The organism is Nostoc parmelioides FACHB-3921 (genome assembly GCF_014696625.1).
In the GTDB taxonomy this organism is placed as follows: domain Bacteria; phylum Cyanobacteriota; class Cyanobacteriia; order Cyanobacteriales; family Nostocaceae; genus Trichormus; species Trichormus parmelioides.
The window spans coordinates 57,672-225,258 of record NZ_JACJQL010000005.1; the positions used below are offsets into that span (position 1 = coordinate 57,672).

The following is a 167,587-nucleotide window of genomic DNA, read 5'->3' on the forward strand; positions in this document are numbered from 1 at the left end:
ACCGCTTTACCCAACAAATCAGCCAAAGGTTGAGCAATCCCCCGCCCCCGCTTATGCCCAGGAGTATAAAACGCTGCATGAGGACGAGCGATACAAGCTTTTATCGCATCGATTAATGGTGTTTGATTTTGATCGAGCATTTGCAGGAGGCAGAAAAGAGATAACTGTTGACTGTTGACTAATGACTATTGACCAATCTTGGTAGAGTGAGAATATAAGCAAAATATAAACTCGCCAGATTTATACGGCAGAACATGGGCAGTATTTGGGAATTAGATTTTTACTCCCGTCCGATTTTGGACGAAAATCAGAAAAAAGTTTGGGAAGTTGTAATTTGTGAAAGTCCCTTAGATATTCGCACAAAGACGGATTCCTTATTTCGCTATGCACAATATTGTCCCAGCACTGAAGTTAATTCAGTTTGGTTAAGGACAGCAATTCAAGAGGCAATTAGCAAGGCGGGGGAAGCACCAATCAAAATCCGCTTTTTCCGTCGCCAAATGAATAATATGATCGTTAAGGCTTGCGAGGATGCAGGTATTCCAGCTTTGTCGAGCCGGCGCACTTTGGCACTCAATCAATGGCTGAAGCAGCGCATGGAAGAGGTTTATCCCCAAGAACCAGGCTATCAAGGGGGAACGACTCCCTCAGTGCGTTTGGACAGTCCCTTACCGCAACGCTTACCTGATGCCTTAGAAGGACAACAATGGGTGTTTGTCTCTTTATCAGCTGCGGATTTAGCAGAAATGCCAGAATGGGAAATTGGTTTTAGTGAGGCATTTCCATTAGATTTTGTCCAGGTATCGCCTGAAACCCGCATTCCTGGGGTATTGATTTTCTCCCCTAGAGCTTTGCCAATAGCAGGTTGGATGTCTGGTTTGGAGTTGGCATTTTTGAGAGTAGATACCAGCCAAGGAACAAGACTAGTTTTAGAAACTGGTGCTACGGAAAGTTGGATTTTAGCAAATATCAAAAACTCCACCACTGTACAAGAAGCTAGAGGTTTCGAGGAAGCTAAACAAAAAGCCAACGGTGTACATTTTATCGGTGTGCAGTCAAACCCGGAAGCAGAATCTTTTGCTGGATTTTGGCTGTTACAAGAAGTAGGGGTGTAGGGGTGTGGGGGTATAGGGGATAAGAGAGATATGGATTGTCTATCTTTTTCCCCAATCCCCAATCCCAGACGAAAGTCACTATAATTTTGAATTTTGTAGGCTTGCCTTCCCGTAGGGTATTTTGAATTTTGAATTGATGAGTCCCCATTCCTTTTAAATGGTGATAAAGACCAATGATTTGGGATAATTATCTGCGTCCGTCTGAAATCTACGCGGATAGTCACCAATGATTTGGGATAATGATCTGCGTGTACTGCCAGTTCAAAATCCAAAGTCCACAATTCACCGAGGGTCATGGGTTCTGAAAATTTGTCACAAGATACACTAGCAGAACAGCTGCTGGAACTAGCTATTAAATCGGGAGCGGAAGCGGCTGAAGTGTATCAGTCGCGATCGCTTTCTCGTCCGGTTTTTTTTGAGGCTAACCGACTCAAACAGCTAGAAACCAGCCAATCTGAAGGTACGGCGCTGCGGCTATGGCGCAAAGGCCGCCCAGGACTCACGGTAGCTTATGGTTCGGTGGAAGCAGCCGCAATGGTAGAACGCGCTCTCGCTTTGAGTGAACTGAACCAATCAGAACCAGTGGAATTGATTAGCAACTTTCAGCCATCCTACCCAGATTTGGGTGAGGCTGTATCTGTAGAAGTTTTAGTTGGTTGGGGCAAAGAAGCGATCGCCATCATCCGCGATAATTATCCCGATGTCCTCTGTAATAGTGACTGGGAATGTGATGTGGAAACGACTAGACTTGTTAATACCCAAGGTTTAGATTGCTACTACAGCGATACTACCCTCAGTTGCTATATGTCCGCCGAATGGGTTCGTGGTGATGATTTTTTAAGTGTATCTGATGGACAAACTCAGCGTGATTACTTAGATCCGGAAAAATTAGCTTATCAAATTTTACAAAGACTGGTTTGGGCTAAAGAAAACGTCCCGCCCCCTAACGGTCGTGTCCCAGTTTTATTTACCTCCAAGGCGGCGGATATGCTTTGGGGTACAGCACAAGCAGCTTTGAATGGCAAACGTGTACTAGAAGCAGCTTCTCCTTGGGCAGAACGCGTGGGTAAACAAGTAATCGCCCCTAGCCTTACCCTTTACCAAGACCCCCAAGCCGGGCCTTATAGCTGCCCCTTTGATGACGAAGGTACTCCGACTAAATCTTTGGTATTTATCGAAAAAGGCATATTACAAAATTATTATTGCGATCGCACCACCGGAAGGCAACTAGGTAATGGCACTACTGGCAATGGTTTTCGCCCCGGTTTAGGCAGTTATCCCACCCCTGGCTTATTTAACTTTTTGATTAAGCCTGGTTCTAAATCCCTCAAAGACTTGATCCAAAACATGGATGATGGCTTGATTGTAGACCAAATGCTCGGTGGTAGCGGTGGTATCTCTGGCGACTTTTCGATCAATATCGAATTAGGCTATCGAGTCCAAAAAGGTCAAGTAATCGGTCGCGTCAAAGATACAATGGTCGCAGGCAATGTTTATACCGCCCTCAAGCAAGTGGAATTAGGCAGTGATGCTGATTGGAACGGTTCTTGTTATACTCCGTCTTTAATAGTCGAAGGACTATCGACGACTGGGAGGAATAATTAAGAGGCAGGGGGCAGGGGAAGCAGGGGCAGAAAATTGACTATGGACAATTGTACAGACGCGATTAATCGCGTCTCTGACAAATAACTAAATTAGTACTATGTACTTTCGCAGTTGGTTGCAGCCTAGACGGGGTTTAGCGATCGCCGAAGCTTGTGTTATTGGGGTTTTAGCTGCATTATCTGCGGTATTCCTCAAGGTCTGTTCGGGATTATTAGGTGCATGGCGGGTTCATAGTTCTCATGTTTTGCCGGCATGGTTAGTTTTACCAATCATCGGTTTGGGCTTTGGGTATTTGGCTGGGCTGATGGTGCAAAGATTGGCACCAGAGGCGGCGGGTAGTGGTATTCCACAAGTCAAAGCTACCCTGGCAAATATACCGATGAAATTGTCTTGGCGGGTAGCGGTGATTAAGCTACTGAGTGCTATTCTGGCTTTGGGTTCGGGGCTGACATTGGGAAGACAAGGGCCGACAGTCCAAGTGGGGGCAGGTTTAGCGGCGGGGATGAGTCGCTTGGTTCCCACCTCTCCAGACCATCGGCGGCAAATGATTGCGGCGGGTGCGGGTGCAGGTTTGGCGGCTGCTTTTAATGCTCCCATTGCCGGGGTATTATTTATTATTGAGGAATTACTTCAAGATTTATCAGGACTGACTCTGGGAACTGCCATTATCGCTTCATTTATTGGTGGGGTAGTTTCCCGGCTGTTGGGCGGTCGCAGTCTCAATTTAAACATAGAATTACTTGATTACTCTAGTAGGTTTGCTTTTCCAGAAATTCCCTTCTTTTTGCTTTTGGGTGTCTTAGCAGGGTTGCTGGGTGCATTATTTAATCGCGGGTTGATTTTCAGCCTCCAGTTTTACCGGAGTTTGCATATTAGCTTACCTCTGCGGATAGGCTTGGCTGGGTTGGTGTCGGGGATTGTCGTATCGTTTTTACCTGAGTCTTTTCGGGATAATGCTGGTTTACGGGAATATGTAATTACTGGTGATTTAAATCCAAGCTTTGCAGCGATCGCTTTTGTTGCTCAGTTTATCCTCACTTTAGTCGCATTTGGTTCTGGCGCACCCGGAGGTTTATTTGCGCCTAGTCTGATTTTGGGTTCGGCTTTAGGACATTTGATCGGCGTATTAGAGTATCAAATCACGGGTAATGGTTCTCCTGTTACTTATGCTTTAGCGGGAATGGGCGGTTTTTTTAGTGCGGTTTCTAAAGTCCCAATCACCGCCATTGTGATTGTCTTTGAAATGACCACAGATTTTAATTTAGTTTTGCCTTTGATGATAGTGTCTGTGACGGCTTACTTAGTAGCAGACAAAGTAGTACCCGGTTCACTCTATGAGAAATTATTACTGTTAAATGGCATTACCCTTACTAAACAGATGTCGGTAGAGGGGATATTAAGCCAAATGACGGCAAAAGATGTGATGCAGCAACGGGTAGAAACTCTAGATGCAGACATCACCCTCGAAGAAGCCAAGCAAGCCTTTGCTAGTTCCCATCACCGAGGCTTCCCAGTAGTAGAAGATAACAAATTAGTCGGGATTATTACCCAATCAGATTTAACCAAAAGCCTCAGTCGCAGTCCAGAAAATAATTCTCACCTCAGGGAAATTATGACTGCCAATCCTATGACAGTCACACCCATACATACCTTGAGTAATGTTTTATATTTACTAGACCGCTATCAAATCAGTCGCTTACCAGTAGTAGAAGGGCAAAAACTCATCGGGATTATTACCCGTGCAGATATCATTCGGGTAGAAGCAGACCGTCTCAACTGCGAAAACCCCAACCCAGGCCCCCAACCTGAACCATCTTATGTAGTTTACCAAACGCGGAGTCCCAGCACAGGCAGGGGTAGAATACTAGTCCCAGTAGCCAACCCAGAAACAGCCGCAACTCTATTAAAAATGGCAGCTGCCATTGCCCGCGATCGCCATTATGAAATAGAGTGTGTACAAGTAATGCTGGTTTCCCGCCACAGTTCCCCTTCGGAAACCACCGTCAGAACCTCCAAAAGTCGCCGTCTTTTGCGACAAGCCGAAGTATTAGCTAAAAAATGGCGTATTCCCCTGCATACCCAAATTAGGGTTGCCCATGATTCTGCTCACGCAATTTTAGAAACCATCAAAGACAGACACATAGACTTAATTCTCATGGGATGGAAAGGTAGCACATCCACCCCAGGTAGGATTTTTGGCAATGTTGTAGACACCATCATCCGCCAAGCCACCTGTGACGTAGTACTAGTGAAGTTAGGTAGTCAACAGTCCACAGTCCACAGTCCACAGTCCACATTCAAATTCAATCGCTGGTTAGTCCCAATGGCTGGCGGCCCTAACGCCAGAATAGCCATTAAATTATTACCGGCTTTAGTTACTTTAAGCGATGACCCACAAATCCGCTTGACAAGGGTGTTTAAACCTTGGGAATTTAGACCAGATATGACAGTTTTAGAACAAGCCATCCGTCAATTGATGCGTCGCCGCCAACTATCTAGTACTGTAATTGCTGCGCCGGTACAAGCTGATTCAGTAGTCGAAGGTGTGATTAAGTTAGTGGAAACCGAAGGTTATGATGTGGTGGTTTTAGGCGCTTCCCGTGAAGGTTTATTACAACAAGCTATTCAAGGTAATATTCCAGAGGCGATCGCTTCTGGTGTTGATAGTACCGTGATTTTGGTAAGGGGAGCAATTGAAAGTTAAAATAATTTTTGTATTGACAAACATGAGAAATAATGCAGTCAATAGTGAAATTTGCCGATAAAACTATCAATTTCGGATTTGTTACAGCAAATACATAGCATTTACACATCATCTACATATTTGATTGACAATACTGGACTAAATTAACTGGTTATAGTTATGGGACTTACACAGTGTTACTAATGTTCTTGCTTTTTTGTCAATAGTCCATAGTCAATAGTCACAATCAAGGTTTTTTGGACTGTGGACTATTGACTGTTGACTACCCTCAGAAGGCTTTTTTGGTTCAGTGCGTAAGTCCTATTATTGTTTCCTATTTAGTAATACCAGGGATGTGTAGATGAATTCCAGCCTGATTTTATCCAACATTTTAAATCCGCCAGTGCTTTTTTTCTTTCTGGGAATGCTGGCGATTTTTTGCAAATCGGATTTAGATATTCCCCAACCGTTACCAAAGTTATTTTCTCTATACCTGCTACTAGCTATCGGGTTTAAAGGAGGATATGAAATTGAAGAAAGTGGAATTAATCCAGAAATTGCCTTGACATTATTAGCGGCTATATTTATGGCTTCTGCTGTACCGATATATTCGTTTTTTGTGTTGAGAATCAAACTGGATAGTTATAATGCTGCGGCTATTGCAGCCACCTATGGTTCTATCAGTGCTGTCACCTTTATCACCGCTCAGTCATTTCTCAAAATTCTCAATATCTCCTCAGGTGGACACATGGTAGCAGCCTTAGCTTTGATGGAATCTCCAGCAATTATAGTTGGCATCGTACTAGTGAGATTATTCACGCACAATAAAGAGGAGGAGAAAGGAGAATTTTCTTGGGGTGAGGTACTCAGAGAAGCATTTTTAAATGGTTCGGTATTTCTCCTAGTTGGTAGCGTGTTGGTTGGTATTCTCACAGGTGAAAGAGGTTGGGAGAAATTACATCCCTTTACCCAAGATATCTTTTACGGAGTCCTAGCTTTCTTTTTACTAGATATGGGGATGGTAGCAGCAAGACGAATTAAAGACTTGAAGCGTACAGGCTCTTTCTTGATTGCATTTTCCATATTTATGCCTGTGGCTAACGCAATTTTTGGCATCATTTTAGCTAAATTTATCGGTATTTCCCAAGGAAATGCCCTTTTGTTTGCTGTTCTTTGTGCAAGTGCATCTTATATTGCCGTTCCAGCAGCCATGAGAATAACTGTTCCTGAGGCTAACCCCAGTTTATATGTATCTATGGCCTTAGCTCTGACTTTTCCTTTCAATATCATTGTCGGAATTCCCTTGTATTTTAACATCATCAAATTAATAGGAATTTAGGAAGTGGAAGCTGTCAAAAAAATAGAGGTAATTACCAATTCCCTAGAACTACCTAAAGTTCTAGAAATTTTTGAAAAATATGGTGTTTCCGGATATACGGTAATTGAAACTGTTACAGGTAAGGGACACAGAGGTAAAGTCATTGATGATTTAGAAACGCATATCCTCACTAATGGATATGTCATGAGCATTTGTACGGAAGCACAAGAACAAGCATTAGTAGAAGCGATTCAACCTGTAATTAAGAAATATGGCGGTGTATGTATTGTTTCTGATGCCAAATGGACTGCACATTAAATAAGGTATGTGATGTAGAAATGGGTGATTTATTGATTCAGGTTTAATTCCTGAAAATCCAGAGTGAGGGGGAAATATAAAAACCATCAAATTTTTGCTTGCTTGTAAGCATTAAGATTGGATACCGAAATTTTCTTCATTCTGGATTTATCGTTTTTGCTGATAAATTATGAGCTATTAAGAATAGTTAAAGTTTCAATTGATAATTGAACTATGAATCAGATAGAAACACATAAGCAACGATATATTACCTTTGATTCAGGAGAATTGAATTGTGCCGATTAAGCGCATTATCGCTGGTCTAAATGAATTTCATGACAACTACTTTGTGGCTCATCGTGAGTTATTTGAGCATTTGTCTCATGGGCAAAATCCTGAGCTTTTGTTTATAACCTGCTCAGACTCAAGAATAGATCCGTTCTTAATCACACAAAGCCAGCCAGGGGATTTATTTGTGATTCGCAATGTTGGTAATATTATCCCACCTTATGGCAGGTTGAATGGTGGGGAAGCTGCGGGGATAGAATATGCTGTTGAGGCTTTGGGTATTAAAGATATTGTTATTTGTGGACATTCTCATTGTGGTGCGATGAAAGGATTACTACAAATAGGGAATCTTGCCCAACAAATGCCTTCTGTTTATGAATGGTTGAGGTGCCATGCTGAAGCTACTCGCCGCCTTGTGATGGACAACTACCAAGGTTATTCTCATGAGAAAATGTTAAAAATTGCTATTGAGCAAAACGTTCTTACACAGATAGAAAATTTAGAGACTTACCCCGTAATCCGTTCTAAACTTCATAGTGGTCAGCTGACACTTCATGCTTGGATTTATGAAATTGAAACTGGAGAAGTGTTTGCTTATGATGCTGAAAATAGTCAGTTTAAAGTTATAGAGAATCGTCTATTTCCTGTGCCTAATCCTTTAACAAATTTACATTCAGCTTAAAAATATAGGCTTTATATTAGTTTTTTTCGGTATAAATATGTGGAACTTTATTAGGGCTTACGCACCCAGATTTTCTGTTGAGACAGGGTGTAAGGGTGTAGAGACGTTGCATGCAACGTCTCTACAGTCCAGAATAAAGCACATCTTCATTAGGAAACGGTATCACCATTACCAACTACCAATTACCAAACTTTTCTAGCAAACATTCAGCAATGCGCCGTGCTGCACCTGGTTTCCCCATGCGGCGGACTCCATTTTCTCTGATGATGTGCAGGCTGTCAGGGTTGGTGAAAAGCGATCGCACTACTTGCGCCACTTGTGCTGCTTCTTCGACTAAAATCAGAGATAAGCCTAAAAGTCGGCTTTGGGCTTCGGCAAAACCAGGGTTATATTGTGGCCCCTGGCCAGGAATAGCGATCGCAGGTTTACCTAAACCGATAAACTGTTCTGTAGCTGTACCAGCCATTGCGATCGCTACATCGCCCCAATGCAAACATTCATTGTATGATTGTTGAGTCAAAATTAAATAAGCATTACGTTGTTTAAATATCAAAGCATTGCTCTCTTGCAGAGGTAAGGGTAAATCTGCGTGGGGTCGCCAACCTTGGGATTGCACAGTTTGAGCAAGTATATTCAAGTCTAAACCAGATGCGATCGCCCCTAAAAATATCACACTACCAGAATTGGGTAAAAATGTATCCCGTTCTTGAAAACTCCCCATTAATGCAGAAACACCAGTCATAATTATTTGCCAATTTTGATAAGCTTCTGGTGGACGAGAACCAGGAAGTAGGGTAATTACCAGTGGTCTGTCCATCTCTTGGTAGCGAGCATTGGCCATGTAAAATAACTGTGGTGAAACTTTTGGTTCTAGACCATCCATCATCGGATTGCCCACATCAAAAGCGGGAATCGGCCAATTTTTCAGGGTTTGCGTAGTCAACCCATCTCTAGGAAACACCGCGCGACAACGGCGGCGACTCATTAACCACCGTTCCCACGGATGATAAATTGAACCAGAAAAGTTTTCCCAACGGGCTGCTTTTGATTTCCTTGGTAGTAACCCGACTTCATCCCGCACGTAGTATTCTGATTTCGCTGTTCCCACAAAAGCGTAATTAGTCCCACTGATAAAGGCAAACAATAAAGGGACAATATCGCCTACCGCGAGAACGGCATTATTGTTACCTAATTTTTTTTGGGAACTTACCCAACGCCGCACCGCTTGAATTTGACTCCAGGTAAGCTGCACTAAACCCCCGCGTACATCCCGCGCCAATTGTCGCCCATCCATGTAGATAAAGCCGCCAGAAGGCATGGTACGCACTGCACCAATCAGGGGAATATTTAAATTTTGGTAAGCCCTTCCTTCACCTACCAGAGGTAAAGCATAAATATCTGGTGGGCTTGCTTGCTGCAATAACGCCTGCAAAATGCGGACAGCTATCACATCTTCCCCATGACCGTTACTTAGTACCAGTAATTGCAACCGAGGGGTTGTAGTTGGTGAGTTAGAAGCTAGAAATAAACGGGACACATCACTCATAAGAAATAAAATATATCTAACTCACCTTAATTTAAAAGCATCATTAGAAAAATGGAATAAAACCTCGTTTTTACTCCTTACTCAAACCCGATTTCCAAGTGCCATGAAAACTATGAGGGATGATACTGGGTAATTTTAGTTTGCAGATTGGTTCTTCATTGAGGCGATCGCTATCATATATCCAAACTTGACTGCTATAAGAATTGCCGTCATATACCACTGTTAACACCCAATTTTCCGCCAGGATGGGTTCGGAAGGATAGCAGTTATCTCCTGGGTAGGCTTCGGTGAGGGTTTGTGTCTTGTGGTCAAAGCAGGCGATCGTGTTTAATACTTCTTGGCTGATATCTGTGCCTTGGCGGAATCCTGACATATAGGTATATCGAGACTCTTGACCGACATTTTGCCGTGGAACATTAGGAAATTCACAATGTCTATCTAACAGTTGTTCAATTGCGGCTACTTTGCCAGATTGGGGATGTAAAGTGACCCGTGACAGTGTACTTTGAGCAGGTGTGTGAGTTTTACCAGTAGCGACTTCTTTGAGATATTGGTTAGTTTGGAAATCTTCGTAACGGGCAATATCCACAATGACTGCACCATTAGCATCTACATAACCGTTAGCAAAATGCCACTGATACCAAGGTTCTGCTTCTCCTCGACTGACTAAAGATAAACTGTCGCGGTCAATAACCAAAATCTGAGTGCCTAATTCTGGTCGCCACTGCATAGAATCACTATAGTTGCTAGTCCCCAATAATACAGGCAACACATTCAACCGCACAGGGGGAATAAAAAATATTAAATACTCTCCTGCTAAGACAAAATCATGTATGAGTGGTAGACCGTCTAGCGAGTATGCAGCTTTTTGGATAATTCTTCCTGTAGAGTCACTTTTGTAAACGTTCAACTTGGCATTTAGCCCCAAGCTAATACCAAAATTAAAAATTTCCTTGGTCTGGGGGTCTTGCTTATAATGGGCAGAATAAGTTAATCCATTACTTAAACCACCCAAATTATCTTCGCCCCTGGTTTCTAAAGTCTGTAAATCTAAGGCGTAAGGTTTTCCACCTTCCCACAATGCCAAAAGTTTATCTGGTAATGCTAAGACTGAGGTATTGGCAGCATTTTTAATTGGTCTGCGCCATTGATTCCAAACGGGGCCTGGTGCAGTCATGCCATAATTGCCATACAAAAATTTATCGGCGGCATTTTCTGCTTGATAGCCAATAGTCTGCACATAGCGATAAGCTGCATTCACACCTCCATCGGTAAAGTTGACGGCCAAAATTGCCCCATCACCATCAAACCAGTGTCCTGCAAACATCCTGCCACGTTCTAACCTTGCAGGGCCGTTGCGGTAGAGTGTACCCCGCAATCCTTCAGGGATGTTACCAGAGATAATCGACAACTGAGTAAGCGGAAATTCTTTGGCTGGTTCAGTTAATGCACTTGCCCAGGCTTTTTTATTTGACTTTTTATCAATTATCTGCATATCAATTGCTAACTTAAAAAATTTAATTATCGGTGTGTCTGTATGCAACAACCTGATTCTTTGTTGTTCGCTTGCCCTCAAGCATTGCCTGATTTGCTCGACTCAGCAAATCCTTAACTGTAATACCAGGCTCTGATATAGCTATTCCAAAAGAGGCGGTGATACTTTCGAGGATCTGATCACCATCCTTGATCTGCATTTGAGAAATATCTGTTCTTAGTTGTTCTACTCGCTCAGTTAGTGTTTCCATTGTAACATTAGGTATGACAATCACAAATTCGTCACCACCCCATCTGCAAGGAATATCAAAGGAGCGAATAGATGTTAAAAGTAAGTTTGCTAAAGCCTGAAGAGCCATGTTAGCCGTTAAATGACCATAGCGCGAGTTGTAAGATTTGAAGTTATCAATATCAAGGAAAACAATACCTATAAATTGTCCCAACCGTTCAGCTTCTGCTAGCCTTTGATCTGTGATGGTCTGCATATAGCTAGGATTAAAGAGTTTAGTTAAACCATCCCGCAAGTTATCATTGGTTAGACGTTGTTTTATCAAAAGATTATTGAGTGCAAACGCTAAGTATCTAGCAATTATCTCAGCAATTTGTTGTTTTTCTGAGCCGATTTCTTCCAGAGAATGAATGTGTAAAAACCCAACTACTTCAATTTGTCCTAACAATGGGATACACAAATGTGCGCCACTAACTGGATGTATTAAATGGCTGCACATTACTCCTGGATGATGAGGCGATAACAAGTTTGATTTACTCCTGCGTAATGCCCAACACTCCGACTGCAAAAATATTTCTTTACTTTGTTTTTTGCTTCCCCAAAAACTTTTCATCTCAACATAATTCTTGGAATTAGCAATTATATTGATACAGCCATTCATACTAGGAAAAAGTTTAGTACAAGTTAAAGCTACCACTTGATAAACTTCATCTTCAGACTCGCAAGTATAAAGCATATTTACCATATCTGACAGATATGTAACTTGCTGATTTTTGGCTTCTAATGTTAGTGTTTTTTCTTCTAACTGCCGACTTAAATCCGCGATCACTCGCTGCGCTTCCACAGATTCTGTAATATCTATGCTAATCCCGCCGATGCGACGTTCTCCCGTAATATGGTCACTAAAAGGAAATTTAAAAGATAGCCAGTAGTATGGTTGTTCATTACCTGGTGTCTTTACTTCTTCAATCAACTTCAATGGGCGTAGAGTTTTCAAAACGAGTTGATCATTTACCATTACCAGCCGCCCTTGTTCTGGATCTGGCAAGAATTCACTATCTGTTTTGCCTAGCCATTCAATTGGCCCGACCAAAAATCTAGACTGCATTTCTTTGTTGTAGTAAAGCACTCTAGATTGCTCATCTTTGATATAGGCTCCAAATGGGCCTTGATCTAAAAATAGCTGTTGCATCTGCTGGCTTCGCTGAAGCTCGCGGGCATCTTCTTGAAATTTAGCAATCACCTCTACAATTTGATAAGCAGTCGGCATCAACCACAATAAGGTAGACAAAGAGATAAACGCCATGATGTTGAGTATACCTAAGTGCAGGGAAGACACTGGTATATGTTGTTCAAAAATCGCCAAAAAGTGATGAAATCCACAAAATAGTACGAATGCGCCTGATAAGAAAAAGGCTAGCCAAAATTTAGAAGGGATAGTTGCTTTAGTTTTGCTAAATAAAACCGCTATTACTATGGGGATGCCAAAGTATGAAAATGCGGTGATACCATGAGCAATTATACAATTCCAGTAAATAATTTCCATTAGTCATTTAGGATAGCAATACTATTAGAAACTATTGATAAAGTAAATATTCAGTAGGGGAGGCAAAAGGTGGTGTAGATGTTCTTCCCGCTTTATTGCCTTTGTGTTATGTCCATGACTTACGCACTGCTACATAATACGGTACGTTAAGCGCTTAAATTTATTTTTTCATGACTAATGAAATCGAAATCCATGCCTAACACAATGCTAGTTGCTACAACGGAGAGAACCTCCGTAACGCACTGGCTCCCCTGGGGAAATTTGATTTTTGCTTTATAAATAACCTCTTAGCAATTACCTCGAATTGATGAAATATTTTTTTATTATTTAACTCATCTATTTTAATTTCTATTTTAATTAATGATGAACTTTTGAGTATAATTCAATATATACATTGAGACAGCATTTTATTCATTTTTTTTCAATCTGCCATTGTACTGAGAATCTAACTATATGCAGATAGATTTTTTGGAGATTTCGCTTACATATAGTAATCAGCATCTAGTTCAAAATCAGAAGTGTTAAGTAGAATCAGATAGTCAACAAATCAAACGTAGCTAACAGGGATTAATTGAGCTTAAAGGGCAAGCTTGATGCGATTAATGTATCTACAGATTGGCTATCAAGTGGCTGAGAGAAAATGTATCCTTGTGCGTGTTTGCATTTTTTTATTTGCAACTGTCTTAATTGATCCATCGTTTCTACACCCTCTGCTATGACATCTATATTGAGACTATGTGCTAGGGAAATAATCGCCTGCACAATTTCCAAGTTCTTTCCATTAGCACCAATGTTGATGACAAATGAACGATCAATCTTCAATGCACTAGAGGGAAAACGGTGCAGGTAACTCAAAGATGAATAACCTATACCAAAATCATCTAGGTGTAACTGAATATTCATCTCCTGCAATTGCAAAAGCATAGCAGTGGCGGATTCATAATTTTCCATCAATACGGTTTCCGTAATCTCCAATTTGAGACTACTGGCTTCTAAACCCGTATCTTGCAGGATTTGGTGAATTTGCTCAATCAAATTGGGTTGGCAAAACTGTTTACTAGAAATATTGACACTGATAGTTAAGGGTGGGTGAGCAGGAAATTCCAATTGCCAAGCTCGCATCTGACGACAAGCTTCGCGTAACACCCAATAACCAATTGGCACAATCAGCCCAGTTTCTTCTGCTAATGAAATAAACCTTTCTGGAGAAACAAGCCCATGTTGAGGATGTTGCCAGCGTACGAGAGCCTCGAAGCCGATAATTTTGTAGGTTTCTAGGGAAACAATTGGTTGATAATGAACCTGAAACTCTTGGCGTTCAACTGCCCGTCGTAAATCCATTTCTAACTGTAGTAGCTGGGCAGCTTGGCTGTACATACTAAAATCAAATATTTCATGGCGTGCTTTTCCTAAGGCTTTAGCACGGTACATGGCAATGTCGGCATCACGGATAAGTTCCTCAGCTAGATTATAAGTAGTTGTGCTTAGGGTGATACCAATGCTGATGGTACTAAATACTTCGTGTCCACTGAGGTTGAAGGCTCCTGTCAGAGCCATATTTATTCTGTTGACTACATTTATTACATCGTTTAAGTCTTTAAGATCATCTAATAGGATTGTAAATTCATCTCCTCCTATACGGGCAACGGTGTCTCCAGCACGCAAGCACATTTCTAATCTACGTGCCAGCGCACTTAGCAATTGATCTCCAATCATGTGGCCAAGACTATCGTTGACAACTTTAAAACGATCCACGTCAAGGAATAGAACAGCAAATCTGTAGTCTGGATGACGTTTAGCTACTGCTAGCGATCGTTCCAACCTTTCCACAAATAAAGCACGATTTGGCAGTCCAGTTAGTGAATCATGAAAAGCATCATGAATTAATTTCGCTTCTGCTTGCTTGAGAGCAGTAATGTCACGAGCGATGCTTAAAACAAATTCTACTGAACTATCTTTAGCTAACTCAGGAACAAGACGAGTATGGTAATGTTTTGTCCCCCAGGCTGTAGGTAAATTGCTTTCAAACTCAGTTTGTTGCCCAGTTTTGAAAACTCGCTGGAGTTTATAATCCCAGATTCGACAAATTTCTTGTGGTAGATTCAACTGTATGTTAGTCTTGCCGATGAATTTTTGGGCTAATATTCCTGTAATTTTTTCAATAGCGGGATTAACGTAAACATAACACAATTGACGATTAAACCTGGCAATAATATCTGGTGTGTTCTCTACGACAGCTTTGAATTCTTTTTGACTATGAGCTAATGTCTCTAAAGTTTGTTTATGTTCATTAATTTCAGATTTTAGTTTATTGTTGGTTCTGATAATTTCAGAAGTCCGCTCCTTAACTTTACTTTCTAATTCATCATGAGCTTTTTGGAGGAATTTTTCTATGCGTTGGCGTTTAGTAAGTTCTTGATTAATAATAAGATTCGCTAAACTAACTAAAATGGCAGCTAATATGCTACCAGAAATAATCAGCCAAGTAGTCCGATAAGCACTGTCGCTTGTTTCTATTGAACGCTGTTTCAATAAATCATTTTCTTCATTTTCTATAGCTTTAATAATCAGCCGGATTTTATCCATTAGCTGCTGTCCTTCATCCGTGTGAACTATTTTTAAAGCAGCTTCTAACTTCTCGTTATTCCTTAATTTAATTGTCTGTTCAAGCAAAGTTAGCTTTCTACTAATTAAAGGCTTAAGTATAGTTATTCGTTCTTGTTGGCTGGGGTTATCTACAGTCAATTGACCTAAAAATTTTATTTTTTGACCAATCTCATCAGCTGCTCTATGATAAGGCTCTAGATATGCGGGTTTACCCGTGAGAAGATAACCTCGTTGCCCAGTTTCGGCATCACTTACATGGGATATTAATTCTTGAGTTTTTTCGAGTACTTCACGGGTGTGTATTACCAACTGAGCGTTTTTTCTGTACTCCAGTAGGCTTAGATAAGAGGCAACACCAATAATAAACATGATTATTACTGCTACTACAAAAATATTGTTATTTTTTTTGTAAATAGACCAGTTCATTTTTTGTGCCTATTCTAAAAGTTAATTTTTTAATTAAAAAAAATAAAAATATATGGCAAAGATATCCCAGTTCATTCAATATCTTCTTTTCAAGAATTTTTATTTGAATTTTAGTAGTAGTATTTAATGATGATTCAACTAATTACAGTAAAATCTAGCAAAACCTACTAGCTCACGTAGGCTTGTAAACAGACATAAGTTATTAATTTATATCTAAGTCAAGTATTATATATTACAGATAAAGTAAATAGATTCCTCTCCAAGAATGTTGTCTGCTTGATATTTAAATGTTACATTAAATTGTTTGGGGCAAAAACTGGCATTACCATTGCTAGAGTCAAAGGGTTTATTTTTTCATCCGGTTTACCTACGAAAAGTGCTTTGTAGTGAAAATTATCATTGCTTTGCTAACTCGAAGACTAAAATCAAGCTAAACCTCTTGTCTAATTGGTAGATAAAAGACTGGAATTACAGTAACCATTTTTTGATACAGTGATGCTTTGTCGATCGCTGGAATGTCTATGTCCCAGGTATCGCTTCCCCAATCGCTTCAGAAAGACCAACCCCTCACCGCTCTTGCACCCATGCAGGATGTGACCAACCTCTGGTTTATGAAGGTCATTGCCCACTATGGTAGTCCTGACTACTTCTTTACAGAGTATTTTCGCGTAAATGATACCTCACGTCTTAATCGTGGTATTCTGTCAGCCATTACCGAAAATGATACGGGTCGCCCTGTTTTTGCCCAAATGATTGGCGAAAGCATTCCCGACTTAGTGAGAACCGCAAAGGAACTCTGCCGCTACAATATCGCTGGAGTTGATTTGAACATGGGCTGTCCCGCACCAAGAATCTATCGTAAAAATGTCGGGGGTGGATTGCTACTCTCACCAGCTAAGGTGGAGCAGATTTTGGCAGAATTGCGTCAAGCCGTGAGCGATCGCCCTTTAACAGTCAAGATGCGGGTAGGCTTTGAAAATACAGACACCTTTTACGAAATTCTTGATATCGTCAATTGCCACAACATTGATTTGCTGAGTTTGCATGGTCGCACAGTCAAAGATATGTACCACGGGGCAGTGAAATATGATTTGATTGCGGAAGCTGTGAAACGGGTGGATTGTCCAGTACTGGCTAATGGCAATATTCACTCCGCCGCAACTGCCCTAGAAGTACTAGAGCAAACAGGTGCGGCGGGTGTGATGGTGGGACGCTGGGCGATTGGGAATCCGTGGCTATTTCATCAAATTCGCCAGGCTTTACGCAAAGAGCCAATTACCCCTGTTCCTTTAGCAGAGGTACGCAACTATATTGATCGTTTATGGCAAACCCCGACAGCCGCAACTATGCCAGAGCGATCGCGCGTAGGCTACTTAAAAATGTTCCTCAATTATATTGCCCTGAGTGTTGATGTTGAAGGTCAGTTCCTGCGGCTGATGCGACGGACGCAGACCGAGGTGGAAATGTTTAACCTTTGCGATCGCTTTCTGCTTAGTGATCGAACGCAAACTTTAGCCTTAGCACCTTACTCAGGCGTATAACTACTCCCCACCGTAGACAATCACCAAAGAGAGCAGGGGAGGTAGGGGAAGAAGAGAAGCAGGGGAGAAATATAAGAAGCCGGGGAGCAGGGAGCAGGGGAGAAAGTATCTTCACTTCTCTGTTCCTCTACCTCTTCGGTCAATAGTAAATAGTCCACATTCCAAAAACCTTGATTTTGACTATTGACAAAAAAACCAGAAAATTAGTCATACTGCGTAAGTCCTAGTACTATCTCTTTTGACTAAAAAAGGAGATAAAAGCAGATTTTCTACGGCTTTACCTTGTAATAGGTCAACTAACATCGTCATTGCAGACTCACCCATTTCTAACATTCGTTGGCTGACTGTTGTTAGGGGTGGGGTAATATAACTGCTCAGAGCAATGTTATCAAATCCCACGAGGCTTAAATCTTCTGGCACGGAAATACTTAGTTCTTTACAAGCTAAAAGAGCGCCAATTGCTACCATATCGTTGTAACAAAAAATGCCAGTTACACCAGCTTCAACTAGTTGAGGTAGCATTTTTTTGCCAATATCAATATCGTTGATGATTTTTGGGTCTTGGTTAATTGCCACCCAAGCCGGATTTTGTGGTAGACCTGCTTGGTTCATAGCTATTCTATATCCTTCTAAACGCTGTTGATCTGCCTTGCTGCCATCACCCACCCCTAGATAGGCAATAGAAGTGTGTCCCATCTCGATTAAATGTTCTACTGCTAAAGAGCCACCTAAGCGATCATCTATAGCTACTGAGTGAAATGTTTTGCCTTGATCTTCGGTGTCAATATTAATTAGAACTGTTGGCACAGTAAATTGTGTTAACTGTTTGGTGTACTGTTTACTAATTCGTGAGTCCGCTACCAAGATACCGTCCACTCTCCGATAATGAAAGTTCTCGATAGCTCCTATTTCTTGCTCAAAATCTCCGTGTGAAGCACTTAACAAAACATTTAAGCCTGCAAGTCTGGCAATCTGTTCAATTCCTTCTACTAACTCACCAAAAAAGGGATCAGCAATGGAAGTGACCACTACCCCAACAGTATAAGTGCGTTGAGTTTGTAAACTTTTAGCGATCGCATTAGGGACATAGTTCATCTCCTGTGCGAGTTTTTTGATGTCCTCCCGTACCTGAGAACTAATTAGGGGACTGTCTCGTAAAGCTCGTGAAACTGTGGAATGAGAAACGCCTGCTTTTCGAGCAATATCTTCAATGGAAATCTTTCGTTCACTCATTTTCAGTATTGCTGTAGGTAACGTAAATAAACTTAACATATATTTTATGCACAGGTGTGCAAAGATAAAAAGCATAGGTTATGCACACCTGTGCATAACCCATTTCAATAATTCTTGTGGACTAAAACTCAATACTCAGTACGCAAAACTTTACAAGTCAACTATTCACCAAAAAATCTCATAACCAAATATGAAAAAGTCTTTCCCCTCAGTCATTACACCCTTACGCCCATACCCCCACTCTTGAATCCCTCATCCCTATTTTCAAAACAGGTCGGCATAAATATCTATCGTTAGGATAAGGCAGAAAATACCCGCGAAAAGGGACGATTAAAGTGGGTTTTAATCTAGTTAACTTTTCTACACATATTTAAATTTCTCCCAGTTTTTCTACTTAGGATATAGATGGATGTGAAAAAACAAGCGATGTCTAAAGACAAGCTGCTACGCGTCTACGCAGCAATGTTATTAAGTATTGTCAGTGGTACTCTTGTCAGCTGCACAAACATTTCTCCCAATAGCCAAAGGGCTGCTAACACTGATGCTAATACCCAGACCAACAATGAATCTCGGCATAAATTGCGATCGGTTGGTGTTACCCTGGGCGATTTGAGTAACCCTTTCTTCGTTGTCATGGCCCAGGGAGCCGAGAAAGAAGCCAAGAAAATCGGTGGTGAGGATGTCAGAGTAACTGTAGTTTCTAGTGGCTATGACCTGAACCAGCAATTCAACCAAATTGAGAATTTCGTTGCTGCTAATACTGACCTAATTATCATCAATGCTGCTGACAGTAAAGGAATCAGACCAGCCGTTGACCAAGCAAGGCAAGCAGGTAAGGTTGTCATTGCAGTAGATACGGCAATAGAAGCAGACATAGATGCTACCGTCACCACCAATAATGTGCAAGCTGGAGAAATTAGCTGCCAATACATAGCCGATCGCCTCAAAGGCAAAGGTAATGTAGTCATAGTCAACGGGCCGCCAGTAACATCGGTAATTCAGCGAGTGGAAGGCTGCTTGAAAGTATTAGCCAAATATCCCGATATCAAACTACTTTCTAAAGACCAGAACGCAGAAGGTAGCAGAGATGGCGGACTCAGGGTGATGAGCGATTTGCTGGTAACTTTTCCCAGGATTGATGCTGTCTTTGCCATCAACGATCCTAGTGGTGTGGGAGTAGACCTCGCCGCCAACCAAGCCAAACGCCAAGACTTTTTCATTGTGGGAGTTGACGGTGCGCCAGAAGCCATAGAAGCGATCGCCTCTGGAGATAGTCTATATGCCGCAACAGCGACGCAAAATCCCAGAGGGATGACGCAAAAAGCCGTTCAGGTAGGCAACGACATTTTAAATGGCAAAAAGCCTGAATCACCAAATATTTTGATTCCCGCCAAGTTGATTACGAAAGAGAACGTTAGTACATCGACAGGCTGGTAATTAAGCTATTACACCTTTTACACAATCAATCATGAGGTTCGTTGAATGTTGACTGCTGACAGTTAACAGTCAACGGTCAACAGTCAACATTTAATAATCATGACAACAAATATTAAAACAAATTTTTCTCCGCCTGCAACTGCCACCCCTGTATTAGAAATGCAGGGGATTGGGAAACGATTTCATGGTGTCGCGGCTTTGCAAGGTGTCAATCTCACCATTTATCCGGGGGAGGTTCACGCCCTCATGGGTGAAAATGGGGCTGGTAAAAGCACATTGATGAAAATTCTCGCTGGGGCTTATATTGCCGATGAAGGGGAGATTCGCATCAATGGTAAAGGGGTGAAAATTACCGATCCGGGAACAGCGCGTAAAGCGGGTATCAATCTGATTTATCAAGAATTGAATGTCGCACCCAATTTAACCGTTACCGAAAACATTTTTATGGGAAGCGAGTTAAAACGGGGTCAATTTTTAGACCGCAAAGCGATGGAAATCGAAGCCCAGCAAGTGTTAGCAAGCTTGGGGACTAGTTTTGCACCCAATGATATTGTCGGCACTTTGGCGATCGCCGAACAGCAGCAAGTAGAAATTGCTAGAGCCTTGAAAGACAATAGCCGGATTTTGGTAATGGATGAACCAACAGCCGCACTGTCTGACCGCGAGACTGAGCGTTTGTTTGAGGTGATTCGCAAACTCCGCAATGATGGCATTGCCATTATCTACATCAGTCATCGCATGGAAGAAATCTATGCCCTAGCTGACCGGATTAGTGTACTACGGGATGGTCAATACATCGGCAGTTTGACCCGTGATGAAATTTCTCCCCAGCGATTGGTACAGATGATGGTCGGTCGTTCCATGCAGGACTTTTATGAACATCAACGGCAAACAAATCCCGGCCCAGTGGTGCTAGAAGTTAGGAATATCAGTGATGGGCGCAAAGTCCAACCAGCGAGTTTTCAACTGCGGGCTGGGGAAATTCTCGGACTCTCTGGGTTAGTTGGTGCAGGACGCACAGAGGTATCCCGGCTGATTTTTGGCGCAGATCGCAAAGTAAGCGGTGAAGTATTTTTAAATGGCAAAAAACTAGCGATTAATTCACCTAGTGATGCGATCGCTGCCGGGATTGGCTATGTCCCAGAAGACCGCAAAGACCAAGGTTTATTTCTGGAGATGAGTTCCCGTAAGAACATTGGCTTGAATAGACTCAAGCAAGATGCAAAGGGGGGCATCGTTAACTGGGGTTCAGTCAATAAGATTGCCTCGGATGCAGTAGAAAACTTCCATATCCGCTTGGCGAACTTAGAAATTAGAGCCGTGGATCTTTCCGGTGGAAATCAACAAAAACTGCTCCTGGCGCGTTGGTTAGCCATCAATCCCAGAGTCTTGATGCTAGATGAGCCAACAAGGGGCGTAGATATCGGAGCCAAAAGTGAAATTTACCGCATTATCAGCGACTTATCAGCCCAAGGGGTGGCAATTCTCATGGTTTCCAGCGAACTACCAGAGATTGTTGGCTTGAGCGATCGCGTTTTAGTGATGCGAGAAGGACAACTAGTAGGTGAACTAGACAATAGCCCCGGCAAAGAAATCACCCAAGAAAACATTATGCACTATGCAACTGGAGCATCGGAGGTAACCGCATCATGAGTCAAACCTTAAGACCTGCCAACAAAAGACCAAGTGAGCATCCCAAATCACCCCAGCGTCAATCAATCAATAATCTCCTACAAGTTGTCGGGATTTTGCCAATCCTGGTAATCATCTGCATCTTATTTTCTTTCCTTAGCCCCAACTTTCCCACAGCCGGCAACGCCATCAACATTTTACGTCAAGCCTCAATCAATATTGTGCTGGCAACCGGGATGACCTTTGTGATTCTCACTGGCGGTATAGACCTTTCTGTGGGGTCAATCTTAGCGGTGTCTGCGGTAGTTACTGTTTTAGTATCACTGCTTCCCGCTATAGGTTGGGCTGCTATACCTGTTGGTTTACTGACAGGATTACTTTTGGGTTTACTCAATGGCGCTCTCATCACCTTCCTAGATGTGCCGCCCTTTATTGTCACCTTGGGTTCACTCACTGCCTTGCGGGGTACTGCCTTTTTAATCGCCAATGGGACAACAGTAATTAATCGTAATATCAATTTTGCCTGGATAGGTAATAGCTATGTAGGCTTCCTTCCCTGGTTAGTCATCATTGCCCTATTGACTGTCGCCGTGAGTTGGTTCGTCCTCAGGCAAACTGTTTTGGGTGTGCAGATATATGCAGTTGGTGGTAACGAACGCGCCGCACGATTAACAGGAATTAAAGTCAATCGCGTGTTGCTATTTGTTTATGGTTTGAGCGGATTACTAGCGGGTTTAGCCGGAATTATGAGCGCCAGCCGCCTCTATAGCGCCACCGGGATGTTAGGACAGAGCTACGAATTAGATGCGATCGCTGCCGTAATTCTTGGTGGAACCAGCTTCACAGGCGGCATCGGCACCATAGGCGGCACACTCCTTGGCGCATTAATCATCGCCGTTCTCAACAACGGTTTGACCCTATTAAATATGTCTTTCTTCTGGCAACTAGTCGTCAAAGGACTAGTAATTATCGCCGCAGTCATGATTGACAGACTCCGCAGACGTTCCCGACGGTAAAAAAGCAGGGAGCAGAGAGCAGAACTTACTCAACGACTTTCCCCCCACACCCTCCTTCTTATCTTTCCTCCTCTCCCTCTCTTCTCTGCGTCTCTGCGCCTCTGCGTGAATAAATCCAATCCTAATTGAGCAACGCCAAACTTTTTATAAGAGATATAAATATGACATTCACTACAGAACGTCGTAAATCCAACACCTTCTATGTGATTATGATTGCCGGTGCTGCTGCCCTTGGTGGCTTTCTATTCGGTTTTGATACCGCCGTCATCAACGGTGCAGTTGCAGCGCTGTCCAAAGCTTTTAATGCCAACAGTTTGCAGACTGGCTTGGCAGTATCTCTAGCATTGTTGGGGTCTGCCGTAGGAGCCTTCTATGCAGGGAAGATTGCCGACCGATATGGCCGAGTTAAGGCAATGCTCGTGGCTTCAGTTTTATTTACCATCAGTGCCATTGGCTCTGGACTTCCCATCACCATCTGGGATTTTACCTTTTGGCGACTATTAGGTGGGCTAGCCGTCGGTGCTGCTAGCGTGATTGCCCCAGCTTATATTGCCGAATGTTCTCCCACCCATTTGCGGGGCAGACTAGGATCACTCCAACAACTAGCGATCGTGGTAGGGATTTTCATCGCCTTGTTATGCGACTACTTTATAGCTGTATCAGCAGGTTCAGCTGAGTCGCCATTTTTGTTTGGTATAGCCGCTTGGCGGTGGATGTTTTGGACAGAAATTCCCCCAGCCGTGCTTTATGGAATGGCAGCTTTGATGATTCCCGAATCTCCCCGGTACTTGGTTGCCCAAGGAAGGGAGCCAGAAGCGGCTAATGTTCTCGGCAAGATTTTGGGCGGTAATGTCATGGCAAAAATTGCCGAAATTCGCCAAACAGTGATGCGGGAACGCCAGCCACAGTTTTCTGACCTTTTACGCCGGAGTGGCGGACTCCTGCCAATTGTTTGGATCGGCATCGGCTTATCTTTACTCCAGCAATTTGTTGGCATTAATGTCATCTTTTACTACAGCAGCGTTTTGTGGCGAGCCGTCGGGTTTTCTGAAAAAGATTCTCTCACGATCACCGTGATCACAGCAGCAGTCAATATTATTACAACACTAGTAGCGATCGCCTTCGTAGATAAATTTGGTCGCAAACCTCTGCTAATTCTAGGGTCTATCGGCATGACCGTGACCTTGGGAACGATGGCTGCGATTTTTAGCGCCGCTCCGACTGATGCGGCGGGCAACCCTACACTGACCGGAAGTGCAGGTATTATGGCTCTTTTTGCCGCCAACCTCTATGTATTTTGCTTCGGTTTCTCCTGGGGGCCAGTCACCTGGGTACTGTTGGGAGAAATGTTTAATAACAAAATTCGGGCTGCGGCGCTTTCGCTTGCGGCTGCTATGCAATGGGTAGCAAATTTCGCCGTTTCCACCACATTCCCGCCCATCCTGCAATATTTTGGCTTGGGTTCTGCCTACGGACTCTATACAATTGCGGCGGCTATCTCCATCTTTTTCGTTCTCTTTTTTATTAAGGAAACCAAAGGGATTGAATTAGAAGATATGTAAGTAAGGAAAGTAACCGGGAATAAGGAACAGTTTTGTAAGTCCCAATAATACACAAGTTGAAATCTCTCAAATGCAGATATAAAGAGAGGTTTCTAATTTGTAATGCAGATTTTTACCCAATTCTAGCCAAATACCATACTACATCCAATGCTGAAACATCTTTTGTGCAGTGTTCCGCTCTTATTGTTGACATCGACCGCAGTCTGGGCAGAACCCTCAAATAATGTTGACACCTTACAAGGACAAGTCACATCAGTTTCCCAGTTTTCCGATGTCCAACCAACCGATTGGGCATTTGCAGCATTGCAATCATTAGTAGAACGCTACGGCTGTATTGCAGGTTATCCTAATTCTATTTATAGGGGTAATCGCGCCTTAAGCCGTTATGAATTCGCCGCAGGTATAAATGCTTGCTTGAATCGCATCAATGAGTTAATTGCCACAGCTACCGGCGATTTAGTCAGTAAAGCAGATTTGTCCGTATTACAAAAATTACAAACAGATTTTGCCACAGAATTGACAACCCTACGCGGTCGAGTAGATAATTTAGAAGCACGGACAGAGACGCTGGAACAGCAGCAGTTTTCCACCACCACTAGGCTGAATGCTCAAATTATTACTGCCATTAGCGATACCTTTGGCAACAAAGTAGGTAGTACGCGCGATGAATCTAACCTATTTTTTGCAACTCGTGGTCGTCTCAATTTGGAGAGCAGTTTCACAGGCAAAGATTTATTGCGAGTCCGGCTAGAGTTTGGCAACTTTGCTAATACCAATGGCTCCAGCCAAATAGCCGCCGCCACAGGCACAGGGATGACGCGCCTAAACTTCGATAATGACAGCAACAATACACTTTTCGTCCCCCACATCCGTTACTACTTCCCCGTTAGTGATTCCCTCTCCTTCGTCGTCGGCCCCACAGGTATTGGCTACAACGACATCACAGATAACGTGACTCCTGCCACGATCGCCGATGATGGTAATGGGATTCCCTCATTATTTGGTAAAAATAGTTTACTGTTCGAGCGGGGTGGAGGTGGCGCAGCAGCTAACTGGAGGATTCGTAAAGATTTAGTTTTAACTCTCGGCTATTTAGCCAACAGTCCCAACAACCCCACACCCACCAATGGTTTATTTGATGGCGGCTACAATGCTCTAGCCCATCTAGTCTATTACGGACAGCAAGGAGCAATTGGTGTTGCCTATTCTCATGGATACAACCCTCCTGGCACTGTGGACATCACTGCCGGTAGAGGTAGCGCCTTATCCAGCGCCCCCTTTGGCAACAGTATTGCTACTTCTAACAGTATTGTTGGTGTACAGGGATACTATCGCTTTTCCCCCAAATTCCAAATTCACGCTTGGGGCGGGTATATTTGGGCGACTGCCAAGAACTCTGGTTTTAGTGATATCTCTAATGGCAGGGGTGCTACTGATTCTCTGTTCGTCAACAGTGGTGATAATGCTAATGCCTGGTTTGGGGCAATTGGTCTGTCATTTCCTGATGTCGGTGGTAAGGGCAATTTACCAGGAATTCTCTTTGGTTTGCCACCGCGTGTTTCTAACAGTAACGTCCGTGAAGAAAGTGATAACTCTTACCACCTAGAAGCCTTCTATCGTTGGCGACTTAACGATAATATATCTATAACTCCTGGCTTTTGGATGATTCTTAACCCAGAAAATAATCGCAATAACGATACTCAATATGTGGGAGTAGTTCGTACAACATTCGATTTCTAAGTAAGCCACTGACAAAACAAATGCACCTAACGAGTAGGTGCATTGATTAGGCAATTTCAGAAAGAGCAGTAGTATGTAAAACTAAGTAAGTAATAACTTAGAGTGAATAGAGTTTATCTGAATACGGCATAAAATATCTCAGTAAATATACTGCATTTTCGACTAAAACTAATGAAAGCAGTGATGATTGGTATTTTTACCATGAGCAAATTCTCTTAAGTAATAAATCTTAAACTTGTGATGTTTAGATGACAATCTCTGCACAAAAAAACCTCCCTGAGTGGAGAGGATTTAATGGATTAACGTGAATTAAGTGAAACAGATATTTATTACCTGTGTTGCTCCATCATTTAACTTCTTCATACCAAATACCCACGGTTTCAAAAGAAGCATAGGCAAGCTTGAGAAAATTTACCACTCTCTGTTTGCTGATGATGCCAAATTCTTTATACTCTCTGGCATCTGCAAAGGTTAATCTATGCTGGTCTATTATATTTCTTTCTTTATACGCAAGTTTGGGAAAGTCTATAGCCTTAACATTATATTTTTTTACCACTTCTTGGATTGTTGCATCTGAGTTTACGTGTTCCCAGTCATCGCATAGACCGAGATTTTTCACTAATATATGAGGAACTTTACCACCATAACTATTTACAGACTGCTTAAATAGATTGAGACTGTCATACCCTCCTGTTGACACAAACCACTTACAAAAATCAACCCCTTGCGACTCTCCTAGTTCAATTAAATGATTCTTCTCAATCCATCCCTTAACTGCTCTATGAGATTGAGCCGCAAGATTAGCAATCACTGTTTTATTCATTGCTATCTCAAAAATTTTATCCGCCTTATCTGCGTGCTTTTCATCCTCTGTAAATACCGCATACTGACATATACCTTTGTACACCCCAGCTACATCTGGATTTGACCTATCGGTTTCTACAGGTACAAATGGCATATTATTATCCAGACAATACTGAATCATCGTTCTAGCTACTAAAGACTTTCCTACCCCTCCCTTTTCTCCATCTATCAAATGAATTGTTGGCATAGCTGCACCTCTTTATCATTAAACCTAGTATTGATTTCCTGATTTTATCAGGGTTAATGTTGAGCAAAAATTTGCCGCACCGTGCAAATATCATCTTTGGATGACGTTATAGCTTAGTATAAGAATCCGATTTAATTCTTGAACAAATCGAAGTATCTGTATGCTAGGCAATGCCCACCATATCATAGTGTTTATAGTTGAGCCTGCGGCAATCTCAAATTCATGGTTTAGCCCATCTGCGTAACATAACTTTACTATCCCTGCTGATTTCCATATATCCCTCTGGAATAACTGGCGATAAAATCATTGATACTTCCTCTAAATGTGAGATCAAAATCCTCTGTTTCTTGCTCTTACTCGGTTTTACTTTTCTCTCGTCAAGATTAAGAGAACACACGGAGGCAAGGATAAACACAGATAAGCTAATGCGCGCCCAAATTGTATAACTACTAATAAGGACTATCAACTGTCAACTGTCAACTGTCAACAGTTAACAGCCATCACGATGGATTGTGCAACTTAAAAGCAGAATAGCTTAATATGAAAATTTGGTTTAATTTTTGTCTAAAATTGGCTATTTGTAGCGTGTTTGCCAAAATTAAAGTTAGGATCATCGAAGCCTTTCTCGGTTATGCGATCGCTAACATAGCCTGATCAGATAACATGATCAAAATAGTGCGAAAAAATTTTGCATTGGGTTAAGCAGAGAGTAGCCTAATATAGTTCTCATGTACTATTTAATCTTGTCTTTTTAGCAATCAAATTTGATTTAGATATTTACCAAATATTAATCTAGATTAAGTATTTTACGAAAATTAATATATATTCTCACCATGTTTCAGAAGCTAAATATTAAATCAATTTTTTTAAAATTGCTGCGTCTCCCATTTAAACTGTTGCCGTCTCAATTAATTACTATCACTGTTGTACTAACTCTTATATTATTTTTGCCGCAAACATGGGTTACTTGGCAAGCTTACAATGATTTTAATAGTATTATCAAAAATGAACTAAGGCTACAGAGTCTTAGCGAAAAAATTACTTATTATGATGAAGTTCTGACAATGTCAGCACGCATGAATGCTGTTACAGGTAATTCTATATGGGAAAAAAGATATCGTCAATTTGAACCTTTATTAGATGCGGTAATCAAAGAATCTATTCAACTTGCTCCCGAAGTTTATAATAATCAAGATGCTAAAGAAACTGATTTAGCAAATAAACGTTTAGTGGAGATGGAATATAAATCTTTCGATTTAGTAAGAAAAGGCCAAATGCTAGCTGCAAAAACACTTTTATTAAGTTCACAATATGAATCAGAGAAACGAAAGTACGCATCTGGTGTGAATAAAATAAATCAAGCGATCGCTATACTGATAGATGAAAGAATCTTAAAATATAAAATATATCTATTGTGGTCAGTTGGTGGCTCAGTTACTAGTTTAGCTTTTCTTATACCTTCATGGTTATTGGTATTACGTTTATTAAAAAATTATCTAAGAACTAGTAAGATAGCTCAAATAACGCTCAAGGATCTCAATCATGAATTAGAGATGCGCGTAGAAAAAAGGTCAAAAGAATTGCGATCTAAAAATGATCAATTAACCCAAACATTACAAGAATTACAACAAACTCAACTTCAACTAATTCAAACCGAAAAAATGTCATCCTTGGGTGAAATGGTGGCTGGTATTGCCCATGAAATCAATAATCCAATTACTTTCGTTAAAAACAACGTTAGTTATGTAAAGGAATATTCTCAAGATTTATTAAATTTAATCCAAAATTATCAAGAGTATTACACCCAACCCCCCGATATTATCCAAGCACAAATTAACGATATCGATTTAGAATTTATCCAAGGAGATTTTATCAAAATCCTAAACTCTATAGAATATGGCACCAATAGAGTTGAGAAAATTGTTAAATCCCTACGGAACTTTTCTCGCCTTGACGAAGCCGAAATTAAATCAGTCGATATTCATGAAGGAATTGATAGCACTCTGATGATTCTATCTCACCGATTGATGTCTACAGACCAACATCCAGAAATTTTGCTAATTAAAGAATATACTTCATTACCATTGGTTGAATGTTATCCTGGTTTACTCAATCAGGTATTTATGAATATTCTTGTTAATGCCATAGATGCTTTACATGAATATAATTGGCAAAGCACAGAGGATGAAATTAAGAATAGCCCTGCCATAATTCGGATTTGCACTCATCAAATGAATGAATCTTGGATACAAATTCGGATTATCGATAATGGTACAGGTATTCCAGAAAATAACCGCGACAAATTATTTAATCCGTTTTTTACAACTAAGCCATTAGGTCAAGGTACTGGCATAGGATTATCAATTAGTTACCAGATTATTGTGGATAAGCATACTGGAAAGCTGTATTGTAATTCTACTGAAAAACAAGGTACAGAATTTGTCATTGAAATTCCTATTATGCAGAATTTATCTACCAAATTAGATATCGGTATTTAACAATTGCCGAAGTAAAAATAGGTGTCCCTGGGCTTTGGAGTTGTCGGACAAGTCTAATAGTTTCTGGACAAACTGCCGCTAGGGAATGTTATGTTCCCGGACGAAAGCGAAGATGATCGGGTATATGATGGCGATCGCCTAATATTTCGAGCAAAGGGCCATTAACGTCAAACTTTACCATACTTACCGACGCGACCAAAATATTCACCCGATAGCGATAGCGTCCCAAGTCAATTCCCAGTAAGCTACAAAGCATAATCCGAATCGTGGCTTTATGAGAAACTACTAAAACATTTCCTTGGGGGTGTTTTTCCTGAATTTCAGCAATGACAGGCATAGAACGGTTAGCGATATCTACCGCCGTTTCTCCACCTATTGGTGCATTCCAAGCGGGTTCTGTCAACCATTTGACATAGTTTTGGGCATAATTCTCTTGGGCAAAAGATTTACTCTTAGTTTCCCATTCGCCGTAACTACCTTCTCTAAGTCCGTCACGCAACTGCATTTCCATACCGATAGCATCACAAAATGGCTTGGCTGTGGCAATTGTGCGCTTCATCGGACTAGCATAAACCGCTTCCCACTTCAATTTTTGATAAACATGGGCAAAACTCTCTGCCATCTGCACCCCTTCAGAGGTCAAATCCGCATCAGTTTCACCGCAGAAATTACCACTTTGACTAAAAGTCGTTTCTCCATGTCGCAGTAAATATAAATTCAGTGTCATAGCTTATATTGCGATTGGAATAAGGGAGTGCAGAAATAAACTATCATCAATCTCACAATCGAGTATGTATAGCTGTTAACTGTTGACCGTTAACAGTCAACAGTCAACAACCCTTATTAGTAGTTATACAATTTGGGCGCGCATTAGCTTACCTCATTCTTGAATTTAAACGCAGTGAATGACCATCAAGTATTAACTAAATCTCAATTACGCCGGAGTTTAATCAAAACTAGACAGTCCATGTCTGTTGGAGAATGGAGAGAAAAGAGCGATCGCATCTCTCATCTATTACAATCATCCACTGTTTTTACCCAAGCAAAAACAGTACTTGCCTATTTCAGCTTTCGTCAAGAACCTGATCTTAGCTCCTTATTTGTCCATACTCACCACCGTTGGGGATTTCCTCGCTGCGTTGATCAATCCCTCAGATGGCATAGTTGGATACCTCAAGATTCCTTAATTATCAACGCTTACGGTATCAAAGAGCCTGATCCACAAGCACCAACCATAGACCCTGAGGAAGTTGATTTAATTCTTGTTCCCAGTGTTGCTTGTAACTATCAAGGATACCGTTTAGGCTACGGTGGGGGATACTACGATCGCCTACTGAGTTCTCCAGAATGGTCAAAAAAGCCTACTATCGGCATTGTTTTTGATTTTGCTTATTTGCCTCAATTACCCATAGAAAATTGGGATCAGCCTTTACAAGCAGTCTTGACAGAAACATCTTTTCATGTTAATAGTTAACGGCTAACTGTCAACCGTCAACTGTTAACGAACAGAATGAATTGGAAAACGCAAAATTCACCCTGGCGAACGCTGGTAATGTATGGTTTGTTAGGTGCGATCGCCTTAATCACTCTCTTCCCTCTGTTGTGGCTCATCAGCACTGCTTTAAAATCACCTACAGAAAATATCTTTCAGTCTCCACCGCAGTTATTACCAAGTCAACCGACTGTAGATAATTTTTTTAAGGTGTGGAATTCTCTACCATTTGGACAATATTTATATAACAGTACTTTAGTATCCGTACTGACTGTAGGGTTAAATCTGTTATTTTGCTCCTTAGCCGCTTACCCCTTAGCAAGGCTATCATTTCCGGGGAGGGACTGGATTTTTATTGCGATCGTTTCTACGATTATGATTCCCTTCCAAATCGTGATGATACCACTGTACATTTTGACTGTGCAGTTGGGCTTACGTAATACTTATCTCGGTATGATGTTTCCCAGCTTGGCTTCTGCTTTTGGTATTTTCCTTTTAAGACAAGCTTTTATGGGTGTTCCCAAAGAAATAGAAGAAGCTGCCAGGATGGATGGTAGTTCGGAGTTAGGCTTATGGTGGCATGTTATGTTACCTGCTGTCAGACCAGCATTGGTAACTCTGGCTATTTTCGTATTTATCGGCGCTTGGAGTGACTTTCTATGGCCGTTGATTGTGATTCAAGATGAGAATTTGTATACCTTACCTTTGGGTGTGGCGAAACTGGCGGGGACGTTTTCTCTTGACTGGCGTTTGGTTGCGGCTGGTTCCGTAATTGCGATCGCCCCTGTACTGATATTATTTCTCATACTACAGCGTTACATCGTAGAAACAGATATTGGTAGTGGTGTGAAAGGTTAACTAACAAGCACCGCTTTTTTTCAGCACTACCCACACGGTTTTCAATATCAGATTGAGGTCATAAGTTATAGACCACTTACGTTGATAATCTAAATCCATCTGTACGATAGTTTCAAAATCTTTAATATTGGAACGACCCTTAGTTTGCCATTCTCCCGTCATTCCTGGTTTAACCCGTAATCTTTCCCAGTGACGTGGTTCATAATGAACGACTTCATCAGGTGTGGGTGGACGGGTTCCCACTAAACTCATATCCCCTATCAGAACATTCCAAAATTGGGGAAACTCATCTAAGCTGGTACGACGCAAAAATTTACCCATAGGGGTGATACGTGGGTCATTCACCGATTTAAATATGTGACCCTGAGCTTGGTTTTTTACCAAATGCTTAACTTTATCGGCGTTAACCACCATAGACCGAAATTTCCAAATGCGGAAATGTCTACCGTTCAGACCGCAACGAATTTGAGAATAAAATATGGGGCCAGGATCATTAATAATAGTAAGTATAGCGATGGGAACTGTGATAATAGCTGTAATTATCAGCCCCACAATAGCACCAATAATATCAATTAATCTTTTTCTAACGCTAATAGTTGAATAGTGTACAGGCTGTTGTAAAAAGTCCGCATTTGTTGGATGATTCACGATAGCTAATCTATCCATAGTAAAATGTTCCGGCTCAGGTGTAAAATCGGGTACGGACATGACTGTAAAGTTAAATTTTCAGTTTTTGGTCAAATAAATTATTCTATGCTAGGTGTAAATATACACAAAAAGTCACTGGCATTAGAAATTTACTGCCCGTAGTTCATACAATCTTTTAATTTGACTGGGGCATTTTAAGTTTTGGTTATGTTTTAATTAAGTATATTCAGCAAAATATGGAGGCGATCGCTGCGCCATAGATCAGTACTAGTCAAAACTACCCCACACAACTGAATAATTTTAGGTACAGCCTCCATCTGGGAAAATTTTTTGTCAAACTGAGGTGATTTTTGATTTATGGAGTCAAGATTTATTGTAATCTTGATAAACCATTGACCTTTTTAAATTACACACTCACTCGTATGGTTTGTTGACAGTTGACGGTTAAATGTCAACCGTCAATATGAAAAGATGTGCAAGTTAAAGCAAAAGCAGCTTCAGGCTTCTTTTGTTTTCTTTGCCTACTGCCAATCAATTTCGCAACCGTGTCTAACATAATAGGTTGATTTACCATTGACCAATTGTTACTACAAAGGCTAAAGTATCAGCTTTAATGTCTTGAGTTTGCAGTGGAACTATTTGCATCTGCAAACGTCTCGATGTCAGAAAATAGGCAAAAATATCACCTTCCCACAGCACTTTCCGGAAAGTTTAAAAAACACCGGAAAATATTGCAAATAATCTCTGTAGCTCCTCACAATTCACACGCATGAAGTCACCTTTTCTCTTACTCGGCCTCATTAGCACAATTCTTTTATCTACTCCAGCAAATGCCGCTCGCTTAGAATCATGGAAATTTGATCCTAATCGGAATCAACTAAATATCACGACTGATTCAGAAGTTAAGCCCAGAGCTTTTTTAATTAATAATCCAGACAGAATTGTCATTGACCTACCAGGAACAAGTTTCAAAGCTAATACACAGCGTAAAAATTTTGGAGCCGCCGTGCGAGAAATTCGCATTGGTAAGGTTGAGAATAACACGGCCAGAATTGTGGTGGAGTTAGCACCAGGTTATACAACCTCTCCCGACAAGTTAGTAATTAAAGGTGATTCTGCCTCACATTGGATTCTTAATTTTTCAGCTATTAAGAAGGAATCTGATAATACAGTATCCGGTGAAGAAAAAATCTCAATTCCTGTCAGTAATAATTTAGAATTTGCGGGAGTTGTTCCTTTAAGTAGAGAAATATCACAGCTAGATTCTCAAATTAAACGATTGATGAACCGCTATAGTTCTCTCTCAGCCGGGATGTTTTTCTTAGATATGGAAACCGGCGAGTATCTAGATATCAATGGAGAAAAAACATTTGCCGCAGCCAGCACAATTAAATTTCCGATTCTCATTGCTTTGTTTGAAGAAATCGATGCTGGCAGAATTAACCCAAATGAAACTTTGGTAATGCGGCGTGACTTGATGACTGGTGGTTCGGGAACGATGCAATATAGAAAAGCAGGCAGTAGATTTAAGCTGATGGAAACTGCTAGCAAAATGATGATTATCAGCGATAATACCGCCACGAACATGATTATTGACCGATTAGGTGGTAAAAATCGATTAAATCAAAGATTTCGCACTTGGGGACTACAAAATACAGTCATTCGCAATTTGCTAGGAGATTTCAAAGGAACTAACAAAACTAGTCCTAAAGATTTAGTGCGTTTAGCCGCCTTGATTTCCAACAATAAGTTGCTAAGTGCTACCAGCAACTCACGGGTTATGGACATTATGAGTCGCTGTAAAAATAGAAGCTTGTTGCCAGTAGGCCTGGGTAAAGGTGCAGTCATCGCCCATAAAACAGGGACTCTTGGAAGAGTTTTAGGAGACGCGGGAATTATCCAAACACCTTCTGGTAAACGTTATTTGGCAGGCATCATAGTAGCCAGGCCTTTTGGTGATGCTAGAGCTAGAGCTTTCATCAATCAAGTTTCTCGCCTAGTATATGGCTATCTAGACCAACCAACATCAGCGAGAAATTTCTGATTATAGCTTCATGGGATATGAGCTAAACTATTCTGCTTTTAAGTTGCATAATCCATCGTGAAGGCTGTTGACCGTTAACAGTTAACAGTCAACAGCCCTTATTAGTATTTATGCAATTTAGGCGCGCATTAGCTTAGTAGGGGTGTTGCTGTGCGCCCCTACTGTTATCTATTTGTTGCAAAGATGATGAAAATTGCTATAGTTGTCGTTCTTTTTCTAAAGCCTGAAGCAATTTATCTATATATATTTCCAACTCAGAACTGCGTCTTTGGGGCGATTCAATAATAGGTAAGCTATCGGGAAAATTCACTACATAACCACCGACTCGAATACCTAAAGGTTTTAAGTGACCACCGACTAAATAATTCTGGAAATCTGTTGGTGGCTTTTTGAAAACATTGATAAACCAGTCACCCGTTGACTTAGCAATATTATCTGATTTGAAGCGAATCAATCCCAGAAGATTAAAGAGATTGGTAGCTTGAATTAAAGCATAAGTTTCTTGAGGACTGGGTTTAACACCCCAGCCTAATCTATCAATAATATTTGCTAAAAATTTGGGAACTGCACTATCAGTACCAGTATTGACAGGAGCTAAAAGTATAGATGTCTGTCCTTTAATGAAGATGCTTTTAAAGAAAGTTTTGTCAATATTTGGATTTTCCATCCTATCCCAGTAAGTATCTGGCTCATACCCAAGATAATATTTAATTAATTGGGTTGCTTTAGCACGTTGTTGCTGGAGATCCTTCATGAGGACTTCTAGATTTTCGACAATAGCTTGAATTTTGCGTTCATTTTTCGCCTGCTCTGATGGGTTTGATGTTTTGGTTACGATATCACGAATCAATTCTTCCAGTTCTTTGGGCTGTTGCGGTAATGCTGAAAAAGCCTCCAAAAGAGCAATATACTTACAGCCAATACTATGTCCTATCCAGGAAAATTTCCGATCATTTAAATAAACTTGATAATCATAATTAGCAAGCTTTGCCATTCTAATTAACTCTGGGGTAATTTCATATTCTTCCCTGATTAAAAACCCTGCTTCTGCGTAATGATTAAAAGTAAAATTAAAAGGCAGAAGAATGATAGTGTAGCCGTTATAAAATAGATATTGTAATAAATAGCGATAGAATAGCATGGGGGCAAAAGTACCGAAGAAAGCCCCACCAATAAATTGAATAACACCTTTGGGTTTTGGATGTAAAGCCACCCAGCTATGAGAAACAGGTTGAAACCTCAGTTTTGCTTTCATAATTATTTATACCTGATAAACACGACAAATTGAGGACATTCTCAAGATTGAGAAGACCATGATTAAATTGAATTGTTCATAAGTAGGACTTACGCACTAAAATTTTCTGTTGAGACCGGGTGTAAGGGTTTCAAACATTTATACCCCTACACCCTTATCCAAACCCTTGACATTTCGTTTTCATGCGTAAGTCCTAATAAGTCCTTCTGCAAATATGAAACTTTAGTTATCTTATGATTACTAAAGTCGCCATCAGAAGTAAAATATTTACGTCCGTTTAGTAATCGGTTCATAATGTCATACTTTAGCCTAAATAAAAATGCCAAAGTTTTGTGATTATTGTTTACAATAAATTCTTAGACATCGCTTTAATTACTAACTTTTGACATAACTAATTTACCAACAAGTCTTGATACAACAGCAGAGGTCGTTATTCCTGAAGACGACTCATGAACCTATGTAGTTAAACAAGAGGGGATGGTAAGCATAATCTATTAATTAGTTTTTACACTTCTTCGATAGGAATCAGATTTGATTATGGAAATGCTTGAAGTATCTGTAGGGTGGGCAATGCTCACCGTATCATGGTTGTGGCGGGCATTGCTCTATGTATATTTCACAAATCAAATACTAGTCCTATAGTTTGTTAACCTATCGAGTATATGTCTGTTGATTTATAAACTTAAAAAGATTGATTCTGGCTTTATTTTCTAACAGTCTTGGGATGAATGATCGCAGTATAGTAACTTTAATTAAGGTAGGTATTGAGCAATGGTACGTTTAAAGCCGTGGCAGTGGGTGGTATTGGCAATGCCGATCGCCTCCATCATGATTTTCTTGCTAGTATCCGCAGGGATGCAGATTCATACTTGGGGAATAAGTTGGATTTGGGCTGTGTTTACCTTGGTATTTGTAGCTTGGCGTTGGTTGTTGGTGAAATGGACACAACCAGCCATCCGGCAAATAGAAGCTGCATTAGCCGAAGTTAAAGAAGAACTCAAATCTGCGGTGGAGGACACAACACCAAGCGTCAGCAGTGATAAGACACAACAAATAGAAGCAGCTTTACAGGAAATCCTGACAATTGCCCAAGGCGATCGCCCAATTTGGGAAGATTGGACAACATTTTGGCAAAGATGTCAAGATTTAGTTAGAGCGATCGCCCTGATTTATTATCCCCAGGTGCAGTATCCCTTACTAAATATCTACGTCCCCCAAGCTTACGGATTGATTCGGGGAACAGTCGATGACTTAGATCAGTGGATGCAGAAGTTATCACCAGCACTCAATCAGGTAACAATTGGGCAAGCATACCAAGCATACGAAGTGTATCGCAAACTAGAACCATCAGCGCGGAAGGTCTGGCGTGCATGGAACTGGGCGCAGTGGTTGTTAAATCCTGTGGCTGCGGCGGCTAACCGGGCAACTAAGGGAACAACTAATCAAGCAAATCAGCAATTATTGGTGAATTTAGGGCAATTGCTGCGGGAAGCTGCTTTAAACAACTTGTGTCGCCAGGCGATCGCCCTCTACAGTGGAACTACAGTAAATATCTCCACAGCTACCGTTTCTACCCCAACCTTACCAAAAACCAAAACTCAAACACTAGAAAACATTCTCGCACAAGCCCAGCCAGTCGAGAAAGTTACCCAGAAACCTGTAAATATTTTACTGGCAGGAAGAACGGGAGCAGGCAAAAGCAGTTTAATTAATACCATCTTCCAAAGTAATTTGGCAGAAGTTGATGTGTTACCCAGCACCGCCGAAATTCAAAATTACCACTGGCAAACCCAAGATGGGGAAACCTTGAATCTCTTGGACACACCAGGATACGAACAAGTTAAACGGGGCGATTTACGGGATTCCGTATTAGAATATGCCACCAAAGCCGACTTATTACTGTTAGTCACTCCTGTACTTGACCCCGCTTTACAAATGGATGTGGACTTTTTGCAAGAAATCAAAGCCACAGTTGCAGACATCCCCGCAATCGCCGTAGTTACTCAAGTAGATCGCCTGCGTCCCATCCGTGAATGGCAACCGCCTTATGATTGGGAATTGGGTAACAGACCCAAGGAAATTGCCATCCGCGAAGCTACAGAGTACCGTGCTAACTTGTTAGGAGACTTTTGTAATCTAGTCCTACCCATTGTCACAGGTGATACACAAACAGGTAGACTTGCTTGGGGAATAGAGGCTTTATCCTTGGGATTAATCCAGGCGATCGCCCCAGCCAAACAACTCAGACTCGCCCGCTTTTTGCGTAACCTAGAAGCCCGTACTGTAGCTGCTGCCAAAATCATCGACCACTACACATTACAAATGGCAACCACCCAAGGATTGACAGCATTACTCAAAAGTCCAGTGCTTCAGTTCATTTCTACCATTTCCACTGGTTCCCCAACCTTAGCTTACCTACTAGCAGAACAAATTCCCGTAGAACAGTTACCCATCGTCATTGGTAAACTGCAAATGGCTTATGATTTATTCTCCCTATTAAAAACAGAAGAATCCAGCACCCTCAACTTTGACCTCTTATCTCTGTGGCCGCTACTTTTAGAAAACCCCACCACACCAGACCGCAACGCCTGGGCTTTTGGTCATGCGCTAGTTGAATACTGGACTCAAAATTTAACAGTTGAACAATTACGGCAGCGTTTCGACTATTATTTACAGCAGATTTGAGAATCAGCGATCGCTATAATGATACCGAGCCTGAATAAACTCAATTCGGCTATCAGTCACGACATAAACAATCCGGTCAGTCTGATTAATTCGGCGTGACCAAACGTTTGCATCCCGATATTTTAATGGTTCAGGCTTGCCTGTTCCTTGAAAGGGATTGCGTCTAATCTCTTCTACTAAAGATAAGACGCGGAGTGCAGTCTTTCTATTCGTTTCTACCCAATAGGTAAGGTCTTCCAAAAATCTCTTATCAAAAACAAGGTCGCGTTCTGAATTATTTTCTAGGGAAACTTCAGATGGAGAAAGGGGTTCTGGTTCTAAATTATCTGAAGACATCGAATTTAGTTACTCTTCTTCATAAAGTCCAAATTCCTGGCGGAGTTCATCTATGGTTTGCGGATGATTCGTCTTAGCCTTCACTCGCTGTAAAGCATCTAGAAGTCGTGCGGCATTTTCAGGTGATTGAAATAAGTATGCTGTTTCTATAATGCTATTAAGTTCCGCAGTAGGAATTACAGACACACTTTCAGCACCTTCACGATTAACAATCACAGGTTCACGGCTATTAACTGCTTCTTCATAAATTTTGTCAAAATTATTACACGCCTCTGTATAGTTTGTTTGGCTAGGCATTTGTTATTCCTCTAGTTATCTATTAGTCTTTGGTGGAAGTTGACTATAGAGTTTTTGCATCCTAAATTTCTTTGGGCGGTGAATAGTTGATTCAAGGATGCTTACAGAATATTTTAGCTAAATCTTGCCGCAAATCTTTTGCGCGCTATTGTATGACCGACCTCCATCGGCGATCGCCTGAAATCTCTCTAATGGAAACCCCCAATACAGCAATATGGTTGGCTTACGGAGGAGAGGAACGAAAGAGGTAAGGCGGATCGTATTTTCATGTCGTCAGAAGTAGTATGATAACGTTTCTATACCGGAGTCCACACAACAGGATTTGAGCTAGTAAAGTGTGATTATGCAGAATGTTTAATAAATTTATTAAATCAACCATTAAATAATTAAAAAACCAGAAGACGTAGGAACCCTGATCGCAGTTCTTATTTTTTGGACCAAAAGCCTAATGCAGTAAGGTTTATGGGATTTTTTTAGGAGAGTTGCTATCGGCAGATTGCAGATGTGGTTATCAAAAATTAGATTAAAGGACTAATAGTAACTTCGCCATTTGTTAATTTTGCCCAAATAAAAATCTGTTTTCCGTTGTCACAAGAAACTTGATATTTAGGCGATTCAACAGTCCAAAACTCCCCCTGATTTACGCTGTCAATTTTTTCACATTTGAATCCATTCTTAGCAGCATATTGTTTTATATCTTTGGATATATTCTCTACCGATTCATCGGCTGGAAACGATTTTACATCAAGCTTTTGCTCATTATTATGCTGGTTTACTGAAGTGCTGTTTGTGCAACTTAGAGATAGTAATAATGGGATCAATAGTAAAAACTTGGATGTCATTAAGAAAAAGTCTAATGCTATAAAAATTGATTTTATCCGGTTTGTTGCACAAAATTTTTCCTTTATAAAAATCTACAAATTCTTCTGTAATAGAAAAAATCAAGCCAATACCAAGCTTGATGATTGCTGACGTAATACAGAAATGCACGGCTGGCGTGCTTAGTAGTCGCCACAAACACTAACTACTTACTTAGATTATGGTAATAACCTTGGATGGCTACATTATTTTTATCGAGTTTTTGAAGATAGTGTTGGGGTTGTGCAAGTGTTAGCGGTTATCAGAATCTAGAATCCATATTTGCAGATGTGGATGATGAGTAAATTTTTGAGTTGCTGGCAGAAAGTGACAAGCATTAGATTAGCGTGAGTTAGACAGAACTTAACCCCCATCCCTTCCCTACTTCCCTACAAGGGAAGGCTGCTCAAAATCTATAAACTGGGTACTAAATAATCAGGGTTTTAAGCCTCTCCCCGCGTCGGGGAGAGGTTTGGAGAGGGGTTCTTCGGAATTTATACCCCAAAGCCCGTATAAGAGGGAATAAACCAACAAGTTCTGTGACGTATCGGCCTACGCTAGGCGATCGCAACTGCCCTACCCTTCTGGTAAACTGGCAAACACTTGCTCAACTAATTCCTTAGTCTTCACTTCCAAACGCTGCCAATCGACCTCACCTGTTTCATCCATTAAACTAGTATCAATATCAACGATCTCACTCCCAGATGTGTAATTACGGAAACACACCTGATAACACAGTTCCCACAAATCGATACTGGCACTTTGGTCTTGACGTTGCAAACATAGATGATATCCTGGGTGGGGCATTGGCAGTTTAGCCAAAGTTTCCCTGATGGCATCAGCCTGTTCTAAGGTTGCAGATTCCATTTCCTGCAATAACTGCGTCACCAAAGTTTTAGTTTCATCTGTGGTGTTGGGGGGCCAAATTAACACATCTTGGTAAGTTCCTTTCCAAGCAGATTCATCTAGCTGCTTGCGGAGATTATCGACAACGCGAATAAAAGCAGGCTGCATGAGGAGTTCGGCCTGGTGCCAGGTATCTTGGTTTGTTATTCTGGGTGGCATTGGTAATTAACAAAGGCACTAAAAGAAAAATTTACAGTCTTGTTTATTAAAAAGATTGCTTATATAGTCCAAATCTTTTATCAAGATAGCGGATTTCATGTAAAAAAAATTGGAGATATTTATTACCATCGGCGGAATCTAGGTAATAACTCTGGGGAGGGAATATGATTGGCAAGCTACTAGATCATCGATACCAAGTAATTAGAGTCCTGGCAATAGGGGGATTTGGTCAAACTTACATTGCTCAGGATACCCGACGGCCAGGCAACCCCACCTGTGTTGTCAAGCACCTCAAGCCTGCCACATCTGACCCCAGAGTTTTTGAAACAGCCAAACGCCTCTTCAACAGCGAAGCCGAAACTTTAGAAAATCTGGGTCATCATGACCAAATACCCAGGTTACTGGCTTATTTTGACGAAAATCAAGAATTTTATTTAGTTCAAGAGTTTATTGACGGACATACTCTCACAGAAGAACTGATCCCTGGTAATCGTTGGAGTGAAAGCCAAGTTACTCACCTGTTGCAAGAAATTTTGAGTATTTTGGGATTTGTCCATCATCAAGGTGTGATTCACCGGGATATTAAGCCAGATAACATCATCCGCCGCACTGCTGATAATAAGTTAGTTTTAGTAGATTTTGGGGCTGTTAAACAATTGCGTACCCAACTGGTGACGGTGGGAGGACAACCTACTGCTACCGTGGCGATTGGTACTCCTGGCTATATGCCTACAGAACAAGGGCAAGGTAAACCCCGTCCCAACAGCGATATTTATGCCTTGGGAATTATCGCCATTCAAGCCTTGACTGGTATTTCACCTACAGAGTTACAAGAAGACCCCCAAACAGGAGAACTCATTTGGCGGCATTTAGTCAATGTGAGCGATCGCCTGGCAGTAGTCTTAAATAAAATGGTGCGCTATCACTTTAAAGACCGTTACCAAACTGCCTCAGAAGCTTTACAAGCCTTACAAAATGCTCTTAATCCTGTAGTAGCTGTATCCTCTACATCAGCAAAGTCTCTCAACAACTCCTACTATCAATCAGCTAAATCATCATCTCCCGTCTCTCGCCAGCAAACTGTAGCCGTTGCACCAACAAACCCAGTTGTCACCAAACCCGGACGTAAAGATTCCCACAAATCTGACCCATTACCTCTATTAATTGGGATTGTATTGGCGGGTGGCGCGGCCGCGTTAGTAGCTAACTTTTATCCCAATGTGAAAAATTTTGCTGCTAATGTTTTGAGTAATAATGCTACATCAGGAAATAAATGCTTGGCTGTAGTAGCTGGCAATTCTAATATCCGTTCTGAACCTAGTTCCATTAATACTGATACGGTTTTACAAACTATTGGTGTTAATACTAGCTTTGAAGTTACGGGTAAACGGACAAAACGAGGCTGGGTAGAAATAAAATTTAACCCTAGTCGTTTGGCTTGGGCGCATTCAGATGTGATTATTAACGATCAACAGTGGACTTCTTGTCTACGGGATAAAGGCATTGCCTTGAAAACGGTTGATGATAGTACTCTGATTGCTGCTAGACCAGTACCTAAACCCCAACCGAAATTAGACTCTTTTATTAATTCAGCATCAGAACCAGAAGATTCCCCAAATTCTCAGCCAACGGAAGCAGCACAACCTCAAGAAGACACTACTAAAGTTGTGGCACAAGCCAGAAAGAAATATGAATCAGGGGATTTAGTCGGGGCGATCGCCATGCTAAGATCAATCCCGGCAAATGCTTCTGCTGGTATTAAAGAAACAGGAGCCATGATCAATCAGTGGCAGCAAGATTGGCAAAAAGCTGATGCCTTGTTTAATGACATCAACAAAGCCCTAGAAGATGGTCAATGGGATAAAGTTTTAGAATACAAAAATCAGCCAGAAAAATTACCGAATATTAAATATTGGCAAGATAAGCTAGAACCTGTATTTAAACAAGCCGCCGAAAATGTAGCCAAACAAGCACTCCCCAAGACAGAAAATCCAGGGGAGCCAAATAATGATATGGAAGAATCACCTAATGATGAGGAAGAATCTACCAATGAAACACCCAGTTCTGAAGAACTTCCTCAAGGTGGTTATTAATTAAGAAGTAGGGAGTAGGAGAGAGATTAAGTATTATACCTCCTACCTCCTGCCCCCTGACTTGAAAGAGCAGGGGAGGCAGGGGTAGCAGGGGGAGAAAGACATCTTTCAAGTTTGACTATGAAACTTGCTTCATCGGGACTGCCTTCTTACCTCATTTCGTCATACTCATGAGCTTCAACCCGTCTTGTTTCCATCCCGGCTGAGGGTAGGAATTCAGCCCTACGTACAGGAACCAAAGGTGGTGTGGGGCCTTGGTATGGGTGAATAACTTGTACTGTACGGGTGGGGCGTGAACGTGGTGAGAATAAAGATAGTACACCGGCGACAACAATACCACCGCCAATTGTCAAAGTTGCTCCACCAACAGCCCAGACCATAGGTGAATTCCACCAAGAGCTTTGGGGTTGTAATGCAGCAGATGCTACTCTTTGAGTATTTTGTTGGGCTAACTGCATCTGCTGGCTATTGTTCCAGTTTTGGAATTGGAATTGGAGTTGTTGGTTTTGCGCTCTTAGTTGTTCGTTGTCACTCTTTAAGCGTTCAAAATCCATTTTTAACCGTTCTAATTCCACAGTTTGCACAGGATTTGGCGCTGCTGGTTGTGGGTTAGAATATGGTGCTTGCCCGTAAGGTGGGTATTGGGGCGGCATCACCTGGGGCGCTACTAAGTTAGCCGGCATTTGTGAAGCCACACCAAAGTTAGGCTGTAGGGAATTACCTGTCCCTCTGAGCATCAAGAGAGCCGCCAGTCCAGCCACGGCGACACCGCCGATAAATGCCATACTTTCACTCATCGCCTTCACCCCTCATCTGCGATGTAAATTCCATAACGTTTGACTGACCTACTCTCACACTCATAATCTTTTAGCCTACTTAATTCACATAATACCCAAAATATTAAGCTGTTGTTTCAGCTAGTTTTTTTACAGATGAATATTCTGATGATAATATTCAAGACCATAAATGTTAAATTGTCCACAAAATAGGTGTAAAAAAACTACACCGTTATACTTTTGTAATCTAATTTATCGTAATCATCAAGATGTTTTGATGGCTGCCTTCAGAATTTGACAAAATTCCGCGATCGCACTGAGTCCTTCTGCTGGTGTTCCTGTGGCTAGGCGTTGGACAAAAGCGCTACCCACAATAGCGGCATCTGCGCCCCAATCTCTCACCTGAGTTGCTTGTGCGGGTTGAGATATGCCAAAACCAACACCGAGGGGTTTATCGGTTACTTGTCGAACTTTTTGTAATAAATCAAGCACACGCCCTTCTACTTGCGATCTCATCCCGGTAACACCTGTGACGCTAACCAAGTAGATAAATCCTTGTGATGAACGAGCGATCGCTTCTATTCTCTCAGATGAACTTGTAGGAGCAATCAACAGAATTAAATCAATCCCCCGTTCAGTAGCGGGTTTAAGTAGTCCTGCGGCTTCTTCTAAGGGTAAATCAGGTACTACCAAGCCGGCGACACCAGCAGCAGCAACTTGCTCAAGGAAATTGTCAATCCCTCGGTGCAGAATAGAATTGTAATAAGTAAATAAAACAATCGGTGCTTGCAAACTGGGTGTGGTGACTTTTAACATTTCCAGCACACTTTCCATTTTTGTGCCATTTTGTAAAGCACGAGTAGCGGCTGCTTGAATTACTGGCCCATCTGCCAAAGGATCGGAGTAAGGAATGCCTAATTCAATTATGTCAGCACCATTACTATCTAAAATCTTTAAGGCGGCAGCCGTAGTTTCTAAATCAGGATCACCAGCAGTAATAAACGGAATCAGCGCACACTCTTGATTCTGTTTGAGGGTTTCAAAGCGATCGGAAATGGCTGTCATTATTCAGTGATCAGTAGTCAGTGGTCAGTAGTCAATAGTAACAAACAACTGACCACCGTAAGACTTCCGCCCCGACAACACCTTCTGAGAAATTTTCAATTACGAGTTATTTTGGCGTTGACCTAGCCGCAGGCTATCACGAATTAATCTGAGCTTGTTTCTCTTGTTCAATCTCAGCTTGAATCTTGGCTAATTCTTCAGGAGTTAACTCGTCTAGCCGTTTTTGGAAGAAAGCTTGTTCATAGTCTTCCCGTTGTTGATGGTAGGTCAAATTTTTTCCCACCGCACGCAAGACATAGGTGGCTAACCAGCCAATCAAACCAATGACTAGTAAAACTTGGCTCCAAATACCAGCTTGTTGACCATCTAAACCGAATAGCTGGAATCCTAGATATGCCAAACCACCGACAATGAAAATGCCAATGCCAATTCCAATAGCGTCAATACGTCGCATGAGATTTATGACCTACCAATCTTGATTAAACTTCGATTTTTCGTGGACGGGGGCGCAGGTTTACGAATGGGGATAAAACCAATAGCCCTGGAAAGAACAAGAACACTAGAAAATACATAAAGGTGCGCTCAATAGAGCTAACCACATACCAGCGCAGCTTTAAGTAAAACAGTAAAGCAACAGGCACAACTAATAAATAAGCTCCGGCTAGAGCCAGATATAGCAGGGGTACAATCATAAATCCTTGTCTTTGAGTGGATCAGATCAATTGGTGCATCTATTTTCCATCATAGGCTGAACTGAAAGCCTGGAGACACAATAACTATTGGGCTTTTAAATGAGTCCAGCAAAAATTCCTGATTCTTGCTGATCAAAATTATAAGATAATGCTACAATGGCAAAGCCAGTAAAGAAGTAGTGTTCTTGTCGGGTAAAGATTGAAGATGCTAAGTCTAGTTAATTGCGAGGAAGCATAAGCAACTCTCAGCTAGCAACGGCAAATTTCTCAGGGGAGATAAAAATTTTTCAATCTAGTTGGACAAAATACGCATTTAATGGTGGAATATATGAGGGGGTATTTGCTGCCTCCAAAATATAACAAGCTCCCAACACAATGCGGGGGTGTGGCGGAATGGTAGACGCTACGGACTTAAATAATTGAGCCTTAAAGAAGAAATTCTTTAAGTGGATGCTCTCAAACTCAGGGAAACCTAAATCTAGTTATAGACAAGGCAATCCTGAGCCAAGCCGAAGTAGTAATGAGTAAGTTAACAACAGATGACTTACAGCTAATCGGAAGGTGCAGAGACTCGACGGGAGCTACCCTAACGTCAAGACGAGGGTAAAGAGAGAGTCCAATTCTCAAAGCCAATAGGCAGTGGCGAAAGCTGCGGGAGAATGAAAATCCGTTGACCTTAAACGGTCGTGTGGGTTCAAGTCCCTCCACCCCCATACAAGTAAGTTACTATGACTTTACCCATAATTTTGCTATTGCGGCAATCTTATGGGCTATAAAAAATTCTTTTGAGCTTGAATAGCGTCAATCTTTCTCCCCAAAGTTATTGTCTGACGAGATACCGGGAGTCTGTGAAAAGCCCACACTTACAGCTTGCACCAAGTGTGGGAGTATATCACCTTGTCAACAAGCGCCGCCGTAGTAAATCTAGCGCTGTAGACGCACTTAAATGACGAATAAAAGAGCGATCGCGCATTGTACCAAAATTATATTTAAAGCTTGTCACTTCTTCCCCTGGCCCAGCTAACCCGATATAAACCAAACCCACAGGCTTAGTTTCTGTCCCTCCGTTTGGGCCAGCAATCCCCGTAATACTCAATCCCCAAGTTGTTGATAAACGGGTTTTTACACCTATAGCCATTTGTTCGGCTACGGTATCGCTGACTGCGCCTAATTTCTCTAAATCTTCTGGGTTCACTCCTAACAACCCAGCCTTCACCGAGTTGTCGTAAGAAATTACCCCACCCCAAAAGTAATCAGAACTACCGGAAATCTCCGTCAACATTTGCCCCAACAAACCACCAGTACAGGATTCTGCTACCGATAAGGTTTCCCCTGAACTCCGCAATAACTCACCGACGACGGAAGCCAAACTATCATTATTGACACCATAAAAATCTAAGCCAGCAATGTCTTTAATTTGCTTCTCCACTGGTGCAATCAAAGCCTCTGCGGCTGATTCTGAAGGGGCTTTTGCCGAAACACGTAGCCTGACTTCTCCCTTCCCAGCGTAGGGCGCTACCGTAGGGTTAGGTAAGTTTAAATAAGCTGTCACCTTTTCTGCTAATGCAGATTCCCCAATTCCCCAAAACTTGAGACTGCGACTATAAATAATCTCTTGACCCCAGCCTTGATTTTTGAGAAATGGTACTGCTGTTTCTTCCCACATCCGGTGCATTTCACTAGGCACACCAGGAAAGGTAAAAATTGTCATATTAGGACGAGGTTCCCAGATGATACCAGGGGCTGTACCAGTAGGATTAGGTAAGATGTCTGCGCCTTGAGGAATCAAAGCTTGTTTGCGGTTACTTGGTGTCATCACTCGACCGCGTTGAGCAAATTTTTGCGTAATATCTTCGATAATTTCGGGACTTTCTACCAAAGGCGAACCGAAAAAATCAGCGATGGTTTCACAAGTCAAGTCGTCTGGTGTAGGGCCTAGACCACCTGTAAAAATCAGAATATTAGCCCTGGAAATAGCAATTTCTATAACTTGCTTAATTCGGTCTGGATTATCCCCAACTACCGTTTGATGGTAATGGGGGATACCCAATTGGGCTAGTTGCTGCGCTAAATATTGAGCATTTCCGTTGAGGATGTCACCTAAAAGCAGTTCAGTACCAACACAAATAATTTCTGCACTCATGTAATTTAAGTAAAAAGGCAAAAGACGCTAGCCAATACTACTTTATTGCTTTTAACTCCTTTTCACTTTTGCTGAGAAACCCTCCAAGCTCGCCAAATAACATAACTTAACAGCGATGTTGACCCACCAGCGTAAGCAATACTACTAGGTACCCCAGCCACAACTAACGCTAAACTCCCCACCCACAGAGTTAAGGAATAAATAAACAAAACCGTCCAGCGATGAGATAAACCAGCTTGTAGTAATCGGTGGTGGAGGTGGCGTTTATCTGCAACCCAAGGCAATTTACCCCGGCGGATGCGAGACAGAATCACGGCTGACATATCCACAATAGGAACTGCCAGAATTAAATAAGGCAAAATAACAGCCGTAAAAGCCGGAATTTTTACCAAACCAATCACACCCACAGCCGCCAAGGTGAAGCCCATAAAATAGGAACCACCATCACCCATAAAGATTTGTGCAGGGTTGAAATTGTAACGGAGAAATCCCAAGGCTGCACCAGCTAAGGCGGCGGCAATTAACGCTGCTGCTGGTTGGTGCATAAACAAAGACACAAGCAGCATCACCACAGCCGCAATTCCCGATACACCGGCCGCTAACCCATCTAAACCATCAATCCAGTTGATGGCGTTTACCATGCCTACCAACCAGATAACGGTGATGGGCAAACTGAGGAAATTCAGGTCAACTATTCCCATCGTGGGGATACTAATAAAATCGATACTGACACCAGCTTTCCATGCACCAGCAGCAACAATTACTTGTATCAATAACCGTCCCAAGGGAGATAGGCTTAATAAATCATCAGCTAAACCGATGAGAAAAAAGCCCAAACCACCTAAGGTAACACCCCAAATTTGCCATTCTTTTTCTGGTGAGAGATTGTTAAACCCACCTAGCCACCAAACGACCATTAAGGAGATTATTGTACCTGCGAAGATAGAAACTCCTCCCAGACGCACCATCGGACGGTCATGGATTTTGCGATCGCCAGGGCGGTCAACACGTCCACTTTTTATACCAATTTTTCTGACATCGGGCGTAGTCCAGAGAACGACTACTGCCGCCACCAAGAAGGCAATCAGATGATAAATCTGAGCAGGCATCTGTATTTTTAATGAGTAGTTTATGAAACAAAAATGTGATGAGGGAAGTTTCCTACTTATTTTTACTATATTTCAGACCCTGATCAGTCAGGAATTTGGGAATAGGGGCTGGGGAACTCAATTCAAAATTCGTCTTGAAAAGTTTCCTACGGCGGGAAACCCGCCTACAGAACTTTCCGCAAAATTCAAAATTCAAAAACTCTTGAGGGGTGAGGAATGAGAGAAGAATTTTTCCCTCATCCCTCTTCAATCCCTAAGCTAACACTGGGACAGGAATTTCTAAGTGTGGATATAAGGGGAAGCGATCGCACAATGCGGCTACCCGGCGTTTACAATCTTGAGCGACTGTGTCTGAATCTGGGTTGAGTAGGCGATCGGCGATAATATTACCAATTTCGGTAAATTCTGCCTCTCCCATTCCCCGTGTGGTCATAGCTGGGGAACCCAAGCGCAAACCACTGGTAACAAATGGTGATTGAGGATCGAAGGGGACTGTATTTTTATTAGCGGTGATGTTTACTTCACTCACTAACTGGTCTGCTCGTTTACCTGTCATGTTCACAGACCGTAAATCTACCAACATTAAATGATTATCTGTACCATCAGATACAAGCTTTAATCCGCGACTTTGGAGTTGATTTGCTAAAGCACGGGCATTTTCAATTACTTGGGCTGAATAGCCTTGAAATTCTGGCTTTAAGGCTTCACCAAAAGCAACTGCTTTCCCAGCAATGACGTGTTCTAAAGGGCCGCCTTGGGTTCCAGGGAAAACAGATTTATCCAATTTTTTACCGAGTTCTGCGTCACGGGTCAAAATTAAACCACCTCTGGGGCCACGGAGGGTTTTATGGGTGGTGGTTGTGACTACATCACAATAAGGTAGTGGGTTAGGGTGTAGTCCAGTTGCGACTAAACCTGCAATGTGGGCAATATCTGCCAGCAAGTAAGCACCAACTTCATCGGCGATGCTGCGGAATTTTTCAAAGTCAATAATTCGGGGATAAGCAGAATAACCACAAATCAAGAGCTTGGGACGCTCCTTCAGCGCCAGCTCACGAATTTGGTCATAGTCTAGTTGTTCTGTTTGTTGACTCACACCGTAGTGGCAAACTTGGAACCACTTACCGGAAACGTTTACTGGGGAACCGTGAGTAAGGTGTCCACCATGAGACAAATCCATCCCCATAATTTTGTCTCCTGGTTCGAGTAAAGTCAGGAAGACGGCAAAATTGGCTTGTGCGCCGGAGTGGGGTTGGACGTTGGCGTGAGCCGCACCAAATAGCTGTTTAGCACGGTCAATAGCTATTTGCTCGATTTTATCGACAAACTCACAACCACCGTAGTAACGCTTCCCAGGCAGCCCCTCAGCGTATTTATTTGTCAATACTGAACCCTGAGCCGCCAAGACAGCAGCCGAGGTAAAGTTTTCACTGGCGATTAACTCCAAGTGGTCGCGTTGACGTTGGAGTTCTTGATTAATCAATCCGGCGATCGCTGGATCAGAATTAGTGAGAAAATCTGAATTTGTTCTAGTCACTTCAACTATACCTAATGGAAATTTGCACAACAGTTGATTTTGTTTGAGCGCAGCATATAACTGAGAGTCACCAATCAAGATTTCTATCTATTTTGGCTACTGTACACATCCGATGAATCGCACCTGTACCATTGACTTTTATTTATGCTGATTTATTTATTTATTATTAGCTCCCAGATCGCTTCATGGGATCACCATCATTCGCCTCTCTCCGGAAATATGAATTATCAATACTCTCCACCACTCAAGAAGCTAATGCCTAAATTGCATAACTATTAATCAGGGCTGTTAACTGTTGACTGTTGACTGTTAACTGTCAAAAGCCTTCACGATGGATTATGCAACTTAAAAGCAGAATAGCCTACATCAGTGGGATGAATACTACTGGCTTACTTGATTGGGCTTTGTTGTCAAATGGAATAATAATTTATATATGAGTGTTCACCCAAAGAGTTAATCTCTGAGATATACAACATACAATAAATTCAGGTTCACTTGGCGATTTTTTATCAATAAAATTTTCCCCAAACATGGTGCTGAGTTCTGTTAGTGGTACCAGAGCGTTCAACCCATGCTGAGTTAAGAGTCCGCCAAGTTACCTGCTCCGAAAAAAAAGTAAGGCTCAGATACATTCACTCTCTAATCACCACTCAGCCCTAACTTTGATCCATTTGAGGAGTTACAGGAGGAGATGAGATGCTAGTCATTTTAATGGAAGATCAAATCCTCGCCCCTGAGAGGGTTTGTCCATCTTGTTTACTCGCTAACGGCAGTGGTCAACCCCGATGGCGCGGTGGTAAACTCACCTGTGGTCAAGCTATTAGTCAACTAGCCCAAGAGCAGCCAGAGCAGTACGAATGTCTCATGGGTTTTCGTGTTGCTCATATAGAATAATCATAATTGCTAGTAATGCTGAGTAACTGCGTTATCCTAAGCTCAAGTAGCTCATGAAATTTAGCCACAGGAGAACGCACGATGACATGGCGCGGGTCTACAACGATTAAAGACAGAATTTTTGCCTGTTTACCTTATCTGCTTCCTCTAATTGAAGTGTTTGTCTTTGGTGAGTTTTTGTTGAGACAGTTTCCAGTTTTGCAACTACTGTTTCTACCCCTCATTCCACTATTGAGAATTTACTACGGCGTTCGCTATGCTGGACTGATTATTTTCTTTGTTTTGTGGTTATTAGTGGTGAGGAACGAAAAAATTAATCATTTTATTCGTTTCAACACCATGCAGGCCATCTTGTTAGACATCATTATATTTTTGTTTAGCATCCTCACAGATATAGTTGGATTGATTCCTACTGGTGGCTTTGCCATACAAACCCTATACACAACTATTTTCATTGGCATCATCGCTGCTGTTGTCTATTCTGTCGCTAACTCTTTGTTGGGACGTTACGCAGAAATCCCCGCCATCTCTGATGCTGTTTATATGCAGGTGCGCTAGGGTTAACGGGCAGCTACGGTGTTTTCTAGGCGACCGATACCTTCAATTTCTATACGGATGCGATCGCCTTGTTGCAAAGCTCCTACACCCTCTGGCGTACCTGTTAAAATCACATCTCCAGGAAGCAATGTCATCACCTGACTGATATATGACACCAAAAAATCAGGGGCAAATACCATTTGATCAATTCCCGCCGATTGTACGGGATTAGCATCATCATTGAGAAAAGTCTGCAATCTTGCCCCTGGACTCAATTCTCGGACAATCCAAGGCCCCAATGGACAGAAAGTATCAAAACCTTTCGCTCTTGTCCATTGTGCATCTTTTCGCTGTAAATCCCGCGCTGTCACATCATTGGCAATGGTATATCCCCAAATTTTAGTTTGGGCTTCCTCTGGTGTACAGTTACAAGTGCGATCGCCAATGATCAATGCTAATTCTCCTTCATAATCCACTCGTTGCGACTGGAGAGGATATTTAATCTCTGTTTCCGAAGCAATAATCGTTGTTGGCGGCTTCAGAAAAATTAGCGGTTCACTGGGAACTGGCGTTCCCATCTCGGCTGCATGATCTGCATAATTTTTGCCAACTGCGACAATTTTAGAAGGAGCGCAGGGAGCCAAAATTTGATAATGATCTGGTTCTAAAATTAAGTCTGTGGGTTGTCCATGCAGCCACGGTGGAGCATCTAGAACCTGCACATTGAAAGACAGTTGTAGCAACCCATAGTAAATCTTACCTTCCCGATTTTGAACTCGCACGTAGCGCTGCGCCATAACTTTGATGAATATCCTTGATATTTCGGCGGATTGAGCTGATGATTCAAATTGAAAACTGGTAAGATTATAGTTCCTTGTTGCTCAGATGTTGATTGATGCAAGTAGTTCTTATCAAACTTTTGTATAAATTAGTACGAGCAGCCAGCTTGTCCAAAAGGAGACTTACTAACAATGTCCACAGTTTACGAAACCTTATACATCCTACGTCCTGACCTGACAGATGAACAGGTGGAACTAGCGATCGCCAAATATCAAAACCTGCTACAAGAACAAGGCGCAACTGATCTCGAAGTACAAAACCGGGGTAAGCGCCGCCTAGCCTATGAAATCAAAAAGCAGCGTGATGGTTTCTACGTGCAGTTTAACTACAATGCACCAGGAAAAGCGATCGCTATTTTAGAACGTGCCATGCGGTTGAGCGAAGAAGTCATTCGCTACTTAACAGTTAAGCAAGAAGTAACAAAAGAAAAAGAAGACAAAGTTGCTGTCACCGCTTAATATAGTCTCTAACTAATCTATACTGGGTGTTGGGTTGTTACATCTCAATACTCAGTAAGAGTCTGTGGAGCAGGGAGCGAAGAAAAAATTACACCAATTCCTAGTACCCAATACCCAGTCCCTGATTCCTTTTACAAAAAATTTTACCTTTTGGCTTTTTTTTGATTTAGTTGGGAATGCTAGATTAACAAGTACTTGTCAAAAGCAGTACTATTGCAGTTAGACATAAGGTTCGACATTCGTCAATGGGAACTGTAAGCCACCGTGATCCAAACTGACACACCCAACATCCAATCTCTCTCGACAGAAGTATCGCAGCTGCGTCAAGAACTACAGCTTCGAGATCAACTAGTACAACAGCTATCTCAAGAACTATTTAGGTTAGTCAAGGGCAATACTAATTTTATGCCCCAACGCTTGGAGTCTGAGTATGATCTAAGCCAGTTACAAGCATTGCGAGAGCAATTACAAGCAGTTGAACAACAAGTAACATTTTATCAAGAGCAGATCACATCTCGTGATACTGAAATTTACCAACTGCGTCAGTCTGTACAAGAACTCACAGATCGTAGTCGGATGTTGGAGCAAGTAGTGCAGGAACTACCGCAAATTTACCGTCGTAAGTTTGAAGAACGCATGGCTCCCGTCAGAGAAAAGGTCGCCGTTCTACAAAGAGAAAACCGTCAGTTGCAAGCAGAACTCCAAAGTGTGAGTTATCGTCTAGCACTCAAAACCCGTACCTCTAGCCACAGTGGTATTGATTTACCTAACTTCCCGCGTCCTACATCAGGACAAGCTAATATTCCCAGTGTGCAGAACGCGTAATTTTGTAGTAATTTAACTTAGCTCAATACTAAAGAGTAGATTTTGCTCCTCTAGCTTTTTCTAAATACCTATCATTAGAAGTCTATTAAATGGACTTGGATTTTTTGGAGTGAAAATATTTTTCCGCCCTAAATTTAAATATATATCAGCTAATACCAATTCAAAATTCACTCATACCCTCCTCCTATCGGAGATGCTGCGCGTAGTTTGCTTCTCCGTAGGGGTACGACTCCGCAGGAGTACAAAATTCGCGCATTAGGGAAGCAAAATAGAATCAGCACAATAGTAGGGTGCATCAGATGTGGAAAATTCTCTAATGTGTGCGAAATTATTAGGGATGACGCAACTTACAGTTAGTTTGATGATGACACCTGCGTAAGTAGTATATATTTAGGATTTCTCATAAAATTAACAATCTTCTACCAGGTGCAGTATGGGTAGCAAAGAAGCTTGATACTAACTTTGGCCATTTCCCACTGCACCCGCATTGACGAGCAACTCGCCAGATAAATCAACTATGAGAGACTAGAAGACCAGATATTACGGGCTAGAAAGTTTTACTTGACAATAAAAAAGCTTTTTCAAGTTTGACTGGGTGTGGCTTTGTTGATGGCAAAGCCTATTGATGCTGTTAAAGCATAGGCTGGCGCTTCTCTGATGAGAAGATGTGAGATTGCCTTTGCTCGTAAGTTTTCCTCTCCGGCGATAGGTGCGATTACAGGCAATGGCGAATAAATATGGCTATTAGCTGAACCTTACCACTCAATATTGACATTGCCATACATCTATCGTATTATCATAGGTTAGCTTACTAAAGCGAAACTGTTGTCATTGACAAGGGTTAGGATTTCTTCGTAGGTATCAAAAATTTCAAATACAGAGTCTAGCTGAGTAAGCTCTAGAATCAATCGGACTGGAGTTTGTACGTTGCATAGAACCAAGCGACAACCAACTTGGCGTGCTGAAGTAAGTCCTTTTACTAGTGAAACTAATCCTGAGCTATCCATAAAATCTACCTCCGCTAAATCAAGTACCCAAAGTTGATGCGGTTGAAACCCTGCCTGAGTCATCTGTTCAGTCAAAGCCAAGCCACCTTGCAAATCTATACTGCCTTGGGGCTTAAACAAAACTACTTGTGGTTCTTGAGTGAGTGTCATAAATTTAACTAAGTAAATTGCAAGCTCAACAAAAGCAAGAAACGACATTAATACTGGTTAAGTCTTATCTGCGAGTTTTGCTCTACTCGCATAAGCAGAGTGTAGCAATCATGCAGTTGACCAGTTATCCGTCAGTATTCATGCCGTATAATTTGTGTTAACTTTTCTCAATATAGGCACAAACGCCTAAGGATTTCGGTATCAATCGTATCTTTTACACAATTTTTATATTTCTCGGTGGTTTTTATAAATTTTTCATAATTAAAAAGTTGATTTATCACTGTAATTGTGCATTTATGCTAGTAACTGCTGACTATTTGATTGTCAATACTGAATAAGTAATAAATATAATAGATTTAATCTAATCTTATCTCCAAAAGCAGCTTGATTGACACCCCACCCATAAACGAGCCAAGATAAACTATATGGTAAAAAATTGTAAAGACGGCGGTGCGGGATGTCTCTTGAGCTGATTTCACTAGAAAACATTCAGGAGTTTGCCCATCAGTACGGTTACTGGGCTATTTTTTTAGGAATTTTACTAGAAAATTTGGGTCTTCCCATTCCCGGTGAAACCGTAACTCTAGTGGGTGGCTTTTTGGCTGGCAGTGATGAATTGAATTACTGGCTGGTTCTCGGTGTCGCCGTTGCTGGAGCCGTAATTGGCGCTAATTGCGGCTACTGGATTGGTAAACTAGGCGGCTGGCCTTTCTTGCTGCAAATAGGGAAAATTTTTCGGATATCTGAAGAGAAACTATTAAATATCAAAGAACAATTTAGTCAAAATGCTGCTAAAGCTGTGTTTTTTGGCCGCTTTTTTGCGTTATTAAGAATTTTCGCGGCACCATTGGCTGGTATAGCTGAAATGCCTTTTGGAAAATTCTTTGCATACAACTTAGCCGGAGCAACTGCTTGGGCTAGTCTGATGGTGACATTAGCCTTTTTTGCGGGTAAAGTTATCTCCCTTGAACAGTTAGTGGCTTGGGTAAGTCAATTTGCAATTGTAGCTGTATTAATACTTGCGGCATTGATTCTTGTACCTATATGGTTAGAATCGCGCCAGGTTAAACGCGCGGCTGGGGAGTAGAAAGTGTGTATTGGTGATTGGGGACTGGGAGAAGAGAGGTAAATCTTGCTTCCAATCCCTACTCCCTCATCCTTTGTTTTTAACCTCTATCCTGCTGGGCCCAAATACGAGTTGGTAATCCCCAAACGTAAATAAAGCCTTCGGCGGCTTTGTGGTCAAATTGGTCTTCAGCACCGTAGGTTGCTAAGTCGGGGGTGTAGAGTGAACTCTCGCTCCAGCGTCCGACTATGGTGGCGTTACCTTTGAATAGTTTCACTCTGACAGTTCCTGATACCCGTTCTTGGGTCTTTTGAATAAAAGCATCTAAGGCGGCTTTCAGGGGACTGTACCACAAGCCGTTGTAAACTATTTGGCTGTAAGTCTCTTCAATACCTCGTTTGTAGTGGCTAACATCTGCGGTTAATGTCAGGCTTTCTAGGTCTCTGTGGGCTTGAATTAGCACCAACATTGCCGGAGATTCGTAAATCTCTCGTGATTTGATTCCCACTAATCGGTTTTCAATCATGTCGATGCGTCCGACACCATGACTTCCTACAACCTGATTAAGTTCTTGGATGAGTGCTACAGGGTCTTTAGGTGTACCGTTGAGTGTAGTGGGCAGACCCTGAGTAAAACCTATTTCTATGTATTCTGGCTCATTCGGGGTGTCGGCGATCGCCTTTGTCATCTCATAAATTTCTTCTGGTGGCTCAAATTTGGGATCTTCCAGCGCACCAGCTTCAATACTACGACCAAGTAAATTCTTATCAATGCTGTAAGGCGAAGACTTTTTCACGGGTGAGGGGATACCAAACTTTTCACCATAGGCGATAGTTGCTTCCCTACTCATTCCCCATTCCCGCGCCGGAGCGAGAATCTTCAATTTAGGATTGAGCGCAGTACAGGACACATCAAACCGCACCTGGTCGTTCCCCTTACCTGTACAACCATGTGCGATCGCATCAGCACCGTATTTTGCTGCTGCTTCGACCAATATCTTCGCAATCAACGGACGGGCTAAAGCAGTTCCTAGCGGATAGCGATTTTCATAGAGGGCGTTGGCCTGTATCGCGGGAAAAGCATAATCTTTAATAAAGCTGTCTTTGACATCCGCTACGAGGGATTCACTTGCACCCGATTTTAGTGCTTTTTCTCGGATTGGTTCTAATTCATCTCCCTGGCCTAAATCTGCTGCTAGGGTAATTACCTCCTCTACTCCCCACTCATGCTTTAAGTAGGGGATGCAAACGGAGGTATCTACTCCACCAGAATATGCCAGAACAACCTTTTTGGCGCGACCCATTGCTTTCTCCAGTTAGGAAAACAAATAATGAGTCATTATTATATCTAACTACACCGTGTATATTTTCTTTGTGCAACAACTGATGGGTAATTAACCAGGGTGATCAATCATCATTCGCTGACATAGCAATCTTAAGCAAGCTTTTTGCAGATACTCAGCTAGTGAGTTATGGTCATTCGGCTTAACCATTTATTCTATTGTTTTTAACCTCTTGTCGTTGGTTCAAAGCTTATTTAAGTGAAATCGCCACAATATTCACTTTTTAGCTTTGGAGTTGTTTCTGATGAAGTTCAGCAAAAATTTTGGTCTTGCTACTTTTGCGATCGCTATTTCTTTAGCTGCTATTGAAGCTAAACCAACACAAGCTGCGATAGTTAATTATAATTTCGCTGTGAATGCTACTTCTGGAGATAATCCGGGGGTATACTTTGGGTCTTTTAGTTTTGATGACGCGAACTTAAACGGTGTTGGCGAAGAGAGTCTAGATGTTAGCAATGGACTATTATCCATTGTGTTTGATTACTTGGGTACTCAATACACAGAACTGGATGATTTTGATTATCCAACCGGAGTAGCGCCTTTAGTTAGCTTTCAAGATGGAAAACTCTTAGGACTGAGTTATTTAGTTGAAGACCAGTTTTTTATTGGTGGTGACTTAGATACTCCATATACAGGGGGCAATCAGTTTTACAGTATTGTGGGTGCTGATTTATTGTCTGCGAATGAAGTGGGTACAGTCAGCTATTCTACAGTACCAGAACCCTTGGCTATTGTCGGGACAGCGATCGCCACTTTTGTCGGTTTGTGGTCGAATCGCCAGAAAAAAACTACCCATTTTTAAAAGCGATGCAGTATTTCCTGTATACAGCTTGTTATTTTTTGAATACCATAGTACAATTGTACTGACAAGAGAAATCCTGATTGAATCACTCCCCACTTCAACAGTGGGGTTTTTATTTTGAGAGTAAGAGATAGGGGCAGGGGCAAGAATATCTTACTCATAACTCAGTAATCAGCACTTTGCCATATTTACGTAATTTCACGGTTATGCAGTTTGTATTTAACCCTGGGTTGGGCATTCCTTAACCTCTTGTGATCATTGGAAGGCTTATTAAGTGTAATTGCGTAACTATTCTTCACTTTTTAAGCTTGGAGCATTTTTTCATGAAATTAGCTAAAGGTTTAGGTATTGCAACTATTGCGGCAATTTCTGTTGCTGCTGTTGGTGTTCAACCAACACAAGCGGCGATCGTTAATTACAATTTCATCGTTGATGCTACATCTGGCAGCAATCCCGGTCAGTATTTTGGTTCACTTAAATACGATGACTCGTTCTTAACTAGTTTAGGGCTGGAGACATTGGGAGTTGAGAATGGGTTAGAAGTTAAATTCAACTACTTAGGTAATACCTATACAGAAGTTGATGATATCGATTTTGACAGTTTCCCCATTGTCAGTTTTAATGATGGCAAGTTTCTCGGACTCAGCTATTTTGTTGCAGACCAGTTTTTCATCGGCGATGAAAATAATCTCGATGTGGGCGGTAACAAATTTTATTTGCTTGATCAATCAGTAATTACAACAGAAGTAGGTACTGTCAGCTACAGTCAAGTACCAGAACCCTTTGCAGTTAGTGGTATAGCGATCGCTGGTACAGTGGGATTATTTATGAAGCGTAAGAAAAAAGCCACAGTAGCAAGCTAAAAACAATATTCAAAACATTGTTAGCTAGGCAGGTGTGTACCTGTCTTTTTTTATAAGAATATAAAAATATAGAGACGTTGTAATACAACGTCTCTATATGGTCTATGAATCAGGAAAATGTAAATTACAGACCGCCAATCACGCCACCGTCATTGCGGGTAATTACTACAGTTGATGAACGTGGGCGACCAGAAGGCCCATAACCTTGGCTATAAGGCCAGTTACTTGTCTGGGTGGGATTTGAAGGAGGCGCACCTTCACCTGGGTGCTGGATATTGATGAACATTGCTTTGCCATCAGGTGTGCTAGTAATACCAGTCACTTCACAATCCGTTGGGCTGGTTAAGAAACGCCTAACTTGCTTAGTATTGGGGTCTGCACAGGACATAGTGTTTCCACCAATTTTTTCCCAATCACCGCGACCGTCACCAGCTTGGTCGGTCTGAATCCACAAGCGACCGAAGTCGTCAAACCAAAGACCATCGGGCGCGCCGAGGTCGTCACCTTTAATGTTGCCTTGAAGATTTGCTTCAGGTCTAGTTTTGTCACCACCCTCAATGAAAATATCCCATTTAAAGGTGGTAGCTGTGACCCTTTGTCCATCTTCACGCCAGCGAATAATATGACCATAACGGTTGTCAGGACGGGGGTTAGCAGCATCAACAGGAGGACGCGCACTAGCTGCTAATGTTGTGCCATTGGGATTGTTGGAAGAAGATGGAGTTGCTCCACGACGGTTATTGTTGGTCAATGTGCAGTAGACCTCAATTTCCTTATATCCACCAATGCGAGGGCGTACAGCAGTCCATTCTGGTCTATCCATCATGGTTGCGCCGACTCGATCTGCTGCCTGACGTGTCTTGACCAATACTTCAGCCTGACTTCTAAAACCATTCTCTGGTGTCAGACCATTTTCACCATAGACCAGAGGTAGCCACACACCAGTACCGTTTTCATTAAACTTGGCAACGTACAGAATACCATTGTCGAGTAAATCGCGGTTAGCAGCCCGATTTCCAGGGTTATAAGCCTGGGTGCAAACGAACTTATAGATATACTCGTTACGTTCATCATCACCCATATAGAAAGCAGCACGGTTATTGTCGTCAATCACTACTTGAGCGCTTTCATGTTTAAATCGGCCAAGGGCTGTACGCTTGACTGGTGTGCTTTGAGGGTCGTAAGGATCAATTTCTACCACCCAACCAAATAAATGGGTCTCTAATGGGTTGGTTTGGGCATTGAAGCGAGGATCAACATCCGGCCAGCGATAGCTAGACTGGCTAGGGATGCCGTAACGTCTTTGTCCTGCTAAGATATCAGACTTATCTATCCCAGGAATTGACTCCACGTCAGATGTAGAGTTGGCAGCCAAGGTAGGGTTAGCAAAGTAACCATTCCAATTTTCCTCACAGGTTAGATAAGTACCCCAAGGTGTGTAGCCATTAGCGCAGTTGTTGAGTGTACCGTATGCGGTGTAACCGTCGTTTGTGCCAATCTCAACCGAGCCATTTGGGGTGATGTTAAACTTCTTCGACTGTAACAACGCATCACCAGCAGCAGGCCCGGAAACCCGCATCTGAGTGTTAGCAGTAACACGGCGACCATAAGGCGAATTGCGATTGTAAGTCCAGTCATTACCATTCTTGGTTATTTCCACAACAGAAACACCATGAGCAGCCTGAGACTTCCGTACCTTCTGAATGGTCACTGGAGTCAGACCTTCGGAACCATGCAGAATTTCTTCATGGGTATATTCGTGGTTGACGCACAACAAGCCAGTATTGATTGGCTGATTTAAAAAGCTTCTTAATGATCTTGCTTGTGAACTGACTGTCCGACCAACAGGGTTTCCATAGGATATTGGGAAGTAGTGCATACCATCAGCGTGCATACCAAACTGCTTTTCTTGAGCAGCCGCATCCTGGGAAGCATCTGCTAACCAAGTGGGGCCACCAGGCGCAATTGGATCACCCCAAGCAACCAATACTTTGGCTGTGTAACCTTCCGGAACACTGACAAGATCCTTTTCTAGTTTTCCTGTAACAGGGTTGAGTAGATTTGGGGGAACGCTCTTAAAACCAATGCCAGCAAATCCAGTTCCTTTAGGAATTGGAGCTGCTTGAACACTTTGGAGAAAACCACCAATAGAAACTTCACCTACAACAGTTAATACTGACGCACTAGCAGCTGTAAAGATGAACTTACGGCGACTCATGCTCATACGGTCAATTACATCACGAATTGACTCGTTACTAGATGGGTTGATAGTTTGATTATTTTTAGGGTGAAAGCGTCCTTTCATTCTGAGTACTCCACTTAAAGTTCACAAATGTTGCTATTTATTTCATTGCTTGATAGCAAGAATGGTTGAGTAAATAAAAACTCTACAGATTTACATAGAACACTCAGAAACAGCTTGATTAATCGTGTATTTTTAACGGCAAAAGGCCGTAGTGAATACAGGAGAGGCAAGCGTAGATTCCTGTAGTTACGACATTTTCCAAGCTTTTAGTGAATTTAAGTAACCAGTGTTAACGTCAGGTTATATATTGATTAATGGGAATTTATTAATAGGGATTATTTGAGCAAAAATATATTTTTTTATGAAAATTACCGCTTTAGTAATGAAGATATATCCCCATATTCAAAATAAGATTTCAGTAGCTTCAGCAGCATCCATCAGGCAAGTATCTCCGTAACCAGAGTTAGATAAGGAACAGTCGGAAGTACCACACTGTCCTATCCTGGAGATGGGTAGTACTGTTGTGGGTGAGACTGTGTTTATTAGTGTTGTGATACCGACTTACAATCGCCAGCCGATTTTAGAAAAATGCCTCCGCGCGCTAGAGGCGCAACAACTCAGTGCATCAACTGTAATTAACGAATATGAAATTGTTTTAGTCGATGATGGTTCGACAGATGGCACATTAGACTGGTTAGCAACACATAAAGAAGAGTTTCCCCATGTGCGCTGGTTCGAGCAAGATCATGCAGGCCCGGCGGCGGCGCGGAATTTGGGCGTAGAACAGGCGCAAGGAGATATCATTATCTTTATAGATAGCGATTTAGTTGTATTAGAAAATTTCTTGCAAGCTCATGCAGATGCGTTGTTGCAAGGCCAAGAGAAATTGGGGAGCGATCGCTTTTTTACATACGGTGCAGTAATTAATACTTGTAATTTCGATAATCCCACGGCTGAACCTTATAAAATCACCGACTTTTCCGCCGCTTTTTTCGCTACAGGTAATGTCGCCATTCCTAAGCATTGGCTAGAACAAGCTGGACTATTTGACACTGGCTTTCAACTCTACGGTTGGGAAGATTTAGAGTTAGGTGTCAGACTCAAAAACCTGGGACTACAACTAATTAAATGTCCGGCGGCTGTAGGTTATCACTGGCATCCACCATTTAATTTAGAACAAGTACCTAACTTAATTGAGAAAGAAATTCAACGCGGACGTATGGGGGTTTTGTTTTACAAAAAACATCCCACATGGGAAGTGCGGATGATGATTCAAATGACATGGTTACATCGGTTACTTTGGGGAATTCTTTCACTTAATGGTGCATTGAATGAAAAAACGATGGCTCCGTTGTTGCAATGGTTAATTAAGTCGGGTAAACCCCAGTTAGCTTTGGAAATCGCGCGAATTTTCCTCAACTGGTACAACGTGAAGGGTGTCTATCAAGCTTATTCTCAGATGCAGAAAGTATCGTAAAAAATCAGGTTGACATAAGAGGATAACCTGTGTGTTACCCTAGTATGGCTAACCAAATTCCGCACATCTGGGAATTCGGGTGTTTCTTCATGAGGAAATACACCCAGGTGGAGGTTTAACCCGAATAGGAGTTATAAAAATATGCCAGTAGTTTCATTGGCTCAGATGATGGAGTCTGGGGTTCACTTTGGGCATCAAACCCGACGTTGGAACCCAAAAATGTCTCCTTACATTTACACCTCTCGCAATGGTGTACATATCATCGACTTGGTGCAGACAGCCCACTTGATGGATGAGGCTTATAACTATATGCGATCGCAAGCCGAACAAGGGAAGAAATTTCTCTTCGTCGGTACAAAGCGGCAAGCAGCAGGGATTATCGCTCAAGAAGCTGCTCGTTGTGGTTCCCACTACATTAACCAGCGTTGGTTGGGTGGAATGCTTACCAACTGGGCAACCATCAAAACCAGAGTAGACCGCCTAAAAGACTTAGAACGTCGGGAAGAAAGCGGCGCTTTAGATTTACTGCCGAAAAAAGAAGCATCCATGCTACGGCGGGAACTGGCGAAACTACAAAAATACTTGGGTGGCATTAAAACAATGCGGAAAGTCCCCGATGTAGTGGTGATTGTAGACCAACGCCGGGAGTACAACGCAGTTCAAGAATGCCAAAAACTCAGCATCCCCATTGTGTCCATGTTGGATACAAACTGTGATCCAGACGTAGTAGATATCCCCATCCCAGCAAATGACGATGCTATCAGATCAATTAAGCTGATAGTGGGTAAATTGGCGGATGCTATTTATGAAGGCCGTCATGGTCAGCTGGATGTAGAAGAAGAGTACGAAGATTACGAAGGCGCTGAGGACGATTACGAATACGATGAAACCGAGTACGCTGACTCGGTGATTCCCGACGACGAAGAGGAAGCAGAATAAGCCAAATTGGGGGATGAAAGATGAAGTTTACAAGCTCACGCTTCATATTTCATCCTTCAGGCTTGAGATTTCATCGCTTTTTCTTCCCCAGCCCTGAGTAAGATAGAAATACTCAACACACTTGTATGGTGCTGAGTATGATCCCAAAATAAATGTTGAGAAAATTCAGCAAAAAAATGGCTGGTTTTGCAACTAAAACAACGGGAGTAAAAAGTACGTACTGTTGTTTAAGTACTTTTACTTGGCATACAGCACTATATAACTCAGCACTGTTTCAGTGAGCGATTACAACTCAAGGTCAAGTTAGGAATTGAGGCAACATGGCGGAAATATCTGCAAAACTAGTCCAAGAGCTACGCCAAAAAACTGGTGCTGGCATGATGGACTGCAAAAAAGCGCTGAAAGAAACTGAAGGCGACATCGAACAAGCCATAGATTGGCTACGTAAAAAAGGTATCGCTTCTGCGGGTAAAAAAAGCGATCGCATTGCGGCAGAAGGTCTAGTAGACACCTACATTCAACCCGGTGGTAAAGTAGGTGTACTGATAGAAGTTAACTGCCAGACAGATTTTGTCGCCCGTAACGATGCTTTTAAAACTCTAGTTAAAAACTTAGCTCAACAAGCATCAACAGCCGATAGTGTTGAGTCTTTGTTAGCTCAACCCTACATTGAAGATGCTAACCTCACTGTAGATGAAGCCATCAAGCAAACTATTGCTAACTTGGGTGAGAATATCCAGGTACGGCGCTTTATCAATTTTGCACTCACAGATAAGACAGGAGTTGTAGACAGCTACATTCACACCGGCGGTAGAGTTGGTGTGTTAGTTGAATTAAACTCTCAATCAGAAGCTGGTGCTGCTAACGAAGAAGTGCAGAATTTAGCAAGAAATGCAGCTATGCAGGTTGCAGCTTGTCCCAACGTTGAGTATGTCAGCGTCGAGCAAATCCCTGCTGAAGTTGTCCAGAGAGAAAAAGACGTTGAATCTGGTAAAGAAGACATAGCAAATAAACCAGAAAACATTAGAGAAAAAATTGTTCAAGGACGGATTGAAAAACGCCTGAAAGAACTAACTCTAGTTGATCAGCCTTATATTCGCGATCAAAGTATTTCTGTAGAAGACTTGGTGAAACAAGTTAAGGCTAAAGCGGGTGAAGAAGTTGAAATCATCCGTTTTGTCCGCTACATACTGGGTGAAGGCATCGAAAAGCAAGAAAGCAATTTTGCTGAAGAAGTCGCCGCCCAAATGGGTGTTAAGTAGAGACGTTGCAGGCAACATCTGTACACGAATTACAGGTAATGTCTGTAAATTAGCTATTAGTCATTAGTTTTTTGATTGTGTACCATTAACTATTGACTCTTATGCAGCAGGTCAAGCAAATAGCCTGGCCTGCATTTTATTAATCAGATATATTAAATTTTCTCGCTAGTTATTTTAAAATAATTGCGTACATTTGTACCATAAATAGGTTCAGGTGGACAAATACAAGATATGGGAAGAGCAATTGAGCGAATTGAGCAGGATATTGCAGCTTTACAAGAAGCGATACAAGCGATCGCCTCAGAACTCCATAGCGCTTATGCTAGTTATCTAGGTGTTTTGGGTCAAGCACTAGGTAAACAGTTAATTCTGGCGAGTTACCATTTGTGTACACAAGGGTATCCTGAAAACTTTTTGAAGTTGTCGTTAAATCAACGGCAGCAATTACAACAAGGTATCCGCAAACTGGGTAAGCAGGCGGCTGAAAGATTGCTGGTGCAGCTGATGAGTCAGGAAATTGAGGAAGTTGAGGCGGATGGGGAAGTCGAAGGAGATGAAGAAGTAAGATCAGAGGAAGAACTAACATCTGGGGCTGAAGTCTCTCAGGTTTATGTATTAGATACTTCCAATCCTGTAGTGCTGGCAAAGTGGCAACAGTATATAGAGGAAGAAACCCAACGGACATTGAGAAAGGTTTCTCATGAAACTAATGTTTTGCTGCAAAAAGCTCAGGTTTTGCCCCAAAAATTACCAGAACCCATTTTAGAAGCTGCTGCGGCTGCATCGGAAGCTTCTGCGGAAATGATGCCAGGGCCACCTAACCTTTTAAACTTGGTGATTGAAATTGAAAATGAGCAAGATGAAGAAGAATCCAGCCTGACACAAATTACGACAGTTAATTTAAGGTTAGGAGAAATAGAGTTTGCTGACCCCAACCTTTCCTCTAGTCGTAAGCAAATTCGCCATGTATTAGGAAAGCTCAACCAGTTAGGGAGAGAATATCAAAAAAAACAACGAGAACGTTCAATTGCGGAAGCTGAAGCCGCATGGCGTTCCAGTTGGTATGAGGATTAGTTAGTTGTCAGTTGTTATTAGTATTGGTCATAATACTGACTCTGATTGTATTGATTTTGAATTTTGAATTCCCCTTAGGGATTGACTAATGAGCAATGACCAACCAGATTGGATAAGACTGCATAAAGCCTTAGCTGTGGAAGCAGAACACGGCTTTACAGACTTGCTAGGTAAGCAATACCGCTTTAGTGAATTTCTCAGCTTGACTTTTGGGAAATTCCCGACGGTTTTACCTGCAATTGAACGTCGTCGTTGGCAAGAACTGGCAGAGAAGTTTGCTAACTATCCTGATTTGGTACAGAAAGAAAGACAACATCTCATAGCTGAAACTCGTAGGTATCTTTACCAACTGCAAAAAGAGCAAGAAGAACCTAAGGAGGTGCAAACAACCAGTTATAAATCAAAAATTCCTAATGCTACCCCGGTTGTAGCGGAGGTGAGTCGGAGGTTAGCTCCGAAAATTGACCAGAAACTCAGCGATTTACCAGAAATAGGGATTCGCAAAGCAGATAAATTAGCGGCTTTGCGTTTGTATACAGTGCGCGACTTGCTTTTTTACTATCCCCGTGACCATATTGACTATGCGCGTCAGGTAAATATCCGCGAGTTGGAAGCGGGTGAGACGGTGACCATAGTAGCCACGGTGAAAAAGTGTAATTGTTTTACTAGTCCCAAGAATCAAAAATTATCGATTTTAGAGTTAATACTTAAAGATAATACAGGTCAAATTAAAGTTAGTCGCTTTTCTGCGGGTGCGCGCTTTACCAGTCGCGCTTGGCAGGAAAGTTTAAAACGCCGTTATCCTGTGGGTAGTGTGTTGGCGGCTTGTGGGTTAGTTAAAGGGACTAAATACGGCTTGACGCTCGATAATCCCGAATTGGAGGTTTTAGCGAACCCTGGAGACACTATCGAATCTTTGACAATGGGGCGGGTAGTGCCGATTTACAGCCTCACCGAGGGAGTAATGGCTAGCATGGTGAGACAGGCGGTACTGGCGGCTTTACCTGCGGCGGTGCATTTGAAAGACCCATTACCTAAAGGTTTGCGGGAAAAGTATGGTTTGATGGAATTGAAGGATGCGATCGCTAACATCCATTTTCCAGATGAAAGTGCTACCTTGCAAGTTGCCCGTCGTCGCCTCGTTTTCGATGAATTTTTCTATCTGCAACTCGGTTTATTGCAACGTCAGCAGCAAGCGAAAGCGATTCAAACTAGTGCAATTCTGGCTCCGAAAGGTCAATTAATCGAAAACTTCTATGAAATACTACCATTTCAACTCACCGGCGCACAGCAACGAGTCCTGAACGACATCCTTAACGACTTGCAAAAATCCACACCGATGAATCGTCTGGTACAGGGTGATGTGGGTTCTGGTAAAACTGTGGTGGCAGTGGTAGCAATTTTAGCCGCAATTCAATCTGGCTACCAAGCCGCGTTAATGGCTCCTACAGAAGTATTAGCAGAGCAGCATTACCGTAAGTTAGTTAGCTGGTTTAACTTGCTGCATTTACCTGTGGAATTACTCACAGGCTCAACCAAAACAGTTAAAAGAAGACAGATACATTCCCAGTTAGAAACAGGTGAACTACCCTTGTTGGTGGGAACTCACGCCTTAATTCAAGACCCGGTAAACTTCCAACGCTTGGGTTTAGTTGTTATTGATGAACAGCACCGCTTTGGGGTGAAACAACGGGCGTTATTGCAGCAAAAAGGCGAACAACCCCATGTATTAACTATGACGGCTACACCAATCCCCCGGACATTGGCGTTAACCATACACGGGGATATGAACGTCAGTCAAATTGATGAGTTACCACCAGGACGACAAAAAATTCAGACTACCATGTTAAGTGGTCAGCAACGCCCCCAGGCTTACGACCTCATCCGCCGAGAAATTGCCCAAGGTAGACAAACTTATGTAGTCTTGCCATTGGTAGAAGAATCAGAGAAACTAGATTTGCGATCGGCTGTAGAAGAACACCAAAAGTTACAAGAGAGCGTTTTTCCAGATTTTCAAGTCGGCTTGCTGCATGGTCGCATGAGTTCGGCGGAAAAAGACGAAGCTATTACCAAATTCCGGGATAATGAAACGCAGATTCTTGTATCTACAACCGTTGTTGAAGTTGGTGTAGATGTACCTAATGCAACAGTAATGCTCATTGAAAATGCGGAAAGATTTGGCTTGTCGCAACTGCACCAATTACGGGGGCGTGTGGGTCGAGGTGCAGCCCAATCCTACTGTTTATTAATGAGCAGTTCTAGAAGTCCCGATGCTCAACAAAGATTGAAAGTATTAGAACAGTCTCAAGACGGCTTTTTTATCTCTGAAATGGATATGCGTTTTCGCGGCCCTGGTGAAGTGTTAGGCACAAGGCAATCTGGTGTGCCTGATTTTACCTTAGCTAGTTTAGTAGAAGATGAAGAAGTTTTATTATTAGCAAGGCAAGCCGCCGAGAAAGTAATAGAAATAGATGTGAGTTTAGAGCGCTGGCCTTTGATGAAAGCAGAGTTGAAATATCGCTATGAACGCTTGATGGGTGGAGCAATTTTAACCTGATAAACTCAGCGCTCACAATAGTGATTGATCCTTACTAATTACCAATTACGAACCCCCACAGATATAGCTGTAGCCAGATAGATTAGGACATCAAGCTAAGAGCAAATGCTGACAAGACAAGGCTTTCAAGTCTGTCAACCGTCAACCGTCAACCGTCAACCGTCAACCGTCAACCGCTATATTATTCACTCTTCATCATTATTTCGATTATTCCCCCACAATAAGAAACTGAAATTTCTCCCAGAACGACGGTAACGTTTAACAGGTCTTCTTGTTTGTCGCTTGGTGATTCTGTCGCTCGTCTCTTCACTCTCAACTTCTTGTGAAGCATTAACAGGTAATTGAGTTTTAGTTTCTTCTTTGCTTCTCCACCAAGCAATAATCCAGCCTCCCCCAACGGCACCTATTCCACCCAGTAAAATACTCATGGGTGCGGGATATCCCAATAATCCAAACCCTAGCAAGAAAAATAACCAGTATTTTAATCCAGCATCAATACCATCAGAAGAAGCGACAACAGGCGCTTGAGGGCTACTTTTAGTAGAGTTTGTAAACCAGCCTAAGGCGAAACCACCAATAATTCCTAGAAAAATGCTTAAAGATGGTGGCGAACCTGTTGTGATTAAAATAAATATTAAAAATGCCCCAAATATTAACTGCGACAGGAATTCGGGAGTGAAATTGAATAGGTTGTTATTGTTAGCCATAAATGAACTAGGGGGATAGGGGTTTAGGGGTGTGGGGGTGTAGGGGTAACGTTTTTAACCCTACACTTGTTTCCCTGTAAATAAGCTTTCGGTAAATTACCAATTACCCTCCGGGTGACGCTCCTTACGTCGCTACCGCTACGCTAACGCCAGTCCCCTACGGCGGGAAACCCGCCTACAGGGCTGGACTCACCAATTACCAATTACCTGTGGTGGTTGAGTTGTGTCCCAAGTTTGCACGTAGGGTTTTTCTTGGTCGGTAAAGGGTTCAGTTTGTTGGAGTTGGGAAGATAACAAATCAACTGTAGCATCGGCAATATCGCCTGTACGCTTTATTAGGCGTTCTTGTATAACTTCTATGGGTGCTGTGCAATGAATAATCTGTAGGGGGAGGTGATGTTTTTCGGCTTGAGCGATCGCCTCTGCTCGTAAATTTTGTTTATCATATTTAGCATCCAAAATTACTGTGTAACCTTGATTAGCTAGTATAATCCCCAAGTTTAATAACCTTGCATAGGTTTTCTGGGTCATTTCTGGTGTATATAAATCATCACCGCCACGTTCCCACAGAGAAATTCCCCCCAAGTGTTTGCGGACTGCATCTGAGCGAATATGAATTGCATCTAGTTGACGGGCTAAATATTTTGCAGTCGTACTCTTCCCAGAACCAGATAACCCGGACATTAAAATGAGTTTTCCTTGTTTGGGTTTGGTGTATTCCCACGCCAGTTTGTAATATGTAGATGCTGTTTTCGTCGCTTCTTCCTTCACCGTCGCGGGGACACTGGGGTCATCTAACAGAAATGAAGTTACTTTAGCTCGCACATAGGATTGACGATTTAAGTATATGGGTAGTACTTCTAAGCCTTCCCAGTCGCCAGTCTGCTCTAGATATGTATTCAGATATGCGTTACTCAAGTCTGGGCGTTGCTGTGCATCCAAATCCATTACAGCATAGGCAACATCGAACATCACATCAACAAAGCGGAAAGGCTCGTTAAATTCAATGCAATCAAACAGGAGAATTTTATCTTGCCATAGACAAATATTTCTCAGGTGTAAGTCTCCATGACATTCCCGAATATAGTTATTTTGGATTCGGCGCTGGAATAATTCTTGTTTTTCTGCGAAAAAACGCTCGGTGTAGGCTTTAGTTTCGTCAAATTGCAACTGTGTTTGGGGGCCACCGATATATTTCTCAGTTTGCTGATAATTCTCATCAAATGCAGCCTGCACTTGAGGAACTTCCCCAAAACTACGAATATAATCATTCGTTTCAGTTTTAGCATGGTATTGAGCTACAACCTTTCCTAATTCTTCGAGGTGTGACTCAGTTAGCTTACCTTGGGCAAAAAGTTCGCTGAATAAACCCTCCTGGGGAAACTGGCGCATTTTCAGCACATACTCGACAGCCTCACCGGTTCCCCCTAGAGTATATTGCTCACCTACCAAACTGATTGGTAACACTTCTAAATATAATTCAGATGCTCCTCGTTGATTCAGACGCAGTTCTTCCTGACAAAAATGTTGTCGCTTTTCTAAAGTGGAGAAATCCAAAAAACCAAAATTTACTGGCTTTTTAAGTTTATAGGCGTACTCTCCTGTGAGTAATACAGAAGAAACGTGAGTCTGAATTAGTTGAATGGGTTCTGTTACTTCATGAGGATAAAATCCTGGTTGTAACATCTGCTGAATTAACGGTGGGAGAGTCGTTTCTGTCATAGAAATTTTAAATTAACCTGAGTTCAGAATAAGTTGAAAGCTTGATTATGGTACTTTTTTTAGGAGAGTAAAAGCCCCAACGTCGAACTCACAAGCATCTGATGAAGATTTTATTGAAAAAAGTCCACAAAAGGCGATCGCTTATTGTAAATGTCTGTGGAAGAACTGTGTCAGCTCATTCCATGAGTCTTCGGCTGCTAAACGGTTATAGGAAGAACGCTCATGGCAGAAAAAACCATGATCAGCATCAGGATAAACCTTCAATGTGTATTCTTTGCTAAGTTCCTGGAACCGCGTCTCAATTTGCTGAACACGCTCAGGTGGAATAAATGGATCGATACCACCGTAAAATAAGTATATGGGTACTGAGATGTTTTTTATTGCTTCTATCCAATCATCCAGAACCATTCCGTAGAAGGAAGCTACCGCCGCAATTTCGTCTGAAAACTTGCAAGCACTGAGAAAAGACAGACCACCACCCAAGCAAAACCCAGTCACGCCAATCTTTTCTGAGAATACGTTAGACTGTGACTTTAGATAAGCGATCGCTGCCCTAATATCCTCCTCTATTGGTTTACCGAAGTCAAGGCGGTACATCATCGCCATCGCTTGCTCAACTTCTTCATATCCAAACTTGTTGTTTGTCAATTCACGATAGTACAAATCGGGAGTCAGAACTACGTAGCCTTCCTTAGCAATTCGGGCTGCTACATCTTGAATGTGGGAAGTTAGTCCAAATGCTTCCATTAAAAGAATTACGGCCGGCTTTTGTCCACGTTCACAAGGCTGATACAAGAACGCAGGCATTTTTCCATCAGGCGTAGAAATTTCCACCTCTGTCTTTTCAATTTGCACTTTATTACTCCTGCCTATTTGATTTATTGACATCTTCACTTAGGGACTTCCAGATAAAAAAATATCCCAAATGTAGGGTGCGTCAGTGCAAAAAACCTAACTGTAACAATAAATTATTCGTACTGACGCACCCTACTGGACTGTCTAGACTAAGCATCAATTTGGAATAATTTATTTTTGAATTTTGAATTGTTAATCTGTCTAAAAAAATCGAGAAAGGCAAACAACAGAAAACCAGGGTTAAAACCCTGGCTTATCAGCAATTATCACAAACTTTAAATGGCAAGTAAGACAAATTTTGCACTTGCCTTAACCTTTGGCAGTAGCAAGGAAGCTGATGTGATATGGTGTACCCTTGGCTGGATGTATCTGAACTTCTTGAAGAACGGTTTTACCAGTCCATTCCAATTCAGGAATATTGAGTTCGATTTCGGTTTTTTGAACAGCAGCTGCTTTGAGTAATCTTTCAACTACTTTGGCATCAACTACCAAAGAAATTGATTCTCTACCGTTGTGTCCGTACAAGTTAGCGGGGATAAATCCAGCACGGCGCAAAGCTTTAGGCTTGCTACCTTCTGGTCTTTTTTTAGTTTCGACTGTCAGAGCCATATTAGTTTAATTGTCGGTTGTTAGTTGTCAGTTGTCAGTTGTCACAAAACTCTGGACTCTGGACTTTTGACTTATGTACTTACTACTGATTACGCACTCAACAAAGAGGCGGGAGTACCATCGGGGTGCAGCAAGGCACGTTTTGGCCCGTGGATAGGGTCTTCAACGATGATAGTTTGATCGCGGCTTGCGCCTAAAGAAACGATCGCAATTGGAACTTCCATCAATTCTGCGAGGAATTTTAGATAGTCCAGTGCTTGTTGGGGTAAGTCTTCCAGGGTGCGACATTCGCTTGTTGGCACTTGCCAGCCTGGGAGGGTTTTGTAAATGGGACGACACCGCGCAAACTGACGAGCGCTAGTTGGGAAATGGTCGCAGCGATCGCCATCTATTTCATAGGCTACGCAAACTTGAATTTCCTCTAACTCATCGAGGACATCCAGCTTGGTAATAGCCATACAATCCATGCCGTTAATTCGCACAGCATAGCGACCGATGACCGCATCAAACCAGCCACAGCGACGCTTACGCCCAGTGGTTGTGCCAAATTCTGCCCCGCGATCGCACAGTAATTCCCCTAACTCCCCATCCAGTTCAGTAGGGAATGGGCCTTCTCCGACTCGCGTTGTGTAGGCTTTGGACACTCCAATTACCCGATCTATCATTGTCGGGCCTAGACCTGTACCTACGCAAGCCCCCCCAGCTACAGGGTTGGAAGAGGTGACATAGGGGTAAGTCCCATGATCCAGGTCTAGGAGCGTACCTTGCGCGCCTTCAAACAATATGTTGCGCCGCCGTTGAATGGCATCGTATATTTTTAACGATGTATCAACAACGTGAGGTCTCAAGCGTTCTGCATACCCTAAATATTCTTTGACTACCTCTTCAGTATCTAGAGGTGGCAGGTTATACAGCTTTTCTAAAATGAGGTTCTTATTATTTATTGTCCATTCCAACTGGTCGCGGAGGGCCGCCGGGTCCATCAAGTCTAATACCCTGATACCTGTGCGCTCGGATTTATCAGCGTAGGTAGGGCCAATCCCTCGACCAGTGGTTCCAATTTTATGGCTTCCGCGTCGCTCTTCTGATGCTTTGTCAATTAGCCGATGATAGGGCATGGTGACATGGGCTGTTTCAGAGATGAGCAGATTTTTAGTAGAAATATTTAAACTTTCTAATTGGTCGAGTTCTTTTATCAAAACTTGTGGATCGATGACCGTCCCACAGCCGATCATACATTCCGTATCGGGGTACAAAATCCCAGAGGGAATCAAGTGCAGTTTAAAGGTCTGACCTTTGACTACAATCGTGTGTCCAGCGTTGACACCCCCTTGATAGCGTACTACCACATCTGCGGAGCGGCTGAGTAAGTCAGTTATTTTACCTTTTCCTTCATCGCCCCATTGAGCGCCTATTACAATGACGTTAGCCAAGTGTTTATTTTATTGAGGTAAAGTTTCCACAAAGAACCATTATCAACATAATCTGCGACAAATGTCAATAGTTTTTAGTGATTTTTTCTGCTGCACTAGGTCACAATAATTGGAAAGCTTACCCGAATTACGACAAATCACAGACCAAGTCTGCTATTTAGGCTGAGTTTATCGCGTAGATCGCCGATTTTGAAGAGAAGAGAGCGATCGCTTACTTATAGATTAGGACTTACCCATGAAAACGAAAGATCAATGGTTTGGAAGAGGGTATAGGGATATAAATATTTGAAACCCTTACACCCGGTCTCAACAGAAAATCTGGATGCGTGAATCCTAATTTGATATAAATTTGATAGTCAGGAAAGTAGGAATGACAAATTTAATTTTCCCTACTTTCCAGCCACTCAATTAAAGACTTGATGTTTTCCCTGTTTGTGCTTGTGTTTCAATTGGTTTCACGTCTGTATGTCCCATCTCCCCGGCAATAGTCCGGAATATAGACATTTGTGCTTCAAAATCTAAGTCTTCAACCTGCGACAGTAAATCATTTATCGCTTCTGTGGGCTGATAATTATCTGGCATTCCCACCACTGTATCACCCATAGCTACAGCCCAAACATACCAAATTAATAATTGATTATTTTCTTTTAATGCTCCATAAGCGCGAGAATATTCTGTATCTTCACGATTAACTATTTGCCGCATAATATTAAGTTGCTCTTCATCTGATAATTGGAAATAGTTACCTAATAAAAGAGGAGCTAATTCTGGTTCGGCGGCTGCGGGTGCGGCGGGAGTGATAGAATCACCCATCTTTTTATAAACATAGTAAAACCAAGCTAACTTAGCATCGGTGTCTAATTTATTAAAAGCTTCTACTAAACTACGGGTTTCATTACTAAGAGCTTGAGAAACATTTTTTTCGTAACTAGCAGTCATAACTTATATTTCCAAGTAATTTTTAAGTTCTCCAAGTAATAATTAGCAACATTCTGTTTGTTTTATCTACTTTCCAGAGAGATAATTATATTTGCTACCTCTAAGTATTTATATCTATCTTTTAATAGAGGTAATAATCTTTCTAGAGGGAGCTAAGAACTAGCCCATCACTTTGTTACTATCGCTACAACGATTTAAAAACAATTGAAGGTATTAGCGATGTCTGAAGAAATCAAACCTAATCTTATTGAAGCTCCTACCCACGATGCACAATTAGCTGCTGAAAATATAGCTAGTGGAGAAGAAAAAGCACCGAAAGTTGACTTTGATGCTGACTACGCAGCTGCACAAGAATTTAGTATTAGTGATGTTGATCGTACTGGTGAAGGCGATGCGGCGGCTGAAGCGGCTACTGCACCTCAACAAGAAATCTCTGCACCTGAAGAAACCAGAACCGAAGCTCAATCAACTGGTAATCCTGATGATTATGTAGAGTTAGCAAAAGAAATAGGTGCATCTAGAGAAGATGCAGTCACTAACGTTAGTGATGATTTAGTAAAACAAGCTTTAGAAAAAGGTCAAGCTAAGAAATAGTCATTGTGGTGCTGTTAAAATCCCTATTCCCGTTTGAAATTTAGTAGGGTGCGTCAGTGCCATAGAACCTAACTATACTCGGAAATTATTAATACTGACGCACCCTACATTTTGGATATTTTATTATCTGTAAGTCCCTAATAATTAAAATTAAGCAACTAATTTTTAGGAAATATTGCTAAATCAGTATCAGGATCAAAAAAGTGAATTTTATCTAGTGCTAGTGATAACCAGATTTGCTCACTCACATGGATGATTCGGTCTGATGGAACTCTTACTTGCAAAGGTTTAATGGCATGAGCAAAGCGAGATTCAGCCTCAGTTAGTACCACGTTAATAAAAGAATCATTACCTAAGTTTTCTACTAAATCTACTTGTACTGGTAAATTCTTGGTAGCGGGTACACTCACAGTTAAATGTTCTGGACGAATACCTAAAATGAGAGTTTGCCCATCATATTTTTGCAACGCACTTGCCCATATCTCTGGAAGGGTGAGACGGAACTGGGAATGGGTAATTAACAATGGTGCGTGGAACTCTACGGGAATAAAATTCATGGGCGGCGTACCAATGAATTCAGCTACAAAGCGATTGGCCGGATGATTGTAGAGTTCTAGGGGGGAAGCTACTTGTTGAATTTGCCCTTGATTCATGATGGCGATACGATCGCCCATTGTCATGGCTTCTGTTTGGTCGTGGGTGACGTAAATCGTTGTTGTGCCTAGTTGGCGTTGCAATTTAACGATTTGAGCGCGGGTTTCTGCCCTTAACTTGGCATCTAGGTTAGAAAGCGGCTCATCCATTAAGAATACTTGAGGATTGCGGGCGATCGCCCTTCCTAATGCCACCCGTTGTCTTTGTCCCCCAGATAATTGCTTGGGTAAACGATGCAGCAAGGTTTCAATTTGTAACAATTGCGCCACAGACCGTACTTGCTCGTCCACCTCTCGTTCTTGATCAGAAATGTAACGCAGTCCTTTGGGGAGCTTTCTTGTTGCACCTACTAGTAGATTTTCTGCCCAAGTGGGGAATTGGGACTGGGAACTGGGGTGAGAATTGTCTCTGCGTTGTTCAGAACTAGAACGGCGACGCAAACCGAAGGCGATGTTGTCATATACCGTCATGTGGGGATAGAGGGCGTAATTTTGAAACACCATTGCAATATCCCGTTCCTTGGGTGGTAAATCATTCACCAAGCGATCGCCTACCCAAATATTGCCCCCAGTCATCACTTCTAACCCCGCAATTAACCGCAGCAGGGTACTTTTACCGCAACCAGAAGGCCCCACCAACACCATAAATTCCCCGTCAGGAATAGTCAGGTTAATCCGTCGCAAAACATTGACGGTTCCTGCTGCTTCTGCGTCAGTTTTCTTCGCGGATGGAGTTTGTGAACTCACATTTTCCCCTCTGCGGGGAGGGAAACTTTTGTAAACGTTTTCTAAAACAACTTGCGCCACAGTATTGTCACTAGTCATTGGTCATTAGTCATTGGTCATTAGTCAAGAAAGCTCTGAACTTGGAACTATTGACTATGGACTAATCACTAAATGGACATTTTAGCGTCCATGATACACATTCTCTATCGCTACGAAAAATTAAAAAAAGTACTCCCACCACCCAAAGCACACTAACCTTGATTTTAGGGCTGTCTGGAGGTGTTGTGATGACTACCGATTTACTGACTAATCCTGCCCATGAAATTGTAGACGTAAAAAATACAGATTGTTGCATTGTTGGGGGTGGCCCGGCTGGTGCTGTCTTAGCTTTAATTTTGGCGCGTCAAGGTGTTTCTGTCATATTGCTGGAAGCCCATAAAGACTTTGACCGAGATTTTCGTGGGGATACCATTCACCCATCGGTAATGGAAATTATGGCGGAATTGGGATTGAGCGATCGCTTGCTACAATTACCCCATACCAAAATGCGGCAAATTCGCGTAAAAACAACCGAAAATACCTTTACTTTGGCTGATTTTAGTCGCCTAAAAACTCATTATCCCTACATTACAATGTTGCCTCAGGTGAAATTTCTAGAGTTCATTACCCAAGAAGCGCAAAAATATCCCTGTTTTCAACTTGTGATGGGTGCAAATGTACAGGAATTAATCGAGGAAAACGGAGTAATTCAAGGTGTACGCTATCGAGGCGGCGGTGGTTGGCACGAAATTCGGTCAATATTGACAGTAGGTGCTGATGGTCGCCATTCGCGGTTACGGCAATTGGGTAATTTTGCCGCAACTGAAACCTCACCACCAATGGATATTCTTTGGTTCCGCCTACCACGTCAACCAGAAGATGGTGAGGGCGGAATGGGGCGTTTTGCCCCTGGTCATATCATCGCTATGCTTGACCGTGGTAATGAATGGCAAATGGCTTATGTGATTCCCAAGGGAGGCTATCAGCAGTTAAGGTCTACAGGTTTAGAAGCACTAAAAAAATCTGTTGTGGAAGTTGTCCCAGAATTAGCAAATCGAATCCATAGTTTACACGACTGGTCACAGGTAGCTTTTCTCTGCGTCGAATCAAACCTGGTACAGCGCTGGTATCGTCCAGGGTTGCTATTGATTGGTGATGCAGCCCATATCATGTCACCAGTCGGCGGAGTGGGGATTAATTATGCCATTCAAGATGCGGTGGTAGCTGCTAACGTCCTGACGAAACCATTGCAAAATCACCATGTAGAACTTAGGGATTTAGCCAAAGTCCAACGTCGGCGAGAATTGCCTACAAGGATAATTCAAGCATTTCAAACCTTCATTCAAAAGCGAGTATTTGCTCCTGTACTAAGCGGAAATCTGACTTTTCAGCCGCCTGCACTGTTGCGCTTGCCAATATTGCGCGACCTACCAGCCAGATTAATTGCCTTGGGCGTTTTTCCTGTTCATGTGAAATAAAAGTTGCCTTTGGGGAAAACAGTACAAGAAAACTACACTATTGTCTCTGACATAGCAGAATTTCTTGATTGGGGTTGAAGCCCAAAATCTCCTAATTCTCCTGGCTGTATACTATAGTAGCAATTTAGGGATTCAGCAAATTTAAAAATCAAACATAATATTTTAATTTGATACAATTAATCCCATCTTAAAATTTCCAACAATATCATTATTGCTTTGGGTAATTTTTTTTGACTAAATACAGGAAGATATCCACAAATGAAATATTTATATTAAATAAAAATAAATAATTCCAATGTATACAATCAGTAGATTTAAAAATATTTGATGTAAAAATTGCACTAATTATAAAAAATCAAAAAATCTTCTTTGCTGCTGATTCAATAGTCAAAATGTAAGACATTGCCATATATTTTTCTTTATTATATATCCCAATAACTTACAATATTGAAGATAAATGATTTTAATTATAAAAATGGTTGCCAATTACAATGACGGAGTAAAAGCATGATTCAATCTAGTTCTATATCTTTGCAATTAACAAAGATAATTTCTGATGTAAAAGCTGAGAACATGACTAATAAAGGTATTATTATCGCTTTTTTTATTATAACTTTGTGGGGTAGCAGTTTAACAATACTACTGTCATTGAATACTCCTAAAATACAGATCCCATTAATATTATTAGCTATAATTTGGCAGACATTCTTATATACAGGATTATTTATTACTGCTCATGATGCTATGCACTGCCTTGTTGTTGCCAAAAATCCCCAAGTTAATCATTGGATAGGTAAGACATCTGTAGTACTTTATGCGCTATTTTCCTATAAAAACTTAGTAGAAAAACATAGTTTGCATCACCAATATCCTGGAACTGAAGACGATCCAGATTTCGACCATAATCAAAACCAAAATGTTTTTAGTTGGTATTTCAAATTTATGATGTCTTACTGGGATTGGCGACAGATTGTTGGTTTGACATTGACTTTTCATCTTTCACATCATGTCTTGCATATATCCTACATAAATCTTATTTTGTTCTGGGTTACACCCTCTATTTTGAGTTCCATACAATTATTTTATTTTGGGACATTTCTACCACATAAAAGACGGGAAGGCGGATATACAAATTTACATTGCACACAAAGTACTCCACTTCCGGTTTTTTGGTCGTTTATAACTTGTTACCACTTTGGTTATCACAAAGAACATCATGAATATCCTCAGATCCCTTGGTGGAGATTACCAGATGTTTATAATAGTAATTAGGACTCCTATTCAATTTATAAATATCTAGAATTTCATATCCCCGACTTTTTGCAAAAGTCGGGGATATAGACGGTTTTATAGAGAACAACGGTAAGTATGTGTAGGGTGGGCAATGCCCTTTTTTATCTGGAAGTCCCTAACGTCAGATAAATACTCTGAACTATCTGTTCGCGGGTGCAATTTTCTCGCTAGAAACCCACTCACAATGGAAGCCAAAGGGAACTCTTTGAGGAAGAATAACACGAGCGACAGGTTCAGCAGTGATATTCTGGGCATCTAAAACAATAAATTCCGATCGCTTGTTAACGGCATCATAAATATAGGTCAATACCCATCCATCATCTTCAGTTGTGCCACCAGGACGAGGTGCAAAGACACATTCACCACCAAAGCGTCCACGACCAAAATAAACAGATTGCGCTGTTCCGGTTTCTAAGTCATACTTCTTGACTCCATCAAATAGCGGGCGTTCCATATACATAGCCCCTATTCCGGAGTATACATAACGCATCTTGCGTCCAATTAAGTTATCGTTGATGCGGGGGAACTCACAAATTTCATCTTTGTCAAGTATTTCCTCCTTGACTTGACCTGTAGAAAGATTAAACCGCCAACGATACAATTTCGTCAATTCTGGGGCAATTTTTTCTGAAGAGGTGTCGGTGTTGACAAAATCGAGGGCGTTTTCTCTGTCAGGGATAAATAGTTGCGTCCAATCCATGCGATAGGCAACTAAAATTACCTCGTTACCTTCTTCATAGGCGTTGACTACATGGTAGACCATACAGCTCGGCACGGTAAACCAGCGTATTTCTCCCCCATGTCGAGGAATAATACCAAAACGACTCGGTTTATTACGTTCAAACACGAGGGGGACTTTGCCCTGCATAACGCGCATCGGTTTGAGCGCTAGGGGCATATCGAGGAAAATAGTATGTTTTTCAGTAATAGCAAAGTCGTGCATACTAATTGGGGAAGGAATGTCAATTGGTATGGTTTTGACAATTTTTCCTTCTGGTGAAACGATGCCATATTGAACGTAGGGCTTGGTTAGGGGCTGATAACCAAAGAACATCATTTCCCCGGTTTTAGCATCGACTTTGGGGTGGGCGCAAAAGGGGAAGGTTAACTGCTCATTAAAGGTATAAGAACCGACGGTGTCTAAATTGGGAAGGCTGATTTCATAAGGTTCGCCTCCTTCCCAAAGAGCGAGTAACCGTCCGTGATGCCAAACTAAAGCGGTATTGGCTACATTTTTCATCATAATGCCGTGGGGTTCATCGAAGCGGGGTAGATTCAGCAATCCCGGCCAGATAGCTTGACCCTCTTTTTCTTCGATCTTCCATCCTTCAGTACGAACATAACGATTACGATAGCTAGCCTTACCATTTGTAATGTGTACCCCGTGAATCATACCGTCTCCATCAAACCAATGATAAAGACCCAAAGGAGCGAAGCGGGGGTTCGGCCCAATCCGGAGAAACGTCCCTGACAACTCTTGTGGTAGTTTGCCAATCACTTCTAGGTTATCAGCCGTAATTTCTTTGCGGACTGGAGCATAGTTGAGAGTTAAAAAGCGATGGGCTAATTCTTCCTTGACTTGCGGATCAGACTGTGCAGATGTGAGTTTACTTAAAACTGCTTGGGGAACACGAGCATAAGCAAAGCCTTTTTTGAGATTTTTACGGGCAGTTTGTGGGGAATCTGGGGTGTCAGGAGTAACTTTAGCTAAGAAATCTGGATCGAGGAAAATGCTGCCTAGTCTTTCCTGGAGAACGGTTCGACGAGTATTTTTGTCAGCAAAAGCCGCTAACATTTCTTTTTCTCGTTCGTTTATTTCTGCGCCACTGGTGAATAAGCTTTCTAAAACTTCATCTAAAGCCTCAAATTTGTAAGGGCTAGGATTTTTGCCTAAATAAGCTTGCAACCAATCAAAACACTGCTGGGGTTGTATTGGCTTACTGTCAGATAATAAACTTTTAATCTCTGCATCTTCAGTTAATCTTTTTTGGGCTGCGACTTTGGATAAATATTCTTTTTCTCCAGGTTCGAGTTCCCCATCTAGCCAAGCCATCCCCAGCAGGATTTTTAATAGTTGTTTATTTTCTTGAGTTGATCGTTCTTGATAAGCTATTAAAGTTGTTTTCGGAATAGGTACGTCGAAATGCTCATTTGTACTAGCATCAGGACGGATATTCTTCTCACTACTATACAAAATATTTGCAAGGTCTGGAGTTTTAACAACGATATATAAATCGGGATTACCTTCAAATTTTTCTAATGCGCTTTTGAAATTTGCTTCTGAATAATTAATCGCAAACTTGCCGTCTTGATCAGTTTTCGTTTGGCCCAGCTTATCATTTTTGAGGATATCTTTATCAAAAGCTTCGACAACTAAATTAGCAATGCCTACTCCGCTTTCTTCCTCGTAAATTCTTCCAGTTACTTTAAAAAGCATGGCAATTCCCCTGTTTTATTAGATTAAGTCGATTGATGTAAAGGTAGTCCATTTTCAGAGCAGTCACATTATCTTATTGTTGCTCGCAAATGACAATGAAAAATAAGACATTTAAGAAAATATTTGTATGAATAATTGCAAAGATTAAAAGGCACTTGAGACAGTTACGGCATCTTTCGGGTAAATGAATTATGTCTCGCGGAGAAGCCCAGACTCAGCCGAAAAAATGTGAAGAAATATTGCGCCAAGAGTATCTTTTTGTCCTCACACCCTTAGGGTGGGTTTTTAAAGCCAAAGTCATTGATATTCCTGGCTTCTGGGTATGAGAGTTACCATTCTTGCTAACTCCGATCCCAATCAAGTATTTTCTCTGCTATAAGATGGTACAATTATACTACTCATGCAGAAATCAATGCTCTTTTAGTCAGGCGGGAGTGGTAAACAGCATCTAAAAAATGCTGTTCAAAACTGTCGCTTGGCTTTTATGCTAAAACTGACTCTTATTAGAGAGTTTTTTTTATGAGAGATTACTAATTCTAGAAAAAGCCAACTAAGCTAATGCCTGCCTACATTGTATGACTACTAACAAGGGCTGTTGGTTCTTAACGGTCAACTGTCAACAGTCAACGAACCTGAAGATAGATTATGCAACTTAAAAGCAGAATAGCTTATTAAATATTAAGTATTGCTTGGCATTACATCCAAAAATCTCTAATTTTTCACTGCTGGGAAGAAAGTGACTCAAGAGAAAATTTCACAATCAAAAACAGAAATCTTTCTTCCCTAATTTTTATGTCTCATACAGTCAGGAGGATTTAATGAACAGCTGTGTTTTATTAGCGGAAATCATTCAAGAACCACAACTGCGTTATACATCTGATAATTTAGCGGTTACAGAAATGTTGGTGCAGTTTCCCAATTCCCAAAAACCAGATGACCCACCAGCTACGCTAAAAGTGGTTGGCTGGGGGAATTTAGCTACAGAAATCCAGCAAAACTATCATCAAGGCGATCGCGTCATCATTGCAGGACGTTTAGGGATGAATACCATCGAGCGTCCAGAAGGATTTAAGGAAAAACGGGCTGAATTAACAGTACAACAAATTCAATCAATTAGCGGTAACTTCACCCCATCACCAACAGTAGCCAGAACACCAGCCGCCACCGAAACCCCCTCTCGTCCACCATCCCCGGTGGTTACCCCCCAAAACGATACTCCTAGCTATGAATCACCACGTCCAGCACCAACTCCAGCCTCTAGTACAGTTAGTGTCGCACCTCAAGTAAATAACTACCAACCAGCGCCCAAAACTAACTACCCACCAGTAGAAGAACCAGACCCGGATGATATTCCGTTTTAGGTGATGGGTGTAGGGGTGTGAGGGGGTGAGGGTTTCAAAGATTTATTTTGAATTTTGAATTTTGAATTTTGAATTTTGAATTGACTTATCCCCCATCCCCAGTCCCGAATTTCCCAAACTACTGCTAAAATCCAAATAATTTTTACTCATATTATTAATAGGCTCCTATGAGAGAAACTGTCCTAGAGGTTCGCAATCTACAAGTAGAATTTTCCGGTGATGGCAATGCTGTCAAAGCTGTCGATGGTGTTTCCTTTCAGCTACATCGGGGTGAAACTCTAGGAATAGTGGGTGAATCTGGGAGTGGTAAATCAGTCACATCATTGGCGGTGATGGGGTTGTTGCAACATCCTGGGAGAGTTAGCGGCGGAGAAATTCTGTTTTGTCCGCAAGCCAACGCTAACCCCATCAATTTATCGGCGTTATCTGCTGAGGAAATGCAGCTATACCGGGGTGGCGACATCGCCATGATTTTCCAAGAACCGATGAGTTCTCTTAACCCGGTTTATGATATTGGGTTTCAACTGACGGAAGCCATTCTCCGCCATCAAAATGTTAGCCCAGCTGAAGCAAGAAGAATTGCGATCGCAGGTCTGCAAGAGGTTAAACTTTTACCTAGCGATGAGCAAATCAAACAGCAATATATTGAAACCTGGCCGCAAACCAACCCCAACTCCCCACTGGATGAGTTGAAGTTAGCGCAGTTGGTGAAGCAGCATAAAGAAACCATGCTGGAACGCTACCCCCACCAATTATCTGGGGGACAATTGCAACGGGTGATGATTGCAATGGCGATTTCCTGTAATCCCTTGCTATTGATTGCAGATGAACCGACGACAGCCTTAGATGTGACTGTACAAGCAACAATTATTGAACTGTTGCGGGAGTTACAGCAAAAGCGGGAAATGGCGTTAATTTTCATTACCCACGACTTGGGTTTAATTTCAGAAATTGCTGACCAAGTAGCGGTAATGTACAAAGGTAAGGTTGTCGAATATGGTGCAGCCGAGCAAATTTTTAGTAATCCCCAACATCCATATACTAAAGGCTTGGTAGCTTGTCGCCCCACCCTCAACCGCCGTCCACATAAATTACTCACCGTTTCTGACTACATGAGTGTAGAAGAAACATCAAGTGGTCAATTAATTATCCAAGCCAAAGAACCTGCACACCCACCGGAAATTACCTCTGAGGAAATCTCCGCCAGATTAGAAAATCTGGAAGAAAAGAAACCTTTATTACAAATCAAGAACTTGAAAGTGGGTTTCCCTGTAAAAGGTTGGTTTGGTGGGACAAAACGCTATCAAATGGCGGTGAATGATGTTTCCTTTGATGTGAAACCAGGGGAAACATTAGGTTTAGTAGGGGAATCTGGTTGCGGTAAAACTACTCTGGGTAGAACTCTGCTGCGCTTAATTGAGCCAATGAGTGGTCAAATTATCTTTGATGGGCAAGATATTACTAATTTTAAAGGCGAGCCGTTGCAAAAACTCCGGCGGGAAATGCAAATAGTTTTTCAAAATCCCTTTAGTTCCCTTGATCCCCGGATGAAGGTTGGGGATGCAGTCATGGAACCGTTGTTAATTCACTCTGTAGGTAAGACAGTCAGACAAAGGCGTGAACGAGTTGCGGAACTTTTGGAACGGGTGGGTTTGAGTGCAGATGCAATGAATCGCTATCCGCATCAATTTTCTGGTGGTCAGCGTCAACGGGTTTGTATTGCCCGTTCTTTGGCATTGAATCCTAAGTTTATCATTTGTGATGAGTCGGTTTCAGCGTTGGATGTGTCAGTACAAGCCCAGGTATTGAATCTGTTAAAAGAATTACAAGATGAATTTCAGTTAACTTATATTTTTATTTCCCATGACTTAAGTGTGGTGAAATTTATGAGCGATCGCATTTTAGTCATGAATCGTGGTCAAATAGTGGAACAAGGTACAGCCGAAAGCATTTACCGCGAACCCAAGGAAGCCTACACCCAAAAATTAATCGCTTCTATTCCTACGGGTAGTCCTGAACGAGTCCGTAGCCATCATCTGAAAACTTCTTGAGGTAGGGAAAGTTTGTATGGGAAGTTTTTAAACGCGGAGGAACGCAAAGTTAGCGCAGAGGTGCGCGGAGTACGAGCAAATTTAATTGGCTACACCGGGATTTAGTTGGAGTAATAACCAAGTTAGATAAGTACCAAATGGCCCCCAGAGGGCGTAGGGAAGGAATAGCCAAGAGGCTTTGGGGGAAATAGGCTTGACTACGAAGGCTAAAATATAGACGAGTAGCGTTGCCAAGCCACCCATAAATATTCCCCCTGTTAAGCTCCGCAGTTCTACTACAATAGGACTGTAGGCGGAGGTGGATATGGCGATCGCTGCATAAATTGCCATCAGATACCAAGGTCGAAAACCCTGTCTTGTCCTTTTTTCCCAAACAATAATCGCAGAAATGGTTGTACAAGCCCAGATAAACGTCCAAACAAACGGGATGATAAATTCAAATGTCAGCCAGTCGGGACGTTGTAAGTTTTGAAACCAGGGGTCGCGCAGCGATGTAAATAGGCTACCACCAAAAAACAATGCTGCTGAAACTGCTGTGATGATCCATCTCGCTTTCACAAGGTTTATCTAGAATAATGGTCTACTTGCAGTTTAGACAATTATTGGCGATCGCTGCACATCATAAACTATTCTGCTTTTAAGTTGCACAATCCATCGTCAAGGCTGTTAACGGTCAACAGTCAACAGTCAACAGTCAACAGCTATAATTTAAGGCCATCCAAGGGGCGATCGCCGCAAGAACAACTGAGTAATATAGTAAGTATTACCTACTCGCCACACTCCTACCCCTGTCTCTGCAAATACGGGGCGGAGAATATTTTCTCGATGTCCAGGGCTTTTCATCCACCCTTCAATTGCCGATGGTACAGGACGAGGAATATTTGTACTTGTGTATAGATTTTCACCAACTACCCAATAAGAAATACCACCAGCACGGACTCTATCTGCTGGGGTACTGCCATCCGCGCCGGTATGACTAAAAAAGTTCTTTTGTGCCATTTGTCGGCTGTAGTTGCGGGCTACTTGCGCTAGTTTGACGTTATTTTGTAGGGGTTGTAACCCATTGCGTTGTCGTACTTGGTTGATACCTTGGCGGATGGCCGTTTCGATTTGGGCAGTCGTGGCAGATTCTACGGGAATTTGGGGTTTTGGTGGCTGATTTGATGGTATTTTAACTGTTGGCAGAGGTGGTAAAGATTCAATTAACTGCTCACAGCCAGTGGATAATAAGGCGATAGCACCCCACATTAACCAAATATTTTTGAGTAATATATTTTTGTATTTATATAGTAATTTCATTTAGCCTTCCTTAAACAGTATTTTTACTGCTTTGTGCGTATCAGTTTAATTAATTTTTAGTGTTCCAATATTTCTACTTTAGACAATTTTTGCACTGTATAGCAACTACTTATTGCCAATTTATTTGGCAAATTTTAAGGCTTTTAACCAGATAATAGCTGCTAAATTAACAATTATGATTGAGCTAACTGGCATAATATAAAAGAAGTGAGTACAGATAGTTAACATAGTTCAATCGCTACAAATTCATGAGAAATTAACAGCCGATAATCTGTATATTTAACTGCAAAAATTGAGGGGATTTAGCTGCGAAATTCGGGTACTTGTAATTTTCACATTGATTTCGCAGAGGGGTTTATGAGTCAAATTGACATCGAAAAACTTCATCTTTGGGTGCAAGATAGAGATACTGTATTAAAGTACAGCAATCATGTTGAATGGCGTTATGGTGAAAAACCAGATTATACCCATTCTAATGAAAAACTGTCCCAGGAAAGTACACGTAATCACCCACCTAACTCACTGGAAACCCTGGTACAAAATTTGGTGCGTACCTTCGATATTGAAGCTAACTTTAAAACAAATCCTGCTCAGTGGCTTTCTGTTGTTCCCGACCAATTTCGCATGAGTACCAATGGAGGTTCTCGCCATACCATCACAGACTTGATTAATTCAGGTACTTATAAATTGATGATTGGCAATACCAAAAATTACAAAGCAACTGAGGAAAACTTTGAAACTTCCACTGGTCTATTTCATACAGCTTTCCCTGACGGCTTTTTGTGGGAAGTATTAGAAGTTTATTCAGGGCCACCGGAGATTGTTTTTAAATGGCGACACTGGGGGGAATTTAAAGGTGAATTTAAAGGCTATGCACCTACAAACGAGATGATAGAAGTTATTGGTACAAGCGTTGTGCGTGTCACAGATGATTTAAAAATCCTATCTTTGGAACATTATTATGACAATACCCAGTTCCTAGCAAAGCTGACATCTGGTGGTAAATTACTGAAAACTTCCCAAAACCAGCAAAAAAAATCTCATTCTCTCTGGCGGAGGTTTTGGAATTTCATCCGCAAACTTTGGGGAAAGAAGGAGACATCAGCACCAGCAAATCTACAAACTAGCCGTTGTCCTTTTGCTGCTGTTGTGAAGTAAAGATGGGGATTGGGTAAAAGATAATTTTTGAGTGCTAGTATCTAAGCTTTAGTCCCTTTGATGCCCTAATACATCTTCCAGCATCGGAGCTAATTCTTTATTTAATCGCCCAGACTTGACAAATTCCGCATAAGTATCTGCCTCGATTGCTAGTAGTTCATCGCGGAATTGTTCTGTTGTAAAGTTCTGAAGATTGGGGTATTCATTGTGTAGTTTATCAATCTTGGTTTGCAATTCTGCAATTTCACCTGTGACAAGTTTTTCTTGGTAACGAATAAATTCTGGGTCAATACCGGGGCGTTTCTCTGTTTGCAGGTATTGCAACACTCTTTCTAGAGCAACACTACGGGCGACTAATTGTAAATATTGTTCGCGTAGGGGTGCATCGCCTAGCAAATTGAGCTTTTGCAGCAGGGGTTTAATTGTTAATCCCTGGACTAGTAAGGTAAATAAAACTACTCCAAAGACAGTAGCAATGATTTTTTCTCGCCCTGGCAATACAGTCGGTACACTCAATGCTAGGGCAATTGACACCGAACCACGTAACCCACCCCACCAAAGAATAGTCTGTTCAGGTAAGGAGACTTGTGATTGAGTCATCATAACGCTCAATTTGCTGAGAATAAATAGTGCAACTGCTCGCATGACAATCATTGCTGCTACTGTAATAGCAATGATTTGCAGGTTTTCTCCTAAACTGGCAAAACGTATTTGGTCGCCAATTAATAAAAAGACAATCGAATTCACAAAAAAGGCTAGAAATTCCCAGAATTCGGAAACAATAATCCGAGTCCGGGGATTCATGCCTATACGCGAACCAAAGTTACCTAATATCAAGCCTGTGGTGACAACGCCGATTACGCCGGAACCGCCCAAGTCTTCGGTAATGAGATAAGTACTGTAAGCGGACACCAAAGTTAAGGACTGTTCCACCATTGGCAAGTCAAAGCGTTGGGTCAGGTAGGAAATAGCAAAGCCAATCAAACAACCTATCGCTACACCGATACCAACTACTTGAAAAAACTGTAACAAAATCGGTTGAAAGCCTAATTCGGCATTCCCCAAAGGCAAAGCCACCAAAAAACCAAAGGCGACTACTGCCATACCATCATTAAATAAGCTTTCGCCTTCCATGAGGGTGACAAGACGAGTTCCTACACCCAATTCACGAAACAAAGCGGTGACAGAAACCGGGTCAGTAGCAGAAAGACTCGCACCAATGAGTAACGCCGTAGTTAAGGAAATTCCCGCCAGTTGATTCAGTCCAATTGCTACTCCGGCAATGGAGATGACGACCCCAAACACCGCATATAGACAAATTGGCACAAAATCGCGCTGCAAATCTGACCATTTCAAATTCCATGCGGCTTCAAATAATAAGGGTGGTAAAAAGATAGACAAAATTAAAACAGGAGACAGAACAACCAGCCGCACATCAACGACTGCTAACCCCAAGCCAACAATTACCAGGAGTAAGGTATAGGGGATTTGGCGAAACCAACTAAATACTTGGGGTAAGGTGGCTACACCTAAAGAAACCGAAAGCACTAAAAGAAACTGCTTGAGATTCGTGGCGATCGCTTCTTCACTAATTGCTGATTCAAGTACCATAAGTAAGTATTTAGTAGAATACTGTACTTATTCTCCAAGGATGATATCCAGATAACATCGGCTGAATATAAGATTTTGATCATCAAGTCGTGAATATTTGCCAGTTTATTCCACAAGAAGGAGGAAGCTCTTGGGTATTAACATTCGAGACCGCTTTCAGAACTTCAGGCGCAAACAAAGACAGCCAGAACAACTACAACAGTTACAAGTAGATTTATTTAAAGAGTCTATTTTGGATGTATCTTATATTACGCTAATTGTTGGTTCCTGTGCGATCGCTACTTTTGGTTTATTGTCAAATAGTAGCGCTGTCATTATCGGTGCGATGATTATCGCTCCTCTGATGTTGCCCATTCGCGGATTAGCTTTTGGTGCTTTGCAAGGTGATATTGGCTTATTCCGCCAAGGTGTAATCTCAGTAGCGTTAGGTACATTATTAGCGCTGGCGATCGCTTTCTCTTTGGGTTTAATTGTGGGACTACCTGATTATGGTAGTGAAGTCTTGGCTCGTTCCGAACCAACTCTATTAGACTTAGGTATTGCCGTCGCGGCTGGTGCTATTAGTGCTTATGCCAAAGTTGAGTCAAAAATTTCCGGTAGTTTAGCAGGTACAGCGATCGCAGTGGCTCTCATGCCTCCGATATGCGTAATTGGTCTGGGTTTAGCGAAGGCAGATTTCGCACTCAGTTTGGGCGCAACCTTACTCTACCTCACCAATCTACTCGGTATTACCCTCTCCTGTATGGTGACATTTTTGGCAGCAGGCTATACTTCTATGAGCCAAGCACGTCGCCCCATCGTTTGGACTTTAGTACTGACAGCTATTCTGGTTATTCCTTTAGGTGTGAGCTTTGCTCGACTTGTACGACAGACGCAATTAGAAACCAGTTTACGTAGAGCATTATTAAATCGTACTGTCACCTTTCAACGCCTGCAATTATTTAGAAGTAGTACCAACTGGTTAGTTAATCCTCCGGAAGTACGGCTGAGTGTGCGAGCCAATGACCCGGTTACACCCCGACAAGTAAAGCTACTAGAAGAATTTGTCGAGCGAGAAATGGGACAACCATTCACCTTGATTTTTGAAGTTGGTCAAGTGGAAGAAGTGAAAAGTTCTGAGCCTTAGTATCTTACCGAATTACCAATCGCTACATTGTTCGGATTTGCTGTGAGGAATATGAAAAGGTATCAAGTTGGTACTGAAAAATGCCACTGACGGCTAATATAAAAACTTTTTTTCTTACATAGAAAGGAAAAATCTTTCTGTGTAGTATTAGCCTGAGTAAAAGTAAATTGACGATTGATGGCGTAATCGCTCACCAGCTGATTACAATCAGCCAATTTCTGGAATTTATTTACAGGAGAACTATTTAATGAAATTAGCCAAACACCTTAGTATTGTAACTATCAATACCATTGTCGGGTTCACAAGTGTCTTTGTATCTTCTAGCGCACAAGCTGCACAAATATTTAATTTTCAGTATTCTTTTCCTAGTTACGATGCAGATGGCACATCGATTTCAGCTAGAGGTAAACTTTTCACTACTGATTTAGATCCTATCAACCAAAAGTACACCATCACAGGAATAAGCGGCACCAGAACAGTGAAAGGAATTACAGAGTCAATAATTGGGTTGCTTTCACCAAGTACGTACGGAAATAACGATAATTTGTTGAATGCGAGTCAACCATTATTAACCACAAATGGTTTTTCTTACTTAGTCGCTGGTGATGGAGAAGACGGACAAGGGAATGTCAACGTCTTCTACAGTAGTTTATCTGACGGTTATTCAGAATTTTCTAGTGATGTAGATTTTGGCAGCTTTAGTGTCACTCCCCATTCTGTTCCTGAACCTTATACAGTAGTTGGTTTATTGGTTACTCTCGGTTTTGGCAGTTGGATGAAGCGAAGGCAAGCTGTGTAAAAAAAGTCAATAGTCAATAGTCTCAAATTTTAGTTTAATAACTAATAACCAATGACTAATGACTAATGACTTTCTTAATTAGAAGTTACCAGGGTCATCATCAAGCGCCAGTAAAAAATTAATCAGGTCTGTTTGCTGCTGAGGATTAAACCCAGCTTGTCTATCTACGTAAAACTCATGACCTGTACCATCAAGGTTAGTACTGACTAAACCAGGATCAGCTTTGTTAGCTTTGATAACTTTGGCACGTAGGTCACGATCAACTAAAGCACGCAAGCTACTAGCAGCATCGGCAGGTATGCCTTGACTCAGAGTTCCGGGTAGCCCTAATCCAGTAGTATCGACTATGGCAAAACTGCCGTTGGAGTCAAATTTTAAACTCCCAGCCCGTACCGCTACACCGCCATCATGTAAATATGGTGGGTTTAAATAAAGACCACGCAAGGGAGTAGTTTTGTAAGCGCCATTTGGTAGTGCTTCTTTAGGTGGACTGGTAGGGCTATCAGAAATGCCTTGGGTAGGTACATCCAAAACTTCTGCATTAGCAGGTATGGGAACAGGAGTATTGAAAGTGTATAGCTTAGGTGGAACTAAAAATTTCACCAGTGCCAAGCGGGACTGGGCGCGAGCTGGATTAGTCCCAATTTTATTAACTGGATAAATTTTGTTGTCCGTGAAGAAGGGTGGAATATGGCAGGTTGCACAATTGGCTTTTTCAAAGACTTTCGCCCCACGCTTCACTGAATTATTTTTCAAGGCTTGCCAGTTTTCAGGAGTGCGGTTAGCAGGTGGAACTAAGCTATTTTGAAAAGCAGACATGGCATTGTTAGCAAACATAAACTTGCCACTGGCATTATCAAAAGGGTTGCCAGTATTAGGACTAAAAATCAGTCCGTTGGCTGTTAGTAAGTTAGGTTTTAAGTCTGGATAAGTACCGACACCAGGAGCAACAACTTGGTCTTGTAGTTCGGCTTGGGTAAAATCTGGTACAATCGTCCGCAACCATACAGACGGTTGGACTTTTATTCCTTCTGGTAAACGTAAACTTGGCTCCGCCGCATTTTGAAGACAAGTACCAAGATAAACTTCTGGATCAATATTAAGAGTTTTGGCAATTAGTTCGTATGATGCAAGGATGTTCGTTTCTGATGAGTGAACAGCACTGTTGAAACTACTCAATCCTGCAAAAGGGCCAAAGGCAGCTTCTCCAGAAAAGGTATAGGGGTTAGTTTTAAAAGTGAAATTGTTAGGGATTTGAGTGGTATTTTTAATTCCATCTGTCGAACTTTCAAAATTACCAAAAGGCAATTCCAATAAAATATCGTCAAAGGCCTTCTCAAACTTCTCTGGATCTGGCAATCTTACTTCATGACCTTGACTGTCGATAATAATTTTGCCATTGCCTTGGTATTGTGGATCTAGGGGGTTCAGTTTGGTACGAGAGAAAGCCGCAGATGAATTTGGAGCTAAAGCCAGAAATATCGGCAAGGCAATTTCACCATTTGCCACCCCAGGAAGACGTTTCCCTTCCTTGGAAAGACCCGCATGACAAAATGCACAGCTAGTTTGTCCATTCGGTGTAGTCCCTATAGGATCAATGGATCCTTTTTCCAGCTTTAAGCCTGTATTAATGGCTGTACCTTTTCGTAAAATTCGGCTACCTATAGGTACATCTTTCTCAAGAATAATTTGTAAGTTGTTTGTTGGTTGACCCTGCAACTTAATAATGGCGGTGGTAATCTCATCCGCCAGAATAGCCGAACCTTTTCCAACACCAAACACACCTTGCAAACCAAAGAAGTCGCCTAAAGGACGATTGAAAAATATATCTTCACCCTTGGCAATTAATTCTTGCGTAATGTGAACTGCACCTATTCTTTCATAGGAAATAGGATCATTCGGGTCAAGTCCTTTACTAGCAACTAGTTGTGATGCTTCTTGGGGACTAAGGAGCTTACCAAAATAATCGTAGTAGCCTATTGGTTGAGTTGGTGCTGGTTTTAGTATGTCAATCTTGGCGAAAGCTGGCTGGCTAGTTATCAACCAATTTGACAACAGAATACCAAAAATACTAGTAAGAAAAACGCAAACTAATAAAAAAAACTTAGTTTTCAAAGCATAAAAAAACCTATTAAAACCATATTTAGGTTTGTTTTTTTCTTCCATGATACAAAGTGTGCTAAAAAACTTTGAGTAGATATATCATACACTTACAGAGCTTTCCAAAAACTGTAAATCTTTCTTATATTCGTTAACAATATAAAAATAATTTTTCATACTTATTTATCAGGGTTTTCTGACTTTGTAAAACCTCGTAAATAATAAGTACCAATTTCTAGTTTATTTATTAATTTTGATTGCTGATTTTTTGATCAATTCCTGAATTTGTGCTGCTACTAGGGGATGGGAATCTTTTTGTAATTTGGGCAGAAGTTCTAAGAGGACGCGATGTGAAACCACGCTTAAATAAGCGATCGCTGCTTCTCTCACAAAGCCCGTAGGATGACGCAAAGCCATCAAAATTTCGTTAATTGTCAAACGAATCCGATTAACCTGGGCAAAATGAAAACAGCAAGCCAAGCACCAATCAGAGAGAAAAGTGCCTAAAGTCAGCATCTTCCGTAATCTTTCACTAGCTGACAACGGTTGATATTCTGTGAATTCTGCCTCTAAAAGATCATGCAGCTTTTCTTGGTGCGATCGCTTATCTAAGAGATTTAATAACAATGATTTTCTGGGCAAATTCACTGTATGTTCTAATATTTCCAATCCTCGTGCTAAATTCACCATCGATTCAGACCGCAAATTAAAAGCTGCCGCCTGCATTTTATCGGGCGAATATAGTAATTTTAATAGTAATAATAAACGTTCCCGAATATCCCATTCCATTTCTGCCAAGGCACGTTGGAGTAAATCTGCAACAATCAAAGCTCTGGAATTTGTTTGACTATTATCTAAATTCAATTGTGGTCGTAAGTCTATATAAGCGGCATAAATCTCACCCAAAAATCGTAATTCCTGATCAATGAGACTTTCTACCCGACTGTGTTGAAACCTATCTACCAAATTGGTAATTTCTGATTGTTTCTGAATTTTCAACAAGCTACGCAGAATATGGTATCTGGTAGCACCCCAAGAAGATTCCAACTGCAACCATAAAGTCTCTACAGCTTCTGTAGTAGAAATTTGTCCTATGGTACGCCAAGCATACATCCTTAAGACTTCTGGTTTATGGGCATTGGTAGCTAGTTGTAATAACATATCCAATGCTTCATTCTCCATTTTGATTAAGGCACGCATGGCGGTAGCACGGGTTGATTTGTAATAAAGTGCTGTTAGCAGTGAGGAATAGTATTCTTCCATACGTGTTGCCGCAATCATTTCTAAGACAGCACAACGCACCCTTAAGGATTCATCCTGTAACAAATTAGGGATATGAATCCGTAACGCCTGTAAATAAACCACTTCTCGGAGGGCTTTGACACCATTCACCCGTTCTCGTTCCTGCTTATGGGTTAACATCCGGCGTAAAGTCTTGGTTGCGGCTACTTTTTGGATGGGTGTTCCCTGACGCAATAGCAAAGCAGCAGCTGTGGCGCGAGTTAATGAGTGGTGGCGCTGGTTGAGGTATTCTTCCAGTTGGCTTAAATTGGGGTTGGGGTCAGCTAGCCAAACATAACGTAATGCTAGGGCAAAAACTTCGGGGTTAACATTGTCTGGATGACGCTCTAACAACCATTTTACTTCCGATACATGGGTGGGATTAGCATCAGCCCCTAGCATCACCTCTAAACTATGTCGTTGTAAATCTGGCGTTAGCTTAAATAAAATTGGCGAGAGAACATCTGCTGCCCCTTGGGGGTCGATTTGGGCTAATAATTCAATACAAGAGTGTTTATCTGCGGTGTTGCCTTTTTCTTCTAAAGCTTTGACTACCCCTTGTTTAAAGGCACGCAAACCCACATTAGAGGCACTTAGTTCACCTCTATCGGCACTTAAGACTAACAAATCAACATAACGCGATCGCAATAACCATACTACTTTCAAGCAGGCAACGGCTACTACCATTGTTTCACCGATAAACACCCACTTTTGCATTGTTGCAGGTACGAATAACCCACACACAAACAAGGTAATTACAATGATGATACCAGCCGAACCAGTGGCGATCGCTTCTGCCGTTCCCCCTGATAATGCCTGCATCCGGCTACGAATGCGTTCGGGAATTGGTTGATATAGTAACGGCCCGCTACTGATAACGAAGGTATAACGCAGTAGTTCATCAAAGAACTTCAAGCCAACTAATCCCCAGAAAAAGGCGAGGGACTTTATACCGGGTAGTAAGTAAAGTACAACAATCATCCCAGGGACAACAAAGCCCACAGCCACAGGCAACAGTGCAGCAGTAAAGAACACTCCAAAGCGTTCAATGAGGCGGCTGGAAACAAACCACTGAGTCCCTAATTCACACAAGCCAACAATTCCACCAAATATACCTAAAAAGCCTGCTAGTTCGCGATCGCCCAGGTTGATTTTTAGTTCTTGGAGATATTGAAAATCTACTAATAAGCCAATAATTTGTAACAGACCAACAAAGGCAAATAACTGTAAAGTATAACGCTTGAGTGGTGCTTGGATACGCCGATGCCGAGAGGCTTGTTCTTGAGGAATTAGGCGCTGTGGTGCTTCGGGAAAAGAACTGCGATATTGATAACTTAAATAGCAGAGAATCGCCGAGCCAATCATAATCACTCCACAAGCAATCATAATCACGCGGTTGAGTTTGGCGAACTCCAGCAACCAAGGCAAACTAAAGCCACTGATTACATCAGCCACTAATAACCCACTACTAATCAGTGGGTAAGTGCGCTTAATTTCTCGAATGTTAAATAATTGGTTGGCAACAATGGAAGTATTTAAATCATTGACTACATAAAGGGAATCTACCCACAACCGCAGCAAAAACACCACAATGACTGAAAAGTAGGAAAGATGGATTCCCCAGCGTAATAATACTAACAAGATTAACGGCACGACCATACAAGGTGCGATCGCCACCACCACCCAGCGCAAAGGGAAAATCTTTTGCAACCAAGAATAGACAAAAACCAGCGCCATACCCATAACCGCACTGGCAATATACATCCAAGGCAACGGCCCAGCGCCATATTCATCCAAAAATAGTGCTACTGTACTATCCTCAGCCCATCGCAACCCCACAGATACAGTCGTGTAAAAGGCAAACATCATCCAAGTCCGTTCGCCTTCCTCTGGTCGTAGATTCACCCATTTTAAAAGTTGTGCCAGCCAACTTGGATTTGCCGCCAACGAGTAATTTTTCAATTCCATGTTTTACTTTCTGGTATCTTCTCCGCCCAGTAGGGAGCAATCAATTCAAAATTCAAAATTAATAATGGCTCCCCAATCCCCAGTCCCCAACCCCCAAAATGGCAAAAGTCCTGAACAACTGAGTATTATGTTTCCCACTCAGAGTTCAGGACTATCAAATTGCAATTAATTTCAACGACGGTGAAGCCGTTTTGATATTTTCAGTGGTGGATTACTTGGTTACAAGAATACTGAGGGTATTACTTCTTAGGCGAGATGAGCATCATCATATTTCGCCCTTCTTTTTTGGGTGCTTGTTGCACTTCACCAAACGGTTCCAGATCCGTTGCCATTCGCTTCAGTAAATCTTCTGCTAGGTCACTGTGTTGAATCTCTCGACCCCGGAACATCACAGTTGCTTTGACTTTATCACCATCTTTTAAGAAGCGTTCTGCTTGCTTAACACGGACATTGTAGTCGTGTTCCTCGATTTTGTAGCGCATCTTCACTTCTTTTACATCAGCCGTGTGCTGTTTCTTCCGAGCTTCCCGCGCCTTCTTTTCCTGCTCGAACTTGTATTTCCCGTAATCCATAATCCGACACACCGGCGGGTCGGCCTTGTCACTGAGCAGCACTAGATCCAGCTCCTTCTCCTCTGCTAGTTGCAGTGCTTCCTGTGGAGTTATAATTCCTAGCTGGGAGCCATCAGTGTCAATGACTCGAATTTTTGGGAAGCGAATCCGTTCGTTAATTTGGGGCAGATCGCGAGTTCTTTTTTTCTCAATCACAGGCATTATGATTTGTGGGAGCTTCTTTGTTAAGTGATGTAATGTGGACTTGATTGCTTTGTTTTGATTGGTCTGCCAAAGCAGCACAATACTAAAATAACTGAGAACTTAAAAAGGAGTCTATAGTTTTCTGGTAACTAATCCATAAAATAGTTTATTTGGTTTCTGTATTTGTTATTCTACTCACTCTGAGAGAGTTTCTCTGCGATCGTTAATTTAAATCACACAATCTAGAGAATGGTTAACTATTGTAACAATTCTTTTTTAATGGAAAAAATCATAGTTATCCCCCACACCCCTTTACCCGAATGGTACTAAGATAAGCGCAAATCTTGAATTTATAAGCCTTTCGGGGTGTAAGGGTGTAGGGGGGTAAGGGAAACATCTCATAATTAAATCAAGATACCTCATACATACTGTTATTCTCATCACCCCTACACCCAGTCACGGCAAGAGCTTTATGTTTTCTTAGTGCCATTCCCCTATACCCTTACACCCCCCTTTAAGATAGAAATTAATCACTAAGGAATTGTGACCATGACGGTACACTGGCGGGAACGGGTCGGGAATCAACGAGATTGGGTTTGGCGGGGGTGGCGGACTCGTTATACTTACATCCGTCCTAGCCAAGGAGACCAGGAAAAAACCCCTCTAATTTTACTGCATGGTTTTGGTGCTTCTATTGGTCATTGGCGACATAATTTAGAAGTTTTGGGCGAATCTCATACAGTCTATGCGCTGGATATGCTGGGTTTTGGTGGTTCGGAAAAAGCCCCAGCAAATTACAGCATCGAACTTTGGGTGGAACAAGTTTACGATTTTTGGCGAGCTTTTATCCGTCAACCGGTGGTATTGATTGGAAATTCTAATGGTTCTTTGATTTCTTTAGCGGCGGCGGCGGCTCACCCTGATATGGTTAAGGGGATTGTGATGATGAGTTTACCAGATCCATCATTAGAGCAAGAAATGATACCGCCTTTTTTAAGACCTGTCGTGAGGACAATCAAAAATATTGTCGCTTCTCCAATACTTTTAAAGCCGGTGTTTTATTTCGTGCGCCGTCCCAGCGTTCTCCGTCGTTGGGCTGGTCTTGCTTACGCCAATCCCGCAGCCATCACTGATGAGCTGATAGATATTTTAGCCGGGCCTCCCCAGGATAGGGGTTCAGCCCGTGCTTTTAGTGCTTTGTTTAAAGCGGCGATCGGTGTTAACTTTAGTCCTAGTGTTAAAGCAATATTGCCAACTTTACAAATACCCATGTTACTAATGTGGGGTAACAAAGATAGATTTGTTCCACCGATTTTGGCTAACCAATTCGCTCAATACAACGAAAAGTTGCAATTGCTTAACCTAGAGGATGTAGGACATTGTCCCCATGATGAATGTCCAGAACAGGTAAACCAGGCAATTCTGGCATGGATGGACAAGTCCTTGGGAGATTGCCAAAGTCTAGTTATCTCCCAGAAATGACAAAAATTGCCGATTTTTAGCCAATTTTTACTTGGTTAGTGTCAACGTTTGTGGCACCATGTACAGATTGCGCCACGGAAATCATTTTATTGAGAATGTCTTGGCTGGGAACTGAACCCTTGAGAACAACGGTGCTACCAGTTTGAGCAACCCACAAAGAATTCATATCATCAAGTTGCTGGTCTTGATCAAATGCCAGTGCTACTCGCTTTGCTAAACCACTTTGGTCATATTCGCCGTTTAACCCTAAACGTTCTGGTGGAATTGATTGGGTAGCCGTAGGTGCATTAGTGGTAGCAGAGGCTTGAGATACTTGCGGAGTTGGATTTACCTGAGCATTTTGAGGTTTTTCCATGCCAAAAAGTCTTTTTAACCAACTCATAAATGTCTTTCTCCTGATTTCATGGTGACAATATTCTCAAGATAAGATTTTGATCAATAATCTACATCTGCCGATCAAAAGATATATTATCCAAATGACTTCTGCTTTTGGAATGATTTAGACATAACTTTTTTATAGAACATTTCAGGAATGCAGGGATTAAGTTTAAAATAAAGTATAAGATTTATAACCTATTCACCTAGTAAGCAGTACGTGTAGGGCAGCTGTTAGCTAACATTCGGTTTAGTTATATGCTGTCTGAGCCTGTGTTGGCAAAGATGAAACATACTCTTTCGGTTCTGGTAGAAGATGAGGCGGGAGTTCTGTCCCGCATTGCTAGTTTATTTGCTCGTCGCGGCTTTAACATAGAAAGCCTGGCTGTTGGTTCGGGAGAAGAGGGCGGAGTTTCCCGCATCACTATGGTTGTACCTGGTGACGATCGCGTGATTGAACAACTCACCAAACAACTATACAAGCTCGTTAACGTTCTCAAAGTGCAGGATATAACTGAAACTCCTTGTGTGGAAAGAGAATTGATGCTCCTGAAGGTGAACGCCACCAGCAGCAACCGTTCAGAAGTCATTGAACTAGCTCAAATTTTCCGGGCGCGAGTAGTCGATGTGGCGGAAGATTCTTTAACTTTGGAAGTGGTCGGCGACCCTGGTAAGATGGTGGCGATCGTCCAGGTGCTACAAAAGTTTGGTATCAGGGAAATTGCCCGTACTGGTAAAATCGCTCTGACTCGTGAATCTGGTGTAAATACTGAGTTACTTAAATCCTTAGAAGCGAAGGTTTCTTAAGTTGTAGTCTCTTACTCCCAGTCTCTGACTGGGAAATTTCATTTTTTGCTTGCGTAATGCTTGCCGACAGACCATAGGTTATCGCCTTTTATAGATCCGCATATATTGATATTTTTCTTTTTGAGCGCCTAATAAAAGATGTTGGAATGCTGTTGATGAAAATATTTAACCAGCTTCATATCAATCCGTTATCTGATGTGTATTAGGCAGGTTTCTCAGTAAAACATTACGCTTTTGAGATTCATAGAATAGATACACATAAAATCATTTATTGAACAATTTGGATAATACTTTATAGTAAATTTAAAAAAAGTCCGTTTTTTATATTAAATAAGTAGTTTTACTTGTAAAAATCCAATTGTAATATTAGAATCTACTGTGTTTGAATAACAGTAATTATACTAACGCGCCAAAAAAGACAACAAACTCAAAGCCAAAAACCCAGTTATCGCCTGAATTTTTGAACAAGCAATTACTTTGGGGTTAGCTAGGCATCGGCTATTGGGGATGTACAGTCTTATTTTTTTGCAATCTTTATCAATTCGCTTGATCACTAGCCAAGTCTATCCTAAATCATTTAGTGAGGGGAAATGTTTACTTACAAAAGTATTAGTTTAGGTTTACTTTTAACATTATTAGGATCGATAACTTTACCAACTAAAGCATTAGGGCAATTCAGCTATGATGCCAACGAAACAGTAATTGTAGAGACAGATTTTGATAGCACCGACGGCTGGTCATTGAGGGGAACAAGCATTGATGCTGGTAAGATTTTCGGTAGTTCCGCTTGGGGTACTGCCTCTTATTCTCTAAAAAATCCCGTCAATTTAGATTTAGGGCCTGTTTCTTTATACTGGAGTGGAATTTTTCCTCGCAACGCTCGTACAGAACCAGAAAAGTATTATGTTGGTTTGCAGTATGCTGATAACTCTCCTGTATGTTACAACAGTTCAATCAATAGGATTGTCGGTACACCACCCTGTCCAAGCGGTAGTTCAATAGTTGATGAAAATGCTGAACTAAGAGCAGAGATAAGGCCTTATGATGCTGGCAATTCTGGTAATCGTTATCACCGTCTATATATAGATCCTGATTTTGATCCGGTTAATAACGAATCGCCTGCATCAACACTATTAGATAATAAGGATAGAACTAACTCAGTAACAGATTTCCGCTTGAGGGTAAGTAAGGTGAGTTCAACTTCATACGAAGCTTCTCTAGCGTATTGGGATCTTGCTAGTGCTGCTTGGAAAATTTTTGATCCCAAATCAACATCAAACTCTTCGCCACTTGAAATTCTAGCGTCAAAGTGGATAAATGCTGATAAGTCTGCTCCAGCAGAAAGTCCTGTAACTTTTGAAGCCATTAATCTTCAATTCCGCAAAGCTTCTACTCGAAACTCAGAAATAACCGCTCTAGCACTAACACAAATTGTACTACCTTTGCAGCAACCATCTATTACTGTTCCGGAAGGCTATTCTATTATTGGCTTACCGTTGGTTATGGGGTTTGGCATTTTATTAAAACGGCAAAAGCAGAAATAACAGAGAATAAAATCATCACCTAAAAGATATAAAAACTTGGTAATGGGTAATTGCTAGATTATCTATTACCTTCTTTCTTTTTAGATGTTCTGTCACTATCAGAAGCTATTAAAGAAAACGGCTGGAATCAAATTTGTCGTTTTTGGGTAAATATTCAGAACAGTTTTTTGCTTCATCTGTGAGTACAATCGAAGGCTGGACAGCACATTTGAGATAATGATTATTGCAATAATATTGGCAGTTTTTACAAGGTAATTGGTGTAATCCTTTTACTGTAAAAACCATTTTATTTTCTATAATGGAACGAATTTTACGTAAAATTATAAAGAAAATCACCCAACTAAAAACTAATCCAACAGGAGTTAAAGAAACGGCTATATCTGGAAAATCTATACTATTAGTTTGAGCATTTTTTTGTTGGGATTCAGTAATATTAACAACTTGAACGTGATTATTTGCCCTTGTTTTATGTTGATTTATTACCTCAGTGAACATATTATTGACCTTATTTATATATTTACTAATTTGAAATTTATTGGTATTGATTTGGTATTTTGAACACTAAAATACTGGTACTTGTATCACATAACGTACTCAGTACTAATAAATTCAACATATACTATAAATATTGATTACTATTATAAGTGCGTGTAACATTGCTACCTCAGTGTTTAATTCGATATGATTTTTTTATGCTTCAATTATATGTTTAACAAAATAAAGTTTTTGCTATCTCTGTCAATAGTTTTGCTTAGTAGCCTGAAAAGTATAACCTTGGATATAGTTTGAAGACATATTCTCAAAAATATATTTGTGTAGGAATATTAACCATCAAAATTATAGCTATAGGCGCACATCATAAATACTAATATATGCCACCATGAGTATAGTTAAAAACGATGTAATATGATATTTTCCAGATTAGAAATTATAATTATCTATGCAGCTTCCTGAAAGCTTAAATACTGCTTTTGTCTGTGATTAAAAGAGAATTTTATCTGTATATTTCGGTAAATTGTTATATTCCTATCTCTATCACAAACATAGTCTAATTACCCTTTAGGTAACGCTCCTCACGTTGCTACTACTACGCTAACGCCAACTCCCTACGGTTCCCGTCAGTGTCTCATCAGAGAAGGAAACCCTCCCACAGGACTAGACTCACCTGTTACCTATTACCTATTAGCAGATTACTCATCTCTTTGCGAAGAATTTTAAGGGATGTGTTAGCGTAGTCTCTCTTAGGGACAGGATTCTTCCGAATATAGGCTACTATTGCAAATATGCTTCCAATCACTATTAAGACTCACGCACCCAGTTCGTCTAGTAGTGTAAATGTTTAAAATTCTTACATCCCTACATTCTTCTCCCAATCCTTGATTTTTTTGTTTTCATGTGTAAGTCATAAATATGTTAAAACAAGTACATAAAAATGGGTAGTGTTAAGAAAAGCAAATAGTTTAAAGCGAATTTTGAGATGTTATATAGACTAAGAATTATCGGTCACGGATAAAAATACTGGCTTTAATTGGTAGTAATTAGTGACGGATTCCTGAAGATATAAAATGCAATCAATCTTTATAGCGTTTCCTAGTGTGCTGAGATAAAAATTTATCTGCTTACGCTGCGGGAAGGCTTGGTCAATATCTGCGTCCATCTGCGTTTAATTATTGTCGTTTGTAATTCACTAGCCTAAAAAAGGCTATAGATACCTTAACTATAACTAAGTCAGAGAAAAATAAACAGTCTGGTTAGCTTATTTCTCATCTTTTCAATGCAAACTAGACTAAATATTAAATATAGACTTTGATATTTAATGTTTTTCCGGTTTATCAGTACTATTGGATGAAAATTGTAAAAACAGTACTCATATCATCAGAAGTTTTAACAATAACATCGATGAAATTAAGAGCAATCAAGATTTCGGAGGAGTAGAATATGGAAATCTTTGATTATGTAATTATTGGAGCCGGGTTAGGTGGATTAGCAACTGCTGCTTGTTTAACTCGACAAGGATATAATGTAGCAGTTTTAGAAAAACATTATTTACCCGGTGGTTCTTGCCATACTTTTGATTATGGGGAATATAGTTTTTGTGCGGATGTGCATTATATTTCTCAGTGTGGTCATGGCCAAGCGATCGCTCAATTTCTCAACTATATTGGTCAAGATGTCCCCTTTAATAGCCTTGACCCCGACTGCATAGATCGCATCATCACCCCAGAAGCAGATTTTAGAATTCCCTTAGGATGGGAAAGTTTACGTTATCGTTTGCTGTCTACCTTTCCTGAAGAAACCAATGCTATTAATCGCTACTGCAACGAAATTCAACAACTTCATCAAGAAATCCGTAATTTAGCGCAAGAAGTCCGTTGGTTTGACCACAAGCTGTCTGACTGGTTAAAGCTACCTAAGTATTTTAATCTTTTTAAAAAGCGCAATTGGACTCTGCAAGACTTGTATAACTATGTTGGGTTATCGCCCAAACTCCAAGCTGTGCTGGCTGGACAAAGTGGCGATTATGCACTACCACCCGCAGAAATTGCTTTACTGACCCATACTTCTCTGGTTTGGGATTATTCTGAAGGTGCTTATTATCCTAAACATCACTTTAAGCACTTGGTTGATACCATTGTTGAGACCATTACCACCGGTGGTGGTGTCATTGCTTATGCTACGACAGTTCATCATATTCAAGTTAGTGGTGGCAAAGTTCATACTGTTATTGCTGATGGCAAAATTTATCGCGCCACCAAAGCCTATATCAGCGACCTTGACCCTAAATTAACAGTAGAGTTGATGCACGATGGTGAAGCCGTCAGCCATAAAGAACGACGGCGACTGACCAATTATGAATACTCTGCCAGTGCTTTTAATATTTACTTGGGTTTAGATAGCAATTTTGATCCACAACGCTATGGCATTGGTAACTGGAACATTTGGTATTATCCTACTGGAGATTTAAATAGAGAATATCACCGACAATTGCAAGGTGATTTCAGTCAGCCGTGGATTTTCCTTTCTTGTCCGACGATGAAATCTCATGAACCAGGAATGGCTCCAGTCGGGCATCATGTTTTAGAAATTGCTACTGTTTGTGCTTATGAACCTTTTGCATATCTGCATGAGAACGACTCGGCAGCTTATAAAGCTAAAAAGCGTGAGATTTACCAACAAATCATGAACCGTGTGCGTGATATTGTTCCAGATATAGATAATTACATCAGGATGAAAGTTTACGGCACACCCACAACTAGCGAATATTATCTGGGACAACCACAAGGTAATATTTACGGTGCGAAATTAGTCCCTAGACAAGTTGGGTTAAATCGCTTGGGTTACACGACAGAGTTACCTAACTTATTTTTGGTGGGAGCAAGTGCTGGATATCCCAGTGTTCCCGGTGTGATTGGGAATGGTATGGATGTTGTAGAGTTGCTGACTGGGCAATCAGTTAGGCAGAAATCTAGAGCGCCTCAGGGATTGGTGGGAATGAGATAAGCGATCGCTATTCTACTCAATGGCGATCGCTTGTTTATGATTCACTCTTCTAAATCCTCTACTTCTTCTGCATCCAAGCTATAGGCATCAACAAACTCTTCCACGTCTTCTTCTTCCTCTACCTCGTCTTCGTAATAGTAGTCAATAGGTTGGTAAGCAACTAATCGACCTGTACTTTGTAACCAATCCAGTAAAGATTCTTCTTGTTTGAGAGGAATAATAGCTGCTGGCTGGTGACGAGGTTCTTCGTGAAGAGCAGGGTTAGACAATTTAATCATTGTTTTGCACCACTAATCTCTCTTAATTACTAGTGTGATTGGTGTATTGACAATGACTTCTGTCTTATGGGTGAGGTTTTTGCTCAATAGGTTAGAGTTAATCCATTTTTTGGCTGGGTAATTTAGTTCCGCAACGCTTACAAAACTCTGCATCCTGATCGTGAAATTTTAGACCACAATTCAAACATACAGTTTCTACCTGATTGGCTGTTTTGACTACGCGCCTAATTAAATCTCCTACTTGCCAAGGAATAATGGCTACACCTGTCAAAATCATCAATACAGTTAATAATCTACCTAGTTCTGAAATGGGAGTTAAATCTCCAAAACCTACAGTAGTCATTGTGACTACTGAGAAATAAAAGGCATCTAAAAAAGTACTATAAACTTGGGCATTTACGGGATGTTCTACTTGATAAATTAAGCCAGAATAAACAAAAATTATAGTAAACAAAGTAAACAGTATGCGAATAAAAATTATCCCGTCTTCGGAACTAATACTGCCAAATAAAAATTTACTATCAATGAATCTGATTAATCTTAAAATTCTAAACCAGCGTAATATCCGAATAAAACTGATATTTACTAAACCTATTAAAAATGGCAGAATTGCTATCAAATCAATAATTGCATAAAAGCTAAATATATACTTGAGTTTATTTTCTGCACTCCAAAGGCGGAGGACATACTCTACTGCAAAAATTATCAATATAACTGTATCTACTTGATCCAACTGCAACCTAATAGAGTCGGGTATAGCGTAAGTTTGAGCGACAAAGATGCCTGATGATAATAGAACCAAGGCAGCAATTGTCAAATTAATGGCTTTACCTAAAGGGGTTTCTAGGTCTGTTAAGTAAAATTCAGTTTGTTGTCTACTCAGTAACATATTTCACGATATCTGTTTAAATATGGTATTTTTACCGTCTATCTTACTGAAATATCAAGATAATTATGAACCCAGAATATTTTATGCGTCTAGCGATCGCCGAAGCAAAAAAAGGAGATGCGCCATACGGTGCGATAATTGTCAAAGATGACCAAGTTGTGGCATTCGCACACAACACTGTTGCTAGAGATAATGATCCTTCTGCTCATGCGGAAATTAATGTGATTCGCCGTTTAACCGCCCAATTACAAAGCTTTTCCTTAGCAGGTTATAGCATATATACCACCGGTGAACCTTGCCCCATGTGTGCCGCAGCCTGTGTTTGGAGTGGTATTGCAGAGATTATATATGGTGCTTCAATTCAAGATTTAATTTTAGCAAATCAAGCACAAATCCAGATATCTTGTGAAGAAGTAATTGCCAAATCTTTGAGAAACATCAAAGTGACTAAGGGTATTCTTCGACAGGAATGTTTGAATTTGTTTCAGTGAAATCAGATAACCATAGTGAATTTACTATCTTTTATTCAGATTCATTGAGATAATTTAAATAGGTATTGGCAATGATAGCGGCTTGGGTGCGATCGCGCAAATTCAAACGATTTAAAATATTCGTCACATGATTTTTAACTGTCCCCTCGGAAATATAGAGTTGTTGGGCAATTTCTTTATTATTTGCACCTGTGGCAATTAAGCGTAAAACTTCTTTTTCTCTGGGCGTAAGATCAGCTAAATGAGTCGGCGCAGGTGGCGTGTGGTTTGGTGTAGACTGAAACTGTACTAAGAGTTTCTTGACTATTCCTGGGCCTAGTTGAGTGTAACCTTTATCGACTGCACGAATTGCCACAGCTAATTCTTCTGAGGGCGTATCTTTGAGTAAATAACCCATTGCACCATGTTGTAAAGCTGCTTTGACATATTCATCATCATCAAAAGTTGTCAGGACTAGAACTTTAACATTGGGGAAATTCTGTTGAATTTCTTGTGTAGCAGCTACTCCATCCATAATTGGCATTCGCATATCCATCAATACTACATCTGGATAAAATTGGGCAATCAACTCAATAGCAATTTTTCCATTTTCTGCCTCTCCTATGATTTCTATATCAGGTTCTAGCTCTAATAATGCTCTTAATCCTTGACGGATCAGATTTTGATCATCTACTAATAAAACTTTAATCATATTAATCTGCTTGCCGGAATATCAACTGTAATTTGACAACCATCACCAACAACACTATTGATGGCAAATTTTCCTCCTAAAGCCAAAGTGCGATCGCGCATACTTTGTAATCCAAAACCTGTGGTATTTTGTTGGATATTAAACCCTCTACCATTATCCCGAATTATCAAAGATAAGCTACCTCGATTGAGAGAAACTTCTAAAATAACTTCTGTGGCTCTAGCGTGCTTAGAAATATTGGTTAATGATTCTTGGATAATCCTATATATAGCTGTACTAACTTCTGTTGATAATTTGTAATCAAGATTAAAACTACTAGTTAATATAATCCCAGTATTCTGCTCAAAGTCTGCTGCTATGATATCAATTGCTTGTTCTAAAGTTTTGCCCTGCAATGGATGAGAGCGCATAGCAGAAACAGAATTTCTTACATCTTGTAAGGCTTTGGAACCAAGCTCTTTTGCCCTAACTAAAAAAGTTTGTGCCTTGTTGGGATTAGACTGTGCAAGTTTTAACGCGGTTTCTAATTGTAAATTCAATGCTGTGAGCGAATGACCTAAAGAGTCGTGAATTTCCCGCGCAATGCGATTACGTTCTTCTAAAGTTGCTTGGTTTTCAATACGTAGAGCATATTGACTGAGTTTTTCATTAGCAACGGCTAATTCTTCTCGACTCTGACGTTCTGATAATAAGCTATTCATTAACAGTAAAACAAAAATTAAGCTTAAGCCAAATACAAGTGTCAAACTCAGCGTAAAAAAGCGAAAACGCTCTTGTGCTTGTAGAGGGAGCGGAGAACGAGGTAATCGATTTATTAGCGTGAATAAGAACAAACTAAACGAAGTTAAAGTGACAGATAAACGTCCAGGTAACTTAAAAATTAAACAACTACGAGTCACTAAAATAATGTAGAGAAAGGGAAACATCCGAGCAGATCTCCCTTCAAATAATCCAGTAATAAAAATTAAAATGATTTCAAAGACAGTATAAACTATTTTATTTAAGTTATTACTGGTGGGTAATCTTAATCCCATTAATCCAAAAATTGTGAGACTAATAATCGTAATTTCTGGAAATCTACTGGAAAATCTAGGTGAAGGATAGGGCAATATTGACGTGATAATAGATATTGCTAACAATATCCATTCTAGATATAGTAAAAAGCGGAAAGGGTGGTTATGAACTTTAATATATTGACCCATAGTTTATACTACAAAATATAGTGATTATTTTGAATTGATATGACTTCTGGCTGCTGACGAGTTCTCTATATTTACCAGGACTCACGCAACTGGCACAATATTAGTGTGCTTCAGATGTGGGAAATCCTCTAATGTGTACGAAATTATTAGGGCTGACGCACTCTAAAAGTTAGTTTGATGATGACACCTGTGTAATTCCTGTTTACTGGAATTTCCACCAAACCGCCAGTCACTTGAATCAGGTTTGCAGCATGACAAAAGTCATGGGTGTATTCATGACTTTCTCCTCATGTGGATAGTTGACCTGGGTTTCTAAGATGGTTACATCCCACAGGAAAACACATCAAGGAACCTAATGCAACTCAAACCCTTATCCCTATTAGTTGGAGCGCTGGCGCTCACTTTAACTGCAACTCCCTTTGCTGTTCAAGCACAAACAAATTCTTCTTCTGTGTTATTGATTGCACAAGCTGGAAAGAAAGGCCCTTGGGAAAGTTTGGGATTAAGCAACGAACAAAAGGCCAGAATACAAGAAATTGGTCGTAACAGCCGCGCCCAAATTGAGGCAGTTTTCACCCCAGAACAGAAAGCCAAAATGGAAGCTGCACGCCAAGCACGTCAGGCGCAGCGTCAACAAGGTCAACGCCCACAAGCCGGCCGGCGCGGTGGTAAGAATTTTGCTGAATTAAATTTAACTGAAGAGCAGAAAACTAGAATCCGGTCAATTCGCCAAGCTTCGCAACAACAAATGGAAGCAGTTTTAACCCCAGAACAGCGAACTAAATTACAAGAACTGAAAGCTAATGCCCGTCAGCGTTGGCAGCAAAGACGCAATAATCAACCTTCACCTCAAAGCTGATAATGCTACCCCTTGCTACTTCCACTCTTTCAACTCCTAGCCTACGACAGTTTTTAGGTTCGGTTGACTGTCTGGCTGAAGCAAGGGGGAAATTTTCTCCCAATTGTGGAAATTGAGAAACTATGCTTACTCTCAAGAAAAACGGGTGTGTAAGGGTATAAGGGAAGAAAAAAGAGCTTCTTCTGTATTTTGCAAGTTCACCACCGCGCTAATTAGAGGCTTATTCCAGCAACCAGAGAAAATTCATTTCCCAGAATACTAGACAAAAATAAATTTATCAGCTATATTAAGAAATGTGTGAAAAACACGGCTCAGTAGCTCAGTTGGTTAGAGCACGGGACTCATAAGCCTGGGGTCGTTGGTTCAAATCCGACCTGAGCCATATCTAAAATTAAGATATACAAGAGTCTTTCTTCCTAGTGATTAAACACGGGATCAATGCCTAAAGCTTTGTAAGCAGGAAAGAGGCGATCGCCGTCGGCATAGTGTCAAAGATAATAGTTTTGGCTATTACCAATGACCTATTAAATATTACCAATCTCCACAAACCAAACACAAATCAAGTTGTCCGCAAATGGCGAATCACTTCTGCGACTGACCAGGCCTGTGCTACAGCTCCTCTGGCTCTATGAGGAGGGTCACCATCAAAAATTTCGGAAATAGAACCAAGACAAGCATCACTTAAAAAGTGATCTAATAAAGGTTGCCAATCAAAAGGCAATGGTTGTTGTGGGTAAAAACGCTGCCAAGAGCGGATAAAAGGCCCAATTAGCCAAGTCCAAACAGTACCTTGATGGTAAGCGCGATCGCGTTTTTCGGGATTGCCTTCATATCTGCCAATATATTCTGGATCTGCTGGATCGAGACTACGAAGACCATAGGGAGTTAACAGGCGATAAGTTGCCAAATCTAATATTTGTTGTCCCTGTTGTTGGGAAAATCCGCAGTGGCGTAAAGACAAAGCTAAAATCGCGTTGGGACGGATTTGGGCATTGCGGCGATCGTCTAAATCGATGGTGTCGTACAAATAACCAAGCTGTGGATTCCAAAACTTTTGTAAAGAAGCTTTCACCTGTTGGGCTTGTTGAGCATAACGCCGCCCCTGTTTTTCCAGACGAACAGAATCACCCAAATCCATTTGACTCAATCTTTCAGCCCATTGACTTAGCCAACATAAAGCCGAATACCACAGAGCGTTAATTTCCACTGCCTTACCTGGACGAGGAGTCATTGGTTCTCCCCCAACTACCGCATCCATCCAAGTAAGAGCAACATTTGGAGCGTCCCAACCAATTAGGCCATCAGTCGCATCGAGTTGGATATTGTAGCGAGTACCACCAAAATATGCTTTGTAAATTTGTTGGACAATAGGGAACTGTTCCGCCAAAAATTGCCAATCTTGGGTAGCTTCCAGGTACAGTCCTAAAGTTTCAATCCACCATAAGGCGGCATCAATACTGTTGTAGTATGGCTCGCTATCAATATCAGGGAAAGCATTAGGTATCAAACCGTGGCGGCAATAACGCCCAAAGGTTTGCAATAGACCTTTTGCTAATTCAAAACGCTTGGGTACTAAAGCTAAACCAGGTAAGGCAATCAATGTATCACGTCCCCAATCATTAAACCAGTGATAACCAGCAATTACTGTAGGGCCAGCAATGGAATCTCGATAGACAATAAATTGATCCCCTGCTTTGAGTAGTTGCTGCCAAAGTGGGGATGAGGAGGAAATATGGAACAATTCTTCCCCATCGTCCCCATAGTCCCCCAATCCCCAGCCAAAAACCTGAGACAATCTCTCTTGCTCTGCTTCCACCGCTTCAGCAAAGGTATCGCTGGTAAGGGAATCTGTAAGTTCAGCCGGAAAACCCATCCGTGCTTCTAGAGTTACTGTGTCTCCTGGTTGGAGTGTGACTGTCAAATAACCGGGGCTATGGAGGTCTTCGCGATCGCCTAATCCCCGTTGTGTTTCTTCTGGTAAGCCATAATGCCAATACCAAACTGCATTGGCTTGATATTCACCTTGTGACCACCGCAACTGCCAAGGTGTGCCGAAACGGCCAGAATTCATGGCTTGCAAGTAGATTTGCTGATTACCCAAGACTTGGGAAAATTGTAAATCTAGACGATTAGTTTGTTGATGATGAAAGTCGCGATCGGCAATTAGCAATCGCAGCCTCAATACCGCAGTTTCTCCACCTTCGTAACGATAGTGAATTAATAACCGATGGCAAAATTGAGATTCCTGATCTTTGAGTTCACATTCTTCTCCATTTTCCACTACACCGTAAGGCATCACAAGTTGCCTGCTTAATTGCCAGTCTCCTTCACCCCAAATCCACTTAGGCACTGGGTTAACATCAAAAGAACGCAGTAGCTTGTAACCTGTTGGTGCAATCTCACCTGTACCCCAAATATTCGTCCCCAATGCTACAACTTTTCCTGAGACTTCTAAACTCGCTTCTAGGTGCGACAGCAGCAGGGTGCGTCCAGAAGGTGGATTTGTCGATGCAAATAGCCAGCCGTGGTAGGTTCGTGTACGGATATCCGAAACAGTTCCACTGGCAAAACTTCCTAAGCCATTAGTCAGCAACCATTCTCTTGTATCTAAATCATCCATTTGCTACTCAAAATCGTTATGACTATGATATAGTCGTAACAGATCGTAATCAAACTGTGAGACAGCCCTAAAGGACTGCGTACCCGTAAGGCTTCTCGGAGAATACCCGATAGGGTGAAAGCGTGGATGGGTAAGTTTATTCCTAACCCAAACTCCAACACCTAGTAAACCGATATAAGTTGAAGGAGAATTAAGTTAATGTCCATCACCTACGGAACACAAGAAAGCCTCCGCGTTGGTCAACAGGCTCCCGATTTTACAGCAACAGCTGTAGTTGATCAGGAATTCAAGACAATTAAGCTTTCCGACTATCGTGGTAAGTATGTTGTCTTGTTCTTCTATCCCCTAGACTTTACCTTTGTTTGCCCCACGGAGATCACAGCATTTAGCGATCGCTACGAAGAATTCAAGAAACTTAACACCGAAATTCTCGGTGTGTCCGTTGATAGCGAGTTCTCCCACCTAGCTTGGATTCAAACTGATCGTAAGTCTGGTGGTGTTGGCGACCTAAATTATCCCTTAGTTTCCGATATTAAGAAAGAGGTTAGCGACGCTTACAACGTACTAGACCCAGCAGCAGGTATTGCTTTACGTGGTCTGTTCATCATCGATAAAGATGGTATCATTCAGCACGCTACCATTAACAACCTAGCTTTTGGTCGTAGCGTTGATGAAACCCTACGGACATTACAAGCAATCCAGTACGTCCAGTCTCACCCAGATGAAGTTTGCCCTGCTGGTTGGCAACCTGGCGAAAAGACCATGACTCCCGACCCTGTGAAGTCCAAAGTTTACTTCGCTGCTGTTTAAAAAAGCAGTTGGCGATCGCGTCTCTCGAAGAGAGGGTAGCAGGCACAAGGAAAGAAAATAGCCTAATTAGTTCATAGCTGTTTCTTTCATATGTTTATTCTGCCCCTCTGCGATCAATGACTTTATTTAGAAACCTTCCAACTTCTATCCTGCTTGCAAGAGTCAAATAAGATAATCGTCCCTACCACAGATGAACGCAGATAGACACAGATATAAAATCAGTGTTAATTCCAGTGTTTATCTGTGGTTTTATAATTGTATTTTCCATCATATTACTACTAGATAATTTTCCAGTGTTTATGTTAACTTCAACAGATTTTAGTGGCTTATTGAATGAACGTTTCTTTCGTAATTTCTTGCCAATTCCCGCTAGCAACGAATTAAGGCTAGATGTAGGAACACCAGACTTTCAATTACCAGATATTACCAATGGGACGTTAGTTAAACTATCAAATTATCGAGGTAAACAGCCTGTATTACTGGCATTTACGCGAATTTTTACAGAAAAGCAATATTGTCCCTTTTGCTTTCCTCACATCAAAGCTTTAAATGAGAACTACGAACAATTTACCAATCGCGGGATAGAAGTTTTATTAGTTACGAGTACCGACGAAAAGCAAAGTCAAATAGTAGTTAAAGATTTAAGCTTAAAAATGCCTTTACTTAGTGACCCAAGCTGTCGGGTATTTCGTACCTATCAAGTAGGGCAAGCCTTGGGAGCGCCTTTACCAGCCCAATTTGTCTTAGATAAAGATGGTAGATTGCGTTACAAGCATTTATTTTCGTTTTTTGATCACAATGCTAGTGTTGAAAAATTGTTAGAAAAATTTGATTAAAATTGGTAATGGGTAATTGGGCATTGGTAATGGGAAAACAATTACCTATTACCTATTACCATTAAATAATTAGCAAAACGGGATATTACAACTTAACTTGTTGTAAGTGACTCCGGGGATTGTAACTGCGGATAGCCCGGATTTTTTCATAGTATTCTCGCTCTTGTTGGCTCATGTCCTTTGGTGGAACAATAGCCACTTTGACAAACTGATCACCCCGTCCGCCTTTGGCTATAGGCCAGCCTTTGCCCCGTAAACGGAGAGATTGACCAGAACGCACACCAGCAGGTAGTTTAACGTTTACAGAACCATCGGGTGTAGGTACATCAATAGAGGCTCCCAACGCTGCTTCATCGGGAGTAATGGGAATTTCGCAGGCTAAGTTATCCCCTTCAATTTGGAAGAATGAGTGGGGCTGAAATTCTACTTTTAAATATAAATCGCCTCTTTGTTGTGTCATGGGGTTAAATTGACCCTTACCCCTGACCCGTAAGCGAGTGCCGGGTTTAGTGCCAGCCGGAATCCGCACATCAATAGTTTCGTTACCTAAGTTAAAGCGCTTTTGAACTCCAGCAAAAGCTTCAGCAAAAGTTAAGCTGATGGTAGCTTCGGCATCTTGACCACCGCCTGCTGCGCCTACATCTTGAAATCCAAAGTCATTAAAGCCACCAAAACCACCTCCTGGTCTACCACCAGGAGTGCGATAAGAGTAACTTTGTCGCCCACCACGAGGCGCAGCACCACCAAAGCGCCCTAACAACTCATTAATAAATTCATCAAAATTGCCGTATTGGCTGAAGTCCACTCCACCCATATCGACACCAGCACCACCTCCAGGGAAGCCTTCGCCTACTTGTCGCCAATATTGTCCAAATTGATCGTATTTTTTCCGTTTTTCGGCATCTGACAAAACTTCGTAGGCTTCGTTAACTTCCTTGAAGCTTGCTTCCGCCTGTTTATTACCAGGATTGACATCAGGGTGATATTTGCGGGCTAATTTGCGAAAGGCTTGTTTAATTTCCTCTGGAGTGGCAGTTTTACTAACTCCTAAAATCGCGTAATAGTCCTTGAAGTCTGTTGCAGCCATCTACCAGCCTCCTGTAGAAATTTCTTTAAGTTTTTTTCTAAGATTTGAAATTGGGAATTTGCTAGGTTTAATGCCAAGGCATAAATATTCTGATTTTAAATTAACAAATAATAAAGAAAATCAAGTGTGGTTCCCGCTCACTTGGTCAGGGCAATTTCCGTACTTATCGATGTAGAAAATGGGAAGTAGGGAGTTGTGAATTGGGGAAGATATATTTTCATGGACAATTAGGCATTCTAGTCCTTCTTCCAGAGTGGGGGGTGCATCGCGGAGTTGGCGGTGCATTCGTAAGATGACATCTTCGGGAACTTGGCGTGGGCGTTTTTTGTTGCGTGCTAGACATAACCAGACGGGTGTTTTGATCCAAACTCCTGTAATGTCGGTAAAGCCTAATTCACGGGCTAGGGCAATAAGTTCACGACGATGGCGGCGTTGGGCATTGGTAGCATCGAAAAGGGCGATTTTGCCTGTAATCACAGTTTGCTGTAATTGCTGTTCTATCTCCCGCCAAATTAGCAGCCATGACCCTTGAATTGCTTCTGAGCCAAACAGTTGCCCCCTGATGGCATCTGTGGAAATCAGCTGCATCTGGGGGCATTGTGCTACTAATTGTTTTGCCAAGGTTGACTTACCGCTACCAGGAAGACCAATCAGTAATATGAGTTTTGTCATTAGTCTAGGGTCAGTAGTCAGTAGTCAGTAGTCAAAGTAGAAATTCTTAACTGTTGACTGTTGACTGTTGACTGTTGACTAGATTATGGTGCCATCGGTAATAACAGCATTTTTGAGGACGACGACAATGCCACTGCGGATGTAAAATCCTTGACTTTCGCGGTCAGCTTCTTGCACGTTGTCTTTATTGATAATTTTGACATCGTGACCGATGCGGGCATTTTTATCGATGATGGCACGGCGAATGATTGTATCTGGGCCGATGCCTACGGGGATGTCTCCTTTATCGATGCTGCACTGGCGTTCCACGGAAGCTTGGTAGAAGTCGGCACCCATAAGTAAAGATTCTTCGATGATGCAGCCTGTTTCAATACGCGATCGCACTCCCAATACTGAGTGTTGAATGCGACAGTTTTTCAGAATGCAACCTTCGCCAATGATTGATTCTGTAACGTGGCAATCTAATAGTTTTGTGGGTGGTAAGTAACGAGCGCGGGTATAAATTGGTGCTTCTTCATCGTAGAAGCTAAAGGGCGGCATGGGCTGCTGAGTCAATGCTAAATTAGCATTATAAAAAGCTTCGATTGTCCCAATATCTTCCCAGTAGTCATCGAATAGGTAAGCTTGAACGTTGTGATCTTTGGAGGCATCAGGAATAATTTCTTTGCCGAAATCAGTACGTTCTAAAGATTCCTTCAACAGTTTGATCAAAACATCTTTTTTAAATACGTAAATCCCCATCGAGGCGATGTAAGGCTGTGATGCCGCCTGTTCTGGTGTCAAGCCTAAAACGGTGGTATCAACACGCATTTTGGTTAAGGCTTCGCCTTTGGGTTTTTCACTAAAATCAATGACTCGTCCAAAGTTATCGATTTTCATTAAACCAAAATCCGAAGCGCGGCGATCATCAATGGGAATTACGGAAAGTGTGATATCCGCATTGGTTTCTCGATGGCGCTGGATAAATAGGCGATAATCCATCCGGTACAGGTGATCCCCCGACAGGATCAAAAATTCATCTACGTCCCACTCTTGTAACATCCAGAGATACTGACGTACAGCATCGGCTGTACCTTGGAACCAGTTAGGGTTCTCTGGTGTCTGCTGGGCGGCCAGCACTTCCACAAAACCCTCACTAAAACCACTAAAGTTGTAGGTACGGGCAATGTGGCGATTGAGAGAAGCTGAGTTAAATTGTGTTAATACGTAGATTTTAAAAATTTCCGAATTAATGCAGTTACTAACAGGGATATCTATTAGGCGGTATTTCCCTGCCACTGGTACTGCTGGTTTAGCGCGGAGTTTGGTTAGTGGGTAAAGGCGAGTACCCGCACCACCACCAAGAATAATTGCTAAGACTTTTTTCACAAGATTTCTCCCAACTGCCTTTCAACTCCCACCTACAGTTTAGGACTGTCTGTAGCAGCTGGTAAGGGGGGATCAAAGATTATCTTGAATGAATTTTAAAAAACCTTACTGGTGATGTATCGTGCAGCAATTGATCACAAAACAATTTTCACTGTATTAATTTGCACTCATAATTAAAAATATTAGATATGTTAATGGTTACAGTATTTTCTTAATCTTGCCTTAATTTGTGAAGTGACTGTTGACTGTTAACAGTCCTCACGATGGATGATGCAACTTAAAAGCAGAATAGCTGATTGGGCGCGCTATGTTGACTCCTCCATTGCCTATCAAGGTTATGGTCGTAGTTTAGACAGGAATAGAACTTACGCACACAGGTTATCTGTTGAGACTGGGTGTAAGAGTTTCCAGCATTTATACCCTTACACCCTTGATTTTTCGTTTTCATGCGTAAGTCCTAAGGAATCTCATCCATACTGATGACTAAATATTTAAATGTAAATTTTCTATCACAAGTAGGAATCCCAAATAGATAATTATTTGTCACGATCGCACCTGAAGGCATAAAAGGGAAATAATGCAAATTCAAACACCAAACTGGGTGAAAAACGCTGTATTCTACCAAATCTTTCCAGACCGTTTTGCTATGAGCAAACAGCCCCACAAGCGCCTGTTGCGTGATGCGCGTTGGGAAGACTGGGACGCAATGCCCACACTGCAAGGATACAAAGGCGGTGATTTATGGGGCATTATGGAGCAGTTAGACTACATTCAAGATTTAGGTATCGATGCCATTTACTTTACACCCATCTTTCAATCTGCCAGCAATCACCGCTATCATACCCACGACTATTATCAAGTAGACCCGATGTTGGGTGGGAATGCCGCTTTCAAGGAATTACTAGACGCAGCCCACGAACGCAATATTAAAGTTGTCCTCGATGGCGTATTTAATCATTCCAGTCGAGGATTTTTCTTTTTCCACGACGTTTTGGAAAATGGCCCCCATTCTCCTTGGGTAAATTGGTTCAAAATTGAAGGCTGGCCTCTGGCACCATATACAGGTGAGTTGCCAGCAAATTATGTTGGCTGGGCGGATAATCGCGCCTTGCCTGTATTTAACCACGACAACCCAGAAGTGCGGGAATATATTATGGAGATTGCCGAATATTGGATTAAATTCGGCATTGACGGCTGGCGGTTAGATGTACCATTTGAAATTAAAACTCCAGGCTTTTGGCAAGAATTCCGCGATCGCGTTAAAGCCATTAACCCCGAAGCTTATATTGTGGGGGAAGTGTGGGGAGATTCCCGCGAGTGGCTAGATGGGACGCAATTCGATGGTGTAATGAATTACTTATTTGCCGGGCCGACCATTGCCTTTACCGCAGGCGATCGCGTAGTCTTAGAACAAGTCCAAAGCCGTGATTATCAACCGTATCCGCCCCTATTCGCCGCCGAATACGCCACCAAAATTCAGGAAGTACTGCAACTTTATCCTTGGGAAATTCAACTTACCCAACTCAACTTATTAGCCAGTCACGATACAGCCAGACTCCTGACCATTGCTGGCGGTGATCAAGCCAGTATAGAATTAGCTACCTTATTACTACTTACATTTCCTGGTGCGCCGAGTATCTACTACGGCGATGAAGTGGGTTTACCAGGAGGTATAGACCCCGATTCTCGTCGGGGTTTTCCCTTAGAAGCTAACTGGAATAGAGAAATTTACCAGACTCACCGTCAATTAATCGCCTTGCGTCGTACTTACCCAGCCTTACGTACAGGTGAGTATCAAGTTATTTGGGCGCAAGGTGCGTTGTATATTTTTGCCCGCACTTTAGGTAAAGAAGAATTGATTATTGCCGTAAATGTGGGTACAGCAGCAGCCCAGGCTAATGTAGATGTTGCTAGTTTGCAGACTCAGCCAAATAAAATCCTGTACGGTGCAGCAGAATTTAACTGGCACAATACAGAAGAAACAAAACAACTTTCCTTAAATCTCCCCCCACGTAGTGGCTGCATTTTGGGTTTAAGGGATTAGGGACTGGGGAGAAAAAAGTAAAAAGTAAAAAGTAAAAAGGTAAAAGATTTCTTATTTTAACTTTTGCTTTTTGACTTGCACTGGGGACTGGGGGAGAAGAAAAGATAATCCCTATGAGTTAGAGATGTTCTTTTTCTTTCTTTTGCCTTTTAACTTTTTACTTTTGCCCGATTCGGTAATACCCAACCCCGTTCCCAGAAAAAATCCTTTCCGCAGGCTATGAGGAATTATTTCCCCGCTACCATTGCCGGCATTAAAACAGCGTCGATAACATGAATTACGCCATTATCAGCCAGGATATCTGTTTGCAGGACATTAGCACCATTCACCTTAAATTTACCGTCGATAGACTCAATCGCTAAAACAGATCCTTCCACTGTTTCCGCTTCTGCAATTTGCACCAAGTCATCCGACCGCACATCACCAAAGGCTACGTGATATGTGACAATCTTTTTTAACTTCGGTACGTCTTTGAGTAGTGCCTCTAAAGTTCCCTGTGGTAACTTTGCAAAAGCCTCATCAGTAGGTGCAAACAAAGTAAAAATCCCAGGACTATTGAGAGTATCTAAGATTTGTGCAGCTTCAGCAGCCTGCACAAACTTATTAAATTTGCCAGTTTTGACAGCAGTTTCCACAATGTCAGCCATAATATTTGGTTAATTTATTGACTTCACAATTACAACCAACTTATAAACAGACAAAAGCATTCAACCTCTATCGCCAGAAAGGTTATTAGTCAGCAGTTCTTCCTCCTGCCCCTGAAGAGTCCCTAGTCTTGATCACTGCTGCTAAACTAGGGTAGTCCCTAAGAACCCATTACTATGCTCAAGCGTTCTAAATTCGAGACAACCCAATCTCAGATTATGCACCGTGCTGAGGATTTAATTAGTGCAGCTTCCAATCGCTACCGCATTACGGTTCAGGTGGCAAATCGCGCTAAACGTCGGCGTTATGAAGAATTTGAGAGTGCTGAAGATTCCATGATGAAGCCAGTACTCAGGGCAATTATTGAAATGTCTGATGAATTGACACAACCAGAAATTATTGGTGAAATTTAAAATATATTGCTGAGTAGAGAGTGCTATTAGCGATAGTGGGGCGTTCAGTCCGTGCTGAGTTGATAACCAATCGCTTTGCATTTTCTCCTCAGGGTGTTTGTGATATCAAAAACAAGCTTCTGCTTTAGTCAACCCTTTTGTTTGTAGTTGTGAAGTTTAACTCAGCGTTGATCAGTACCTTTGTGGTAGCGGGTGTTATTATTTTTGGCGCAGGTAATTTAACTAGCATCCAACCTGCGGTAGCCCAAAGAATTAGTCCTGGTGACGTTTGGCAGCTAGTGTATCAACAATTGCCTGACTTTCCCAAAGAAAATCAATATATCAGCAAAGAATCGGGAAGAGTTGCAGAAAATAACACCTTAGCATCTCGCCTTATTAGATATCACATATATGTTAAAGAACGCGCGCCCAATTATCGCCTAGATTGGAAATTAACTCTAGCCGATTACTTGGATGCGAATGAAATTATGTACGAAAATACCTATCCAGGTAATGATACATTGCGGCAGAATCCCCTAAAAGGCGATCGCGCGATCATTTCTCGACTCACTCGCACTCAACGTAATGCCTTAGTACAAGTACTAACCAACATATTTAATCCCAATACCACCACTCAACCAGCCTCACGCCCCAGCAATCCCACAACCCCAACCTCACCCCGAACAGGAGGCGCTGAACTCCTCAAATAAACCTTTCATCAAAATGTCATGGAACGTCTCATTAAAAGCGGTGCTGGCTGGCGTATTGGCTGGAACCCCAACGCAAGTGAATATCAAGGTTTAGTCGGTACTGACGATTGGGCAATTGAGTTAACCGAAGCTGAGTTAGATGATTTTTGTCGCCTCTTAGCCATGCTAGTCAACACCATAAAGCAACTCAGCGCCGAGTTAATGGATGAGGAAAAGATTGCTTGTGAAGCCGAGAGCGATTTATTATGGATGGAGGTAGAGGGTTATCCTCATGAATACAGTCTGCGCTTTATCCTCAACACAGGACGTTGTGCAGAAGGTAAATGGAACGCCTCTGCTGTGCCTAGTCTGTTGCAAGCTGCGGCAATGCTCAAAGTTTTTTGAACTTACCCCTTGATTTCACAAAGCGTTTGCGATAATATAGTAATTCTGACCGGGGCGTAGCGCAGCTTGGTAGCGCGCCACTTTGGGGTAGTGGAGGTCGTGGGTTCGAATCCCGCCGCTCCGATTGATAAGGCCTTAATTATAAGGTGTATGTAATATTGAACCCAAACCCTAACCACTTTTGGTTAGGGTTTTGTTTTGTTTGTCAATTTAAATTATGGCAACTTATAGCTAGCAACGCGCACAATTAGTTTTCCTTGACGAGGGTTTTGGCTAAAGATAAATGTTCCCTCTTCCTTTTCACCGTCGGATAAAAAGTCAATTTGTTGTTCTCCTGTTTCCACAACCTCACCAGCAACTTGTAACTCAGCAAGAATTTGTACTGATTCAGCAGTTTCGCCACCAGTATTTACTATCTCGAATGGAACGTAAAATTGTCCGTTAACCTCCCGCATTACTTGTTTTTTAGTAACAGATAAAACGGGGGGTTTATTTTCCTCGTGTAGCCAAAGATAAGCTACTAAGCTCATAATAATTCCGAGGATAAACAAAGCAATACCGAATGTTACCCACTCAGCCAGAGAACGTTCTGGTTTTGGTTCTGCTTCCATCATATTGCTAACCTACCAGCCGCACCACCAATTGTTGCAGGTAAACCTAAAACTAAAGTATGTTCTAGCCACATTCTCCAAGGGTCTGCGAATGTTACTTTTTGGAAGAACAACAACATTAATGCACTTGCTAACAAAGATACTAAATAAGAAATAGTTGTTTCACTTAATGGACGTTGAAAAATCCCCTTTTGCTGTCTACGTTTTTTCTGGTCGGAGAAACCAGCTTGGAAGACAATAGCATAGGAAATAACTAAGGATGCAGTGATTAATACAAATAGCCACGGCGGTGAAATAGCGGCTGCTAACATAGGAACTTCATCCGTAGGCGCGATATTAAAAGCAATGACAATTGCACCGATGAGAGTCGCACCTAAATCCGCCAAAGTTCCATACAAACCATTTTGTTTATGCTTACTAAGTCCGTTTTCTTGATGATTACTGGATGGTGAATTATTCTGATTACTATCTCCAAGAAACTGGTTAGCTAATGCTACACCCAAAGTAAATGGTACACCCTCAAAAACAATTTTTCCTAAAGATTCTTTTAATGAAGTTTCTGGCGTAACTTCTTGCAATAACCACAACATAAAAGCCGAACAAACAAACCCAATCGCCATTGCTTCTACAGTATCTATGATGGCTTCATCAACTCGCCAGTTATTTTTGCGTTTGCGAAAACCTTCAGTATAATTGAGGAGGAAAACTACGATAAACATTAAGGCGATCGCTATCACAATTAATCTTGGTTTTGCTAGCGAACCAATCCACCAGACTTCCATCGTATATATTAGGGGTATACCAAAAAGAAAACCGCCACAAATACCCCGTAAAATATCATTTATCTCGCGTTTCCACCCATTTTTCTGATATCTTTTAGCCACTCCTAATATTTACCTATTGAAGTTTGATATTTTCAGTGTTGTAGAATATCTCATGGTATTTTCTATTTAATCATCTATCCCAGGTATATAGAAAAAAGCAAATATTATCTTTCCTATGATAGACAAATAAAAAGCTTTTTACTGGTAGCTTACTTTATGTTGGTATTTTCAATAGTTTAAGGAAGATATGAGTACTGAAAAAAGAATTGAAGCAACTGCTAAAAATATCGAAGGTAAATTACAAGAAGTAATTGGCGAAGTTACCGGAAATCCATCCGACAAGGCAGAGGGTAAAGCTAAACAAGCTGAATCTCAGGTAATTCATACTACAGAAAATATCAAGGATGAATTAAAGAAAGCCATTGACTAAAAAACTTGTAATGGATATTACATTCATTTTAATTACTGTAGTTACGGCTTAAATTTTCTAGATTAATATTTTGTTTTTTTACTCCACTACTTGTAAAAGAGTGGAGTATTTTTGTTGTAAATTTTTCATGTAAAAAAGGTTAGTTTTGAATAAATTCGCTCTAACCATGCTTTCTATTATTCGACTAATAACTTCTGGAACTTCCAGTGATTAAATTCCACAGAAAAATGGCAACTATAGCGCCAATGATCGCCACAATTATTCCAGAAATACTAAGGCTAGCTGCGGTAAATTGTAGTGTTCCCGTATCTATCAAGGTAACAATTGTACCACCGATTAAAGCGCCAATAATACCTAAGATCATAGTTCCCAAAATACCACCACCTTGACGACCAGGGTAAATAGCTTTGGCTATGGCTCCAGCGATGAGACCAAGAATAATCCAGGCAATAATGTTCATAATTTTATTGTGTAAAAGACTTACCAGTAATTTATTAATTACCAATAATTTTTCCTTCTACCATAAGAGATAAGTATAGTATCTAAATTTATAGATTTGCTACATTCATAGCTCAAAATATTAGTTTATTTTACGATAATACTGGTAGCGATCGCCTCACATCAACTGTGTAGTTATCGTCTATCAAAGAGCATCATTACTTAATATTTTTAATAAAATTTAATGAAATATCAAAGCAGATTTACCTCACCTTGGACTTACATTCCTATTTTATATTTCGCTTCTGGTGTCCCTTACGTTATTATCAACACTGTTTCTGTAATTTTCTACAAAAAGCTAGGAATAGCTAATACACAAATTGCCCTCTGGACAAGTTTTCTCTATCTACCTTGGGTAATTAAAATGTTTTGGGGGCCGATTGTCGATGTTTACTCAACCAAACGCCAGTGGATACTTTATACTCAATTTGCTATGTGTGCTTGTTTAGCTGTAGTAGCATTTTGTTTACAATTACCAAATTTCTTTTTCATCTCCCTAACTGCATTGACTATAGGTGCATTTATTTCCGCAACCTATGACATTGCGACAGATGGCTTTTATCTACTGGCTTTAAATCCCAAACAACAAGCTTTTTTCGTAGGTGTTCGCTCATTATTTTATAGACTAGCTGTCATTTTCGGCTCTGGATTTTTAGTAGTTTTAGCTGGACAACTAGAAGTCCACCTCAATAACATTCCTCTGAGTTGGACTTTAGCTATTGGCTTTGCTACTCTAATTTTAGCGGTGATTGTTGTAGGCGATCGCCTAATTTTACCATTTCCAGAATCAGATAACCCAAGAGAACTACAAGCTAGTAGTAAAATTCCCTTTTTTAAAATAATTACCTCATATTTCCAGCAGCCAAAAATTCTCGCCATCTTAGCTTTTATTCTACTTTACAGATTTGGCGAAGCGATGCTGCTAAAAATTGCTTCCTTATTTTTATTAGATAAACCAGAATTAGGTGGTTTAGGCTTAACTACATCGGATGTTGGCTTAGTTTATGGCACATTTGGCGTTATTTCTCTGATTTGTGGCGGTATTTTGGGAGGACTAGCAATAGCTAAATATGGACTGAAGAAATGTCTCTTACCAATGGCTTTAGCTTTGAACCTACCTGATATATTCTACGTTTATATGGCTTATAATCAACCTCCGCTAACATTAGTATATCCCCTAGTTTCCTTAGAACAGTTTGGGTATGGTTTTGGGTTTACAGCTTTTAGTGTGTACTTGATGTACATCTCCCAAGGAGAATATAAAACATCCCATTTTGCCATATCTACGGGTATCATGGCTTTAGGAATGATGCTACCAGGAATAATTAGCGGTTATCTACAAAATTTACTTGGTTATCCATTATTTTTCATCCTAGTTTGTGTTCTGACTATCCCTGGAATGATTTCTCTATTTTTTATTCCTTTACCAGTAGAAACCAATCACCAAACTAGTTAATATGAGCTATGTTTTAGGAATAGATGGCGGCGGTAGTAAAACTGTGTGTATTTTAATGGACGAGACACATCAAGTTCTTGGTCGCGGTCAAGCTGGTGCAGCTAATTATCAAAGTATAGGCATCGAAGCAGCATTTACATCTATTCAATCCGCCATTTATGAGGCATCAAAATTAATCAAAGCAATCGAAATTAATGCTATATGTTTGGGATTAGCTGGTGTAGGTCGTCCAGAAGATATAGAAGTAGTTCAACGTCTAATAGAACAATTAATCAATAGCAGAAATTTACCTATTAACTGGAATTTGCAAGCATCTAATATTGTTATTTGTAACGATGCTTTGATTGCTTTAGTCGGCGGAATTGGTCATCCTGTGGGAATTGTCGCCGCAGTTGGTACTGGTTCCATAGTTTTTGGTCGCAATCATCAAGGAAAAACCAAGCGAGTTGGTGGCTGGGGATATATTTTAGGTGATGAAGGAAGCGCCTATAAAATTGCTGTGGCTGGTTTACAAGCAGCATTAAAATCTTATGATGGGCGTGAAAAATCTACCAGTCTCATAGAAGCTTTTAAACAGCATCTGAATTTAGAAAATATAGAAGACTTAATCGAGGTTATCTATCGTCGGGGATGGGGAGTAAAACAAATAGCAGCTTTAGCACCAGTTGTTGATTTAGCCGCCGCCTCTGGTGATGAAGTAGCCAATAATATAATTGATGATGCTGTCGGAGAATTAGTCAAAGCTACAGCTACAGTTATTGAGGCAATTTTTAGTCCTAACTCAGTTTTGGAAATAGTGACAACGGGAAGTGTATGGCGGGGTAGATGTAAGATACAGCAGAGATTTACAGCAGCTATAGTCAATATATTTCCCCAGGTGAAGGTCATTTTCCCCCGCTATGAACCTGCTTATGGTGCTGGTTTATTGGCTTTGCAACGTTTAGCAGGTAAAGAGGAAATTTAGGCGATCGCAGTTTTCATAAAATCCGCAATAATTAAAGGGATAGATGACATTCGTTTACTGCGAAGTATCTATCCCTAAATAGCTGCCCAGATGACGAACCTGGAACCCTATAATCTGGTATCTAATAAACCAAGTATCAGTCGAGATATGTCTATTGTCACTGGGATAGATACGGATTTAGACGACATTTATGAACAAATCATACTGAATATTTGATGAGGGAATGATGGTGTGATTGATTCACGCAGAGACGGGGAGAGAAGGGAGAGGTTTTCTCTTATCTCCCCATCGCCAGCAATGCTGAACCATAGGCGGCTTCTGTATTAAGTGAAGAAATGACGGGGACTTTTAAGTTTCTTTGCCGAATTGCAGTCCAGGTGGGGTTTTTTGCGCCACCACCGGCTGTATAGACTTGATTTAAGCTATCTGCACCCAATTTTTGTAATAGTTCATATCCTTGGGTTTCTATGCGGGCGATACTTTCTAATAAGCCATGTAAAAATTCGGCTGGATTGTTTGGGCGTGGTGTGAGGCGTGGGGGTAAATTGGGATCATTGATGGGGAAGCGTTCCCCTACTTTCAATAAGGGATAATAATCTAATTCACTGGCTTTTGTGGCATCAATTTCACGACTCAAGTTTTCTAACTCAGCATCAGTGAAAAATTCGCGTAATACTGCACCCCCCGTATTCGACGCACCACCAGTTAGCCACAAATCACCAAGGCGATGGCTATAAATTCCATATCGTGCATCTTCTACACGGGTACGACTCAAAAGTTTGAGTACTAATGTCGAACCAAGGGAAGTCACCGCTTCCCCTGGTGATTTTGCACCACTCGCCAGAAATGCTGCAATACTATCTGTTGTCCCCGCACATACAAAGCAGTCTGGAGGTAATAAAAACTGTTGGGAAATTTCGGGACGCACTTCACCAACGACAGTTCCAGGCGGTAAAACTTTGGGTAACTGAATCGGTATTTGCAAATTTTCTAACCATTCGGGATATTGCAACTTTTCTACGTCATAACCTAGCTTTAAAGCATTGTGGTAGTCGCTGATTCCCAATTGTCCATGTAGGAGAAACCCTAACCAGTCGGCTTGGTGGAGAAAATATCGCGCTTCGCCAAAAGAGGGTAACTGCATCATCCAGCGCAATTTAGCCAAGCTGGAGGTAGCACTTAAAACAGTATGATTTGCTGGCGCGATATCTCTCAACTCATTTAGTACTATTGATCCCCGCCCATCGTTGTAGAGTAAAGGGGTATCTACAGGGTTGCCATTTGCATCACATAATAAAACTGTAGAGGAAGTACCGTTAATTGCGATCGCTTTTATTTCTCGCCGCAACTGTTCGGGAATTTGTCCCAGCAGCGTCAACAAAGCCTTTTGCCAGCTAGACACTAAGGAATCAACCTCTAGCCAAGGATAACGCACCTGCACCTGGATATGGGCTGATTCATCAATTACCACAGCCCTAGCACCAGAAGTACCAAAGTCTATCCCCAAATAAAAATCCATATTTTTATAAATTTTTTTAATGAAAGATTACTAAGACTACTGACTAACAAGTGCTTTTGTTGCATCTTGTAACAAGATATTCCATATTTCCAGCAAAACAAGGAAAAGTAGTAAACGAACTACTATGTCAACATCCATTTAAGGTTAGGAGGTTTCCCACCATGCCTACTCTGTACCTTGCTCAAGTGTCTTCCATTTCGGATACCCAAGTGTACATCGCTCTAGCTGTAGCACTGATTCCAGGTCTTCTAGCTTGGCGTTTAGCAACAGAACTTTACAAGTAATAAAGCCTGTCATCAAGTTTGCTTAGGTGCTTGTCATGAAAATTTGTCATGATGAGTCATCAAACAAGCTTGATGTAAACTCAAGCTTCTTATTACTGAACACAACAATCCAGATACTTCGGATTGTTGTGTTTTATTTGTCAATAGTTTTCAGCGCAAATTGCACCCGCGAGAACTATAAACTTGTTTTTTATACTTGTGTTCTAAATATATATACTTATAAGACAAAAATAAATATCGAATAGCATCTTCATCAATGAATCCAAATAAACGTATATTTTTGAAGAGTGGTGGTAATTTCTAGAAAAGTAACATCTGACTTGAAAGGGATTTAGGGTGTAAGGGTATAGGAAAAAGACATCTTGCATATTCGACTTTGATACTTGCTTCATCAAGACTGCCATGAGAATAAAATTGACAGAAGCAAGTTTTGATTGATACCTTAGAATGATTTACTTTCCCTGAGGAATCAAAACATACAAAACCATAAATAATACAGTAACTTGTGCTTTACAAGTGAGATACACATTGCAATTGACATTAACTCTTAAAAGAATAATAATCCTGCCATACGCTGGTGACTGAATTCCAGAAAGTCGTGGCGACTCGTTACCTACGTATGCCTCGTGTACTTTTGACAAATGGCATACGTGTAGCAATTTGGAAAAAATGAAGTAATATGTCAGCTAATCTCAGCCGTTATCTATGCCAGTAGGCTCTTGACGGTTCAGCTATTCAATCAGGCAATTTTCTCTAGAGCATCATGAACGCTTTTCAACCTTCCCAATTTCCGCAACAACCTACACCTCAACATCGGCCTGTACCTCGCCCAAAACGGCATCTACGCCAACGCTCTTATCGAGTAATGGCTATAGAAGCCACAGTTAAAATAGGGGCTAATATAGCAATTTCAGCCGCAGCCGCAGCCGCTTTGATGCAGCTTGTGCCTCATCACTCGTCACAACAAACGAAGTTGCGCGAAGTACGTGTTGAGGTCAAGCAGATGGAAAAACGCGTTAGCGATTTACAAGCTCAATTAAGCCGTAATCTTGATGCGAGTCAAGCTAATAGTATTAGACAACAGCAAGGGTTCCGATTTGCTCCTAATCAAATCCCCATTGTATTGACGAATGAAGAGCAAGTAGATACCGAAGCCTCAGAATCTTTGCCCTAAGGAAAGTCTTGCCTTAGGGTTGGGATAATATAAATTATTTTTATAGATGTAGTGGCTTATAAATACAGGGTTGTATTACAGATTAGGTAAGAAACAGGGGGAAGAATTAATGTACAGACGTTGTATACAACGTCTCTATCTGACTAATTACGCCGAAGGCAGCAATTCATTTAACCAATTTTCCATCTGTAACCGTAAACGGTAGCCAGGAACATCTCTGCGACCACCCAACGAAGGTAATTGAGTTTCGGCACGACGATAGTCAGCGATCGCACAATTCCAATCACCCCAAAGATGGTAAGTTCTGCCACGTTCCGCCCAGATATGCCCCTCTAGCTGACCAAAAACCAGGGCAATATCAAAATTCTCAATTGCTTGGTCATATTCGCCCAAATCGCGCAGAGTAATGCCACGATTAATCCAGGCTCGCACATGACGAGGATTTAAATCAATAGCGCGATCGTAATCAGCCAAGGCGGCTGCTAGTTGTCCACAAGCTGCGTAATAATTGGCTCGATTGTTGTAAGCGCTGGCTAAATCAGGATTCAACTGTAATGCAGTGTTGTAATCTTGTAGTGCCTTTTGGGTATGTCCACTTTGAAAATAGATTAACCCCCGGTTGTTGTAATCAACCGCGTTGTCAGGATGACGGTTAATTAATTGGTTAAGCAGTGCGATCGCTTCGCTATAATTTCCCTGTTGAGCTGATCTCAACGCACAAGAGCGTAAGTAGCCATTACCGAAACCCGACTCATCACCCCTAACCCCATTTTCTTGAGAGTCAAGTTTAGTCTTAGCAATAAATTGGTAACAGTTATTCTGCTGATCACCAGAGGCTAAAAATGAGTGACTGTTCATGTTTTCCTACCTTCGCTGCTTAGTCTGAGAAATTAAATTAGAGTTGTTGCGGTAGCTTGCTCAGAAATTTTCTTGCAGACAAGCACACCTGATACAGACTATTTACGCTCCAATCTAGTAATACATACGTCATCCTCAGGGTAAATTCCTGAAACAAGAAATATTAATCTCTAAGACTATTCAAGTAGTAAGACTGACAAATTCGGTAAAATGCCAGGGAAGAGACAGAAGGGCAATCAATTCAAAATACCCTACGGGAAGGCAAGCCTACAAAATTCAAAATTAAGAGATAAGAGCTTCCTACTCAGCACGGACTAAATGCCCTTCCCTTAAAGCGCGGCTATGGCCACAGGGCTTTACAGCACTCAACACTTAAAACTCCCCAATCCCTATGACAACTACAATTTCAGAGCAAAACACAGCCGATCTCAATGCTGATGATTATATTGTCATCGGTCTAGCTACCTGCTTCATTAAAGAAGATGGTGAAGTTCATCAAGTCGATGTGATTGAACCAATTCCCTCAGCGTCTCTAGAAGCAATTATGAAGGGTATTCCCACCTCATATAAATTTGCCTGTGCAACCACCTTGGGTTCAGTTTTGCATGGAGATGAGCCAATCTTACCCGCAGGCTTTCCCGATTCGGCTCAGTTCGCCGATGAGTTTGCGTCACGAGTCTTTGCAGCCACTCGTACATACAAGCGTCGAGATAGTGCAAAAACTCTGATTCCTCTGGGTACAACCTATACAGATTTTAAATATTCCCTTGACCGCAAGCGGGTATTAAATGCTAGTAGAGTAGTGACAAAAGACGATAACGTCAAACAGCATTCCCATACTCACAAAGTACTTTAACTCAGGTAGCTATGTTGAAACTTTATGGAGGGGCTTTTAGCCGCGCTTCCATCGTGAAGTGGTATTTAGAAGAGCTAGAAGTTCCCTATGAGTTTGTTTTGTTAGATATGCAGGCGGGGGAACATCGCCAGCCGGAATACCTGAAAATAAACCCCATTGGCAAAGTACCCGCGATTGTAGACGGGGATCTTCAGCTTTGGGAATCAGGAGCGATTTTACTTTATCTTAGGGATAAGTATGGTAAGGCTCCCCTGTCAGCAGAGGAGCGAGGGATACTTGCCCAATGGGTAGTATTTGCTAACGCCACCCTTGGGCCTGGTATTTTTGTCGAAGCAAATCGAGACAAAGAAATGCCCCGTTTGCTGACCCCTCTCAATGAAATTTTTGAGCGTCAACCCTTTTTGCTGGGTAATGAATTCAGCGTTGCTGATGTTGCTGTTGGGTCTATCTTGGCTTACATTCCCATCATGCTGAAACTAGATTTGGGCGATTATCCAGCCGTAGTGAACTATATCAAACAAATCACTGAACGACCAGCATTTCAAAAAAGCATTGGCGGAAGATCATAAATTCAGTCAACAGTCAACAGTCAACTGTTAACTGTTAATAAATTGTCAAACAAAAAAGCGGGGATATGATAGCTCACCCGCTTTTTTATGTCTTGAAATTACCTTTTAACGATAATTAGTGAACTGTAAAGCCACTGGATAGTCTTCTTGTTTCAAGCGTTGGATGACGGTTTGTAAATCATCTTTTGCTTTGGCAGACACGCGCACAGCATCACCTTGAATTGAAGCTTGAACTTTTTTGAATTCATCCCGAATCAATTTAGAAATTTGCTTGGCGATGTCTTGACTGATACCTTTTTTGAGAGTGATTTCTTGACGGACGCGATTACCACTGGCTGATTCTACTTTGCCAAAGTCAAAGATTTTTTGTGAGAGATTACGCTTGGCAGCTTTTTCCCGAAGAATGTTATGAACAGCCTCTAGGGTAAACTCGCTATCCGTACCAATTGTGATTTTTTCTTCACCCAACTCGACAGTTGTCTGAGTATCTTTGAGGTCGTAACGACTTTTCAGGTCTCTGATGACTTGATCAACAGCGTTAACTAGTTCTTGCCGATCAAAATCGCTCACAATGTCAAAGGAATAAGTAGAAGCCATAAAGAATGTCTAACTTGCGATTTTGGATTTTAGATTAAGCATAGAACATGGATTGAAAAGAATCCTAGTCCCCGCTTCCTAATCAACCTTTAGCTTGAATGATGCTCAGGACAAAGAGAGTACCGGAGCCAAGGGAGCCAATAGCGTACATGAGCGATCGCAAAAGCGGTATATTCAAAATATAGAAGATAGAGTATAGCAGACGCGCCACCAGAAAGGCGATCGCAGCCCATGCGGCTGTCGGAGAATTCACACCAGTGACATAAGCCATTAGTGCGGCTGCGGCAAATATCATAAACGCCTCAAATGAATTTTGGTGCGCCCATGTAGCTCGCTGTCCGTAAGGTGGTAACTTATCAAACATCGCCCGTGGAGCAGAAACATCATACCCCACACGCGCGCGAGCATAACCCACCACCAAAAATGGCAGATAAATTAAAACCGCAGCTGCGGCAATAGAATATAAGAAAATAATCATGTTTTATGGTTAATTAGTCATTAGTCATCAGTCTATAGTCTAGATGTTTGACTATTGACTGTTGACTAATCAAAGTAGAAAAGTGTTACTACCTTTCTCTGTTCTTCCGCATCTCCACAAGTTTGTAGCAGAGTGCGGCTGTCATGAAACGCGAAGCAGATGAGCTGCTGACATCGGGAAACAATTTCTTTGTTGCACAAGTAACTAGCTTCAGCAAGAGACAAGTTATCATTACTAGGATTTTCTACTAGGTGCATCACTTGTTCTAGTTGCTGGCGAGATTCGTGAGGCTGACGTTCCAAGCTTTGGGGTAGAATTACCGTCAGCAAATTGGGGTCAGCACGCATTGCGCCTTTAATGGCAGCCGAGTTAGTACCTGTAGCACCAGAAGTAATGACTCGATTCCCTGACAAAACCAGGGCATAAGTCATCATTTCAATGAGATTTTGATGCGTAATCGGCACATGACGGGAACCCAGCAAGGCAATTCGTTTAGAACCTGTTTGCTGGATTGTCGCCAGTTCTTGCGCTAACGTATCGAGGTTAATGAGGTCTGTTGACTGGCTCAAAGACGGAGATATTCAGATTAAACGACCAAGCTATTCTACCAAAGAGCGTGTAAGTAGGAAGCGAATTTGAATCATATTAGAACTAAAATTTTTTAATTTATTGAAAGGGTCTTTGCTAATGGGAATATGATCTATTAACAAATTCCTCATCCCCAACTTTAGTGACCGCACTCAACAGTCAACACAAATGACAAAGGACTTTAACTTATGCCTCCAGTTATTTCTGGAAGATTTACTGCTGAGATCAACGAACCATTTGTGGTGTTTCTCATCGGTATGCGAATTAATAAATTCTTCGCTGTCTCCAAATGGCTCCCGACAGTGAGAGCGATGTCACCTATGTTACAGACCCTTTACCAATATCCGGAAAAGGGGTTTTTGGGGGGTGAAAGTTTTGCTTACTGGCGAGGGGTAGGATTTATTCAATACTGGCGATCATTTGAGGATTTAGAGAACTTTGCCAGAAATCCGAGTGAGCCACATTTAAAAGCTTGGCAAAGGTTTAATCGTTCTGTTGGTAGCGATGGCAGTGTGGGGATTTGGCATGAAACTTACCTAGTTGAACCAGGAAAATATGAGGCAATTTACAGCAATATGCCTGTGTTTGGATTAGCTGCTGCTACTAAGTATGTTCCCGCAATGGGACGGAAAGAAACAGCACGTCGTCGTCTTGGTGGCGACAACGATCCAGCTGTTCCCTCTGTTGATTAGTAGTTAGTTAGGGTGTAGGGAGTAGGGAATGGGGAAAAATATCACTACTAACTAATGACTAATTACAGGTGTTAAACCGAGTTTAGATAATAGGCGATCGCTATCGAAATTTTCAGCCATTAACTGACGAATACACTGTACTTTAATCGGCTCATGGACACGCACTTGGCCGAAGGTGCGGTCAACAATCTCTACAGTTGTGAGGGTATCTAAGTCAACAGACAAGATAGGAATTTCTAACTCTTCAGCACGGCTGAGGATAAATTGTGGAGGGGGCAATTGTCCGGTAAGGATGAGACATTGAGTAGAGGTTTCTAAGGCTGCTTGCTGAATTTCCACGCGATCGCCGCCTGTCACCACTGCCATATTCCGGCGCTTACGGAAATACTTCACCGCCGCATTTACATTCATCGCCCCAATTGCTAAACTCTCGACCATCAAATCTAGGCGATCGCTACGACAGAGAACTTCGGCGTTGAGTTGTTTAACTAATTCGCCCACGCTGACACTGCGGAGTAAATCATTTTTGGGCAGCATCGCCATTACGGCAATACCGTGCTGTTCTAGATAAGGGCGGACAAAATTCTCAACGGTTTCTAACTGAGCAGGCGGGATATCATTGATCACAACACCAATCAAGCGATCGCCTACACGTTGTTTAGCCGATAATAGCGATTCCACAGAAATTAGCGAACTGTAACGACTCACCAACATTACAGAAGCATCCAAAACGTCTGCTACTTGCAGTAAAGACAAATCAAACAGAAAACCTTCTGCTAAATCCCCAGGGCCTTCTAGCACAACTAAATCCCCACGAGGAACTTGTAAATACTGCTCCACCAAAGTCTGACGATAATCAGTTGTGTCTTCACCAAATAGACGTTTCTGCATACTGGCTTCATCTAAAGCCAATATTGTGGGAGCAATACGATTTGCCGATAAATTGAGACTATGGGTAATAAACTGGACATCTTCTTCAACTAAAGTACCTTCAGATGTACTCAAACTATTGCCTAATGGTTTGCCGTAAGCAATATCTAATCCTTTTTGCTGTAACTGATGAGACAATCCCAGAACTGTTGCGGATTTACCGCTATAAGTCTCAGTCGAGCCAATCAGCAAATATTTAGCAGATTTTGGCACACACGCACTCCTAATTTCAAAAGGCAGTAAAACCCAGCCAGGTGTTTACTAATTTTAGTTGGTTCCGGCAGAAACCTCAGACGTTATCACAAGGTAATTTCTTGAAATGTACTTTTTTTTGGTATTTAAATGAATATAAATACTAAATAATTTTACTGTGCTACGCGTGTCAGTTGTCGTAGTTGTGGTGAACACTTGTGTGTGAGCGATTAGTCAAATCCTGAGTAGAGCGATTATTTTTGCTCTGGGCTAATGTCCTGTCCACTTGTACCCCGACAAAAACATCCATCTATATAAACCACATATCAAATCAAGAGTTTCCTTACGGGTGAAGAGTTTTTATGTTAAATATAAAAAAATTAATCTTGTTTAAATAACACAATTATCATTGTTTAAATAAACCCAAAAATTAGCAAATTTTAATAAATTCCAGAGTATAAGAGCATAGCCTCCAGAATATATTTCCGTCTCTAAACTCCTACACTCATACACGCAAACAGACTTTCATTCATCTATACGCAGGAGTTTGCGGTAAAAAGATTGTGAGAAATCTGTAAGCTTATAACGTCTATAATTTTCCATTAATTCGATGAGAAAATTCATAAATTCAAAACTTGCCATCATCACTTCGTAATTTAATTCAGCGTTGCCATCAAACTGTATCCGGCAACGTGTCAAATCTGAAGGTAGAGTAGCAACATTCCAAGAAGCGACAAAAGGAACATTGTCACCTGCTTCTATTTTGCGTTGACCTTCCACAATGCCTTTTTGATAAAGACTGATAGCAAGGGGCAAAGAATTACGTTTAGTACCCTGAATATAAGGCAAGTAGACACTCGCTTGTTGCTGGCTGGCAGGTTGGAGTTGCTCAATAGACATTTTTGGACATTCCTCAAGTTAATTGACAACTGGGGATATTGGTGGATATGAATAGTATTCCCAAAAATTTTCAGTTGTACACATGAGGGGGTTGGGGACTGGGGATTGGGGACTTTTTACCGACCGGTGAGTTATGACTCTCAGACTCAGGAGAGAATCATTATTTCACTAACCCGTACACCCCTAAACCCCTACACCCTTACACCCTTACACCCTTATACTTACTTACTTCAGCGTTTCTAAATCTAAATTTGAGGCGATTTGCACCAGTGTATCGAAATCAGAGAAGTTATCTACATAAGGTAGACAGCCTAAGACTGGAATATTCGTGAGGGATTGGATTAAACCTTTTGGTGTTAAGTCGGCGATTTCTTCATCAGATAGAGGTTGTGTACAATTCAATACAATCCCTTTGAGATCCACCCGCGCTTGTCTCGCCAATGCTACATTTGCTACAGCGTGTCCCAGGGAACCTAATTTTACTGGTACTACTAACACTGTAGGTAAGCGCCATTCCCCGGCTAAATCTGCCACAGTTAACTCGTCGGTGACTGGTGAACCCAATCCACCTAAAGCTTCAATTAACAACACATCAAGACGCGATCGCAACTGGGTTAAAGTCTGCCAAACTATAGCTAAATCTACAGAACGATTTTCCTTGGCGGCGGCGATGGGAGGAGCCAGAGGTGCACTAAAGTGCAGGGGTGTAATTTCGGCGATTGTTTGCTCTAGTGTAAACAGATTTTGATACCATTCGCGATCGCCAATTCCCGATTGAATTGGTTTCATAATTCCCCAACTGCCTTGGGGATAATATTTCTGACAGTAAGCTGCCAAAACTGTAGTCAAAGCAGTTTTGCCAGCCTCTGTATCAGTTCCAGTAATTAGTAGTGACTTCAACAATCTGGTTTAATAATCTGAATGAAGACGGGTATGTGATGAAGTAAATCGCATTACTTCAGAGTTTTGATCGCTAATAACTCACAAATATTGTAATACACTGTTGGCGCTGGGATTCAGGCATTGCTTGGATCGGGTATAGGGATGTTTACCACATATACTCCTGTAACGCTTGTATCAAACCCTGATTTTTTGTGTGCATGAGTAAGTTCTGTTAGGGTAAACTTTGTGGTTCAGGAACAGATGTTGGGGTTTCTGTAGGCGTGGGGTTTGGTGTTGGGGTTTCCGTCGGTGTGGGGGTTGGTGTTGGGGTTTCCGTCGGCGTGGGGGTTGGTGTTGGGGTTTCCGTCGGTGTTGGTGTGAGAGTTGGTATTGGGGTTTCCGTCGGTGTGGGGGTTAGTGTTGGGGTCGCAGGAATAGCTTTTTCTATGGCTACATTCAAACTGTAGTCACTTGCAGCCACCCCTGAAGCCAAAGTTAACTGAATAGTATATCTTCCAGTATTCGGTAATGTACCTACGTAGTTGGTCACTTGCTGGGCGCTACTATCAATGGGCTGTTGATTCCTACCCACAATAGTTAACGACACACCTTCACTTTGGTCAACAAAGGTAGTTAACTTGTCTCCTGCTTCCCCAAAAAAACTGTATTGAATAATCTGATTGGCTTGGATAGTATCTGCAACCGTAGCTGTATTAGAGTTTCCCAAATTGAGACGCTTGTTTAAAACTATTGGTTCTGGAGTTTCGGTTGAGAAAGTAGTACCACCTGTAACTACTGGTGAGGGGAAGGTTTGGGGTGGTGGTGTTTCACCAGACTGTGATGATGAGTGAGTGCGGATAGAACTTACTAGCGCCCAAGAACCGACACCAGCCAAAATGACTACAGCCGTACCTATCGCCCCCAAAGCCAAAGGGTTATCTAAAACTGAACTACTACGACTGGGGGGAATTACAGGTTCAGATTTGTTGGGTGCAGGTGGTGGTGGCGGTGCAAAGTCAGGACGACGACCGACCGCAATTGTTTGCACACGGGAAACATTAGGAAGAGAAACACCAGCATTGGGTTGGTCTATGACTTGTAATGCTTGGGATACTTCTGCCGCAGTTTGGAAGCGATCGCCTGGTGCATGACTCAACATCCGATTTATAATCTGGGCTAAGACTGGATGTACTCTCACCCATCTTTGCCAAGTCCAACTCAGTTGGTTCTCATCAAATAATTCTGATGCTTCCTTCCCCGTCAATAACACTATCGCGGTGACTGCTAGAGCATACAAATCACTGCTAGGATAAGCTCGCCCTGTTTGCATTTGCTCGCTAGGGGAGTAGCCCAATTTTCCCACCGAGGTAACTGGTGTTGTCATCTCTGGAGACTGCAAACGTGTCGCTAGTTCTTTGACTACCCCAAAGTCAATTAACACAGGCTTAGAATCGCTATCCCGCAAAATAATATTATCCGGAGAAATATCTCGGTGAATAATGCCGCGCCCGTGGATATGTTCTAGGACTGGTAACAACGAGCGAATTAACTGTAATACTTCTAACTCAGTGAAGGCTTTGCCGGTAGCTTGCCGTTCCGTCAATATATCCCAATAAGTCTTGCCAGCTACATAGTCTTGTACCAAAAATAAGCGCTGGTCTTGCTCAAATTTTTCGCGGAATTTTGGCACTTGGGGATTTTCTATCTGATATAAGATAGCGGCTTCTCTGTGAAAAAGCTCTTGAGCCTTTTCCCACGCAACAGTCCCCGTCGCGGTAGGAATCAGTTCCTTAATCGCACACAGTTCGTTAAAGCGTCTTTGGTCTTCCGCTAGATAGGTTCTACCAAATCCTCCTTGTCCGAGAATTTGCACAATGCGGTAACGATTTTGCAGGACAGTGCCAATTAAAATTGGTGGTTGCATGATCAATCAGTAGAGTGTAATAGCAACTCAGGAGGAAGTAAGTCACCCACCAAGATAAATCAAAGTGGCGACAGACAGTTACCTGCGGCGATATTCTACCCTACACAGCAGGTAAACTGACAACTAATGTGTTGTATGCCTATTGTGCAACGCTCGGCAACCTTTAGATCTACCATCAACAATGTTGCCTCAAATGAAAGGCGATCGTCCACTTTTTTAAGACTTACGCATCCAGGTTGTCTGTTGAGACCGGGTGTAAGGGTGTAAAGATATAGGGGGGTAAGGTAAACATCTAAATAATTAAATCAAGATACCTCATAAATACTGTTCTTCTCATCACCCCTACACCCCTATACCCCCATACCTCTACACCCAGTCATAGCAAGAGTTTCATGTTTTCTTAGCGCCATTCCATTTATACCCCTACACCGCTATACCCTTGTCCAAACCCTTGATGTTTTGTTTTCATGGGTAAGTCCTATCTTTTAAACAACTTTACCCATAAGGCATAACCAGCTTTCTTATTCCCGTAGCCAATAACCTCCTCAACCAAGGATTTCACCTTTTCTTGATTACAATTCAGGTGGGAATTTTTTGTCAGTTTCGATCAAAAATCTGAGGTAACCATCGAAAACAGGAGCTTGTGGAAATTAACTACAATTTTATCCACAGAAATTTCTCAATTCATAGAAATACGGTATTGATGGTTTTAATTGTCGTGGTAGAATTTATTTTACTTTCATGCCGATGCCTGCCATTCAGTTTCATAAAACAGTTCAATAGACTCAAAAAAATCTTTTTGAGGGCAGGCAACAATCATTCCCACGCATTTCGTATATTTAAATAAGCTTGTGAAAAATAGCAGAAAAATTTTGTAGTTATACTCATACTCGCTTCGCTCTCAAATAGGCAATTGCCTGCGGTGGAAGAAATGCCATCATCTTTTGTGGCAAGTTCCTCAGGAAAGGCAAAGCAGAGCATTGTGGCATCTTTACTCTGTAAACTTCAGAGTAATTTACTGCTTGTTGGGGAACTTTCCCTGAATGAGTAGTTGTCCTCAAAAATAAACTATATTTCTGGAGAATATCAGCTTTCAGTCTGTAACCTAAGAACTCATCAACTATAATCTGAGTGGATGATAGTTAAGATGTATTTATAAACTGAAGAAAATTGTTGATGACCAGTCAAAAATTTAGTTTGTCAGTTTATATTATAATTTTGAGACTAATATCGTAGAATATTGAATGAACCTTTATAATTGGTTAAGGTTTTTGTTTGTTAATGATTCTATTTCTTAATTGCTATGAGGACAAAACCAACTAACTAATTTAATGGTTAATCCTCCTTTAGCAATATATAGAAGAAGTCTCTCAGTCTACTTAGACTCGGAAAATCTGGTTTTGCTGATAATGAACGAGAATTAAACTAGTTTCTGCTAGTCCGTCGGTTGGTCGGCACGGTGCTTTGTTTATCAAAAGGAACGAAAAGTGAGCAGATGATGATTATATTGAGAAATATTTAAAGTATTTATGAAAGCTTTAAAAAAACACACAGATGTTTTTTTTACTCTCTTTCAGTTAAATCCACCAAATATCTAATGCTAAGATTGCCATGAATGCACATCGAGGATCTGCTGTGCTCAGTTCTGCAACTTTTAAAATGCAGCCAACTGCAACAGGACTGACTGAAAATCATCGCCTGCGGCTGTTTTCTGGCTCTTCTAACGTACAACTTTCTCAAGAAGTCGCTCGTTACCTGGGTATGGACTTAGGCCCCATGATTCGCAAGAGATTTGCGGATGGTGAACTGTATGTTCAAATTCAGGAATCGATTCGGGGTTGCGATGTCTACCTCATCCAACCATGTTGTCAACCAGTTAACGATCACTTAATGGAATTACTAATTATGGTTGATGCCTGTCGGCGTGCTTCTGCGCGACAGGTGACAGCAGTAATTCCTTACTATGGTTACGCTCGTGCTGACCGTAAAACCGCAGGGAGAGAATCAATCACTGCCAAGTTGGTTGCTAACCTGATTACTCAAGCCGGCGCTAATCGCGTTTTGGCAATGGATTTACACGCTGCTCAAATTCAAGGATACTTCGATATTCCGTTTGATCATGTGTACGGTTCACCAGTCTTGCTGGATTATCTAACAAGCAAACAACTGCATGATATTGTAGTCGTTTCTCCTGACGTTGGTGGTGTAGCCAGAGCCAGAGCATTTGCGAAAAAGCTCAATGATGCCCCACTGGCGATTATTGACAAACGCCGTCAGGCTCATAACGTCGCCGAAGTTTTAAATGTGATTGGTGATGTCAAAGGCAAAACCGCAGTTTTGGTTGATGACATGATCGATACTGGTGGTACGATTGCCGCCGGCGCTAAATTATTACGTGAAGAAGGGGCGCGTCAGGTATACGCTTGTGCAACCCACGCAGTCTTCTCTCCTCCTGCTGTTGAACGATTGTCCAGTGGCTTGTTTGAGGAAGTAATTGTCACCAATACAATACCGATACCAGAAAGCGATCGCTTTCCCCAACTAGTAGTGTTATCAGTCGCTAACTTGTTAGGGGAAACCATCTGGCGGATTCATGAAGATACTTCTATAAGTAGTATGTTCCGCTAGCTCAAAAGAGACTGTCTTTCCTTTTACAGTCGAACATAAAAAATATATGAAGTATGAAGTAGGGAATTTTTCAGCCTTCATGCTTCAGGTTTTTTCTGAGATGCTAAATCCTCAATTTGGGTAACTACCCGTGCTAATTCTGCAAAAATTGCCCTAGTTTCAGTCTTTTGATAAGCACCAACAAGCGATCGGTAATACCAAAGAGTACCAGTTTTACCACCTTGGAAGCGTTCCCAAAGGGATTCTCCCACAAGGCGATAATCTTGGAGAATTGACCGAGCATTGTGAAGTTTATCAGCAGCTGATACCAGCAGCACTGATGGAGAAGCGGTAGAAATATGAGCAATATAAGCCTCCTTGCGTTGTTTCCAAGGGGGCTTTGGCATTGTATCAGCGTCTGTACAACCATCAACAATTGCCGTGACAGTTTCACCAAAGCGGCGACGAATTTCTTCTCGCGTCTCTGCACCACCTTGGTCTTCCACCGCATCGTGTAAAAGTGCTGCTATGGCTTCATCTTCATTGGCTCCATATTCCAAAGCAATACTAGCAACTCCCAACAAATGAGCCACGTAAGGGATACCCGAACCTTTACGGACTTGGTGAGCGTGGAGTTGAGTAGCGTAAGTCAAAGCTTGGGTAAAGCGTTCTGAAAGCATAAGCAAGAGAGGGTGGTGTTTAGAACTAGAAAAATATTGGCAGAAAAGTTAAAAGTGTTAAGTGTTGACCCTGATGTTATTTAGTTTTGGTTAAGTATGATCGTAGTGCGGTAAATATCTTCGATTTTGTTAGTGGTCAGTAGCCAGTAGTCAGAAGTAAAACAATTAACACCTGACACGCACAGCGCCATAAAAAACAACTGAAATTAACAGACGCGATTAATTGCGTCTCTAACAACTGACAACTGACACAGGCAAAACGGTAAAGATAGAGCTTGCTAGATATCAGTATAGAGAGGCTAGATTTTTAAGATTTTATGTGACAACCGGATCTTTTTACTCCTAAAATCGAAGACAAGGTAAAGTTCAGTAGAACAACAGCCTAAATTTATGATTCTTTTAAAAAATCCAGGGTTAAAAGCTATTACTAAATCTCCAATGGTAGATCGGATAAACGATATTGCTTGGCAAGCTCACCAAGGAAGCGTTGCGGCGATTATTCAACTATTAAACGACAAGCTCACCAAATCTGGTGTGAGAATTAGGGCTGTTTTTGCTGATGGTGTCCTGCAACTATTGTGCGAGGCGGCCAAGGTAGAACAACTTGAGCAATCTAGCCTGGTAGAGCAAATTCAGCACATTCTGGAATCAATTGCACCGCGCCATATTCGCCGTATTAAGATTAACAGTCGGATTGTCCGGGAACAACAACTGCTATGGTTGACAGAAATTGACCGCGATCGCGATAATCAATTACTCTGGTCACAAGAAATCACCCTTGCTCAACCCAATGTCCTCAAGCAACTAATCAGTGATTTCCAAGAAGCCCAAGCCGAACAAGGACAGGTAAATTTACGCGATCTCTCGCCACTGCATAAAAAAGGGAAACAAAAAAAAGTCTCCAAAGTTAAGTTGCGGTCAGCATTTGCTTTGTGCTTGTTGCTATCGGTTGGGTGGATTTTTTATAGTCAGTTTGGTGAACAACTCCAAAATTCAGCGCAGCTAGACAATCACAATTCTTTAGCTACAGCCAACACTAACGGGAAAAAATCAGCAGTACTGAACAAGGCTTTTAATAGTGACACTACTAACGAATCTGAAGACTCCTTTGTTTCGGCTGTACGCCTTGCTAATCAAGCCTCAGCATCTGGTAAAACAGCCACTAGTGCGACTCAATGGTTGGAGTTAGCAGCTATATGGCAACGAGCATCTGATTTAATGAGTGCAGTACCAGCCAATCACAGCCGTTACCAGGAAGCAAAGATACGTACTCAGCTATATAAGAAATATAGTGAGGCTGCACAAAAAGAGGCTGATAAATCTCCATGATGACTAAGCAATTCAAAAGTGTATGAACTGTGTCACGCAGAGAGAATTTTTAGATTTGAGGATTGAGAAAACAGAGATGATATGGAAAATGGGGAAACGTGATTTCCCCATTTAATTTGTAAAAAATATAAGAATTAATTGACTAATTACTCATCTCTAACATCCGTTGCATTGGTCGCAAAGCCGCGATGCGGATATCTTCTGACATGGTGATTTCCGGAGTCCGGTTTTTCATTGCCCAGTAGAGTTTTTCTAGGGTGTTTAATCGCATGAATGGACATTCATTACAAGCACAATTATTGATGGGTGGCGCAGGAATAAAATGCTTGTGAGGTGCTAGTTTCTGCATTTGGTGGATAATTCCTGGCTCAGTCGCCACGATAAATTCCTGGCTGGGGCTGGTTTGACAGTATTGGAGTAAGGCTGCTGTAGAGCCGATAAAACTAGCGTGACGCAAGACACTACTTTCACATTCTGGGTGAGCGATCGCCTCTGCTTGGGGATGAGCAACTTTTAATTGTACAATCTTCTTCTCAGAGAAGGTTTCATGCACCAAACAGCTACCCTGCCACAGTACCAAATCCCGTCCCGTCTGTTCCATCACATAACGCCCCAAATTTCTGTCAGGAGCAAAAATAATCGGCTGTTCTTTAGGGATTTGCTGCACAATTTTCACGGCGTTGGAACTCGTGCAGATAATATCGCTCATAGCCTTAATTTCAGCAGAGCAGTTAATATAGGAAACTACTAAATGATCGGGATGTGCTGCTTTAAAAGCGGCAAATTCTTGTGGTGGACAACTATCTGCTAAAGAACAACCCGCATTTAAATCTGGTAACAGTACCAATTTATCAGGATTGAGAATCTTGGCTGTTTCTGCCATAAAATGAACCCCAGCAAAGACAATCACATCTGCATTGGTCTGAGATGCGGCTCTAGCTAGTTGTAATGAATCGCCTATAAAGTCTGCAATATCTTGAATATCCGGCTCTTGATAATAATGCGCCAAAATAACAGCATTGAGTTCTTTTTTTAGGTTCTCAATAGCCGCAAATAAATCTAGTGGTAGTCCACCTGGTTGAGTCTGTTCCCGTTGGGCAAAGGCAGTGGTAAACACAGTTAGGGTTACTTTTTATTACAAATTTTGTCTGGTTATTTAATTATAGTAGTTTTTACCAAAAATAGATGGCGGGTTAATACCCCGAAATAGTGTCCAAATCCGGCTGAGTTTCCTATGCTGGAAATATACGGCAAGGAAAGTGGCATGACCAGTCAAAAATATCAATCCAAAACTCTGAAAATTGCTGTAATTGGAGATATCCATGATCAGTGGGAAGTAGAAGATGGCATGGCACTCAAGCATTTGGGTGTGGATTTGGTGCTATTTGTGGGGGATTTTGGTAATGAGTCGGTGGAAGTGGTAAGAGCGATCGCTTCCTTGAATATTCCCAAAGCGGCAGTTATGGGTAACCATGATGCGTGGTACACTGCCACAGAATGGGGACGAAAGAAATGTCCTTATGATCGCACCAAGGAAGACTGGGTACAGGAACAATTAGATTTACTTGGTTCAGCCCATGTGGGTTACGGTAAACTGGATTTCCCCGAATGGAATTTAACCGTGGTGGGTGGTCGTCCTTTTAGTTGGGGTGGTCATGAATGGAGATTTGCTGACATCTGTAAAGAGCGTTATGGTGTGACCACCCTGGAAGAATCGGCACAGAGAATATTTGCATCGGTAAAAAGTGCAGCCTGTGAGACAATTATCTTTCTTGGTCATAACGGGCCGAGTGGATTAGGCGATCGGCCAGAAGACCCATGTGGTAAAGATTGGCATCCCATAGGCGGCGACTTTGGCGACCCAGATTTAGCCGAAGCGATTTCTCTGACGATGACTGCTGGTAAACAGATTGCCTTGGTAACTTTTGGTCATATGCACCACACGTTACGACACACCAAAAAAGAACTACGCAAACCCATCTTTAAAAGCCCAGAGGGCATAGTTTACCTGAACGCCGCCAGTGTGCCAAGGATCGTAGAAAGTGAAAGCGGCAAATTGCGGAATTTTTCCCTGGTTTCCTTAGAGGCGGGTGAGGTAATACAAGCGTCCTTAATTTGGGTGGGCGAAGATTTTCAGGTGGCGAAAGAGGAAATTTTTTATGAGCGATCGACTTCAGTAGTACCATCTGTGTAGATGATAAGATATAGTATTATCTGTCAGCTTTATTGCTCACCCACAAAATACGGGTAGCAGTAGCTCGACAGTTTATTTGGAGAGGTGGCAGAGTGGTCGATTGCGTCCGACTTGAAATCGGATGAGGCTAAAACCTCCGGGAGTTCGAATCTCCCCCTCTCCGTTGATTATGTTGAAGCCAACGCTCCATTTTTTCAGCTTGTTTCAATGAGGGATTTAGTTTGTGTACGTAGGACAGAAGTATACAAGCAAGCAAGAAGTTCAGTAAAGCACCAACATCAAGATTTATCCATTGGTCTGGATAGGATTGTATATGTAGGCGATCGTTTTAAGCAATTACCTCAAGAGGTTGCTTTTGCAGAATATTCCTAAAACCATACCAATAAATTCTGACCGTCTACTTTCCTATACAAAATCTACTAAAAATCCTATCAAGCACTGATTCTGTGACTTCTTCCCCTGTGATTTCTCCTAGTGCTTGAATTGCACCGCGTAAATCAATTGTCCAAAAATCTAGGGGTAGCTGCTGGGTAATTGTGGCTTGCACTTGTTCTAGAGAAATTTTCGCTTGGGTGAGGGCTGCGGCTTGTCTTTGATTAATGGCTAAATCCATATCAGCCGCTTTGACTTTTCCGGTTTGAACTATCTCTAATATTGCTGTTTCTAGACTATCAATTCCTTGTTTTTGGGCTGCGGCTGTGTGAACAATTTGAGTAATATTTTCGGGATATTCTAAGGATGTAATTAATTGTTTGTCTACTAAATCAATTTTATTCATCACGAGAATTAACGGACGGTGTTTTACTTGTTCATAAATTTCTTGGTCGCCAGTTGTCCAACCTGTGGCTGCATCGATGGTGAACAAGACTAAATCGGCGGTGTTAGCGGCTTGGCGCGATCGCTCTACCCCAATCTTTTCTACTTGGTCGCTCGTCTCCCGAATGCCTGCTGTATCTAGCACCTGTACCGGAATACCGCCTACAACTAACTGTGATTCCACAACGTCGCGGGTTGTGCCTGGTAAGTCGGTGACAATGGCGCGATCGCTCTGGCTCCAAGCATTCAATAAGCTGGATTTACCCACATTCGGACGACCGACGATCGCCACTTTTAAGCCTGTCCGCAACAGTTCACCTTTGTCTTTAGTTGCCAGCAGTTGCGATATTTCTGCGGCAATGTTTTCAATATCTGATATTATGGCTTTATCATCCAACGGGGGTAAATCTTCCTCAAAATCAATCCGGGCTTCAATTTCTGCCAAAATATCCAAACAGTTGGCGCGTAACTGGCGGATGGGATGAGCTAATTTGCCTTGTAAACCAGCTAAAGCCGTTTGGGCAGCTTGGGGCGATCGCGCACCGACTAAATCAGCAATGCTCTCGGCTTGGGTTAAATCTAGTCTGCCATTCAAAAAGGCTCTGAGGGTAAATTCACCCGGTTGAGCGAGTCTAGCACCGCTTTCCAGACACAATTGTAACACCTGCTGGACTGCAATAATTCCGCCGTGGCAATGGAACTCTACTACATCTTCGCGGGTGTAAGAACGAGGGGCTTTCATGAGCAGTAACAGGGCTTCATCGACAATTTGTCGGGTCTGGGGATGGCGGATGTAACCGTAAAGAATCCGGTGACTTTCCCAAACTTGTTTACCCGGTGCATAAAACAGAGTTTGGGCGATCGCTATTGCCTCGGAACCAGACACCCGCACGATACCGACGCTACCTTGTTGAGGGACAATAGCAGTAGCGATCGCCGCAATAGTTCCAGTAATAGCCAAAAGTTGAGTCATTTGTCAGTTGTCAGTTGTCAGTTGTCAGAGACGCGATTAATCGCGTCTGTACAGTCATATCCCCCAATCCCCAGTACCCAGCCCTTTTTTTAAAATGGTAGATATTTAGACTAATTTGATTTTAACTACCAAGGTAAAATTTACCTGGAGGGCAGAAAAAGACCCTGAGTTAGAGAGGAATGGACTGTGGAGCAGAAAATTAACTGCGCTCAAGCTTGCGTCAACGGTTGTGTTTTAGGGGATAAATGTCCGAACATTGAGTTTCGAGAGGCTACTTCTCAATTCATTGCCGAGACTTCTTTAGACCAAATGCTGCAAATGGCGGAAGAGCGTCTGCGGAAAAAAAGGATGGAACCACCTAAATGGGTTCTTCCTGAAGATTCATAGGTAATGGGTAATGGGTAAAAATCTCTTTTCAATTACCAATTAACAATTACCAACTACAGAGACTATATCTAGATAACTAGCAATTTGGCTTAAATAGTATCTGGATCTATGTTTAATTCTCGCAGCTTCGCTCTTAAGCGATCGCTGCGTTCTTTTTCTTTATCAGCGCGTTGTTTTTCCTGTTGTGCAGTTTCTTCCGGTGTGGGAACTAGTTCTCCTTCCGCAGTATAAAAGCGTAAATTTTGCTGATTCACGCCTAAATATAATTCTAGTTGCTGACTCCATAGCCAACCTTGGGGATTTGCTTCGATTGGCTGATATTTACCAGCCATCAACACAAAGCCGGCAAACTCCACAGTATCAGGATCAAACCAGAAGTACTCAGGAGTGCGGAACGTATCTTGGTAGATTTGCTTTTTTAAACCTCTGTCTGTAGCGGCGGTAGAATCTGATAGTATTTCCACAATCACGTTAGGATATCTACCTTCTTCTTGCCAGACAACCCAACTTTTGCGGGGACGGCGTTCTGTTCCCAGTACCACAAAAAAGTCTGGGCCTCGAAAATATTCTGACTTACGCTGAGTGGGACTGTAATAAATAGTCAGGTTCCCGGCGGCAAAAAAGTCATTGCGGTCTTGCCACCACCATTCTAAACACTTTAATAACAGTATTAATTGTTGTAAATGTAAATAACTTTCCAAAGGTGGTTCGTCACTATATAAATCCCCTGGAGGAAAGATAACATCTTCTGGGGTAACAAATTCTTCGGTGACAGACATAGTAACAAGTGTCTCAGTCTTATAAGTTTAGCCTAACAATAAATGCAGATTGCTGTTATAACTATTCAGAATTCATGACTATAGAAAGAGCAATTTGATAGACTTGGCGACGGTTGAGGGAAGTATATTTAGTTAGTTGACGACTAGCTTGCGATCGCGATATTCCTTGCATCATTAATTGTTGCAGTTCAGCTTTGAGTTGCTCCTCTGTCAGTAGGGTTTCGCTGGGTGGGTTTCCTGCTACCAAAAGCGTATATTCACCTTGGGGTTCCTTTTGTTGGTAATGGGCGATCGCTTCCCCAATGCTCCCCCGCCAAAATTCCTCATATAATTTAGTTAACTCCCTTGCCAGGACAATTTGGCGATCGCTTCCCCAAACTTCTGCTAAATCTTGTAAAGTTTCCCGCAAGCGGTGGGGCGATTCGTAGAAAATTAGAGTGCGGGATTCTGTTTGTAAAGCCTCTAAATGTTCTCGTCTTTGTTGACTTTTCGCAGGTAAAAAACCTTCAAATACAAACTTATCCGTTGGTAGTCCCGCCGCACTCAAGGCTGTAATTGCCGCACTCGCACCAGGAATGGGAACTACGGGAATGGCTACCTCAACACAAGCTTTCACCAGTTCATAACCAGGATCAGAAATTCCCGGCATACCTGCATCACTGACTAGAGCGATCGCTTTACCACCATGCAAATGTTCTAATAATTCTGGGATGCGACTGGTACGATTATGTTCATGGTAACTAATTTGGGGTGTTTTCACCTGGAAATACTGGAGCAACTTACCCGTGTGACGCGTATCTTCCGCCGCAATCAAATCTACATTTTGCAAGATCCGCACCGCCCGAAAAGTGATATCCTCCAAGTTACCAATCGGTGTACCAACTATATATAGTGTTCCTGGTTTGGGATCAGTCTGCATTTAATCAATTCAAAATTCAAAAAATATTAGTACAGAAGCGATTAATCGCATCTTGGAAAATTGTACAGACGCGATTAATCGCGTCTCTAACAAATGACAAATCACGCTTTATTTGTAGGTTTGGTCACATTAGATTTAATTTATTTGGCTGAATCTGCTCCTGAAAATAATCAGAAACTAGTAGCAACTGATTACACTGTAGCAGCAGGTGGGCCTGCGACTAATGCGGCTGTGACTTTTAGTTATCTGGGTAATCAAGCTACTGTTTTGGGTGTGGTTGGTTCCCACCCGATGACGCAACTAATTCGTAGTGATTTGACTAAATATCAAGTAGCGATCGCTGACCTTGATCCTACTATTAATACACCACCGCCTGTATCTTCCATTATTGTCACCCAAGCCACGGGGGAACGGGCTGTCATTTCTATCAATGCTGTCAAAACCCAAGTCAGTAGCGACTCTATCCCACCAGATATTTTACATAATATTGATATCGTGCTGATTGATGGGCATCAGATGAATGTGGGGTATGTCATCGCACAAATGGCTAAAGCCGATCATATCCCTGTGGTCATCGATGGCGGTAGTTGGAAACCAGGATTTGAGCAAATCCTACCATTAGTTGATTACGTCATTTGTTCCGCTAACTTTTATCCCCCTAACTGTAGTTCTGGCGAAGAAGTTTTCGCTTATCTCCAAAATTTAGGCATTCCCCACATCGCCATTACCCACGGCGAACAGCCGATTGAATATCTAAATTGTGGCGAACGTGGTACTGTGATTGTACCTAAGATTACAGCAGTTGATACCCTGGGGGCTGGCGATATTTTTCATGGTGCTTTTTGCCACTACATATTACAAGCAAGTTTTACCAAAGCACTAGAAGAAGCAGCCAAAATTGCATCTGATGCTTGTAAACTCTTTGGTACGCGCCGTTGGATGGATGTGAAATGAAAGACTTACAAGAGATATTAGCGATCGCTCGTGCTGTGGGTTGGGGTGCAGCCGAAATATTACAATCTTATTATCACGGCACAGCCAAAGACTCAAATCTCAACGTGCAGTATAAGCAGAATGAGCCTGTCACCGTTGCCGATATCACCGTCAGTCAATATATTTTACAAAATCTACAAGCTGCTTTAGGACAAGAAGATTTTGCCTACATCAGTGAAGAAACCTATAAATCAGAATTATCTGAAGAGACAAAAACTAAAACTGATTGGGTATGGATTATTGACCCCTTAGATGGAACCCGTGGTTTTATTGAAAAAACTGGCGATTTTGCAGTCCACATTGCTTTAGTCAAAGAACATCGACCAGTTTTGGCAGTGGTAGCAATACCAGAAGCAGATAAATTATATTTCGCTATCAAAGATAGTGGTACATTTGTAGAGACACGCAATAATTCCAACATTTCACAACTATCACTCAACAACACAACTAAGTCCTTAGAGGATCTGACGATAGTTGTGAGTCGTTCTCACCGTAATCAAAAATTAGACTACCTACTAGAAAGATTGCCTTGTCAGCAGCAAAAATCCGTGGGTAGCGTAGGTTGCAAGATAGCTACAATTCTAGAACAGCAAGCAGACTTTTACATTTCCCTGTCTGGCAAATCTGCACCCAAAGACTGGGATATAGCCGCACCAGAATTAATTTTGACAGAAGCTGGGGGCAAGTTTACTCATTTTGACGGCTCGCCCTTACAATACAATACCGGAGATATCAATCAGTGGGGTGGCTTACTGGCTAGTAACGGCCAGTACCATACAGAACTCTGCCAGAAAACAGAAAAAATATTGGTGCAGTTTGACAAGTTGTAAAAAAATTTGTCCCCAAACCTACATGAAATCGATAAGTCTTAACCACAAATTACCGACAATAAATCGCTAATTTCTGATGCTGTGTCAAGTTCTCCCAACATTTAAGAGCTGTGCTATAGTTGAGTCTATAAGAATTATTTTCGGTTGAGTGACTCATTTTGATTTATAAAAAGTATCTCTCCGAATTTAACTCTCTACATTTCCTGAATTCGGAGACATTGTATGTCAATTTACATCGGTAACTTATCCTACCAAGTTACAGAGGAAGACCTGAAGCTGGCCTTCGCAGAGTACGGAAAAGTTAGCCGCGTTCAATTACCAACCGACCGTGAAACTGGCCGTCCTCGTGGTTTTGCTTTTGTAGAAATGGAAACAGAAGCTCAAGAAACCGCAGCCATTGAAGCACTGGATGGTGCTGAATGGATGGGACGCGATTTAAAAGTCAACAAAGCTAAACCCCGTGAAGAAAGAAGTTCTCCTCGTGGTGGCGGCGGTGGTTGGGGTAATAATAACCGTGGTGGCGGTGGTGGTAATCGCCGCAGTTACTAAATCCTATTGCTGAAACGCAAGCTTGAAATAATAGAATCTCCAGCAGATTAAATCTGCTGGAGTATTTTTTTGGACATTTATCCGTAAGAGAATTCATCGCCTTTCACAACGAAAAGTTTGTTGGCGTAGGTCTTGTATTCATCCACCCAAACCAGCGCAAGGGTTTTCCCGCCAGTATCATCTCCCAGCGATCGCCCTCCATCCTCAAGCCAGACTTTATCTGATTGTGGTAAACCCAACACACATCACATAGATTGCTGTACACTCACAAAGTATTGTCGATACAATTAATCTGCAATCTTTGCCTTGGGACAATCAGGAAAATGTTACGTGTTTATCATCTTATAATTGCTACTATTTTACTCATTCTGGTACCAGTGGGAGCAAGATTTGCCTTCCCGAACCTTTTTACAAATAAAAATACACAACCTAACACTGAAGCTACAACAACCAGAACTGCTACCCCATCAAAACAAATCAATATTCAAAAAGGAAATACTTGGCAAAGATTGTTACGTAGCACCTCTGCACCCAACAATTGGCAAGTTTTACCTTGTCAGGGAGAAGCCGCTTTACTATGCGTTTCTTCTCAAGGTAAAACATTGGGTACAGTTGAGATTGAGATTTACCCAGTAAAAGATAATCCCGACTTTCAAAAGCACCTAACAGAAGTTGGTATCCCTCAAGGTTCTCAAATCAACTTACAAAATCCCCAGTCCCAAAACCAACTTGTCAAAGCACTCCAAGCTTGGGTGGCGGACTCATATAACACCTTTGCCAAAGACCACCAAGCTAAATACGCAGACAAAATTGTTTTCTCCACCTATCCACCACAACAGGTAACGGTTGGTCAACAGCCTGGGATGCGTTATGGTTTTGTCAGACTCAAGCCAGAAGGCGGTGTGCAAGAGCAACATATTGGTTATGTTACCTCAGATGGCACACAACTCTACGTAATTAACACATCCTTTAACCCAAGTTCATCAAAAGCTAAATTTGACAGCCTGGAAAACTTGGCAATTTTTCAACCATACTTGTCGGCGATCGCCGAAAATTTGAATTTGTCTAGCAATCCAAAATCAGCACAACCTTAGTAATTACATAATTTCTTTAAATAAACATAAAGAATGCTAAATTACCAAAATTTTTTAGATAGGATACCTAACAGATCAGTTAGTACAAATACAATACAAGTTTCATATTTGTCATCACCATTATGGATGATAGATATTAAGCTTAACGACACGTTCGCAGTGGTGTATCATTTGTAACGCATGGGATTTTACTCGCATACATCTATCAGTCGATAGAAAATATTGTAAATACTGGATCGTATCAACATCATATTTAGTTTGTTGAGCAAAAATTAGTTCTTCATCATCCCTCAATGTGATGATATCATCACATTTACTTGTATATGCTGAAAGCTTAAGTGATGAAAATAACTAATTGTCGTATGTAAATATGCGGTTAACACACAGATCGTTTCACGAAAATTTCAATAACCGCATAGTTATAGAACTCTTTTGTGATGCTTAGATAAAAACTATTGGTGAAAATACATCACATACTTAATTTTGTGATTTAAACTAAGTATAATTCTTAGCAATGTATCAATAAGATTTAAGATTTCTTAGTAATTACATAAAAATACAGTTCTTTTTCTAATGAAAATATAAAAGAATACTTAAGTAGTTACCAAAAAGTACACATAACTGAAACTTAGTCAAAGGCAGGTTCACACTTGGTTATATGGTTGATGTGATAACTGGTGATTTTTACACCGTTTGGTAGCGGTGTAAGTGTGGATTTATAAAGTGCTGTTCATCAAAGTTTCAGTGATACGAAAGAATAAGCTTTAGTAAAAGATGAGCTTTCAATCTCTGAACTAAGGGTCTGTCAAAATTTTATTCCATATCTTCTGCTGACGATTACGAGTTGGGGAAACTTCGCAATCTAGTAGCTTCGCTATAAGAGTCTTCGCCTGGGCGCTTCCTTTAAGTAGCTAGTCTATTAAGCTTAGGCTGAACTCCGTGTGGCACATAGACTCTAAAACAGAAGTTTTATGTTAGTCAGTCAAAGTTCAATAGCAAGACTGTGCTGCGGAGAGATTTGCCAATTCCTTGGGATTGGTAAATCCTTCCGTAAGCTGCACGCTGCACATCTGTGTGGTTCAACCAAAAGAGCTTAGTTTTGATTGGCAAAGCTTCTAGTTATTAAGTTATACCAATTTGAAAAAATAATGCGACAAATAAACCATCTGTAGAGACGCGATGAATCGCATCTTTACCCAAGAATGTGTTGCAATCATTAATTGAATTGGTATTAGTTAAATTGGCATTTCTTGGAAACACAAAGGATTTATGGAAAAATTTACTTTCCCAAATTTATACTGCCCATTTCCAGAAAAGAAAAATCAGCATTTTGAATTTCTAGAAGAGTATGCACTTCAATGGGTACTTCGCTTTAAGCTAATTGATAGTGAATCTCTATATCAACGGTTCTCGAAAGCAAAATTTTATTTACTCACAGCAGGCGCTTATCCTCATTGTCAACTGGAAGAATTAAAAATTGCTAATGATGTAATTAGCTGGTTATTTATCTGGGATGATCAATGTGATATTTCTGATTTAGGGAAAAAGCCTGAGTTACTGAAAATTTGGTGTAACAGATTCCTAGAAATATTAAATGGTGCAGAACTTACTCCCGACGATCTGCCCCTCGGATTTGCATTGAGAGATATTAGAAATCGCATAATTAATAGGGGAAGCATAACATTTTTCCATCATTTTGTGCGGAACTTCGAGGATTATTTTCACGGATGTATTGAAGAAGCTCATAACCGCGTCAATGTATCAGTTCCTGATGTTGAATCTTATATCAAAATCCGTAGCGCAAACGCCGCAGCAGCTTTGTGTCTCAATTTAATCGAATTCTGTGACAGAGTAATGATTCCTTATTCTTTAAGAAATCATGAGACTCTCAACAAACTAACTCAAATGACGATTAATATTCTTGCCTGGTCTAATGATATTTTCTCCGCTCCTAGAGAAATAGCTAATGGTGAGGTGCATAATTTAGTTTTTGTCATACATCATCATCAAAAAATCTCTCTAGAAAAAGCCATGTTAGCGGCTGCTGCAATGCACAATCACGAAGTTCAGAAACTTGTAAATTTAGAATCAAAAATTGCATCTTTTAGTGCAGAAACCGATGCAGAGATTACAAGGTATATATCTGGATTACACACATGGATACGTGGAAATCTAGATTGGTACGCTCATTCAGGGCGCTATCAAATAACAGAGAAATTAGAATTACTTGCTTCTTAAGAAAGTCATCAATATTTTATTATGAAGTATCAGATAAAGAGACCTAATCCGCTAAAAACTCACCCTTTTCTACAAAAACTACAATGGGTTGCTGATCCTGTAGAATACATGGAAAAAGCATCTCTGCAACATCCTGATATGTTTACAGCAGAGGTAGTTGGCTTCGGCGACACGGTAGTATTTGTTAGTCACCCTCAGGGAATCCAGACAATTTTTACCAATGATAGAAAAAAGTTAGTAGCTGTTGGTGAAGCAAACAGAATTTTGTATCCTTTAGTGGGTAACAATTCTATGTTTCTACTAGAAGGAGTAAAGCACAAGCAGCGACGACAACTCCTTATGCCCTCCTTTCATGGAGAAAGAATGCGCGAGTATGGCCACTTAATCAGAAATATTACTGAAAACCTTTTTAGTCAGCTACAACAGGATGTTACTTTTTCCGCTCTCACAGCAATGCGGGAAATCTCGATGCAGGTTATTTTACAAGCTGTGTTTGGTTTTTATGATGGAGAACGTTGTCAACAATTCAAACATTTATTACCAGTTTTTCTCTCAGAGTTATTCCAGTCCCCATTGGCTTCTAGTATCCTCTTTTTCCCTTCCCTCCAAAAAGATTTAGGTAATTTGACTCCCTGGGGAAGATTTGTCCGCCAAAGAGAGAAAATTGATAAATTGCTTTATGAAGAAATTGCTGAACGCAGACAGGAAATAAATTCTGATCGTGTTGATATTCTTTCCTTACTCATATCAGCTAGAGATGAGACAGGTAATCCCATGTCCGATAAAGAATTGCGAGATGAATTAATTACCTTAATGATTTCTGGACATGAAACTACAGGGACAGCTATGGCATGGTCTCTATATTGGATTCTGCAAACGCCAGAAGTATTTCAACGGCTGATCCAAGAGTTAGATAGCCTCGGCGATTCTCCTGATCCTATGAGTATTTTTCGATTGCCATATCTTACAGCTGTCTGTAACGAGACTTTGCGAATTAATCCTGTCGCTATGTTAACACTACCTAGAGTAGTAAAAGAACCAATTGAGCTATTGGGGAATAAACTAGAGACTGGTACAACAGTAGTTGGTTGCATTTATCTGACTCATCATAGAGAAGATTTATATCCCGAATCAAAGCTATTTAAACCAGAGCGGTTTCTCAATCGTGAATTTTCCCAGTATGAATTTATGCCATTTGGTGGTGGTGTACGTGGTTGTATTGGTCAGGCTCTGGCTATGTTTGAAATGAAGATAGTATTAGCAACAGTCTTATCACGTTATCAACTTGTACTGGCAAATAAAAAACCGGAACGTCCTCAACGTCAAGGTTTTACTCTTACACCTAACAACGGAGTAAAGATGCTAATTACAGGACAACATAAGCGTCAAAACTACTCAATGGCTGCCTCAAAAACCTTAAAATCATAGTATGGTTATTTTACTATTACACAGGAATCTCAATTACAAATTCAGTTCCTTGTCCTAAGGCTGAATTACAAGTTAACTGACCCTTGTGTTTTTCCACAACTACTTGATAACTAATAGATAATCCTAACCCCGTACCACTGCCTACTGGCTTAGTGGTGTAAAAGGGGTCAAAGATTTTCTGCTGTACTGCTTCAGTCATCCCAAGAGCATTATCAGCAATGCGAATTCGTAGGGTGGTTGAGCTTAGTAGTTCCGTGCAAATGCGAATAGTCGGATGATCAGTTGTCATGTTTTTCATGTCATTTGTTTTATCAACTGACAACTGACCATTGACCACTGATTCCTCTAAAGCATCGATCGCATTACTGATAATATTCATAAATACTTGGTTGAGTTGACCAGCGTAACAATTCACAAGCGGTAATTGTGCATATTCTTTGATAAGAGTAATTGCTGGGCGATCGCTATTCTCTTTAAGTCTATGATGCAAAATCATCAAGGTGTTATCAATACCTTCGTGAACATCTACAGGCTTCATGTCTGATTCATCTAACCGAGAGAAATTACGTAAACTCAGAACGATGTTGCGAATTCGTGAACTGCCAACTCTCATAGAGTTAAGAATTTTTGGCAAATCTTCTGCTAAGAAATCTAGATCAATTTGTGCAGATTCCTCTGCGAGGATATCAGAATAATTAGGGCATTCTCTCTGATAGATAGCAACTAAATTGAGCAAATCTTGTACATATTCACTAGCATGGGCAATATTTCCATGAATAAAATTAATGGGGTTATTAATTTCATGGGCGATGCCTGCTATCATTTGTCCCAAGGATGACATTTTCTCGCTTTGAATTAACTGGGTCTGTGTGCGTTGCAATTCTTGGAGAGTTTGTTGTAAGCGGTGATTTTTGTCATTGAGTTCTTGCGTTCTGGCTTCTACTTTTTCTTCTAATCGATGGTTGTAATCTTCTAGATTTTGATTAGCCTGTGCTAGATTTTTGTAAAGCATAGCATTCTCTATGGAGATTGCTGCTTGGGTCGTGAGGAGTTTCAGAACCTCTACGCGATCGCGCGTGAATGCTCCTGTTGTCAGATTATTCTCTAGATAAAGAATGCCTAAGAATTTGCCCTGATTGATAATAGGTATGCACAATAAACTCTTGGGTTGCTGACCAATAATGTAGCGATCGCTAGCTAAAAAATCAACAGTCTTGGCATTATCGATAACGAAGATTTCTTCATTGCGTTTGACATATTTAATCAAGCTCACAGGAAGCTCGACACTAGAATCTAAACTGTTTGAAGGAAAAGATGTCGAAACAGAAGCAGAATTTGTACTGTGACTCACTGTAGTGACTACTAATTCTGAAGTATCCGATGCAGTTAAAATCAATGCTGATTTAGAAGCACCTGCATTCTCCATGACAACCTGCATCAAGGTAGAAAGTAATTGTTCCAAATCAATTTCCCCGGAGAGCGCTTGAGAAGCTTTGATAACAGATGCTAAATCTAAAGAGTCAGAAATACTGGTTTTAGAACCAATTACTGTCTGCTGGATACTCCTATCTTGTATAGATTGATAAGTAGCAGACGTAATTTTATCGCTTGTTTGCAAGGTCAATTTTTCTTGTTGGAGTATGGGCGCAAGTAGTTGGGGATAATGTTTTGCTAGATCATCAACTTTTGCTTTTGCTCCCCAACGACTGTAACCATAGTAAGCATCAGTGAGATAAGTTTGGGCTATTTTTTCCTTGCCCCATTGAAGATAGAATCTGGCAGCAAGTTCATTAGCTAGAGCCTCTTCATTGGTATATCCATTTTTTTGAGCAAGGGATATAGAGCGCTCATAATAATCTATTGCTTCAAGATATCGTTCTTTTACACGACATTGTTCAGCCTCTACTAAATAAAATTTATGTAAATAATTCATAGGAGCATAATTTGCCCAATATTTCATTTTCTGCTGGTTAACTTCTATTGTCTTTAAAATATGCTTTTGTTCTGCTAATGTCGCTTCATGATAGACTGCTAAATTTGCTAGTGAATCGTACATATAGAAAAGAGGAATAACTAAATTTCCTACTCCATTATCTAAATACTTAAGTGCTAGAGACGAATTCTCAATAGCTTGGGTAAATTCTCGGAACAAGTAACAAAGATATAACTTATTGAAATATAGATATATCAAACCTATACCATCTTTGGCATTCTCTTGAATTGGCAGCATATTTTTCTCGTTATATGCTTCACCAATTAAATCACAAGGATTTTCATTGGCTTGTATTAAGTTCAAAACTGTTTGCCTATAAATAGCGTGCCAATTAAATACCCGCTCTTGCTTAATTTGTGATATTGCATGACTATAACTTGCCATTTCAGATGCTAATCCTGTTAGTTCTGTTCCTATAAAATAGCAAGTATAAGAATGAGTATATAGACAATAGCTGGCAAATTCCAAATCTCCCGTTTGTAATGCAGCAGAGTAACCTTCTAATAAAGGAGATAGTACTTCTTTGCTATGCTCTTTCCAATGGCTGATAGTCGCGTAGAAAATTTCTGTTATTTTAGCTTTCAATTCTTCAGCATTAAACTTATCTGTTAGTTTTAATGCCAGTTTGCCGAATTTATAACCAGATTCTATATCCCCTATGATGCCACAAAGCATTAATCCATAAAGAACATAAGCATAAGCCGATAAAGGAGCATTTCCATCTTGAAGAGATAGTTCAACTTGTTTTAAAACAATCAGTGGAAAGAGTTGAGGAACAGCTTGATATACCAAACCAGATGCACTAGATAATATTTGGATTGCGGCTAGTGATTTTTTATCTCTCATTTCTGGGAGATTAATTAAATTTTCAATTAGCTTTCCATTGAGATTTGTTGTAATTCCTACCATTGCTAATTGAAAATCTGACTGACTGGGATTTTCAGGAAACTCTACTCCCAATAATTTTAAAAATGTTAATGCTGTATTAACTGCTTCAACTGCTTGATTCTGCGCTCCGTAGGCTTGAATTTTTATTTCATAAATTTTTACTTGTTCAAGCAGTGTTTTAGCTTTCACTAACACTACTTGAATGAAGGATTCCATCTCCTCAAAATTGCCAGCTAGGTAGGCTGCTTCTGCTGCTGTTTCATACAAAGCTAAAGTGAGTTGATATTGATTCTCCCAGCTATCGCCAGCCAGTAGTTCAATTCCCGTCGTTAAATATTTCATTGCTGCTGTATAAGCTGTTGATGCTAAAGCTTTACGTCCAGCAATTAAATTCATCTGGGCTAATTCGTCACGCTTGCTTTGATGCGTGATTAACTCCACTGCCACATTTAACTGATTTACCAGTTGAAAAACTTTGTCTTCTCTTTCAGCGACGGGGATTTTATCTAAAAGCAATAGTCCAATTTTTAAGTGGATTTGCTTTCTGATTTTTTCCGGAATTAAAGAATAAGCAGCTTGTTGTACCCTGTCATGAATGAACTTGTACGTGGGAATTTGGAAATGATTGAATTGTGATTTTTGAGGTTTTCTACTCCCCAAAATTTCTACTGAGTGATTATTTTCCTGGAAGAATTTATAAAGCTCTGTCTGAGGTAAAATTATTCCCTCATGTAATGCTGCCCATAAGTCAGATGCTGTATCGATCACAGATTTCTCGTAAGCGATCGCCAGAGTTTTCAAGTCAAATTCATTGCCAATACAAGCGGCTAGTTTTAATATGTTTTGCGTCATCTTGGGCAACTTTTCGATCTGCTGTCCCATGAATTCTACAACATCGTCTGTCAGGGATAATGCCTGGATTTTAGCAATATCATATTGCCAATATGCAACATCAAAATTAAATTTAATTATCCCATCTTGATGTAAAGATTTAAGGAATTGAGTGGCAAAAAAGGGATTACCTTTTGTTTTTACAAACACCATTTGGCTGAGAGGAATAGTGATTGCCTCTTGACAACGTAGCGTATCAGAAATTAAAGCATTTAAATTAGTTTGGTTTAAAGGTGACAAGGAAATACGTGTAATCTTACCCCGTGCTTTTTCAATATCTTTGATTGTTAAAGATAGTGGATGTGCTTGAGAGACTTCATTATCACGGTATGCGCCAATGAGAAATAAGCTATCCTCTTCTTCATTATTCCTTTGTAACTCAGCACCCGTCCAAGGTTCCCCTTCAAAAATAGGAATCCACAGATTTTCTTTGGTTTCCGCAGGAGACGCGGCAGGATTTTTATGCAATAAATTTGTTTGATTCATCAATAACTGGATGAATTTTAAAGAAGCCGTATCTGCCCATTGCAAATCATCCAGAAAAATTACCAAAGGATGGTGTTTACTACTAAATACCTGGATAAATCGTTGAAATAATAAGTTAAATCGATTTTGAGCAGCACTACCAGAAAGTTCACTGACCTCTGACTGCTGACCGATAATTTCTACAAGTTCAGGAATGACATCAATAATTACTTGAGCTTGTTCACCTAAAGCTGATAGAATTCTGCTTCGCCAATGTTGAATTTGAGCGTCTGTTTCTAAAAGGATTTGCCCAATTAAATCTCTAAAGGCTTGCACCAATCCTGACAAAGGAATATCTCGTTGAAACTGATCGAATTTTCCTTTAATAAAGTAACTTTTTTGTCGAACAATAGGCTTATGGACTTCGTTAACTACGGCAGTTTTACCAATGCCAGAGAATCCAGTAACTAAGATCATTTCTGTCGTTCCTTTTGTTACCCGCTCAAAGGCAGCAAGTAAAGTTTCCACTTCACGTTGACGACCATAAAGCTTTTCGGGGATGAGAAAACGATCTGAGACATCCTTAGTCGCTAATTCAAAGGATGTTATTTTACCTGTTTCTTGCCAGTGTTTATGGCAAATTTCCAAGTCGTATGCAAGTCCATAAGCACTCTGATAGCGGTCTTCGGCATTTTTGGCCATCAGCTTGCTGACAATATCAGACAAAATGCTGGGAATCTTAGGGTTGATGTCGCTTGCTTTTGGTGGTTGCTTGGCAATGTGACAGTAGACTAACTCCATCGGATCAATAGTCACAAAAGGTAACTGTCCGGTTAGGAGTTCAAAAAAAGTGACACCTAAAGAATAGAAATCACTGCGGTAATCGATTCCCCTGTTCATCCTACCTGTTTGTTCAGGAGATAAATAAGCTAACGTTCCTTCTAAAACATTGTGATTTGTGAGAACTTGGACTTCTCTTGGTAGGAGAGTAGCGATACTAAAGTCAGTAACTCTGATTTCTAGTGTGGTGGGGTTAATCAGGATGTTGGCAGGTTTGATATCTTTATGAATAATGCGACTACGATGTAAACTTTCTAAAGTAGATGCGATCGCTATAGCAATGTGAAAAAATCTTTTGAGAACCGTGCCATATTCATGGCTATCTTGGCTAATTTGTCCCCAGTCCTTCAGCGATAGGCCGCCAAAGTCCTCCATCACTAAAGCATAGCTGTTACGATAATTCTCTAAGCTCAGGGGTTTCACAATCCCTGGAATATCCAAATTTTTGGTGATGGTGTACTGATTCCGAAACTGAGCAATTTCCTGGAAAGTTGGGTACTCACTCCGCATCAATTTGATAACTACAGGTTTTTGGTCTTGTTTTCTCAAACCTCTATAAACTATGGTTTTGCTACCAAAATAGAGTTGTTCCGTAATGCGATATCCAGAAAGGGGAAATATTGGATCAGACAATACTATCATTGCAGCGCTCTTGAAATCTTCATGACTCTGCTTTATTATTCCCCGTTATGCTGTTAGTATCTCAATACTAATTCATCCAATTTTAATATTTTTGAAAATAAATTAAATTTTGAATACTTGAGAGTTTTTACTTACGTAAATTCAATTATTTATGGATATTATTCATTAATAGTTAATGAGTCTGCTACTAATAAAATCTGTCAATTGTCGAGATATTCAGTAAGTTCTTCAAGAGGTAAGCTAATGCGCGTCCAAATTGCATAACTACTAATAAGGGCTGTTAACTGTTAACTGTTAACGGTCAACAGCCCTCACGATGGATTATGCAACTTAAAAGCAGAATAGCTTAATAGCAAAGCTAGAATTTTGCTATTACCTTGTAGCTTAAATCTCCGCTACAGCTCGCTCAATCAAGCGTCTTGCTAAGGTTTGTGTTCCTGTATGTTCGTAATAATTCGTGGCTACATCTAAGAAAGCAGCCAAATAGTCTAGCTTGTCATCAGCAATTTCCACAAAATTACTCAGATTGTGAACTACTTTTTGTGGACTTAAATTTTGACTACTAACTAGACCGTTCATCCAACCTTTGACTGAATCAAAACTTTGTCCAATAAAGTTGAGTTTACTGCCAGCATTTCCACCAGGAATCACATCCTTAATACCTTGGAAAGTGGAATTCTTCTCTAATTCTTGAGGATTAGTTTGACTTAAAGCAGATATAGCCTTGTTAATAAAATCTGGGCCTAAAGGTATTAACCCATCAACACAAACTAAAGCTACCATGCGAATCAGCGACTCACCACTATACTCACCAAGTGAGCTAACGAAATCGCCGATACTATCCCCAGGAATACCGTTAATTTGGCAAAAAGCAACTAGTTCAGCCACTAATTTTAGGCATAAATCTATAGTTTGAGCTTTGTCAGGTTTGGGTGTAACTGAGTTGAGAAAACCTAACAAAGGTAATTTTTCACCGACTTTGTTAGCTAAAGCAGCCGCGCCCAAGGCTTTATCTGTATTATCAACAGTTTGATAGAGCCACAATGCTGTCTGATACCCTTGGGAGCGATCGTTAAAGAGATAAATTGCTCGTTCACCAATTTGCTGAATTAAACTTTCGTCAGTTTCACCAGTAACAGTCTTAATGGTGTTAACAAAGCCCACAGTATTTTGCCACTCACCAGGAGCAACAAAATCTAAAGCGTTAAGCATAGATACAGTTAAACCACTAGTTGGTAGTTGATCAACCAACTCAAAAATGGGTTTGCTCACAACAATCTCCTAATTATTAGGTTTTATTATCTGTTTTGGGTCAAATGGTAGCGAATTCAGGGTTGAGTTTTAAACGCAGAGGTACGAAACAGTACTTATTTGAGTTTAGCCAAGCCATCGAGATTAAATTTTTCTATCCAGTCGGCGCGATCGCTTGCAGAAAATGACGGAGAACGTGAGAGGACTTTTACCTGGTATTTACCGACTAAAACTGCTGTTTGCGTATTACCTACTTCCACCGCCTGATATCCACCAATGTTCTTGGTACTGTTAGAGAATTTCGCGGCGGCTCCAGGTGTACTGGTAGTATCGGAAATAGATAACATTGCTAAATCTTTGCCATCTTTTTTCAACTTGGCTTCAGCAAAGCCCTTTTTCTCTTGGGTATAAACTCGTTGATACCCGGCTTCTTCTTTTGGGAAAAATTTGTTAAATTTCTCACCCTGAGTTGCAGTTTTAGCTACCGCTTGTCCAGTTTTTTGGCGGCTACTTTCCTGCTGTGCTTGGTCAAATCGCCCTGGTGCTTGAGGGGTACAGGCGGTAGTCAGTAACAAAACAGACAGCAATACAGCCGCGAAAATTCTACGGAAACGAGGAAAGTTCATCTCTACTCCTGATGCTTGAGGTTTGAGGCAATTATCTGCGCTGCTGTCAATTCATACCCAAAAATTTATCTTTTGATCCAATTCGGGGATGAGTGATCTAGGACTTATACACACAGGTTGTCTGTTGAGACCGGGTGTAAGGGTGTAAGGGTTTCAAACATTTATACACGCCAGTTTGTACCCTGCGGGTTCCGCTTTAGCGGTACAAGTCGGGAAACCAGCCCACGCAACTGGCTCCCCTACACCCCTATACCCTTCTTCAAACCCTTGATCTTTCGTTTTCATGCGTAAGTCCTATGATCAATGTTGACTCTACTTTCGATGAGCGTAGGCGAAGCCTTCTCGATGAGAGATCGCCGCATAAAAGGGATCTCCCCCTGGCGCACCTAACCACTGCAAGAAATTGGGTGCTGTTGACTTACGAGCAATAATTTCTGGAGTGCTAAATCCAGGTACTGAGGCAAAGTAGCGTTTCACCAATTCTAAACGCCCAAGCTCGGAAGCATCACGCCAAGCCTGAATGGCTTTTTGATAGAACATTCTGTTAGAAAAGCTGATAATTGCTACGCCACCAGGTTTGAGGATGCGGTGAATTTCGGAAAATACCGCTTCTGGATATTGTAGGTACTGTACGGAAACACAATTGAGAACTGCATCGAATTCTTGATCTGGTAGGGGTAAACCCGGATTTTCATTGAGGTTCTGCACAAAGTAATGATTAAGTCGGGGATTGCGTCCTAGTTCCTCAGCGTTGAGTCCATGTCCCTCCACATGGGCAAATTTTGTCTCTTCTGGTAGATGTGACACCCAGCTACTCATCATGTCTAATATGCGTGTGTTGGGCTGTAATTGCTCTCTATATAAATCAGTCAACTGTTGAATAAAACCTTCATCAACATGAGTGACAAAACGGGGATAGGCATAAAATAAGTTGTCGTCTGTATCGTCTAATTTCAAGCGTTGATCTGGTTTTAGCAACATAAATAAATGCCTGTATGGAAAACTCTTGGTTTTTCTGGGAAAGAAATGCTCTTTAACATATTTTAATAAAGTTAAGGTACATCAACCCATTTACTTAGTGCTTTAATGTCGTATAAATCACAGCCATTGCCAGCTATTTGGCGACGAGTTAGTTTATCAGCCGCCTTTCCTTACATTAGTTTGCTGATTTGGACAGTTCCCTTATTACTTTTTAATTCCGGGGAAAATAGTTTAATCGCTCATGATGAAGGGCTTTATGCTTGGCGATCGCGCCAAATATTGGATTCTGCTAATTGGGTATCTGGTTGGGGTTCTATGCACCATAAGACACCAGGGCCTTATTGGTTAATTGCTAGTTTCTACAAGCTATTTGGAGTCAATGAATTTAGTGTCAGACTGCCTAGCATGATTTTTGGTACTCTGTGCTTATTACTTGTCTATGAAATTGGCAAGATTATCCTTGGTAAAAGCTTAGCCTGGCTAAGTGCAGCAATTTTGAGTGTAGAATTTCTCTGGCTGCAATATAGCCGTTTAGGCAATCCTGATCTGCCAATGATTTTCTTGGTACTTTTAGCTATTTACTTACTCATTCAAGCAGAATTACATCCTCAATATAGAAATTATTTTAGTTTTATTGTTGGGTTCAGCTTGGGTTTAGGTTTCTTGATGAGAAGCTTCGTAATTTTTCTCCCGACTGTAGCTTTATTACCTTATTTAATAGCAGAACATCGTCGTCATCGTCATTTGACTAACCCTTGGCTATATTTAGGTGTAGTTCTCGGTTTTATTCCCATATTGCTTTGGTCATGGTTCAATTGGCAACGGGACGGTAATAATACTTTTACTCCTCTGCTCAACTTTGTATTTCTTCTTGGCTCGGAAGAGCGTGATGGTAATGGGATATTATTTTATTTCTGGAATACCCCTTTAAAAGCTTTCCCCTGGCCATGTTTTAGTCTTTTAGGATTACTATTAATTATTCGTCGCCCTTGGCATCGTTATAATTGGATTCTGATTGGGTTTCCTATTGTATTATTTGCAGAACTCACCATTTTCTCTACTCGTTTATCTCACTACGCTCTGAGTCTTTATCCTTTCATCGCTTTGTTAGCGGCTGTTGGTCTAGACTGGTTGGGTAAAGTTTACGAGATGGAATATATAAAAAGAAAATCCCTGTGGCACAAGGGTAATATTCTTCAGATTCTCAGTTATACTTCCGGCGCATTAGGCATTTTATTTTTGTTAGCCGCTACAGCTACATTGATCTGGGGTTTTGTTGATCGCAAGTATGCCGTGATTGCTTTAGTCGTCGGTTTAAGTTGGTTTATTGTGCCAGTAGTCTGGATTAGCCGCCATAAACTTGGCTTGAAGTTTCTTTCGGCCGGTTATTGGATTGCAGGTTGGCTAATTCCTTGCTGGTTAGCTTTGGCTTTTGCTGGTGGCTTTGGTTTACTAGGTGACTATAACCCAACTTTTCGCATTTTTTTCCAACAACCAGCGATCGCCCCTATCTTACAAAACAACCCCATCAACTTTGTACAGGTAAACGATAAGAACTCTGTTTTGCTGAATTTTTACACCCCTATTCACGGTCAAAAACTAGACGCAATCGCCCAACTACCACCCTCTAGCTATGCTTGGATAGATAAAAATCACTCACCTCAAATATCCAGACCACACCGCGTCATCGGTGAAGTACGCAACTATCAGTTAATTCAAGTGGTTCCGTAGGGGTGTAGGGGTGTGGGAAGAGAATCACTATTGAGTAATGACAACTGACAACTGTACAGATGCGATTAACCGCGTCTCTGACCATTGACTATTAACCCTTCACCCCCCTATAATAATTATTACGTGCGCTAAGTAATTATCTCATGATTGCCCAACCAGATCATTCACCAGCTTTAGATTCGTGGCAGCAAAATCTGGCTCCCTACAATGTGGGCTACAGAATTAAATTACTTTCACAACTACTTACCCGCAGGTTTACTGAAATACTAGAACCCTTTGGACTGACTCCATTTCATTGGCTGGTTTTATGCTGTCTGTGGCAAGAAGATGGTTTACCTACTTCCAGTATTGGGGATAAACTCAAGCAAGTTGGAGGTACGCTCACAGGTGTACTAGACCGTATGGAAGAACGGGGCTTGGTGCGTCGAGAAAGGGATCTACACGATCGCCGAATTTGGCGCATTTGGTTGACACACGCAGGTAAGGACTTAGAAGCTGTTTTACCGCCACTGTCTGCCAAAATACGGGACGAAGCAATGCAAGGTATTTCTGATGCTGACCGTGAACTATTTTCTCAGCTTTTAAATCAAGCGATCGCTAACCTCTCTCATCCGTGAGAGGTTAAAGTAATTGCACATTTGTCAAGAGGGTGCAGGAAAAGGGGATAGATCCAGCTTGAAGACTGGTTTTCGTAGGGCTTTGACTACGCCTAAATCTTG

144 protein-coding genes and 3 tRNA genes (1 of these 147 running past the window's edge) are annotated in these 167,587 nt (G+C 41.3%); 74 read left to right on the plus strand and 73 right to left on the minus strand.

Features of this window, described 5'->3' with window-relative positions; translation table 11 throughout:
• Positions 1 to 140: the 5' end (the start) of an aminotransferase class I/II-fold pyridoxal phosphate-dependent enzyme gene (locus H6G14_RS05495; protein WP_190566110.1), read on the minus strand. The gene continues 1,363 nt to the left of window position 1, outside the view; the window shows 140 of its 1,503 coding nt (coding positions 1-140); it begins with the start codon at positions 138 to 140; its stop codon lies off the left edge, out of view.
• Positions 141 to 254: 114 nt separating this feature from the next.
• Here H6G14_RS05495 and H6G14_RS05500 point away from each other — a divergent pair, with 114 nt between their 5' ends.
• From H6G14_RS05500 to H6G14_RS05525, 6 genes are all read left to right on the plus strand, one after another.
• Complete coding sequence (locus tag H6G14_RS05500) at positions 255 to 1,115, plus strand: Tab2/Atab2 family RNA-binding protein (RefSeq protein WP_190566111.1); 861 nt, start codon at positions 255 to 257, stop codon at positions 1,113 to 1,115.
• A 294-nt stretch (positions 1,116 to 1,409) separates the two neighbouring features.
• Entirely contained in the window at positions 1,410 to 2,720 is a 1,311-nt protein-coding gene (locus H6G14_RS05505; RefSeq protein WP_190566112.1) for a TldD/PmbA family protein, read from the plus strand.
• Between the two features lie 97 nt (positions 2,721 to 2,817).
• Positions 2,818 to 5,424 carry a chloride channel protein gene (locus tag H6G14_RS05510; protein ID WP_190566113.1) on the plus strand — a complete coding sequence of 869 codons (2,607 nt, stop codon included), beginning with the start codon at positions 2,818 to 2,820 and terminating at the stop codon, positions 5,422 to 5,424.
• 340 nt (positions 5,425 to 5,764) lie between these two features.
• Positions 5,765 to 6,742 (plus strand): sodium-dependent bicarbonate transport family permease, encoded by a 978-nt coding sequence (locus H6G14_RS05515; protein WP_190566114.1) that lies wholly within the window; start codon positions 5,765 to 5,767, stop codon positions 6,740 to 6,742.
• Between the two features lie 3 nt (positions 6,743 to 6,745).
• Positions 6,746 to 7,039: a P-II family nitrogen regulator gene (locus tag H6G14_RS05520; RefSeq protein WP_190566115.1), complete on the plus strand. Its 294-nt coding sequence runs from the start codon at positions 6,746 to 6,748 to the stop codon at positions 7,037 to 7,039.
• A 274-nt stretch (positions 7,040 to 7,313) separates the two neighbouring features.
• Positions 7,314 to 7,988: a carbonic anhydrase gene (locus tag H6G14_RS05525; RefSeq protein WP_190566116.1), complete on the plus strand. Its 675-nt coding sequence runs from the start codon at positions 7,314 to 7,316 to the stop codon at positions 7,986 to 7,988.
• Between the two features lie 175 nt (positions 7,989 to 8,163).
• On the opposite strand, the gene H6G14_RS05530 is transcribed toward H6G14_RS05525, so the two are convergent.
• From H6G14_RS05530 to H6G14_RS05545, 4 genes are all read right to left on the minus strand, one after another.
• Positions 8,164 to 9,534, minus strand: coding sequence for a lipid-A-disaccharide synthase-related protein (locus tag H6G14_RS05530; protein ID WP_190566117.1), 1,371 nt, complete (start codon positions 9,532 to 9,534; stop codon positions 8,164 to 8,166).
• A 70-nt stretch (positions 9,535 to 9,604) separates the two neighbouring features.
• The gene (locus H6G14_RS05535) at positions 9,605 to 11,029 is read right to left on the minus strand and encodes a carotenoid oxygenase family protein (RefSeq protein ID WP_190566118.1); all 1,425 of its coding nucleotides are present in this window, start codon (positions 11,027 to 11,029) and stop codon (positions 9,605 to 9,607) included.
• A gap of 22 nt (positions 11,030 to 11,051) precedes the next feature.
• On the minus strand, positions 11,052 to 12,803 hold the full coding sequence (locus H6G14_RS05540) for a diguanylate cyclase domain-containing protein (RefSeq protein WP_199326064.1): 1,752 nt from the start codon (positions 12,801 to 12,803) through the stop codon (positions 11,052 to 11,054).
• A gap of 567 nt (positions 12,804 to 13,370) precedes the next feature.
• A complete protein-coding gene (locus tag H6G14_RS05545) occupies positions 13,371 to 15,779 on the minus strand; it encodes an EAL domain-containing protein (protein WP_242053355.1) in 2,409 nt (802 codons plus the stop codon).
• Positions 15,780 to 16,357: 578 nt separating this feature from the next.
• Here H6G14_RS05545 and H6G14_RS05550 point away from each other — a divergent pair.
• Positions 16,358 to 17,377 carry a tRNA-dihydrouridine synthase family protein gene (locus H6G14_RS05550; protein WP_190566119.1) on the plus strand — a complete coding sequence of 340 codons (1,020 nt, stop codon included), beginning with the start codon at positions 16,358 to 16,360 and terminating at the stop codon, positions 17,375 to 17,377.
• A gap of 207 nt (positions 17,378 to 17,584) precedes the next feature.
• Here H6G14_RS05550 and H6G14_RS05555 read toward each other — a convergent pair whose 3' ends face one another.
• Complete coding sequence (locus H6G14_RS05555) at positions 17,585 to 18,610, minus strand: LacI family DNA-binding transcriptional regulator (protein ID WP_242053356.1); 1,026 nt, start codon at positions 18,608 to 18,610, stop codon at positions 17,585 to 17,587.
• Between the two features lie 405 nt (positions 18,611 to 19,015).
• Between H6G14_RS05555 and H6G14_RS05560 the strand changes: the two genes are divergently transcribed.
• The 5 genes from H6G14_RS05560 (at position 19,016) to H6G14_RS05580 (ending at position 25,997) form a co-directional block, all read left to right on the plus strand.
• Complete coding sequence (locus H6G14_RS05560) at positions 19,016 to 20,047, plus strand: ABC transporter substrate-binding protein (RefSeq protein WP_190566121.1); 1,032 nt, start codon at positions 19,016 to 19,018, stop codon at positions 20,045 to 20,047.
• A gap of 99 nt (positions 20,048 to 20,146) precedes the next feature.
• Positions 20,147 to 21,700 carry a sugar ABC transporter ATP-binding protein gene (locus H6G14_RS05565; RefSeq protein WP_190566122.1) on the plus strand — a complete coding sequence of 518 codons (1,554 nt, stop codon included), beginning with the start codon at positions 20,147 to 20,149 and terminating at the stop codon, positions 21,698 to 21,700.
• Positions 21,697 to 22,695, plus strand: a complete 999-nt coding sequence (locus tag H6G14_RS05570; RefSeq protein WP_190566123.1) for an ABC transporter permease subunit — start codon at positions 21,697 to 21,699, stop codon at positions 22,693 to 22,695. The genes H6G14_RS05565 and H6G14_RS05570 overlap by 4 nt, the downstream gene beginning before the upstream one ends.
• 161 nt (positions 22,696 to 22,856) lie before the next feature.
• Positions 22,857 to 24,257 carry a sugar porter family MFS transporter gene (locus H6G14_RS05575; protein WP_190566124.1) on the plus strand — a complete coding sequence of 467 codons (1,401 nt, stop codon included), beginning with the start codon at positions 22,857 to 22,859 and terminating at the stop codon, positions 24,255 to 24,257.
• A gap of 147 nt (positions 24,258 to 24,404) precedes the next feature.
• Positions 24,405 to 25,997 (plus strand): iron uptake porin, encoded by a 1,593-nt coding sequence (locus tag H6G14_RS05580; protein ID WP_190566125.1) that lies wholly within the window; start codon positions 24,405 to 24,407, stop codon positions 25,995 to 25,997.
• 346 nt (positions 25,998 to 26,343) lie between these two features.
• Here the strand turns inward: H6G14_RS05580 and H6G14_RS05585 are convergent, their stop codons facing one another.
• The gene (locus H6G14_RS05585; RefSeq protein ID WP_190566126.1) at positions 26,344 to 27,048 is read right to left on the minus strand and encodes a P-loop NTPase family protein; all 705 of its coding nucleotides are present in this window, start codon (positions 27,046 to 27,048) and stop codon (positions 26,344 to 26,346) included.
• 833 nt (positions 27,049 to 27,881) lie between these two features.
• On the opposite strand from H6G14_RS05585, the gene H6G14_RS05590 reads away from it, so the two are divergent.
• Positions 27,882 to 29,546 carry a sensor histidine kinase gene (locus H6G14_RS05590; protein ID WP_190566127.1) on the plus strand — a complete coding sequence of 555 codons (1,665 nt, stop codon included), beginning with the start codon at positions 27,882 to 27,884 and terminating at the stop codon, positions 29,544 to 29,546.
• 88 nt (positions 29,547 to 29,634) lie between these two features.
• Here H6G14_RS05590 and H6G14_RS05595 read toward each other — a convergent pair whose 3' ends face one another.
• Entirely contained in the window at positions 29,635 to 30,273 is a 639-nt protein-coding gene (locus H6G14_RS05595; RefSeq protein WP_190566128.1) for a histidine phosphatase family protein, read from the minus strand.
• Positions 30,274 to 30,432: 159 nt separating this feature from the next.
• On the opposite strand from H6G14_RS05595, the gene H6G14_RS05600 reads away from it, so the two are divergent.
• Both H6G14_RS05600 and H6G14_RS05605 read left to right on the plus strand, forming a co-directional pair.
• Positions 30,433 to 31,020 (plus strand): 5-formyltetrahydrofolate cyclo-ligase, encoded by a 588-nt coding sequence (locus H6G14_RS05600; protein WP_190566129.1) that lies wholly within the window; start codon positions 30,433 to 30,435, stop codon positions 31,018 to 31,020.
• A 36-nt stretch (positions 31,021 to 31,056) separates the two neighbouring features.
• Positions 31,057 to 31,896 (plus strand): carbohydrate ABC transporter permease, encoded by an 840-nt coding sequence (locus H6G14_RS05605; RefSeq protein WP_190566130.1) that lies wholly within the window; start codon positions 31,057 to 31,059, stop codon positions 31,894 to 31,896.
• On the opposite strand, the gene H6G14_RS05610 is transcribed toward H6G14_RS05605, so the two are convergent.
• Entirely contained in the window at positions 31,897 to 32,604 is a 708-nt protein-coding gene (locus tag H6G14_RS05610; RefSeq protein WP_190566131.1) for a sugar transferase, read from the minus strand.
• Between the two features lie 709 nt (positions 32,605 to 33,313).
• Here H6G14_RS05610 and H6G14_RS05615 point away from each other — a divergent pair.
• A complete protein-coding gene (locus H6G14_RS05615) occupies positions 33,314 to 34,588 on the plus strand; it encodes a serine hydrolase (RefSeq protein ID WP_190566132.1) in 1,275 nt (424 codons plus the stop codon).
• 196 nt (positions 34,589 to 34,784) lie between these two features.
• Here the strand turns inward: H6G14_RS05615 and H6G14_RS05620 are convergent, their stop codons facing one another.
• On the minus strand, positions 34,785 to 35,843 hold the full coding sequence (locus H6G14_RS05620; RefSeq protein WP_190566133.1) for a DUF1350 family protein: 1,059 nt from the start codon (positions 35,841 to 35,843) through the stop codon (positions 34,785 to 34,787).
• 771 nt (positions 35,844 to 36,614) lie between these two features.
• Between H6G14_RS05620 and H6G14_RS05625 the strand changes: the two genes are divergently transcribed.
• Positions 36,615 to 38,528 (plus strand): GTPase family protein, encoded by a 1,914-nt coding sequence (locus tag H6G14_RS05625; protein ID WP_190566134.1) that lies wholly within the window; start codon positions 36,615 to 36,617, stop codon positions 38,526 to 38,528.
• A gap of 3 nt (positions 38,529 to 38,531) precedes the next feature.
• Here H6G14_RS05625 and H6G14_RS05630 read toward each other — a convergent pair whose 3' ends face one another.
• The 4 genes from H6G14_RS05630 to H6G14_RS05645 all read right to left on the minus strand — a co-directional run bounded on the left by H6G14_RS05630 (position 38,532) and on the right by H6G14_RS05645 (position 41,084).
• A complete protein-coding gene (locus tag H6G14_RS05630) occupies positions 38,532 to 38,864 on the minus strand; it encodes a Txe/YoeB family addiction module toxin (protein WP_190566135.1) in 333 nt (110 codons plus the stop codon).
• A gap of 9 nt (positions 38,865 to 38,873) precedes the next feature.
• Entirely contained in the window at positions 38,874 to 39,161 is a 288-nt protein-coding gene (locus tag H6G14_RS05635) for a type II toxin-antitoxin system Phd/YefM family antitoxin (protein ID WP_011318878.1), read from the minus strand.
• A 518-nt stretch (positions 39,162 to 39,679) separates the two neighbouring features.
• On the minus strand, positions 39,680 to 40,003 hold the full coding sequence (locus tag H6G14_RS05640; RefSeq protein ID WP_190566136.1) for a hypothetical protein: 324 nt from the start codon (positions 40,001 to 40,003) through the stop codon (positions 39,680 to 39,682).
• A 592-nt stretch (positions 40,004 to 40,595) separates the two neighbouring features.
• Positions 40,596 to 41,084, minus strand: a complete 489-nt coding sequence (locus tag H6G14_RS05645) for a hypothetical protein (RefSeq protein WP_190566137.1) — start codon at positions 41,082 to 41,084, stop codon at positions 40,596 to 40,598.
• Between the two features lie 164 nt (positions 41,085 to 41,248).
• Here H6G14_RS05645 and H6G14_RS05650 point away from each other — a divergent pair, with 164 nt between their 5' ends.
• Positions 41,249 to 43,177 (plus strand): serine/threonine protein kinase, encoded by a 1,929-nt coding sequence (locus H6G14_RS05650; RefSeq protein WP_190566138.1) that lies wholly within the window; start codon positions 41,249 to 41,251, stop codon positions 43,175 to 43,177.
• Positions 43,178 to 43,326: 149 nt separating this feature from the next.
• Here the strand turns inward: H6G14_RS05650 and H6G14_RS05655 are convergent, their stop codons facing one another.
• The 7 genes from H6G14_RS05655 to glyA all read right to left on the minus strand — a co-directional run bounded on the left by H6G14_RS05655 (position 43,327) and on the right by glyA (position 50,499).
• Positions 43,327 to 43,974, minus strand: a complete 648-nt coding sequence (locus H6G14_RS05655; protein ID WP_190566139.1) for a heterocyst differentiation related protein — start codon at positions 43,972 to 43,974, stop codon at positions 43,327 to 43,329.
• A 243-nt stretch (positions 43,975 to 44,217) separates the two neighbouring features.
• Positions 44,218 to 45,018 (minus strand): tryptophan synthase subunit alpha, encoded by an 801-nt coding sequence (gene trpA, locus H6G14_RS05660; protein ID WP_190566140.1) that lies wholly within the window; start codon positions 45,016 to 45,018, stop codon positions 44,218 to 44,220.
• A gap of 136 nt (positions 45,019 to 45,154) precedes the next feature.
• Positions 45,155 to 45,472, minus strand: a complete 318-nt coding sequence (locus H6G14_RS05665) for a DUF3007 family protein (protein WP_011318872.1) — start codon at positions 45,470 to 45,472, stop codon at positions 45,155 to 45,157.
• 25 nt (positions 45,473 to 45,497) lie between these two features.
• Entirely contained in the window at positions 45,498 to 45,710 is a 213-nt protein-coding gene (ndhL, locus tag H6G14_RS05670) for an NAD(P)H-quinone oxidoreductase subunit L (protein ID WP_010998939.1), read from the minus strand.
• 892 nt (positions 45,711 to 46,602) lie between these two features.
• Positions 46,603 to 47,853 carry a competence/damage-inducible protein A gene (locus tag H6G14_RS05675; protein ID WP_190566141.1) on the minus strand — a complete coding sequence of 417 codons (1,251 nt, stop codon included), beginning with the start codon at positions 47,851 to 47,853 and terminating at the stop codon, positions 46,603 to 46,605.
• A 62-nt stretch (positions 47,854 to 47,915) separates the two neighbouring features.
• Positions 47,916 to 48,962 (minus strand): glycosyltransferase family 4 protein, encoded by a 1,047-nt coding sequence (locus H6G14_RS05680; RefSeq protein WP_190566142.1) that lies wholly within the window; start codon positions 48,960 to 48,962, stop codon positions 47,916 to 47,918.
• A 253-nt stretch (positions 48,963 to 49,215) separates the two neighbouring features.
• Positions 49,216 to 50,499, minus strand: coding sequence for a serine hydroxymethyltransferase (gene glyA / locus H6G14_RS05685; protein ID WP_190566143.1), 1,284 nt, complete (start codon positions 50,497 to 50,499; stop codon positions 49,216 to 49,218).
• A gap of 696 nt (positions 50,500 to 51,195) precedes the next feature.
• On the opposite strand from glyA, the gene H6G14_RS05690 reads away from it, so the two are divergent.
• Together H6G14_RS05690 and H6G14_RS05695 are read left to right on the plus strand one after the other, a co-directional pair.
• The gene (locus H6G14_RS05690) at positions 51,196 to 51,393 is read left to right on the plus strand and encodes a hypothetical protein (RefSeq protein WP_010998935.1); all 198 of its coding nucleotides are present in this window, start codon (positions 51,196 to 51,198) and stop codon (positions 51,391 to 51,393) included.
• Positions 51,394 to 51,474: 81 nt separating this feature from the next.
• Positions 51,475 to 51,951, plus strand: a complete 477-nt coding sequence (locus tag H6G14_RS05695) for a Tic20 family protein (RefSeq protein WP_190566144.1) — start codon at positions 51,475 to 51,477, stop codon at positions 51,949 to 51,951.
• 2 nt (positions 51,952 to 51,953) lie between these two features.
• Here H6G14_RS05695 and H6G14_RS05700 read toward each other — a convergent pair whose 3' ends face one another.
• Complete coding sequence (locus H6G14_RS05700; protein WP_190566145.1) at positions 51,954 to 52,727, minus strand: fumarylacetoacetate hydrolase family protein; 774 nt, start codon at positions 52,725 to 52,727, stop codon at positions 51,954 to 51,956.
• A 174-nt stretch (positions 52,728 to 52,901) separates the two neighbouring features.
• On the opposite strand from H6G14_RS05700, the gene rpsF reads away from it, so the two are divergent.
• Both rpsF and H6G14_RS05710 read left to right on the plus strand, forming a co-directional pair.
• Complete coding sequence (gene rpsF, locus H6G14_RS05705; protein WP_010998932.1) at positions 52,902 to 53,228, plus strand: 30S ribosomal protein S6; 327 nt, start codon at positions 52,902 to 52,904, stop codon at positions 53,226 to 53,228.
• A 264-nt stretch (positions 53,229 to 53,492) separates the two neighbouring features.
• A complete protein-coding gene (locus H6G14_RS05710; protein WP_011318863.1) occupies positions 53,493 to 54,053 on the plus strand; it encodes an Npun_F5560 family protein in 561 nt (186 codons plus the stop codon).
• A gap of 581 nt (positions 54,054 to 54,634) precedes the next feature.
• Here H6G14_RS05710 and H6G14_RS05715 read toward each other — a convergent pair.
• Both H6G14_RS05715 and H6G14_RS05720 read right to left on the minus strand, forming a co-directional pair.
• On the minus strand, positions 54,635 to 54,778 hold the full coding sequence (locus H6G14_RS05715; protein ID WP_190566146.1) for a hypothetical protein: 144 nt from the start codon (positions 54,776 to 54,778) through the stop codon (positions 54,635 to 54,637).
• 78 nt (positions 54,779 to 54,856) lie between these two features.
• Entirely contained in the window at positions 54,857 to 55,210 is a 354-nt protein-coding gene (locus H6G14_RS05720; RefSeq protein ID WP_190566147.1) for an STAS domain-containing protein, read from the minus strand.
• A gap of 457 nt (positions 55,211 to 55,667) precedes the next feature.
• Here H6G14_RS05720 and H6G14_RS05725 point away from each other — a divergent pair, with 457 nt between their 5' ends.
• Complete coding sequence (locus H6G14_RS05725; protein ID WP_190566148.1) at positions 55,668 to 56,297, plus strand: DedA family protein; 630 nt, start codon at positions 55,668 to 55,670, stop codon at positions 56,295 to 56,297.
• 79 nt (positions 56,298 to 56,376) lie between these two features.
• Here the strand turns inward: H6G14_RS05725 and H6G14_RS05730 are convergent, their stop codons facing one another.
• Entirely contained in the window at positions 56,377 to 57,579 is a 1,203-nt protein-coding gene (locus tag H6G14_RS05730; protein WP_190566149.1) for an argininosuccinate synthase, read from the minus strand.
• 283 nt (positions 57,580 to 57,862) lie between these two features.
• On the opposite strand from H6G14_RS05730, the gene H6G14_RS05735 reads away from it, so the two are divergent.
• On the plus strand, positions 57,863 to 58,420 hold the full coding sequence (locus H6G14_RS05735; protein WP_190566150.1) for a PEP-CTERM sorting domain-containing protein: 558 nt from the start codon (positions 57,863 to 57,865) through the stop codon (positions 58,418 to 58,420).
• A gap of 323 nt (positions 58,421 to 58,743) precedes the next feature.
• On the plus strand, positions 58,744 to 59,283 hold the full coding sequence (locus H6G14_RS05740) for a PEP-CTERM sorting domain-containing protein (RefSeq protein WP_190566151.1): 540 nt from the start codon (positions 58,744 to 58,746) through the stop codon (positions 59,281 to 59,283).
• Positions 59,284 to 59,407: 124 nt separating this feature from the next.
• On the opposite strand, the gene H6G14_RS05745 is transcribed toward H6G14_RS05740, so the two are convergent.
• Positions 59,408 to 61,588, minus strand: a complete 2,181-nt coding sequence (locus tag H6G14_RS05745) for a PhoX family protein (protein WP_190566152.1) — start codon at positions 61,586 to 61,588, stop codon at positions 59,408 to 59,410.
• A gap of 448 nt (positions 61,589 to 62,036) precedes the next feature.
• On the opposite strand from H6G14_RS05745, the gene H6G14_RS05750 reads away from it, so the two are divergent.
• From H6G14_RS05750 to recG, 5 genes are all read left to right on the plus strand, one after another.
• The gene (locus H6G14_RS05750) at positions 62,037 to 63,005 is read left to right on the plus strand and encodes a glycosyltransferase family 2 protein (RefSeq protein ID WP_190566153.1); all 969 of its coding nucleotides are present in this window, start codon (positions 62,037 to 62,039) and stop codon (positions 63,003 to 63,005) included.
• 141 nt (positions 63,006 to 63,146) lie between these two features.
• Positions 63,147 to 63,944: a 30S ribosomal protein S2 gene (rpsB, locus tag H6G14_RS05755; RefSeq protein ID WP_190566154.1), complete on the plus strand. Its 798-nt coding sequence runs from the start codon at positions 63,147 to 63,149 to the stop codon at positions 63,942 to 63,944.
• 320 nt (positions 63,945 to 64,264) lie between these two features.
• Positions 64,265 to 65,206, plus strand: a complete 942-nt coding sequence (tsf, locus tag H6G14_RS05760) for a translation elongation factor Ts (protein ID WP_190566155.1) — start codon at positions 64,265 to 64,267, stop codon at positions 65,204 to 65,206.
• A gap of 231 nt (positions 65,207 to 65,437) precedes the next feature.
• Positions 65,438 to 66,280: a hypothetical protein gene (locus H6G14_RS05765; RefSeq protein WP_190566156.1), complete on the plus strand. Its 843-nt coding sequence runs from the start codon at positions 65,438 to 65,440 to the stop codon at positions 66,278 to 66,280.
• 88 nt (positions 66,281 to 66,368) lie between these two features.
• Positions 66,369 to 68,837, plus strand: coding sequence for an ATP-dependent DNA helicase RecG (gene recG / locus H6G14_RS05770; RefSeq protein WP_190566157.1), 2,469 nt, complete (start codon positions 66,369 to 66,371; stop codon positions 68,835 to 68,837).
• Positions 68,838 to 69,022: 185 nt separating this feature from the next.
• On the opposite strand, the gene H6G14_RS05775 is transcribed toward recG, so the two are convergent.
• The 6 genes from H6G14_RS05775 to H6G14_RS05800 form a co-directional block, all read right to left on the minus strand.
• Complete coding sequence (locus tag H6G14_RS05775; protein ID WP_190566158.1) at positions 69,023 to 69,544, minus strand: hypothetical protein; 522 nt, start codon at positions 69,542 to 69,544, stop codon at positions 69,023 to 69,025.
• Positions 69,545 to 69,733: 189 nt separating this feature from the next.
• Entirely contained in the window at positions 69,734 to 71,266 is a 1,533-nt protein-coding gene (locus H6G14_RS05780) for a bifunctional aminoglycoside phosphotransferase/ATP-binding protein (RefSeq protein WP_190566159.1), read from the minus strand.
• Positions 71,267 to 71,407: 141 nt separating this feature from the next.
• Positions 71,408 to 72,121: a dienelactone hydrolase family protein gene (locus H6G14_RS05785; RefSeq protein WP_338421180.1), complete on the minus strand. Its 714-nt coding sequence runs from the start codon at positions 72,119 to 72,121 to the stop codon at positions 71,408 to 71,410.
• 309 nt (positions 72,122 to 72,430) lie between these two features.
• Positions 72,431 to 72,730 carry a 50S ribosomal protein L25 gene (gene rplY / locus H6G14_RS05790; protein ID WP_190566161.1) on the minus strand — a complete coding sequence of 100 codons (300 nt, stop codon included), beginning with the start codon at positions 72,728 to 72,730 and terminating at the stop codon, positions 72,431 to 72,433.
• Positions 72,731 to 72,819: 89 nt separating this feature from the next.
• Complete coding sequence (locus H6G14_RS05795; protein WP_190566162.1) at positions 72,820 to 74,163, minus strand: adenylosuccinate synthase; 1,344 nt, start codon at positions 74,161 to 74,163, stop codon at positions 72,820 to 72,822.
• Positions 74,164 to 74,571: 408 nt separating this feature from the next.
• Positions 74,572 to 75,102 carry an orange carotenoid protein N-terminal domain-containing protein gene (locus H6G14_RS05800; RefSeq protein WP_190566163.1) on the minus strand — a complete coding sequence of 177 codons (531 nt, stop codon included), beginning with the start codon at positions 75,100 to 75,102 and terminating at the stop codon, positions 74,572 to 74,574.
• A 219-nt stretch (positions 75,103 to 75,321) separates the two neighbouring features.
• Here H6G14_RS05800 and H6G14_RS05805 point away from each other — a divergent pair, with 219 nt between their 5' ends.
• Positions 75,322 to 75,696 (plus strand): hypothetical protein, encoded by a 375-nt coding sequence (locus H6G14_RS05805; RefSeq protein ID WP_190566164.1) that lies wholly within the window; start codon positions 75,322 to 75,324, stop codon positions 75,694 to 75,696.
• Between the two features lie 158 nt (positions 75,697 to 75,854).
• On the opposite strand, the gene H6G14_RS05810 is transcribed toward H6G14_RS05805, so the two are convergent.
• Positions 75,855 to 77,156 (minus strand): ATP-binding cassette domain-containing protein, encoded by a 1,302-nt coding sequence (locus tag H6G14_RS05810; RefSeq protein ID WP_190566243.1) that lies wholly within the window; start codon positions 77,154 to 77,156, stop codon positions 75,855 to 75,857.
• Between the two features lie 206 nt (positions 77,157 to 77,362).
• Here H6G14_RS05810 and H6G14_RS05815 point away from each other — a divergent pair, with 206 nt between their 5' ends.
• Entirely contained in the window at positions 77,363 to 78,592 is a 1,230-nt protein-coding gene (locus H6G14_RS05815; RefSeq protein WP_190566165.1) for an FAD-dependent oxidoreductase, read from the plus strand.
• Positions 78,593 to 79,099: 507 nt separating this feature from the next.
• Positions 79,100 to 79,864 (plus strand): beta-carotene ketolase CrtW, encoded by a 765-nt coding sequence (gene crtW, locus H6G14_RS05820; RefSeq protein WP_190566166.1) that lies wholly within the window; start codon positions 79,100 to 79,102, stop codon positions 79,862 to 79,864.
• 160 nt (positions 79,865 to 80,024) lie between these two features.
• On the opposite strand, the gene H6G14_RS34175 is transcribed toward crtW, so the two are convergent.
• On the minus strand, positions 80,025 to 82,322 hold the full coding sequence (locus H6G14_RS34175; RefSeq protein ID WP_190566167.1) for a carotenoid oxygenase family protein: 2,298 nt from the start codon (positions 82,320 to 82,322) through the stop codon (positions 80,025 to 80,027).
• Positions 82,323 to 82,513: 191 nt separating this feature from the next.
• Between H6G14_RS34175 and H6G14_RS33975 the strand changes: the two genes are divergently transcribed.
• The 3 genes from H6G14_RS33975 (at position 82,514) to H6G14_RS05835 (ending at position 85,734) form a co-directional block, all read left to right on the plus strand.
• Complete coding sequence (locus H6G14_RS33975; protein ID WP_277884303.1) at positions 82,514 to 82,648, plus strand: hypothetical protein; 135 nt, start codon at positions 82,514 to 82,516, stop codon at positions 82,646 to 82,648.
• 492 nt (positions 82,649 to 83,140) lie between these two features.
• Positions 83,141 to 83,683 (plus strand): single-stranded DNA-binding protein, encoded by a 543-nt coding sequence (locus H6G14_RS05830; RefSeq protein WP_190566168.1) that lies wholly within the window; start codon positions 83,141 to 83,143, stop codon positions 83,681 to 83,683.
• Positions 83,684 to 83,850: 167 nt separating this feature from the next.
• Complete coding sequence (locus tag H6G14_RS05835; RefSeq protein ID WP_190566169.1) at positions 83,851 to 85,734, plus strand: ABC transporter ATP-binding protein; 1,884 nt, start codon at positions 83,851 to 83,853, stop codon at positions 85,732 to 85,734.
• Between the two features lie 81 nt (positions 85,735 to 85,815).
• Here H6G14_RS05835 and H6G14_RS05840 read toward each other — a convergent pair whose 3' ends face one another.
• Together H6G14_RS05840 and H6G14_RS05845 are read right to left on the minus strand one after the other, a co-directional pair.
• A complete protein-coding gene (locus tag H6G14_RS05840; RefSeq protein WP_190566170.1) occupies positions 85,816 to 86,292 on the minus strand; it encodes a tryptophan-rich sensory protein in 477 nt (158 codons plus the stop codon).
• Between the two features lie 150 nt (positions 86,293 to 86,442).
• On the minus strand, positions 86,443 to 87,033 hold the full coding sequence (locus H6G14_RS05845) for a CAP domain-containing protein (protein WP_190566171.1): 591 nt from the start codon (positions 87,031 to 87,033) through the stop codon (positions 86,443 to 86,445).
• 357 nt (positions 87,034 to 87,390) lie between these two features.
• On the opposite strand from H6G14_RS05845, the gene H6G14_RS05850 reads away from it, so the two are divergent.
• Entirely contained in the window at positions 87,391 to 88,191 is an 801-nt protein-coding gene (locus tag H6G14_RS05850; RefSeq protein ID WP_190566172.1) for an ester cyclase, read from the plus strand.
• A 48-nt stretch (positions 88,192 to 88,239) separates the two neighbouring features.
• Here H6G14_RS05850 and H6G14_RS05855 read toward each other — a convergent pair whose 3' ends face one another.
• Positions 88,240 to 89,802, minus strand: a complete 1,563-nt coding sequence (locus tag H6G14_RS05855; RefSeq protein ID WP_190566173.1) for a cation:proton antiporter — start codon at positions 89,800 to 89,802, stop codon at positions 88,240 to 88,242.
• 130 nt (positions 89,803 to 89,932) lie between these two features.
• Between H6G14_RS05855 and H6G14_RS05860 the strand changes: the two genes are divergently transcribed.
• Together H6G14_RS05860 and H6G14_RS05865 are read left to right on the plus strand one after the other, a co-directional pair.
• The gene (locus H6G14_RS05860) at positions 89,933 to 90,928 is read left to right on the plus strand and encodes a DUF389 domain-containing protein (RefSeq protein ID WP_190566174.1); all 996 of its coding nucleotides are present in this window, start codon (positions 89,933 to 89,935) and stop codon (positions 90,926 to 90,928) included.
• 247 nt (positions 90,929 to 91,175) lie between these two features.
• The gene (locus tag H6G14_RS05865; RefSeq protein WP_190566175.1) at positions 91,176 to 91,727 is read left to right on the plus strand and encodes a PEP-CTERM sorting domain-containing protein; all 552 of its coding nucleotides are present in this window, start codon (positions 91,176 to 91,178) and stop codon (positions 91,725 to 91,727) included.
• A gap of 78 nt (positions 91,728 to 91,805) precedes the next feature.
• Here the strand turns inward: H6G14_RS05865 and H6G14_RS05870 are convergent, their stop codons facing one another.
• The 3 genes from H6G14_RS05870 to infC all read right to left on the minus strand — a co-directional run bounded on the left by H6G14_RS05870 (position 91,806) and on the right by infC (position 97,849).
• Positions 91,806 to 93,782: a hypothetical protein gene (locus H6G14_RS05870; protein WP_338421181.1), complete on the minus strand. Its 1,977-nt coding sequence runs from the start codon at positions 93,780 to 93,782 to the stop codon at positions 91,806 to 91,808.
• A gap of 285 nt (positions 93,783 to 94,067) precedes the next feature.
• Positions 94,068 to 97,076, minus strand: coding sequence for an MFS transporter (locus H6G14_RS05875; RefSeq protein ID WP_190566177.1), 3,009 nt, complete (start codon positions 97,074 to 97,076; stop codon positions 94,068 to 94,070).
• A gap of 239 nt (positions 97,077 to 97,315) precedes the next feature.
• The gene (gene infC / locus H6G14_RS05880) at positions 97,316 to 97,849 is read right to left on the minus strand and encodes a translation initiation factor IF-3 (protein ID WP_015111888.1); all 534 of its coding nucleotides are present in this window, start codon (positions 97,847 to 97,849) and stop codon (positions 97,316 to 97,318) included.
• A gap of 525 nt (positions 97,850 to 98,374) precedes the next feature.
• Here infC and H6G14_RS05885 point away from each other — a divergent pair.
• Positions 98,375 to 99,313: an alpha/beta fold hydrolase gene (locus tag H6G14_RS05885; protein WP_190566178.1), complete on the plus strand. Its 939-nt coding sequence runs from the start codon at positions 98,375 to 98,377 to the stop codon at positions 99,311 to 99,313.
• Positions 99,314 to 99,329: 16 nt separating this feature from the next.
• On the opposite strand, the gene H6G14_RS05890 is transcribed toward H6G14_RS05885, so the two are convergent.
• Positions 99,330 to 99,695, minus strand: a complete 366-nt coding sequence (locus H6G14_RS05890; protein ID WP_190566179.1) for a BON domain-containing protein — start codon at positions 99,693 to 99,695, stop codon at positions 99,330 to 99,332.
• Between the two features lie 278 nt (positions 99,696 to 99,973).
• Between H6G14_RS05890 and ilvN the strand changes: the two genes are divergently transcribed.
• Positions 99,974 to 100,495 carry an acetolactate synthase small subunit gene (gene ilvN, locus H6G14_RS05895; RefSeq protein WP_041456726.1) on the plus strand — a complete coding sequence of 174 codons (522 nt, stop codon included), beginning with the start codon at positions 99,974 to 99,976 and terminating at the stop codon, positions 100,493 to 100,495.
• A gap of 590 nt (positions 100,496 to 101,085) precedes the next feature.
• Complete coding sequence (locus H6G14_RS05900; RefSeq protein WP_190566180.1) at positions 101,086 to 102,039, plus strand: PEP-CTERM sorting domain-containing protein; 954 nt, start codon at positions 101,086 to 101,088, stop codon at positions 102,037 to 102,039.
• 108 nt (positions 102,040 to 102,147) lie between these two features.
• On the opposite strand, the gene H6G14_RS05905 is transcribed toward H6G14_RS05900, so the two are convergent.
• Positions 102,148 to 102,534 carry a hypothetical protein gene (locus H6G14_RS05905; protein WP_190566181.1) on the minus strand — a complete coding sequence of 129 codons (387 nt, stop codon included), beginning with the start codon at positions 102,532 to 102,534 and terminating at the stop codon, positions 102,148 to 102,150.
• A 1,443-nt stretch (positions 102,535 to 103,977) separates the two neighbouring features.
• Between H6G14_RS05905 and H6G14_RS05910 the strand changes: the two genes are divergently transcribed.
• Entirely contained in the window at positions 103,978 to 105,540 is a 1,563-nt protein-coding gene (locus tag H6G14_RS05910) for a phytoene desaturase family protein (RefSeq protein WP_190566182.1), read from the plus strand.
• 41 nt (positions 105,541 to 105,581) lie between these two features.
• Here the strand turns inward: H6G14_RS05910 and H6G14_RS05915 are convergent, their stop codons facing one another.
• A complete protein-coding gene (locus H6G14_RS05915; protein WP_190566183.1) occupies positions 105,582 to 105,818 on the minus strand; it encodes a DUF3134 domain-containing protein in 237 nt (78 codons plus the stop codon).
• A 97-nt stretch (positions 105,819 to 105,915) separates the two neighbouring features.
• Complete coding sequence (locus H6G14_RS05920) at positions 105,916 to 106,707, minus strand: ion transporter (protein ID WP_190566184.1); 792 nt, start codon at positions 106,705 to 106,707, stop codon at positions 105,916 to 105,918.
• Positions 106,708 to 106,772: 65 nt separating this feature from the next.
• On the opposite strand from H6G14_RS05920, the gene H6G14_RS05925 reads away from it, so the two are divergent.
• The gene (locus tag H6G14_RS05925; RefSeq protein ID WP_190566185.1) at positions 106,773 to 107,198 is read left to right on the plus strand and encodes a nucleoside deaminase; all 426 of its coding nucleotides are present in this window, start codon (positions 106,773 to 106,775) and stop codon (positions 107,196 to 107,198) included.
• Positions 107,199 to 107,229: 31 nt separating this feature from the next.
• On the opposite strand, the gene H6G14_RS05930 is transcribed toward H6G14_RS05925, so the two are convergent.
• Together H6G14_RS05930 and H6G14_RS05935 are read right to left on the minus strand one after the other, a co-directional pair.
• Positions 107,230 to 107,889, minus strand: coding sequence for a response regulator (locus tag H6G14_RS05930; RefSeq protein ID WP_190566186.1), 660 nt, complete (start codon positions 107,887 to 107,889; stop codon positions 107,230 to 107,232).
• Positions 107,886 to 109,091 carry a sensor histidine kinase gene (locus H6G14_RS05935; protein WP_190566187.1) on the minus strand — a complete coding sequence of 402 codons (1,206 nt, stop codon included), beginning with the start codon at positions 109,089 to 109,091 and terminating at the stop codon, positions 107,886 to 107,888. The genes H6G14_RS05930 and H6G14_RS05935 overlap by 4 nt, the downstream gene beginning before the upstream one ends.
• A 355-nt stretch (positions 109,092 to 109,446) precedes the next feature.
• On the opposite strand from H6G14_RS05935, the gene H6G14_RS05940 reads away from it, so the two are divergent.
• Together H6G14_RS05940 and H6G14_RS05945 are read left to right on the plus strand one after the other, a co-directional pair.
• Positions 109,447 to 109,950, plus strand: a complete 504-nt coding sequence (locus H6G14_RS05940) for a Spy/CpxP family protein refolding chaperone (RefSeq protein ID WP_190566188.1) — start codon at positions 109,447 to 109,449, stop codon at positions 109,948 to 109,950.
• Positions 109,951 to 110,258: 308 nt separating this feature from the next.
• Positions 110,259 to 110,332, plus strand: a tRNA-Met gene (locus H6G14_RS05945).
• 177 nt (positions 110,333 to 110,509) lie between these two features.
• On the opposite strand, the gene H6G14_RS05950 is transcribed toward H6G14_RS05945, so the two are convergent.
• Positions 110,510 to 112,570: an amylo-alpha-1,6-glucosidase gene (locus tag H6G14_RS05950; protein ID WP_190566189.1), complete on the minus strand. Its 2,061-nt coding sequence runs from the start codon at positions 112,568 to 112,570 to the stop codon at positions 110,510 to 110,512.
• Between the two features lie 198 nt (positions 112,571 to 112,768).
• Here H6G14_RS05950 and H6G14_RS05955 point away from each other — a divergent pair, with 198 nt between their 5' ends.
• Both H6G14_RS05955 and H6G14_RS05960 read left to right on the plus strand, forming a co-directional pair.
• Positions 112,769 to 113,380 (plus strand): peroxiredoxin, encoded by a 612-nt coding sequence (locus tag H6G14_RS05955; RefSeq protein WP_010998772.1) that lies wholly within the window; start codon positions 112,769 to 112,771, stop codon positions 113,378 to 113,380.
• A gap of 299 nt (positions 113,381 to 113,679) precedes the next feature.
• On the plus strand, positions 113,680 to 114,216 hold the full coding sequence (locus H6G14_RS05960) for a peroxiredoxin family protein (protein WP_190566190.1): 537 nt from the start codon (positions 113,680 to 113,682) through the stop codon (positions 114,214 to 114,216).
• Positions 114,217 to 114,301: 85 nt separating this feature from the next.
• Here the strand turns inward: H6G14_RS05960 and H6G14_RS05965 are convergent, their stop codons facing one another.
• The 3 genes from H6G14_RS05965 to H6G14_RS05975 all read right to left on the minus strand — a co-directional run bounded on the left by H6G14_RS05965 (position 114,302) and on the right by H6G14_RS05975 (position 117,343).
• The gene (locus H6G14_RS05965) at positions 114,302 to 115,303 is read right to left on the minus strand and encodes a DnaJ C-terminal domain-containing protein (RefSeq protein ID WP_190566191.1); all 1,002 of its coding nucleotides are present in this window, start codon (positions 115,301 to 115,303) and stop codon (positions 114,302 to 114,304) included.
• A gap of 120 nt (positions 115,304 to 115,423) precedes the next feature.
• On the minus strand, positions 115,424 to 115,975 hold the full coding sequence (locus H6G14_RS05970; protein WP_190566192.1) for an AAA family ATPase: 552 nt from the start codon (positions 115,973 to 115,975) through the stop codon (positions 115,424 to 115,426).
• Between the two features lie 78 nt (positions 115,976 to 116,053).
• Positions 116,054 to 117,343: a glucose-1-phosphate adenylyltransferase gene (locus tag H6G14_RS05975; protein ID WP_190566193.1), complete on the minus strand. Its 1,290-nt coding sequence runs from the start codon at positions 117,341 to 117,343 to the stop codon at positions 116,054 to 116,056.
• A gap of 577 nt (positions 117,344 to 117,920) precedes the next feature.
• Between H6G14_RS05975 and H6G14_RS05980 the strand changes: the two genes are divergently transcribed.
• The gene (locus H6G14_RS05980; RefSeq protein WP_190566194.1) at positions 117,921 to 119,387 is read left to right on the plus strand and encodes a glycoside hydrolase family 13 protein; all 1,467 of its coding nucleotides are present in this window, start codon (positions 117,921 to 117,923) and stop codon (positions 119,385 to 119,387) included.
• Positions 119,388 to 119,614: 227 nt separating this feature from the next.
• Here the strand turns inward: H6G14_RS05980 and H6G14_RS05985 are convergent, their stop codons facing one another.
• Positions 119,615 to 120,034, minus strand: coding sequence for a fasciclin domain-containing protein (locus tag H6G14_RS05985; protein WP_190566195.1), 420 nt, complete (start codon positions 120,032 to 120,034; stop codon positions 119,615 to 119,617).
• A 174-nt stretch (positions 120,035 to 120,208) separates the two neighbouring features.
• On the opposite strand from H6G14_RS05985, the gene H6G14_RS05990 reads away from it, so the two are divergent.
• The 4 genes from H6G14_RS05990 to H6G14_RS06005 all read left to right on the plus strand — a co-directional run bounded on the left by H6G14_RS05990 (position 120,209) and on the right by H6G14_RS06005 (position 121,642).
• Positions 120,209 to 120,445 (plus strand): DNA-directed RNA polymerase subunit omega, encoded by a 237-nt coding sequence (locus tag H6G14_RS05990; RefSeq protein ID WP_011318809.1) that lies wholly within the window; start codon positions 120,209 to 120,211, stop codon positions 120,443 to 120,445.
• 149 nt (positions 120,446 to 120,594) lie between these two features.
• Entirely contained in the window at positions 120,595 to 121,134 is a 540-nt protein-coding gene (locus H6G14_RS05995) for a hypothetical protein (protein WP_190566196.1), read from the plus strand.
• An 18-nt stretch (positions 121,135 to 121,152) separates the two neighbouring features.
• On the plus strand, positions 121,153 to 121,518 hold the full coding sequence (locus tag H6G14_RS06000) for a DUF1818 family protein (RefSeq protein ID WP_190566197.1): 366 nt from the start codon (positions 121,153 to 121,155) through the stop codon (positions 121,516 to 121,518).
• 50 nt (positions 121,519 to 121,568) lie between these two features.
• Positions 121,569 to 121,642, plus strand: a tRNA-Pro gene (locus H6G14_RS06005).
• A gap of 91 nt (positions 121,643 to 121,733) precedes the next feature.
• On the opposite strand, the gene H6G14_RS06010 is transcribed toward H6G14_RS06005, so the two are convergent.
• Both H6G14_RS06010 and H6G14_RS06015 read right to left on the minus strand, forming a co-directional pair.
• Positions 121,734 to 122,132: a TIGR02588 family protein gene (locus tag H6G14_RS06010; protein ID WP_190566198.1), complete on the minus strand. Its 399-nt coding sequence runs from the start codon at positions 122,130 to 122,132 to the stop codon at positions 121,734 to 121,736.
• On the minus strand, positions 122,129 to 123,013 hold the full coding sequence (locus H6G14_RS06015) for a TIGR02587 family membrane protein (RefSeq protein ID WP_190566199.1): 885 nt from the start codon (positions 123,011 to 123,013) through the stop codon (positions 122,129 to 122,131). The genes H6G14_RS06010 and H6G14_RS06015 overlap by 4 nt, the downstream gene beginning before the upstream one ends.
• A 187-nt stretch (positions 123,014 to 123,200) precedes the next feature.
• Between H6G14_RS06015 and H6G14_RS06020 the strand changes: the two genes are divergently transcribed.
• On the plus strand, positions 123,201 to 123,383 hold the full coding sequence (locus tag H6G14_RS06020; protein WP_010998784.1) for a CsbD family protein: 183 nt from the start codon (positions 123,201 to 123,203) through the stop codon (positions 123,381 to 123,383).
• Positions 123,384 to 123,567: 184 nt separating this feature from the next.
• On the opposite strand, the gene H6G14_RS06025 is transcribed toward H6G14_RS06020, so the two are convergent.
• Complete coding sequence (locus H6G14_RS06025) at positions 123,568 to 123,843, minus strand: GlsB/YeaQ/YmgE family stress response membrane protein (protein ID WP_190566200.1); 276 nt, start codon at positions 123,841 to 123,843, stop codon at positions 123,568 to 123,570.
• Positions 123,844 to 124,065: 222 nt separating this feature from the next.
• Here H6G14_RS06025 and H6G14_RS06030 point away from each other — a divergent pair, with 222 nt between their 5' ends.
• Together H6G14_RS06030 and H6G14_RS06035 are read left to right on the plus strand one after the other, a co-directional pair.
• A complete protein-coding gene (locus tag H6G14_RS06030; RefSeq protein WP_190566201.1) occupies positions 124,066 to 125,337 on the plus strand; it encodes an MFS transporter in 1,272 nt (423 codons plus the stop codon).
• Position 125,338: 1 nt separating this feature from the next.
• A complete protein-coding gene (locus tag H6G14_RS06035; RefSeq protein ID WP_190566202.1) occupies positions 125,339 to 126,301 on the plus strand; it encodes an N-acetylglucosamine kinase in 963 nt (320 codons plus the stop codon).
• 277 nt (positions 126,302 to 126,578) lie between these two features.
• Here the strand turns inward: H6G14_RS06035 and H6G14_RS06040 are convergent, their stop codons facing one another.
• Entirely contained in the window at positions 126,579 to 127,820 is a 1,242-nt protein-coding gene (locus tag H6G14_RS06040) for an FGGY-family carbohydrate kinase (RefSeq protein WP_190566203.1), read from the minus strand.
• Between the two features lie 161 nt (positions 127,821 to 127,981).
• On the opposite strand from H6G14_RS06040, the gene psaM reads away from it, so the two are divergent.
• A complete protein-coding gene (gene psaM / locus H6G14_RS06045) occupies positions 127,982 to 128,104 on the plus strand; it encodes a photosystem I reaction center subunit XII (protein ID WP_011318799.1) in 123 nt (40 codons plus the stop codon).
• Between the two features lie 763 nt (positions 128,105 to 128,867).
• A complete protein-coding gene (locus H6G14_RS06050) occupies positions 128,868 to 129,278 on the plus strand; it encodes a slr1601 family putative cell division protein (protein WP_190566204.1) in 411 nt (136 codons plus the stop codon).
• A gap of 147 nt (positions 129,279 to 129,425) precedes the next feature.
• Here the strand turns inward: H6G14_RS06050 and H6G14_RS06055 are convergent, their stop codons facing one another.
• Positions 129,426 to 130,136 (minus strand): tetratricopeptide repeat protein, encoded by a 711-nt coding sequence (locus H6G14_RS06055; RefSeq protein WP_190566205.1) that lies wholly within the window; start codon positions 130,134 to 130,136, stop codon positions 129,426 to 129,428.
• Positions 130,137 to 130,527: 391 nt separating this feature from the next.
• On the opposite strand from H6G14_RS06055, the gene H6G14_RS06060 reads away from it, so the two are divergent.
• Together H6G14_RS06060 and H6G14_RS06065 are read left to right on the plus strand one after the other, a co-directional pair.
• Complete coding sequence (locus H6G14_RS06060; protein WP_190566206.1) at positions 130,528 to 130,992, plus strand: hypothetical protein; 465 nt, start codon at positions 130,528 to 130,530, stop codon at positions 130,990 to 130,992.
• 11 nt (positions 130,993 to 131,003) lie between these two features.
• Positions 131,004 to 131,561: a glutathione S-transferase family protein gene (locus H6G14_RS06065; protein ID WP_190566207.1), complete on the plus strand. Its 558-nt coding sequence runs from the start codon at positions 131,004 to 131,006 to the stop codon at positions 131,559 to 131,561.
• Between the two features lie 105 nt (positions 131,562 to 131,666).
• Here H6G14_RS06065 and H6G14_RS06070 read toward each other — a convergent pair whose 3' ends face one another.
• From H6G14_RS06070 to H6G14_RS06080, 3 genes are all read right to left on the minus strand, one after another.
• Complete coding sequence (locus tag H6G14_RS06070) at positions 131,667 to 132,158, minus strand: YajQ family cyclic di-GMP-binding protein (RefSeq protein WP_190566208.1); 492 nt, start codon at positions 132,156 to 132,158, stop codon at positions 131,667 to 131,669.
• Between the two features lie 82 nt (positions 132,159 to 132,240).
• Positions 132,241 to 132,636 (minus strand): MAPEG family protein, encoded by a 396-nt coding sequence (locus tag H6G14_RS06075; protein WP_190566209.1) that lies wholly within the window; start codon positions 132,634 to 132,636, stop codon positions 132,241 to 132,243.
• A gap of 65 nt (positions 132,637 to 132,701) precedes the next feature.
• Positions 132,702 to 133,205, minus strand: coding sequence for a DNA recombination-mediator protein A (locus tag H6G14_RS06080; protein ID WP_190566210.1), 504 nt, complete (start codon positions 133,203 to 133,205; stop codon positions 132,702 to 132,704).
• Positions 133,206 to 133,412: 207 nt separating this feature from the next.
• Between H6G14_RS06080 and H6G14_RS06085 the strand changes: the two genes are divergently transcribed.
• Positions 133,413 to 133,916, plus strand: a complete 504-nt coding sequence (locus tag H6G14_RS06085) for a DUF4188 domain-containing protein (protein ID WP_190566211.1) — start codon at positions 133,413 to 133,415, stop codon at positions 133,914 to 133,916.
• A gap of 51 nt (positions 133,917 to 133,967) precedes the next feature.
• Here the strand turns inward: H6G14_RS06085 and H6G14_RS06090 are convergent, their stop codons facing one another.
• From H6G14_RS06090 to H6G14_RS06105, 4 genes are all read right to left on the minus strand, one after another.
• The gene (locus H6G14_RS06090; RefSeq protein ID WP_190566212.1) at positions 133,968 to 135,059 is read right to left on the minus strand and encodes a DRTGG domain-containing protein; all 1,092 of its coding nucleotides are present in this window, start codon (positions 135,057 to 135,059) and stop codon (positions 133,968 to 133,970) included.
• Positions 135,060 to 135,563: 504 nt separating this feature from the next.
• Positions 135,564 to 135,938, minus strand: coding sequence for a type IV pilus biogenesis protein EbsA (ebsA, locus tag H6G14_RS06095; protein WP_190566213.1), 375 nt, complete (start codon positions 135,936 to 135,938; stop codon positions 135,564 to 135,566).
• A gap of 225 nt (positions 135,939 to 136,163) precedes the next feature.
• Positions 136,164 to 136,841, minus strand: coding sequence for a dethiobiotin synthase (gene bioD / locus H6G14_RS06100; RefSeq protein WP_190566214.1), 678 nt, complete (start codon positions 136,839 to 136,841; stop codon positions 136,164 to 136,166).
• 211 nt (positions 136,842 to 137,052) lie between these two features.
• On the minus strand, positions 137,053 to 138,744 hold the full coding sequence (locus H6G14_RS06105; protein WP_190566215.1) for a serine/threonine-protein kinase: 1,692 nt from the start codon (positions 138,742 to 138,744) through the stop codon (positions 137,053 to 137,055).
• 1,611 nt (positions 138,745 to 140,355) lie between these two features.
• Between H6G14_RS06105 and H6G14_RS06110 the strand changes: the two genes are divergently transcribed.
• Entirely contained in the window at positions 140,356 to 141,372 is a 1,017-nt protein-coding gene (locus H6G14_RS06110) for a ribose-phosphate pyrophosphokinase (RefSeq protein WP_190566216.1), read from the plus strand.
• A 77-nt stretch (positions 141,373 to 141,449) separates the two neighbouring features.
• On the opposite strand, the gene H6G14_RS06115 is transcribed toward H6G14_RS06110, so the two are convergent.
• Entirely contained in the window at positions 141,450 to 142,031 is a 582-nt protein-coding gene (locus H6G14_RS06115; RefSeq protein ID WP_190566217.1) for an HD domain-containing protein, read from the minus strand.
• Positions 142,032 to 142,421: 390 nt separating this feature from the next.
• Between H6G14_RS06115 and H6G14_RS06120 the strand changes: the two genes are divergently transcribed.
• Positions 142,422 to 143,360, plus strand: coding sequence for a hypothetical protein (locus H6G14_RS06120; RefSeq protein ID WP_190566218.1), 939 nt, complete (start codon positions 142,422 to 142,424; stop codon positions 143,358 to 143,360).
• 142 nt (positions 143,361 to 143,502) lie between these two features.
• On the opposite strand, the gene nadA is transcribed toward H6G14_RS06120, so the two are convergent.
• Positions 143,503 to 144,477: a quinolinate synthase NadA gene (nadA, locus tag H6G14_RS06125; protein ID WP_190566219.1), complete on the minus strand. Its 975-nt coding sequence runs from the start codon at positions 144,475 to 144,477 to the stop codon at positions 143,503 to 143,505.
• Between the two features lie 117 nt (positions 144,478 to 144,594).
• Between nadA and H6G14_RS06130 the strand changes: the two genes are divergently transcribed.
• Together H6G14_RS06130 and H6G14_RS06135 are read left to right on the plus strand one after the other, a co-directional pair.
• Positions 144,595 to 145,554: a TIGR04168 family protein gene (locus tag H6G14_RS06130; RefSeq protein ID WP_190566220.1), complete on the plus strand. Its 960-nt coding sequence runs from the start codon at positions 144,595 to 144,597 to the stop codon at positions 145,552 to 145,554.
• A 78-nt stretch (positions 145,555 to 145,632) separates the two neighbouring features.
• A tRNA-Ser gene (locus H6G14_RS06135) sits at positions 145,633 to 145,717 on the plus strand.
• A gap of 234 nt (positions 145,718 to 145,951) precedes the next feature.
• On the opposite strand, the gene mnmE is transcribed toward H6G14_RS06135, so the two are convergent.
• A complete protein-coding gene (gene mnmE, locus H6G14_RS06145) occupies positions 145,952 to 147,343 on the minus strand; it encodes a tRNA uridine-5-carboxymethylaminomethyl(34) synthesis GTPase MnmE (protein WP_190566222.1) in 1,392 nt (463 codons plus the stop codon).
• Between the two features lie 186 nt (positions 147,344 to 147,529).
• On the opposite strand from mnmE, the gene H6G14_RS06150 reads away from it, so the two are divergent.
• The gene (locus H6G14_RS06150; protein ID WP_010998809.1) at positions 147,530 to 147,730 is read left to right on the plus strand and encodes a hypothetical protein; all 201 of its coding nucleotides are present in this window, start codon (positions 147,530 to 147,532) and stop codon (positions 147,728 to 147,730) included.
• An 89-nt stretch (positions 147,731 to 147,819) separates the two neighbouring features.
• Here the strand turns inward: H6G14_RS06150 and H6G14_RS06155 are convergent, their stop codons facing one another.
• Together H6G14_RS06155 and rsmI are read right to left on the minus strand one after the other, a co-directional pair.
• Positions 147,820 to 148,509, minus strand: a complete 690-nt coding sequence (locus H6G14_RS06155) for a Uma2 family endonuclease (protein WP_190566223.1) — start codon at positions 148,507 to 148,509, stop codon at positions 147,820 to 147,822.
• Between the two features lie 61 nt (positions 148,510 to 148,570).
• Positions 148,571 to 149,428: a 16S rRNA (cytidine(1402)-2'-O)-methyltransferase gene (rsmI, locus tag H6G14_RS06160; RefSeq protein ID WP_190566224.1), complete on the minus strand. Its 858-nt coding sequence runs from the start codon at positions 149,426 to 149,428 to the stop codon at positions 148,571 to 148,573.
• A gap of 93 nt (positions 149,429 to 149,521) precedes the next feature.
• Here rsmI and H6G14_RS06165 point away from each other — a divergent pair, with 93 nt between their 5' ends.
• The 3 genes from H6G14_RS06165 to H6G14_RS06175 all read left to right on the plus strand — a co-directional run bounded on the left by H6G14_RS06165 (position 149,522) and on the right by H6G14_RS06175 (position 151,800).
• The gene (locus H6G14_RS06165) at positions 149,522 to 150,382 is read left to right on the plus strand and encodes a sugar kinase (protein WP_190566225.1); all 861 of its coding nucleotides are present in this window, start codon (positions 149,522 to 149,524) and stop codon (positions 150,380 to 150,382) included.
• On the plus strand, positions 150,379 to 151,251 hold the full coding sequence (locus tag H6G14_RS06170; RefSeq protein ID WP_190566226.1) for a 3'(2'),5'-bisphosphate nucleotidase CysQ family protein: 873 nt from the start codon (positions 150,379 to 150,381) through the stop codon (positions 151,249 to 151,251). Before H6G14_RS06165 ends, H6G14_RS06170 begins: the two co-directional genes overlap by 4 nt.
• Positions 151,252 to 151,473: 222 nt before the next feature.
• Positions 151,474 to 151,800, plus strand: a complete 327-nt coding sequence (locus H6G14_RS06175) for an RNA recognition motif domain-containing protein (RefSeq protein WP_190566227.1) — start codon at positions 151,474 to 151,476, stop codon at positions 151,798 to 151,800.
• A 77-nt stretch (positions 151,801 to 151,877) separates the two neighbouring features.
• On the opposite strand, the gene H6G14_RS06180 is transcribed toward H6G14_RS06175, so the two are convergent.
• On the minus strand, positions 151,878 to 152,042 hold the full coding sequence (locus tag H6G14_RS06180) for a hypothetical protein (protein WP_190566228.1): 165 nt from the start codon (positions 152,040 to 152,042) through the stop codon (positions 151,878 to 151,880).
• Positions 152,043 to 152,123: 81 nt separating this feature from the next.
• Here H6G14_RS06180 and H6G14_RS06185 point away from each other — a divergent pair, with 81 nt between their 5' ends.
• The 3 genes from H6G14_RS06185 (at position 152,124) to H6G14_RS06195 (ending at position 156,560) form a co-directional block, all read left to right on the plus strand.
• Complete coding sequence (locus H6G14_RS06185; protein WP_190566229.1) at positions 152,124 to 152,894, plus strand: hypothetical protein; 771 nt, start codon at positions 152,124 to 152,126, stop codon at positions 152,892 to 152,894.
• A gap of 1,269 nt (positions 152,895 to 154,163) precedes the next feature.
• Positions 154,164 to 155,132, plus strand: coding sequence for a terpene synthase family protein (locus tag H6G14_RS06190; protein ID WP_190566230.1), 969 nt, complete (start codon positions 154,164 to 154,166; stop codon positions 155,130 to 155,132).
• A 21-nt stretch (positions 155,133 to 155,153) separates the two neighbouring features.
• Positions 155,154 to 156,560, plus strand: coding sequence for a cytochrome P450 (locus H6G14_RS06195; protein ID WP_190566231.1), 1,407 nt, complete (start codon positions 155,154 to 155,156; stop codon positions 156,558 to 156,560).
• Positions 156,561 to 156,576: 16 nt separating this feature from the next.
• Here H6G14_RS06195 and H6G14_RS06200 read toward each other — a convergent pair whose 3' ends face one another.
• From H6G14_RS06200 to H6G14_RS06215, 4 genes are all read right to left on the minus strand, one after another.
• A complete protein-coding gene (locus tag H6G14_RS06200; protein ID WP_190566232.1) occupies positions 156,577 to 162,279 on the minus strand; it encodes a trifunctional serine/threonine-protein kinase/ATP-binding protein/sensor histidine kinase in 5,703 nt (1,900 codons plus the stop codon).
• A gap of 384 nt (positions 162,280 to 162,663) precedes the next feature.
• The gene (locus H6G14_RS06205; protein ID WP_190566233.1) at positions 162,664 to 163,551 is read right to left on the minus strand and encodes a hypothetical protein; all 888 of its coding nucleotides are present in this window, start codon (positions 163,549 to 163,551) and stop codon (positions 162,664 to 162,666) included.
• Positions 163,552 to 163,646: 95 nt separating this feature from the next.
• A complete protein-coding gene (locus H6G14_RS06210) occupies positions 163,647 to 164,156 on the minus strand; it encodes a hypothetical protein (protein WP_190566234.1) in 510 nt (169 codons plus the stop codon).
• Between the two features lie 312 nt (positions 164,157 to 164,468).
• The gene (locus H6G14_RS06215) at positions 164,469 to 165,137 is read right to left on the minus strand and encodes a class I SAM-dependent methyltransferase (RefSeq protein WP_190566235.1); all 669 of its coding nucleotides are present in this window, start codon (positions 165,135 to 165,137) and stop codon (positions 164,469 to 164,471) included.
• A 105-nt stretch (positions 165,138 to 165,242) separates the two neighbouring features.
• Here H6G14_RS06215 and H6G14_RS06220 point away from each other — a divergent pair, with 105 nt between their 5' ends.
• Together H6G14_RS06220 and H6G14_RS06225 are read left to right on the plus strand one after the other, a co-directional pair.
• Entirely contained in the window at positions 165,243 to 166,868 is a 1,626-nt protein-coding gene (locus H6G14_RS06220; protein WP_190566236.1) for an ArnT family glycosyltransferase, read from the plus strand.
• A 143-nt stretch (positions 166,869 to 167,011) separates the two neighbouring features.
• Positions 167,012 to 167,485 (plus strand): MarR family winged helix-turn-helix transcriptional regulator, encoded by a 474-nt coding sequence (locus H6G14_RS06225; protein ID WP_190566237.1) that lies wholly within the window; start codon positions 167,012 to 167,014, stop codon positions 167,483 to 167,485.
• Positions 167,486 to 167,587 lie beyond the last annotated feature (102 nt).

Excerpts from the sequence above, each read along its gene's own strand:
- H6G14_RS05500 (WP_190566111.1), top strand. The coding sequence starts at position 255 with ATGGGCAGTATTTGGGAATTAGATTTTTACTCCCGTCCGATTTTGGAC.
- H6G14_RS05505 (WP_190566112.1), top strand. The coding sequence starts at position 1,410 with ATGGGTTCTGAAAATTTGTCACAAGATACACTAGCAGAACAGCTGCTG.
- H6G14_RS05510 (WP_190566113.1), top strand. The coding sequence starts at position 2,818 with ATGTACTTTCGCAGTTGGTTGCAGCCTAGACGGGGTTTAGCGATCGCC.
- H6G14_RS05515 (WP_190566114.1), top strand. The coding sequence starts at position 5,765 with ATGAATTCCAGCCTGATTTTATCCAACATTTTAAATCCGCCAGTGCTT.
- H6G14_RS05530 (WP_190566117.1), bottom strand. The coding sequence starts at position 9,534 with ATGAGTGATGTGTCCCGTTTATTTCTAGCTTCTAACTCACCAACTACA.
- H6G14_RS05535 (WP_190566118.1), bottom strand. The coding sequence starts at position 11,029 with ATGCAGATAATTGATAAAAAGTCAAATAAAAAAGCCTGGGCAAGTGCA.
- H6G14_RS05540 (WP_199326064.1), bottom strand. The coding sequence starts at position 12,803 with ATGGAAATTATTTACTGGAATTGTATAATTGCTCATGGTATCACCGCA.
- H6G14_RS05545 (WP_242053355.1), bottom strand. The coding sequence starts at position 15,779 with ATGTTTATTATTGGTGTTGCCTCTTATCTAAGCCTACTGGAGTACAGA.
- H6G14_RS05550 (WP_190566119.1), top strand. The coding sequence starts at position 16,358 with ATGTCCCAGGTATCGCTTCCCCAATCGCTTCAGAAAGACCAACCCCTC.
- H6G14_RS05555 (WP_242053356.1), bottom strand. The coding sequence starts at position 18,610 with ATGAGTGAACGAAAGATTTCCATTGAAGATATTGCTCGAAAAGCAGGC.
- H6G14_RS05560 (WP_190566121.1), top strand. The coding sequence starts at position 19,016 with ATGGATGTGAAAAAACAAGCGATGTCTAAAGACAAGCTGCTACGCGTC.
- H6G14_RS05565 (WP_190566122.1), top strand. The coding sequence starts at position 20,147 with ATGACAACAAATATTAAAACAAATTTTTCTCCGCCTGCAACTGCCACC.
- H6G14_RS05570 (WP_190566123.1), top strand. The coding sequence starts at position 21,697 with ATGAGTCAAACCTTAAGACCTGCCAACAAAAGACCAAGTGAGCATCCC.
- H6G14_RS05575 (WP_190566124.1), top strand. The coding sequence starts at position 22,857 with ATGACATTCACTACAGAACGTCGTAAATCCAACACCTTCTATGTGATT.
- H6G14_RS05580 (WP_190566125.1), top strand. The coding sequence starts at position 24,405 with ATGCTGAAACATCTTTTGTGCAGTGTTCCGCTCTTATTGTTGACATCG.
- H6G14_RS05585 (WP_190566126.1), bottom strand. The coding sequence starts at position 27,048 with ATGCCAACAATTCATTTGATAGATGGAGAAAAGGGAGGGGTAGGAAAG.
- H6G14_RS05590 (WP_190566127.1), top strand. The coding sequence starts at position 27,882 with ATGTTTCAGAAGCTAAATATTAAATCAATTTTTTTAAAATTGCTGCGT.
- H6G14_RS05595 (WP_190566128.1), bottom strand. The coding sequence starts at position 30,273 with ATGACACTGAATTTATATTTACTGCGACATGGAGAAACGACTTTTAGT.
- H6G14_RS05605 (WP_190566130.1), top strand. The coding sequence starts at position 31,057 with ATGAATTGGAAAACGCAAAATTCACCCTGGCGAACGCTGGTAATGTAT.
- H6G14_RS05610 (WP_190566131.1), bottom strand. The coding sequence starts at position 32,604 with ATGTCCGTACCCGATTTTACACCTGAGCCGGAACATTTTACTATGGAT.
- H6G14_RS05615 (WP_190566132.1), top strand. The coding sequence starts at position 33,314 with ATGAAGTCACCTTTTCTCTTACTCGGCCTCATTAGCACAATTCTTTTA.
- H6G14_RS05620 (WP_190566133.1), bottom strand. The coding sequence starts at position 35,843 with ATGAAAGCAAAACTGAGGTTTCAACCTGTTTCTCATAGCTGGGTGGCT.
- H6G14_RS05625 (WP_190566134.1), top strand. The coding sequence starts at position 36,615 with ATGGTACGTTTAAAGCCGTGGCAGTGGGTGGTATTGGCAATGCCGATC.
- H6G14_RS05630 (WP_190566135.1), bottom strand. The coding sequence starts at position 38,864 with ATGTCTTCAGATAATTTAGAACCAGAACCCCTTTCTCCATCTGAAGTT.
- H6G14_RS05635 (WP_011318878.1), bottom strand. The coding sequence starts at position 39,161 with ATGCCTAGCCAAACAAACTATACAGAGGCGTGTAATAATTTTGACAAA.
- H6G14_RS05640 (WP_190566136.1), bottom strand. The coding sequence starts at position 40,003 with ATGACATCCAAGTTTTTACTATTGATCCCATTATTACTATCTCTAAGT.
- H6G14_RS05645 (WP_190566137.1), bottom strand. The coding sequence starts at position 41,084 with ATGCCACCCAGAATAACAAACCAAGATACCTGGCACCAGGCCGAACTC.
- H6G14_RS05650 (WP_190566138.1), top strand. The coding sequence starts at position 41,249 with ATGATTGGCAAGCTACTAGATCATCGATACCAAGTAATTAGAGTCCTG.
- H6G14_RS05655 (WP_190566139.1), bottom strand. The coding sequence starts at position 43,974 with ATGAGTGAAAGTATGGCATTTATCGGCGGTGTCGCCGTGGCTGGACTG.
- trpA (WP_190566140.1), bottom strand. The coding sequence starts at position 45,018 with ATGACAGCCATTTCCGATCGCTTTGAAACCCTCAAACAGAATCAAGAG.
- H6G14_RS05665 (WP_011318872.1), bottom strand. The coding sequence starts at position 45,472 with ATGCGACGTATTGACGCTATTGGAATTGGCATTGGCATTTTCATTGTC.
- ndhL (WP_010998939.1), bottom strand. The coding sequence starts at position 45,710 with ATGATTGTACCCCTGCTATATCTGGCTCTAGCCGGAGCTTATTTATTA.
- H6G14_RS05675 (WP_190566141.1), bottom strand. The coding sequence starts at position 47,853 with ATGAGTGCAGAAATTATTTGTGTTGGTACTGAACTGCTTTTAGGTGAC.
- H6G14_RS05680 (WP_190566142.1), bottom strand. The coding sequence starts at position 48,962 with ATGCCTGCTCAGATTTATCATCTGATTGCCTTCTTGGTGGCGGCAGTA.
- H6G14_RS05690 (WP_010998935.1), top strand. The coding sequence starts at position 51,196 with ATGCTAGTCATTTTAATGGAAGATCAAATCCTCGCCCCTGAGAGGGTT.
- H6G14_RS05695 (WP_190566144.1), top strand. The coding sequence starts at position 51,475 with ATGACATGGCGCGGGTCTACAACGATTAAAGACAGAATTTTTGCCTGT.
- H6G14_RS05700 (WP_190566145.1), bottom strand. The coding sequence starts at position 52,727 with ATGGCGCAGCGCTACGTGCGAGTTCAAAATCGGGAAGGTAAGATTTAC.
- rpsF (WP_010998932.1), top strand. The coding sequence starts at position 52,902 with ATGTCCACAGTTTACGAAACCTTATACATCCTACGTCCTGACCTGACA.
- H6G14_RS05720 (WP_190566147.1), bottom strand. The coding sequence starts at position 55,210 with ATGACACTCACTCAAGAACCACAAGTAGTTTTGTTTAAGCCCCAAGGC.
- H6G14_RS05725 (WP_190566148.1), top strand. The coding sequence starts at position 55,668 with ATGTCTCTTGAGCTGATTTCACTAGAAAACATTCAGGAGTTTGCCCAT.
- H6G14_RS05730 (WP_190566149.1), bottom strand. The coding sequence starts at position 57,579 with ATGGGTCGCGCCAAAAAGGTTGTTCTGGCATATTCTGGTGGAGTAGAT.
- H6G14_RS05735 (WP_190566150.1), top strand. The coding sequence starts at position 57,863 with ATGAAGTTCAGCAAAAATTTTGGTCTTGCTACTTTTGCGATCGCTATT.
- H6G14_RS05740 (WP_190566151.1), top strand. The coding sequence starts at position 58,744 with ATGAAATTAGCTAAAGGTTTAGGTATTGCAACTATTGCGGCAATTTCT.
- H6G14_RS05745 (WP_190566152.1), bottom strand. The coding sequence starts at position 61,588 with ATGAAAGGACGCTTTCACCCTAAAAATAATCAAACTATCAACCCATCT.
- H6G14_RS05750 (WP_190566153.1), top strand. The coding sequence starts at position 62,037 with ATGGGTAGTACTGTTGTGGGTGAGACTGTGTTTATTAGTGTTGTGATA.
- rpsB (WP_190566154.1), top strand. The coding sequence starts at position 63,147 with ATGCCAGTAGTTTCATTGGCTCAGATGATGGAGTCTGGGGTTCACTTT.
- tsf (WP_190566155.1), top strand. The coding sequence starts at position 64,265 with ATGGCGGAAATATCTGCAAAACTAGTCCAAGAGCTACGCCAAAAAACT.
- H6G14_RS05765 (WP_190566156.1), top strand. The coding sequence starts at position 65,438 with ATGGGAAGAGCAATTGAGCGAATTGAGCAGGATATTGCAGCTTTACAA.
- recG (WP_190566157.1), top strand. The coding sequence starts at position 66,369 with ATGAGCAATGACCAACCAGATTGGATAAGACTGCATAAAGCCTTAGCT.
- H6G14_RS05775 (WP_190566158.1), bottom strand. The coding sequence starts at position 69,544 with ATGGCTAACAATAACAACCTATTCAATTTCACTCCCGAATTCCTGTCG.
- H6G14_RS05780 (WP_190566159.1), bottom strand. The coding sequence starts at position 71,266 with ATGACAGAAACGACTCTCCCACCGTTAATTCAGCAGATGTTACAACCA.
- rplY (WP_190566161.1), bottom strand. The coding sequence starts at position 72,730 with ATGGCTCTGACAGTCGAAACTAAAAAAAGACCAGAAGGTAGCAAGCCT.
- H6G14_RS05800 (WP_190566163.1), bottom strand. The coding sequence starts at position 75,102 with ATGACTGCTAGTTACGAAAAAAATGTTTCTCAAGCTCTTAGTAATGAA.
- H6G14_RS05805 (WP_190566164.1), top strand. The coding sequence starts at position 75,322 with ATGTCTGAAGAAATCAAACCTAATCTTATTGAAGCTCCTACCCACGAT.
- H6G14_RS05815 (WP_190566165.1), top strand. The coding sequence starts at position 77,363 with ATGACTACCGATTTACTGACTAATCCTGCCCATGAAATTGTAGACGTA.
- crtW (WP_190566166.1), top strand. The coding sequence starts at position 79,100 with ATGATTCAATCTAGTTCTATATCTTTGCAATTAACAAAGATAATTTCT.
- H6G14_RS34175 (WP_190566167.1), bottom strand. The coding sequence starts at position 82,322 with ATGCTTTTTAAAGTAACTGGAAGAATTTACGAGGAAGAAAGCGGAGTA.
- H6G14_RS33975 (WP_277884303.1), top strand. The coding sequence starts at position 82,514 with ATGTCTCGCGGAGAAGCCCAGACTCAGCCGAAAAAATGTGAAGAAATA.
- H6G14_RS05830 (WP_190566168.1), top strand. The coding sequence starts at position 83,141 with ATGAACAGCTGTGTTTTATTAGCGGAAATCATTCAAGAACCACAACTG.
- H6G14_RS05835 (WP_190566169.1), top strand. The coding sequence starts at position 83,851 with ATGAGAGAAACTGTCCTAGAGGTTCGCAATCTACAAGTAGAATTTTCC.
- H6G14_RS05845 (WP_190566171.1), bottom strand. The coding sequence starts at position 87,033 with ATGAAATTACTATATAAATACAAAAATATATTACTCAAAAATATTTGG.
- H6G14_RS05850 (WP_190566172.1), top strand. The coding sequence starts at position 87,391 with ATGAGTCAAATTGACATCGAAAAACTTCATCTTTGGGTGCAAGATAGA.
- H6G14_RS05855 (WP_190566173.1), bottom strand. The coding sequence starts at position 89,802 with ATGGTACTTGAATCAGCAATTAGTGAAGAAGCGATCGCCACGAATCTC.
- H6G14_RS05865 (WP_190566175.1), top strand. The coding sequence starts at position 91,176 with ATGAAATTAGCCAAACACCTTAGTATTGTAACTATCAATACCATTGTC.
- H6G14_RS05875 (WP_190566177.1), bottom strand. The coding sequence starts at position 97,076 with ATGGAATTGAAAAATTACTCGTTGGCGGCAAATCCAAGTTGGCTGGCA.
- infC (WP_015111888.1), bottom strand. The coding sequence starts at position 97,849 with ATGCCTGTGATTGAGAAAAAAAGAACTCGCGATCTGCCCCAAATTAAC.
- H6G14_RS05890 (WP_190566179.1), bottom strand. The coding sequence starts at position 99,695 with ATGAGTTGGTTAAAAAGACTTTTTGGCATGGAAAAACCTCAAAATGCT.
- ilvN (WP_041456726.1), top strand. The coding sequence starts at position 99,974 with ATGAAACATACTCTTTCGGTTCTGGTAGAAGATGAGGCGGGAGTTCTG.
- H6G14_RS05900 (WP_190566180.1), top strand. The coding sequence starts at position 101,086 with ATGTTTACTTACAAAAGTATTAGTTTAGGTTTACTTTTAACATTATTA.
- H6G14_RS05905 (WP_190566181.1), bottom strand. The coding sequence starts at position 102,534 with ATGTTCACTGAGGTAATAAATCAACATAAAACAAGGGCAAATAATCAC.
- H6G14_RS05910 (WP_190566182.1), top strand. The coding sequence starts at position 103,978 with ATGGAAATCTTTGATTATGTAATTATTGGAGCCGGGTTAGGTGGATTA.
- H6G14_RS05915 (WP_190566183.1), bottom strand. The coding sequence starts at position 105,818 with ATGATTAAATTGTCTAACCCTGCTCTTCACGAAGAACCTCGTCACCAG.
- H6G14_RS05920 (WP_190566184.1), bottom strand. The coding sequence starts at position 106,707 with ATGTTACTGAGTAGACAACAAACTGAATTTTACTTAACAGACCTAGAA.
- H6G14_RS05925 (WP_190566185.1), top strand. The coding sequence starts at position 106,773 with ATGAACCCAGAATATTTTATGCGTCTAGCGATCGCCGAAGCAAAAAAA.
- H6G14_RS05930 (WP_190566186.1), bottom strand. The coding sequence starts at position 107,889 with ATGATTAAAGTTTTATTAGTAGATGATCAAAATCTGATCCGTCAAGGA.
- H6G14_RS05935 (WP_190566187.1), bottom strand. The coding sequence starts at position 109,091 with ATGGGTCAATATATTAAAGTTCATAACCACCCTTTCCGCTTTTTACTA.
- H6G14_RS05940 (WP_190566188.1), top strand. The coding sequence starts at position 109,447 with ATGCAACTCAAACCCTTATCCCTATTAGTTGGAGCGCTGGCGCTCACT.
- H6G14_RS05950 (WP_190566189.1), bottom strand. The coding sequence starts at position 112,570 with ATGGATGATTTAGATACAAGAGAATGGTTGCTGACTAATGGCTTAGGA.
- H6G14_RS05955 (WP_010998772.1), top strand. The coding sequence starts at position 112,769 with ATGTCCATCACCTACGGAACACAAGAAAGCCTCCGCGTTGGTCAACAG.
- H6G14_RS05960 (WP_190566190.1), top strand. The coding sequence starts at position 113,680 with ATGTTAACTTCAACAGATTTTAGTGGCTTATTGAATGAACGTTTCTTT.
- H6G14_RS05965 (WP_190566191.1), bottom strand. The coding sequence starts at position 115,303 with ATGGCTGCAACAGACTTCAAGGACTATTACGCGATTTTAGGAGTTAGT.
- H6G14_RS05970 (WP_190566192.1), bottom strand. The coding sequence starts at position 115,975 with ATGACAAAACTCATATTACTGATTGGTCTTCCTGGTAGCGGTAAGTCA.
- H6G14_RS05980 (WP_190566194.1), top strand. The coding sequence starts at position 117,921 with ATGCAAATTCAAACACCAAACTGGGTGAAAAACGCTGTATTCTACCAA.
- H6G14_RS05985 (WP_190566195.1), bottom strand. The coding sequence starts at position 120,034 with ATGGCTGACATTGTGGAAACTGCTGTCAAAACTGGCAAATTTAATAAG.
- H6G14_RS05990 (WP_011318809.1), top strand. The coding sequence starts at position 120,209 with ATGCTCAAGCGTTCTAAATTCGAGACAACCCAATCTCAGATTATGCAC.
- H6G14_RS06000 (WP_190566197.1), top strand. The coding sequence starts at position 121,153 with ATGGAACGTCTCATTAAAAGCGGTGCTGGCTGGCGTATTGGCTGGAAC.
- H6G14_RS06010 (WP_190566198.1), bottom strand. The coding sequence starts at position 122,132 with ATGATGGAAGCAGAACCAAAACCAGAACGTTCTCTGGCTGAGTGGGTA.
- H6G14_RS06020 (WP_010998784.1), top strand. The coding sequence starts at position 123,201 with ATGAGTACTGAAAAAAGAATTGAAGCAACTGCTAAAAATATCGAAGGT.
- H6G14_RS06025 (WP_190566200.1), bottom strand. The coding sequence starts at position 123,843 with ATGAACATTATTGCCTGGATTATTCTTGGTCTCATCGCTGGAGCCATA.
- H6G14_RS06030 (WP_190566201.1), top strand. The coding sequence starts at position 124,066 with ATGAAATATCAAAGCAGATTTACCTCACCTTGGACTTACATTCCTATT.
- H6G14_RS06035 (WP_190566202.1), top strand. The coding sequence starts at position 125,339 with ATGAGCTATGTTTTAGGAATAGATGGCGGCGGTAGTAAAACTGTGTGT.
- H6G14_RS06040 (WP_190566203.1), bottom strand. The coding sequence starts at position 127,820 with ATGGATTTTTATTTGGGGATAGACTTTGGTACTTCTGGTGCTAGGGCT.
- psaM (WP_011318799.1), top strand. The coding sequence starts at position 127,982 with ATGCCTACTCTGTACCTTGCTCAAGTGTCTTCCATTTCGGATACCCAA.
- H6G14_RS06050 (WP_190566204.1), top strand. The coding sequence starts at position 128,868 with ATGAACGCTTTTCAACCTTCCCAATTTCCGCAACAACCTACACCTCAA.
- H6G14_RS06055 (WP_190566205.1), bottom strand. The coding sequence starts at position 130,136 with ATGAACAGTCACTCATTTTTAGCCTCTGGTGATCAGCAGAATAACTGT.
- H6G14_RS06060 (WP_190566206.1), top strand. The coding sequence starts at position 130,528 with ATGACAACTACAATTTCAGAGCAAAACACAGCCGATCTCAATGCTGAT.
- H6G14_RS06065 (WP_190566207.1), top strand. The coding sequence starts at position 131,004 with ATGTTGAAACTTTATGGAGGGGCTTTTAGCCGCGCTTCCATCGTGAAG.
- H6G14_RS06070 (WP_190566208.1), bottom strand. The coding sequence starts at position 132,158 with ATGGCTTCTACTTATTCCTTTGACATTGTGAGCGATTTTGATCGGCAA.
- H6G14_RS06075 (WP_190566209.1), bottom strand. The coding sequence starts at position 132,636 with ATGATTATTTTCTTATATTCTATTGCCGCAGCTGCGGTTTTAATTTAT.
- H6G14_RS06085 (WP_190566211.1), top strand. The coding sequence starts at position 133,413 with ATGCCTCCAGTTATTTCTGGAAGATTTACTGCTGAGATCAACGAACCA.
- ebsA (WP_190566213.1), bottom strand. The coding sequence starts at position 135,938 with ATGTCTATTGAGCAACTCCAACCTGCCAGCCAGCAACAAGCGAGTGTC.
- H6G14_RS06105 (WP_190566215.1), bottom strand. The coding sequence starts at position 138,744 with ATGCAACCACCAATTTTAATTGGCACTGTCCTGCAAAATCGTTACCGC.
- H6G14_RS06110 (WP_190566216.1), top strand. The coding sequence starts at position 140,356 with ATGAATGCACATCGAGGATCTGCTGTGCTCAGTTCTGCAACTTTTAAA.
- H6G14_RS06115 (WP_190566217.1), bottom strand. The coding sequence starts at position 142,031 with ATGCTTTCAGAACGCTTTACCCAAGCTTTGACTTACGCTACTCAACTC.
- H6G14_RS06120 (WP_190566218.1), top strand. The coding sequence starts at position 142,422 with ATGATTCTTTTAAAAAATCCAGGGTTAAAAGCTATTACTAAATCTCCA.
- H6G14_RS06130 (WP_190566220.1), top strand. The coding sequence starts at position 144,595 with ATGCTGGAAATATACGGCAAGGAAAGTGGCATGACCAGTCAAAAATAT.
- mnmE (WP_190566222.1), bottom strand. The coding sequence starts at position 147,343 with ATGACTCAACTTTTGGCTATTACTGGAACTATTGCGGCGATCGCTACT.
- H6G14_RS06155 (WP_190566223.1), bottom strand. The coding sequence starts at position 148,509 with ATGTCTGTCACCGAAGAATTTGTTACCCCAGAAGATGTTATCTTTCCT.
- rsmI (WP_190566224.1), bottom strand. The coding sequence starts at position 149,428 with ATGCAGACTGATCCCAAACCAGGAACACTATATATAGTTGGTACACCG.
- H6G14_RS06165 (WP_190566225.1), top strand. The coding sequence starts at position 149,522 with ATGACAAATCACGCTTTATTTGTAGGTTTGGTCACATTAGATTTAATT.
- H6G14_RS06170 (WP_190566226.1), top strand. The coding sequence starts at position 150,379 with ATGAAAGACTTACAAGAGATATTAGCGATCGCTCGTGCTGTGGGTTGG.
- H6G14_RS06175 (WP_190566227.1), top strand. The coding sequence starts at position 151,474 with ATGTCAATTTACATCGGTAACTTATCCTACCAAGTTACAGAGGAAGAC.
- H6G14_RS06185 (WP_190566229.1), top strand. The coding sequence starts at position 152,124 with ATGTTACGTGTTTATCATCTTATAATTGCTACTATTTTACTCATTCTG.
- H6G14_RS06190 (WP_190566230.1), top strand. The coding sequence starts at position 154,164 with ATGGAAAAATTTACTTTCCCAAATTTATACTGCCCATTTCCAGAAAAG.
- H6G14_RS06195 (WP_190566231.1), top strand. The coding sequence starts at position 155,154 with ATGAAGTATCAGATAAAGAGACCTAATCCGCTAAAAACTCACCCTTTT.
- H6G14_RS06200 (WP_190566232.1), bottom strand. The coding sequence starts at position 162,279 with ATGATAGTATTGTCTGATCCAATATTTCCCCTTTCTGGATATCGCATT.
- H6G14_RS06210 (WP_190566234.1), bottom strand. The coding sequence starts at position 164,156 with ATGAACTTTCCTCGTTTCCGTAGAATTTTCGCGGCTGTATTGCTGTCT.
- H6G14_RS06215 (WP_190566235.1), bottom strand. The coding sequence starts at position 165,137 with ATGTTGCTAAAACCAGATCAACGCTTGAAATTAGACGATACAGACGAC.
- H6G14_RS06220 (WP_190566236.1), top strand. The coding sequence starts at position 165,243 with ATGTCGTATAAATCACAGCCATTGCCAGCTATTTGGCGACGAGTTAGT.
- H6G14_RS06225 (WP_190566237.1), top strand. The coding sequence starts at position 167,012 with ATGATTGCCCAACCAGATCATTCACCAGCTTTAGATTCGTGGCAGCAA.